The 229195-nt window shown below is 69.8% G+C and carries 216 protein-coding genes, 4 tRNA genes, 9 pseudogenes and 1 other annotated feature (2 of these 230 cut by a window edge); of the genes and pseudogenes, 97 read left to right on the top strand and 132 right to left on the bottom strand.

The window, feature by feature from the left end:
- The 3 genes from F0344_RS23145 to F0344_RS23155 form a co-directional block, all read left to right on the top strand.
- Positions 1 to 803: the 3' portion of a peptidoglycan-binding protein gene (locus F0344_RS23145; RefSeq protein ID WP_185300621.1), read on the top strand. It extends 487 nt beyond the left edge of the window; the window shows 803 of its 1290 coding nt (coding positions 488-1290); its start codon lies off the left edge, out of view; its stop codon occupies positions 801 to 803.
- 135 nt (positions 804 to 938) lie between these two features.
- On the top strand, positions 939 to 2531 hold the full coding sequence (locus tag F0344_RS23150; RefSeq protein ID WP_258050065.1) for an SPFH domain-containing protein: 1593 nt from the start codon (positions 939 to 941) through the stop codon (positions 2529 to 2531).
- Between the two features lie 159 nt (positions 2532 to 2690).
- Entirely contained in the window at positions 2691 to 3281 is a 591-nt protein-coding gene (locus F0344_RS23155) for a lytic polysaccharide monooxygenase auxiliary activity family 9 protein (RefSeq protein ID WP_185300622.1), read from the top strand.
- A gap of 296 nt (positions 3282 to 3577) precedes the next feature.
- On the opposite strand, the gene F0344_RS23160 is transcribed toward F0344_RS23155, so the two are convergent.
- The 7 genes from F0344_RS23160 to F0344_RS23190 form a co-directional block, all read right to left on the bottom strand.
- A tRNA-Lys gene (locus F0344_RS23160) sits at positions 3578 to 3651 on the bottom strand.
- Between the two features lie 268 nt (positions 3652 to 3919).
- A complete protein-coding gene (locus tag F0344_RS23165; RefSeq protein WP_185300623.1) occupies positions 3920 to 4678 on the bottom strand; it encodes an IclR family transcriptional regulator domain-containing protein in 759 nt (252 codons plus the stop codon).
- Positions 4679 to 4845: 167 nt separating this feature from the next.
- Complete coding sequence (gene ehuA / locus F0344_RS23170; protein WP_185300624.1) at positions 4846 to 5679, bottom strand: ectoine/hydroxyectoine ABC transporter ATP-binding protein EhuA; 834 nt, start codon at positions 5677 to 5679, stop codon at positions 4846 to 4848.
- On the bottom strand, positions 5669 to 6310 hold the full coding sequence (gene ehuD, locus F0344_RS23175) for an ectoine/hydroxyectoine ABC transporter permease subunit EhuD (protein WP_185300625.1): 642 nt from the start codon (positions 6308 to 6310) through the stop codon (positions 5669 to 5671). Before ehuD ends, ehuA begins: the two co-directional genes overlap by 11 nt.
- Positions 6307 to 7038, bottom strand: a complete 732-nt coding sequence (gene ehuC, locus F0344_RS23180) for an ectoine/hydroxyectoine ABC transporter permease subunit EhuC (protein ID WP_185300626.1) — start codon at positions 7036 to 7038, stop codon at positions 6307 to 6309. Before ehuC ends, ehuD begins: the two co-directional genes overlap by 4 nt.
- Positions 7039 to 7057: 19 nt before the next feature.
- Positions 7058 to 7960, bottom strand: coding sequence for an ectoine/hydroxyectoine ABC transporter substrate-binding protein EhuB (ehuB, locus tag F0344_RS23185; protein WP_185300627.1), 903 nt, complete (start codon positions 7958 to 7960; stop codon positions 7058 to 7060).
- A gap of 207 nt (positions 7961 to 8167) precedes the next feature.
- Positions 8168 to 9151 carry a D-2-hydroxyacid dehydrogenase gene (locus tag F0344_RS23190; RefSeq protein ID WP_185300628.1) on the bottom strand — a complete coding sequence of 328 codons (984 nt, stop codon included), beginning with the start codon at positions 9149 to 9151 and terminating at the stop codon, positions 8168 to 8170.
- A gap of 192 nt (positions 9152 to 9343) precedes the next feature.
- On the opposite strand from F0344_RS23190, the gene F0344_RS23195 reads away from it, so the two are divergent.
- Positions 9344 to 10108, top strand: coding sequence for a maleate cis-trans isomerase family protein (locus F0344_RS23195; protein ID WP_185300629.1), 765 nt, complete (start codon positions 9344 to 9346; stop codon positions 10106 to 10108).
- A gap of 60 nt (positions 10109 to 10168) precedes the next feature.
- A complete protein-coding gene (locus tag F0344_RS23200) occupies positions 10169 to 11263 on the top strand; it encodes an LLM class flavin-dependent oxidoreductase (protein ID WP_185300630.1) in 1095 nt (364 codons plus the stop codon).
- Positions 11264 to 11306: 43 nt separating this feature from the next.
- Here F0344_RS23200 and F0344_RS23205 read toward each other — a convergent pair whose 3' ends face one another.
- Positions 11307 to 13157, bottom strand: coding sequence for a putative bifunctional diguanylate cyclase/phosphodiesterase (locus tag F0344_RS23205; protein WP_185300631.1), 1851 nt, complete (start codon positions 13155 to 13157; stop codon positions 11307 to 11309).
- 458 nt (positions 13158 to 13615) lie between these two features.
- Here F0344_RS23205 and F0344_RS23210 point away from each other — a divergent pair, with 458 nt between their 5' ends.
- Entirely contained in the window at positions 13616 to 14782 is a 1167-nt protein-coding gene (locus F0344_RS23210) for a M6 family metalloprotease domain-containing protein (RefSeq protein ID WP_374940164.1), read from the top strand.
- 57 nt (positions 14783 to 14839) lie between these two features.
- Here the strand turns inward: F0344_RS23210 and F0344_RS23215 are convergent.
- The 7 genes from F0344_RS23215 to F0344_RS23245 all read right to left on the bottom strand — a co-directional run bounded on the left by F0344_RS23215 (position 14840) and on the right by F0344_RS23245 (position 21150).
- A tRNA-Lys gene (locus F0344_RS23215) sits at positions 14840 to 14913 on the bottom strand.
- Positions 14904 to 15593 (bottom strand): hypothetical protein, encoded by a 690-nt coding sequence (locus F0344_RS23220; protein WP_185300633.1) that lies wholly within the window; start codon positions 15591 to 15593, stop codon positions 14904 to 14906. Before F0344_RS23220 ends, F0344_RS23215 begins: the two co-directional genes overlap by 10 nt.
- Positions 15594 to 15730: 137 nt before the next feature.
- Entirely contained in the window at positions 15731 to 16072 is a 342-nt protein-coding gene (locus F0344_RS23225) for a hypothetical protein (protein WP_185300634.1), read from the bottom strand.
- A gap of 102 nt (positions 16073 to 16174) precedes the next feature.
- Entirely contained in the window at positions 16175 to 17518 is a 1344-nt protein-coding gene (locus F0344_RS23230) for an AAA domain-containing protein (RefSeq protein ID WP_185300635.1), read from the bottom strand.
- The gene (locus F0344_RS23235; RefSeq protein WP_185300636.1) at positions 17515 to 19152 is read right to left on the bottom strand and encodes a hypothetical protein; all 1638 of its coding nucleotides are present in this window, start codon (positions 19150 to 19152) and stop codon (positions 17515 to 17517) included. The genes F0344_RS23230 and F0344_RS23235 overlap by 4 nt, the downstream gene beginning before the upstream one ends.
- On the bottom strand, positions 19143 to 20309 hold the full coding sequence (locus F0344_RS23240) for a hypothetical protein (RefSeq protein ID WP_185300637.1): 1167 nt from the start codon (positions 20307 to 20309) through the stop codon (positions 19143 to 19145). Before F0344_RS23240 ends, F0344_RS23235 begins: the two co-directional genes overlap by 10 nt.
- Positions 20218 to 21150 carry a phosphatase PAP2 family protein gene (locus F0344_RS23245; RefSeq protein WP_185300638.1) on the bottom strand — a complete coding sequence of 311 codons (933 nt, stop codon included), beginning with the start codon at positions 21148 to 21150 and terminating at the stop codon, positions 20218 to 20220. Before F0344_RS23245 ends, F0344_RS23240 begins: the two co-directional genes overlap by 92 nt.
- Positions 21151 to 21517: 367 nt before the next feature.
- Here F0344_RS23245 and F0344_RS23250 point away from each other — a divergent pair, with 367 nt between their 5' ends.
- Entirely contained in the window at positions 21518 to 22114 is a 597-nt protein-coding gene (locus F0344_RS23250; RefSeq protein ID WP_185300639.1) for a histidine phosphatase family protein, read from the top strand.
- A gap of 266 nt (positions 22115 to 22380) precedes the next feature.
- Here the strand turns inward: F0344_RS23250 and F0344_RS23255 are convergent, their stop codons facing one another.
- Entirely contained in the window at positions 22381 to 23793 is a 1413-nt protein-coding gene (locus F0344_RS23255; protein ID WP_185300640.1) for a tetratricopeptide repeat protein, read from the bottom strand.
- Between the two features lie 291 nt (positions 23794 to 24084).
- Between F0344_RS23255 and F0344_RS23260 the strand changes: the two genes are divergently transcribed.
- Complete coding sequence (locus F0344_RS23260; protein ID WP_374940165.1) at positions 24085 to 24489, top strand: hypothetical protein; 405 nt, start codon at positions 24085 to 24087, stop codon at positions 24487 to 24489.
- An 82-nt stretch (positions 24490 to 24571) separates the two neighbouring features.
- Entirely contained in the window at positions 24572 to 25462 is an 891-nt protein-coding gene (locus F0344_RS23265; protein WP_258050066.1) for a spermidine synthase, read from the top strand.
- Between the two features lie 233 nt (positions 25463 to 25695).
- On the opposite strand, the pseudogene F0344_RS36870 reads toward F0344_RS23265, so the two are convergent.
- The 5 genes and pseudogenes from F0344_RS36870 to F0344_RS23290 all read right to left on the bottom strand — a co-directional run.
- Positions 25696 to 25859 (bottom strand): annotated as a pseudogene (locus F0344_RS36870) (aspartate 4-decarboxylase); the annotation flags it as partial.
- Positions 25860 to 25957: 98 nt separating this feature from the next.
- The gene (locus F0344_RS23275; protein WP_185300644.1) at positions 25958 to 27367 is read right to left on the bottom strand and encodes a GH1 family beta-glucosidase; all 1410 of its coding nucleotides are present in this window, start codon (positions 27365 to 27367) and stop codon (positions 25958 to 25960) included.
- Between the two features lie 84 nt (positions 27368 to 27451).
- Positions 27452 to 28360, bottom strand: a complete 909-nt coding sequence (locus F0344_RS23280) for a carbohydrate ABC transporter permease (RefSeq protein ID WP_185300645.1) — start codon at positions 28358 to 28360, stop codon at positions 27452 to 27454.
- An 11-nt stretch (positions 28361 to 28371) separates the two neighbouring features.
- Entirely contained in the window at positions 28372 to 29382 is a 1011-nt protein-coding gene (locus F0344_RS23285; RefSeq protein WP_185300646.1) for a carbohydrate ABC transporter permease, read from the bottom strand.
- A gap of 6 nt (positions 29383 to 29388) precedes the next feature.
- Positions 29389 to 30750, bottom strand: a complete 1362-nt coding sequence (locus F0344_RS23290; RefSeq protein WP_185300647.1) for an ABC transporter substrate-binding protein — start codon at positions 30748 to 30750, stop codon at positions 29389 to 29391.
- A gap of 248 nt (positions 30751 to 30998) precedes the next feature.
- On the opposite strand from F0344_RS23290, the gene F0344_RS23295 reads away from it, so the two are divergent.
- On the top strand, positions 30999 to 32027 hold the full coding sequence (locus F0344_RS23295) for a LacI family DNA-binding transcriptional regulator (RefSeq protein ID WP_185300648.1): 1029 nt from the start codon (positions 30999 to 31001) through the stop codon (positions 32025 to 32027).
- Positions 32028 to 32080: 53 nt separating this feature from the next.
- Here the strand turns inward: F0344_RS23295 and F0344_RS23300 are convergent.
- The 3 genes from F0344_RS23300 to F0344_RS23310 form a co-directional block, all read right to left on the bottom strand.
- Positions 32081 to 32153: transfer RNA gene (locus F0344_RS23300), tRNA-His, on the bottom strand.
- Between the two features lie 125 nt (positions 32154 to 32278).
- Complete coding sequence (gene orn / locus F0344_RS23305; RefSeq protein ID WP_185300649.1) at positions 32279 to 32881, bottom strand: oligoribonuclease; 603 nt, start codon at positions 32879 to 32881, stop codon at positions 32279 to 32281.
- 10 nt (positions 32882 to 32891) lie between these two features.
- Positions 32892 to 34109, bottom strand: a complete 1218-nt coding sequence (locus F0344_RS23310) for a helix-turn-helix domain-containing protein (RefSeq protein ID WP_185300650.1) — start codon at positions 34107 to 34109, stop codon at positions 32892 to 32894.
- A 125-nt stretch (positions 34110 to 34234) separates the two neighbouring features.
- Between F0344_RS23310 and F0344_RS23315 the strand changes: the two genes are divergently transcribed.
- Positions 34235 to 35161 carry a transposase gene (locus F0344_RS23315; protein ID WP_258049958.1) on the top strand — a complete coding sequence of 309 codons (927 nt, stop codon included), beginning with the start codon at positions 34235 to 34237 and terminating at the stop codon, positions 35159 to 35161.
- A gap of 463 nt (positions 35162 to 35624) precedes the next feature.
- Here the strand turns inward: F0344_RS23315 and F0344_RS23320 are convergent, their stop codons facing one another.
- Complete coding sequence (locus F0344_RS23320; protein WP_185300651.1) at positions 35625 to 35984, bottom strand: hypothetical protein; 360 nt, start codon at positions 35982 to 35984, stop codon at positions 35625 to 35627.
- 384 nt (positions 35985 to 36368) lie between these two features.
- Here F0344_RS23320 and F0344_RS23325 point away from each other — a divergent pair, with 384 nt between their 5' ends.
- Entirely contained in the window at positions 36369 to 36890 is a 522-nt protein-coding gene (locus F0344_RS23325; RefSeq protein ID WP_185302847.1) for a universal stress protein, read from the top strand.
- Positions 36891 to 37008: 118 nt separating this feature from the next.
- Here the strand turns inward: F0344_RS23325 and glmS are convergent, their stop codons facing one another.
- The 6 genes from glmS to F0344_RS23355 all read right to left on the bottom strand — a co-directional run bounded on the left by glmS (position 37009) and on the right by F0344_RS23355 (position 44304).
- Positions 37009 to 38838, bottom strand: a complete 1830-nt coding sequence (gene glmS, locus F0344_RS23330) for a glutamine--fructose-6-phosphate transaminase (isomerizing) (RefSeq protein ID WP_185300652.1) — start codon at positions 38836 to 38838, stop codon at positions 37009 to 37011.
- Between the two features lie 37 nt (positions 38839 to 38875).
- Positions 38876 to 39151: a hypothetical protein gene (locus F0344_RS23335; protein WP_185300653.1), complete on the bottom strand. Its 276-nt coding sequence runs from the start codon at positions 39149 to 39151 to the stop codon at positions 38876 to 38878.
- A gap of 129 nt (positions 39152 to 39280) precedes the next feature.
- On the bottom strand, positions 39281 to 41059 hold the full coding sequence (locus tag F0344_RS23340; protein ID WP_308461010.1) for an IucA/IucC family protein: 1779 nt from the start codon (positions 41057 to 41059) through the stop codon (positions 39281 to 39283).
- A complete protein-coding gene (locus F0344_RS23345) occupies positions 41056 to 41601 on the bottom strand; it encodes a GNAT family N-acetyltransferase (protein ID WP_185300655.1) in 546 nt (181 codons plus the stop codon). Before F0344_RS23345 ends, F0344_RS23340 begins: the two co-directional genes overlap by 4 nt.
- Positions 41598 to 42872, bottom strand: coding sequence for a lysine N(6)-hydroxylase/L-ornithine N(5)-oxygenase family protein (locus F0344_RS23350; protein WP_185300656.1), 1275 nt, complete (start codon positions 42870 to 42872; stop codon positions 41598 to 41600). The genes F0344_RS23345 and F0344_RS23350 overlap by 4 nt, the downstream gene beginning before the upstream one ends.
- Positions 42856 to 44304 carry a pyridoxal phosphate-dependent decarboxylase family protein gene (locus tag F0344_RS23355; RefSeq protein ID WP_185300657.1) on the bottom strand — a complete coding sequence of 483 codons (1449 nt, stop codon included), beginning with the start codon at positions 44302 to 44304 and terminating at the stop codon, positions 42856 to 42858. Before F0344_RS23355 ends, F0344_RS23350 begins: the two co-directional genes overlap by 17 nt.
- Before the next feature lie 630 nt (positions 44305 to 44934).
- Between F0344_RS23355 and F0344_RS23360 the strand changes: the two genes are divergently transcribed.
- The 4 genes from F0344_RS23360 to F0344_RS23370 are packed head-to-tail and all read left to right on the top strand — an operon-like array spanning position 44935 to position 55002.
- The gene (locus tag F0344_RS23360) at positions 44935 to 54006 is read left to right on the top strand and encodes a golvesin C-terminal-like domain-containing protein (protein WP_185300658.1); all 9072 of its coding nucleotides are present in this window, start codon (positions 44935 to 44937) and stop codon (positions 54004 to 54006) included.
- 10 nt (positions 54007 to 54016) lie between these two features.
- Positions 54017 to 54529 carry a hypothetical protein gene (locus tag F0344_RS23365; protein ID WP_185300659.1) on the top strand — a complete coding sequence of 171 codons (513 nt, stop codon included), beginning with the start codon at positions 54017 to 54019 and terminating at the stop codon, positions 54527 to 54529.
- Positions 54526 to 54654: a hypothetical protein gene (locus tag F0344_RS36035; protein WP_258050067.1), complete on the top strand. Its 129-nt coding sequence runs from the start codon at positions 54526 to 54528 to the stop codon at positions 54652 to 54654. The genes F0344_RS23365 and F0344_RS36035 overlap by 4 nt, the downstream gene beginning before the upstream one ends.
- A 27-nt stretch (positions 54655 to 54681) precedes the next feature.
- Positions 54682 to 55002: a hypothetical protein gene (locus tag F0344_RS23370; protein WP_185300660.1), complete on the top strand. Its 321-nt coding sequence runs from the start codon at positions 54682 to 54684 to the stop codon at positions 55000 to 55002.
- A 147-nt stretch (positions 55003 to 55149) separates the two neighbouring features.
- Here the strand turns inward: F0344_RS23370 and F0344_RS23375 are convergent, their stop codons facing one another.
- Genes F0344_RS23375 through F0344_RS23390 form a run of 4 tightly spaced genes read right to left on the bottom strand, consistent with a single transcriptional unit; the run spans position 55150 to position 60952 of the window.
- Positions 55150 to 56316: an acyl-CoA dehydrogenase family protein gene (locus tag F0344_RS23375; RefSeq protein WP_185300661.1), complete on the bottom strand. Its 1167-nt coding sequence runs from the start codon at positions 56314 to 56316 to the stop codon at positions 55150 to 55152.
- Between the two features lie 7 nt (positions 56317 to 56323).
- Positions 56324 to 57274 (bottom strand): hydroxymethylglutaryl-CoA lyase, encoded by a 951-nt coding sequence (locus F0344_RS23380; RefSeq protein ID WP_185300662.1) that lies wholly within the window; start codon positions 57272 to 57274, stop codon positions 56324 to 56326.
- On the bottom strand, positions 57271 to 59331 hold the full coding sequence (locus F0344_RS23385; RefSeq protein ID WP_185300663.1) for an acetyl-CoA carboxylase biotin carboxylase subunit: 2061 nt from the start codon (positions 59329 to 59331) through the stop codon (positions 57271 to 57273). Before F0344_RS23385 ends, F0344_RS23380 begins: the two co-directional genes overlap by 4 nt.
- Positions 59332 to 59344: 13 nt before the next feature.
- Positions 59345 to 60952 (bottom strand): carboxyl transferase domain-containing protein, encoded by a 1608-nt coding sequence (locus tag F0344_RS23390; protein WP_185300664.1) that lies wholly within the window; start codon positions 60950 to 60952, stop codon positions 59345 to 59347.
- Between the two features lie 98 nt (positions 60953 to 61050).
- On the opposite strand from F0344_RS23390, the gene F0344_RS23395 reads away from it, so the two are divergent.
- Both F0344_RS23395 and F0344_RS23400 read left to right on the top strand, forming a co-directional pair.
- Positions 61051 to 61659, top strand: a complete 609-nt coding sequence (locus F0344_RS23395; protein WP_185300665.1) for an SACE_7040 family transcriptional regulator — start codon at positions 61051 to 61053, stop codon at positions 61657 to 61659.
- Positions 61660 to 61952: 293 nt separating this feature from the next.
- The gene (locus F0344_RS23400) at positions 61953 to 62732 is read left to right on the top strand and encodes a phosphatase (protein WP_185300666.1); all 780 of its coding nucleotides are present in this window, start codon (positions 61953 to 61955) and stop codon (positions 62730 to 62732) included.
- 76 nt (positions 62733 to 62808) lie between these two features.
- On the opposite strand, the gene F0344_RS23405 is transcribed toward F0344_RS23400, so the two are convergent.
- Positions 62809 to 63684, bottom strand: coding sequence for an acyl-CoA thioesterase (locus F0344_RS23405; protein WP_185300667.1), 876 nt, complete (start codon positions 63682 to 63684; stop codon positions 62809 to 62811).
- A gap of 18 nt (positions 63685 to 63702) precedes the next feature.
- The gene (locus F0344_RS23410; protein ID WP_185300668.1) at positions 63703 to 64860 is read right to left on the bottom strand and encodes an acyl-CoA dehydrogenase family protein; all 1158 of its coding nucleotides are present in this window, start codon (positions 64858 to 64860) and stop codon (positions 63703 to 63705) included.
- A 684-nt stretch (positions 64861 to 65544) separates the two neighbouring features.
- On the opposite strand from F0344_RS23410, the gene F0344_RS23415 reads away from it, so the two are divergent.
- From F0344_RS23415 to F0344_RS36575, 3 genes are all read left to right on the top strand, one after another.
- Positions 65545 to 66804, top strand: a complete 1260-nt coding sequence (locus F0344_RS23415; RefSeq protein WP_185300669.1) for an AAA family ATPase — start codon at positions 65545 to 65547, stop codon at positions 66802 to 66804.
- Positions 66804 to 67463: an RloB family protein gene (locus F0344_RS23420; protein ID WP_185300670.1), complete on the top strand. Its 660-nt coding sequence runs from the start codon at positions 66804 to 66806 to the stop codon at positions 67461 to 67463. Before F0344_RS23415 ends, F0344_RS23420 begins: the two co-directional genes overlap by 1 nt.
- 92 nt (positions 67464 to 67555) lie before the next feature.
- Positions 67556 to 70918, top strand: a complete 3363-nt coding sequence (locus F0344_RS36575; RefSeq protein ID WP_185300671.1) for an N-6 DNA methylase — start codon at positions 67556 to 67558, stop codon at positions 70916 to 70918.
- Here F0344_RS36575 and F0344_RS23430 read toward each other — a convergent pair.
- Positions 70896 to 71153 (bottom strand): DUF397 domain-containing protein, encoded by a 258-nt coding sequence (locus F0344_RS23430; RefSeq protein WP_185300672.1) that lies wholly within the window; start codon positions 71151 to 71153, stop codon positions 70896 to 70898. The two genes, F0344_RS36575 and F0344_RS23430, sit on opposite strands and share 23 nt — an antisense overlap.
- Positions 71146 to 71940, bottom strand: a complete 795-nt coding sequence (locus tag F0344_RS23435; protein WP_185300673.1) for a helix-turn-helix domain-containing protein — start codon at positions 71938 to 71940, stop codon at positions 71146 to 71148. The genes F0344_RS23430 and F0344_RS23435 overlap by 8 nt, the downstream gene beginning before the upstream one ends.
- A 172-nt stretch (positions 71941 to 72112) precedes the next feature.
- Here F0344_RS23435 and F0344_RS23440 point away from each other — a divergent pair, with 172 nt between their 5' ends.
- Together F0344_RS23440 and F0344_RS23445 are read left to right on the top strand one after the other, a co-directional pair.
- Positions 72113 to 73099 (top strand): hypothetical protein, encoded by a 987-nt coding sequence (locus F0344_RS23440; RefSeq protein WP_185300674.1) that lies wholly within the window; start codon positions 72113 to 72115, stop codon positions 73097 to 73099.
- Entirely contained in the window at positions 73087 to 73881 is a 795-nt protein-coding gene (locus F0344_RS23445; RefSeq protein ID WP_185300675.1) for a M48 family metallopeptidase, read from the top strand. Before F0344_RS23440 ends, F0344_RS23445 begins: the two co-directional genes overlap by 13 nt.
- On the opposite strand, the gene F0344_RS23450 is transcribed toward F0344_RS23445, so the two are convergent.
- Positions 73878 to 75425: a PucR family transcriptional regulator ligand-binding domain-containing protein gene (locus F0344_RS23450; RefSeq protein WP_258050068.1), complete on the bottom strand. Its 1548-nt coding sequence runs from the start codon at positions 75423 to 75425 to the stop codon at positions 73878 to 73880. The genes F0344_RS23445 and F0344_RS23450 overlap by 4 nt on opposite strands.
- Before the next feature lie 151 nt (positions 75426 to 75576).
- On the opposite strand from F0344_RS23450, the gene speB reads away from it, so the two are divergent.
- The 5 genes from speB to F0344_RS23475 all read left to right on the top strand — a co-directional run bounded on the left by speB (position 75577) and on the right by F0344_RS23475 (position 84400).
- Positions 75577 to 76545, top strand: a complete 969-nt coding sequence (gene speB / locus F0344_RS23455) for an agmatinase (protein WP_185300677.1) — start codon at positions 75577 to 75579, stop codon at positions 76543 to 76545.
- On the top strand, positions 76542 to 78224 hold the full coding sequence (locus F0344_RS23460) for a thiamine pyrophosphate-binding protein (protein WP_185300678.1): 1683 nt from the start codon (positions 76542 to 76544) through the stop codon (positions 78222 to 78224). Before speB ends, F0344_RS23460 begins: the two co-directional genes overlap by 4 nt.
- A gap of 197 nt (positions 78225 to 78421) precedes the next feature.
- Positions 78422 to 82186, top strand: a complete 3765-nt coding sequence (locus tag F0344_RS23465; RefSeq protein ID WP_185300679.1) for an ABC transporter ATP-binding protein — start codon at positions 78422 to 78424, stop codon at positions 82184 to 82186.
- Positions 82187 to 82370: 184 nt separating this feature from the next.
- Positions 82371 to 82829, top strand: a complete 459-nt coding sequence (locus F0344_RS23470; protein WP_258050069.1) for a hypothetical protein — start codon at positions 82371 to 82373, stop codon at positions 82827 to 82829.
- Positions 82830 to 82921: 92 nt separating this feature from the next.
- On the top strand, positions 82922 to 84400 hold the full coding sequence (locus F0344_RS23475) for a S28 family serine protease (protein WP_185300680.1): 1479 nt from the start codon (positions 82922 to 82924) through the stop codon (positions 84398 to 84400).
- A 100-nt stretch (positions 84401 to 84500) separates the two neighbouring features.
- Here the strand turns inward: F0344_RS23475 and F0344_RS23480 are convergent, their stop codons facing one another.
- Both F0344_RS23480 and F0344_RS23485 read right to left on the bottom strand, forming a co-directional pair.
- Entirely contained in the window at positions 84501 to 86330 is a 1830-nt protein-coding gene (locus F0344_RS23480; RefSeq protein ID WP_185300681.1) for a glycoside hydrolase family 3 protein, read from the bottom strand.
- A 121-nt stretch (positions 86331 to 86451) separates the two neighbouring features.
- On the bottom strand, positions 86452 to 87378 hold the full coding sequence (locus tag F0344_RS23485) for a LysR family transcriptional regulator (protein ID WP_185302849.1): 927 nt from the start codon (positions 87376 to 87378) through the stop codon (positions 86452 to 86454).
- 113 nt (positions 87379 to 87491) lie between these two features.
- Here F0344_RS23485 and F0344_RS23490 point away from each other — a divergent pair, with 113 nt between their 5' ends.
- Complete coding sequence (locus F0344_RS23490; protein WP_185300682.1) at positions 87492 to 88400, top strand: EamA family transporter; 909 nt, start codon at positions 87492 to 87494, stop codon at positions 88398 to 88400.
- A gap of 145 nt (positions 88401 to 88545) precedes the next feature.
- Here F0344_RS23490 and F0344_RS23495 read toward each other — a convergent pair whose 3' ends face one another.
- Together F0344_RS23495 and F0344_RS23500 are read right to left on the bottom strand one after the other, a co-directional pair.
- Positions 88546 to 89334, bottom strand: coding sequence for a sugar phosphate isomerase/epimerase family protein (locus tag F0344_RS23495; protein WP_185300683.1), 789 nt, complete (start codon positions 89332 to 89334; stop codon positions 88546 to 88548).
- 74 nt (positions 89335 to 89408) lie between these two features.
- Positions 89409 to 90503 (bottom strand): LacI family DNA-binding transcriptional regulator, encoded by a 1095-nt coding sequence (locus F0344_RS23500; RefSeq protein WP_185300684.1) that lies wholly within the window; start codon positions 90501 to 90503, stop codon positions 89409 to 89411.
- A 111-nt stretch (positions 90504 to 90614) separates the two neighbouring features.
- On the opposite strand from F0344_RS23500, the gene F0344_RS23505 reads away from it, so the two are divergent.
- The 5 genes from F0344_RS23505 to F0344_RS23525 all read left to right on the top strand — a co-directional run bounded on the left by F0344_RS23505 (position 90615) and on the right by F0344_RS23525 (position 96326).
- A complete protein-coding gene (locus tag F0344_RS23505; RefSeq protein ID WP_185300685.1) occupies positions 90615 to 91766 on the top strand; it encodes a Gfo/Idh/MocA family protein in 1152 nt (383 codons plus the stop codon).
- A complete protein-coding gene (locus F0344_RS23510; RefSeq protein ID WP_185300686.1) occupies positions 91763 to 92905 on the top strand; it encodes a dihydrodipicolinate synthase family protein in 1143 nt (380 codons plus the stop codon). The genes F0344_RS23505 and F0344_RS23510 overlap by 4 nt, the downstream gene beginning before the upstream one ends.
- Positions 92902 to 93732: a sugar phosphate isomerase/epimerase family protein gene (locus F0344_RS23515; RefSeq protein ID WP_185300687.1), complete on the top strand. Its 831-nt coding sequence runs from the start codon at positions 92902 to 92904 to the stop codon at positions 93730 to 93732. The genes F0344_RS23510 and F0344_RS23515 overlap by 4 nt, the downstream gene beginning before the upstream one ends.
- Before the next feature lie 453 nt (positions 93733 to 94185).
- A complete protein-coding gene (locus F0344_RS23520; protein WP_185300688.1) occupies positions 94186 to 95571 on the top strand; it encodes an AAA family ATPase in 1386 nt (461 codons plus the stop codon).
- Entirely contained in the window at positions 95568 to 96326 is a 759-nt protein-coding gene (locus F0344_RS23525) for an HNH endonuclease (protein WP_258050070.1), read from the top strand. The genes F0344_RS23520 and F0344_RS23525 overlap by 4 nt, the downstream gene beginning before the upstream one ends.
- Before the next feature lie 55 nt (positions 96327 to 96381).
- Here F0344_RS23525 and F0344_RS23530 read toward each other — a convergent pair whose 3' ends face one another.
- Together F0344_RS23530 and F0344_RS23535 are read right to left on the bottom strand one after the other, a co-directional pair.
- The gene (locus F0344_RS23530) at positions 96382 to 96606 is read right to left on the bottom strand and encodes a DUF397 domain-containing protein (RefSeq protein ID WP_185300689.1); all 225 of its coding nucleotides are present in this window, start codon (positions 96604 to 96606) and stop codon (positions 96382 to 96384) included.
- A complete protein-coding gene (locus F0344_RS23535; protein WP_185302851.1) occupies positions 96593 to 97417 on the bottom strand; it encodes a helix-turn-helix domain-containing protein in 825 nt (274 codons plus the stop codon). The genes F0344_RS23530 and F0344_RS23535 overlap by 14 nt, the downstream gene beginning before the upstream one ends.
- 187 nt (positions 97418 to 97604) lie before the next feature.
- On the opposite strand from F0344_RS23535, the gene F0344_RS23540 reads away from it, so the two are divergent.
- The 3 genes from F0344_RS23540 (at position 97605) to F0344_RS23550 (ending at position 99046) form a co-directional block, all read left to right on the top strand.
- Entirely contained in the window at positions 97605 to 97949 is a 345-nt protein-coding gene (locus F0344_RS23540; protein WP_308460986.1) for a hypothetical protein, read from the top strand.
- Positions 97946 to 98299 carry a hypothetical protein gene (locus F0344_RS23545; protein WP_185300690.1) on the top strand — a complete coding sequence of 118 codons (354 nt, stop codon included), beginning with the start codon at positions 97946 to 97948 and terminating at the stop codon, positions 98297 to 98299. Before F0344_RS23540 ends, F0344_RS23545 begins: the two co-directional genes overlap by 4 nt.
- Positions 98300 to 98392: 93 nt before the next feature.
- Entirely contained in the window at positions 98393 to 99046 is a 654-nt protein-coding gene (locus F0344_RS23550) for a hypothetical protein (RefSeq protein WP_185300691.1), read from the top strand.
- Between the two features lie 10 nt (positions 99047 to 99056).
- Here F0344_RS23550 and F0344_RS23555 read toward each other — a convergent pair whose 3' ends face one another.
- From F0344_RS23555 to F0344_RS36045, 4 genes are all read right to left on the bottom strand, one after another.
- Complete coding sequence (locus F0344_RS23555) at positions 99057 to 99581, bottom strand: hypothetical protein (RefSeq protein WP_185300692.1); 525 nt, start codon at positions 99579 to 99581, stop codon at positions 99057 to 99059.
- Between the two features lie 117 nt (positions 99582 to 99698).
- Complete coding sequence (locus F0344_RS23560) at positions 99699 to 100169, bottom strand: hypothetical protein (RefSeq protein WP_185300693.1); 471 nt, start codon at positions 100167 to 100169, stop codon at positions 99699 to 99701.
- Positions 100166 to 100465 carry a hypothetical protein gene (locus F0344_RS23565; RefSeq protein WP_185300694.1) on the bottom strand — a complete coding sequence of 100 codons (300 nt, stop codon included), beginning with the start codon at positions 100463 to 100465 and terminating at the stop codon, positions 100166 to 100168. The genes F0344_RS23560 and F0344_RS23565 overlap by 4 nt, the downstream gene beginning before the upstream one ends.
- Before the next feature lie 22 nt (positions 100466 to 100487).
- Positions 100488 to 100613: a hypothetical protein gene (locus tag F0344_RS36045; RefSeq protein WP_258050071.1), complete on the bottom strand. Its 126-nt coding sequence runs from the start codon at positions 100611 to 100613 to the stop codon at positions 100488 to 100490.
- Between F0344_RS36045 and recD2 the strand changes: the two are divergent.
- Both recD2 and F0344_RS23575 read left to right on the top strand, forming a co-directional pair.
- Positions 100612 to 102834 (top strand): annotated as a pseudogene (gene recD2 / locus F0344_RS23570) (SF1B family DNA helicase RecD2); the annotation flags it as partial. The gene F0344_RS36045 and the pseudogene recD2 overlap by 2 nt on opposite strands.
- A 218-nt stretch (positions 102835 to 103052) precedes the next feature.
- The gene (locus F0344_RS23575) at positions 103053 to 104351 is read left to right on the top strand and encodes a citrate synthase (RefSeq protein ID WP_185300695.1); all 1299 of its coding nucleotides are present in this window, start codon (positions 103053 to 103055) and stop codon (positions 104349 to 104351) included.
- A gap of 533 nt (positions 104352 to 104884) precedes the next feature.
- On the opposite strand, the gene F0344_RS23580 is transcribed toward F0344_RS23575, so the two are convergent.
- The 3 genes from F0344_RS23580 to F0344_RS23590 all read right to left on the bottom strand — a co-directional run bounded on the left by F0344_RS23580 (position 104885) and on the right by F0344_RS23590 (position 108600).
- Positions 104885 to 107230, bottom strand: coding sequence for a heavy metal translocating P-type ATPase (locus tag F0344_RS23580; protein WP_185300696.1), 2346 nt, complete (start codon positions 107228 to 107230; stop codon positions 104885 to 104887).
- A 174-nt stretch (positions 107231 to 107404) separates the two neighbouring features.
- A complete protein-coding gene (locus F0344_RS23585; RefSeq protein WP_185300697.1) occupies positions 107405 to 107713 on the bottom strand; it encodes a heavy-metal-associated domain-containing protein in 309 nt (102 codons plus the stop codon).
- A gap of 176 nt (positions 107714 to 107889) precedes the next feature.
- Complete coding sequence (locus F0344_RS23590; RefSeq protein ID WP_185302853.1) at positions 107890 to 108600, bottom strand: TetR/AcrR family transcriptional regulator; 711 nt, start codon at positions 108598 to 108600, stop codon at positions 107890 to 107892.
- Positions 108601 to 108899: 299 nt separating this feature from the next.
- Here F0344_RS23590 and F0344_RS23595 point away from each other — a divergent pair, with 299 nt between their 5' ends.
- A complete protein-coding gene (locus F0344_RS23595; protein WP_185300698.1) occupies positions 108900 to 111245 on the top strand; it encodes an MMPL family transporter in 2346 nt (781 codons plus the stop codon).
- Positions 111246 to 111342: 97 nt separating this feature from the next.
- Positions 111343 to 111615, top strand: a pseudogene (locus F0344_RS23600) (alcohol dehydrogenase catalytic domain-containing protein); the annotation flags it as partial.
- A gap of 21 nt (positions 111616 to 111636) precedes the next feature.
- Here the strand turns inward: F0344_RS23600 and F0344_RS23605 are convergent.
- Both F0344_RS23605 and F0344_RS23610 read right to left on the bottom strand, forming a co-directional pair.
- Positions 111637 to 111834: a helix-turn-helix transcriptional regulator gene (locus F0344_RS23605; RefSeq protein WP_185300699.1), complete on the bottom strand. Its 198-nt coding sequence runs from the start codon at positions 111832 to 111834 to the stop codon at positions 111637 to 111639.
- Between the two features lie 197 nt (positions 111835 to 112031).
- Positions 112032 to 113030: a sugar phosphate isomerase/epimerase family protein gene (locus tag F0344_RS23610; RefSeq protein WP_185300700.1), complete on the bottom strand. Its 999-nt coding sequence runs from the start codon at positions 113028 to 113030 to the stop codon at positions 112032 to 112034.
- Between the two features lie 142 nt (positions 113031 to 113172).
- Between F0344_RS23610 and iolC the strand changes: the two genes are divergently transcribed.
- From iolC to F0344_RS23645, 7 genes are all read left to right on the top strand, one after another.
- Positions 113173 to 114189, top strand: a complete 1017-nt coding sequence (gene iolC / locus F0344_RS23615) for a 5-dehydro-2-deoxygluconokinase (protein WP_185300701.1) — start codon at positions 113173 to 113175, stop codon at positions 114187 to 114189.
- The gene (locus F0344_RS23620) at positions 114186 to 115073 is read left to right on the top strand and encodes a Cgl0159 family (beta/alpha)8-fold protein (protein WP_185300702.1); all 888 of its coding nucleotides are present in this window, start codon (positions 114186 to 114188) and stop codon (positions 115071 to 115073) included. Before iolC ends, F0344_RS23620 begins: the two co-directional genes overlap by 4 nt.
- A 28-nt stretch (positions 115074 to 115101) precedes the next feature.
- On the top strand, positions 115102 to 116016 hold the full coding sequence (gene iolB / locus F0344_RS23625; RefSeq protein ID WP_374940113.1) for a 5-deoxy-glucuronate isomerase: 915 nt from the start codon (positions 115102 to 115104) through the stop codon (positions 116014 to 116016).
- Positions 116013 to 117920, top strand: a complete 1908-nt coding sequence (gene iolD, locus F0344_RS23630) for a 3D-(3,5/4)-trihydroxycyclohexane-1,2-dione acylhydrolase (decyclizing) (protein WP_185300704.1) — start codon at positions 116013 to 116015, stop codon at positions 117918 to 117920. Before iolB ends, iolD begins: the two co-directional genes overlap by 4 nt.
- Before the next feature lie 14 nt (positions 117921 to 117934).
- Positions 117935 to 119437, top strand: a complete 1503-nt coding sequence (gene mmsA, locus F0344_RS23635) for a CoA-acylating methylmalonate-semialdehyde dehydrogenase (RefSeq protein ID WP_185300705.1) — start codon at positions 117935 to 117937, stop codon at positions 119435 to 119437.
- Positions 119438 to 119803: 366 nt separating this feature from the next.
- Positions 119804 to 120427, top strand: coding sequence for a DUF4291 domain-containing protein (locus F0344_RS23640; RefSeq protein WP_185300706.1), 624 nt, complete (start codon positions 119804 to 119806; stop codon positions 120425 to 120427).
- A gap of 49 nt (positions 120428 to 120476) precedes the next feature.
- Complete coding sequence (locus tag F0344_RS23645; RefSeq protein WP_185300707.1) at positions 120477 to 120911, top strand: DUF6892 domain-containing protein; 435 nt, start codon at positions 120477 to 120479, stop codon at positions 120909 to 120911.
- Between the two features lie 52 nt (positions 120912 to 120963).
- Here the strand turns inward: F0344_RS23645 and F0344_RS23650 are convergent, their stop codons facing one another.
- Positions 120964 to 121608 (bottom strand): dihydrofolate reductase family protein, encoded by a 645-nt coding sequence (locus tag F0344_RS23650; protein WP_185300708.1) that lies wholly within the window; start codon positions 121606 to 121608, stop codon positions 120964 to 120966.
- Positions 121609 to 121875: 267 nt separating this feature from the next.
- Positions 121876 to 122004 (bottom strand): annotated as a pseudogene (locus F0344_RS36050) (IS630 family transposase); the annotation flags it as partial.
- Between the two features lie 67 nt (positions 122005 to 122071).
- On the opposite strand from F0344_RS36050, the gene F0344_RS35185 reads away from it, so the two are divergent.
- On the top strand, positions 122072 to 122317 hold the full coding sequence (locus F0344_RS35185) for a Scr1 family TA system antitoxin-like transcriptional regulator (RefSeq protein ID WP_219732190.1): 246 nt from the start codon (positions 122072 to 122074) through the stop codon (positions 122315 to 122317).
- A complete protein-coding gene (locus F0344_RS23660) occupies positions 122304 to 122519 on the top strand; it encodes a DUF397 domain-containing protein (RefSeq protein WP_185300710.1) in 216 nt (71 codons plus the stop codon). Before F0344_RS35185 ends, F0344_RS23660 begins: the two co-directional genes overlap by 14 nt.
- A 331-nt stretch (positions 122520 to 122850) precedes the next feature.
- Here F0344_RS23660 and hemC read toward each other — a convergent pair whose 3' ends face one another.
- From hemC to F0344_RS36875, 4 genes and pseudogenes are all read right to left on the bottom strand, one after another.
- A complete protein-coding gene (gene hemC / locus F0344_RS23665; RefSeq protein WP_185300711.1) occupies positions 122851 to 123783 on the bottom strand; it encodes a hydroxymethylbilane synthase in 933 nt (310 codons plus the stop codon).
- An 18-nt stretch (positions 123784 to 123801) separates the two neighbouring features.
- The gene (locus F0344_RS23670; protein ID WP_185300712.1) at positions 123802 to 124377 is read right to left on the bottom strand and encodes an O-methyltransferase; all 576 of its coding nucleotides are present in this window, start codon (positions 124375 to 124377) and stop codon (positions 123802 to 123804) included.
- Positions 124370 to 124768 carry a hypothetical protein gene (locus F0344_RS23675; RefSeq protein ID WP_185300713.1) on the bottom strand — a complete coding sequence of 133 codons (399 nt, stop codon included), beginning with the start codon at positions 124766 to 124768 and terminating at the stop codon, positions 124370 to 124372. The genes F0344_RS23670 and F0344_RS23675 overlap by 8 nt, the downstream gene beginning before the upstream one ends.
- Positions 124769 to 124796: 28 nt before the next feature.
- Positions 124797 to 125315 (bottom strand): annotated as a pseudogene (locus F0344_RS36875) (hypothetical protein); the annotation flags it as partial.
- A gap of 62 nt (positions 125316 to 125377) precedes the next feature.
- Here F0344_RS36875 and F0344_RS23685 point away from each other — a divergent pair.
- The 5 genes from F0344_RS23685 (at position 125378) to F0344_RS23705 (ending at position 131606) form a co-directional block, all read left to right on the top strand.
- A complete protein-coding gene (locus F0344_RS23685; protein ID WP_185300714.1) occupies positions 125378 to 125695 on the top strand; it encodes a hypothetical protein in 318 nt (105 codons plus the stop codon).
- 9 nt (positions 125696 to 125704) lie between these two features.
- Positions 125705 to 128401: an alpha/beta fold hydrolase gene (locus F0344_RS23690; protein WP_185300715.1), complete on the top strand. Its 2697-nt coding sequence runs from the start codon at positions 125705 to 125707 to the stop codon at positions 128399 to 128401.
- Positions 128398 to 129276: an ABC transporter permease gene (locus tag F0344_RS23695; protein WP_185300716.1), complete on the top strand. Its 879-nt coding sequence runs from the start codon at positions 128398 to 128400 to the stop codon at positions 129274 to 129276. Before F0344_RS23690 ends, F0344_RS23695 begins: the two co-directional genes overlap by 4 nt.
- A 144-nt stretch (positions 129277 to 129420) precedes the next feature.
- Positions 129421 to 131007, top strand: coding sequence for a vWA domain-containing protein (locus tag F0344_RS23700; RefSeq protein ID WP_185302854.1), 1587 nt, complete (start codon positions 129421 to 129423; stop codon positions 131005 to 131007).
- A 104-nt stretch (positions 131008 to 131111) separates the two neighbouring features.
- Entirely contained in the window at positions 131112 to 131606 is a 495-nt protein-coding gene (locus tag F0344_RS23705; RefSeq protein ID WP_185300717.1) for an anthrone oxygenase family protein, read from the top strand.
- A gap of 97 nt (positions 131607 to 131703) precedes the next feature.
- Here the strand turns inward: F0344_RS23705 and F0344_RS23710 are convergent, their stop codons facing one another.
- A complete protein-coding gene (locus tag F0344_RS23710; protein ID WP_185300718.1) occupies positions 131704 to 132117 on the bottom strand; it encodes an arsenate reductase ArsC in 414 nt (137 codons plus the stop codon).
- Between the two features lie 162 nt (positions 132118 to 132279).
- On the opposite strand from F0344_RS23710, the gene F0344_RS23715 reads away from it, so the two are divergent.
- Genes F0344_RS23715 through F0344_RS23725 form a run of 3 tightly spaced genes read left to right on the top strand, consistent with a single transcriptional unit; the run spans position 132280 to position 134797 of the window.
- Positions 132280 to 132588 (top strand): ArsR/SmtB family transcription factor, encoded by a 309-nt coding sequence (locus tag F0344_RS23715; protein WP_185300719.1) that lies wholly within the window; start codon positions 132280 to 132282, stop codon positions 132586 to 132588.
- The gene (arsB, locus tag F0344_RS23720) at positions 132585 to 133670 is read left to right on the top strand and encodes an ACR3 family arsenite efflux transporter (protein ID WP_185300720.1); all 1086 of its coding nucleotides are present in this window, start codon (positions 132585 to 132587) and stop codon (positions 133668 to 133670) included. Before F0344_RS23715 ends, arsB begins: the two co-directional genes overlap by 4 nt.
- Complete coding sequence (locus F0344_RS23725; RefSeq protein WP_185300721.1) at positions 133667 to 134797, top strand: ArsO family NAD(P)H-dependent flavin-containing monooxygenase; 1131 nt, start codon at positions 133667 to 133669, stop codon at positions 134795 to 134797. The genes arsB and F0344_RS23725 overlap by 4 nt, the downstream gene beginning before the upstream one ends.
- Positions 134798 to 134803: 6 nt before the next feature.
- Here F0344_RS23725 and F0344_RS23730 read toward each other — a convergent pair whose 3' ends face one another.
- The 3 genes from F0344_RS23730 to F0344_RS23740 all read right to left on the bottom strand — a co-directional run bounded on the left by F0344_RS23730 (position 134804) and on the right by F0344_RS23740 (position 137065).
- Positions 134804 to 135499, bottom strand: coding sequence for an ester cyclase (locus F0344_RS23730; protein ID WP_185300722.1), 696 nt, complete (start codon positions 135497 to 135499; stop codon positions 134804 to 134806).
- 83 nt (positions 135500 to 135582) lie between these two features.
- Complete coding sequence (gene pstS, locus F0344_RS23735) at positions 135583 to 136698, bottom strand: phosphate ABC transporter substrate-binding protein PstS (protein ID WP_185300723.1); 1116 nt, start codon at positions 136696 to 136698, stop codon at positions 135583 to 135585.
- 294 nt (positions 136699 to 136992) lie between these two features.
- Positions 136993 to 137065, bottom strand: a tRNA-Arg gene (locus F0344_RS23740).
- A gap of 217 nt (positions 137066 to 137282) precedes the next feature.
- Between F0344_RS23740 and F0344_RS23745 the strand changes: the two genes are divergently transcribed.
- A complete protein-coding gene (locus F0344_RS23745; protein WP_185303042.1) occupies positions 137283 to 137498 on the top strand; it encodes a hypothetical protein in 216 nt (71 codons plus the stop codon).
- 95 nt (positions 137499 to 137593) lie between these two features.
- Here F0344_RS23745 and F0344_RS23750 read toward each other — a convergent pair whose 3' ends face one another.
- Entirely contained in the window at positions 137594 to 138934 is a 1341-nt protein-coding gene (locus F0344_RS23750; RefSeq protein WP_258050003.1) for an IS110 family transposase, read from the bottom strand.
- 290 nt (positions 138935 to 139224) lie between these two features.
- On the opposite strand from F0344_RS23750, the gene F0344_RS23755 reads away from it, so the two are divergent.
- From F0344_RS23755 to F0344_RS23775, 5 genes and pseudogenes are all read left to right on the top strand, one after another.
- On the top strand, positions 139225 to 140487 hold the full coding sequence (locus F0344_RS23755; RefSeq protein ID WP_185300724.1) for a hypothetical protein: 1263 nt from the start codon (positions 139225 to 139227) through the stop codon (positions 140485 to 140487).
- A 193-nt stretch (positions 140488 to 140680) separates the two neighbouring features.
- Positions 140681 to 141394 (top strand): tyrosine-type recombinase/integrase, encoded by a 714-nt coding sequence (locus F0344_RS23760; protein WP_258050073.1) that lies wholly within the window; start codon positions 140681 to 140683, stop codon positions 141392 to 141394.
- Positions 141395 to 141429: 35 nt separating this feature from the next.
- Positions 141430 to 144015 (top strand): tyrosine-type recombinase/integrase, encoded by a 2586-nt coding sequence (locus tag F0344_RS23765; protein ID WP_258050074.1) that lies wholly within the window; start codon positions 141430 to 141432, stop codon positions 144013 to 144015.
- Positions 144012 to 144599: a DUF6262 family protein gene (locus tag F0344_RS23770; protein ID WP_185300726.1), complete on the top strand. Its 588-nt coding sequence runs from the start codon at positions 144012 to 144014 to the stop codon at positions 144597 to 144599. The genes F0344_RS23765 and F0344_RS23770 overlap by 4 nt, the downstream gene beginning before the upstream one ends.
- 168 nt (positions 144600 to 144767) lie before the next feature.
- Positions 144768 to 145451: pseudogene (locus F0344_RS23775) on the top strand (DUF5655 domain-containing protein); the annotation flags it as partial.
- 164 nt (positions 145452 to 145615) lie between these two features.
- On the opposite strand, the gene F0344_RS23780 reads toward F0344_RS23775, so the two are convergent.
- The 24 genes from F0344_RS23780 to F0344_RS36060 all read right to left on the bottom strand — a co-directional run bounded on the left by F0344_RS23780 (position 145616) and on the right by F0344_RS36060 (position 164260).
- Positions 145616 to 146239, bottom strand: coding sequence for a hypothetical protein (locus tag F0344_RS23780; protein ID WP_185300727.1), 624 nt, complete (start codon positions 146237 to 146239; stop codon positions 145616 to 145618).
- 31 nt (positions 146240 to 146270) lie between these two features.
- Entirely contained in the window at positions 146271 to 147623 is a 1353-nt protein-coding gene (locus F0344_RS23785) for a DUF317 domain-containing protein (protein ID WP_185300728.1), read from the bottom strand.
- A gap of 50 nt (positions 147624 to 147673) precedes the next feature.
- Positions 147674 to 148786, bottom strand: coding sequence for a DnaB-like helicase N-terminal domain-containing protein (locus F0344_RS23790; protein ID WP_185300729.1), 1113 nt, complete (start codon positions 148784 to 148786; stop codon positions 147674 to 147676).
- Entirely contained in the window at positions 148787 to 150052 is a 1266-nt protein-coding gene (locus F0344_RS23795; protein WP_258050075.1) for a DNA cytosine methyltransferase, read from the bottom strand. It abuts the gene before it with no gap.
- Complete coding sequence (locus F0344_RS23800) at positions 150049 to 150921, bottom strand: hypothetical protein (protein ID WP_185302856.1); 873 nt, start codon at positions 150919 to 150921, stop codon at positions 150049 to 150051. Before F0344_RS23800 ends, F0344_RS23795 begins: the two co-directional genes overlap by 4 nt.
- A 96-nt stretch (positions 150922 to 151017) precedes the next feature.
- Positions 151018 to 151455: a hypothetical protein gene (locus F0344_RS23805; RefSeq protein WP_185300730.1), complete on the bottom strand. Its 438-nt coding sequence runs from the start codon at positions 151453 to 151455 to the stop codon at positions 151018 to 151020.
- Between the two features lie 21 nt (positions 151456 to 151476).
- Entirely contained in the window at positions 151477 to 152274 is a 798-nt protein-coding gene (gene trpA / locus F0344_RS23810; protein WP_258050296.1) for a tryptophan synthase subunit alpha, read from the bottom strand.
- A gap of 34 nt (positions 152275 to 152308) precedes the next feature.
- On the bottom strand, positions 152309 to 152845 hold the full coding sequence (locus F0344_RS23815; RefSeq protein ID WP_185300732.1) for a hypothetical protein: 537 nt from the start codon (positions 152843 to 152845) through the stop codon (positions 152309 to 152311).
- 42 nt (positions 152846 to 152887) lie between these two features.
- Entirely contained in the window at positions 152888 to 153832 is a 945-nt protein-coding gene (locus F0344_RS23820; RefSeq protein ID WP_185300733.1) for a hypothetical protein, read from the bottom strand.
- Positions 153829 to 154605 carry a hypothetical protein gene (locus F0344_RS23825; protein ID WP_258050076.1) on the bottom strand — a complete coding sequence of 259 codons (777 nt, stop codon included), beginning with the start codon at positions 154603 to 154605 and terminating at the stop codon, positions 153829 to 153831. Before F0344_RS23825 ends, F0344_RS23820 begins: the two co-directional genes overlap by 4 nt.
- 72 nt (positions 154606 to 154677) lie before the next feature.
- Positions 154678 to 155388, bottom strand: a complete 711-nt coding sequence (locus F0344_RS23830) for a DUF317 domain-containing protein (RefSeq protein WP_185300734.1) — start codon at positions 155386 to 155388, stop codon at positions 154678 to 154680.
- On the bottom strand, positions 155385 to 156191 hold the full coding sequence (locus F0344_RS23835; protein ID WP_258050077.1) for a hypothetical protein: 807 nt from the start codon (positions 156189 to 156191) through the stop codon (positions 155385 to 155387). The genes F0344_RS23830 and F0344_RS23835 overlap by 4 nt, the downstream gene beginning before the upstream one ends.
- A 69-nt stretch (positions 156192 to 156260) precedes the next feature.
- On the bottom strand, positions 156261 to 157022 hold the full coding sequence (locus F0344_RS23840; protein ID WP_185300735.1) for a hypothetical protein: 762 nt from the start codon (positions 157020 to 157022) through the stop codon (positions 156261 to 156263).
- The gene (locus F0344_RS23845) at positions 157019 to 157294 is read right to left on the bottom strand and encodes a hypothetical protein (RefSeq protein ID WP_185300736.1); all 276 of its coding nucleotides are present in this window, start codon (positions 157292 to 157294) and stop codon (positions 157019 to 157021) included. Before F0344_RS23845 ends, F0344_RS23840 begins: the two co-directional genes overlap by 4 nt.
- 60 nt (positions 157295 to 157354) lie before the next feature.
- The gene (locus F0344_RS23850; RefSeq protein WP_185300737.1) at positions 157355 to 159148 is read right to left on the bottom strand and encodes a type IV secretory system conjugative DNA transfer family protein; all 1794 of its coding nucleotides are present in this window, start codon (positions 159146 to 159148) and stop codon (positions 157355 to 157357) included.
- Positions 159149 to 159190: 42 nt separating this feature from the next.
- Positions 159191 to 159991, bottom strand: coding sequence for a DUF317 domain-containing protein (locus F0344_RS23855; protein WP_185300738.1), 801 nt, complete (start codon positions 159989 to 159991; stop codon positions 159191 to 159193).
- Positions 159988 to 160578 (bottom strand): hypothetical protein, encoded by a 591-nt coding sequence (locus F0344_RS23860; RefSeq protein ID WP_258050078.1) that lies wholly within the window; start codon positions 160576 to 160578, stop codon positions 159988 to 159990. Before F0344_RS23860 ends, F0344_RS23855 begins: the two co-directional genes overlap by 4 nt.
- A 61-nt stretch (positions 160579 to 160639) precedes the next feature.
- Positions 160640 to 161467: a DUF317 domain-containing protein gene (locus F0344_RS23865; protein WP_185300739.1), complete on the bottom strand. Its 828-nt coding sequence runs from the start codon at positions 161465 to 161467 to the stop codon at positions 160640 to 160642.
- Positions 161467 to 161817, bottom strand: a complete 351-nt coding sequence (locus F0344_RS23870; RefSeq protein ID WP_185300740.1) for a hypothetical protein — start codon at positions 161815 to 161817, stop codon at positions 161467 to 161469. Before F0344_RS23870 ends, F0344_RS23865 begins: the two co-directional genes overlap by 1 nt.
- Before the next feature lie 67 nt (positions 161818 to 161884).
- Complete coding sequence (locus F0344_RS23875) at positions 161885 to 162691, bottom strand: DUF317 domain-containing protein (protein ID WP_185300741.1); 807 nt, start codon at positions 162689 to 162691, stop codon at positions 161885 to 161887.
- Positions 162688 to 163077 carry a hypothetical protein gene (locus F0344_RS23880; protein ID WP_185300742.1) on the bottom strand — a complete coding sequence of 130 codons (390 nt, stop codon included), beginning with the start codon at positions 163075 to 163077 and terminating at the stop codon, positions 162688 to 162690. The genes F0344_RS23875 and F0344_RS23880 overlap by 4 nt, the downstream gene beginning before the upstream one ends.
- A 30-nt stretch (positions 163078 to 163107) precedes the next feature.
- Positions 163108 to 163236 carry a hypothetical protein gene (locus tag F0344_RS36055; protein ID WP_257138169.1) on the bottom strand — a complete coding sequence of 43 codons (129 nt, stop codon included), beginning with the start codon at positions 163234 to 163236 and terminating at the stop codon, positions 163108 to 163110.
- A gap of 203 nt (positions 163237 to 163439) precedes the next feature.
- Positions 163440 to 163844, bottom strand: a complete 405-nt coding sequence (locus F0344_RS23885; RefSeq protein ID WP_185300743.1) for a hypothetical protein — start codon at positions 163842 to 163844, stop codon at positions 163440 to 163442.
- A gap of 26 nt (positions 163845 to 163870) precedes the next feature.
- Positions 163871 to 164260: a hypothetical protein gene (locus F0344_RS36060; RefSeq protein ID WP_258050079.1), complete on the bottom strand. Its 390-nt coding sequence runs from the start codon at positions 164258 to 164260 to the stop codon at positions 163871 to 163873.
- 12 nt (positions 164261 to 164272) lie between these two features.
- Here F0344_RS36060 and F0344_RS36065 point away from each other — a divergent pair, with 12 nt between their 5' ends.
- Positions 164273 to 164479, top strand: coding sequence for a hypothetical protein (locus tag F0344_RS36065; RefSeq protein WP_258050080.1), 207 nt, complete (start codon positions 164273 to 164275; stop codon positions 164477 to 164479).
- A 48-nt stretch (positions 164480 to 164527) separates the two neighbouring features.
- Here the strand turns inward: F0344_RS36065 and F0344_RS23895 are convergent, their stop codons facing one another.
- The 11 genes from F0344_RS23895 to F0344_RS23945 all read right to left on the bottom strand — a co-directional run bounded on the left by F0344_RS23895 (position 164528) and on the right by F0344_RS23945 (position 172807).
- Positions 164528 to 165280 (bottom strand): hypothetical protein, encoded by a 753-nt coding sequence (locus F0344_RS23895; RefSeq protein ID WP_185300744.1) that lies wholly within the window; start codon positions 165278 to 165280, stop codon positions 164528 to 164530.
- A gap of 31 nt (positions 165281 to 165311) precedes the next feature.
- Entirely contained in the window at positions 165312 to 165641 is a 330-nt protein-coding gene (locus F0344_RS36070; RefSeq protein ID WP_258050081.1) for a hypothetical protein, read from the bottom strand.
- Positions 165642 to 166050: 409 nt separating this feature from the next.
- A complete protein-coding gene (locus F0344_RS23905) occupies positions 166051 to 166959 on the bottom strand; it encodes a hypothetical protein (protein ID WP_185300745.1) in 909 nt (302 codons plus the stop codon).
- Positions 166956 to 167732, bottom strand: coding sequence for a hypothetical protein (locus F0344_RS23910; RefSeq protein ID WP_185300746.1), 777 nt, complete (start codon positions 167730 to 167732; stop codon positions 166956 to 166958). The genes F0344_RS23905 and F0344_RS23910 overlap by 4 nt, the downstream gene beginning before the upstream one ends.
- The gene (locus tag F0344_RS23915) at positions 167729 to 168145 is read right to left on the bottom strand and encodes a hypothetical protein (protein ID WP_185300747.1); all 417 of its coding nucleotides are present in this window, start codon (positions 168143 to 168145) and stop codon (positions 167729 to 167731) included. Before F0344_RS23915 ends, F0344_RS23910 begins: the two co-directional genes overlap by 4 nt.
- 107 nt (positions 168146 to 168252) lie before the next feature.
- Positions 168253 to 168750: a hypothetical protein gene (locus tag F0344_RS23920; protein ID WP_185300748.1), complete on the bottom strand. Its 498-nt coding sequence runs from the start codon at positions 168748 to 168750 to the stop codon at positions 168253 to 168255.
- An 84-nt stretch (positions 168751 to 168834) separates the two neighbouring features.
- Positions 168835 to 170091, bottom strand: a complete 1257-nt coding sequence (locus tag F0344_RS23925; RefSeq protein ID WP_185300749.1) for an MFS transporter — start codon at positions 170089 to 170091, stop codon at positions 168835 to 168837.
- Between the two features lie 47 nt (positions 170092 to 170138).
- Positions 170139 to 170876, bottom strand: a complete 738-nt coding sequence (locus F0344_RS23930; RefSeq protein ID WP_185300750.1) for a hypothetical protein — start codon at positions 170874 to 170876, stop codon at positions 170139 to 170141.
- 325 nt (positions 170877 to 171201) lie between these two features.
- Positions 171202 to 171552, bottom strand: coding sequence for a hypothetical protein (locus F0344_RS23935; RefSeq protein ID WP_185300751.1), 351 nt, complete (start codon positions 171550 to 171552; stop codon positions 171202 to 171204).
- A complete protein-coding gene (locus F0344_RS23940; protein WP_185300752.1) occupies positions 171549 to 171950 on the bottom strand; it encodes a hypothetical protein in 402 nt (133 codons plus the stop codon). The genes F0344_RS23935 and F0344_RS23940 overlap by 4 nt, the downstream gene beginning before the upstream one ends.
- Before the next feature lie 68 nt (positions 171951 to 172018).
- Positions 172019 to 172807, bottom strand: coding sequence for a hypothetical protein (locus F0344_RS23945; RefSeq protein ID WP_185300753.1), 789 nt, complete (start codon positions 172805 to 172807; stop codon positions 172019 to 172021).
- A gap of 108 nt (positions 172808 to 172915) precedes the next feature.
- Here F0344_RS23945 and F0344_RS23950 point away from each other — a divergent pair, with 108 nt between their 5' ends.
- Entirely contained in the window at positions 172916 to 174325 is a 1410-nt protein-coding gene (locus F0344_RS23950; protein ID WP_185296855.1) for an IS4 family transposase, read from the top strand.
- Between the two features lie 477 nt (positions 174326 to 174802).
- On the opposite strand, the gene F0344_RS23955 is transcribed toward F0344_RS23950, so the two are convergent.
- The 8 genes from F0344_RS23955 to F0344_RS23990 form a co-directional block, all read right to left on the bottom strand.
- Positions 174803 to 175612: a DUF317 domain-containing protein gene (locus tag F0344_RS23955; protein WP_185300754.1), complete on the bottom strand. Its 810-nt coding sequence runs from the start codon at positions 175610 to 175612 to the stop codon at positions 174803 to 174805.
- Between the two features lie 47 nt (positions 175613 to 175659).
- Positions 175660 to 176397 carry a glycosyltransferase gene (locus F0344_RS23960; protein ID WP_185300755.1) on the bottom strand — a complete coding sequence of 246 codons (738 nt, stop codon included), beginning with the start codon at positions 176395 to 176397 and terminating at the stop codon, positions 175660 to 175662.
- 77 nt (positions 176398 to 176474) lie between these two features.
- Positions 176475 to 176996 carry a hypothetical protein gene (locus tag F0344_RS23965; RefSeq protein WP_185300756.1) on the bottom strand — a complete coding sequence of 174 codons (522 nt, stop codon included), beginning with the start codon at positions 176994 to 176996 and terminating at the stop codon, positions 176475 to 176477.
- 671 nt (positions 176997 to 177667) lie between these two features.
- A complete protein-coding gene (locus tag F0344_RS23970) occupies positions 177668 to 178186 on the bottom strand; it encodes a hypothetical protein (protein ID WP_185300757.1) in 519 nt (172 codons plus the stop codon).
- A 17-nt stretch (positions 178187 to 178203) separates the two neighbouring features.
- Positions 178204 to 179001 carry a hypothetical protein gene (locus tag F0344_RS23975; protein ID WP_185300758.1) on the bottom strand — a complete coding sequence of 266 codons (798 nt, stop codon included), beginning with the start codon at positions 178999 to 179001 and terminating at the stop codon, positions 178204 to 178206.
- Positions 179002 to 179292: 291 nt separating this feature from the next.
- The gene (locus F0344_RS23980; RefSeq protein WP_124264754.1) at positions 179293 to 179760 is read right to left on the bottom strand and encodes a hypothetical protein; all 468 of its coding nucleotides are present in this window, start codon (positions 179758 to 179760) and stop codon (positions 179293 to 179295) included.
- Positions 179761 to 179885: 125 nt separating this feature from the next.
- Positions 179886 to 180653, bottom strand: a complete 768-nt coding sequence (locus F0344_RS23985) for a hypothetical protein (RefSeq protein WP_097242957.1) — start codon at positions 180651 to 180653, stop codon at positions 179886 to 179888.
- A gap of 28 nt (positions 180654 to 180681) precedes the next feature.
- Entirely contained in the window at positions 180682 to 181134 is a 453-nt protein-coding gene (locus F0344_RS23990) for a hypothetical protein (protein ID WP_185300759.1), read from the bottom strand.
- Between the two features lie 150 nt (positions 181135 to 181284).
- Here F0344_RS23990 and F0344_RS23995 point away from each other — a divergent pair, with 150 nt between their 5' ends.
- Positions 181285 to 182211, top strand: coding sequence for a transposase (locus F0344_RS23995; protein ID WP_258049958.1), 927 nt, complete (start codon positions 181285 to 181287; stop codon positions 182209 to 182211).
- 80 nt (positions 182212 to 182291) lie between these two features.
- Here the strand turns inward: F0344_RS23995 and F0344_RS24000 are convergent, their stop codons facing one another.
- From F0344_RS24000 to F0344_RS24035, 8 genes are all read right to left on the bottom strand, one after another.
- Complete coding sequence (locus F0344_RS24000; protein WP_185300760.1) at positions 182292 to 183806, bottom strand: ATP-binding protein; 1515 nt, start codon at positions 183804 to 183806, stop codon at positions 182292 to 182294.
- Positions 183807 to 183851: 45 nt separating this feature from the next.
- Positions 183852 to 184385: a hypothetical protein gene (locus F0344_RS24005; protein WP_185300761.1), complete on the bottom strand. Its 534-nt coding sequence runs from the start codon at positions 184383 to 184385 to the stop codon at positions 183852 to 183854.
- Positions 184386 to 184408: 23 nt separating this feature from the next.
- A complete protein-coding gene (locus F0344_RS24010; protein WP_097242955.1) occupies positions 184409 to 184879 on the bottom strand; it encodes a DUF6238 family protein in 471 nt (156 codons plus the stop codon).
- 59 nt (positions 184880 to 184938) lie between these two features.
- Positions 184939 to 186411 carry an SCO6880 family protein gene (locus F0344_RS24015; RefSeq protein WP_097922835.1) on the bottom strand — a complete coding sequence of 491 codons (1473 nt, stop codon included), beginning with the start codon at positions 186409 to 186411 and terminating at the stop codon, positions 184939 to 184941.
- 87 nt (positions 186412 to 186498) lie between these two features.
- Positions 186499 to 187872, bottom strand: a complete 1374-nt coding sequence (locus F0344_RS24020; RefSeq protein ID WP_054102485.1) for an SCO6881 family protein — start codon at positions 187870 to 187872, stop codon at positions 186499 to 186501.
- A 35-nt stretch (positions 187873 to 187907) separates the two neighbouring features.
- Positions 187908 to 188588 carry a hypothetical protein gene (locus tag F0344_RS24025; protein WP_185300762.1) on the bottom strand — a complete coding sequence of 227 codons (681 nt, stop codon included), beginning with the start codon at positions 188586 to 188588 and terminating at the stop codon, positions 187908 to 187910.
- Positions 188588 to 188905 carry a DUF6112 family protein gene (locus F0344_RS24030; RefSeq protein ID WP_054102483.1) on the bottom strand — a complete coding sequence of 106 codons (318 nt, stop codon included), beginning with the start codon at positions 188903 to 188905 and terminating at the stop codon, positions 188588 to 188590. The genes F0344_RS24025 and F0344_RS24030 overlap by 1 nt, the downstream gene beginning before the upstream one ends.
- Positions 188906 to 189044: 139 nt before the next feature.
- Positions 189045 to 190169 carry a C40 family peptidase gene (locus F0344_RS24035; protein ID WP_185300763.1) on the bottom strand — a complete coding sequence of 375 codons (1125 nt, stop codon included), beginning with the start codon at positions 190167 to 190169 and terminating at the stop codon, positions 189045 to 189047.
- Between the two features lie 523 nt (positions 190170 to 190692).
- Between F0344_RS24035 and F0344_RS24040 the strand changes: the two genes are divergently transcribed.
- From F0344_RS24040 to F0344_RS24130, 19 genes are all read left to right on the top strand, one after another.
- Entirely contained in the window at positions 190693 to 191448 is a 756-nt protein-coding gene (locus F0344_RS24040) for a DNA-methyltransferase (RefSeq protein WP_185300764.1), read from the top strand.
- Positions 191449 to 191652: 204 nt separating this feature from the next.
- Positions 191653 to 192294 carry a DUF4913 domain-containing protein gene (locus tag F0344_RS24045; RefSeq protein ID WP_078958761.1) on the top strand — a complete coding sequence of 214 codons (642 nt, stop codon included), beginning with the start codon at positions 191653 to 191655 and terminating at the stop codon, positions 192292 to 192294.
- Positions 192291 to 192776 carry a hypothetical protein gene (locus F0344_RS24050; RefSeq protein WP_185300765.1) on the top strand — a complete coding sequence of 162 codons (486 nt, stop codon included), beginning with the start codon at positions 192291 to 192293 and terminating at the stop codon, positions 192774 to 192776. The genes F0344_RS24045 and F0344_RS24050 overlap by 4 nt, the downstream gene beginning before the upstream one ends.
- Positions 192773 to 193477, top strand: coding sequence for a DUF3631 domain-containing protein (locus tag F0344_RS24055; RefSeq protein WP_185300766.1), 705 nt, complete (start codon positions 192773 to 192775; stop codon positions 193475 to 193477). Before F0344_RS24050 ends, F0344_RS24055 begins: the two co-directional genes overlap by 4 nt.
- Positions 193478 to 193515: 38 nt before the next feature.
- The gene (locus tag F0344_RS24060; protein WP_097242947.1) at positions 193516 to 193977 is read left to right on the top strand and encodes a GNAT family N-acetyltransferase; all 462 of its coding nucleotides are present in this window, start codon (positions 193516 to 193518) and stop codon (positions 193975 to 193977) included.
- On the top strand, positions 193974 to 194651 hold the full coding sequence (locus F0344_RS24065; protein WP_185300767.1) for a hypothetical protein: 678 nt from the start codon (positions 193974 to 193976) through the stop codon (positions 194649 to 194651). The genes F0344_RS24060 and F0344_RS24065 overlap by 4 nt, the downstream gene beginning before the upstream one ends.
- 56 nt (positions 194652 to 194707) lie before the next feature.
- Entirely contained in the window at positions 194708 to 195427 is a 720-nt protein-coding gene (locus tag F0344_RS24070) for a hypothetical protein (RefSeq protein WP_258050083.1), read from the top strand.
- A 198-nt stretch (positions 195428 to 195625) separates the two neighbouring features.
- Positions 195626 to 195973, top strand: coding sequence for an SH3 domain-containing protein (locus F0344_RS24075; protein WP_053928736.1), 348 nt, complete (start codon positions 195626 to 195628; stop codon positions 195971 to 195973).
- Between the two features lie 60 nt (positions 195974 to 196033).
- Positions 196034 to 196492, top strand: coding sequence for a hypothetical protein (locus F0344_RS24080; RefSeq protein WP_097921516.1), 459 nt, complete (start codon positions 196034 to 196036; stop codon positions 196490 to 196492).
- Positions 196489 to 196917: a hypothetical protein gene (locus tag F0344_RS24085; protein WP_185300768.1), complete on the top strand. Its 429-nt coding sequence runs from the start codon at positions 196489 to 196491 to the stop codon at positions 196915 to 196917. Before F0344_RS24080 ends, F0344_RS24085 begins: the two co-directional genes overlap by 4 nt.
- A gap of 12 nt (positions 196918 to 196929) precedes the next feature.
- On the top strand, positions 196930 to 197349 hold the full coding sequence (locus F0344_RS24090; RefSeq protein ID WP_185300769.1) for a hypothetical protein: 420 nt from the start codon (positions 196930 to 196932) through the stop codon (positions 197347 to 197349).
- Positions 197350 to 197379: 30 nt separating this feature from the next.
- The gene (locus F0344_RS24095; RefSeq protein WP_185300770.1) at positions 197380 to 198273 is read left to right on the top strand and encodes a winged helix-turn-helix transcriptional regulator; all 894 of its coding nucleotides are present in this window, start codon (positions 197380 to 197382) and stop codon (positions 198271 to 198273) included.
- On the top strand, positions 198270 to 198785 hold the full coding sequence (locus F0344_RS24100; RefSeq protein ID WP_053928733.1) for a hypothetical protein: 516 nt from the start codon (positions 198270 to 198272) through the stop codon (positions 198783 to 198785). Before F0344_RS24095 ends, F0344_RS24100 begins: the two co-directional genes overlap by 4 nt.
- Positions 198782 to 200023 carry an MFS transporter gene (locus F0344_RS24105; protein WP_258050084.1) on the top strand — a complete coding sequence of 414 codons (1242 nt, stop codon included), beginning with the start codon at positions 198782 to 198784 and terminating at the stop codon, positions 200021 to 200023. The genes F0344_RS24100 and F0344_RS24105 overlap by 4 nt, the downstream gene beginning before the upstream one ends.
- 40 nt (positions 200024 to 200063) lie before the next feature.
- Positions 200064 to 200402, top strand: a complete 339-nt coding sequence (locus tag F0344_RS24110; protein ID WP_097242940.1) for a hypothetical protein — start codon at positions 200064 to 200066, stop codon at positions 200400 to 200402.
- Between the two features lie 56 nt (positions 200403 to 200458).
- Positions 200459 to 201682 carry an ATP-grasp domain-containing protein gene (locus F0344_RS24115; protein WP_258050085.1) on the top strand — a complete coding sequence of 408 codons (1224 nt, stop codon included), beginning with the start codon at positions 200459 to 200461 and terminating at the stop codon, positions 201680 to 201682.
- Positions 201683 to 201723: 41 nt separating this feature from the next.
- Entirely contained in the window at positions 201724 to 202602 is an 879-nt protein-coding gene (locus tag F0344_RS24120; protein ID WP_185300771.1) for a DUF317 domain-containing protein, read from the top strand.
- 33 nt (positions 202603 to 202635) lie between these two features.
- Complete coding sequence (locus F0344_RS24125; protein ID WP_185300772.1) at positions 202636 to 203112, top strand: hypothetical protein; 477 nt, start codon at positions 202636 to 202638, stop codon at positions 203110 to 203112.
- A gap of 26 nt (positions 203113 to 203138) precedes the next feature.
- Positions 203139 to 203633 (top strand): hypothetical protein, encoded by a 495-nt coding sequence (locus tag F0344_RS24130; protein ID WP_185300773.1) that lies wholly within the window; start codon positions 203139 to 203141, stop codon positions 203631 to 203633.
- A gap of 46 nt (positions 203634 to 203679) precedes the next feature.
- Here the strand turns inward: F0344_RS24130 and F0344_RS36075 are convergent, their stop codons facing one another.
- Positions 203680 to 203859 carry a hypothetical protein gene (locus tag F0344_RS36075; RefSeq protein WP_239987848.1) on the bottom strand — a complete coding sequence of 60 codons (180 nt, stop codon included), beginning with the start codon at positions 203857 to 203859 and terminating at the stop codon, positions 203680 to 203682.
- On the opposite strand from F0344_RS36075, the gene F0344_RS24135 reads away from it, so the two are divergent.
- Entirely contained in the window at positions 203852 to 204718 is an 867-nt protein-coding gene (locus tag F0344_RS24135) for a SpaA isopeptide-forming pilin-related protein (RefSeq protein WP_258050086.1), read from the top strand. The two genes, F0344_RS36075 and F0344_RS24135, sit on opposite strands and share 8 nt — an antisense overlap.
- 162 nt (positions 204719 to 204880) lie before the next feature.
- Here F0344_RS24135 and F0344_RS24140 read toward each other — a convergent pair whose 3' ends face one another.
- Positions 204881 to 205045 (bottom strand): hypothetical protein, encoded by a 165-nt coding sequence (locus F0344_RS24140; protein WP_179888481.1) that lies wholly within the window; start codon positions 205043 to 205045, stop codon positions 204881 to 204883.
- A gap of 157 nt (positions 205046 to 205202) precedes the next feature.
- Between F0344_RS24140 and F0344_RS24145 the strand changes: the two genes are divergently transcribed.
- Positions 205203 to 206123 (top strand): hypothetical protein, encoded by a 921-nt coding sequence (locus F0344_RS24145; RefSeq protein ID WP_185300775.1) that lies wholly within the window; start codon positions 205203 to 205205, stop codon positions 206121 to 206123.
- A gap of 427 nt (positions 206124 to 206550) precedes the next feature.
- Here F0344_RS24145 and F0344_RS24150 read toward each other — a convergent pair whose 3' ends face one another.
- Positions 206551 to 207960: an IS4 family transposase gene (locus tag F0344_RS24150; protein ID WP_185296855.1), complete on the bottom strand. Its 1410-nt coding sequence runs from the start codon at positions 207958 to 207960 to the stop codon at positions 206551 to 206553.
- Positions 207961 to 208068: 108 nt separating this feature from the next.
- Here F0344_RS24150 and F0344_RS24155 point away from each other — a divergent pair, with 108 nt between their 5' ends.
- From F0344_RS24155 to F0344_RS24170, 4 genes are all read left to right on the top strand, one after another.
- A complete protein-coding gene (locus F0344_RS24155) occupies positions 208069 to 208509 on the top strand; it encodes a GFA family protein (protein ID WP_185300776.1) in 441 nt (146 codons plus the stop codon).
- Positions 208510 to 208967: 458 nt separating this feature from the next.
- On the top strand, positions 208968 to 210947 hold the full coding sequence (locus F0344_RS24160; RefSeq protein WP_185300777.1) for a type I restriction-modification system subunit M: 1980 nt from the start codon (positions 208968 to 208970) through the stop codon (positions 210945 to 210947).
- On the top strand, positions 210944 to 212215 hold the full coding sequence (locus F0344_RS24165; RefSeq protein ID WP_185300778.1) for a restriction endonuclease subunit S: 1272 nt from the start codon (positions 210944 to 210946) through the stop codon (positions 212213 to 212215). Before F0344_RS24160 ends, F0344_RS24165 begins: the two co-directional genes overlap by 4 nt.
- A 3-nt stretch (positions 212216 to 212218) precedes the next feature.
- On the top strand, positions 212219 to 215320 hold the full coding sequence (locus F0344_RS24170) for a type I restriction endonuclease subunit R (RefSeq protein WP_258050087.1): 3102 nt from the start codon (positions 212219 to 212221) through the stop codon (positions 215318 to 215320).
- Between the two features lie 135 nt (positions 215321 to 215455).
- Here F0344_RS24170 and F0344_RS24175 read toward each other — a convergent pair.
- Positions 215456 to 215692: pseudogene (locus tag F0344_RS24175) on the bottom strand (hypothetical protein); the annotation flags it as partial.
- Between the two features lie 279 nt (positions 215693 to 215971).
- Here F0344_RS24175 and F0344_RS24180 point away from each other — a divergent pair.
- Positions 215972 to 217171, top strand: a complete 1200-nt coding sequence (locus F0344_RS24180) for an ISAs1 family transposase (protein WP_374940114.1) — start codon at positions 215972 to 215974, stop codon at positions 217169 to 217171.
- Positions 217172 to 217200: 29 nt separating this feature from the next.
- Here F0344_RS24180 and F0344_RS36880 read toward each other — a convergent pair.
- Positions 217201 to 218330, bottom strand: a pseudogene (locus tag F0344_RS36880) (IS3 family transposase); the annotation flags it as partial.
- Positions 217924 to 218052, bottom strand: a sequence feature (AL1L pseudoknot). (Overlaps the previous pseudogene by 129 nt.)
- 255 nt (positions 218331 to 218585) lie before the next feature.
- Between F0344_RS36880 and F0344_RS24190 the strand changes: the two are divergent.
- From F0344_RS24190 to F0344_RS24205, 4 genes and pseudogenes are all read left to right on the top strand, one after another.
- A pseudogene (locus F0344_RS24190) lies at positions 218586 to 218955 on the top strand (DUF317 domain-containing protein).
- Between the two features lie 103 nt (positions 218956 to 219058).
- Entirely contained in the window at positions 219059 to 219340 is a 282-nt protein-coding gene (locus F0344_RS24195) for a hypothetical protein (protein WP_185302864.1), read from the top strand.
- Between the two features lie 78 nt (positions 219341 to 219418).
- On the top strand, positions 219419 to 220105 hold the full coding sequence (locus F0344_RS24200) for a DUF317 domain-containing protein (protein ID WP_185302865.1): 687 nt from the start codon (positions 219419 to 219421) through the stop codon (positions 220103 to 220105).
- Between the two features lie 162 nt (positions 220106 to 220267).
- Positions 220268 to 221341, top strand: coding sequence for a hypothetical protein (locus tag F0344_RS24205; RefSeq protein WP_185300779.1), 1074 nt, complete (start codon positions 220268 to 220270; stop codon positions 221339 to 221341).
- A gap of 81 nt (positions 221342 to 221422) precedes the next feature.
- Here the strand turns inward: F0344_RS24205 and F0344_RS24210 are convergent, their stop codons facing one another.
- From F0344_RS24210 to F0344_RS24255, 10 genes are all read right to left on the bottom strand, one after another.
- Positions 221423 to 222118, bottom strand: coding sequence for a hypothetical protein (locus F0344_RS24210; RefSeq protein ID WP_185300780.1), 696 nt, complete (start codon positions 222116 to 222118; stop codon positions 221423 to 221425).
- 94 nt (positions 222119 to 222212) lie between these two features.
- A complete protein-coding gene (locus tag F0344_RS24215; RefSeq protein WP_185300781.1) occupies positions 222213 to 222656 on the bottom strand; it encodes a hypothetical protein in 444 nt (147 codons plus the stop codon).
- Between the two features lie 425 nt (positions 222657 to 223081).
- A complete protein-coding gene (locus F0344_RS24220; RefSeq protein ID WP_185300782.1) occupies positions 223082 to 224830 on the bottom strand; it encodes a relaxase/mobilization nuclease domain-containing protein in 1749 nt (582 codons plus the stop codon).
- Positions 224827 to 225372, bottom strand: a complete 546-nt coding sequence (locus F0344_RS36085) for a MobC family plasmid mobilization relaxosome protein (protein ID WP_258050089.1) — start codon at positions 225370 to 225372, stop codon at positions 224827 to 224829. The genes F0344_RS24220 and F0344_RS36085 overlap by 4 nt, the downstream gene beginning before the upstream one ends.
- Positions 225373 to 225500: 128 nt before the next feature.
- Positions 225501 to 225641 (bottom strand): hypothetical protein, encoded by a 141-nt coding sequence (locus tag F0344_RS36580; RefSeq protein ID WP_308460988.1) that lies wholly within the window; start codon positions 225639 to 225641, stop codon positions 225501 to 225503.
- A gap of 189 nt (positions 225642 to 225830) precedes the next feature.
- Positions 225831 to 226022 (bottom strand): hypothetical protein, encoded by a 192-nt coding sequence (locus tag F0344_RS24235; protein WP_185300783.1) that lies wholly within the window; start codon positions 226020 to 226022, stop codon positions 225831 to 225833.
- Positions 226019 to 227689 (bottom strand): hypothetical protein, encoded by a 1671-nt coding sequence (locus F0344_RS24240; RefSeq protein WP_185300784.1) that lies wholly within the window; start codon positions 227687 to 227689, stop codon positions 226019 to 226021. Before F0344_RS24240 ends, F0344_RS24235 begins: the two co-directional genes overlap by 4 nt.
- A complete protein-coding gene (locus tag F0344_RS24245) occupies positions 227686 to 228312 on the bottom strand; it encodes a WhiB family transcriptional regulator (protein WP_185300785.1) in 627 nt (208 codons plus the stop codon). The genes F0344_RS24240 and F0344_RS24245 overlap by 4 nt, the downstream gene beginning before the upstream one ends.
- 145 nt (positions 228313 to 228457) lie before the next feature.
- The gene (locus F0344_RS24250; protein ID WP_185300786.1) at positions 228458 to 229147 is read right to left on the bottom strand and encodes a zinc finger domain-containing protein; all 690 of its coding nucleotides are present in this window, start codon (positions 229145 to 229147) and stop codon (positions 228458 to 228460) included.
- 5 nt (positions 229148 to 229152) lie between these two features.
- Positions 229153 to 229195, bottom strand: the 3' end of a protein-coding gene (locus F0344_RS24255; RefSeq protein ID WP_185300787.1) for a helix-turn-helix domain-containing protein. The gene runs 881 nt beyond the window's last position; only the last 43 of its 924 coding nucleotides appear in the window; the start codon falls outside the window, past its right edge; the stop codon is at positions 229153 to 229155.

A 229195-nucleotide genomic window follows, 5' to 3' on the forward strand; every position in this document is an offset into this window, starting at 1 on the left:
GCAGCCTCGACCAGTACGGGACACGGATCGCCCGGGAGGATCTGCAGCCCGGCGACATCCTGCTCTTCCACAATCCGGGGGACCCGAACAAGGGCTCGCACGTCACGATCTTCGGTGGCTGGACCGACTACCGGCACAGTCACTACACGGCCTACGAACAGGCCCGTCCCCGCACCCGCAAGCAGGCGACGCCCATGGCGTACTGGAACAACTCCGACCGGTACGTGGCCTACCGCTACCGGGGCCTCACGGGCGGGGCGAGCGGCAGCAGCTTCTCGACGCCCTACCCCGGGGCCGGGCGGTTCGGGCCCGGTGCGAGCAACAAGTACGTCACCCAGCTCGGCAGGATGCTCGTGGCGCGGGGCGGAAAGCGGTTCTACTCGCAGGGGCCCGGCCCGGACTGGGGCGAGGCGGACCGGCGGGCGACCCAGGCGTTCCAGATGGCCCAGGGCTGGCGGGGCAAGGAGGCCGACGGCATCCCCGGCCCCCAGACCTGGCGTCATCTGACCGGCGGCACGGGACGCGGCATTCCGGCCGCCGGTACGGGCGGCAGCCCCAATACGGTCTCGCCCTTCCCGGGCCGCGGCCATTTCAAGCCGGGTCAGTCCAACAGTCATGTCGCACGGCTCGGCACACAGTTGGTGAGGAAGGGCTACGGCAGGCACTACGTGTCGGGCCCGGGCCCCCGGTGGACAGAGGCGGACCGCCGCAACGTCGAGGCGTATCAGCGGTCCCTGGGCTGGCGCGGCAGCGAGGCCGACGGCTATCCGGGCCCGCACACCTGGCGGCGGCTCTTCGGGTGACGGCACGGACATGACGGAGGCGGGTATGCGACCCATGGTGTGGACAGCTCCGGATTCCCGGAGAACGGAAAGGCAGGGCAACCGGTGAACGGACACGAGGACGCGGGCGCAATCCCCGCCGCGAGTACCGAGACCATGACCGAGACCGGGACCGAGACCGGGACCACGATCGAGACCATGACCGGGGCCGCTCCGGCTCCGGCTCCGGCTCCGGCTCCGGCTCCGGCCTCGGACATGGGCGAGCGGGACGGGCAGGTGGCGGACGCCGTGGCCGGGGCGCGTGAGGTGCCGGACGCGCCCGGCGCCGTCACCGAGGTGGATCTGGTGCTCGACCTCGTCCCGGCGGACGCCGTCGTCGGGGCGTCCGCCTCGGTCCCGGTCCGGGGGTCCGACGGTGCCTCCGTGGCGGGCGGCGGTGTCCTGCCGCACGGTTGGGCCGACGCCGGCCACGCCTCCGGGCCGGTCGTCGTGCCGGGGCCCGGGCCGGGGGCCAGGGGCACGGCCGTCGACGCCGACAGCTGGTGGGACACCGGGCGGCGGCACTCCGTCATCGCCAACGAGTCCACGGCCTCCATCCCGGTACACCTGCTCTTCCGCGACGACCGTGACGCACAGATCACACGCGGCGCGCAGAACACACGCGACGCACAGGAATCCCGTGACACGCATGACGTGCGGGACACCGGTACGGGTCGTCCCGAGCCCGGTGATCCGAGTGCGCTGCCCGCCTTCGTGACCCGTCGTCCCCGGCCCGTACGGCGTCCGCCCCTGCCGCGCTCGCCGCAGAGTCAGGCGCAGCCGTCGACCAGGCCCGCGCCGCTCGGCGACCCCCGGCTGTCCGAGCGGCCCGGACCCGCCCTGCCCGGCTGGGCCGCGCTGCTCACGGGGGCGGCCGGGACCGTGGCCGGGCTCGCCACCCTCTGGTGGTCAGGGGCGCTGCCCGCCGCCGCGCTCGACCGCATCGGGATCGGCTCGCGCCCGTACGACGGCGTCGGCATCGGGGCGTGGGTGCTCCTGACGTTCCTGGTGACGGTGGTCCTGTTCGCGCTCGGCGGTCTCGGCCGGGGCCGGGTCGGATACGCCTGGGTGCTGACCCTGTTCGGCGACTACCGGGGGAGTGTCCGTCGCACCGGCCTGGTCTGGGTCTCCCCGCTCCTGCTGCGCCGCCGCGTGGACGTGCGGCTGCGGCACTGGCGCAGTGAACCCCTGCCCTCCGTCGACGCGAACGGCACCGCGCTGCGCGTGGTCGTTCTCGTCGTCTGGCGGATCAAGGACACCGTGCGGGCCACCCTCGGCGTCGCCGACCACGAGGAGTATCTGCGTGAGCAGGTCGAGGCCGCGATGGCACGCGTCCTCTCCCAGCTGCCGGCCGACGCCTTCAACGAGGACGCCCACACCCTCCGTAACGCCGAGGCCGTCGGCGACGCGCTGACCCGGATGCTGAAGGCGGACTGCGAACCCGTGGGCATCGACGTGTACTCGGCGCAGCCGACCGGCATCGAGTACGCCCCCGAGGTCGCCGCCGCGATGCAGCGGCGCCGGATCGCCGCGATCGACGCGAGGCACCGGGACAGTGTGCTGACGTCCGTGGTCGACGCCGTCGACGACACGGTGCACCGGCTCACCTCGCGCGGCATCGTGGAGCTCGACGACTACGAGCGAAAGGCGCTGGTGAAGGACCTGACGGTGGCCTTCTACACCGGTCGCAGCGGCTCCGAAGGTTCCTGAGAGCCATTTTGGGGCTCCCGCGGGTGAACCGGAATCGGCCGCTCATTGGTCTGGACATGTTCATGCTGCGTCCATAACCTAGGACTTGGTCTAGACCGCACAACACGCGCGCAGAGCAGAGCTCATGGAACCTCCCCCACGTTCTTGAGGAGCAGCAGCATGCGGAAAAGGGCAAGCGCGGCCGTGATCGGCCTGGTGATAGCGGGCGCGTCGATGTTCGCGACCGGCAGCGCCAGCAGTCACGGCTACACCGACTCCCCGATCAGCCGTCAGAAACTCTGTGCCAACGGCACGGTGACCGGCTGCGGCGCCATCCAGTGGGAACCGCAGAGCGTCGAGGGCCCCAAGGGCTTCCCGGCGGCCGGTCCGGCGGACGGCAAGATCTGCTCGGCCGGAAACGCCGGCTTCGCGGCGCTGGACGACCCGCGCGGCGGCAACTGGCCGGCGACCAAGGTCACCGGCGGCCAGGGCTACAGCTTCCGCTGGCAGTTCACGGCCCGGCACTCCACCAGCGACTTCCGGTACTACATCACCAAGAACGGCTGGAACTCCAGCCAGCCGCTCACCCGGGCAGCGCTGGAGTCGCAGCCGTTCATGAGCGTGCCGTACGGGAACCAGCAGCCCCCGTCGACGCTGACCCATCAGGGCACCATCCCCACCCTGAAGTCCGGTAAGCACATCATCCTCGCCGTCTGGAACGTCGCGGACACCGGCAACGCTTTCTACGCCTGCTCGGACGTGCGGTTCTGACGTCCGGTCAGCCCAGTGGTACGGCGGCGGCCCGGGCGGGGGCCGCCGTTTCGCGTATGCCGCCGTTACGCGTGTGCCGCCCGCTCGCCCGTCGCGCCGCAGCGGCACCGGGCCGGCACCATTCCCGCCCGCAGCAGCAGCACCGCTCCGGTTCGGGTGCGTCTTACCAGGGGGCCATACGAGCGTATGGGACGCCCGCCCATTACGCCTGTGTAAGACATCTGTATGGATTCCGCGGCGGCAAAAACGCGGTGGGCGGTCTCCGGTACTTCGGAAACCGCCCACCGCGTTGTCTGTGCGCCGTCAGGGACTCGAACCCCGGACCCGCTGATTAAGAGTCAGCTGCTCTAACCAACTGAGCTAACGGCGCCTGGTGACTCGAAAATAATACCTGCTCTTCGGCAGTGCTGACGACATGCCTCGGCCGCCCCCGGCTCCACGCCCGGATTGCCCGTGAATGCCGGGCCGTCCGGCTTCTAGGTCCTGTCTGGAGTTCCAGCGCGGGAGAGGGAGCGGCGTCCGGTGCCGTCGAATCCAAGGCGGAGGAGGGAGCGATGGCGGAGCCCTCGCGACTGACGACAACGCCGGAGGCGGCGGTGCCGGACGCCGCGACGCCGCGGGGGAACTCCAGACAGGACCTAGAGCGCCAGTGACAGCAGTACGGGAGCCGCCCGCCGGTTCAGGGTGTCCGCCGCCGACCGCAGCCGGTGCGCGTCCTCGATCGGCAGCGAGAGAGCCAGGCAGCCCGCCGATGCCCCGGCGGTCAGCGGCACCGCCGCGCAGACCGTGCCCAGCGCGTACTCCTGGAGGTCCAGCATCGGGACCGTCGCGGGCTGGCTGTCCAGCCTGGAGAAGAGGACCTTCTCGCTGGTGATCGTCCGCGAGGTGAGCCGTGCCGTCTTGTGCCGGGAGATGTGGTCGCGCCGCCCGTTCTGGTCGAGCTGCGTCAGCAGGCACTTCCCGATCGCGCTGGCGTGCGCCGCCGACCGGAAGTCCACCCACTCGTTGACCGCGGGCGTGCCGGGCCCGGCCGCCACCTGCGTGACCCGGATCTCGCCGTCGACGTACCTGCTGAGGTAGACCGCGGCGTCGACGGAGTCACGCAGCTGCATCAGGGTCAGCTGGAGCCTGTCCTCCAGGGCCTGCCGGCGGGCCGCGCCGGAGCCGAGCAGGAGGAGCGAGGAGCCGATGACGTACGCGCCGTCGGTGATCTGCTCGACGTACCCCTCGCGGCGCAGCGTCAGGAGCAGGGAGGCGAGGTGCCCCGTGGGCAGCCCCGTCTCGCGGGCGATCTGTACGTCGGTCACACCGGTGCCGTGCTTGGAGACCGTTTCGAGTACGCGTAGGGCGTACTGCACCGAGTGGAACGGCGCGGTCGGTTCGGGCTTCAACGCCACGGTGTCCCCCTACCAGGTTGTGACCGCGAGCTTTCGACCCACGATAGCCCTCAAGACCCCCGAAAGGGGGTGCTGTTGACGACTTGATGGGGGCGCCCCGGCCCTGTCAGCTGGGGCGCACCCGCATGGCATATGCCCCTGTCATTGTCGGTACATCAACAGCGTGGTCACAGCACCGCGTTGAGGAACTCGCGCGTACGTTCGTGCTCCGGCGCGGTGAAGATTTTTTCCGGAGATCCGGACTCCACGACCCGTCCGGCGTCGAACATCAGCACCTTCTTCGAGACGTCCCGCGCGAAGTTCATCTCATGGGTCACGCAGAGCATCGTGATGTCGGTGGTTCTGGCGATGTCCGACAGCAGATCCAGTACGCCCGCCACCAGCTCCGGGTCCAGTGCCGACGTCACCTCGTCGAGGAGCAGGATCTCCGGCTCCATCGCGAGTGCCCGGGCGATGGCCACCCGCTGCTGCTGGCCGCCGGAGAGCTGGGAGGGGTGTGCGTCGGTCTTCTCCGAGAGCCCGACCAGGTCGAGCAGTTCCCGGGCCCTGGCCTCCGCCTTGTCGCGGTCCATGCCCAGCACGCTGATCGGCGCCTCGGTGATGTTCTGGAGCACCTTCATGTTGGGGAAGAGGTTGAACTGCTGGAAGACCATCCCGATCTTCTTCCGGGACTCCCGCAGCCGCTTCTCGCCCGCCGGCTTCAGGGAGCCGTCCGGGGCGCGTACGTGCGACAGCGGTGAACCGTCGACCCAGATCACCCCGTCGCTGACCTTCTCCAGTGTCATCAGCAGCCGCAGGATCGTCGTCTTGCCGGAGCCGCTCGGACCGATCAGGGTGACGTGCTCACCGCGCCGCACGGTGAAGTCCAGCTCGTCCAGGACCACGTGGTCGCCGTACCGCTTCACGACCCGGTCGAAGCGGACCAGCGGCTCGACGCCGGTCGTCGCCTGGCCCGGGGCCGCGTCCGCGGGCTCCTTCAGGGGGGCAGATTCAGTGGCCAAGGCGCTTCTCCAGCTTTCTCATCAGTAGCGAGGTGGGGTAGCTCGCGACCAGGAAGACCAGGCCGGCGAGCGTGAACGCCTCCGTGTACGCGAAGTGTTCGGACCCGTACTTCCGGGCCTCGAAGACCATCTCCTGCACCGTGATCACGGCCAGGAAGGGCGTCTCCTTGAACATCGAGATGGCGTAGTTGCCGAGTGCGGGCAGCACATTGCGTACCGCCTGCGGCAGGATCACGGCCTGCCAGGTCCGCCGGACCGGCAGGGAGAGCGCCCGCGCGGCCTCCCACTGGCCCTTCGGCACACCGTCGATCCCGGCGCGGTACACCTCGGAGGTGTACGTGGCGTAGTGGACGCCCAGCACCACGATGCCGATGGTCAGCGGCTCCACGGAGCTGAAGACGGCCGCCGCGCCGACGAGCTGGACCAGCAGCGGGGTGGCGCGGACGAACTCCATCACCGCCTTCACCGGCACGGTGACGAGCTTGCTCGGAGCACGTCCGGCGACCGCGATGGCCAGCCCGAGGACCGCGGCCACGAGCGTGCCGAGCACGGTGGCGAGCAGGGTGACCCGGAATCCTTCGAGCAGCAGGGGCAGGGCTTCCCCGGCGGCGTTCCAGTCGAAGCCGTTCACGCGGTGCCTCCCGTGACGGTGGTGGTCGCGGTGCGGCTCTTGAACAGGCTCTTGGCTCCGGTGTCCAGACCGAGCCGCCGCTTGGCGGCCCGTTCCAGCAGGTTCATGAGCAGGGTCAGCGCGTAAGCCAGCACGAAGTAGGCGGCCAGCAGTGTCAGATAGGCGGTGAGGGTCTCACCGGTGCGGTCCCGCACCTGCTGGATCACCGTCATCAGATCGGCGGCGGAGATCAGCCACAGCAGAGGGGTGCACTTCAGCAGCTGGATCAGCAGGTTGGTGAAGGAGGGGATCATCTGTACCCACGCCTGCGGAAGGATCACCTTGCGCATCCGCCGGGACGGGGTGAGGTTCAGCGCGAGAGCCGCCTCGTACTGTCCTCGCGGTACGGAGTTGATGGCGCCGCGCACCACTTCGGAGCCGTACGCGCCGTAGTTGAGGCCGAAGGCGACGACACCGCAGAGCAGTGGCGTCAGTTCGTAGCCGGTCAGGGGCGGCATCGCGTAGTACAGCCAGAAGAGCTGGATGTAGAGCGAGGTGCCGCGGAAGAATTCGACGACGGTCCGCGAGACCCCCCGCACCAGGAGCAGCCGGCTGCCGGCCATCAGGCCGAGGACGAAGGACAGGACGAGGGCCAGCAGGGCTCCCAGCACGGTGGCCTGGAGCGTCACCCACAGTCCGGCCCTGACCTGGGGGAACTCATCGAGGAGAGTGGAGAAGAAGTCACTCATACGGTGTGGTCCGCCCCCGTCAGCCCTTGCACAGTTCGGCGGTCTTCAGCGTGGCGGGCGGAATCTCCGTGGCCCCGAAGCCGTACGGCTCCAGCAGGCTCACATAGCGCGAGCGGTCCGAGACGATCTTCTTGAGCTCGCGGTTGAAGGCGTCCCGCAGGTCCCCGTTGCCCTGGTTGAACACCGCGCCGCCGGGGGAGTACTGCTTCTTCCCGTCGAGCTCCGGCAGGAACGCCTCGGTGACCTCGGTGTCCGGGTTGGTCCTGGCGAGCCAGCGCAGCGAGATGCCGGTGAGCAGGAAGGCGTCGACGCGCCCGCCCTTGACCGCGTCGGCGCCGTCCTGTGGCTTCTGCAGCGTCTTGATCCTGTCCTCGGCGATGCCCGCGCCCTTGGCGTACGAGCCCTCGACCGCACCCGACATCACGCCGACGGTGATCCCGGCGGCCTTGGCGGAGGCCAGGTCGGTGACCTTCCTCGGGTTGCCCTTCTTCACCATCAGGGCCGTGGGGGAGATGAACTCCGGCTCGGAGAATATGGCGTTGGCGCAGCGCTCGGGCGTGATCGCCATGCCCGCGCTGACGACGTCGTACTTGCCGGCCTGGAGTCCGGGAATCAGGCCGTCCCACTCGGAGAGCGTGGGCTTCAGCTCGTCGACACCGAGTGCCTTGAATACCTCGCGGTGCAGCGTGGGCGCCTCGCCCTTGAGCTCCTTGCCCTCCAGGTAGCCGTACGGGGCCTCGTTGGCGTACGCGACCCGCACGAAACCCTGCTTACGGAGCTTGTCGAGGGCGCCTTCGCCCTGCACCGACCCGGCGTCGGTCTTGCTGCACGCGGTGAGCAGGCCGGGAACGACGAGCAATCCCCCCACGGCCGCGGATCGGTTGAGGAAACCCCGGCGGGACAGGTTCGGGAAGTCAGCCATGGTTCGCAATCTCCTGGAGGGTCGAACAGTCCGGACAGGGTGAGCGCCTGCCCGATCCCGTACGTCTTTGCAGGACTGGACGCCATGTAACCCAAAAGTGGCCGGAAAGTGACCGTTCCGTGCCCTGACGCGGGCGGAGTGCGACGAGGCGTGTGCGGGGGGTGTGCGGGGCGTATGTGCTTACGGCGCGCGGGATATGGCGGGCAGTCAGGAGCCGCGGGGTGCGGGCGGGCGGTCGCCGCCGTCGGCGGAGGGGACGTATCCCAGCTCCTTGTCGACCACGTTCACAAGCGGCTCACCGGCCGCCCACCGTTCGTACATGTCCACGAACTGCTCGCCCAGCCGGTCGCGCCAGCCCGCCGTGTCGCCGCTCATGTGCGGCGAGACGACGAGGCCCCGGACGTCCCACAGGGGGCTGTCCGGCCCGAGCGGCTCCTCCTGGAAGACATCGAGTGCGGCGCCCGCGATCCACCGCTTGCGCAGGGCGTCCGCCAGATCGGTCTCGACGACCATGGGGCCGCGTCCCACGTTGACGAACACGGCCGAGGGCTGGAGCAGACCGAAGAACCGGGCGTCGAACATTCCGTACGTCGATTCCGTCAGCGGCGCCGCGCAGATCACCCAGTCCGCGCGGGCCGCCAGCCGGTCGAGGTCCTCGATGCCGTGGATGGTGCGCCGGGCCCTCCGTGCCACCAGGGCCACCCGTACGCCGAGGCCGTGCAGCAGCCGGGTGATCTCCCGGCCGATGGGGCCCGCCCCGACGACGACGGCACGGGTGCCGGAGAGCTGTCGGACCTCGCGGTGGCGCCAGTGGTGCAGCCGCTGGAGCTCCAGCGTCCCCGGCAGGTCCTTGGCGAAGGCGAGGACCAGGCCCGCGACGTACTCCGCGACGGGCAGTTCGAAGATGCCCCGCGCGTTGGTCACGACCGTGTCGGACGCGGCCAGCGCGGGGCAGAGCAGCCGGTCCACCCCCGCGCTCGCGGTGTGCACCCAGCGCGGGCGGGGGCCGTCGCCCGGCCAGGCCCCGCGCACCGCGTCCGAGGTGAAGTCCCACACCAGCAGGGCGTCCGCGGAGGGAAGGTGCCCGGCCAGCCCCCGGTCGTCGGTGTACCGGACGCGCACCCGCCCGGTCAGCCGGCCGAGGCGCGGTGACGGGTCGGTGTCCAGGACGAGGAGCACGGGCTCTGACATCACTCACCACGCTCGCACCGGAAGCCCGCCCCGTCAACGGAGCCACCCGGTCACCCTCCGTGCGACCGCCGCGATGCCCCCATCAGGGGAATACTTGTGAGTGGCGAGGGCACCGGTGACTGGGTCACGCGCCCGGCGGGAGGCCGGCCCGCTCGCCTCGCCCGGCGCTCCGGACGTACAGGAAGGCTGGACATGACGACCATCGGACTTCTCTACCCCGGCCACTCCGCGGAGGACGACTACCCGCGGATCGAGATCATGCTGGACAGCGACATCAGACTGCCGCTCTTCCACACCGCCGTCGGCGAGGACGTCCACCACGTCGAGGCCATGCGTGAGCTGGGTTCCGCCGAGCGGCTCGCGGCGGGTGCCGAGGACCTGCGCCTGGCCGGTGCCGAAGCACTCGTCTGGGCCTGTACCGGCGGGAGCTTCGCATACGGCTGGGAGGGTGCGCACGAGCAGGTCGCGACCCTGGCCAGGGCGGCCGGGCTGCCGGCGTCCAGTACCTCCTTCGCCTTCGCGCACGCGGTACGGGAGATCGGGGTGACCCGGGTGGCTGTCGCCGCGACCTACCCGGACGGTATCGCCGCGCTCTTCGCCCGCTTCCTGGAGGCCTCGGGCGTCGAGGTGGTCGCGACCCGGGGCAGCGGGATCATCACCGCCGCCGAGGTGGGCGCGTGGGACGCGCGGCTGGTGAAGGAGCTGGCCGTCGCCGGGGACCATCCGGACGCCGAGGCGGTGCTCCTGCCGCACACGGCCCTGCACACGGCGGCGTACATCACCGAGCTGGAGGAACTCCTCGGCAAGCCGGTCCTCACCGCGAACCAGGTGACGGTCTGGGAGGGCCTGCGGCTGGTGGACCGCCGGGTCTGGGAACCGGCGATGGGGGCCCTCTTCGCGGTCCACGCACCGCCCCCGGGCATCACCGAGACCCGGGGCATCGTGGTCCGGGAATAAGCGGAGCCATCCTCCTGTTGCTTCTTCCGTTACGTACGCATCACCGGGAGAGGCCGAAACGTGGACGACAACCGAGGCGACCAGATTCGCGGCACCGCGGCCGGAACGGCCTCCGTGCCGCTGTCCGTGCTCGATCTGGTGACCGTGGGACAGGGCCGCACCGCGACGCAGGCGCTGCGCACCAGCGTCGACATCGCCAAGCTCACCGAGCGCCGCGGGTTCCACCGCTTCTGGGTCGCCGAGCACCACTCCATGCCGGGCGTCGCCTCCTCGTCCCCGGCCGTGATCCTCGCCCACCTCGCCGCGCACACCGAGCGCATCCGGCTCGGTTCCGGCGGAGTGATGCTGCCCAACCACGCGCCGCTCGTGATCGCCGAGCAGTTCGGCACGCTGGAAGCCATGGCCCCCGGGCGCATCGATCTGGGACTGGGCCGCGCGCCCGGCACCGACGGCGCGACCGCCGCGGCCCTGCGCCGTACGGAGCGGCTGAACGAGGGCGCCGACGAGTTTGCGGAGCAGCTGGCCGAGCTGGTCCGGTTCCTGGACGACGACTTCCCGGACGGGCACCCCTACGCCAGGATCCACGCCGTGCCCGGACCCGTGCAGGCGACCGCGCCCGGCGGCGTGCAGTCCGCGGCCCGCCCGCCGGTCTGGCTGCTCGGCTCCTCCGGTTTCAGCGCCCGGCTGGCCGGTGTCCTCGGACTGCCGTTCGCCTTCGCGCACCACTTCTCGGCGCAGAACACCGTTCCGGCGCTCGACCTCTACCGGGAGTCGTTCAGACCGTCCGCCGTACTGGACGCCCCCTACGCCGCGATCGGCGTCTCCGCCCTCGCCGCCGACGAGGAGCGCGAGGCCCGCCGCCAGGTGCTGACCGGCGCCCTGTCGATGGTCCGCCTGCGCACCGGACGCCCGGGGCTGATCCCGAGCCCGGAGGACGCGGCAGCGTACGCCTTCAGCCCCATGGAGCGGGAGTTCGTCGACGGCTGGCTCTCCAACGTCATCCACGGGACCGCGGACGAGGTCCGTACCGGCCTCGACGACCTGGCCGAGCTGACGGGCGCTGACGAACTCATGATCACGGCGAACGCCCACGGCGGGGACGCGAGGCTGCGCAGCTACGAGCTGATCGCGGACGCGTACGGCCTGCCTTCCTGACGCCCGGCCCTCGCGCTCCCACGCGCCGGACGGGTCGGGACGTTCAGACCCGTCCGGCCCGTGACGCCTTCGCGCCGATCAGCGCGTCGATGTGTTCGGGCGCCACCGCACGCGAGTACAGCCACCCCTGCCCCGTGTCGCAGCCGATCCTGCGCAGCCGTTCGGCCTGGCCCGCCGTCTCCACGCACTCCGCGGTGACGGTGAGGCCCAGCCGGTGCGCCAGTTGCACCATCGCCTCGACGATCGTCTCGTCGGCGGGGCTGGGATGGGCGCCGTCGTCGTAGCGGAATCCGTGTACGAACGAGCCGTCCAGCTTCAGTACGGAGACGGGCAGCCGGCTCAGATACGCGAGGTTGGAGTAGCCCGTGCCGAAGTCGTCGATGGCGATCCGTACGCCCATGTCGCTGAGCGCCTGGAGTGCCCGCAGCGGACGGCCCGCGGAGCCCATCACGGCGGACTCGGTGAGCTCCAGTTGCAGCAGCCCGGCATCGAGCCCGGTCTCGGCGAGGATCTCCGCCACATCGGCGACCAGGTCGGAGTCCCAGACCTGCCGCACGGCCACGTTGACGCTGATGAACAGCGGTGGCTCGTCCGGATGGTCGAGCTGCCAGCGCCGGGCCTGATGGCACGCGGTGCGCAGCACCCACCGGCCGAGCTGGACGATCGTGCCGTCCTCCTCGGCGATCGAGACGAACCGATTCGGCGCCAGCAGACCGAACTGCGGGTGATTCCACCGCACCAGCGCCTCCACGCCGCGTACGGTCCCGTCGGCCATGCAGACCAGCGGCTGGTACTCCAGGGTGAACTCGCCGCGCTCGACGGCGGGCCGGAGGGTGGAGGAGAGCGCCTGCCGGGTCATCCGGTGGGCGTTGCGCTCGGGGTCGAAGAGGGTCCAGCGGGCCTTGCCGTCCTCCTTCGCCCAGTACAGCGTGGTGTCGGCGGCCTGCATCAGACCGGTGGGCGAGGTGCCCGCCGAAGCGCGTTCGACGACGCCGATCGAAGCGGAGACGGAGAGCCGCTGTCCGGCGAGGTCGAAAGGCTGCTGGAGGGCGACGAGCACCGCGTTCGCGAGGGCGGTGAGCTGGGCGGTGCCGGTGGACTCCTCGACCAGGATGGCGAATTCGTCCCCGCCGAGCCGTGCCACGAGATGGCTGCCGCTGCGGGCGGCGCCGTCGCGTTCGGCGCAGTCGGTGAGCCGGCCGGCGACCGCGGCCAGGAGCCGGTCGCCCATGCGGTGCCCCATGGTGTCGTTGACCGCCTTGAAGCCGTCCAGGTCCAGGTAGCAGAGTCCGATCCTGCCGTGCGGGGGCAGTGAGTCGTCCTGGTACGGCGGTGTGTCCAGGGCGGCCGAGAGCCGTTCGAAGAACAGGGTCCGGTTGGGCAGCCTGGTCACCGGGTCGTGCATCTGGAGATGGCGCAGCCGCTTCTGGAGTTCGCGCCGGTCGCTGATGTCCGCGACCGACAGGAGTACGCCGCCGGTGGCGGTGGACGAGCTGTCCATCGGGACGACGGTGATCTCCGCCCACAGGGAGCGTCCGTCGGGGTGCTTCAGCCTGCGGGTGCACCGGAAGCGGGAGCGCCGGCCGTGCAGCACCTCGTGGTACGCGTGCCAGGTGCGGTCGTCGGACGCGAGATCGACGAGACCGGCGGCCGGCTGTGTCGCCAGGGTGCCGGAATCGGTGCCGAGCAGCCCCGCGAGGGCGTCGTTCGCGCTGACGACGAGGCCCTCGTGGTCCAGGACTGCCATGGCGAGGACGGAGACCTGGAAGGCGGCCCGGTAGTCGTGCGGCTCGGTCGGTCCGGCTCCAGCCGTATGACGCTCCGTGACGGGGGCTCGCGCGGTGCCGAGGGGTCTGCCTGCCGGGGGCTCCGGCCCTTCGGAGGTTCCGCTCACCGCTTGCTCCCGCTGTGCAGATCGTCGTGCGAACAGGTGTGGGACAGGCCACCGTGTGGAGTCCCTCTGTCAGGGACCGTATCCACGGGGGGAAGCGTGGTGAAGCATAGAGGGTGGCGAGTCGGCCGTTCCAGCGTGCCGGCCGTCGCCGCCGGTCCGTACCCGCCTGGCCCCTGCTTCTGCCTTCCATCCAGTTTGCCCACTAGTGATCGTTTCCGTGCAGTTCTGTTTCGAGGCCTCGTCGGATTGATCGATTGTGACTGTCTGTGAACCGGTCGCGGTCATGGGTCGCCTGACCCGAGTGGGGCAGCTCAACAGGACGTACGGCATCGGACCGGCACAGGGTGGGTGGGGTATCCCGTGTTTCCCATCCGGAGGTAGATGTGCAGCGACTGCGCAGACCCGAGGGAGTGGAGAGACCGAGTCTGCGTGGCCTGGCCGCCGCTCTGACCTCGCTCATGGCACTCGCCGCCACCTCCCTCGTCGCAGGCCCCGTAGTGGCCGCCACGGGCGACGCGGGGCCGTGCGCCCTGCCCAGGACCGGAGCCCACCACTCGCTCGGCCTCGACACCTGGAACGGCGCCTACCCCCGCCCCGACCGCGGGCTCGACGCGGTCATGATCTTCCTGTCGTTCCCGGACTCCCGGCCCACGGTCACCCCCGCCGTGCTGACCGCCGACTACTTCCCCTCCACCACCCGCTTCTTCGAGCGCGCCTCGTACGGGAAGTTCACCCTGCGCCCGCACGCCCGGAAGCAGTGGACCGAGATGCCGCGTCCCTCCAGCTGGTACGGGATAGAACGGGACTGGGACTCGGGGCGGCGCAGCGCGTACCTGCGCGACGCGATCGACGCGGCCGACGGCGCGGTCGATTTCTCGGCGTACGACATCGTCTATCTGGTCGCCGACCCGGACGCGCCCGGTGTCGACTCCGACGCCACCAAGGTCGTCAACTTCGACCGTCCGCTGCGGGCCGACGGCACGGACATCAGGCGCGTCGTCACCGTCTTCGAACAGCACCCGCCCGACCGGAACGTCCTCGCCCACGAGACCGGCCACGTCTTCGACCTGGCGGACCTCTACCACCGGCCCACGGACGGCAAGGGCGACTGGGACACCTACGTCGGTGACTGGGACGTCATGGGCAGCCAGTTCGGGCTCGCGCCCGAACTGTTCGGCTGGCACAAGTGGAAGCTCGGCTGGCTCGACGACCTCCAGGTCAGATGCGTGCAGGGCAGCGCCGACCTCACGCTGGAACCCATCGCGGCCACGCCCGCGCCCGGTGGGACCATCGGGACACGGCTCGCGGTGATCAGGACCGGCGAGAACGGCGCCCTGGCCATCGAGGCCCGCAGCGCCACCGGAAACGACGGGGCGACCTGCACCGAAGGCGTCCTGATCTACCGGATCCGCAACGGGGCCCCGTCGGGCGGCGGCCCCGTCGAGGTCCTGGACACCCATCCCGGCACCGACGCCTGCTGGGACCGGTCGGTCTACCCGCCGCTCGCCGACGCGCCGCTGAGCGAGGGGGAGACGTACACCGTGCCCGGCGAGCGCACCAGGATCGAGGTCGCGGGCCGGACCCCTTCCGGCTCCTGGACGGTCCGGATCACCACGGGTACGTAGGGCTTCGCGCACAGACGAAGAAGGCCCCTCGCTCTCGCGAGGGGCCTTCTTCGTCTGTGCGCCGTCAGGGACTCGAACCCCGGACCCGCTGATTAAGAGTCAGCTGCTCTAACCAACTGAGCTAACGGCGCCTGGTGACGTCGTAGACATTAGCACCCGGATCGGCAGGAGGAAAAATCGAATCCCCGGAGGCCGGGGAGGGCTGTGACCTGCCCACCCGTACGCACGCCCACAGCAGTACGTCGGGGCCGGGGAGCCACGGGCCAGGGGTGTCGGGGGCCACCACCCAGCGGGGTCCTGTGCCCTCGGAACCACCGGCCAGGGGAGGCACGGTCACCGCGTCACCCGCGCCGTGGCAGAGCAGCGGCGGCACGGAACCCCGGTGCGCTCCCGGCTGCCCGGGACCCGCGGTGCCCCACTCCTCCCAGTCGAGCAGCGACGGCAGCCGCTGGGCCGTACCGGGGGCGGCGAACAGCAGCGTCCGGCCCCGGTGCGTGGCGACCGGGCCGGAGCCCGGCCCCTTGGACCAGAGCTGCTCCAGCATCCGCCGCCCGAACAGCGCGGGCACGTTCACCACGTCGAAGACGGACCCGCACGGCAGGACGCCGGGGGCACCCGGACGCGCCTGCCACTGGGAGAGCGTGCTGCGCGGATACGCCGAGGCGCCGGCGAGCCAGGAGGCCCCCGCGGCGGTCACCTGGGCGGCCGGGTGCCGCGGCTGGTCCCGCAGCAGAGCGAAGATGTCGACGTTGCGGTGGGAGGCCCCTGCGGCGGCGGGGAGGGGCGATTCGTCTTTCGTCCATGCGCTCATGCGGACAGGTCTACAAGGAGTGACGGTGCCGATTCGGGGAGTTGCCGGAAACGGGGACAGAACGGGGGGCGCAGGAGTATCTTGCCCGGGCATATGCCAGCTGCGGTACCCGGTGACCCGGGCGGTCCCCGCGCCCGTCAGGGTCCCGCGTTCCTGAGCAGCGACCGGCCGAACTCGATCATCTTCTTGGCGTAGTCCTCGGTCCACTCGGCGCGCTCCGCGACATCCGCCGCCGTGAGCCGGTCGAAGCGGCGCGGATCGGCGAGCTGGGCGGCGGCCACCGCCTGGAACTCGACGGCCCGGTCGGCCGCCGCGCGGAAGGCGTGCGTGAGCTCCGTGGCACGCGCCAGCAGCTCCTTCGGGTCCTCCATCGCGTCGAGGTCGAAGAAGTGCTCGGGGTCGGCTGCCGCCTCCGACGGCTCGAAGAGCAGCGGAGCGGGACGCATCCGCTGCCGCTCGTTCCGCTCGGGTTGTGCCATGGTGCTCCTCCTTCGGGCGGGCCAGGTGGCCACCCTCCATTGTCCAACCCGGCGCAAGAGGGCTGGGACGGGTCCAGGGCCTCTCGTTAGGACGAGGCCGTGTCAAGGCCGCCAGCGCACCCGGTGTTCCGCGAGATGTGCCAGCACCGAGTGATTCGCGTCCCATCCGTCCGGGAATTTGACCGTGACGCCCAGCTGGACAGGCTCGGTCGACGGGTGCTCGTCCAGCAGGTCCTCGACACCCTCCCGGCACACCACGATGCAGGCATGGCGATGGCGCGAGGCCAGGACGCAGAGACGGCCCGTCTCCAGGTGGAAGGCCGTGGCGTCCGGGCGTCCCGACAGCGGGTGCAGGACCACCGTCACATCGAACTCCCGGCCCTGCAGCCGGTTCGCCGTGTCCACGGCCACGCCCGAGACCCCCAGTTCGGCCAGTGCGGCCCTGACCGCCGCCGCCTGGTCGCGGTGGGCCGTGCCGACCGCGACCCGGTCCGCCGTCACCGGGGCCGGATCCGGTGAGCGCTCGCTCGTCGCCGCCCCGCCCCGGTCCAGCAGCCGACGGACGGTCAGGGCCACCGCCCGCACCGCCTCCGGGTCCGTACGCGGGGTGTGCCTGGCCGGAAGCTCCAGCAGCCCCCAGCCGGACTCCGCCGCCTCGTCGAGCACCCGGTCCGGCGCCGAACCGTCGGACGGCACCCCGAAGGCCAGGCGCCGTTCCCCGCGCTCCGTACCGCTGCGGAACGGCGTGAACGGGTAGAACGCGTCCGAGACGAGCGGCGCCGCCGAGGCCGGCAGCCGCCAGGACACGGGCAGCCGGTGCTGCGGCAGCTGCGGGTTGTGGGCGAGCAGCGTGGTGACCGCGCTCGCCGACGGGTCGTACGACAGCCCCGCCCACTGGTCGGCGCCGACGATCGAGAACGGGTCCAGCTGGCCCGGGTCACCGACGAACAGCGCCCGTTCGAAGAGGCCCGCGACGGCCAGCAGCGCGTCCGAACGCATCTGGTACGCCTCGTCGACGATCGCGTGCCCCCACGGCTCCACGTTTTTCACGTGGGCCCACTTGGCGGCCGTCGAGATGACGATGTCGAGCCCGGCGAGATCCGCCGCCTTCGCCGACTTCCGTACGTTGTCCAGGCCGTCGAGCACTGTGTCGTACGGGTCGGAGTCGTTGCTGTGCAGACGGCCCACCGGCAGCTCCGGCGCCTTCTCGGCCAGCCGGACGACCAGATCGTCGACCTGGGCGTTCGTCTGTGCGATCACCATCAACGGGCGGCCCGCAGAGGCAAGTTCGAGGGCGGCGCGCACCACAAGGGTCGATTTCCCGGCGCCCGGCGGCGAGTCCACCACGATGCCGCGTGAAGTGCCGTGCAGGGTGTCGTGGAGGATCCGGTCGGTTGCCCGCGTCGCCTCGGCGCCCGGGTCGAACGTGGCCTTCTCCGAGGTCACAGCAGGTCCTCCGCGGTCACGGGGTCGGGCTGTTCGGCCCGTTCGGCGGCGGCTCCGGGCGGGCCGCCGTGGGTCCAGGGGGTCTCCTCGGGCTCCGGCAGCTTCGGGCCGCCGCGAGGATCGTGCTCGAACAGCGTCCAGACGATCCGGTCGCCCGGCTCGGGGACGGAACCCGGTGCGGGTTCCTTGCTCCGCCCCATCCGGTCAGTGATCCGCAGCACCAGCAGGAGGCCGTCCTCCCCGCCCTCCGCGTCCTCCCCGTCTTCGTCCGCTGCGGGCATCTGCTCCACGAACTCCGCGGTCTGCGGTTTGCCGTCCAGCGAGCGGTACACCTTCGTCCGCTCCCCGAGGTGCGGGTGTTCATCCGTGCGGACCGTGACCAGCGGGCGCGGCGAGGGGCGCTTCGACTCGGTGTACGCCATCTCCACGTCCGTCACCTCCCCGACGAACGCCTCGCCCGACAGTCGGCGCCCGGCGAGCACCAGCGGGTCGTCCAGCGCCTCCTGCGCGTCGAGCTGGGCCTGGGCCGCCTCCCGGGAGGCCAGCTTCCGCGCGGCCGTCACCGCGTCGTCCCGGCGCGGCTGCGGAGGCTCCCCGGCCCGCACCCGGTCCCGGTGTCCGGTGAACGACCAGCGGTCCCGCGTCCAGCGGTCCTCGGCCCTGGCTCCCTCGGGCATGCCCTCCAGCAGGTCGAGCCCCCGCCACACGGCGTCCCAGGTGGGCAGCATGACCTTCGCCAGCAGTGATCTGATCTGCCGCTCGGCACGTGTCAGTTCGGCCAGGCGCTCGTCGGCGGAGAGTCCGTCCTCCGCGGATGCCAGTGCCGTACGCGCCCGGTCGTACGCCTCGACGGCGGGGGCCAGCAGCCGGTTGTCGAACGCCGGGTCCGTGGCCGGTCCGGCGGGCGGGCAGAGCAACTGGCCCTCCTTGTCCCGCTCCAGCTCCGCGCGCAGGGCGGCATCGGCGCCCGAGCCGCCGTCCGGCGGTGCGATCCAGGCCAGCAGAGCGCCGAGATGCTGGTCCTCCAGGCTGCTCTGGCCCGTCGCCCAGTGCCGGTTCAGCAGATCGGTGGTGGCGAGCAGCAGGGACGAGCCCGGCACCCGGGCCCGCTCCGCGTAGTGCGTCAGCCAGCGGCCCAGCAGGGGCACCCGCGCGGGCGCCGGATACGGGGTGTCCGGGTCGTCCTCCGCGGTCCGCCGGAAGCGCATCGAGCGCCCCAGGAGGCGTACGAAGTCGATGCCCGCATGGCTCGGCACGATCAACTGGGCGGCTTCCGTGCACAGTTCGACCTCGACCTTGACCTTCTTGCCGGTCTCGGGATCGGTCTCGTTGCGCTCGGCCGGTTCCACGACGTCGGCGTACGACTCGATGTGCGGCAGCACCGCCTCGGCCAGCTCGGCGAGGAACGCGAACCGCAGATCGCGGTCGCGCGGCTGGGCCACGGCCAGCAGCCGGGGCGCCTCCCGGTCCGTACCCACCAGGGCCCCGAGCGGGGCACCCGCCTCACCGGCGGTGGTGAGCGGCACCAGGACGAGCGGGCGGCCGGTGAGATGGCGGTGGCGCACGGTGGCCAGGGGCTGCGCGCGCCCGTTCTCCACCGCCTCCAGCCGGGCGAGTGTGGTGATCAGTGACATACCGCCCGGCCCTCCAGGGCTTCCGCGCGCAGGGCCGCGGCGCGGCGCAGTGCGGCCACCGTCGGGTCCGCCGGGTCGCCCTCCTTGCCCGCGGCGGCGGCCAGCACCGCGCCGACCGTCGTGAGCCCGCCGAGTTCGCCCCTGACACTGCGCCCCAGCGACTCCACCGCCCCCTGGACCCGGGACTTCTCCCGGCAGTGGAAGGCCAGCTCGCACGCCGCCAGGCACTCCGGCGCGTACGCCGCGCCGACCGACTCGACGGCCTGGCCGAGCTCCTGCGGCGAGCACCCCGGGTCGAAGGTGGTGCCCTCGGGCAGGGTGGCGGCGATGTCCTCGATGCGCGTCAGTCTGGTCAGCTGGCGGCGGGTGACGGCCCGCTGCTTGCGGACGTCGACGACCGAGGCGGTCGGCAGGTTGGAGAAGTCCTTCGGGCAGACCAGCAGCACCCGGTGCCCGACCCTGGCGCCCCCGGTCTTCTCGGCGATCCGCTCCAGCGCCAGGACGTAGACGGCGGACTGCCGGGCCGCGGCACCGACCTTCGCCGCGTCGGCCGAACCGTCGATCATGGGGAAGGACTTGATCTCGACGACCGTCCAGGTGCCGTCGGGGTGCACCACCACGGCGTCCGGCTCCAGGTAGGCGGGCGAACCCGCCACCTCCAGGGCCAGCATCGGATGGTCGAGCAGGGCCCAGCCGCCCGCCGCCGTCGCCTCCCGCAGGGCCAGCGCCGTCCTCGCCGCGCGGCCCTCGGGCCCTGCGGCCGTCAGATCGGGCACCTGTGCCTCCTGCGGGGCTGCCTCGCAGCCGCCGCCGAGGCGCTCGTACAGCAGGCGGAGCAGTTCCGTACCGCCGTCGGCCTTCACCTTCGCCTCGAACGCGTTGCCCCGCATGAACGCGAACTGCGACTGGCCGAACGCCGCGGGCGAGCCGAGCGCCGTGGCGAGCACGGCCTTGTTCACCCCCGCCGCGTCGAGCAGGGCGCGCCGCTTGCAGCCGGGGTTGGCGGCGAGGGCGGCCAGCGCGCGTGCGTCGAGCGGGTGGGGGGCGACGGACGGGCCGCGCAGCTCAGCGAGCCGCTGCCGCAGCGTCGTCGCCGGCCGGGGCGCCGGTGTCGGTGGAATCTGCGGAGGGGGTCCGCTGGCCGGGTATTCGCTCACCCGCGGAAGTCTCGCATCCGGCACTGACATCCGGGGCCTTACCGGTGTTCACGGCCGTGCGTACGGCGGCGAGCCCCGCCAGGAGCCGGCCCTTCACACGGTCGGCGAGGCGGATCACCGGCTTCGTCAGGAGGGCTCCGGCCGTCATCACGGCGACACCCGCGACGGCGTCGAGGAAGTAGTGGTTCGCGGTGCCCATCACCACGAACGTGGTCAGCAGGGGATAGGCGATGGCGAGGCCGCGTACGAAGGGGTGACGGCCGTGCCGCCACAGCAGGACACCGCACCACACCGACCAGCCGACGTGCAGGCTCGGCATCGCCGCGTACTGGTTGGTCATTGCGCCGAGGCCGCGCGGGGCGCTCGCCTCCGCGCCCCACCAGCCGTACGAGCTGTACTGGGCCATCGTGTCGACGAAGCCGTACCGGGCGTCGAGGAGCCGGGGCGGGCAGGTCGGCATCAGCGTGAAGCCGATCAGCCCGAGGAGCGTGGAGGTCATCAGCCAGGTGCGAGCGGCCCGGTAGGCGTCCTTCCGTCGGCGGAACAGCCAGATGAGGATCGCCGGGGTGACGAGGTAGTGCAGCGAGGCGTACGCGAAGTCGGCGGGTATCCCGAGCATCGGGTTCGCCGTCAGCAGGCGGTTCAGGGGGTGCTCGGCGTTCAGGAAGAGCGACTGCTCCAGGCGCAGGATGGCGAGCCCGTGGTCGACGGCGGTCGACACGTCGCCGCGTACCAGCAGGCGTCCCGCCGAGTACAGCGCGTACACCACCGCGATGAGCGGCAGCTCCGTCCACCAGCGGGGGCGGTGGCCGGCTGCTGGCGCGGCGGTGGCGTGCTGCATCCGGTGGCTCTCCCCATGTTCATGCTGCGGTCGAAAAGCATTCAACCGTACGGCGGACGTCGGCCGGGATTCCGTGGGGGTCCCGGTTCCGGCCCCGCTTCCGGCCGCGGTCCCGGCCCCGTTTCCGTGACCGGGGCCAGTGACCGTGGCCAGTGACCGGGGCCGGGACCGCGCTGGGAGGGACGTCGATACGGCCCCGGAGGTTGCCTTCCGGGCACGTGGGAGATGATGGAGCGGGAGGAATCGGCCACGCCCCGACCGGGGCCAGGGACCGGATTGCGCCCCTCGTCGCTGTATGTCGCTGTATTCGGACACCGCCGTCCGGGACCTATCAGATCGTGAGATCTCAGTTCCAGGGAGAGCCCCCATGGCACCGCGCATCCTGCTCGCCCGGCACGGCCAGACCCAGTGGTCGGTGCGGGGCAATCACACCGGCAGGACGGACATTCCGCTGCTGGACACCGGCAGGGAGGGTGCCAAGCTGCTCGGCGAGCGTCTGCACCGGGCGCCGTGGGCGGGGCTGCCCGGTGTCGAGGTCAGGACCAGTCCGCTCGTCCGGGCGGCCGAGACCTGCGCGATCGCGGGGTTCGGGGAGCGGGCGGAGCCGTGGGACGCGCTGATGGAGTGGGACTACGGCGCGTACGAAGGGCTGACGCCGGCACAGATCCGGGCCGGCCGGCCGGACTGGCTGATCTGGCGGGACGGGGTCCCGGAGGGCGAGACGACGTCCCAGGTGTCCGGCCGTGCGGACGAGATCGTGGACTGGGCGAGGTCGGCGGACCACGACGTCCTGGTCTTCGCCCACGGCCACATTCTGCGGGCGCTGGCGGCCCGGTGGCTGGGGGAGGACCTGTCGTTCGGCGCCCGTATCCGTCTCGATCCGACGTCGCTGTCGGTACTGGGCTGGGCGTACGGCCGGCCGGCGCTGGAGCGGTGGAACGACACGGGTCACCTGGACCGCTAGGGTCTTTCCCGCTCCCTGATCCGGCCTGATCCAAACGAAAGACCCCAGGTGCGGTGGGTGCCTGGCTGCGGGCCGTCCCGCGCCGCGTCCTCGGGCGCCGGACGGGCCGAAGGGGGCCGGACCTGCCGGGAGGCGCCCGGAGATGGAGGGGTGCCGCGCCGTCGACGGGGAGCCGGGGGTGTGTGTTGCGAGCCCGTCCGGCGTGCGGGGAGGGAACCCGCACCCGCTGCCGGAGCGCCGGAGTGCCGGAGTGCCGGAGTGCCGGATCAAGCCCGTCCGGCGCTTCGGGAGGACGACGAAGCCGTCGCACCCGTTGTCCCCCGGCGCGCCTCCCCGTGGCGAGCCATCAGGTCCCTGACCGCCGGCGTCGCGTTCTGTGCGAGCACCCCCACCGCACCCGCCAGCATCGTGCGGATGCGGGACGACTGGACCCGGTCCAGCAGGTCGAGCACCCCGTGCCCCGCCGTCGCCGCCTCGTCCGCGAGCCCGCCCCGGGCCAGGTCCCCGGTCAGCTGCGCCCGGTACAGGGCCAGGTTCCGCGTGAAGTACGGGTCCTGGAGCTGCGTCGCCCGCCGCGCGTGCCGCGCCGCGCGCGGCCAGTCACCCAGGGCCGACCAGCACTGGGCCTGGAGCATCTCCAGTTCGGCCTCCTGGAAGAACGTCATCCACTCGGGGTCCGCCGCCGACGCCCCCCGCTCGAACGCCCCGTACGCCCGCCCGACCGCCCGGTCGCACCCGGTGCGGTCACCGAGCCCCGCCCTGCCCCCCGCCTCCCGCAGGGCCAGCAGGGCCAGCAGCCGGGCCGAGCCGAGCGACCGGGCGGCCCGCTGGCCGGCCTCCGCCGCCCGTACCGCCTCGCGGGGCCGTCCCGTGTCCCGGGCCAGGAAGGACGCGTTGCAGAAGGCGTGGGCCTCCAGTGCCGCGTCCCCCGCCACCCGCGCCGTGGCCAGCGCCTCCGCGTAATGGGAGCGGGCGTCCTCGAAGCGGCCCGAGTCATGGGCCAGCCAGCCCACCGAGATGGCCAGTTCGCCCGCACCCGTGTGTAGCCGGTCCGCCGTGGCGCGGCGCGTGGTCGTACCCGCGTCGAGCAGGGCGTACGCGGCTCTGAGCGGCTGCGCCGCCCGCCGGTAGAGGCCGTCGGCCCCGTGCCGGTCGTCCAGCAGCCGGATCTGCCGTACCGCCTGCTCGACGGCGTTCACTTCGGTTTCGCCCACCCGGCGCTGCGCGGGAAGGCTGGTCAGGGCGGCAGCGGCGGACGCGCCGCCGAGGCCCAGGGACGCGGCCACCGTGGCGGTGCCGCTGGTCATGAACATGCGACGCAGCACGTCGCTCTCCTCGTCGGTGTGGCAGTGGACCGTAGGGGGCGGGGAAGGGGGGGAGCCGGCGCCGGGGCCCGCGTCCGAGATGCGCGCCCCCCGGCCGCGCACGGCCTCGCGGGCCGAGAAGCCCAGGTCCTCCAGCCCGGCCCCGGGAAACATGTGGAGGAAGACCCGTTCGTACGCGTAGTTGGGGCAGCGGATCTCCCCGGACTCCACGCGGCCGATGTACCGGGCGTCGCAGGCGACCTGTTCACCGATCTCCCGCGCGGCCCGGCGCACCGCTGCCGCGAACTCCCCGGCGGAGCGCTGACCGCGCAGCCGGCGGAAGACGAGGTTGGGAACTGGCCGTGTCGACACCATGGCTGGGCCCTCTCCGGTGCGGCCGGGCGCTGGTTCTGTTGCCCCGGCGGAGCAAGAACGTACCCGCTGTGACGAGCCACACACGGAGCGTTTAGGTGCAAACCGGATATCTCGCCCCCGATCCGCCATGAAATGCCATCCTTTGCGGCGGCGTGGTGCCGTAGCCCTTGACGCCGTGGACGCGTTGGTCCATGTGGAGACGGAGTCTGGCTCCGTTCGGCGATGAGAGGAGGGGTTCCCTTGCCGCACCTCGGCACGGAGACCGGCTCACGGACGACCGCGGCGCACCCCATGACCGCACCACCCGCCGCACCCGCACCCGTACACCCACAGCCCGCACCTGTCGGCGAACCGTGCGATCTCGTCACGGTCCCCGCCCGCCAGGGCCTGGAGGCCGTGGACATCCTGCGCCGCGGCGCCGATCAGGAGGCCATGGGCCCGGTCCTCCACGACGGCGCCTGCCACACCCTCGGTTTCCTGGTGCCGCCCGGGACCGCCGACGCCTGGGACGTACCGGGCAGTGCCTGTACGCGGACGAACGGCCGCGGGCTCCGTATCCCCGCCGAGCCCCCCGTCTCCGGCAGCGGCTGGCTGCTGCCGCCCGCCGCCGACGCACCGGTCACCGATCCCGCCGTGCTCCGGGAGGCCCTCGGTCAGGCGGCCCGGCTGATCGAGGCGGCCGACAACTGCCGGTGAGCCCATAATGGCCGGACGGCCGGATTCCCCGGCGCCGCCGGTGAAGTGCCGGCCCGGTACGTATGAGGCAGGGCGAGCGAGCGTGGCACGTCGAGGAGCGTCGGCAGGAGGCGCGAGCCCCCGGAAGCGGTCCGACCGCAAGCGGGAGCCCCTCGCCGCCGAGGTGGACGGCGGCCGCGCCGAGCTCGTACCCGACCGCGAGCGGCCGCGCGGCTGGACCCTGCTGCTGGACGACGCCCCGCAGTCGCACGTGGACCTGGACGACCCCTCGTACCTGTCCTTCGAGTACCAGCGCCGGATCGGTCACATGATCGATCTCGCCGCGCCCCCACAGCAGCCCCTTCAGGTGGTGCACCTGGGCGGAGGGGCGTTCACGCTCGCCCGATACGTCGCCGCGACCCGCCCCCGCTCCACCCAGCAGATCGTCGAGGTCGACGCCGCGCTCGTCCAACTGGTGCGCCGGGAGCTGCCGCTGGACCCGCAGGCCCGGATACGCGTCCGCTCCACCGACGCCCGCGCCGGACTCGGCAGGATCCAGGACGGCTGGGCCGACCTCGTCATCGCGGACGTCTTCAGCGGCGCCCGTACCCCCGCCCACCTCACCTCCACGGAGTTCCTCGCCGAGGTGCGCCGCGTGCTGAAGCCCGGCGGACAGTACGTCGCCAACCTCGCCGACGGGCCGCCGCTGACCCATCTCCGCGGCCAGATCGCCACCGCCGCGACCCTCTTCCCCGAACTGGCGCTCGCCGCCGACCCGACCGTGTGGCGCGGCCGGCGCTTCGGCAACGCCGTGCTGCTCGCCTCGGATCTGCCGCTCGCCGTCGCGGAACTCACCCGCCGCGTCGCGACCGACCCGCACCCCGGCCGCGTCGAACGCGGCAGGGCGCTCGCGGACTTCACCGGCGGCGCCGCCGCCGTCACGGACGAGGGCGCCAAGCCGTCCCCGGCGCCGCCGCCCTCCACGTTCAGCTAGGAAGCGCGGCCAGGCCCTTACGGATCGACGATCTGCACCAGCGGAGGATGGCCGGAGGTGGTGTTCGTCCACACCCGCATCGACCAGCCCTGGGCCGGCGTCGCCGACACCAGCTTCGCCGAGCTGCCGCCCAGCTCGAACACCACCCGCCCGCCGTCCGTGCGGTAGCTCTTCACCTCGCCCGACGCGGCCGAGGCCGCCGAGGAGCGCGCGGGTGCCGGGCTGAGAACGGCTTTCCCGTGGACCCGTTCGGCCTCGGCGAGCAGGCCCAGTTCGATGTAGTACGCCGCCCGCTTCGGGTCCTCGGAGACCTTCATGTGGACGCCCTCCAGCAGAAGTTCGAAGCGCCGCCGCACGATCGCGCGGATAAGTGCTTGTACTTCTGGCCCTCGAAGAGTGCCAGTTCGGAGTGGTCAATCGGTACATAGGGGCGAAATCAACAGGAGTGGGGCACGGCGGCACCCTCGTTCCGCCGTGCCCCGGTCCGTGGCGGCCTCAGCAGGTCGGCGCCTTGGGAAGGATTCCTGTCCTCGCCAGCTCGCCGTACCAGTGGGCGCTGGCCTTGGGCGTGCGTGTCTGGGAAGGGTAGTCGACGTGGACGATGCCGAAGCGCTTGCCGTAGCCGTACGCCCACTCGAAGTTGTCCATCAGCGACCAGAGGAAGTAGCCGCGCACATCGGCCCCGTCCGCGATCGCCCGGTGGACCGCCGACAGATGCCCGTGCAGATAACGGATGCGCTCCACGTCCTGCACCACACCGTCGTCCCCCTGCTTGTCGGGGTACGCCGCACCGTTCTCCGTGATCATCAGAGGCATACCGGGCGCCTCCTTGGTGTACCGCATGAGCAGGTCGTGCAGCCCGGACGGGTCGATCGACCAGCCCATCTCGGTCTGCTCGCCGGGCGGCTGGTGGAAGGCCACCTGCTCCGAACCGGGCCACGGCGAGGACTCGCTCGCCCCGTGCGCGTGGCTGCGGGGGCTCTCCGCGTCACTGCCGTCCGAGACGACCGCGGGCGTGTAGTAGTTGATGCCCAGCGAGTCCAGCGGCTGGTTGATCGCCGCCAGGTCGCCCGGCTCCACGAACGACCAGTCCGTCAGCCGCGCGGTGTCCTCGAACAGATCCTGCGGGTAAGAGCCCTTGAGTACCGGGTCCGAGAAGACCCGGTTCGCCAGCGCGTCGATCCGGCGCGCGGCGTCCAGGTCCTGCGGGGACCGGGTCCGGGGCCGCACCACACTCGGGTTGAGGCTCAGCGAGACCTGCGCGCGGGCGGGCAGCGCCGCCCGCAGCGCCTGCGTGCCCAGACCGTGCGCCAGATTCAGGTGATGGGCGGCACGCAGCGCGGCGACCGGCTCCGTTCGGCCCGGAGCGTGCACCCCGGAGCCGTAACCGAGGAAGGCGCTGCACCAGGGCTCGTTCAGCGTCGTCCACAGCTCCACCCGGTCGCCGAGCGCCTCCGCGACGATGCCCGCGTACTCGGCGAAGCGCACGGAGGTCTCCCGCGACGTCCAGCCGCCGGCGTTCTCCAGCTCCTGCGGGAGGTCCCAGTGGTAGAGCGTGAGCATCGGCCTCACGCCCCGCTCCAGCAGCTCGTCGACCAGGAGCCGGTAGAAGTCCAGACCCCGCTGGACGGCGGGACCCCGCCCGGTGGGCTGGACCCGGGACCACGAGACCGAGAAGCGGTACGCGTTCACCCCGAGGTCCGCGATGAGCTGCACGTCCTCCGTGCGGCGGTGGTAGTGGTCGGTGGCGACGTCGGCGTGGTCGCCGCCCTCCGTCTTGCCCGGTGTGTGGCTGAAGGTGTCCCAGATGGAGGGGGTGCGGCCGTCCTCCCGTACCGCGCCCTCGATCTGATGGGCGGAGGTCGCGGTGCCCCAGAGGAAACCGGGCGGAAAGTGTGCGGACATGAAGAGCCTCCGTGAGTGTCCTGAGTGTCCTGGGCGTCCTGGGAGAGGAGAGCGTCCTGGGAGAGGGAAAGAGGGCGCGGGGGATCAGCCCTTGACGGCGCCCTGCATGATGCCGCCGACGATCTGCTTGCCGAAGAGCACGAAGACGGCCAGCAGCGGCAGCGTGCCGAGCAGCGCGCCCGCCATGATCACCGACTGGTCGGGGATGTACCCGCGGCCCAGCCCGGTGAGCGCCACCTGGACGGTGGGACTGCCGTTCTGGGTCAGCGCGATGATCGGCCAGAAGAAGTCGTTCCAGGCCATGACGAACGTGAGCATCCCGAGCACCGCCATCGCCGGCCGTGCGGCCGGGAAGACCACGTGCCACACGATGCGCATACTGCTGGCCCCGTCGACCCGGGCCGCCTCGATCAGTTCGGTGGGCAGCGCCCCGATCAGGTACTGCCGCATGAAGAACACCCCGAAGGCGCTCACCAGAGTCGGCAGGATGACCGCCTGCAGCTGATCGGTCCACTGGAGCTTGGCGACCATCATGTACAGCGGTACGACGCTGAGCTGCGGCGGCACCATCATCGTGCCGATGACCAGCAGCAGCAGGATGTTCTTGAAGCGGAAGCGGAGCTTGGCGAAGGCGAAGCCCGCCAGGGTGGAGAAGACGACCGTGCCGACGGTGATGGAACCGGCCACGATCGCCGTGTTCAGCAGGGCCGTGCCCATGTTGGCGTCGGTCCAGGCGATCTCCAGGTTCTTGAAGAGATTGCCGCCGAACCAGAACGGCGGCGGATTCTGCGCCAGCCGGTGGTTGTCGCGGGACGCCGCGATCGCCGTCCACACGAGGGGGAAGAGCGAGATCACCGTGAAGACGATGAGTACCGCGTAGGTGAACTTGCCGCCGTGCAGGTGCTTGCCGGCGCGAGCCTTGCCGCGCCGCCCCTTCCGTGGGGCCGGCGGTGCCTGCGGCGCCACCCGGTCGGCCGGAGTCAGGGTTGTCATCGTGTCGCCCCTCATGAGCTCTTGCGCAGACGACGGCCTACCAGCCAGTTGACGGCGCCGATCAGCAGAAGGATCAGGAACATCGTCCAGGCGATGGCCGAGGCCCGTCCGAGGTGGAGATTGACCCAGCCCTGCTCGTACAGATAGAGACCGAGCGTCTGGAACTGGTGGTTGGCCCCGCCGGAGGCGCCGCCACCCCGATTGAAGAGGAGCGGCTCACCGAAGAGCTGGGTCGCACCGATCGTCGACACCACGACGGTGAACAGGATCGTCGGCCGCAGCGACGGGATCGTCACATGGACGAACTGCTGCCAGCGGGTGGCGCCGTCCAGCGCCGCCGACTCGTAGAGATCGTTCGGAATCGCCTGCATCGCCGCCAGGTAGATCAGCGCGTTGTAGCCGGTCCACCGCCAGACGACGATCGTCGACACGGCGAGCTGCGAGGTCCACTTGCCGTTCTCCCAGTCCACCGGGCCGAAACCGACCTGACCCAGCGCCCAGTTGATCATCCCGATGTCACGGCCGAAGAGCATCACGAACACGAGCGTCGCCGCGGCCACACTCGTCGCGTACGGCGTGAGGATCGCGACCCGGAAGAACATCGAGCCGCGCAGCTTGTAGTTGAGCAGATGCGCGATGCCGAGGGCGATCAGCAGCTGTGGAACCGTGGAAAGGACCCCGATGGTCAGGGTGTTGCGCAGCGCGTTCCAGAAGAACTCGTCCTCCATCAGCCTGGAGAAGTTGCGCAGGCCGATCCATTCCATGTCGTTCGGGGCGGTCAGCTCCACCTGGTGGAGCGACGCCCACCCCGTGTACAGCAGCGGGAACAGGCCGAAGGCCAGGAAGAAGACGAAGAACGGAGCCACGAAGGCGTACGGACTCCACTTCAGGTCCCACCGGTAGAGCCGTCTACGCCGCTCGCTGCGCACCGGACCCGATGAGCCGCCGCCCACGCGGCGCGGGGCCGCGCCCCCCTCGGAGAGGGGCGCGGCCGTGCCGGACTTACTTGTCGTACCGCTCACCGGAGGTCACTTCTCCAGGGCGTTGTCGATCGACTTCACCGCGGCGTTCCAGCCGTCCTCGGACGAGACGCCCTTCTGGTCGACCTGGAGCATGCCGACATCGGCCAGGTTCTGGGCGATGATCAGGTCCTTCGGGCCGACGATGGTCACCGGGATGCCCTTGGCGGCGTCGGAGAAGATCTTGCCGATCGGGGCGTCGTTGACGTACGGGTCCTTGGCGTCGGCGACCTCGGGAAGCGAGAACGCGGCCTGCGCGCTCGGGAAGCTGCCCCGCTTGGCGAAGAACGTGGCCTGCTGCTCGGGGGCGGTCAGCCAGGCGACGAGCTTGGCGGCCTCCTCCTTGTTCTTGCCGGCCTCGGGCACGGTCAGGAAGGACCCGCCCCAGTTGCTGGCCTTGGGCGCGGCGGCGACGTCCCACTTGCCCTCGGTCTTCTCGGCTCCCTTGTCCTTGATGTAGCCGATCATCCACGGCGGGCAGGAGATGGTGGCGAAGGTGCCGTTCACGATGGCCTGGTCCCAGGAGGGCTGGAACTGCTGGAGCTTGGCCGTCAGACCGAGATCGGCCGCCTTCGCGGCGACGTCCCAGGCGTCCTTGACCGCCGGGTTGGTCTTGTAGACGACCTTCCCGTCCTTGTCGTAGTAGCGCTCGGCCGAGCCACCCTGTACGGCTGCCATCAGCCCGGAGGCGGAGTCGATGAACGCGGTGCCCTTGGGCGCCTTCGCCTTGTACTTCTCGCCCGCGGCGAGGAACTTCTGCCAGTCGCCTGCCCACAGCGCGCCGACTTCCTCGCGGTCCGTGGGAAGCCCGGCCTTCTCGAAGAGGTCCTTGCGGTAGCAGATGCCCTGGGGGCCGATGTCCGTACCGAGCGCGACCGTCTTACCGCTCTTGTCCGTGCCCTGCGACCACTTCCACTCCAGGAAGTTCTCCTTCTTCACCCCGGCGGTCTTGCCCAGGTCCATGAGCTTGCCCGACTGCGTCTGGGCGATCTCGGCGATGTTGTTGACCTCGATCGCCTGGATGTCGGCGAGACCACTGCCCGAGGCGAGGTGTGTGAGCAGCTGCGGGTAGTAGTTCTCGTTCCGCTCGATCGAGGTCTGCTCGATGTTGATCTCGGGGTGGAGCTTCATGTACGCGTCGTACAGCCCCGCCTCCTTGAGACCGAAGGCACCGAACACGCCGACGGTGATCGTCGTCTTGCCCTTGCCGCCGCCCTTGGTGGCGCTGGAGTCCGGGTCTCCGGAGTCCTCGGCGCAGCCGGCCAGCAGTCCGGCGCCGAGGGCGGCGACGGCTGCGATGACCACGGCTCTGCGGAGCGTGCGGCGGGGCGGTGGTGCGGTCGTTCCCCGGGTGAAGACAGAAGTGCGCATTGCGGCCTCCTAGTGCCCTGTACGTGCCCTCCCCGGCCCAACTGCGCGAACGCGTCCGTACGTTGTTTCGCGCTGTGGCCCAGGTGAGGGACGTGCGGGATATTTATGTGTCAGGTACGGTGGGAGCGCTCCCATACGTGATGTGTTGAAGGGTTGCGGCTCGCCGGGAGGGTGTCAAGGGACCGGACGGCGAGACTTGTTTCAGTTATCGGCTTGTGAGAAATTTTCGACGACTGGGAGGGGCAGCCATGACTGTTCGTGGAAAGCAGGGGCGGCGGCCCACACTCGAGGAGGTCGCGGCGAAGGCAGGCGTCGGCCGGGGGACGGTGTCCCGGGTGATCAACGGCTCACCGCGCGTGAGCGACAGCACCCGGGCCACGGTCGAGGCGGCGGTGAACGAACTGGGTTACGTGCCCAACCGTGCCGCCCGCGCCCTGGCGGGCAACCGCACGGACGCCATCGCCCTGGTCGTGCCCGAGCCGGAGACCCGGTTCTTCGCCGAGCCGTACTTCTCCGACATCGTGCGCGGTGTCGGAGCGGCGCTCGCCGATACCGAGATGCAGCTGCTGCTCACCCTCGCGGGCAACGACCGCGAGCGCCGCAGGCTGGCCCAGTATCTGACCGCGCACCGCGTGGACGGCGTCCTGCTGGTCTCCGTGCACGCGGATGATCCACTGCCGGATTTGCTGGAGCAGCTGGGCATGCCCTGTGTGATCAGCGGACGCAGGCACGCCGCCGAACCCCTGGCGTCGGTCGACTCCGACAACTTCGAGGGCGGCCGCTCGGCCGTCAATCACCTCATATCCCGTGGTCGCCGCTCCATCGCCACCATCACGGGCCGGCTCGACGTGTACGGCGCCCAGCGCCGTCTCGACGGCTACCGCGAGGCCGTCGCCGCCGCGGGCATGGCCCCCGACGAGCGGCTGATCGCCCCTGCGGACTTCACCGAGGAGGGCGGCGCCCGCGCGATGCGGGAGCTCCTCGCCCGCTGCCCCGAGGTCGACGCGGTCTTCATCGCCTCCGACGTGATGGCGGCGGGCGCCCGCCAGGTGCTCCGGGAGGCCGGCCGACGGGTCCCGGACGACATCGCCATGATCGGCTTCGACGACTCGGCGGTCGCCCGTCACATGGACCCGCCGCTCACGAGCGTCCGGCAGCCCACCGAGGAGATGGGCCGCACGATGACCCGCGTCCTGCTCCAGGAGATCGCGGGGCGCTCCGACGACCGCCCGCGCATCGTGCTGCCCACGGAGCTGGTCGTGCGCGACTCGTCCTGATCGCCGGGACAACGGGAAGGGCCCCGGTCCGAAGACCGGGGCCCTTCCTTCAGGGTGAGTAACGGGACTTGAACCCGCGACATCCTGGACCACAACCAGGTGCTCTGCCAGCTGAGCTATACCCACCATGTCGCCCGGTCGCTTTTCCGACCGGCCGAGAAAAAGTGTACAGGGTCCGAGAGGGTGCTCGCGCCCCCGTTGTTCTCGCCCCGCCCACGGGCCCCGAAAGGCCCGTGACCAGGGTCGTCGTACTACTCCGCCGGAGCCGCGAAGCGCGCCGCGATCTCCTTGGCGCGTACCGAGTCGGGGCCGGGCTGCGGCACGAAGACCGCCTCCCGGTAGTAGCGGAGCTCCGTGATCGAATCGCGGATGTCCGCCAGTGCCCGGTGGTTGCCGTTCTTCGCCGGACTGTTGAAGTACGCCTTCGGGTACCAGCGGCGTGCCAGTTCCTTGACCGAGGACACATCGACGATCCGGTAGTGGAGGTAACCCTCCAGCGACGGCATGTCCCGAAGGAGGAAGCCCCGGTCGGTACCGACCGAGTTTCCGCAGAGCGGGGCCTTGGCGGGCTCCTTCACGTGTTCGCGCACGTAGGCCATGACCTGCTCCTCGGCGGCTTCCAGGGTTGTTCCCCCTGCCAGCTCGTCGAGGAGCCCCGAGGCGGTGTGCATCTGCCGCACCACCTCGGGCATGGTCACCAGGGCCGCGTCCGGCGGGCGGATCACGATGTCCACCCCTTCGCCGAGCACGTTCAGCTCCGAGTCGGTGACCAGCGCGGCCACCTCGATGAGTGCGTCGTCCGTCAGCGAGAGCCCGGTCATCTCGCAGTCGATCCACACCATACGGTCGTTCATGTGCCCCACCCTACGGGGCGTGGCGCTGCCCCGGCAGGGCCGGGCGTCCCGGGGCGTACGCGTCCGGGCCCGGTTTGAGGTGCTCCGTCGAACCGCCGGAGCCCGCGGTGACCGGGGCGGGCCCGGCCGGTGCGGGGCGCCTGCCTGAGACCGTCCCCTGGGCGGGCACGACCGGGTTGAGCACCGTGGTGATGCTCTCCAGCCCCCCGCCCTGCGGACGGCGGGCCCGGTACGCGGCCCGGTAGGCGGCCGGGGACGAACCCAGCTGGCGGCGGAAGTGCCCGCGCAGCGCGACCGGGGAGCGGAAGCCGCAGCGGCCCGCGACCTCGTCGACCGAGAAGTCGGAGGTCTCCAGCAGCCGCTGCGCCTGCAGCACCCGCTGGGTGATGAGCCACTGGAGCGGTGCGCTTCCGGTGAGCGAGCGGAATCTCCGGTCGAAGGTCCGCCTGCTCATGTAGGCGCGCGCGGCCAGCGTCTCCACGTCGAACTGCTCGTGGAGATGCTCCAGTGCCCAGGCCACCACCTCGGCGAGCGGGTCGGAGCCGATCTCCTCCGGCAGCGACCTGTCGAGGTAGCGCTCCTGACCGCCGCTGCGGCGCGGCGGCACGACGAGCCGGCGGGCGAGTGCCCCGGCGGCCTCCGTGCCGTGGTCCGTGCGGACGATGTGCAGGCAGAGGTCGATTCCGGCGGCCGTGCCGGCGGAGGTGAGCACATCACCGTCGTCGACGAAGAGCTCACGCGGATCGACGTGCACCGACGGATAGCGCTTGGCCAGCGTCGGTGCGTACATCCAGTGTGTCGTCGCCGGGCGGCCGTCCAGCAGGCCGGCCGCGGCGAGGACGAAGGCCCCGGTGCAGAGTCCGACGATGCGTGCGCCCTCCTCGTGGGCACGGCGCAGCGCGTCCAACGCCTCTGCGGGCGGTGGCGATGTGATGGACCGCCAGGCGGGCACCACGACGGTGCCTGCCCTGCTGATCGCCTCCAGGCCGTACGGCGTGCTGAGTTCGAGCCCACCCGTGGTGCGCAGTGGTCCCTCTTCGCCCCCGCAGACGAGCAGTCGGTAGCGGGGAACTCCCGCGTCCTGCCGGTCGATTCCGAAAACGGAGAGCGGGATGGAGCTCTCGAAGATAGGTCCGCCGCTGAATAGCAGTACGGCTACGACTTCCCGGCGTCGCCGCCCGGTCAGCTTCCGTGCGGCCTCCGTTGCGGTGGCGGAGTCCTGGCTCATGACGCTAACGAGTTCCCCCGCGATTGATCGGGGCGAGGCCGTGACATGACGAGGGCCGCGCGGGTTCTTCGAGTGTGATCAAGAAGTGGGCCCGCGCGGCCTTGTCTCATCCTGCCTTCTGCGGCGTGAGCCGCCAACACTTCGGCGAGTTGCTCGACGAGCTCGAACCCAGGTGGGAGTCACGGTGCGAGGGCGAACGCCATGACCGGCGCGGGCGGGACCGCCGTCGGCAGGCCGGGGCGGGACCGAAGTACGAACTCGCCTTCCGCGACCGGCTGGTGATCACTCTGGCCTACCTGCGCACCGGCCTGCCCCAAGATGCCCTCGCCGTGGTCTACGACGTCGGCTCCTCGACCATCGGCAGGGCGATCCAGGAGATCAGGCCCCTGCTCGCGGCCCGCGGCTTCGCCGTCCCCGACCGGCCCGGCCTGCGCTTGCGCACACTGGAGGATGTGTTCGCCTACGCGCAGGCCGAGAACATCGAGCTGCGGCTCGATGGTGCGGAGACCCAGGTCCGCCGCCCGCAGGCCGGCCGCCCCGGGCGCCGGGCGTTCATCTCGGGCAAGCGCAGGCAGAACACCATCAAGACCACCACGTTCAGCGACGGCCAGGGCCGCCTGCTCTACTCCGGGGCGGAACGGCCCGGCCGGATGCACGACCAGACCGCCGTGCGCACCGAGGGCATCGCCGAGCAGTTCAGGACCCGTCCCGGCGTGAAGGCGAAGGTCGACTCCGGCTACCAGGGCCTGGCCAAGGAGTTCCCCGACCAGGTCACCGCGCCGCCGAAGAAACCGAAGGAGGACGCCTGCGACGGCGACAAATACGCCTGGCGCGAGGCGAGGCGACGACAGTCCTCAGCCCGGATCTGCGTCGAGCACACCAACGCCGAACTGCGCCAATGGGCCCCACTACGACGGTTCACCGGACGACGCGAAACCTTCCCCGAGACCCAGCAGGCCATCGCAGCCCTGATCTCCGACCGCGCCGCCAAGCGGCCCACCCACCGCGAACACAGCACCGCGCTCGTCCTCTCCCGCGACACCGCCTGCTGATCACCCACCAGCCGAACCGCCAGGCCAGCACGCCACGAACTCAATCGCGGGTGAGGTCGTAAGCCCCCCTCGGTGTTCGCGTCTCCCTGGTCCTTACGGGCCTGTCGCTCCTGCACGTTTCCCCTCGGTCTCGCACGAGTCCGCAGACTTCGTCCCATGATCGAATCTACTGCGTCCCGTAGTGCCGCAGTGACACGTTCTCCCACCGGCACTATGTCGACAAGGCAACTTGGCGCGAAGCTGTCGATCACGAAGCGTTCCACTCGTGAGGCGCACAGGGAAGTGCGCCTCACGATCTTGGCCCGTCCCCGTTGGGTGAAAGCGTACCGCGCGGTCTATTCCTGCCTGGTGGCATGTGGGTTGGCCGGGTGGAACACCAAGAGTCGGACGCCGCAGTGAAGTTGGCTGAAAAGCAGCGGTTGCGTGCGCGGGATCCAGTCACACCCGGCGCACCCCCCTTCGGTCACCGGCCGCCCCGGTGCGCCCCGTCGGTCTCGCGTGCGGTCTCGCGTGCGGTCTTGCGTGCGGTCTTGCGTGCGGGCGAGGCGATGTGGACCGGAGCGGCCGCGCGGGCGGCGTCGTGTGCGGACCGGCGCGGCAGCGGCAGCCGGCAGGCCGCCGTGACGGCGGCGAGCCCGAGGGCCCAGGACACGGCGCTGCCGAACCGGGTCCCGTACACCGTGAAGGCGGCGGCGACGAGCAGACAGCAGAACGGGCCCCAGCGGACGGCCTCCGGCGACGCGGCGGTGGCAGGCTCGACGAGGGGGGTGCCGGCGGTCGGGTCGGCCGGAGCGGCCGGGGGTGCGGACGCGGCTACGGGCACGGTTTCTGCTCCCTGGAAGGGTGGGGTGGATCGGCGTGACGGTCGGGCTGACGCCGGAGTGGCGGCCCGGTCACTGCCTGCCGCGGTGCGCCCGCCGGACAGCCGCGCGGAAGGGGGAGCGGGAGGGCGGAGGAGAGGCGGAGGGGGGCGGCCGGCCGGGCAAGGCTCGGTGTAGGACACAACCGGCATTGCCATACGTCTCCGCCTGGGGCATGCTCCCTGCAACGTCGCACGCGCTGTGCGGGGATCCGGGCTGTGGAGGAGTGGCGCCGTACCCTTGGGGGTATGGGGCTGGGAAGATGATTCCCGGACACACCTTTGCCACCTTGATACACCGCCCGAAGCCGCTCCCTCCACATGAGGACTCTCTTCGCCGAGACACCGATGGCCGGTCACGAAATCCCTGAACCCGCAGACCGCAAGCAGGTGGCCGACCCACTGTCGGAGCCGCTGCCGGTCGAAGAAACACGTCATTCCTGCGATCCGGCCTTCCGGCACGGGGTCGTGGTCGGTTTCGACGGATCGACGTCCAGTGAACGGGCCCTCGCGTACGCCATCGGCATGGCTTCGCGCTCCGGTTCCGGACTGATCATCGTCCATGTCGCCAATCGGCTGCCGACCACCGTCTGGGCGGGCTGCGAGCCTCCGGTCTTCGTCGACGTGCCCGATCACCGCACCGAGGTCCTCGGTCTTGAGCTGGCCTGCGCGGACTATCTCTGCGATGTGCCGTGGGTGCTCGTCGAGCGCGGCGGGGACATCTGCCACGAGCTGGAGGAGGTCGGCCGCGAGTATTCCGCGGACGCCATCGTCGTCGGCTCCACGCACGGCATCGTCGGCCGGATCTTCGGCTCGGTCGCGGGCCGGCTGGCGCGCCGGGCCCGGCGCCCGGTGATCGTCATCCCCTGACCCGCCCGGGCAGGTGTCCGGCGCCGGATGGACGGCGAGCGGCCCCGCAGCCACGGTGACGTGGTCGCGGGGCCGCTGCGCGCGTGCTCCCGGTGCCGTTCTCCGGCTCCCGGTACGGCTACTCGACCGTGACGGACTTCGCCAGGTTGCGCGGCTTGTCGATGTCGCGGCCCATGGCCAGCGCCGTGTGGTACGCGAAGAGCTGGAGCGGGATGCCCATCAGGATGGGGTCCAGCTCGTTCTCGTTCTTCGGGACGACGATGGTGTGGTCCGCCCGCTCCTGCTCGCGGTGGGCGATGGCGAGGATCCGGCCGCTGCGGGCCTTGATCTCCTCCAGGGCGGCGCGGTTCTTCTCCAGCAGGTCGTCGTCCGGGACGATCGCGACGGTGGGGAGCGCCGGCTCGATGAGCGCCAGCGGCCCGTGCTTCAGCTCGGACGCCGGGTACGCCTCGGCGTGGATGTAGGAGATCTCCTTGAGCTTCAGGGAGGCCTCCAGCGCCACGGGGTAGCCCCGCACCCGGCCGATGAACATCATCGACTGGGCGCCCGCGTACACCTCCGCCAGCTTCTTGATCTCCGCCTCGGTCTCCAGGATGCGCCCGATCTGCTCGGGGAGCTTGCGCAGACCGTCGATGATCCGCTTGCCGTCGGCGACCGACAGGTCGCGGATGCGGCCGAGGTGCAGGGCGAGCAGCGCGAAGGCGACGACCGTGTTGGTGAAGCACTTGGTGGAGACGACGCAGACCTCGGGGCCCGCGTGGACGTACATGCCGCCGTCGGCCTCGCGGGCGATCGCCGAGCCGACCACGTTCACGACGCCGAGGACGCGTGCGCCCTTGCGCTTGAGCTCCTGGACGGCGGCCAGCACGTCGTACGTCTCACCGGACTGGGAGACGGCGACGTACAGCGTGTCGGGGTCGACGACCGGGTTGCGGTAACGGAACTCGGAGGCCGGCTCGGCGTCCGCGGGGATGCGGGCCAGCTCCTCGATGAGGCCGGCGCCGATCAGGCCCGCGTGGTACGAGGTGCCGCAGCCCAGGATCTTGATCCGGCGCACTCCGCGGGCCTCGCGGGCGTCCAGGTTGAGGCCGCCCAGGTGCACGGTGGAGAAGCGGTCGTCGATGCGGCCGCGCAGCACGCGGTCCACGGCGTCGGCCTGCTCGGAGATCTCCTTGTGCATGTACGTGTCGTGGCCGCCCATGTCGTACGACTCGGCCTCCCACTCCACGGTCGTGGGCGTGGCCGTCGTGGTCGAGCCCTCCGTGGTGTACGTGCGGAAGTCCTCGGCCTTGAGGGTGGCCATCTCGCCGTCGTCGAGGGTGACGATCTGGCGGGTGTGTGCGACGAGGGCCGCCACGTCGGAGGCGACGAACATCTCCTTCTCGCCGATGCCGAGGACGACCGGGGAGCCGTTGCGCGCGACGACGATGCGGTCGTTGAAGTCGGCGTGCATGACGGCGATGCCGTACGTGCCCTCGACGTGGCGCAGGGCCTCGCGGACCTTCTCCTCCAGGGTGTCCGCCTGCGAGCGGGCGACCAGGTGGACCAGCACCTCCGTGTCGGTCTCGGAGAGGAAGACGGTGCCGTCGGCGACGAGCTTCGCACGGAGCTCGGTGGCGTTGTCGATGATGCCGTTGTGGACGACGGCGACCTTGTGGTCGGCGTCCAGGTGGGGGTGGGCGTTCTCGTCGCTCGGCGCGCCGTGGGTGGCCCAGCGGGTGTGGGCGATGCCGGTGGTGCCGGCGAAGCGCTTGGGGACGCGGGACTCCAGCTCACGGACCCGGCCCTTGGCCTTGACCATCTTCAGGGTGCCGGGCTTGCCTGCCGCCGTCTTGCTGGTGACGACGAGGCCGGCCGAGTCGTAACCCCGGTACTCCAGCCGCTGCAGTCCCTCCAGCAGCAGCGGTGCCACATCACGCTTGCCGATATAACCGACGATTCCGCACATAGAAGTCTTGCCCCTCCATCGACGTACCAGTGAGTGCTCAGCCGTAGACGATGCGGCGCAACTGCCGGAGCGAGAGCTCCGGCGGTGCGACCGCGCGGTGCGGCAGCTCGGCCGCGATCCGTTCGAAGATCTCCGTGTTCACCAGGCCGCCGGACTGCAGTTCGCGGTGGCGGCGGCGGACGAAGTCGTCGGTCGTCTCGTCGAAGTACGCCAGCACGTCAAGGATCACCCGGCCTGCTTCGCCGCGCTGGAGCGCGGTGCTGCGCACCAGGTGGTCGATGAGGTCGTCATGCGACGATCGGCGTTCGAGCACTCGTTGATATTGCGTGGTGGGGAGGCATTATGCAAGAAATCTGCCCGATATCGGGCAGGCTGCGGAGTGAAATGAGCTTCGGTCGCCGGACGGGCTGAAATCACGCCCCTCCGGCGACGCGCCGCAGCTCTACAGACCCGCGATCGGGTTCTTGAGCGTGCCGATCAGCTGCAGGGCGCCCGACGGGTCCGTCAGGTCGACCATCTGCTTGTTGTCGCGCAGCTGCAGTCGGTTCAGGCAGGACAGCGCGAACTCGTCCGTGAACATGTCGTACCGCTCGAACTTGTCCGCGAGGTGGGGCACCGACTCCTGGTAGCCGCTCACGCACTCCGCGACCGTCCGCCAGAACGTGTCCTCGTCGAGGACGCCCTCCGCGGCCAGGCCTGCGCCCAGGAACCGGAAGAAGCAGTCGAAGACGTCGGTGAAGACCGACAGCAGCTTCATGTCCTCGGGGACCTCGGCGCGGATGCGCTCGACCTGGGGCGGCAGAACCGCGTCCGGGTCCATGACCGCGATCTCCTCGGCGATGTCCTTGAAGACCGTGCGGCGTACGGCCCCGTCCTCGATGACCAGGATGACGTTCTCGCCGTGCGGCATGAACACCAGGTCGTACGCGTAGAAGCTGTGCAGCACCGGGACGAGGTAGGCGTCCAGGTAGCCGCGCAGCCACTCCGCCGGCTCCAGGCCCGACTCGGCGATCAGCACGCCCGCGACGGACGTCCCCTCGTGGTCGGTGTGGAGCAGTGAGGCCATCGTGGCGACGCGCTCGCCGGGTGCCAGGTCCGGGACGGGGCTCTCGCGCCAGAGCGCGGCCAGCATCTTCAGATACGGGGAGCCCTTGGCGGTCGCCGACTCGTACGCCCGGTGGTGGTAGCCGACGGCCGCCCGCTCCCGGATGATCGAGAACCGGGCCCGGCGCAGCAGCTCGTCACGCTCGACGAGTCCCGCGAGCCAGTCGTTGATCGCGGGCGTCGCCTCCATGTACGCGGCCGAGAGCCCGCGCATGAATCCCATGTTGAGGACGGAGAGCGCCGTCTTCACGTAGTGCTTGCCGGGGTGGTCGGTGTTGAAGAACGTACGGATCGACTGCTGGGCGAGGTAGGCGTCGTCGCCCTCGCCCAGGCAGACCAGGTGCCGCTGCGCGAGCTCTCCGGCGAAGGTGACGGACAGCTTGTTCCACCACTGCCAGGGGTGCACCGGGATGAGGAAGTAGTCGTCGAGGTCCAGGCCGAGACCGCTCATCGTGGCGCCGAACCGGCCGAGGGTCTCCTCGCTCAGTTCCCCGGCGATCAGTGTCCCGTAGTCGAGACCGGCGCCCGCGGTGAACGTGGCGCGGTCGCGGCGGGCGGCGAGCCACACCAGCCGGATCTCCGCCGCGGTCTCGGGGGCGTACGCGCGGTACTCGTCCACGCCGAAGCCGAGGCGCCCGTTGTTGGCGACGAAGCAGGGGTGGCCCTCGGTCATCCCGGTCTCGATCGCCTGGAAGCCCGCGGAAACGAGCTGGGCGGAGGTGGCCGGTTCCTTGGTGAGTTTGTACGCGGTTCCGGCCAGCGTGGAGGAGATCTCCTCCAGGTAGACCGGCAGGATCTCCGCGGAGAGCCCCAGGGGCGAGCGCAGCTCGATGAAGAAGTCCAGCGCGTCCAGAGGGAGTTCGCCGCCGTGCCGGTGGCGGGTGATGGAGTCCGCGTCGACCTGCCAGTGGTCGAGTGCGAAGCGCCGTGCGGTGAAGCGGTACTCGGTCTCCGCGTCGTCGCTGCGGACCGAGTAGCGGTCGTCACCGAGCGGGGCGGGCGTGAGCAGACGTTCGTGGGCGAACTCGGCGAGACCCTTGCGGATCAGCAGCCGGGTGGCGGTGGCCCAGCGCTCGGGGGAGAGGTGGGCGACGCTGTCGGTGAGGGCCGGCATCAGGAGGGACCTCCGGTCGTGGCCTGGAACTGTTCACGGGTGCACGCGCTGAGCAGCGCGGTCTTCTCCGGCTTGGTGATCTCGCGGAGGATCTCGAAGCCGACGGCCTTGTTCAGCGCGTGCACCGCGCCGTTGCGGACGTCGGGCTCCACGACGACACGGAGCACCGAGGGGTCGGCGAACAGTTCCTTCATGACGGCCGTGATCACGGCGAGCGTGAAGCCGTGCAGCGGGGTGTCCGTGGGGGCGACCAGGAAGTGCATCCCGATGTCACCCGGCTCGGCCTCGTACAGCCCCTTGAGCTCGACCTCGGCCGGGTCGTAGCGCTCCATGAGGAAGGCGGGCTCACCGTCGTGCAGCCCGATGAACGCGTCGTGGTGCGGGTGGGAGGCGATCGCCATGTACTCGCGCTCGACGTCCTGGAGCCGGGCGTCGCCCATCATCCAGAACGACGCCTTGGGGTGGGTGACCCAGCTGTGCACCAGCTCCGCGTCGGACAGGGGGTCCAGCGGGCGGACGGTGAAGGTGCCGATGGTCCGGCTCATATCGCGAACTCCTGGAAGGCGATGGACTTCTCGACCGGGTAGTGCTCACGGCCGAGCAGTTCACCGATGATGTACGCGTTGCGGTACGCACCCATGCCCAGGTCGGGCGAGGTGATCGAATGGGTGTGCGTGCCCGCGTTCTGGAGGAAAACGCCGCGTCCGGTGCTGTCGATGCTGTAGTTGCGGGCCACGTCGAAGCGGCCCCGGCTGTCGTGTCTCAGTCGGTCGGTGATCGGCTCCAGGAAGGCCGGAGGGGTGTACCTGTATCCGGTGGCGAGGATCAGCCCGTGCGTGGTCAGGGAGTAGTCCTCACCCTGCTCCTCCTGGCGCAGACCCAGGGTGTACGTACCCGACACCTCGTCGTAACTCGCGCTGTTCAAAGCCGAGTTGGTGAGCAGACGGGTGGGTACGGGGCCCGGCAGGTTCTTCTGGTAGAGCAGGTCGAAGATGGAGTCGATGAGCTCGCCGTCGATCCCCTTGAAGAGACCCTTCTGGCTGGACTCCAGCCGGTAGCGGGCGTCCTCGGGCAGGGCGTGGAAGTAGTCCACGTACTCCGGCGACGTCATCTCCAGCGTCAGTTTGGTGTACTCCAGGGGGAAGAACCTCGGGGAGCGCGTCACCCAGTTGAGCCGGTAGCCGTGCACATCGATCTCGGAGAGCAGGTCGTAGTAGATCTCCGCCGCGCTCTGGCCGCTGCCGACGAGGGTGATGGACTCCTTCGCCTGGAGCGCCGCTTTCCCCTCCAGGTAACGGGAGTTGTGCAGCAGGTCGCCGCCCAGTCCCTGGCACGCCTCCGGGATGTATGGCGGGGTGCCGGTGCCCAGCACCAGGTGGCGGGCGCGGAAGACGCCGTCGGCGGTGCGCACGGTGTAGAGCGCGTCGCTCTCCTCGTACGTAACCGACCGGACGGTCTGGTTGAAGCGGATGCTGCTCAGTTTCGCGGCGGCCCAGCGGCAGTAGTCGTTGTACTCGGTCCGCAGGGGATAGAAGTTCTCGCGGATGTAGAAGGCGTACAGCCGGCCGCGTTCCTTGAGGTAGTTCAGGAAGGAGTACGGCGATGTCGGGTCGGCCATCGTCACGAGGTCCGACATGAACGGCGTCTGGAGGTGGGCCCCTTCGAGAAACATACCGGCGTGCCATTCGAAGTCCGGCTTGGACTCCAGGAAGACGCCGTTCAGCTCGTCGATCGGCTCGGTGAGGCACGCGAGCCCGAGGTTGAACGGTCCGAGGCCGATCCCGATGAAGTCGTGGGGGTCAGGAAGCGCGGTCAAGGGATTCTCCCAGGTACTGCTCGGCGTGGCCCGAGATCAGGTCGAGGACCGCGGTGATGTCCTGCGCGGTCGTTTCAGGGTTGAGCAGGGTGAACTTGAGGTACTGGCGGTCGCCGACCTTCGTGCCGGCGACTACGGCCTCGCCGGAGGCGAACAGGGCCTTGCGGGCGTGGAGATTGGCCCGGTCGATCTCGGCGGGTGCGGTGACGGACGCCGGGATGTAGCGGAACACCAGGGTGGAGAGCTGCGGCTCGACGACGACGTCGAACCGCGGGTCGGCGGCGAGGAGCCGCCAGCCCTCGGCGGCCAGGCCGCAGACCTCGTCGAAGAGCTCGCCCACGCCGTCCGCACCCATGATGCGCAGCGTCATCCAGAGCTTCAGCGCGTCGAATCTTCGGGTGGTCTGGAGGGACTTGTCCACCTGGTTGGGGATACGTTCCTGCGTCATCCGCTGCGGGTTGAGGTACTCCGCGTGGTACGTGGCGTGGCGCAGCGTCGCTCGGTCGCGGACCAGCACGGCCGAGGAACTGACCGGCTGGAAGAAGGACTTGTGGTAGTCCACGGTGACCGAGTCGGCCAGCGCGATGCCGTCGAGGAGGTGGCGGCGCGTGCGCGAGGCCAGCAGCCCGCAGCCGTAGGCGGCGTCCACGTGCATCCAGGTGGAGAAGCGCTCGCAGAGGGCGGCGATCTCGGGGAGCGGGTCGATGGAGCCGAAGTCGGTGGTTCCCCCGGTGGCGACGACCGCCATCGGCACGGAGCCTTCGGCGACGCACTGCTCCAGGGCGCGGGCCAGGGCGACGGTCTGCATGCGCTTGTTGCTGTCGACGGGGACGGACACGACGGAGTCGGGTCCGAGGCCGAGGAGTTTCGCGGACTTCTGGACACTGAAGTGGCTGCACTCGGAGGCGAAGATCCGCAGCCGGGTGTAGTGCTCGGGACGGGACTTGGCCTCATCGCGGGCCAGTAGGAGCGCTTGCAGGTTCGACTGCGTACCGCCGCTGGTGAAGATGCCGTCGGCGGCGGGGCCGAGGCCGATCCGCTCGGTGGTCCAGTCGATCAGCTTCCGCTCGATGAGCGTGCCGCCCCCGCTCTGGTCCCAGGTGTCCAGGGAGGAGTTGATGGCCGAGAGCACGGCCTCGCCGAGGACGGCGGGGATGACGACCGGGCAGTTGAGGTGCCCCAGATAGCGCGGGTGGTGGAAGTAGACGGCGTCGCGGAGGTAGACGTCCTCGAGTTCGTCGAGAGCGGCCGAGGCGTCCCCGAGGGGCCGGTCCAGGTCTATCGCGTCGATGACGGGTGCCAGGTCACCGACGCCAATGCCGCTGAACGGCCGGTCGGTGGCGGCGAGTTTGGCCGCGACCCGTTCGACTCCCGCGGTGACGGAGCGACGGTAGTGCTCTGCGGTCGAGTCGTTGAGCAGGTGCGAACGCATGACTGGGGTCCTCCCGGGTGAGGGGAACTTCATCGAAACCCTCCGGGCAGGAGAAAAGGGGACGAGGGCGCGATGTTGAAGTAAGGGTAGCCTAACCTAAGTTTTGACGCAGGCCTCCCCCGCTCCCCACGGAGTCCGGAAGTTGACCGGTTTACGCGTCTTCGGTGGCGTCTTCGGCGGCGGCGGCGTCTTCGGCGGTGGTTTCCGCGCGCAGCAGGTCCTCGCTGAGGCCGCGGCGCCAGTAGCCGACGAAGGTGACCCGCTTGCGCCGGAACGGGGCGGGCCCCGTTGGTGTGGCGAACCCGGCATCGGTGGTCCGAAGGAAGGTTAGCCTACCCTTTTCTCGCTCCGGGGACCCGCTCCGGGGACCCGCTCCGGGTCAGCTGTGAGCGGGCGCCCCTGCCGGATTCCGGAACGGTCGGGTCCGGAGGCGAAGAGTGCCTTACGAGTGCATTGCCCCTTCTGTGTCAACGCTTGACATGTCCCCCTCCAAATGCAGTACAACTCTTGCGCCGGTGACGAACGCTGGGGAGCCGGTCCGGTACCGACCGTCACCGCCCGGTCGCTTCGCGCACCCCTGCGAAGTGTCCGGCCCGGTGCGGTCCAAAGGCACTGAGGGTGACACACGGGATGTTCGGTCCACGCGCACGAAGAAATCTGACGACCAGCACGATCGTGGTGCTGCTGTCGGCGGGTCTGCCACAACCGGCGTTCGCCGCCCAGGTCGAGGGCAAGGCCATCGTCGACGGGGTACGGAGCTGGTTCGGGGCGGACGACGACGGTGGCGAGGGGGAGAGACCCCGGCCACCCGAGCTCCCCGACGAGGGGGTGACGGACAACCAGCGGCTCCCCGAGGGGCGCGAGGCTCCCAAGCCGAAGCGGACGGCGGAACTCACCGAGAAGCGCACCCCCAACGCCCGCTACTGGAAGCTCTCCGACGGCAGGGTCCAGGCCGAGATCTCCGGCACCCCGACGCACTACGAGTCGGGCAAGGACTGGAAGGCCATCGACACGGCGGTGCGCCCCGCCGCCCGTGACGGCTTCAGCCACGCCAACACGACCAACGTCGCCGGGACACGGTTCGGCTCGGACCCGGACCGGCTCGTCCGCTTCGCCACCGGGTCCGGACACCAGGTGACCATCGGTCTCAAGAAGCCCGCGAAGACGAAGCTCACTCCCCAGGTGGCAGGCAACGCCGTCACCTACCCCGCCGCGCTCGGCGCGGGAGCCGACCTCCGGTACACCGTGGGCCACGGCTCGGTGAAGGAGGACATCGTCCTCGCCGCCCCGCCCGCCGGGAGCGCCGCGTACACCTTCACCCTCGACACCAAGGGCCTGACGGCCGGGCAGCTCGAGAACGGCTCCATCGCCCTCTACAGCGAGAGTGGCGGACCCGGGCGCCCCGAACTGGTCATCCCCGCACCGTTCATGACGGACGCGAAGAAGAACGCGGCTTCCGCGTACGGGACGGCCTCCAGCGACGCCGTCCAGCAGAAGCTCACGGGCGCGAAGGGCTCGTACGAGCTGACCCTGCGCCCGGACGCGAAGTGGCTGGCGGCCCCGGAGCGGCAGTACCCGGTGCTGATCGACCCGACGATCTCGATCGCGCCGACGGCCACCCAGTCCCAGGACGTCATGATCTCCTCGGACGACCCCGCAGCCAACTACGACGGCAACTGGCGGCTGTCCGTCGGTGCCACCAGCCTCGGCGGCGCCTCCCGCGCCCTGGTGAGGTTCCCGCTGACCGGCGTCCCGGCCGGGGTGAAGCTGGACTCCGCCGACCTCAAGCTCTACTACGACCAGACGCACGGGTCGGGCGACACGGACGTCCCCCTGGAGGCGCACCGCGCCACCGCCGCCTGGAACGAGACCACCGCCACCTGGGCCAGTGCCAAGGACATCACGGGTGAGCTCTCCGGCACCTCCGTCGTCGTCGACGACGGCGACACCGGGACGACCGCGGCGAAGGGCGCCTGGCCGGCGTCCGGCAACACCGCGTTCACCCAGTACGCGGTCGACAAGGACTACCTTTACAACAAGGACGCGGTCGCCGGTGACACGTACACCTGGCAGCCGCAGATCCCCTCGGACGGCACCTACCGGGTCGACGTCCACAGCGTGCCCGCGGCCGACCGGGCCACCAACGCCCCGTACACCGTGGCGTTCGACGGCGGCACGAAGGCGTACACCGTCGATCAGCGCACCGGCACGGGCGGTGTCTGGAAGACGCTCGGCAGCCACCCCTTCAAGGCGGGCAGCACCGGCAAGATCGTCCTCGGTGACGGTCCGGTGACCACCTCCACCGGGGTCATCGCCGACGCCGTACGGCTGACCAAGGGCGCCACCGTCACCAAGCGGGCCGGGGTCGTCAACACCTGGCACTCCTTCGGCGTGACCGACACCGTGCAGTCCTGGATCAACGGCACCGACACCAACAACGGCTTCGTGGTCAAGGCCGCCGACGAGACCACCACCGCCCCCGTGGGCGGACCGCGCTACGAGGCCGCCGAGTTCGCGTACAACGGCGGCGACGGCTCCAACCACCCGCGCCTCGTGCTGACCTGGGGACGCCCCGGAGTCACCCTCGACGCTCCCCGCGTCATCCACTCCACCGGCGCCGAGCTGAACTGGTCCGCCTACGCCGACCCGTCCGCGGCCTCGACGGCCGACGACATCGTGGAGTACCAGGTACACCGCAGCGTGTTCCAGACCTTCACGCCGTCCTCGCAGACCCTGCTCGCGCCCGTGGCGCCCACCAGCAGGTCGTTCACGGACTCCACCGCCACGCCGACCGCCGCCGACTCGGCGGACACCTTCGGGAACGTCTTCTACTACATGGTCGCGGTGAAGACCCGTGACGGGCAGGTGATCCCGGCACCGACGGAGATCGTCAAGCTGCCCACCGCGGGCCGTACCACCGTCGTCCTCCAGGGCGACGCGGCCGACACCACACTCTCCAGTGCCCAGCCCACCACCGGCCACGACTCGATCACCGACTCGGCGATCGCGCACCCGTGGATGACGGTCGGCAACAACTCCGCGACGTACGGGAAGACGCGTGCGCTGCTGAAGTTCCCCTCCCTGAGCGAGGTACCCACCGGGGCGCGCGTCCTTGAGGCGCAGCTCGACATGTGGGGCACCACGACCACCACCGGAAGCGACGGGGCGGTCTACGAACTCCGGGGACTGACGAAGGACTTCGACGAGGCGACGGCGAGCTGGAACAACGCCACCGCCACCACCCCGTGGACCGCACCGGGCGGCGACGTGGGCACGGCCGTCGCCGACACCGTGGGCAGGGTCACCAACGACCCCGCCCGGCAGAGCTGGATGCTCACCTCGCTGGCCCAGCAGTGGGTCTCCCAGCCCACGAGCAACAAGGGCGTGGCGATCAAGCTCCAGGACGAGTCGCTGAGCGGGCCGCAGGAACGCACCGTGTTCCTGTCCTCCGAGGCCGAGGAGCCGCAGCTGCGGCCCCAGCTCGTCGTCACGTACATCGACAAGTCGACGGCCTCCACGTACTTCGCCCCCGACACCCCGTCGCGGATGATCCCGGGCGACGAGTACGGCATCGACGTCACCCTCACCAACACGACCACCACGGAGTGGAAGTCGGCCGACAAGGCCCTCTCGTACACCTGGTCGCTGCCCGACGGCACGGACGCCACCACCGGCGGCAACCAGCTGCAGACGCCGCTGCCCAAGAACGTTCTGCCCGGTGAGACCGTCACGGTCAGGGCGCGGCTGAAGACCCCGATCAACTCGGACTCCGGCAACAAGCGCCTCGACTACGTCCTCGAGTGGGACCTGCGCGACAACACGGCGGGCACCTGGCTCTCGGCCACCGAGTCCATCCCGCCGCTCGCGCAGAACGTGCGCGTGGAGGACCCGACCTCCGACCAGCTGGGCATGGAGAAGTTCTTCTCGTACACGGGGAAGAACACGGGCGGCGGCGGCACGCTCATGAACAACCTGTACGCGGGCAACACCGTCTGGCAGTACAACGCCCTGAGCAACCCGGGCCGCGGTCTGTCGACCTTCGCGCGCTTCGCCTACAACTCGCTCGACACCTCGGACACCGTCCTGGGCCACGGCTGGTCGGCGCAGGCCGCATCCCCGCTGCGCCTCGGTGCCGCGCTCGACTTCCACCCCAACCCGAACCCCCGCGAGGTGACCCTGCCGGACGGCGACGGCACCTCGCACATCTTCCGCAAGCAGGACGACGGGTCGTGGAAGGCGCCCGCGGGCGTGCACTACCTGCTGGAACAGGGTTCCGGCGTGGACTGCACTCCGGACAAGGACGGTGACCCGCAGGCGTGGTCGCTGACCCGCCCTGACCGCACGCGGTTCTTCTTCGACTGCGACGGCTATGTGACCTCGACGGTGGACAAGAACGGCAACACGCAGCTGTTCACCTACGAGGAGCGCAAGTCCAACAACAAGCCGGTCAAGTTCCTCCGCTACATCACCGACCCGGCCGGCCGACAGTCGCTCACCCTGGACTACTACTCCAAGGCCGACAGCAGCAACCCCAAGATCATCGACCACCTCAAGTCGATGACCGACATCTCGCAGCGCAAGCTGACCTTCGCGTACTCGGACAAGGGGCTGCTCACCAAGCTCACCGACGGCGCGGGCTCGTCCCAGCCGAAGGTGTTCCTCTTCGAGTACGACGCCACGCAGGGCAACAAGAACGTCAAGCTGGTCAAGACGACCGACCCGCGCGGCGGCGCCACCTCGCTCGACTACTACTACCCGAACGAGGGCGACGACCCGAAGTTCCACTGGCACACCCAGCAGATCACCGACCGCCTCGGCGGCACCACGGGCTTCGTGTACACCGACCCGGACGGCAGTGCCGGCTCGGTGATCGAGACCAAGGTGACGGACGCGGAGAACCACGTCACGTCTCAGGTGCTCGACGGGTACGGGCGGGTCACGCAGATCACGAACGCCAAGTCGGAGACGACGAAGCTCCACTGGGACGCGGACAACAACGTCGACCGGCTGGAGGAGGCCAACGGGGCCGTCTCCACCTGGACGTACGACCCGAAGACCGGCTACCCGCTGGAACAGAAGGACGCCGAGGCCAACAAGAACGGCACTCCGGCCCGTACCTACACCTATTCCACCGGGCTGAACGGCCACATCGCCGATCTCTTCGAGAAGCGCTCCCCCGAGGGCCGCACCTGGAAGTTCGGCTACGACCCCCGCGGCAACCTGACCTCGGTCACCGACCCCAAGGGCGTCGCGACGGCGGCCCTGGACGACTACACCTCGAAGTCCGAGTACGACACGTACGGCCAGCTGACGAAGTCGATCGACGCGAACGGTCACGCGACCGCGAACAGTGACTTCCAGCCGATGGGCTACCCGGCGACGATCACCGACGCCACCAACACCCGGTCCGCCTTCGTGTACGACGAGCGGGGCAACGTCACCGAGGTCACCAACGCCAAGGGCGCCCGGGTCACCCAGACCTACGACACCTTCGCCCGCCCCCTGGAGAAGAAGGAGCCGAAGGACCAGGCGTCCGGGGACTTCATCACGACACCGGCACCCGTCTACGACGCGAACGACAACATCACGCGGACGGTCTCGCCGAACGGCTCCCCCTCCGACTCCGTGTACGACAGGGCCGACCAGCTCACCGCGGCGACCATGCCCGGAGACGAGGCAACGGACCCGGTCCGCAGGACGACCGCCACCTACGACAAGGTCGGCAACGTCGTCACGATCACCGACCCCCGGGGGAACGAGACCCCGACGGTCGGGGACCACACCACCACGACCCGGTACGACGCGGTGTACCAGCCCGTCGAAATGCTGGACTCGGACGGCGGAAAGGTCACCACGGCGTACGACAGTGTCGGAAACGTCGTCAAGGTGTCCGACCCGAAGAAGAACGCCAGCGCCGACCCGGACGACTACACCACTTCCTTCACCAACGACCTGAACCATCGCGTGGTGAAGACCACGGACGCCATCGGCAACTTCACCACCGTCAGGTACGACCTCGACGGCCTCACCGTCGGCAAGACGGACTCCGAGGGCAACGAGGCGCTCGCCACGTACGACGAGCGGGGCGCGCTCGTCGAGTCGAAGGTGCCGTTCTCCAAGGACGGCTCGGGAGGCGTCACCTACCGCACCACCCGGTACGCGTACGACCAGGTGGGCAACCGCACGAAGACGATCACGCCGCGCGGTGTCGAGACCACCGACGACGCGACCGACTTCACCTCGGAAACCGTCTACGACGAGCTGAACCGGGTCAAGGAGGAGCGGTCGCCCTTCGACAAGGACGCGACGCGCTACAGCACCCCCGATTCGACGTTCTACTTCTACGACTCCGTCGGCAACCTGAGCTCTGTGTCGGCCCCGCCTTCGGACGGCCAGAGCGTCCGCAACATCACCGAGTACAGCTACTTCGACAACGGCTGGACCCGGACCGCGAAGGACCCGTGGGACATCACCACGTCCTATGAGTACAACGACCTGGGCCAGCAGACGAAGAACACCATGACCTCGGCCGGCGGGTCCCAGCAGCGCACCATGACCTGGGACTTCTTCGACTCCGGTAACCAGCGGGCCCGCTCGGACGACGGCGTGCCCGTCGGTAAGCAGGTGGTCCTGGTCGACAGCTCGGACTTCAACAACTCCGCCAACCAGGGCAACTGGGCGCGTACGCAGGCCGAGCAGCAGTACGGCTACGACACCTACTCGCACCCTGCCGGTTCGGGCTCTGACCAGTTCGTGTGGCAGCTGAACATCCCGCAGAAGGGCACCTACGAGGTCCTCGTACGGCACCCGAAGATGACGGGCGCCGCGAGCGATGCCAAGTTCACGATCGATCACGCCGGTGGCAGCGTCACCAAGACCGTCAATCAGACGCAGAACACCGGCACGTGGGTCTCGCTCGGCAGCTACGAGTTCGTCGAGGACGGCCCGCAGAAGGTCAGCGTCACCGACCAGGCCAACGGAACGGTTCTCGCCGACGCGGTGAAGCTGGTCCGGGCCAACACCGGCGAGGCCGACACCGAGAAGAAGGACTTCACCTACAAGTACGACGCCAATGGCGCCATGGTGGAAGTCAAGGACAACTCCTCCGGCGCCAAGATCGACACATACAAGATCGCCTACGACGGCGGGAACCGCATCGCCAAGGTCGAGGAGGTCGCGGCAGGCGCGGTCAAGAACACCACCGCACTGACCTACGACGTCAACGGCAACCCCGTCACCTCCACCCACGACCTGACCTGGTCGAAGATCGAGTACGACGCGCGCGAGCTGGTCGCGAAGGTCACCAACGCGGACTCGGCGACGGCGGGCAACCAGCAGGTCACCACGCTGAAGTACACCGCCCGCGGGCAGCTGCTCAAGCAGACCCGGCCCAACGGCAACACGCTCGACATGTCCTACTACCTGGACGGCTCGGTCAAGCAGTCCGTCGAGAAGACCTCGGGCGGGACCGTCGTCTCCCAGCACGACCTGGAGTACTCGCCCAACGGGCACCGCTCCAAGGACGTACTGAAACTGATGAACGCCGACGACAACACGGCGTACATCAACAACACGCACACCTTCGGCTACGACCCCCAGGACCGGGTCACCAAGGTCGACAAGACCGGTGACTCGCCGGCCACCGAGTCCTACACCTACGACCGCAACAGCAACGTCATCGAGCAGACGGTCGACGGCACCACCACGACCCAGCGCTACGACCGCAACCGGCTGCTGAGCGCGAGCGCCGAAGGCGTCTCCTCCACCTACAACTACGACCCGCTCGGCCGGCTCGACACCGTCAGCATCGGCGGCGAGACCGCGCAGAAGTACACCTACGACGGCTTCGACCGTCAGGTGAAGGCCCGCGCGGGTTCCGGCGCGGCGGCGGTGAGCACGTCCTACACCTACGACCCGTTCGACCGGACCGTCTCCCAGGTCACCTCCGGCGCCGAGTCCAAGACCACGGCGTTCACCTACCTCGGTCTGGACAACCAGGTCCTGCGCGAGGAGCTGGACGGCAAGGCGGACAAGTCCTACCAGTACCTGCCGTCCGGCCAGCAGGCCACCCAGATCAAGCACAAGGACGACGGCACCAAGGAGTACTCGCAGTACACGACCAGCCCGCGCGGCGATATCGAGGCGATCACCAAGGAGGACGGCAAGACCCGCTCGACGTACGGATACACCGCGTACGGCAAGGACGACGCGTCGCAGTTCACCGGCGCGGACAAGCCGGATTCCGGGAACCCCGACAAGGAGTCGTACAACGCCTTCCGGTTCAACTCGTCCCGCTGGGACAAGGGCTCCGGCACGTACGACATGGGCTTCCGCAACTACGACCCCGGTCTGAACCGCTTCACGACCCGCGACTCCTATGGCGGGGCGCTCGCCGACATGTCGCTGGCCACGGACCCGTTCACCGGTAACCGCTACGCCTTCGCGGGCGGCAACCCGGTCACCTTCGTGGAACTGGACGGGCATCTGTTCGGCCTGTCGCTGTCCGACATCGGTCATGCCGCACTCGACGTGGTCGGCCTGATCCCGGTGGTCGGCGAGGTCGCCGATGTCGCCAACGGCATCTGGTACGCCGCCGAGGGCAACTACGCCGACGCCGCGCTGTCCATGGCCTCGGCGATCCCGCTCGTGGGTTACGGCGCCACGGCTGTCAAGGCCGGCAAGTACGCCAAGAAGGGCATCGACGCGGCCGACTCGGCCGGTGACGTCAGCAAGACCGTGGACAAGGTCGACGACGTCGCCGACGCGGGCAGCACGGTCCGCAAGGCCGACGGTGACACACCCGGTGCCCCGAAGAAGGAGCCCGAAGCGCCCAAGTGCACCAACAGCTTCGTCCCCGGGACCCGGGTGCTGATGGCCGACGGCTCCACCAAGGCCATCGAGGAACTGCGCGAGGGCGACCACGTCCTCTCCACCGACGTCGAGTCCGGTGACACCCGCAGCCGGGAGGTGACCGACACCCTCAGCAGCAAGGGCGGAAAGGACCTTGTCACGCTGACCGTCGACGTGGACGGCAGGGACGGGAAGAAGACCGCCAGCATCACGTCGACCGAGGCGCACACCTACTGGCTGCCCGACGCGGGCCGTTGGGTGGAGGCCGTCGACCTCGAACCCGGCTCCTGGCTGCGTACCTCCAGCGGCACCTGGGTCCAGGTCACCGCTGTCGATCACCGCCACCGCACCGCACGCGTCCACAATCTGACTGTCGACGCCGTCCACACGTACTACGTGGTCGTCGCCGGTCAGAGCCTCCTCGTACACAACGCGAACTGCGGACCGGCCGAAGTCACGGTCAAGTACCAGCAGGGGATGTCGAAGGTGGAGTTCGCCAAGAAGGCGGCCGCCCTGCAGAAGCTGAGCGAGCAGGGAAAGCTCTTCAAGGCTCCCAACCCGGTCAAGCGCAACTCGCAGATCACCAAGAACTACAAGGGTGACCTGATCAAGCGGGTCTACGACCAGTACGGGTCGACGAACCCGGCCTTCGCCGACAAGCTCAAGGACCGCATCCTCAACCGGATGGACCCCGACCACATCCATGAGCTGCAACTCGGCGGTGCCGACGCGGCCGGTAATCTCAAGATGCTGGACCGATTCACCAACTGGCACATCGGGACCCAGCAGATCTGGCCACAGATCAGGAACCTGGACGATTTCACCCCGATCAAGATCAAGATCGAATGGTAGGTGTGACACGGTGAATGCCGAGCTTCGGCGGGTCGTGGAGGAGCTGCGCGCTGCGATCTCCACCCAGGAGGAGTGGCGCATGACGAACTCGTTGCCCGCCGGAGCCGGCCCCGAGCGCATCGGGGCCGGGCTGCCGGGGCAGGTCCGGGAGTTCCTCACGGCGGCGGACGGTGTGACCTGCGGTGATGTCACCGTCTTCGGCGCCGCCACGGTCGACGGGATGCAGTTCTACACCGACCCGGTCGCCGGGGCCCCGATCACACTCGGCCGCGAGGAATGGTTCTGCCCCGGTGTCGTCTCCGACGAGCCGTTCTTCATCAACCGGTCGACGGGCGCGGTCTGGTACTTCCCGGATACCGGGGTCGAATGGTGGATGTCGTCCGCGTTCGAGAAGGCGGCGGACGACTTCACCGCATTCTTCCTGCAGTGGGTGGCGGGCCCGGATTACGTCCGGCTCTCCGTCACCGGGCCCGACGACCAATGGGCGGACCTGCTGCGGCACGTGGGCCGACTGCGGCTGTGAAACCCGCAGTGGAAGGGCGTTGGGCGCCGCTGTTCATCGGTGCTGTTGTGGGCGGTCCCACCGCCCACAACAGGCCGGTCTCGGACGGCATCGGACTGCTCGCCCGGCTGGCCGACGAGGCGTAGTGGCAGCGGACCGACGGGGAGACGGGCGTGGACGTGGTCTTCCATGTACCGGGCCCGCTCCTCGCCCCCGACTACGAGGGAACGCGCACGGGCACGCTCTCGCGGCGTGAACGCCTGATCACGATGCAGATCGCCGTCCCCTCGGACCTCGGTACGCGGGGACAGCGCGAGGTGTCCCGCTATCTCGCGGACCACCTCGTGGAAGCCGTGGTCGTGGCCAGGACCACGGTGGCTCGCCGGAAGGCGATGCTTGCCGTCGGCCAGGCGGTGCCCATGGCCCGGTTCGTGGCGAGCGCGTCCACGACGAGGGCTGACCCAGCACGACGCTGCGGGTCCCGGGGATCATGATCCCCGGGACCCGTTGCCGTCTCCACCGACCGGAAGGGACAGGACAGTCGGTGCGTTTCCGCCGGACCGATCCGTCCAACGCGGAAGGCCACCGTGTGCTGCGTCACCGCACGCGCACGGCGGCCCTGTAGCTGTAGGTTCCAACCGTCAGGCCGGCAGCCCTAGTTCGCGGGCGATCAGCATCCGCTGGACCTCGCTCGTGCCCTCGCCGATCTCCAGGATCTTGGAGTCGCGCCACATCCGGGCCACCGGGTACTCGTTCATGAAGCCGTAGCCGCCGTGGATCTGCGTCGCCTCGCGGGCGTTGTCCACCGCCACGGTCGACGAGTACAGCTTCGCGATCGCCGCTTCCTTCTTGAAGGGCTCGCCCGCCAGCAGGCGTGAGGCCGCGTCGCGCCAGCCGATGCGGGCCATGTGCGCCCGCATCTCCATGTCCGCGATCTTGAACTGGATGGCCTGGTTGGCACCGATCGGCCTGCCGAAGGCGTGGCGCTGCGCCGCGTACTTCACCGATTCGTCCACACAGCCCTGCGCCAGACCCGTCGCCAGTGCCGAGATGGCGATACGGCCCTCGTCCAGGATGCGCAGGAACTGCGCGTAGCCGCGGCCCTCCTCGCCCAGCAGGTTCGCCGCCGGGACGCGGACGTCGCTGAAGGACAGCTCACGGGTGTCCGAGGCGTTCCAGCCGACCTTGGAGTACGGGGCGGCGACCGTGAAGCCGGGGGTGCCGGAGGGCACGATGATCGCGGAGATGCGCGGGGCGCCGTTCTCCTTGCGGCCCGTCACGGCCGTGACCGTGACGAGCTCCGTGATGTCCGTACCGGAGTTGGTGATGAAGCACTTGGAGCCGTTGATGACCCACTCGTTCGTCGCCTCGTCGAGGACGGCCGTGGTGCGGGTGCCGCCCGCGTCCGAGCCGGCTCCCGGCTCGGTGAGGCCGAACGCGCCGAGCGCCTCGCCCGAGCAGAGCTTCGGCAGCCACTGCCGCTTCTGCTCCTCCGTGCCGAAGCGGAACACCGGCATCGCGCCCAGCGAGACCCCTGCCTCCAGGGTGATCGCCACGGACGAGTCGACGCGGGCGAGCTCCTCCAGGGCGATGCCGAGGGCGAGGTAGTCGCCGCCCATGCCGCCGTACTCCTCCGGGAACGGCAGACCGAACAGGCCCATCCGTCCCATCTCCCGCACGATCTCGTACGGGAACTCGTGGCGCTCGTAGAAGTCGCCGATCTTCGGCGCGACCACGTCGTGCGCGAACGCCTCGACGGTACGGCGCAGTTCCTCGTGCTCGGCGGTCAGCCGGTGGTCCAGGGACATCGGGGGATCACTGCTCCTCGTGGGACAGGGCGCGGACGGTGCGGGAAGGGCTGGGTCGGCCCAGTTGTGCGGCGAGCCACACGCTGGTGGCGGTGAGCTCGGCGAGGTCGACCCCGGTGTGGATGCCGAGACCTTCGAGCATCCACACGAGGTCTTCGGTGGCGAGGTTTCCGGTCGCGCTCCTCGCGTACGGGCAGCCGCCGAGGCCGCCCGCGGAGGCGTCCACGGTGCTCACCCCGTGCTGGAGCGCGGCCAGGGTGTTGGACAGGGCCTGTCCGTACGTGTCGTGGAAGTGCACGCCGATGGTGCCCGTGGCGATGCCCTCCTCGTTCAGCGCGGAGAGCAGGGCCTGGACATGGCCCGGGGTGGCGACGCCGATCGTGTCGCCGAGGGAGAGCTCGTCGCAGCCGAGGTCCATCAGCGCCTTGGCGACACGGACGACCTGGGCGACGGGAACGGCCCCCTCCCACGGATCGCCGAAGCACATCGAGAGGTAGCCGCGCACATGCGCCCCGCCGGCCTTGGCACGGGCCACGACCGGCTCGAACATGGCGAGCGACTCGTCGACGGTCCGGTTGAGATTGCGGGCGGCGAACGTCTCGGTCGCCGAACCGAACACGGCGATCCGGCGTGCGCCGAGCGCGAGCGCCCGGTCCAGGCCGCGTTCGTTGGGCACGAGGACGGGCAGCGCCACGTCCCCGTCGTCCGCGATGTCCCCGAGCATCGGGAACAGCTGCTCCGCGTCGGCCAGTTGAGGCACCCACTTGGGGTGGACGAAGCTCGTCGCCTCGATCGTGGTGAGCCCCGCGACGGCCAGCCTGTGGATGAACTCCGCCTTCACCTCGGTCGGGACGACCGCCTTCTCGTTCTGCAGTCCGTCGCGGGCCCCGACCTCGTGGATACGGACCCGGGCGGGCAGGCCCTCGGCGGGGACCCGCATGGGAAGTCCCTCGGTCATGATTCCTCCAGCGGGGTCACGACGGCCAGCACCTGGTCCATGGCGACGGTGGCGCCCGCCGTGACATCGAGTTCGGTCACGGTCCCGGCGTGCGGCGCGGAGATGACGTGTTCCATCTTCATCGCCTCGACGACGAGCAGGCTCTGCCCGGCGCTCACCTCGTCCCCGACGGCCACCTTCACCACGGTGACGGTCCCCGGCATGGGCGCGGCGAGCGTGTCGACCCCCGCCCGGCCGGCGCCGCTGAGGGACGCCTCCACCGGGTCGTGGTCCTGGACGTGCCAGGTGTCGCCGTCCCGGCCCAGCCAGCTGCCCTCGGGCGAGGTGGCGTGGTCGAAGGTGTGGGTCAGTCCGTCGATCTCGACGGTGATCCGGTGACCGGACCCGACGACGAGCCGGGCCGCACGGGGAGCGGACTGCGGCGGGACCGGCCCACAGGTGTCCACCCGGCCGTGCTCGGCCTGCCCGCCGTCCCCGGTGAGCCCGAGCGTCAGCTCGGCCCCCGTCGGCCACGGGCGCAGAGCGGTCCGCACCGGCTCGTGGCCCGGCACCCGGAAGTGCCGCACGACCGGAGCCGGGGTGCCGCCGAGGCGCCAGCCACTGGGCGCGGAGAACGGGTCGGCCCAGGTGTCCGGCGACGCGGCGGGGGAGGACTGACGCAGCAGCGCCGCCGCCCCGTACACCTCTTCCGGTACGCCCTCCGGGATCAGCCCCGCGACCTCGCGCTCCACCAGGCCGGTGTCCAACTCGCCCGCGGTCACCAGCGGGTGGGCGAGCAGCCGGCGCAGGAAGCCCGCGTTGGTCGGGACGCCGAGCACCACCGTGTCGGCCAGGGCCGCGCGCAGCCGGCGCAGGGCCGTGGCCCGGTCGGGGCCGTACGCGATGACCTTCGACAGCATGGGGTCGTACGTGCTGCCGACCGGCACGCCCTCGCTGAGGCCGGAGTCCGTGCGGACCCCGCCGTCCTGCGGCTCGCTCAGCCGCAGGACCGTACCGCCGGACGGCAGGAAGCCGCGGGACGGGTCCTCGGCGCAGACACGGGCCTCGATGGCATGGCCGTTGAGGGTGATGTCGTCCTGCTTGTACGGGAGTTGCTCACCGGCGGCGATCCGGAGCTGCCACTCCACCAGGTCCAGTCCGGTGATCAGCTCCGTCACCGGGTGCTCGACCTGGAGGCGGGTGTTCATCTCCATGAAGCAGTACGCGGCGGGGTCGTCGCCCGGCACGATGAACTCCACCGTGCCCGCGCCGACATAGCCGCAGGAGCGGGCCGCCTGCACGGCGGCCTCACCCATGGCGGCCCGGGTCGCCTCGTCGAGCAGGACCGACGGGGCCTCCTCGATGATCTTCTGGTGGCGGCGCTGGAGGGAGCACTCGCGCTCACCGAGATGCAGCACGTTCCCGTGGCCGTCGGCCAGGACCTGGATCTCGATGTGGCGCGGCCGGTCGATCCACCGCTCCACCAGGAGGGTGTCGTCGCCGAAGGAGAGGCGGGCCTCGCGCCTTGCCGCCGCGATCTCATCGGCGAGCAGGGCCTCGTCGCGCACCAGTCGCATGCCCTTGCCGCCACCACCCGCCGAGGGCTTCAGCAGGACGGGCATGGCGATCTCGCGGGCGGAAGCGGCCAGTTGGGCATCGGTGAGTCCGCTGCCCGAGGAGCCGGGCACGACCGGCACACCCGCCGCCGCGACCGTCTCCTTGGCCCGGATCTTGTCGCCCATGAGGGAGATCGCGGAGGCGGGCGGGCCGATGAAGACGAGACCGGCCTCCGCGCACGCCTGCGCGAAGCCCGCGTTCTCGGCGAGGAACCCGTAGCCCGGGTGGACGGCCTCGGCGCCGGTGCGCCGGGCGGCGTCCAGCAGCCGTTCCACGCAGAGATAGCTCTCGGCGGCGGGCGCGGGCCCGATCCGTACCGCCGTATCGGCCTCCCGTACGTGCCGGGCGTCCGCGTCCGCGTCGCTGAAGACGGCGACCGACCGCACACCGAGCTCGCGCAGGGTACGGATGACCCGGACCGCGATCTCGCCACGGTTGGCGACCAGAACAGTGCTGAACATGGAAGTCCTCACGTCACATCCGGAAGACGCCGAACTGGGGGTCACCCAGCGGGGCGTTGGCACAGGCGGTCAGAGCGAGTCCCAGCACCTGCCGGGTCTCCAGCGGGTCGATCACACCGTCGTCCCACAGCCGGGCGGTGGCGTAGTACGCGTTGCCCTGCTGCTCGTACTGGGCGCGGATCGGGGCCTTGAACGTCTCCTCGTCCTCGGCGCTCCAGCCGTCGCCGAGCTGGTCGCGCTTGACGGTGGCGAGCACCGAAGCGGCCTGCTCGCCGCCCATGACGGAGATCTTGGCGTTGGGCCACATCCACAGGAAGCGGGGACTGTAGGCCCGGCCGCACATGGAGTAGTTGCCCGCGCCGTAGGACCCGCCGACCACCACGGTCAGCTTCGGCACCCGCGTGCAGGCGACGGCGGTGACCATCTTGGCGCCGTGCTTGGCGATGCCGCCGGCCTCGTAGTCGCGGCCGACCATGAAGCCGGAGATGTTCTGGAGGAACACCAGCGGGATGCCGCGCTGGTCGCACAGCTCGATGAAGTGGGCGCCCTTCTGGGCGGACTCCGAGAACAGGATGCCGTTGTTGGCGACGATGCCGACGGGGTGGCCGTGGATCTGCGCGAAGCCCGTGATGAGGGTGGTCCCGTACTCCGCCTTGAACTCCGCGAAGCGCGAGCCGTCCACGACCCGGGCGATGACCTCCCGTACGTCGTAGGGCGTCCGCGAGTCGACGGGCACCGCCCCGTAAAGACCGGCCGGGTCGACCTTCGGCTCCTCTGCCGGCCGCACGGACCACGGGAGTGGTGCCCGCTCCGGCAGGGTGGCCACGATGTTCCGCACGATCCGCAGCGCGTGGGCGTCGTCCTCGGCGAGATGGTCGGTCACGCCCGAGGTCCGCGAGTGCACCTCGCCGCCGCCCAGCTCCTCGGCCGTCACGACCTCACCGGTCGCGGCCTTCACCAGCGGCGGACCACCGAGGAAGATCGTCCCCTGGTTGCGGACGATCACGGCCTCGTCGCTCATCGCGGGGACGTACGCACCGCCGGCGGTGCAGGAGCCGAGCACCGCGGCGATCTGCGGGATGCCGGCACCCGACATCCTGGCCTGGTTGTAGAAGATCCGTCCGAAGTGCTCCCGGTCGGGGAACACCTCGTCCTGCATGGGCAGGAAGGCGCCGCCCGAGTCCACGAGATACAGGCAGGGCAGCCGGTTCTCCAGCGCCACCTCCTGCGCCCGCAGATGCTTCTTCACGGTCATCGGGTAGTACGTGCCGCCCTTGACGGTCGCGTCGTTGGCGACGATCACGCACTCCCGGCCGCTGACCCGGCCGATCCCGGCGATCACGCCCGCCGCGGGGGCCGCGCCCCCGTAAAGCCCCTCGGCCGCCAGCGGGGCCAGCTCCAGGAACGGCGAGCCGGCGTCGAGCAGGGTGTCCACCCGCTCCCGGGGCAGCAGCTTGCCGCGCGCCACATGCCGGGCGCGGGCCTTCTCACCCCCGCCGAGCCGTGCCGTGGCGAGCCGCGACCGCAGCTCGTCGGCGAGCGCGTGATGCGCCGCCTCGTTGGCCCGCCAGGCCTCCGAGGCGGGATCGGCCGCGCTCGCCAGGACCGGTGCCTGCTGCATCGTTCGAGCCCCCTTGCCCGTACCGCACTGGTTAATGACCGTTAACGCATTGCGCTCAGGTTAACGAGCGCTAACGGCCCTGTCTAGAATGAATCCTCATGAGCACTCATGCCACCGCCCGCGTCGCGGCTCCCACCCGCCGCGAGCAGATCCTCCGGGAGGCGGCACGCCTCTTCGCCGAGCGCGGTTTCCACGGAGTGGGTGTCGACGAGATAGGGGCGGCGGTCGGCATCAGCGGCCCCGGCCTCTACCGGCACTTCCCCGGGAAGGACGCGATGCTCGCCGAGCTGCTGGTGGGCATCAGTGAGCGGCTCCTCGACGGCGGGCGGATGCGCGTCTCCCAGGACGCGGCGGCCGGTGGCGGCTCACCGGAGTCGATCCTCGACGCGCTCATCGAGGGCCACATCGACTTCGCGCTCGACGACCGCCCGCTGATCACCCTCCACGACCGTGAGCTGGACCGCCTCCAGGACGCCGACCGCAAGCGGGTGCGTCAGCTCCAGCGCCAGTACGTCGAGGTCTGGGTCGAGGCGGTCCGGGCGCTGTACCCGCGGCCGGCCGAGGACGAGGTCCGGATGACCGTCCACGCGGTCTTCGGCCTGCTCAACTCCACCCCCCACCTCACCGGCGCCCTCCCGGACCGCGATGCCACGGCGGCGCTGCTGCACAGGCTGGCGCGCGGGGCCTTCGCGGCGGCCGCCTCCTAGGGCGCACACGCGGAGTGCCCGAACGGACGGGGAGCGTGTGCGCCCGGTGTTCCTGCGTACAAGCGACGCCGACCAGAACCCGAAGACCACCGAGGACCGGCCGAAAATGCTCGGCCAGGAAGGACGACCCCGGTGGCCTTTTCGCCCCTTCAACCCCCGGGTGAAATGCCCGTGAACAGGTCGAGCCGGTACGAGGGCGGCTCCGGCGGGTGTGCGTACCCCGTCGGAGCCGCCCTCCGTCCGTCGTGCGGGACGCCCGGCACACCGCGCACTCCTGACGGCACAATGGGCGCATGCCGATACCCAGCCGCGCCGCCCTCGTCGACCACCTCGTCCGTACGCGCATCGCGGGAGACGTCGCCACCCCGCGCGACAACAACCTCTCCCACTACCGCAAGCTCGCCAACGGTGACCGCCACTACTGGCTGGGCCTGGAGCTCGGCGACCGCTGGACCGACGAGCAGGACGTGCTCGCCGTGATGGCGGAGCGCTGCGGGGTCAGCGACGACCCCGCGCACCGGCACGGGCAGGACACCATCGACCCGGAGCTGACCGTCGACGCGCTCGACCGGATGGCGGCGCGGCTGCGCAAGGCGGCGGCCGATTCGGAGCGCGTGCTGTTCGCGACCGGCCACCCGGGCGGTCTGCTGGACGTGCACCGCAGGACCGCGGAGGCGCTGCGGGCCGCCGGGTGCGAGATCCTGCGGATTCCGTCGGGCCTGGTGACGGAGGAGGGCATGGTCTTCCAGTTCGCGGACGTCGCCGTCCTGGAGCACGGGGCGACGCTGTGGCACACCCACTCCCCGATCCCGATGGCGGCGATCCTGGACGGATACGAACGCCAGGGGACGCCGCGGCCCGACCTCGTCGTCGCCGACCACGGGTGGGCCGGGTGTGCGGGCCAGCGGGGCATCGACACCGTCGGGTACGCGGACTCCAACGACCCCGCGCTGTTCCTCGCCGAGGCGGAGGGCACGCTGCAGGTGACGGTGCCGCTGGACGACCACGTCACCGATCCGCGTTTCTACGACCCGATGACCGACTATCTGCTGGACGCGGCGGGACTGCTCTGACCGGGGCCCGGAGCGGTGTCGCCATCACCCGCGATCGGACGCGGACCTGCCTCCGAGTCGCACGACTGTGGCCTGTTCAGTCGCGTGGAGTGCGGATCACGCCCTCCTGGATGACGGTGATCGCGAGCCGGCCGTCCTGCGTGTAGATACGGGCCTGGCCGAGGCCGCGCCCGCCGGACGCGGACGGCGACTCCTGGTCGTACAGCAGCCATTCGTCCGCGCGGAACGGCCGGTGGAACCACATCGCGTGGTCCAGGCTCGCGCCCACCACGTCACCGACCGTCCAGCCGCCGCGCCCGTGGGCGAGGAGCACGGAGTCGAGCAGCGTCATGTCGGAGACGTACGTCGCCATGCAGACGTGGAGCAGCGGGTCGTCGGCCAGCTTGCCGTTCGTCCGGAACCACACCTGCGAGCGGGGCTCGCGCGGATCACCGACCGTGGCGAAGGGCGGCGCGTCGGCGTACCGGAGGTCCACCGCGGCCCGTGCCTCCAGGAGCCGGTCCATGACACTCGGATCGACGAACCGGTCCGCGTACCGGGGCAGCATCTCGGCGGCGGTGGGCAGGGTCTCGGGGTCCGGGGCGTGCGGCATGGCAGCCTGGTGTTCCAGCCCCTCCTCGTACGTCTGGAAGGACGCCGAGAGGTGGAAGATCGGCTGCCCGTGCTGGACGGCGACGACCCGACGGGTGGTGAAGGACCGGCCGTCGCGGATGCGGTCGACGGTGTAGACGATCGGGGCACCCGGGTCGCCCATGCGCAGGAAGTAGGAGTGGAGGGAGTGGGCTGTCCGGTCGGCGGGGACGGTCCGGCCCGCGGCGACGAGCGCCTGGGCCGCGACCTGTCCGCCGAACACCCGGGGCACGACCGCGGAACGGCTCGTGCCCCGGAAGATGTCCCGCTCGATCCGCTCCAGGTCGAGCAGATCGAGCAGGGAGTCGAGTGGTGCGCTCATGAGAAGAACGTAACTGCTCTACAGGCCCATCGACTTGGCAATGATCGACTTCATGACCTCGCTGGTGCCGCCGTAGATCCGGTTGACGCGGTTGTCGGCGTAGAGACGGGCGATCGGGTACTCGTTCATGAAGCCGTAGCCGCCGTGCAGCTGGAGGCAGCGGTCTATCACGCGGTGCGCGACCTCGGTGCAGAAGAGCTTGGCGGAGGCGGCCTCGGCGGCGGTCAGCTCACCGGCGTCCAGGGCCTCCAGGGCGCGGTCGGCGACGGCCTGGGCCGCGTCCACCTCGGCCTGGCAGGAGGCCAGCTCGAACTTGGTGTTCTGGAAGGAGGCGACCGTCTTACCGAAGACCGTGCGGTCCTGGACGTACTCCTTGGCGAAGCGGACGGCTGCGGCGGCCTGCGCGTACGCGCCGAAGGCGATGCCCCAGCGCTCGGACGCCAGGTTGGTGCCGAGGTAGCCGAAGCCCTTGTTCTCCTCGCCGAGCAGGTCCTCGACCGGGACCTTCACGTCGACGAACGCCAGCTCGGCGGTGTCGGAGACCCGCAGGCCCAGCTTGTCGAGCTTGCGGCCGATCGAGTAGCCCTCGGACTTGGTGTCGACGGCGAAGAGCGAGATGCCGAAGCGGCGGTCGTCCTCGCGCGGGGCGGAGGTACGGGCGCAGACGATCACCTTGTCGGCGTGCACGCCACCGGTGATGAAGGTCTTCGAGCCGTTGAGGACGTAGTGCGTGCCGTCCTCGGAGAGCTTCGCGTTGGTCTTCATGCCCGCGACGTCGGAACCGGTGCCCGGCTCGGTCATCGCGAGGGCCCACATCTCCTCGCCGCTGACGAACTTCGGCAGCCAGCGCTTCTTCTGGTCGTCCGTGGCCAGCATCTTGATGTACGGCAGGCCGAGCAGGACGTGCACGCCGGAGCCGCCGAAGGAGACGCCCGCGCGGGCGCACTCCTCCTGGAGGACGGCCTCGTACTTGTGCGAGTCGACGCCCGCGCCGCCGAACTCCTCCTCGACCGAGATGCCGAACACACCGAGCTCGCCGAGCTTGTAGTAGAACTCGCGCGGCGCCTGGCCGGCGGCGAACCACTCGTCGTAGACGGGAACGACCTCGGCCTCGATGAAGGCGCGAAGGGTCTCCCGGAACGCCTCGTGGTCCTCGTTGAATACCGTACGGCGCACGGGGGTGCCTCCTCTGTCGGCTTCGGTCAGCTCAACGTGAGCTTCCGGCGGGCTGGCTAAGCGCTTGCTCAGACCTGTAAAAGTTACCCGCCGGTCACCGCACCTGTCCAGATCTGGGCACCCGTGGTTGCACACATCACGCTGGTGCGGAAGGGAAGGCCCGTGGTCGCTGATCCGGACGGTGCCGGAGCGGCCCTCGCTGCTCCACTCCAGCTCCAGGTACCACCGGCAGTCGCAGCCGGTTGTCCGGGCGGTCAGCAGCAGTTCCTCGGGCGCCGAGGTCCATGTCGAAGAAGCATGGCGTGACGGCGCCGCGCAGCCGTTGTCCATCCGGTACGCGTTCCCGGCGAGGGGCTCCGCGAGGCGGTGACCCGCACGTGCAGGGCGTGGAGGACAACCGTCGTCGTGGCGAACCCTGCCCTGGAGGGAGAGGCGGACCACCGTGTCCCCTCCGTGTACGGCGTCGTGCGCGCGTGCCCACGGGGCGGCGTCCTGCACCGCCGGGCGCGCGGAAGCACCTGCCCGGGGCGGTGTCGTTCTCGGAGATGTAGGTGTGGCCCGCACTCCAGCCCATGCGTCAGCGGATGTGACCAGCCCTTTGGCACACGGCCCGGAGGTTTGTCAGGGGCCTGAAAGCGCCACCGTCGTACCCAGACACTACGCTGACGGCGGAGAGGGGCCGGCATGCTGCTGAGATTCCGCACGGCCAACGTGCGGTCACTGCGCGACGAGCAGGAGCTGACGTTCGTCGTGCCCGAGGACGAGCCGAGCGTCTCCGCACGGCGCGTCGAGTTGGCCGGGGGCGCGGTGGGCGTGCTTCCCCTGATCGGCGTCTTCGGCGCCAACGCCTCGGGCAAGTCGAACGTCCTGGCCGCCATGACGGACATGAGCGGCGCGGTACAGAACTCGTATGCGCGCTGGGCCTCGTACGACGGCACGGATCGCGTCCCCTTCGCGCTGGACTCCAAGGGGGACGCGGAGCCGAGCTTCTACGAGGTGGACGTCGTCCTCGACGGGATCCGCTGGACGTACGGCTTCGAGCTGGGTTCGGAGCGGGTCGAGGCCGAGTGGCTGCACAGCTACCCCCGTGGCCACCGGCAGGTGTGGCTGGACCGCGACGCCTCGCGCCCCAAGGTCTACGACTGGCCGGGCGCCCGGGTGAAGGACCGCTCCGGCCTGGAGCGGCGTACCCGGCCGAACGCCCTGGTGCTCTCCACGGCGGGCACGGACAATCACCCACAGCTGACCCCCTTGTTCCACTGGTTCCGCCGCAACCTCTGGCTGATCGATCCCGAGGTCGAGCGCCAGGAACGGGAGACGTTCACGACGCGCCAGCTGTCAGGGGCCCGGGCAGGCCGTATCAACGAACTGCTGCGGGTCGCGGACCTCGGCATCACCGGAGCCGAGACGGTCGAGGTGGGCAAGGGACGCCCTGAGGTGCGCCTCACCCACCGGTCCGCTGCGGGGGACGTCTCCCTCGACTGGCGGAACGAGTCGTACGGCACCCGCTCCTGGTTCGCTCTGCTCGGCCCGTTGCTGCTGGCCCTGGACGAAGGCGCGGTGCTGCTCGTCGACGAGCTCGACGCCAGCCTGCACCCGCGTTTCGCGGCCGAGGTCGTCAGACTCTTCCACGACCCCCAGGCAAATCCCAAGGGCGCGCAGCTCGTCTTCACCTCGCACGATCCGTCCGTGCTCACCACACCGAGCGGGGGCCGTCTGCTGGAGCCCGCGCAGGTGTGGCTCACCGAGAAGGACGAGGACGGGGCGACCCAGCTGTACCCGCTGACCGCCGCTTCCCCGGGGGAGGAAGAGGACCTGATGAAGTCCTACCTGGCCGGGGCGTTCGGAGCCGTTCCCGCCTTGCTGGAGGGGCAGATCGCGCGGCGGTTGCTGGCGGCGAACGAGCGGGAACGCGCGTACGAGGCGGAGCGGAGCGGCAGCTGATGGCGCGTACGAGGGGGAAGGACTCGCTGGGGCCCGCAAGCAAGGGGCAGCGGCGTAACAAGATCGTTCATGTCTTCACCGAGGGGCGGGTCACCGAGCCCCAGTACATCGAGATCGTTCGCGGCCGGGCCGGTGCGACCGGTATCGAGGTCCGGATCGCCAACGAGTCCGCGCCAGGGTCGCAGCGGAAGCCCATCACTCTGGTCGAGGCGGCGGCGCGGGTGATGCGTGAGGAGACGCGGGCCGCGAAGAAGGCGAAACTCGCCCAGAAGTTCTGGCCGGAGGTCTGGTGCCTGTTCGACCGGGACGAGCACCAGCAGATCTCGGACGCCTTCAAGCTGGCGAAAGAGGCGGGCGTACAGATCGCCTTCTCCCACCCCTGCTTCGAGGTCTGGCGGCTGCTCCACCACAAGCCGGTCCAGGGCACCTTCGGTGGTGTCTGCGGGGAGGCGGTGAAGCAGCTCCCCTTCGCGAACAGCGCCGAGAACATCAAAAGCGTGCTGTCCGACCAGATTCCGAAGGGCAGCTTCGCCCGGGCGAAGAAGCGGGCCCAGGAGATGAACGCCCAGCATCCCGCCCACAAGGCCATGGACCTGCGGGACCCGTTCACGGACGTGTACGAGTTCGTCGAGAAGGGTCTCGGTATCACCACGTACTGACAGAGGGTGACAGCTCGGGTCCGGGTTATCACCCGAGCCCCGAATCGCCGTAGGGTTCCCAGGTCGTATCGGCTCGCAGGGAAGACGGTGACGTGGCCAAGCTCACGCTCGCGCAGTTGGAGCGGCATCTCTTCGCCGCCGCGGACATTCTCCGCGGCACGATGGATGCCTCCGAGTACAAGGACTACATCTTCGGCCTGCTGTTCCTGAAGCGGGCCAACGACGAGTTCGAGGCAGCACGCGAGCGGATCAGGGAGAGCGCACCACAGGGCCTGACCGGGGAGAACCTGGAAGGCTGGCTGGAGAAGCCGACCCCCTACAACACCAGTGGAGTCCTCTTCGTTCCGGAGAAGGCCCGCTGGGCCAGGATCTCGTCAGGCGTCCACAACATCAACGAGGAATTCCTGCGGCCCGCGCTCCAGGCCCTCGAAGGGCAGAACACCAAGCTCAAGGGCCTCTTCGATCAGCTCGACTTCAACCGCATCGGCGGCTCGGGCGCCACGGCCGGCGCGGCGAAGCTCGCCGACCACCGACTGAAGCTGCTGATCGCCCACTTCGGGCGGGTGCGCCTGAGGACGGACGACTTCGAGTTCCCCGACCTGATCGGCGCCGCGTACGAGTACCTGATCAAGGAGTTCGCCGACACGGCCGGCCGGAAGGGCGGCGAGTTCTACACCCCGCGTGCCGTGGTCCGGATGATGGTCGAGCTGCTCGACCCCAAGGACGGTACGCGCATCTACGACCCCTGCGTCGGCTCGGGCGGCATGCTCATCCACGCCAAGGAGTACGTGGAGGAGCACGGCGGCGACGCCACGAACATGTTCTTCGCGGGCCAGGATGCCAACAGCGGCTCCTGGATCATGTCCACGATGAACATGGTGCTGCACGGCGTCAGCACCCGCTTCGACCTGCGGACCGGCGACACCCTGTCGGAACCGGCGCACACTCCGAAGTCCGACGACGACCGTTACGACGGCGTACTGAGCAATCCGCCGTTCTCCATGGACTACTCGTACGAGAGCTTCCCGCACAAGGCGGAGCGGGCGAAGTACGGCGCGACGAGTGAGCGCGGCAAGGCCGACCTGATGTTCCTCCAGCACATGCTCTGGATGACCAAGCAGGAGGGGCGCGGCGGCATGGTCATCACGGTCATGCCGCACGGTGTGCTCTTCCGGGGCGGCGGCGAGCGGGACATCCGCGCCGACCTGATCGAGAAGGACGCGATCGAGGCGGTCATCGGCCTCGCCCCGAACCTCTTCTACGGCACGGGCATCCCCGCCTGCATCCTGGTGCTCCGCCCGCCCGGCAAGAAGGACCGCGACCGGGAGGGCAAGATCCTCTTCGTCAACGCCGACCGCGAGTACCACGCGGAACGGGCACAGAACGTGCTGCTGCCCGAGCACACGGAGAAGATCGTCACCACGTTCCGCGCGCGGGAGGACGTACCCGGCTTCGCCCGGTGGGTCGACCGTGAGGAGCTGCGGGAGAACGACTACAACCTCAACATCCGCCGGTACGTGGACAATACGCCCCCGCCGGAGCCGCAGGACGTGCGGGCGCACCTGACGGGCGGGATGCCGCGCGCCGAGATCGAGGCGAAGCAGGACCTGCTCGGCGCGTACGGAATCCGGCTGGAGGACCTGTTCGCGGAGCGGGACCCGGTGGACCCGGCGTACGTCGACTTCCTCCCTGAGGACGAGCGCCCGGATGCGGCCCGGCTGGCGGAGCTGACGCGCCCCCGTGAAGAGGCGTTGCGGATGGTCTTCGCCAAGTGGTGGGACGAGGAGGCCCGTCACCTGGAGGCCGTCGCCGCCACGGATGAGCGCCTGGCCGACCTGACGGCCTCGGAGCGCAAGGCGGCGCTGATGGCCGTACGGGGTTCGCTGATCGAGTCGTTCGTGAAGCGGCTCGGCGGGATCGGCCTCCTCGACCGGTACGCGCTCGCGGGCGCGGTGGCCGGCTGGTGGTACGAGGCCAAGTACGACCTGCTGGCCCTGTCGGAGAACGGGTTCGCGGGGGTTCTCGACGGCTGGGTCGAGAACGTCGAGACGCTGCTCGCGCCCGAACAGGACCCGAAGACGAGGAAGCTGCGCAAGCGCACGGCGGCGGAGCGGCGCCAGGCGTACGACCACAAGGTGGTCGCGGCGATCGTCCCGGAGTTCCTGACGGAACTGGCCGAGGCGGACGTCCGCAAGGCGGAGCTGGACGCGCGCTGGAAGGAACTCAACGCGGAGCCGGAGGCGTCGGAGGACGGCGAGACCGAAGGTGACGAGGACGCTGTCACACGGGAACAGGTCGAACTGAGCGTGGAGCAGCTGGCGGAGCTGGCGCACGTGAAGAAGGAGCGCACGAAGGCGGCGGCGCGCGTCAAGGAGCTTGAAGCGGAATTCTGCTTCGCCTCATGGTCAGTGTCCGACAGGCCGGCGGAGGGCCCGTCGCGTCTGATCGCGGCCCGGCAGCGGTTGGCGGACGACCTGGAGGAAGAGCGTCGGGTCGTCCTGGAGGTTGTCCTGCAGGGGCTGAGAAGAAGAGTCGCTGACCTCGTACAAGATCGACGCCAGGAACTTGTACGGGCCTACGAGAACTGGCAAGAGAAATACGGGATCTCCTTCGAGGAGATCGAGCATCAGCTCAGTGGCACGGCGGCAGGGGTCGTCGCGCACAATCCCTGGTCCCAGCAGAGTGCTTGGTCTTCGATACCTAGCCACCTGGGAGTGGATGCCGATCGCGATTCCATCGCCGACCTTCTTTACTCGCTGATCGACGCCGAGAAGGAAGTTGAAGGAGAGATTTCCAAACTGGGCGTCGAGGAAATGCTTTTGCTACTTCCGCTGGTCGACCTCGGTGGGACGAGCCGGGTCCAGCGACGTCCACTGCGCGAACTGGTCTCCTTGGCGCGACCCGAAGATGCCGGTCTGCGGGGGAGTCGGTCCGAGGTGCCGGTCGTACGGCCGTCCTGCCTGACCGAACGTGAGCTGACGCCGGCCGGGCTCCGACTTCCCGCGGGTCGAATCCCAGATGGTCTGGGACGCCAGGCGACAATGTTGGACCCTGGGGACGTTTTGCTCGCCGCAGTTGCTCCGGACGGGCGTCGGGTCCATGCATCGGTATGGCGCGGGCAACGGAACCAGGTAACTCACGGCAGCGGCATCATCTGCCTGAAGCCCGACGTCGGATACCTCGTCCCGGACTATCTCGTGGCGTGGCTGATGCTTCCGACGTCCCAGAAGCGAATCTACGAGGTGGCGCGGTCCGCGCACGGTGCGAACGTGCTGCACCCTGCTCGACTGCTCGACGTTGAAGTCGAATTGCCGAGTATGAGTGAACAGAGGGAGTTCGTTCGACGCCTCACCGGAATTGTTTCGGAAGGACAGGTGCGCCGTGTTCAGCTCGCGAAACTGCACCGCGTGAAGGAGATCCTGATGAACAACCTCACGCGCTCGGAGAATGGCTGACCGCGTTCGGAGTCTCAGACGGTCGGCTATCTGCCTTCACGGCTGTTATGAACGATGACCAAACGCCCGAGGGAAAGACCAGTGCGGGGCCGTGGGGAGTTTTGGAGTCGCGGATGGGGACGCCTGCTGGATAGCCATCCAAGACCTCGACGCAACTGCCGCCATCTCCACTGCTGTAGGACGACTTGCGCCAGCCGATCAGCACGGCCGCGTTCCGGATGGTGCGGTCAGTCATGGTGCTCGTATTCCTTTGCCGTCGCCCTCAGTAGGGCGAGCGACTCCTTGCGGGGGAGCGCGTCGCCCAAGGCGAGAGTGTATGTGCGCTGCAACGTCTCGACCAGGGCGGGCGAGTCGTGCAGATTGCCCATGAGCACGCCCTCGCCGTAGGCGACCGGAGGCTGGTCGTCGAACATCATCAGCGACAGCATCCCCTGGAGCAGCGGGTGATAGCCCGCCCCGAAGGGGAGTACGTGCACGCGAACCCGCTCGCACTCCACCATGCCGATGATGTGGGTCAGTTGCTCCGCCATGATCTCCGGGTTCCCGACGTGGCGACGCAAGACAGCCTCGTCCACGAGGGCACAGAACAGCGGAGTGACGGGGTCGGAGAGGATCTTTCCTCGGTTCAACCGTGTGACAAGGAGCCTGTCACATTCCTCTTCACTCCGTGGAGTGGCGGTCGGCCGCAGAACCGCACGGGCGTACCCCTCCGTCTGGAGAACTCCGGGCACGAGGGACAGGGCAAACTCATGGATCACGGTCGCCTGCTGCTCAAGCTCCAGCGCCGCCTCGAAGTAGTCCGCGACCGCCACGTCTTGCTTCGGCAGGAAGCTCTGCAGGACATTGCCCGTGCCCAGCGCCCTGTCCAGCCTCCGCGCGTCCTCCTTCGACGGCGTGCGGCGGCCCGCCTCGATGTGGGCGATGTGTGAGCGCGTCATGATCGCGATGTCGGCCAGCTCCTGTTGGGTAAGGCCGGCCGCCTCGCGCTGCGCCTTCAGCCACTCGCCGTAGACGTTGGTCATCGTCAACTCCCTTGTGACAAACGCTGCGTCACACCGAACCCCCTGTTCAGGGTAGCCATACCGGTCTCACGCTGTGAGGGAATCGCTACAGAGTGCAGTTTCCGGCGGGCGGACGAGCCCGGCGGAGCCGCACACGCGAGACCCCCGCGACCGACGTGAACGGTCCGGGGGTATGGCCCTCAACTACAGAGACGCACTGGAACCGGCGGCGGAGGAGGTGCGCAGGTACCTCCGCGAGTACGCCGGTGTCATCGACGCCGACCTCGTCGACTTCGCCGCCGTGCGGTCCGCCGCCCTGGCCTTCGACGACGAGACCACCCGCCTGGGCTTCGACCAGGTCCTGCACGAGTTTCTCGCCACGCTGGAGCGGGTCCTTCCGCACGAGCGGGGTCTGGACTACGTGGGCGAGGCCCGCCGTTGGGGGCTGCTGCAGAAGCGGATCCGTACCCTCCACCGCGATGCGGCGGGCGGCAGCTTCACGATGCGCATGTACGGGCGCAAGGTGCGCTCGCTGGTCGCCGAGTACCTGGAAGGCCCGGAGATCGACCAGGTGATCGCGCCCGTGTCGCTGGCGTCGCCATTGTTCGACGAGAAGGTGCGAGCCATGCCCGCGCGCGAGGCGGCGGCCGAGATGGGCCATGCCCTGCGCTTCCACCTGGAGGAGCGGGTGAAACGGGAGGACCCGGAGAAGTACGCGAGGCTCTCGCAGCGGCTGGAGGAGATCCTGCGGGAGATGCCCGGCCGGTTCGAGGACCAGATCCAGGAGTTCGGACCGCTCTTCGAACAGGTGCGCCGGGAGACCGAGGAGGATCCGAGGCTGGCGGGACTCACTCGGCTGGAGCAGGTGGTGTACCGCCTTCTGGACAGGGACGCGGTGGAGAACCCGGACATCGGCACGAGCAGGGCGGACCTGCGGACCATAGCCGAAGCGGTGTGCGAGACGGCGGCCCTGATCATGGGCAAGAAGTCCTACCAGAGCCAGGATCAGGACATCACTCTTCTCGCCGGTGAAATCGAGACCGCGCTTCTCCACCACGGGATGCTGCCGGGCGACTCGGGCTGGGATCCGCTCAGCGCGCTCGCCCAGGGACTCGCGGCGTACGCCAACAGCAACCAGGAGCCGTTCCGGGCGAGGCTGAGGGGAGAATGGGCGGAGTGACCGCCTCCACCGTCGACTCCGCTTCACCGGTCGCCCTCGCCGAGGGCGACCGGCTCGCCGTCGACGGTCTGGTGCTGGACGTGCGCGTCAGCCCCCGGCGCAAGCGGTTCGCGCTCACGGTGGAGCTGGACGCCGAAGTCACACTGCACGCGCCCCAAGGACGTCCTGCGACCGACGCAGCGGACTTCGTCCGGGCACACCGGTCCTGGCTGCTGGCCAAACAGGCGCTGCGCGAGCGCACACGCCCGTTGAACCCGCCCAAGCGGCTCGCCGAAGGGGAGGTGTTCCGGTACCTGGGGCGCACCTATCGGCTGACCGTCGACGCCGACCGACCGGACGACGGCACCATAAGGCTCGTCGCCGGACGCCTGATCCTCAGTGGTGCACAGGCCACCGAACCAACCCGTGGCCAGTCGGCGCTCGTCGGCTGGTACTGCCGTGTCGGCCGGGAATGGGCAGGTGGCCGTATCCAGCCGTGGGCGGCGAGGATGGGGGTCGCCGAGCCCCTCGTAGAGGTGGCCGATCTCGGCGGTCGCTGGGGCAGCTACCTTCCGCCGGAGGGTGTGGTTGGCGTCGGTCGTATGCGTCTGGGATGGCCGCTGTTCCAACTGCCCATGCACCTTGTCGACTACGTGATCGCCCATGAGCTCGCCCATGTGCGCGTACCCGGGCACGGGACGGACTTCTGGCGGCTTCTCGGACGGGCTCTGCCCGAGTACGAGGAGAGACGGGCCGAGTTGGACGAACTCGGCAGGCGCATGTGGATGGGCGACATCGCCTAGCCGAAATCTGCGGATCCGACTCTGGGCCACAATGCGCTGAGTGCGAACCACAACTCCATCCTGACGTTCGCGTCGTCCAGGTCCGCGTCCAGCAGCGCCGCGCAGCGGGCGATGCGCTGGCGGACCGTGTTGCGGTGGACCTGGAGCGCGACCGCCGTGCGGTCCCAGCCGCCGTGCAGGCTCAGCCAGCAGCGCAGGGTCTCCGCCAGCGTCTCGGTGAGCGGGGCGAGGAGGGCGCGGGCGTGGGCCTCGGCCTGGTCGTGGGGGACCAGTTCCGCGAGGCCCGTGGCGGGACGGTGTACGGACAGAGGGGTACGGGTGGCCTCCGCGCGGCCCAGGGCGCGGGCCGCCTGGGCGTCGGCCGCCGGCAGGGCCGCGACCGGGACGGGTGCGGAGGCGCCGAGCGTCCAGCCGGTCTGCGGGGTGATCCGGTCGGGGGCGGTGACCAGGACGCGTACGGCATCGCGGTCCGCGTCGACGAGGGCGGAGCCCAGCGCCGTACCGAGCGCCCCGGCGGTGAGCGGGTCGGCGGGGGTGCCGTCCGTGCGGCGCCCGTGGACCACCGTCCACCGGTCGGCGGCGCCCAGGAGCGGGGTGACGTCCTCGGGGTCCGCGCCGAGCAGCATCCGCACGAGCGCGCCCGCCCGGCCCGCGGCGTCGGCGCCCTGGTGCGGGGCGGTCAGCAGGGAGAGCAGGACGACCGCGATACCGGCCACGGTGTGGTCCCCCGGTTCGCGCCGGTTCGCCGACAGGGCGAGGACCAGACCCTGGGCGCCGCCGAGCGGATACGCGGACAGCTGGGTGCCACCCACGGTGTCCGTGGCGGAGACGGGGGCCGGGGCGGTACGGGCCTCCGCAGGTGTCGCTGTGCGGGTCCCTGGCGCCTTCGCCGTGCGGGTCCCGGGCGCCGGATCGGGGCGGGACCCGGGGGAGACCACCCGGGCCAGGCGGGCGAGGGCCTGCCGCGCCGCCGGGGCCGGGAGGCTCCCCGCCGTGTGCAGTTCCTCGCCCCCGGCCGTCAGCAGGGCCGCCCGCCCCGCCAGGTGCACGGCCAGCTGGTGCAGCACCGCGGGCACCGGATCGGGCCGGGCGGCGGCCGAGGCCAGGGCCTGCTGGGCGCGGGTCACCCGGCGCAGCTCCCGGTGCCTGGCCTCCGCCATCAGCCGCCACACGGCCCGCGCGATCGTGGTGAACGTCGTCCGGGGCGGCACCTCCAGGAGCGGCAGCCCGTGCCGGTCGCACGCCACGACCAGCGCCGGGGGCACGGTGTCGTGCACCGGTGCCACCCCGAAGCCGAGCGCGGCGGCCCCCGCCTCCACGAGCCGGGCGACATAGGTGTCCGGGTCCTTCAGCAGCACGCCGGCGGTGAGCAGCAGTTCACCGCCGAGGAGGTACGGAAACGGGTCGGCCATCTCCGAGGCGTGCACCCAGAGCACGTCCGCGCGCTCGGGACCCGCGATCCGGCGCAGCCCCAGCTCCTCCCTGGCCAGCAGAGCGGTGAGCGGGACGGGCGGGGTCGGTGGTGCGGTGGGAGACTCCGGCATAGACGGTTCATCCATTCAGCGCGGCGAGGATGGATGAAACGTACGCTTCATGACGACCGATCCGCCACCTAGCGTCGACGGTGCCCTGATGCTCCGCCCGATCCCGCACACTCGACCATGTAGGAAATCCGAAGGAAAGGCACTCCGTCCCATGAGCAGCAACGAAACGCCGCGCGGTCCCGTCGACTCGTCCCGGGTCCCGCGGTACGCAGGACCAGCGACCTTCGCCCGGCTGCCCCGGCTCGACGAGGTCGGCACCGCGGACATCGCGGTCGTCGGCGTGCCCTTCGACAGCGGGGTCTCCTACCGGCCCGGCGCCCGCTTCGGCGGCAACGCGATCCGTGAGGCATCCCGTCTCCTGCGTCCGTACAACCCGGCCCAGGACGCCTCCCCCTTCGCGCTCGCGCAGGTCGCCGACGCCGGGGACATCGCCGCGAACCCGTTCAACATCAACGAGGCCGTCGACACGATCGAGGCCGCGGCCGACGATCTGCTCGGCACCGGCGCCCGGCTGATGACGCTCGGCGGCGACCACACCATCGCGCTGCCGTTGCTGCGCTCCGTCGCCAAGAAGCACGGCCCCGTCGCCCTGCTCCACTTCGACGCGCACCTGGACACGTGGGACACCTACTTCGGCGCCGCGTACACCCACGGCACCCCGTTCCGCCGGGCCGTCGAGGAGGGCATCCTCGACACCGAGGCGCTCTCCCACGTCGGTACGCGCGGCCCGCTGTACGGCAAGCAGGACCTCACCGACGACGCCAAGATGGGCTTCGGCATCGTTACCTCCGCCGATGTCATGCGCCGCGGCGTCGACGAGATCACCGACCAGCTGCGTCAGCGGATCGGTGACCGCCCGCTCTACATCTCCATCGACATCGACGTCCTGGACCCGGCCCACGCGCCCGGCACCGGCACCCCCGAGGCCGGCGGCCTGACCTCCAGGGAACTGCTGGAGATCCTGCGCGGACTCGCCTCCTGCAACCTGGTCTCGGCCGACCTGGTCGAGGTCGCGCCCGCGTACGACCACGCGGAGATCACCTCCGTCGCCGCCTCCCACGCGGCGTACGAGCTGACCACGATCATGTCCCGCCAGATCGCAGAGGCGCGCACGAAGTGAGCCACGACCACGATGACCGCCCGCGGCTCACCCCCGCACAGGCCGAGGCGGCGCTCAACCCGCCACCCGGCCGCAACGGTGGCGACCTCGTGGTCGAGACGCTGCACGGTCTCGGCGCCACCACCGTCTTCGGGCTGCCCGGCCAGCACGCCCTGGGCATCTTCGACGCGCTGCGCCGTTCCTCGCTCACCTACATCGGGCTGCGCGTGGAGAACAACGCCGGCTTCGCCGCCGACGCCTACGGCCGTATCACCGGAGAAGTCGCCCCGCTGCTGCTCTCCACGGGCCCGGGCGCCCTCACCTCGCTCGCCGCGCTCCAGGAGGCGGCGTCCGCCTCGGCCCCGGTGCTCGCGATCTCCAGCCAGATCCCGACCGCGGGGCTCGGCGGTGGCCGGCACGGATATCTGCACGAGCTCCGCGACCAGCAGGCGTCGTTCCGCGACATCGTGAAGTCGGTGCACACGGTGCGTACCGCTTCGCAGATCCCGTCCGCGATCGCCGCAGCCTGGGAGTCCGCGCTCACCGCCCCGCACGGCCCCGTCTGGGTGGAGATCCCGCAGGACGTACTCCTCGCCGAGACCGTCCTGCCGGTCGTCACGGCGATGGACGCCACCCCGCGGGAGCTGTACCCGCGCCCCGAGCTGACCGTCGCGGCCGCCCATCTGCTGTCGAACGCCGAGCGGCCGGCGATCATCGCGGGCGGCGGAGTCGTACGGTCCGACGCGACGGGCAAGCTGCGCGCCCTCGCGGAGAAGATCGGCGCTCCGGTCGTCACCACCTTCGGCGGCAAGGGCGCCTTCCCCTGGGAACACCCGCTGTCGCTGCGCTCCTGGCTGGAGGACCGGCACACCACGGACTTCCTGGAGTCCGCGGACGTCCTGCTGGTCGTCGGCTCGGGCCTGGGGGAGCTCTCCTCGAACTACCACACGTTCCGCCCGCGCGGCCGGGTCATCCAGATCGAGGCCGACGCCGGGAAGCTGGAGTCCAACCACCCCGCGCTCGGTATCCACTCCGACGCACGCGAGGCACTCGCCGACCTCCTCGACGCGGTCGAACCGCGCGAGGACCGGACGGCGGCCGAGCGCGTCCGTACCGTGCTGGAGAAGGTGCGGGCGCGGATCGACGCCCAGGACCTGACCCTGGAGCAGCGGGTCGTCGCCTCGGTCCGCGAGGCGCTGCCCGACACCGCGCCCAGCTTCTGGGACATGACGATCCTCACCTACTGGGCGTGGTCCGCGTTCGACGCCCGGCACCCGAACACGATGCACTCGGCGCAGGGTGCGGGCGGCCTCGGCTACGGCTTCCCGGCGGCGCTCGGCGCCGCCGCGGCCGACCCCACGAAGCCGGTGCTCGCGGTCTCGGGCGACGGCGGCGCGATGTACTCGATCGCCGAACTTGCCACGGCGAGGCAGTACGGCCTCCCCGTCACCTGGCTGATCGTCGACGACGGCGGCTACGGCATCCTGCGCGAGTACATGACGGGTGCGTTCGGCGAGGCCACCGGGACGGAGCTCTCCCGCCCCGACTTCGTGGCCCTGGCCGAGTCCTTCGGCGTCCCGGCGGTCCGCACGACCCCGGAGTCCCTCACGGACGACCTCGCGAAGTCCCTGGCGGCCCCCGGCCCGTCGGTGGTCGTCCTCCCGGCCCTCCTGAGGATGTTCGAGCCGACGCACCTCTGACCGGGCCCGGGGCTCGAAGACCAGGCCCGTCCGGCGATCGAGGACGAAACGGTGCCCGGACGGCCCGGTGGACCTGGACCGGTCAGAGGTCCTAGGTCCTAGGGACCGTTTGTGTCGCGCAGGGATGAAATCCGCTGCCGACCGCGTTGGTGACTTCCGGTAGATCAGGTGGACGGCGGGTCGAACGGGAGGCATCGGTGGAGGGCGCGGAACAACAGGGGTGGGGCCGGCGGCTGGCCGGATACGCGTGGCGCTACCGGCGCAACGTGGTGCTGGCGCTGGGTTCCTCGCTCGCCGGAATGGCCGTGATGGCCCTCGTCCCGCTGATGACCAAGGTGATCATCGACGACGTGGTGGTCGGGCACACCAGGTCCCTCGCCGTCTGGACCGGGCTGCTCATAGGCGCCGCCGTGCTCGTCTACATCGCCACGTACATCCGGCGGTACTACGGCGGCAGGCTGGCCCTCGACGTACAGCACGACCTGCGTACCGAGATGTACTCGACGATCACGCGGCTCGACGGGAAGCGGCAGGACGAGCTGTCCACCGGACAGGTCGTGGGGCGTGCCACCAGCGACCTCCAGCTGATCCAGGGGCTTCTCTTCATGCTCCCGATGACCATCGGGAACGTGCTGCTCTTCGTCATCTCCCTGGTGATCATGGCGTGGCTCTCGCCGCTCCTGACCCTCGTCGCCCTGGCCGTCGCCCCCGCGCTCTGGTTCATCGCCCGCCGCTCCCGTACCCGCCTCTTCCCCGCCACCTGGTACGCGCAGAGCCAGGCCGCCGCCGTCGCCGGAGTCGTCGACGGCGCCGTCTCCGGCGTCCGGGTCGTCAAGGGGTTCGGGCAGGAGGACCAGGAGACCGGCAAGCTGCGCGAGGTCGGACGCAGGCTCTTCGCCGGCCGGCTGCGCACCATCAAGCTGAACTCCCGCTACACCCCCGCCCTCCAGGCCGTGCCCGCGCTCGGCCAGGTCGCGATGCTGGCGCTCGGTGGCTGGCTCGCCACCCGGGGGGAGATCACCCTCGGGACGTTCGTGGCCTTCTCCACCTACCTCGCCCAGCTCGTCGGCCCGGTCCGGATGCTCGCCATGGTCCTCACCGTCGGCCAGCAGGCCAGGGCCGGCGTGGAACGGGTCCTGGAACTCATCGACACCGAGCCGACCATGAAGGACGGCACGAAGGACCTGCCGGCCGACGCCCCGGCCCGCGTCGAATTCGACGACGTCCGCTTCGGATACGCTCCGCTTCGCTCCGCCTCCGCTCGAGACAATGACACTGGAAGCGGAGCCTCGGAGCGGCCCGTCCTCGACGGCTTCTCGCTCACCATCGAGCCCGGCGAGACCGTCGCCGTCGTCGGCGCGTCCGGCAGCGGCAAGTCCACCGTCTCGCTCCTGCTGCCGCGCTTCTACGACGTCACGCACGGCGCCGTCCTCGTCGGCGGCCACGACGTCCGTGAGCTCACCCAGGAATCGCTGCGCGCTGCCATCGGTCTCGTACCGGAGGACAGCTTCCTCTTCTCCGACACCGTCCGGGCCAACATCGCCTACGGCTTCCCGGATGCGACCCAGGAGCAGATCGAGGAGGCCGCCCGCTCCGCACAGGCCCACGGCTTCATCACGGACCTGCCGAAGGGTTACGACACCCAGGTCGGCGAGCACGGGCTCAGCCTCTCCGGCGGTCAGCGCCAGCGTGTCGCGCTCGCCCGCGCCATCCTCACCGACCCCCGGCTGCTGCTCCTCGACGACGCCACCTCCGCCGTCGACGCCCGCGTCGAGCACGAGATCCACGAGGCCCTCAAGCAGGTGATGGCGGGCCGCACCACGCTGCTGATCGCCCACCGTCGCTCCACGCTCGGGCTCGCCGACCGGATCGCCGTCCTCGACCGGGGCCGGCTCGCCGCCATCGGTACGCACGAGGAACTGGAGCGGGACTCCGCGCTCTACCGCCGGCTCCTCACCGACCCGGACGAGCTGGGCGGCACCTCGCCAGGCCACCGGCCGGTCAGGGCGGACGTCCGGGAGGACGACCGGACGCTGCGCAAGGAGCTGGAGGCCGAGTTCGACGCCGAGCACGGCATCACCCCCGAGCTGTGGATCCGCAAGGAGGAGCCGCGCGGCCCGGTGGCCGACGGGATGCCCGCCACCCCCGAGCTGCTGGCCCAGGTCGACGCGCTGCCGCCGGCCACCGACACCCCGGACATCGACGAGGCGAGTGCCGTACGGGCCGAGGAGTCCTACGGTCTGCGCCGGCTGCTGCGCGGCTTCGGGCTGCCGCTGCTGGTGAGCCTCGGACTCGTCGCCGTCGACGCGGGCATGGGCCTGCTCCTGCCCGTCCTCATCAGGCACGGCATCGACGAGGGCGTCACCCAGCTGGCGATCGGCGCGGTCTGGGCCGCGTCCGGGCTCGGCCTGTTCGTCGTGCTCGTGCAGTGGCTCGCGCAGATCGGCGAGACCCGGATGACCGGGCGCACCGGCGAGCGGGTCCTGTACGCGCTCCGCCTCAAGATCTTCGCGCAGCTCCAGCGGCTCGGCCTCGACTACTACGAACGGGAGCTGACCGGCCGGATCATGACCCGGATGACGACGGACGTGGACGCCCTGTCCACGTTCCTCCAGACCGGTCTGGTCACGGCCTTCGTCTCCGTCGTCACCTTCTTCGGCATCATGGTCGCCCTGCTCGTCCTCGACGTCGAACTGGCTCTGGTCGTGTTCGCGACACTGCCCGTCCTGGTCATCGGGACGTTCTTCTTCCGCCGCAAGAGCGTCGCGGCGTACGAGCTGGCCCGTGAGCGCATCAGCGCCGTCAACGCCGACCTCCAGGAGTCCGTCTCCGGACTGCGCATCGTGCAGGCCTTCCGCCGCGAGCACGACGGCGCCGCACGGTACGCGGCGAGCAGCGACCACTACCGCGAGGCCCGGGTACGCGGCCAGTGGCTGATCTCCATCTACTTCCCGTTCGTCCAGCTGCTGTCCTCCGTCGCCGCGGCCGCCGTGCTGATCGTCGGTGCGGGCCGTGTCGACAACGGGACACTGACCACCGGTGCGCTGGTCGCGTACCTCCTCTACATCGAGCTGTTCTTCGCTCCCGTGCAGCAGCTCTCCCAGGTCTTCGACGGCTATCAGCAGGCCACGGTCTCGCTCGGCCGCATCCAGGAACTCCTCCAGGAGCGGACGTCCACGGCCGACCCCGACGAGCCGCTGGACGTGCCGTCGCTGCGCGGCGAGATCGCGTTCGACGGCGTGTCCTTCGCGTACAACGGCGAGGAAGAGGCACTCACCGGCATCGACCTGCGCATCCCGGCGGGTCAGACGGTCGCCTTCGTCGGCGAGACGGGCGCGGGCAAGTCCACGCTCGTCAAGCTCGTCGCCCGGTTCTACGACCCGACGGCGGGCCGGGTGACGGCGGACGGCACCGATCTGCGCAAGCTCGACATGACCGCGTACCGGCACCGGCTCGGAGTCGTACCGCAGGAGGCGTACCTCTTCGCCGGTACGGTTCGCGACGCCATCGCCTACGGTCTGCCGGACGCCACCGATGCCCAGGTGGAGGCGGCGGCGCGAGCGGTCGGCGCGCACGGGATGATCGCCACGCTCGAGGGCGGCTATCTGCACGAGGTCTCGGAGCGGGGCCGCAACCTCTCGGCGGGCCAGCGTCAGCTGATCGCGCTCGCCCGTGCCGAACTGGTCGACCCGGACATCCTGTTGCTCGACGAGGCCACTGCCGCCCTGGACCTCGCCACGGAGGGCCTGGTCAACCAGGCCACGGACCGGCTCACCGGCCGCCGCACGACGCTGGTCGTGGCGCACCGGCTGACCACGGCGGCCCGCGCCGACCGGGTCGTGGTGATGGACCACGGGCGGGTCGTCGAGGACGGTACCCATGCCGAACTGCTGGCCATGGACGGCACGTACGCCCGGCTGTGGCGCACGTTCATAGGAGAGGACGAACCGGCGGCGGTGTGACGGCACCCCGGCCCACGGGGACCGGTCCTCTCTCCATGCAACCTTCGGACAGCTCCCCGCGTCGTACGCATGTACGTGCACGTCTCGGGCAGGGCCAATGTGTTCGATGGGGATGGTGAGACCGCTGAGGTCATCAAGACCGTCGGGACCAGAGGGAGCAGAGGGAGCAGAGGACACACAGGAGGTGCAGGGGCCACAGGGGTCACGGGAGGCGCAGAGGCCACAGGGGTCACAGCGGCCACAGAGGCCCCTGGGGCGTCGCAGGCGCCCCAGGGGCAGGCGCACTCTCGCGCATCTGCTCGTCCTGCCTCTGCTCGCCTCCCTCGCCCTCGCCCTCGGCACTCCCGTCCAGGCCGTCGCCGCCTGCTCCGGAAGGCCGGCCAAGACGGTGTCCTTCGCCAAGGGTGAGCTGCGCGTCTACAAGAGCCGCGCCTACGTCTGCGCGGTGACCGTCGCCAAGAAGCCCGGCACCCGCCGCGCGATGAGCGTCTCGCTCCAGGCGCGCGGCGGCCGGCCGGTCGTCGACGAGGGCCGTTTCACGACGAGAGCGGGCCCGGTCACGGTCTACGCTCTCAACCGCTGCGTCCGTGCGACGGGTGCCGTCGCGGGCACTTCGGGCTCCACCGGATGGATCCTCTGCTGAGCTCCTGGTGAAAGATCACGCAACGGGTCTGGCGTGGCACGTGTTGCCCCCGCTAGGTTCACGGCGAATGTCGTGAATCAAGGGGAGGGTGAATGCGCAAGGCGCTCAGAGGGGTTCTGTCGCTCGCGGTGCTCATAGGCACTGTCACTGCGACAGGGGCCTCGGCCGGTGCGGCCACAGCCGCGGAACCGACCGCGACGCAGAGCAGCACGATCAGCGGCGACGCAAGCAGCGAGGACATCAAGGACCGCATCCTGGCCATCCCGGGAATGAGTCTGATCCAGGAGAAGCCGTATCCGGGATACCGCTACTTCGTCCTCAACTACACCCAGCCGGTGGACCACCGGAACCCGTACAAGGGCACGTTCGAGCAGCGCGTCACGCTGCTGCACAAGGACACGAGCCGGCCGACGGTCTTCTTCACCAGTGGCTACAACGTCTCCACCAACCCCAGCCGCAGTGAGCCGACGCAGATCATCGACGGCAACCAGGTCTCGCTGGAGTACCGTTTCTTCACCCCGTCCCGTCCGGCGCCCGCCGACTGGTCGAAGCTGGACATCTGGCAGGCCGCCAGCGACCAGCACCGGGTCTTCAAGGCGCTGAAGAAGCTCTACACCAAGAACTGGCTGACCACTGGCGGCTCCAAGGGCGGCATGACCGCCACGTACTTCGAGCGCTTCTACCCGAAGGACATGGACGGCGTCGTCGCCTATGTCGCGCCCAACGACGTGGTGAACAAGGAGGACTCGGCATACGACCGGTTCTTCGCGAACGTCGGCACCAAGGACTGCCGCGACCGGCTGGCCGGGGTGCAGCGCGAGGCGCTCGTGCGCCGCGAGCCGCTGGAGAAGAGGTTCGAGGCGTTCGCCGCCGAGAACGGCTACACCTTCAACACCGTCGGCACGCTGGACAAGGCGTACGAGGCCGTGGTCATGGACTACGTCTGGGCGTTCTGGCAGTACAGCCTCGTCTCCGACTGCGAGGCCGTTCCGGCCGACGCCGCCGGCGCCACCGACGAGGCGATCTGGGACTCGGTCGACGGCATCTCCGGCTTCGCCGCCTACGCCGACCAGGGCCTGGAGAGGTACACGCCGTACTACTACCAGGCGGGCACCCAGCTCGGCTCCCCGGACATCAAGCAGCCGTGGCTCGGTGACCTCAGCCGGTACGGCTACCAGCCGCCGCGGACCTTCGTGCCGCGCGACATCCCGATGACGTTCCAGCCGTCGAAGATGCGGGACGTGGACAGCTGGGTCCGGAACAACGCCAACCGCATGATGTACGTCTACGGCGAGAACGACCCGTGGGGTGCGGAGCCCTTCCGTCTCGGCGCGGGCGCCCGTGACAGCTACGTCTACACCGCTCCGGGTGCCAACCACGGCGCCAAGGTGTCCGGTCTCGTCGCCGACGAGAAGGCCGAGGCCGTCGCGGCCATCCTGCGCTGGGCCGGAGTCGCCCCGGCGGCCGTCCAGGCCGACCCGTCGAAGGCGAAGCCGCTCGCCCCGTACGACGCGCGTCTGGACAAGCGGGACGCGAAGACCGAGCGGGACCAGGGCACGCTGCGTCCGTGACGCACTGACCTGACGCCCTGACACCGAAGGGGGCCGCGCCCGCCGGGTTCCGTACAGCGAACCCGGGGACGCGGCCCCTGCGTGTGTCCCGATGCCCCGGTCAGTACGTGAGGCCGTAGCCGACGGGGTGGAGCACCTGCGTGGGATCGTCCGCGCGCTGGACGGGCACGGGCAGCTTGCCCTCCGGGCGGGCGACGCCCGCGATGACCCGTACTGCCGCCCGCAGTTCGACATCCGTCCAGGAGTACGTGGCGAGGCTCGCCGCGTATCCGGTCCCGTCGAGACGGGCGATGTCGTACGGGTTGCGGATGGCGACGGCGATCACCGGGACGCCCGTTGCCGCGAGCGACCTGACCAGGGTGCGCTGCGAGCTGGTCATGGAGACGTTGTACGTGCCCACGACCACGGCGTCCTTGCCCTGTGCCGCCGCGACCGCCTCGGTGATCTTCGCCTGGGTGGGGGTGATGCCGGTGGACAGCGCCGTCGCGTTGAACCCGAGCTCGTCGAAGGCCGCGGCGAGCGTGCCGGTGGGTGGGCCCGTCGTACCGGACGGCGAGGCCGGATCGGCGCCGACCACCAGGATGTTCCGGTGGGAGCGCCGCGAAAGGGGCAACAGCGAACCGGGGTTGGCGAGCAGCGTGGTGGTGTGCTCGGCGATCCGGTCGGCGGCGGCGAGGTGTGAGGGGATGCCCACGACCCTGTCCACGCCCCGGCGGCTGACGAACGGGTCGCGGAACAGCCCGAGTTTCGCCTTCAGCCGCAGGATGCGCAGGATCGACTCCTCGATCCGCGCCTCGCTGATCTCCCCGCTCTTCACGGCCGCCAGGACGGCGTTCCAGGCGACGGCGAGGTCCGGCGGGTTCAGCAGCTGGTCGACGCCCGCCTTGAGCGCCAGCACGGGCACGCGGTCGTCGCCGTACTTCGTCCGTACCCCCTCCATGTTCAGCGCGTCGGTGACCACGACACCGTCGTATCCCAGCTCGTCGCGCAGCACCCCGGTGAGGATCGGACGCGAGAGCGTCGCAGGGTCCTCGGACGCGTCGAGCGCGGGGACCACGATGTGCGCGGTCATGATCGAGTCGATGCCCGCGGCGATCGCCGCCCGGAAGGGCGGGGCGTCCAGTTCGGCCCACTGCTCCCGGGTGTGGTGGATGTACGGGATGCCGGTGTGGCTGTCGGTGTTGGTGTCGCCGTGGCCGGGGAAGTGCTTGGCCGTGGCGGCGATACCGGCGCTCTGGTACCCCTTCACCTGCGCGGCGACGAGACCGGCCACCGACTGCGGGTCGGAGCCGAAGGAGCGCACGCCGATCACGGGGTTGGCCGGGTTGACGTTGACGTCGGCGTCCGGCGCGTAGTTCTGCCGGATACCGATGGCCGCCAGTTCGGCGCCCGCGATCCGGCCCGCGAGCCGGGCGTCGGAGAGCGAGCCGCCCGCTCCCAGCGCCATCGCGCCGGGCATCAGCGTGGCGGGTTCGCCGACCCGGCAGACGATGCCGTGCTCCTGGTCGGTGGAGATCAGCAGCGGTACGGGCGTGCGCTCGGCCAGTCCGGCCCGCTGGATGCCGTTGGAGAGCTCGGCGATCTGGTGCGGGTCGCGGGTGTTGTGCGCCCAGGCGAAGTAGATGATCCCGCCGACGTGGTACGTGGAGATCAGCTCGGCCGCCGTGCGCACCCCGATCTCGGTGAGGTTGGCATCGATGTCGGCCTGGTCGGGATCGGTGGCGGAGTGCCCGTACACCCGCATCACGAAGAGCTGGCCGACTTTCTCCTCCAGAGTCATCCTGGAGACGAGCCGTCCGAGGCGGTCGTGCGTGGCGGGGCCGGCGGACTCCTCGGCGGCGGCGCCAGGGGCGACGGCGCCTGTCGCTGCTGCCGCGGCGGTGACCGCGGCGGCGGTGAGGAGGGCGCGTCGGGAGGTGCGGTGGTGCACGTGAGCTCCTTCCGGTACTGAAAGAAACTTCCAAGACTGTACGGATATATGGAAAGTAACTACCAGTCAAGGGGACGGCCCGAGAAAGCGGTTCTCCTGCCGCGAAGTCACCGTCTTGTCCTCAATCGGAGGACGGCGTCGACTGCAGCCCGGCCGCCACGCTCCGTACCCGCAGCGCCTCCACCGCGGCCCTGATCGCGGGCCGCCGCGCCGCCTCCGTGCGCCACAGCGCGTACAGCCGCCGCACCGGTACGGGAGCGAGCCGTACCGCCACCACGCCCGCCGGCAGGGGCCCACGACCCAGCCGGGGGATCATCGCGACCCCGAGCCCGGCGGCGATCAGGGCCAGCTGGGTGTGGTTCTCCTCGGCCTGGTGCCTGATGTCCGGCTCGTACCCCGATGCCCGCAAGGTCCGTACGAGCCAGTCGTGGCAGACCGTCCCCGGTGGCTGGCAGATCCACCGCTCCCTGGCCAGCTCCTCGCGCCGCACCGCCGTGCGCCCGGCCAGCGGATGGCCCTCCGGTACCAGCAGATCGCACCGGTCGTCCCCGATCACGGCCTGGGCGACGCCTTCCGGGGCGGGCAGCGGGGCGATGTCCCAGTCGTGCGCGACCGCCAGATCGATCACACCCTTGGTCACCAGATCGACCGAGAGGTGCGGATCCACCTCGGTCAGCCGGGCCTCCAGCGCCGGATGTTCCCGGTCCAGCTCCGCCAGGACGCCGGGCAGCAGACCACGCGCCGCCGACGCGAAGGCCCCGATCGACAGCCGGCCCGTGGGCTGCCCCCTGCGCTCTTCGAGCGTCGTCTCCGCCTGCTCGACGATCGCGAGCAACTGCTTGGCGGCGGAGGCGAGATGGAGCGCCTCCTCGGTCAGTGCGACGCCCCGCCCGCGCCGTTCGAGCAGCGTCGTGCGGGTCTCTCGTTCCAGCTTGGTGATCTGCTGCGAGACGGCCGAGGGGGTGTAGCCGAGCGCGGCCGCGGCGCCCGCGACGGAACCATGGACGGAGATCGCGTGCAGGGCGCGCAGCCGGGAGAGATCGAGCACCGGAACCTCGCAGACCGAAGGGAAGCGTGGACGGAAAGCGTTAGCGACGCTCAATTGCACCATGAAGAAATCCGTGCTGGTGCTACCTGGTCCGCGGGCCCGATGCTCGGTGCATGCGCCCTCTCCACATCGCCCTGGCCGCACTGGTGGCCGCCGTCTGGGGTCTGAACTTCGTCGTCATCGAGATCGGCCTCGGCCACTTCCCGCCGCTGCTCTTCTCCGGTCTGCGCTTCCTCGTCGCCGCCCTGCCCGCGGTCTTCCTCGTGGGGCGCCCCAAGGTCGCCTGGAAGTGGATCATCGGCGTGGGCCTGGTCCTCGGAGTGGCGAAGTTCGGGCTGCTCTTCATCGGCATGGACCAGGGGATGCCCGCTGGACTCTCCTCGCTCGTCCTCCAGGTCCAGGCCGTCTTCACGGTGCTCTTCGCCGCTGTCGCCCTGGGCGAACGGCCCGGCGGGGTACGCGTGCTGGGGATGACCGTCGCCCTCGCCGGTATCGCGGTGGCCGCGGTCGACGAAGGGGCCGGCGGACCCGTGCTCGCGTTCGTCCTCGTGATCGCGGCAGCCGCCTGCTGGGGCGTGTCGAACGTCCTGACCCGCAAGGCCGCCCCGCCCGACGCCCTCAACTTCATGGTCTGGGTCTCGGTCGTGCCGGTCCTGCCGCTGCTGGGCCTCTCGCTGCTCTTCGAGGGCTGGGAGCGTGACGCCGAGGCCCTGGCCGCCCTCGACCGGAGCGGCGTGGGCAGCATCCTCTACGTTGCCTGGATCGCGACGGTCTTCGGGTTCGGGGCCTGGGGCTTCCTTCTGCGCCACCACCCGGCCTCGTCCGTCGCCCCGTTCACCCTGCTCGTGCCGGTGTTCGGCATGTCGTCTGCCGCGCTGCTGCTCGACGAGTCGGTGAGCCCGCTGCGGTGGTGCGCGGCGGCGCTGCTGGTCGGCGGGGTGGCGCTGACCTCCCTGGCGGGAGTGCGCCGCACCCGCCCGGCCCCCGCCGCGCCCGCCGATGCCCAGCCGGAACGCGTCTGAGCCACTGCGTATCCGGCCCGCTGTGTATCCGGCCCGCTGTGTCTCTGGCCCGCTGTGTCTCTGGCCCGCTGTGTCTCTGGCCCGCTGTGTCTCTGGCCCGCTGTGTCTCTGGCCCGCTGTGTCTCCGGTCCGCTGTGTCTCCGGCTTACTGCTTCGGCGCTCCCAGCCGCAGCAGGTGCTCGCGCCCCGCGGCCAGCAGCCCCGGCAGCTCCGTCGCCTCCGGGTGCCAGCGCTTCTCGTACTCCCAGCAGACCCAGCTGTCCGGGTCCAGCGTGTCCAGACAGGCGCCCAGCGGCAGCACGCCCGCGCCCAGTGCCAGGGGTTCCCTGTCGTCGGCGGACGCGATGTCCTTCACCTGTACGTAGCCCAGGTGCGGGGCCAGGACGGCGTGGCTGGCGACCGGGTCCTCGCCCGCCAGCCAGGTGTGCATGACGTCCCACAGCGCGCCGATGTGCTGGTGCCCGACGGTTCCCACCACTCGGGCGGTGTCCACGCCGGCCCGGTGCGAGTCGTGGGTCTCCAGCAGGACGCGTACGCCGTGGTCGGCGGCGTGCGGAGCGGCGGCGCCGAGCCGGCGGGCGGCCGTCGCGTCGGCCCTCGCGGGGTCCTGTTCGCCGCCGCCCGGGAAGACCCGGACGTACCGCGCGCCCAGGTCCCGGGCCAGCTCGACCAGCTGGGCGAGCTCGTCGATGACCGGTTCGTCGGCGCCCTCGGCCGCGACACGGACGTACCCGGCCAGGGACAGGATCTCCACCCCGCCGCGCCTGAACTCCTCGACGACTTCGGCGCGTTCGGCCGACGACAGCCCCAGGTGGACGGGCTCCTCCGGATGGGTGCGCAGCTCCACCCCCTGGTAGCCGTGACCGGCGGCGAGCCGGACCACGTCGGCGACGGGCATCCCGGGCACTCCGAGAGTCGAGAAAGCGAGCTTCACGTGCGTGTTCCTTCCGTCGGTCGGTGTACGGCTGTCCCGGAGCGGCAGGCGGAAACCTCGCCCGGCCTGCGACCTCAGCCCACCCGGGGCGGAGCGGTCGAGCCCCGCACCATCAGTTCGGCCGCGATCGTCGCGATGCCGCCGGGCGGCGGCGTCTCCTTGCCCATCGCGAGACGGCCGGCCCGGGCCCCCGCCTCGAACAGCGGCAGCCGTACGGTCGTGAGCGCGGGGGCCGCGTCCACCGAGAACGGCAGATCGTCGAAACCGGCCACCGACACGTCCTGAGGAATGCGCAGTCCCTGGTCGCGGATCGCGGCCCCGGCACCCAGCGCGACCGTGTCGTTGGCGGCGACGATCGCCGTCACGCCCGGGTCGCGGCGCAGGAGTTCGAGCGTGGCCTCGTAACCGGAGCGGCGGTCGTACGGGCCGTGGACGGTGAGGCGCTCCACGTCGGGGTGCGTGTCGGCGCCTCCCTCCTCCCCGTACAGCCCGGCCGCCCGCATCGCCTCGCGGTGACCCTCCAGCCGGTGGCGGGTGGTCGTGCGCTCGCGCGGGCCCGCGACGTAGCCGATCCGCCGGTGGCCGAGCGAGATGAGGTGTTCGGTCAGGCGCCGCCCGCCGCCCCGGTTGTCGAAGGCCAGGGAAGCGGCGACCGCGTCGCCGCCCGGGATCGGGGGCCGCCCGCAGAAGACGATCCGGGTACCCGCGTCCGCGAGCTTGGCCAGCTTCGCGGACATCGCGGCCTGGTGGACGGGGTCCTCCAGGGCGCCGCCGGTCAGGACCACGGCGGCCGCACGCTGGCGCTGGAGCAGGGTGAGATAGGTCAGCTCGCGTGCGGGGGAGCCGCCGGTGTTGCAGACGACGGCGAGCTTCTCCCCGCCCGCCCGGCCCGAACCGTCACCCGGTCCGCCGATCTCGGACTGGGCCGCTCCCGCCATGATCCCGAAGAACGGGTCGGCGATGTCGTTGACCAGGATGCCCACCAGGTCCGAGGTGGCCGCGGCGAGCGAACTGGCCGGACCGTTGAGCACGTAATCCAGGTCGTCCACCGCGCGCAGGACCCGTTCGCGCGTCGAGGCGGCGACGGGGTAGTTGCCGTTCAGGACGCGGGAGACCGTGGCCGGGGACACCCGGGCGCGAGCCGCCACGTCCGCCAGGGTGACTGTCATCGCTTTCCTCCGAGGAGTAATCAGGGCGCCCCCTCTTGTCCGGGCCGCTGTCGGCAGGCTAGCTTCATACCGTATAGAAAGCGCTTGCTACGTCTGTATGGAGGGAACTTCGTGACACGCAGGACAGTGCGCATCGCCATGAACGGCGTCACGGGTCGCATGGGATACCGGCAGCACCTGGTGCGCTCGATCCTCGCGATCCGCGAGCAGGGCGGCCTCGGCCTCGGCAACGGAGAGGTGCTGTGGCCCGAGCCGGTGCTCGTCGGCCGCCGGGCCCACGCACTGGAGGAGATGGCCGCGCAGCATGGTCTGACCGAGTGGTCGACGGACCTGGACGCGGTGCTCGCGGACGACAGCATCGACATCTACTTCGACGCGCAGGTCACCTCGGCCCGGGTCGAGGCGATCAAGAAGGCCATCGCGGCCGGCAAGCACGTCTACACCGAGAAGCCCACCGCCACGGACGTCGAAGGCGCCCTCGACCTGGCCCGGCTGGCCCGTGACGCCGGCATCAAGCACGGTGTGGTCCAGGACAAGATCTTCCTGCCGGGCCTGGTGAAGCTGAAGCGCCTCATCGACGGCGGCTTCTTCGGCGAGATCCTGTCCGTGCGCGGCGAGTTCGGCTACTGGGTCTTCGAAGGCGACTGGCAGGACGCCCAGCGCCCGTCGTGGAACTACCGCGCGGAGGACGGCGGCGGGATCGTCGTCGACATGTTCCCGCACTGGGAGTACGTCCTGCACGAGCTGTTCGGCAAGGTCACGACCGTCCAGGCGCACGTCCAGACGCACGTCCCGCAGCGCTGGGACGAGCAGGGCAAGCCCTACACCGCCACCGCCGACGACGCCGCCTACGGCACCTTCCAGCTGGCGAGCGGCGCGGTCGCCCAGATCAACTCCTCCTGGACCGTGCGCGTCAACCGCGACGAGCTCGTCGAGTTCCAGGTGGACGGCACCCACGGCTCCGCCGTCGCCGGACTGCGCAACTGCCGCGTCCAGCACCGCTCGGCCACCCCCAAGCCGGTCTGGAACCCGGACCTCCCCGTCACCGAGTCGTTCCGCGACCAGTGGCAGGAAGTCCCGGACAACGACGTCTTCGACAACGGCTTCAAGGCCCAGTGGGAGCTGTTCCTGCGCCACATCGTCCTCGACGAGCCCTACACCTGGGACCTCATGGCCGGTGCGCGCGGCGTCCAGCTCGCCGAGCTCGGCCTGAAGTCCTCCGCCGAGGGCCGGCGCTTCGACGTGCCGGAGCTGTCACTGTGACGATTCGGCTCCCACAGGGCCCGTACGAACCCCGGGCCACCCCGCTCGACCTCGCCCCCGGCAAGGCCGCGCTCACCTCCCGTACGGTCTTCTCCGCCGCCCATGTCGTCGCCGATCCGTACGCCGACATCAGCCCGGACGCACCGGCCGCCGTCGACTGGGACGCCACCCTCGCCTTCCGCCGCCACCTCTGGTCGCACGGCCTGGGAGTCGCCGAGGCCATGGACACCGCCCAGCGCGGCATGGGCCTGGACTGGGCGGGCGCCTCGGAGCTGATCCGCCGCTCGGCGGCCGAGGCCAAGGCCGTCGGCGGGCAGATCGCCTGCGGAGTGGGCACCGACCAGCTCACCGGACCCGCGACCCTCGCCGAGGTGCGCGCGGCGTACGAGGAGCAGCTCGCGCTGGTCGAGGAGAGCGGCGCCCAGGCCATCCTGATGGCCTCCCGCGCCCTGGCGGCGGTGGCGAAGGGGCCCGAGGACTACCTGGAGACGTACGCCCATCTCCTGCGCCAGGCCACGGAGCCGGTCGTCCTGCACTGGCTCGGCCCGATGTTCGATCCCGCGCTGGAGGGCTACTGGGGCAGCACCGACCTCGACGCCGCCACCGACACCTTCCTCAAGGTCATCGCCGAACACCCCGACAAGGTCGACGGCATCAAGATCTCGCTCCTGGACGCCGAGCGTGAGATCGATGTCCGCCGCCGTCTCCCTGGCGGAGTGCGGTGCTACACCGGCGACGACTTCAACTACCCGGAGCTGATCGCGGGCGACGAGCGGGGCTTCAGTCACGCACTGCTCGGCATCTTCGACCCGCTGGGCCCGCTGGCCGCGCACGCGGTACGGGTCCTGGACACCGGTGACACGGAAGGCTTCCGCGAACTCCTCGACCCCACGGTCGAGTTGTCCCGGCATCTGTTCCGGACGCCGACCCGCTTCTACAAGACGGGTGTCGTCTTCCTGGCCTGGCTCGCCGGGCACCAGGAGCACTTCACGATGGTCGGCGGCCTGCAGTCCGCGCGCTCACTGCCGCACCTGGCGAAGGCGTACGAACTCGCGGACCGACTGGGCCTGTTCCCCGATCCGCAGCTGGCCGAATCCCGGATGCGCGCGCTGCTGACGGTCCAGGGAGGTTCCCGATGAGCGATCTCACCCGGTTGAGCATCAACCAGGAGACCATCAAACAGTGGTCCCTGCCCGAGCTGGCGGAGGGCTGCGTCAAGGCGGGCATCGACAAGGTGGGCCTGTGGCGGGCCCCCGTCCAGGAGTACGGGGTGGAGCGCACCGCCCGCCTGCTGGGTGACGCGGGCCTCTCCGTCACGAGCCTCTGCCGGGGTGGGTTCTTCACCGCGACCGACCCGGCCGAACGGGCCCGCGCCCTGGACGACAACCGGGCGGCGGTGGACGAGGCGGCCGGCCTGTCCACCGACACCCTGGTCCTGGTCTCCGGCGGCCTCCCGGCCGGCAGCCGGGACCTGTACGGCGCCCGCGAGCGCATCGCGGACGCCCTCGCCGAACTGGCCCCGTACGCGGCCGAGCGCGGCGTACGCCTGGCCGTCGAACCGCTGCACCCGATGTTCGCGTCGGACCGCTGCGTCGTCTCCACGCTGTCCCAGGCCCTGGACATCGCGGAGCGCTTCCCCGCCGAGCAGGTCGGGGTGGTCGTCGACACCTACCACGTCTGGTGGGACGACCAGGCTCCCGCCCAGATCGCCCGTGCGGGCGCGGGCGGACGCATCCATTCCTTCCAGCTCGCGGACTGGATCACTCCCCTTCCGGCGGGGGTCCTGCTGGGCCGGGGCCAACTGGGCGAGGGGAGCGTGGACTTCCGCGCGTTCAGGCAGCAGGTCGAGGCGGCGGGCTTCGCCGGACCGATCGAGGTGGAGATCTTCAACGAGTCCCTGTGGGCCCGCGACGGCGCCGAGGTGCTCGCCGAAGTGGCCGCCCGGTACCAGGAACACGCCTGCTGAGAGCTCTGGGAGAGTCCCAGGAACGATCAAGGTAAAGAGATCGCAAAGGGGTGCAACCTTTACGTACCCCGCCTGGTCGTACTCGGCGTCGGGGCTTCTGGGGAGGGGTCCGGGGGGACGGGTAGACCCGACGGGGAGGGGAAAGCGAGGGGGTCCGGTCGAGAGACCGGGCCCGTTCCGCTTTCCGTCCGCTTTTCCGGTGCGGGAGGAGCCAGGGGCCTGAACCGGGCGGTGGCCCGCCCGGGGACGTGAGGCAGTTATCCCTGACCTGATCAGCCTGATCAGCCTGATCCGTTACGAGCTTGGCGCGGACAGTGAGCTCCGTCCGTACCGTACGGTGTCGAGGAGCGTTTCGAGGGCTGGCTGCTGCGGCAGGAGGCACTGGGCGGCGAGGTCCCGGCCGATGCGGAACCCGAATAGACCCGCCCCCTACACCGGACGGAACCGACAGCCATGTACGTCTCCCGCGTGCACGTCGAGAACATCAAATCGTTCAGTGGTCCGCGCGTCGTCGACCTGACGCTCACCCGCCCGGACGGTTCTCACGCCGGCTGGACGGTCCTCGCGGGACGGAACGGAGCGGGAAAGACGACACTGCTTCGGGCACTGGCCCTGAGCCTGAGCGGACCGGTGGCGGCGCGGGGCCTGGTCCAGAGCTTCGACAACTGGGTCACGCGGGGGGCGGACTCGGGCACTGCCGAGGCAGAAGTCGTCAGGGACGCGGTCTTCGACAGGTTCACTGCCTCCGGGCGAACCCAGAACCGCTTCTGGACAGGCATGCGATGGACATCCCCCGGCGACGGTGTCGGAGGACAGAGGACGGTCCAGCCGGCCCTGGAAGAAGTCAGGTACAAGCCCAGAGCGAAGAGTGCCCAGCGCGGCCCGTGGGCCGACAATCCGGTGGGCTGGTTCTGCGCCGCGTACGGGCCCTTCCGACGCATGGCCGGGGGCTCGGGCGAGGTGCAGCGTCTGATGCTGGCCTCCGGCCCGGTGGCCCGCCAGGCGAGCCTGTTCCACGAGGATGCCTCATTGGCCGAAGGGGTCGGCTGGCTGAGAGAGCAGCATCTACGCGCGCTCGAAGGCAGGGAGGGTGCCGCAGAGCTGAAGGCAGCGGCGCTCTCCGTTCTGGGAGACGAACTCCTTCCCGACGGCTATCGCGTCGAGGACGTCGACTCGGAGGGGCTGTGGGTCACACGCGACGGGCACCGCTACCCCTTGCGCGAGATGAGCGACGGGTTCCGCACGGTGGCCGCGCTCGTGGTCGACCTGCTGAAGCAGATCCACGACGCTTTCGGCGACGAGGCCTTCGGCGGAAGGGGAGGCGGACCCAGCCCTCTCCAGGTTCCCGGCGTCGTGATCATCGACGAGATCGACGCCCACCTCCACGTCACCTGGCAGCGCCGCATCGGCCCCTGGCTGACCACGCACTTCCCCAACATCCAGTTCATCGTCACGACCCACAGCCCGTACATCTGCCAGGCCGCCGATCCCGGCGGCCTGATCCGCCTGCCGGGCGTGGACGAGGATGCCGCGCCCGATGTCGTACCGGAGGACCTGTACGAGCGAGTGGTCTACGGCAGCGGTGACGATGCGGTGCTCTCCGACCTCTTCGGTCTCGACACCCCGTACTCCGAGCGGGCCGAGCATGTCCGTGCCGAGTTCGTTGCACTGGAGTCCAAGGTGTACGAGGGGGATACGTCACCGGACACGGTCGAGCGATACAAGAAGCTCAAGGACCTGCTCACCAGCTCCCCGACGGCACGTGTCCACGAGATGTCCGCCCACCTCCACCGCATTGCCGAGGAGATCGGAGACGGAGAGGGCGGCGGGACGGAGTGATCCGGCTACATCGCACCGATCTGCCACCGGACACGGCGACAGGCCTCAAGACGTACACCGAGCAGATCGAGCAGACCGCCGAGGGCGCCCGCAAGGTCAAGGCAGCCCGCTTGTGGGCCCACACCACCGTCCGCCGACGTGTCCGCGACGGCCTCCTGGCCACCCTCGCCGACATGGCGCCCGGCCACCAGCGCTGCATGTACTGCGGCGACAACCAGGGCACGGACATCGATCACTTCGAGCCGAAGAGCCTCGCTCCGGTGCGTACCTTCGAGTGGCTCAACCACTTGCTGGCCTGTGCGTACTGCAACAGCAACCAGAAGCGGAACGCCTTTCCTCGATCCGAAGGGGACGGCAGCCCGCTCCTTGTCGACCCCACCCTCCAGGACCCACTGGATCACTTGCGGTTGGTCCTGCCGCTGTGCACGTACAAAGGGCTGACGCCCCAAGGCGAGGCGTGCATAGACGTGTTCGGACTCAACTCACGCGGTGTCCTCGTCCATGGGCGCAGAACGGCCTACGCCACCGCCAAGCAGTCGGTCGAGCTGTGGCACATCGCCACGGACCGGGGACAGCACAGCAAGGCGGCGGAGGTCGCCCGAGTGGCCTGGGACCGCCCGCTCGCGGACGTCCTGGCGGGGATGTTCCACCAGTCCGGCCATCCGGCCGCGGAGCTGCTGTTCAGCGGTGAGGAGGAGACCCTTGGGCTCCTACGTGATCCGGCCCTGCGCGGAGCATTTCTGGCTCGCGCGTGACACCGGCCTGGCGACCCTGACTGCTGTGAGGACGAGTTCGCCGGGGCGCGTGTGATCAGGTAATGAGGTGCCCGTCCTTGACCGCCTCGACGAACGACGACCAGCCGACGGGGGAGAAGATGACGGCGGGGCCGGTGGGGGCCTTGCTGTCGCGGACGGGGACGGAGGCGTGTCCCTCCGCGACCTCAAGGCACTCCCCTTGACCGCCGCCGCTGTAGCTGGACTTGAACCACCCGGTGATGGTGGACGAGTCCGCGACGCTTCGCCTACTGCTGATCATGTTCGTGTTCCTCTGCTGCCGCCCGCACAAGGGCCAGTGATTCCTGGTGCGACAACGCGTCGCTCAGGGCGAGATCGTAGGCCGTTCGGCTGGATGCCACCAGGCCGGGATCGTCCATCAAGTTGCCTGTCTGGAAGCCTTCAACGTACGCCACCGGCGCCGAGTCAGCGAAGCTCATAAGCGTCAGTAGGCTCTCCTGAAGCGAGTGGGCCCCCACGCCGAATGGCAGCACGTGCAGCCGTAGCCGTCCGCTCTCGGCCATGTCCGCGATCTTGTTCAACTGCTGTGCCATGACCTGCGGTCCGCCAACGCACCGCCGAAGTACGGCCTCATCCAGCATCGTCCAGAGAACGGGGTGCAGCGGACCGTCGAGGACGCGGGCACGCTCTGTTCGAATGACAACGTCCTTGTCAACCTCTTCCCGCCGGTGGTTGGGCCGGTACGCCTGGAAGAGTGCACGCGCATAGCCGTCCGTCTGGAGCAGCCCCGGCACGAGCGAGAGCGCGAACTGCTGGATGAGCGTCGCCTGCGTCTCCAGCTCGGCCACGGCCGCGAAGTGGTCGGCGTACTTCGTGTCCAGGTCCTCCAGCCACCGGGCGAAGAACCCGTCCGTGCTGAGAGCGCGGTCGATCCGCCGCGCGTCCTCCGGGCTCGGCAGGCGCCGGCCCGCCTCGTAGTGGCTGATCAGCGTGGGCGAGCAGACCACCATCTCGCCCAGGGCCTCCTGTGTCAGCCCAGCCGCGATACGCCGCAGTTTCAGCTCCTCGCCGTACTTCTCCCGAGGCGTGCGTGCCCTTCGCTTCGTCCCCATGCGTTCCAACTCCCCGTCTTGACGGACGTGCTGTCATCCCCGACCCCCTGGCAGCGTAGCGACGCCCGACCCCACTCTGTGATGAGTTCGCTACAGAACGCTGCGGCTTTGGCGTCGGAGAGAACGAAACCCCCGCAGCCGCGGTGAACGGCCCGGGGGCACGGCCCCCTGAGAAAGCAGGCTGACATTGACGCACGCTATCGCCCGACTCCTCGAGCCGCTGCTGCGGCTCCTGCTCCCAAGCGGTAAGCGGCGACGGCCGCCGACCCTGTCCACCGACGTGTATCCGTACTCCTGCCCCTACGTAGGCGGGCCGACCGCGTACCGCACCGGTGAGCGTCCCCCGCGAGGAGAAGACAGCCCACTCGTCCGTCCCTACCTCGTCGCGCACGAGCGACAACTGGCCGAGGAAGCGGCCCGGATGGCTGCCGAAGAGCGACGCCGACGTGCGCGCCGGCGAACGCTGTGGCTCGCCGTGCACGGGGTGGACGTCGGACCCCGGTTCATCCACGGAGTCGAGGTCGCCGCGTGAACGGGGAAAGGCGCGATTCGCACGCGATCAGGCTGCTGCCATGGGCGGGGGCGGAGGGTAAGCCGTGCTACGTCCTCGGTGACGGCACCGGTTACGTCTCCCGGATGGCTGACGGCGTCGAGAGTGTCCAGCTCGGCATGGCGGGAGACCTGCTCGGCCACGCGGCCGACCTCCTTGCGGACCGGAAGGTCACGGGGGTGGAACTCCACTTCCTCGCCAGCCGGTTGAGTGAGTCGTTGCGGGAGGTCGTGCGGGTCGCGGAGAGCCGGGGTTCGCGGTTGAGCGCGACGGGACGCGATCCGGACAGGAACTGGCCGCAACATCGAGAACCGGACAGGGACAACCGGTGAGTCGGTCACTTGCTTGACGAGCCCCCGGACTGTCACCAAACCTGTTCACGCAGCTCAGCTCAGCGAACATGTGACAGTACGGGGGCTTACCGGATGGCCATTCCCAGGCCGAACACCAGCCAGTTCGAGGCGTTCACCACGAACCTCGCCTACGCCCGCAAGATGGTGGACGCGGGGCGGTATCTGGCCCCGTTCCAGCCGGGGACGGTCGATGTCGACGACTTCTACCGTGCCGCATGGGTGCAGGCCGTGGCGGCCATCGACCACTGGTTCCACGAGGAGCTCTTCCGACGCGTGGCCGAACTGGCCGCCAAGGACAGCCCTGAGATGCCACTCCAGCTCCGCAACTACGAGATCCCTCTGCACCGGGTCGAGGCCGTGCAGCGTGGTGATGTCACGCTTGCCGACGTGGTCGTCGAGCACGTCAAGGAGAGGTGGGGCAACGCCTCACTCCAGAATCCGCGCGCCATCTCCGATGTACTGAGGCTCGTGACGGAGAAGAACATCTGGCAGGGCGCAGCCGCGCAGATCAACAGCTGGCAGGGCGGTCGCACCGCGTACACGGACAAGACGCTGAAGGCGCAGTTCATGAGCATCACCACCCGCCGCAACAAGATCGCGCACGACGCGGATCTGGTGGCCGGGGACCTCAAGCAGCGGCGCCCCATCACCGAGCCCGACGTGACGGACGCGATCAACTGGATCGACCGCATCGCCCTCGCCATGGCGCACGTACTCGACGAGTAGGCAAGGTTCGCTACGAGTTCTCCGGGGCGAAGTCCTGGCCGAAGCGGTAGCCGCGCAGGCAGTAGTCGAAGCCGGACTCGGCGAAGAGGTCCGCGTCCTTGCTGCGGCAGTACTCCGCCAGGCCCTCGGACACGTGCCAGTGCGTGCCGTCGTACCAGAACACGCCGCCCGCGTAGTGAATCGTCCGGCCCGTCGCGGAGTCCGTGAGGTTCAGCGACTCGTAGTTCTCGGGACGGTCGCGGACCAGGGCGACGAGTGATTCGGGGACGCCGTCGTAGAGGGACTCCTGGAGGGCGAAATCCTCCTCGGCGTACAGATTCAGATCCGACTCGTGGTCGAACGTCAGCAGCAGTACACGGCCGTCTTCCGCGAAGTACCAGACCGCGGACTGACCGCCGCGGTCGTTCCAGGCCAGCCGGTGTGCGCCGGGCACCGTCACCGGTTCGACCTCGGCGAGCCGGTCCATGACGGTCGCACGGCGCCGCACTGCAGGGAGGGGTGTCGCTGCCAGGGCGTCCCACGTCGCGTTACTCATTCCGGCAGGGTATCCACGGCCTATGACAAGGCAGGCACGGACTGCTTCGCCGCCCGCCACATCGCCTCACCCGGTCAACGGGGGACGCGGCCCCGAGCCATCCGGCGGACTCTCGGGTCAGATACCCACGGCCGAGACATCGGCTCCGGGCAGTATGGCTGCGTATGCCTCGATGTCGTCGGCGTCGGAGGTCAGCACGGCGCCTCCGCCGTGTGCGGCGGCGACGAAGACGGCCAGCGCATCCACCGGGTCGGGACGTTTCTTGGGAGGAAGCACGGCAGCACCGATCATGTCGCCGATCGTTTTCCAGTCCTCGATGGCCATTCCCCCCGCACAGGGAAGGCAACGGGGCGTCTGGTCCAAGGGGGAGCGGGTCCTGGCTCCGGGGTATACGACGACCTCGGCGAGAAGGCGCTTCCATGCGTAGGCGGTCTTCGGGCTTGTTCGCCAGGCCTGGGAAAGGGCGGGGCCGGGGACGATGGGCTGGTGTCCACCGGCTGCGACGAAGCCCTTGTGCAGGATGTGTGCCCGGCGGTCCTGGCTCACCAGCGCCATCAGCATCCCGGTGTCGTAGACGACGACGGTCACGCGGCGGCCTCGTCGCGGGAGGGCCGGCCGAGGATTGCTTCGATCTCCGCCCGTTCTTCCCTGGTCGGTTCGATTTCGTCGCCCGCCCACGTGCCGGTGCCTGCTTGTTCTTCGGCCTCCGCGCGGGCCTCCTCGAACGGCTTGAAGATCCTCCTGACGCGATCCTGCTGGTCCATCTGCGCTTGGGCGGCGATCGTGAGGAACGTGGAGACATCGAGTCCGGCGTCCGCCGCGTGCTCTCTGATTCGGTCGCGGACCTCGGCCGACATACTGATCGAAAAGCGCTCGGTTGCCATACCGCCACCGTAACACTGAGTGTTACGCGATGCCTCGGGTTCGGCGCAGGTCGGCTTCCGGCGCAGCCCACTCGATGTCAGCCCCGCCCGGTACCGTCACGGGCATGTCCACCAGGTCCTCCACGACGCCCTCCACGACATCGTCCATGCCGAACACGGCCGTTCTCGAAGGCGTACTTGAGCGGATCACCTACGTCAACGAGGAGAACGGGTACACCGTCGCTCGCGTCGACACAGGGCGTGGCGCCAACGACCTCCTCACGGTGGTCGGTTCGCTGCTCGGGGCGCAGCCCGGCGAGTCCCTGCGGATGGAGGGGCGCTGGGGCTCCCATCCGCAGTTCGGCAAGCAGTTCACCGTCGAGAACTACACGACGATCCTGCCCGCCACCATCCAGGGCATCCGCCGCTACCTCGGCTCCGGGCTGATCAAGGGCATCGGCCCCGTCATGGCGGACCGCATCACCACCCACTTCGGCGTCGACACCCTCGACATCATCGAGCAGGAGCCGAAGCGGCTGGTCGAGGTCCCGGGACTCGGCCCGAAGCGGACGAAGATGATCGCCGTGGCCTGGGAGGAGCAGAAGGCGATCAAGGAGGTCATGGTCTTCCTCCAGAGCGTCGGCGTCTCCACCTCCATCGCCGTCCGCATCTACAAGAAGTACGAGGACGCCTCGATCTCCGTCGTGAAGAACCAGCCCTACCGGCTGGCCGCCGACGTCTGGGGCATCGGCTTCCTCACCGCCGACAAGATCGCCCAGGCCGTCGGCATCCCCCACGACAGCCCGGAGCGGGTCAAGGCCGGCCTGCAGTACGCCCTGTCGCAGTCGACCGACCAGGGGCACTGCTTCCTCCCCGAGGAGCGGCTCATCGCGGACGCCGTGAAACTGCTCCAGGTCGATACGGGACTGGTCATCGACTGCCTCGCCGAGCTGGCGGAGGACCCGGAGGGTGTCGTACGGGAGAAGGTGCCGGGGCCCGAGGACGGACAGCCGGTCACCGCCGTGTACCTGGTGCCCTTCCACCGCGCCGAGATCGCCCTCGCCGCGCAGGTGCAGCGGCTGCTGCGGACGCCGGAGGACCGGATGCCGTCCTTCCAGGACGTGGACTGGGACAAGGCGCTGGCCTGGCTGGCGCAGCGCACGGGGGCCAAGCTCGCCCCCGAGCAGGAGGCGGCCGTCCGGCTCGCGCTCAGCCGGAAGGTCTCCGTCCTCACCGGCGGCCCCGGCTGCGGCAAGTCGTTCACCGTCAGGTCCGTGGTCGAGCTGGCCCGGGCCCGTAAGGCGAAGGTCGTGCTGGCGGCCCCCACCGGGCGCGCGGCGAAACGGCTCTCGGAGCTGACCGGCGCCGAGGCGTCCACCGTGCACCGGCTGCTCGAACTGAAGCCGGGCGGGGACGCGGCGTACGACAGGGACCGTCCGCTCGACGCCGACCTCGTCGTCGTCGACGAGGCGTCGATGCTCGATCTGCTGCTCGCCAACAAGCTCGTGAAGGCGGTGGCACCCGGTGCACACCTCCTGCTGGTGGGTGACGTCGACCAGCTTCCCTCCGTCGGCGCGGGGGAGGTGCTGCGCGATCTGCTCTCCGAGGGAAGCCCGGTGCCGGCCGTCCGGCTGACGACGATCTTCCGGCAGGCCCAGCAGTCGGGCGTCGTCACCAACGCCCACCGGATCAACTCCGGTCTGCCGCCCCTGACCCAGGGGCTGTCCGACTTCTTCCTCTTCGTGGAGGACGAGACCGAGGACGCTGGTGTGCTCGCGGTGGACGTCGCGGCCCGCCGGATCCCCGCCAAGTTCGGCCTCAATCCCCGCCGTGACGTGCAGGTTCTCGCTCCGATGCACCGGGGCCCCGCCGGTGCGGGTCATCTCAACGGCCTGCTTCAGCAGGCGATCACGCCGGGCCGCCCGGACCTGCCCGAGAAGCGGTTCGGCGGCCGGGTCTTCCGGGTGGGCGACAAGGTCACGCAGATCCGCAACAACTACGAGAAGGGGGAGAACGGCGTCTTCAACGGCACGGTCGGCGTCGTCACCTCCCTCGACGTGGACGAGCAGAAGCTGACGGTCCTCACGGACGAGGACGAGGAGATTCCGTACGATTTCGACGAGCTCGACGAGCTGGCCCACGCCTACGCCATGACCATCCATCGCTCCCAGGGCAGCGAGTACCCGGCGGTCGTCATCCCCGTCACCACCAGCGCCTGGATGATGCTCCAGCGGAATCTGCTCTACACGGCTGTGACCAGGGCGAAGAAGCTGGTCGTGCTGGTCGGGTCGCGCAAGGCCATCGGGCAGGCGGTCCGCACGGTTTCCGCAGGCAGACGCTGTACGGGGCTGGATTTCCGGCTGCGGGGCGGCCCCGTCGAAGACTTCGCGCAGACCGCGCACAAAAATGATCGATCAAATCGGTGGGAAACATCACGGAGGGCTTCCGGAACCGGATGGGAGGGGGCAGGATGAGTAAGTTGGCGGCACTCAGTGCCGCCAGTAGGTCCAATGGACGACCCCGAGTGCACTCTCCTGAGCCAAATGGGGGAGGGTGGAAGACAGTCAGGGCACCTCGAAGAAGAGGCACTACGTCGGTGAGGGATGACGTGAGCGAGCAGACCAACAATGCTGTAGTACTGCGGTACGGCGATGACGAGTACACCTACCCGGTGATCGACAGCGCCGTCGGCGACAAGGGCTTCGACATCGGGAAGCTCCGGGCCAATACCGGCCTGGTGACGCTGGACAGCGGATACGGCAACACCGCCGCGTACAAGTCCGCCATCACCTACCTCGACGGTGAGCAGGGCATCCTGCGGTACCGCGGCTACCCGATCGAGCAGCTGGCCGAGGAGTCGACCTTCCTTGAGGTGGCCTACACGCTGATCAACGGTGAGCTTCCCAAGGCCGACGAGCTGTCGGACTTCAAGAACGAGATCACCCAGCACACGCTGCTGCACGAGGACGTCAAGCGGTTCTTCGACGGCTTCCCGCGCGACGCGCACCCGATGGCCATGCTGTCCTCGGTCGTCAGCGCGCTGTCCACGTTCTACCAGGACAGCCACAACCCGTTCGACGAGGAGCAGCGCCACCTCTCGACGATCCGGCTGCTGGCCAAGCTCCCGACGATCGCCGCGTACGCGTACAAGAAGTCGATCGGTCACCCGTTCGTCTACCCGCGCAACGACCTCGGCTACGTCGAGAACTTCCTGCGGATGACGTTCTCGGTCCCGGCCCAGGAGTACGTGCCGGACCCGGTCGTCGTCTCGGCGCTGGAGAAGCTGCTCATCCTGCACGCGGACCACGAGCAGAACTGTTCGACCTCCACTGTGCGTCTCGTCGGCTCCTCGCAGGCGAACATGTTCGCCTCGATCTCCGCCGGCATCTCGGCGCTGTGGGGCCCTCTGCACGGTGGCGCCAACCAGTCGGTGCTGGAGATGCTGGAAGGCATCCAGGCCAACGGCGGCGACGTCGACTCCTTCATCCAGAAGGTCAAGAACAAGGAGGACGGCGTCCGCCTGATGGGCTTCGGCCACCGGGTGTACAAGTCCTTCGACCCGCGCGCCAAGATCATCAAGGCTGCGGCGCACGACGTGCTGTCCTCGCTCGGCAAGTCCGACGAGCTGCTGGACATCGCGCTCAAGCTGGAGGAGCACGCGCTCTCCGACGAGTACTTCGTCTCGCGCAACCTCTACCCGAACGTGGACTTCTACACCGGCCTGATCTACCGGGCCATGGGCTTCCCGAGCGAGATGTTCACCGTGCTCTTCGCGATCGGACGGCTGCCGGGCTGGATCGCCCAGTGGCACGAGATGATCAAGGAGCCGGGATCGCGCATCGGCCGCCCGCGCCAGATCTACACCGGCGAGGTCCTGCGCGACTTCGTCCCGGTCGAGGGTCGCTGACCCCGATCCTCCGCGGAGCTTTCCGGTACGACTGACTCTGCCGCACCTGGCCCTCCCCCGGGCCGTCTGTCTTCGCCCCGCGTACCGCGCTTTCGCACAGAGCGCGGTGTCCGGGGCGATTCGGCGTTTCAGGGGTGCGCGGGGGGCGAGTGGCGCCCGTACGTACGGCGGGGAGAAAGCGAGAAGCGCCCCGCCGCCGATCCCCCCACGGGTCGACGTACAGGGCGCTTCCCTTGTCCCGGAGCGGATTCCCCCCACGGGATCCGGCCGGGCGTCTGTGCGAAGCCGAAGCTCCGGTTGTCGCGCTGGTCGTACGTGTTCGGTTCGGATGCCGCCCGCGTTCCGCCGGGGTACGTACGGGAGGGCCGCTCAAGCTCCCCGGTGCACGTGCCCCGGCCAACGCTGGCCAGGAGTGTCCCCCAAGACACTCCGTCGGACGTCCCCCAAGACGTCCTTGGCATCGCACTCTAAGACCCTCGAACCCCTCAGATGGTTACCCCAAAAGCAGTGTGATCTAGATCTCGTTGTGGAAATTACGTGAAGGAGCGCAAGCGGAGGCTGTTCGTCACCACGAAGACGGACGAAAAAGCCATGGCCGCGCCCGCGATCATGGGGTTGAGCAGGCCGAACGCGGCGAGTGGCAGGGCGGCCACGTTGTAACCGAACGCCCAGAAGAGGTTGCCCCTGATGGTGGCGAGTGTGCGGCGGGAGAGCCGGATGGCGTCGGCGGCAACCTTGAGATCTCCACGAACGAGTGTCAGGTCGCTCGCCTCGATCGCGGCGTCCGTGCCCGTGCCCATCGCCAGGCCGAGGTCGGCGGTGGCGAGCGCGGCGGCGTCGTTGACGCCGTCGCCGACCATGGCGACCGAACGGCCCTCCGCCTGGAGCCTGCGGATCACGTCCACCTTCTCCTCGGGGAGCACCTCGGCGTAGACCTCGTCGATCCCGGTCGCACGGGCGACGGCGTCCGCCACTGCCCGGTTGTCCCCGGTGAGGAGCACGGGCCGCAGGCCCAGGGCGCGCAGTTCCGCGACGGCCGCCGCGCTGCTGTCCTTGATCGCGTCGGCGACTTCGAGGACCGCGCGGGCCTCGCCGTCCCAAGCCACCGCGATCGCCGTACGGCCCTGCTCCGCCGCTGCCGTCATCGCGGCGGCCAGGCCGCGCGGCAGCTCGATCCCGGCGTCGCTGAGCAGTTTCGGGCGACCGGCCAGTACCTGGTGGCCTTCGACGGTGCCACGGACGCCAAGGCCGGGGGCGTTGATGAAGTCTTCGGCAGTGGGGAGGGGTGCGCCGGTGCGCTGGAGTGCGCCTGTGGCGACGGCTTGGGCGATGGGGTGTTCGGAGGCGTGTTCGAGGGCGCCCGCGAGGCGCAGGACGTCGGTTTCGGTGGTGCCTTGGGCGGTGTGGACGGTGAGGAGGGTCATGCGGCCGGTGGTGACGGTGCCGGTCTTGTCGAGGACGATCGTGTCGACGCGGCGGGTGGTCTCCAGGACTTCGGGGCCTCTGATGAGGATGCCGAGCTGGGCGCCGCGTCCCGTGCCGACCATGAGGGCGGTGGGTGTGGCGAGTCCGAGGGCGCAGGGGCAGGCGATGATCAGTACGGCGACGGCGGCGGTGAACGCGGCCGTGGCGTCGTCCGTGAGCAGGAGCCACGTGACGAGGGTGCCCAGGGCGAGCAGAAGCACCACGGGCACGAAGACCGCGGAGATGCGGTCGGCGAGGCGCTGGGCGGCGGCCTTGCCGTTCTGGGCGTCCTCGACGAGCTTGGCCATCCTGGCGAGCTGGGTGTCGGCGCCGACCCGGGTGGCTTCGACGACGAGCCGGCCGCCCGCGTTGAGGGTGGCCCCGGTGACCGGGTCGCCCAGGGTCACGTCGACGGGGACGGACTCGCCGGTGAGCATCGAGGCGTCGACCGCCGACGAGCCCTCGACGACCGTGCCGTCGGTGGCGATCTTCTCGCCGGGCCGGACCAGGAAGCGGTCCCCGACGACGAGCCGGCCGACCGGGACGCGTACCTCCGTACCGTCCCTGAGCACGGCGACGTCCTTGGCGCCGAGATGCATCAGCGCGCGCAGTGCCGAACCGGCCTTCCGCTTGGAACGCGCCTCCAGATAGCGGCCCAGCAGGATGAACGTGATGACCCCCGACGCGACCTCCAGATAGATCGTCGATGCGGCGTCGGCGCGCGAGACGGTGAGATCGAAGCCGTGCCGCATGCCGGGCATTCCCGCGTCCCCGAAGAACAGGGCCCACAGCGACCAGCCGAACGCGGCGAGGGTGCCGATCGAGACGAGGGTGTCCATGGTGGCCGCGCCGTGCCGGAGGTTGGTCCAGGTGGCGCGGTGGAACGGCAGCCCGCCCCAGACGACGACGGGGGCGGCGAGCGTGAGGGAGAGCCAGGGCCAGTTGTCGAACTGGAGGGCCGGGACCATGGCGAGCAGGACGACGGGCAGGGAGAGCACGGCCGAGACGAGAAGGCGCTGCCGGAGTGCGTCGGGGGAAGCGGGGGAGCCGGTTTCCGCGGCTTCCCCGACTGCTCTGGCTTCCCCGGCTCCCGCGACTGCTCCGGCCTGGTCCGACGCCTCCGCTTCCGCCTCCCATGCGGCCGACGGTGGTGGCGCCGGGGCCGCGCGGGGTACGGGAAGGGCCGTGTAGCCGGTCTTCTCGACCACGGCGACGAGGTCCGCCACCTCGGTATCCGCGCCGAAGGAGATCCGGGCCTTCTCGGTCGCGTAGTTGACGGTGGCGGTGACACCGTCCATCCGGTTGAGCTTCTTCTCGATGCGGGCCGCGCACGAGGCGCAGGTCATGCCTCCGATCGCGAGCTCGGTCTCGGAGGATTCCGCAGCCGGGATATCGGCTGTCGTGGTGCTGACCATGTCCGAACTCCTGGGTCACGCGAATCGGGCCGTACCCTTCCAGTATCTGCTGGTGGGTTCCGGCCCGATGGCGTGGAGCGATGGTGTGCGACGGCGCGGTGGTGCGACGGCGCGGTGGCGCGAATGTGCCGCGCGGTGGTGCGATGGCGCCGCGCGGTGGGACTCGGCGGAGTCTCAGGCGCGGCCGACGAGCTCGTAGCCCGCCTCGTCGACGGCGGCGCGTACCGCCTCCTCGTCCAGCGGCGCCTGGGAGGCCACGGTCACCAGCCCGGTGGAGGCGACCGCCTTCACGGAGGTGACCCCGGCGATTCCGGAGATCTCCTCGGAGACGGCGCCTTCGCAGTGGCCGCAGGTCATCCCCTTGACCTCGTACACCGTGGTGACGGCGCCGGTCCCGGCGTCGGCCGCGCTGTCGTGGCAGGAGCCGGTGGGCGAGCAGCAGGAGCCGGTGGCGGCCTGGGGGGTCTCGGTCTCGGCGGTCATGGCGTTCTCCTCTTCGGCAAACACGGCTTGGCGTGACGTACGGGAACTCCGGCAGGGCCGGTGCGCCCTCACTTGCTCACACTATACCCCTAGGGGGTATGGAAGCGAGTCCCGGGGTCTCTGGGGCGGTCCAGTTCGCACGGGCTCCCGTGGCGCGGCTCCCAGGTGCCCAAATCCTATGCTTCACAACTTTTCGGGCACGCGGAGTCAGGGAGTGCCGATGCGCCGACCAGCGGTTCCAGATAGCGGAACAGGATTGTTTTGAGTTCCTTGACGTACGCGTCCCGTTCGTCACCCTCGTGGGCCATGATCAGGTCGAGTCCGGTCTTGAAGATGACGAAGGCCATGTTCGCGATGCGGCTGACCTGGCCGGCGGGGAGCTCGGTGAGGTAGCCGGCGAGGATCGACTCGACGCGGGTGAGCATCGTGGCGTGGACGGTGTCGTGTTCCTGGGTGATTACGCCGGGGATCTCCGAGCCGTGCATCAGGACGCTGAAGGCCGGGTTCTCGACGTTGAAGGTGATCAGCGGGTCGAGGATGGCGTCGAGCATCTCGTCGAGCGGAAGCTCGATGTGGCTGAGCACGAAGGCGGCGCCGTAGGTCTCCTGCCAACGGTTGAGGAGCCGGTCGCCCAGCTCGATGGCGATGGCCTCCTTGTTCGGGAAGAACTGATACAGCGTCCCCGGTGAGACGCCTGCCTCGCGGGCGATGGCGTTGGTGCTGGCCGCGGTGTAGCCGGTGCTGGAGAACACGTCGGCGGCGGCGTCGAGAAGCTGGGCGATACGGGCTTCGCCGCGGGCCTGGCGGCGGCGCGGACGGGTGGCGCCAGGGCTGCTGCCCGCCTTGGAGTCGCCTTCCCTCTTTGTGCCGCTCTTTGTGCCGCTCACTGTCGCGGGGCGCGCCGCCTTGGCGGCGTGCGCGGCCTCGTCGGCGTGCGCGGCCTCGTCGGCGTGCGCGGCCTCGTCGAGAGGTGCGGCCCTGTCGACTGGTGTGGGCTCGATGCCTTTCCCGGCTCCGGCATCCGACACGGTCTATCCCCAGCTCTCATGGTGCGGTTGACAAACGCGAGCGCTCACTCGCATTCTAAAGAAACGCGAGCGCTCACTCGTGTTTGCCAGTGTAAGTGGCAACGACCGACCCATGCTGCCCTGTGCTGCCCGGGTCTCGGTGAAGGGGACACCGCACCATGTCCGAAGTCAACAGTCCGAGGCGTGTCGGCGGCTGGACCCGCCTCGTCACCGCACGCCCCCGGTTCGCGCTGCTCGCGGCCCTTGTGATCACGGCTCTCGCCGTGTTCGCGGGCAGCGGGGTGGCCGAGCGGATGGGCAGCGGAGGCTGGGAGGCTCCCGATGCCGAGTCGGCCTATACGACCGAGGTGCTGGAGCACGAGTTCCCCGCTTCCCAGCCCAATCTGCTGCTGCTGATCAACGGCGGCGACGCCTCCGTCGACGACCCGGCGGTGGCTGGGGAGGCCGCCCGGCTCACCGAGCGCCTGGCAGGGGAGGAGGGGATCACGGGTGTCGGTTCGTACTGGCAGGCCAAGACGCCCGCGCTGCGCTCGGAGGACGGGCACGAAGCGATCATCGCGGCCCGGATCGAGGGCGACGAAACGGCCGCGGGCAAGATCCTCGACCGGATAGCTCCGGCGTTCCAGGGGGAGCACGGTCCGGTGGAGGTCTCCGTGGGCGGGCCCGTCGCCGTGCGCCACGAGATGCAGACGATCATCGAGGAGGACCTCCTGCGGGCCGAGCTCATCGCTCTGCCGGTGACGCTGGTCCTGCTGGTCATGGTCTTCGGCAGTGCGATCGCCGCCCTGCTGCCCCTGGGCGTCGGGATCGTGGCGATCATCGGCACCAACGCCGTCCTGCGCGGTCTCACGGAGTTCACCGATGTCTCGGTCTTCGCGCAGAACCTCACCACAGCCCTTGGGCTCGGACTCGCCATCGACTACGCCCTCTTCATCGTGCGCCGGTTCCGCGAGGAGCTGGCCACCGGGTCCGACCCCAGGACCGCGGTGGGCGCCACCCTGCGGACGGCGGGGCGTACGGTGCTCTTCTCCGCGCTGACCGTGGCGGTGTCCCTCGCCGCGATGCTGGTCTTCCCGCAGTACTTCCTGCGCTCCTTCGCCTATGCCGGAATCGCCGTCGTGCTGCTGGCCGCGGCCGCCGCGCTGATCCTGCTGCCGGCCGCACTGATGCTGCTCGGCCCCCGGGTCAACTCCCTGGACCTGCGCAAGCTGCTGCGCCGCCGCACCCGGAACACTCAGTCGGCCGACGAGCCCCTGGGCTCGGCCGGTTCGGATGGTCCGGTCCGATCTGACGGTTCTGGCCGTTCTGATGGTCCTGACGGTCCGGGCAAGGGATGGGGGCGGCTCGCGGCACTGGTGATGCGCAGGGCTCCCCTCTTCGCCGGTGTCACCACGGCCGGGCTCGTCCTGCTCGGTCTGCCGTTCCTCGGCGTGCAGTTCGGTACGGCGGACGACCGGCAACTGCCCGAGACAGCCGAGTCCCGGGTCGTGCAGGAGCACATCCGGGAGGGCTTCCCTGGCAGCCCCGGCGGCGGTCTCGAACTCCTCGCGACGGGGCAGGCGACCCCTGACCAGTACGCCGCACTGCGCGGCGACATCGCCGGACTCCCCGGCGTCCTGCGGGTCGACGGCCCGGTCGTCTCCGGCACGTACGCCTACTTCAGCGTGCTGCCGGAAGGGGAGATGGTGGGAGAGGAGGCCCAGCGCCTCGTCGAGGATCTCCGGGCCGTGCCCGCGCCCTTCGACACCTCGGTGTCCGGCGCGGCGGCCGTCCTCGTGGACTCGAAGGACGCCATCGCGGACCGGCTGCCCTGGGCGGTGGGCATCATCGTCGTGGTGACCCTGCTGCTGGTCTTCCTGCTCACCGGCAGCGTGCTGATTCCGCTCCAGGCGGTCGCGCTGAACGCGCTGAGCCTGACCGCGATGTTCGGTGCGGTGGTCTGGGTCTTCCAGGACGGGAATCTGTCCGGGCTGCTCTCCTTCACGAGCACCGGTGACATCGAAACGACACTGCCGGTACTGATGTTCTGCGTCGCCTTCGGACTCTCCATGGACTACGGCGTCTTCTTGATCTCCCGCATCAAGGAGGAGTACGACCGCAGTGGCGACCACGAGCACGCGGTGATCTTCGGGCTCCGGCACACCGGCGGGCTGATCACCGCGGCCGCGGTGATCCTGGCCGTGGTGATGGTCGCGATCGGCACCTCACGGGTGACCAACACCAAGATGCTGGGGCTGGGAATCGCGCTGGCGGTGCTCATGGACGCCATGGTGGTCCGCAGCCTTCTGGTGCCCTCGGTGATGAAGCTGATGGGCCGTGCCACCTGGTGGGCTCCGGCGCCGCTGCGGGCCTTCCACCGACGGTTCGGGGTGAGCGAAGGCGAATCGGCGCCGACGCCCCTTTCCCCGGGCGCTCCTTCCGCCTCGGGAGAGGTGCAGGAAGCGGAAGCGCGGGGGATATCCGAGTCCATGGAGAAGCGGGACAAGATCGGCAGCGACGCGTAGATTCGGCGCCTCCGAGCGCCGGACGGGCGACGGGCGGAGCCACCGGGACCACGGACGAGGCGCCGGACGAGGCGCCGGACGAGAGAGGGCGGATCCGATGCGGGCAGTGGTGTTCGAGGAATTCGGGCAGGAAGCCCGGCTGAGGGACGTGGCCGACCCCGCTCCCTCCGCCCAGGGAGTGGTGGTCCGGGTCGAGGCCACCGGACTGTGCCGCAGCGACTGGCACGGCTGGATGGGTCACGACCCGGACATCACCCTCCCGCACGTCCCCGGGCACGAACTGGCTGGCGTGGTCGAGGAAGTGGGCCGCGACGTCGCCGACTGGCGGCCGGGAGACCGGGTGACGGTGCCCTTCGTCTGTGCCTGTGGACGGTGGTGGGGGCGGATCCGGTCAGCCGCGTCGGCCGCGGTTGCCGGGGCGTGAGGCGACCCAGGCGCGGACCGTGTCCGCGTACCAGTAGGGCTTGCCGTTCTCCACATGATCGGGAGGTGGCAGCAGACCGTGCTTGCGATACGAGCGGATGGTGTCGGGCTGCACCTGGATGTGCGCGGCAATGTCCTTGTAGGACCAGAGACTTCTGTCCGTCATAGGTGACACCTCTCTGTACCGCAGCGGCGGCGGGGAGCCGTCGGGGGATGCGCGGCATGAACGCTGACGATCACTCGGACTGCGCTTGGTCAACGACGCAGAGTGACGAGCGGGGAGGGATGTCGGGCGCCTGTGACGGAAGACCCGCGTAACGGAGACAAGCGTGACAAGGGGGTGACAGTTGTGACAGAACGAGGTTAATGGGTACCTCGGAAATCTCGGGGGCTGCGAGGGCTGCCAGGGCTGCCAGGGCTGCCAGGGTCGCGAGGCCTGCGGGCGTCCCCGGGCGTTCCGCAGGAGCGGAGGAATTCCCGGGTGCGGCGGGCGATCGGGAGCGGCTTGTCGGGCGCGCAGGGGTACATGTCCTGTTCGACGATCGCGAACATATCGACGTCGAGCGTGCGGGCCGCCTCCAGGACCGGTTCCAGTGCCGGGACTCCGTGCGGCGGTTCGCACATCACTCCGCGGGCCACGGCCGGGCCGAACGGCACCTCGCCGGCGACGACTTCCGCGAGGATCGCGGGATCGACCTGCTTGAGGTGCAGATAGCCGATGCGCTCGCCGTAGGTCTCGATGAGCTTGACGCTGTCCCCTCCGCAGTACGCGTAGTGGCCGGTGTCCAGGCACAGCGAGACGAGGCCGGGGTCGGTGGCGTCGAGGAAGCGGCTGACGTTCTCCTCGGTGTCGATGTGGGTATCGGCGTGCGGGTGCACGACGATGCGCAGCCCGTACCGGTCCTGGACCTCGCGGCCGAGCCGCTCCGTCTGGGCGGTCAGATCACGCCACTGCGCGGCCGTGAGCGTGCGGTCCTCCAGGACCTCGCCGGTCTTGTCGTCGCGCCAGAACGACGGGATGACCACCAGGTGGTCCGCGCCCATGGCCCGGGTGAGGGCGGCGATGTCCGCGACATGTGCCCAGGTCCGGTCCCAGACCGCGGGGCCGTGGTGCAATCCGGTGAAGACGGTGCCCGCCGAGACCTGGAGCCCGCGGCGCTGGGTCTCCTCCGTCAGCCGGGCCGGGTCGACGGGGAGGTAGCCGTACGGTCCGAGCTCGATCCACTCGTAGCCGGCCTCGGAGACCTCGTCGAGGAAGCGCTGCCAGGGAACCTGCCGCTCGTCGTCGGGGAACCACACCCCCCACGAATCAGGTGCCGAGCCGATACGGATGCGGGCCGGAGAGGGTACGGAGGAGGTCATATCGCCCACCCTCCGGTCCTCGCCGAGGAGTGTCAAGAGTTCGTCCGAATGTCCGGACAAAATGTTGACAGGGTCCCGGGGGAGGGCTAGACCTGGGACCAGCCGTCCGGCCGCGGTCGAACCGTGGCGTGAAGGGATGCGTATGCCTGAGCCGTACGACGTGATCACCATGGGGCGGATCGGCGTGGACATCTACCCCTTGCAGACCGGGGTGCCGCTCGCCCGTGTCGAGACCTTCGGAAAGTTCCTCGGCGGTTCGCCGACCAACGTCGCCGTGGCGGCGGCTCGCCTCGGCCGGCGTACAGCCGTGATCACCCGGACCGGCCGGGATCCCTTCGGCAGCTATCTCCGGGAGCAGTTGAGGGAGTTCGGCGTGGACGACCGGTGGGTGACGGCCGTCGAGGAGTACCCCACCCCCGTCACCTTCTGCGAGATCTTCCCGCCGGATGACTTTCCCCTCTACTTCTACCGGCAGCCCCAGGCGCCCGACCTGGAGATCCATGGCGCGGAACTGGACCTGGACGCGATCCGTGCCGCCCGGGTGTTCTGGATGACGGGCACCGGACTCTGCGCCGAACCGAGCCGCACGGCCACCCTGGCCGCGCTCCGGGCCCGGAGCGAAGCCCTCGCCGCGCATCGGGCCGGCGGTGGCCCGGCCGCCGTCACCGTCTTCGATCTCGACTGGCGGCCCATGTTCTGGGACGGCGGTGACCACAGCACCGTGGCACCGGAGAGGTACCGCGAAGCGCTCGCCCACGCCACCGTGGCCGTCGGCAATCTCGACGAGTGCGAGATCGCCACCGGCGAGCGCGAACCGTACGCGGCCGCGCGCGCCCTGCTCGCGGCCGGAGTCGAACTGGCCGTCGTCAAACAGGGCCCCAAGGGGGTCCTGGCCGTGCATCGCGACGGCACCACGGCCGACGTGCCGCCCCTGCCCGTGGACGTCGTCAACGGACTGGGCGCGGGGGACTCCTTCGGCGGGGCGCTCTGCCACGGGCTGCTCGCCGGATGGACGACCGAGCACACCATGCGGTACGCGAACGCGGCCGGGGCTCTCGTCGCCTCCCGCCTGGCCTGCTCGTCCGCGATGCCGTATCCGGCAGAGGTCGAACAGGCCCTGGCCGACGGCGCCGTCATCACGACCGGAGCGACCCCATGACGCCCGCCGCCTCCTCCGCCTCCGAACTCGTCCGGCTGCGGGTGCACCACCCGGAGGCCGTCGCCGAAGCCGCCGCCCGGCGCCGCCGACGGCCCCTCGTCCCGCCCGGCGGCCGACTGATGATCATCGCCGCGGACCATCCGGCCCGCGGCTCCCTCGCCGTCGGTGACGACGGTCTCGCCATGGCCAACCGCTTCGAGCTCCTCGAACGGCTCTGCCTCGCCCTCTCCCGGCCCGGCGTCGACGGGGTTCTCGCCACCGCCGACATCCTCGACGACCTGCTGCTGCTCGGAGCCCTGGAGGGCAAGGTAGTCATCGGTTCCATGAACCGCGGCGGGCTCGCGGGCGCCTCCTTCGAGCTGGACGACCGGTTCACCGGCCACCGCCCCACCGATCTGGCCAGGCTCAACTTCGACGCGGGCAAACTGCTCCTCCGCATCGACTACGACGACCCGGGCTCCCTCGACACCCTGCACACCACGGCCCGCACCATCGACGACATGGCGGCGCACCAACTGCCGGTCTTCGTCGAGCCGTTCCTCTGCCGACGCGTCGGCGGCCGGCTCCGCAACGACCTGGGGGCGCCCGCCGTCACCCTCTCCATCGCCATCGCATCGGGGCTGGCGGGCACCTCCGCGTACACCTGGCTCAAGGTGCCCGTCACGGACGATCCCGAGGACATGGGCCAGGTGATGGAGACCTCCACCCTGCCGGCGGTGCTGCTCGGCGGTGAGGTCGGTGGCGATCTCGACGGCGCGTACGAGAAGTGGCGCGGCGCGCTGCGGCTGCCGTCCGTCCAGGGGCTCGTGGTGGGCCGTTCCTTGCTCTATCCGGCCGACGGTGATGTGGCCGGGGCGGTCGACACGGCCGTGGCACTGCTCTAGGAGGGCGTGGAAAGGGCATGGAAAGGACATGGAGATGACGACGAACGAGGACCGGCGGAGACACCGCACCCACCGCACCCACCGCCATCACCTTCCGGCCGGAAGTGCGGGGAGCGACGCCTACGCGCTCGATATCGACCCGGAGGGGGCCGGATGGGACCGGTCGAGCCTGCGTGTGCTCGAACTGGAGCCGGGTGGTGTTCACACCCTGGTAACCGGGGAGAGTGAATGGATCATTTTGCCGTTGACGGGTGGCTGTACGGTGCACACGGCAGGTGAGATCTTTGAACTGCTGGGCAGAGAAAGCGTGTTCAGCGGGGTGAGCGATTTCGCGTACCTACCGCGTGACGCCCACGCACAGATCGCCTCCGGCGCAGGAGGCCGTTTCGCCCTGGCAGGAGCGAAGTGCGAGCGACTACTCCCCGCTCGCTACGGCCCCGCGCCGGAGGTACCCGTCGAGCTGCGCGGCACCGGGAACTGCTCCCGGCAGGTGAACAACTTCGCCGCCGCCGACACCTTCGACTGCGACCGTCTCATCGCGGTGGAGGTCCTCACCCCGGGGGGCAACTGGTCCTCGTATCCGCCGCACAAGCACGACGAGCACCACCCCGGAGCCGAGTCCGTGCTCGAAGAGATCTACTACTTCGAGGTGGAGGAGGACGACCTCGCCTACCACCGGGTGTCACCGTCGCGGCCCGGCGGTACGGACGTCCTCGCCGAAGTGCGTACCGGCGACGCCGTCCTCATCCCCGACGGCTGGCACGGCCCGTCCATCGCCCCGCCCGGCCGCACCCTCTACTACCTGAACGTGATGGCGGGGCCGGGGGAGCAGCGCGAATGGCTGATCCGCGACCACCCCGACCACAGCTGGATCCGTGACACCTGGCCGGGCCGGCCCGTCGACCCCAGGCTCCCCCTCTACGGTCCGGAGGCCTCCCGATGACACCCGCACCCGGCGGAACCGGACCGGGTGTCCGGCGGCTGACGACCGCCCAGGCCCTCGTCGCCTTCCTCGCCCGCCAGTACACCGAGCGCGACGGCCACCGCCAGCGCCTGATCCACGCGACCTGGGGCATCTTCGGCCACGGCAACGTCGCCGGGATCGGCCAGGCGCTCACCGAGTCCGGGCCGGACGAGATGCCCTTCCTCCAGGGCCGCAACGAACAGGCCATGGTGCACGCGGCCGTGGGGTACGCGCGGCAGTCCGGCCGGCTCTCCACGCAGGCCGTCACCACCTCCATCGGCCCCGGTGCCACCAACCTCGTCACGGGCGCCGCGCTCGCGACGGTCAACCACCTGCCCGTGCTCCTCCTCCCCGGTGACACCTTCGCGGCCCGGCCCGCCGACCCCGTCCTGCAACAGCTCGAAGTGCCCTACGCGGGTGATGTCTCCGTCAACGACTGTCTGCGGCCGGTCTCCCGGTATTTCGACCGGATCAACCGCCCCGAGGCGCTCATCCCCGCCGCCCTCGCCGCGATGCGCGTCCTCACCGACCCGACGGCCACCGGCGCCGTGACCCTGGCGCTGCCGCAGGACGTGCAGGCGGAGGCGTTCGACTGGCCGGAGGAGTTCTTCCGGGAGCGGGTCTGGCACGTCCGCCGGCCCCGTCCCGAAGAGCGTGAACTGGACGCGGCGGCCGCTGCGATCAGGGAAAGCACCCGCCCGCTCGTCGTCGCGGGCGGCGGTGTCCGCCACAGCGGCGCCCAGGCGGCGCTGCGCGCCTACGTGGAGGCGACCGGCATCCCCGTCGCCTCCACGCAGGCGGGCAAGGGCTCCCTGCCCCATGACCACCCCTGCGACGTCGGCGGCATCGGACACACCGGCACCGCCACCGCCGACGAGCTCGCCCGCGCGGCCGACCTGGTGATCGGCGTCGGCACCCGCTACAGCGACTTCACCACCGCCTCCTCGACGCTCTTCGCCCCCACGGCCCGCTTCCTCAACATCAACATCGGCGCCTTCGACGCGCACAAACTCTCCGCGCTGACCGTGCTCGCCGACGCCCGCGCGGCACTCGAAGCCCTGCACGGCGCCCTGGACGCGGCTCCCTACCGCGTCGACGCCGCCTACGAAGCCGGATACGGCGCGGCCAAAACCCGGTGGGAGGAGCGGGTCACCGCCGCCTGCACCCCGGCGGACCCGTCGGCGCGCCCCACCCAGGCCCAGGTCCTCGGCGTACTCGACTCCCTGGTCACCGAGGACGACATCCTGATCAACGCCGCCGGTTCGCTCCCCGGCGACCTGCACAAACTCTGGCGGACCCGCTCCGCCGACCAGTACCACGTCGAGTACGGCTACTCCTGCATGGGATACGAGATCCCCGCCGCGATCGGAGTCCAGCTCGCCGCCCCCGGCCGTCCCGTCTGGGCACTCGTCGGCGACGGTACGTATCTCATGAACCCCACCGAGATCGTCACCGCGGTGCAGGAAGGGCTGCCCATCAAGGTCGTCATCCTCCAGAACCACGGCTACGCCTCCATCGGGGGCCTGTCCGAGTCCGTCGGGGGTGAGCGCTTCGGTACGGCCTACCGGCACCGGGCGGCCGACGGAACCTTCACCGGGCCGCCGCTCCCCGTCGATCTCGCGGCCAACGCGGCCTCCCTCGGAATGCGGGTCCTGTGCGCCGAGACCGTGACTGACCTGCGCGAAGCCCTCGCCGACGCCCGTGCCGCGGACCGTCCCACTTGTGTCTACGTCGAGACCGAAACGGCAGACACTGTGTCGGGGCCCCCTCCGGCACAGGCGTGGTGGGATGTTCCGGTAGCCGAAACCGCGACCCGCCCGTCGGCGGTCAAGGCCAGAGAAGAGTACGAACGCCACGTCGCAGCCCGACGCCGCCACCTCTGAAGGAGCACGTAGTCATGACGAAGACCGTCAACCACTGGATCGGCGGCAAGAGCGTCGAGGGCACGTCGGGTAATTTCGGACCGGTCACCGACCCCGCCACCGGCGCCGTCACCACGAAGGTCGCGCTCGCCTCGCTCGACGAGGTGGACGCCGCGGTCGCCGCCGCGAAGGCCGCGTACCAGACGTGGGGCACGTCCTCCCTCTCCGCGCGTACGGCGGTCCTCTTCCGCTACCGCGCACTGCTCGACGCCCACCGCGACGACATCGCCGCGCTGATCACCGCCGAGCACGGCAAGGTGCACTCGGACGCGCTCGGTGAGGTCGCCCGCGGCCTGGAGATCGTGGAGCTGGCCTGCGGAATCACCACCCAGCTCAAGGGTGAGCTGTCCACCCAGGTCTCCAGCCGGGTCGATGTCTCCTCGATCCGCCAGTCGATCGGTGTCGTCGCCGGCATCACCCCGTTCAACTTCCCGGCCATGGTGCCGATGTGGATGTTCCCGCTCGCCATCGCCTGCGGCAACACCTTCATCCTGAAGCCCAGCGAGAAGGACCCCTCGGCCGCCAACCTGCTGGCCGAGCTGGCCGCCGAGGCCGGTCTGCCGGACGGCGTGCTCAACGTCCTGCACGGCGACAAGGTCGCCGTCGACGGGCTGCTGAACCACCCCGACGTCGCCGCGGTCTCCTTCGTGGGCTCCACCCCGATCGCCCGCTACATCCACACCACCGCCTCCACCAACGGCAAGCGCGTCCAGGCGCTCGGCGGCGCCAAGAACCACATGCTGGTCCTGCCCGACGCTGACCTGGACGCGGCGGCCGACGCCGCGGTCTCGGCGGCGTACGGCTCCGCCGGTGAGCGCTGCATGGCGATCTCCGCCGTTGTCGCCGTCAGCTCCATCGCGGACGAGCTCGTCGCCAAGATCAAGGAGCGGGCCGAGAAGATCAAGATCGGCCCCGGCAACGACCCCGCCTCCGAGATGGGCCCGCTGATCACCGCGGCCCACCGCGACAAGGTCGCCTCCTACGTCACGGGCGCGGCGGCCCAGGGCGCGGACGTCGTCCTCGACGGCACCGGCCACACGGTCGAGGGATTCGAGGACGGCCACTGGATCGGCCTGTCCCTGCTCGACAACGTGTCCACGGACTCCGACGCGTACAAGGACGAGATCTTCGGCCCGGTCCTGTGCGTCCTGCGCGTCGACACGTACGACGAAGGCGTGGCGCTGATGAACGCCTCGCCGTTCGGCAACGGCACCGCGATCTTCACCCGCGACGGCGGCGCCGCCCGGCGCTTCCAGCTGGAGATCGAGTGCGGCATGGTCGGCGTCAACGTGCCGATCCCGGTGCCGGTCGGCTACCACTCCTTCGGTGGCTGGAAGGACTCGCTCTTCGGCGACCACCACATCTACGGCAACGACGGTGTGCACTTCTACACCCGCGGCAAGGTCGTCACGACCCGCTGGCCCGACCCGGCGGACGCCCCCTCCGGCGTCGACCTGGGCTTCCCCCGCAACCACTGATCGGTACCTCTGATCCGTACCCCTGATCCCGGAGCCCTCGCCCGCACACAGCGGGCGGGGGCTTCGTTGCGGCGACCGTCCTTCCCCGCCGGCAGGGCCTCAGCGACTGCGAACAGGCCTCGCTGGGCAACGGCCTGATGGAGCTCGCCTACCTGCACCACGACCGCCCGGGGCCGCCTCGTCCATCGCCTGCGCGTAGTCGCCGAACTGACCACGGGCCACCCGGAACTCGGCGCCCTGTGCACCCTCGCCACGGACCTGTGCCACCGGATGCTGACGCGCCGGCCGAGGCTGACGCCTGTGCCCTCGAAGCGCCCGTAGAAAACCCGTGGCAGGGATCCGGCCCTTCCCCGCAGGCTGTACGTCATGACCGCACAGCCCATGACCCCGCCGCCCCACGAGATCCGCGCCCGGCACACCGAATCGACCGTCACCGTCTACCAGGCGTACCCGCCCGCCATCGGCCTCCCGGCCGCCCGCGAAGGCCGCTTCCCCGCCGCCTGGAAGCGCGACCGCATGACGTGGATCAAGCCGAGCTTCCTGTGGATGATGTACCGCTGCGGCTGGGCGACGAAGGAGGGCCAGGAGACGGTCCTCGCCGTCGAGATCACCCGCGAGGGCTTCACCTGGGCGCTGGAGAACGCCGAACTCTCCCATTACGTACGGGACGTGCACCCGGACCAGGCCACCTGGCAGCGCAACCTGCGCCGCGCACCCACCCGCGTCCAGTGGGACCCCGAGCGTGACCTCCACCTGAACCCACTCCCGTACCGCTCCCTGCAACTCGGCCTCGCGGGTGAGGCGGCCCGGCGGTACGCGGACGAGTGGACGGTCTCCATCCGCGACGTCACCCCGCTCGCCCAGGAGATCCACACCCTGGTCCGGGCAGGGGAATCCGAGGCGGCCTCCGCGCTACTGCCCCGGGAGACCCCGTGGCCCGCCACCGGAAGAGTGCCCCGGCCTTCGGCGCCCGAGGCGCACGGAAGCTGAGGCGGCGACCGCGCGCCGCGTTGTCAGTGCCGGTTGCTATACCTGTCCCATGACCGTCTTCCGTGACTTCAACTTCAAGCTCCTCGTCGTCGAGAAGCTCATGTACTGGGACGAGACGCTGACGCCCGCGTTCAGCCTGAGGGACCACATGCGGACACACGGCGTCGACGACCTCGATGCCTACGTCGAGGACAAGGACCTGGCGTACACCGTCCTCGACGAGCCCCGCGCGTACTTCCAGGCGCTGGAGATCCCCGCGGAACTGCTCGCCACCGTGGAGGAGCTGACGTCCGACGGCGGGCATCAGGTCTTCCACGAGTGCGCCCCGGTCTGGGACGGCGAGGACGACCTCTTCGACGTCCACTCGCTCGACGACCTGGACCTGCTGCCGAACCTCAAGCTCTTCACGGGCGCGCGCGAGCTGGAGTACATGCTCCCCGGCTCCTTGGAGATCCTGGCCGCCAGGGGGATCGAGTCGCGCTAGTGCTGTGGCCGCGCAGGTTCGCCGGGTTGGTGGTTGGGTTTTGCGCCTCGCCTTACCTCCGCCAGAACAGGTGATGCGCAACGCCGCTCGTGCTGGGCACGACCTCGAGATGGAACCGGTCGAGCAGGTCATCGGGTGACTCCCAGAGGCGGAGGCCAGACCCGAGCTTCACTGGCGCGACCGCCACGTGCATGGTGTCGACGAGGTCGGCGTCGAGGAACTGCCGGATGGTGGTGACCCCGCCGCCGAGTCGGACGTCCTTGCCCTGTGCCGCCTCCCGCGCCCGTTCGAGGACTGTGAGCGGGCCGTCGTCGACAAAGTGGAATGTGGTGTCGGAGAGCGTGATCGAAGGACGTTCGTGGTGAGTCATGACAAACACCGGGGTGTGAAACGGGGGCTCGTCACCCCACCAGCCGCGCCAGTCATGGTCGGGCCAGGGCCCGCGCTGGGGGCCGAACTTGTTGCGGCCCATGATCTCGGCGCCGATATTGCGTGCGAAGTCCCGCGTGAAGTAGTCGTCGAGGCCGCGGCTGCCTCCGGGGTCGGTGCGCATGGGCCAGCTTGCTGTGGCACCGGCCCAGGCGAACAGCCTCTCGGGATTGGCGTCGCCGAACGGGCTCTTGAGGCTCTGGTGCTCACCGGCACCGATCCCGTCACTTGAGACGTTGAAGTTCATGACTTTCAGTAGCTGTTCCACGTGTTCTCCTCGTCAGGTCCTGTCGCATCCTCGTGTGGCGAAGTACCCCACATCAGGACGTCGAACGGGACGTGCCCGGATCGACAGCGGCCCGTAGTCTTTTTCCAAGGTGTGCCCGATACGACAGTTCACCTGCGTCGTTCGGCGGCATGCCGGTACCCACTGGTGCGGCGTCGAGCCAGCAAGAGCGCCCGAATGGCGCTCTCGTCCGCGCGCGGGCAGCGCGTCAGGCCGCGGCGGCGAGGGGGCACCCGCCGGGGCAGACGCGGTGTCCTCGTCGGCCTGGACCAGCTGGGCGATCACCGGCCCCCGGTTTCCGCCGGCCGAGGCCAGCAGCATCATCGCCCGCCGGGAACGCACCGAACTGGTGCTGCCCCGGCGCAGGATCTGCTGCAGCGAAGTGCGGGCATGGAGGAACCCCGGCTCGGCCGGATTCTCGCAGCGGGGATCACAACCGGTGCCGATGTGCTCTCGTGGTGTGCGGAGGGAGTGGCTTACGATTCTGAGGTTCCCACTCAACCGGGACGGTAGCGAGAGTGAGCCGCCCACCGTCTATGCGGACGGCTACACGGGGGACCTGTACCTGGACAAGCCGACCGAGGTGGCGAGTTATGACGCCGCCTTTAAAGACATCCGGGACAAAGCAATCGACGATCAGGCATCGCAGAACCTGATCTCTGAAGTGGCAGGGAGCTATGGACAGGGTTGATCCGACCGAGGCGTCTTGGGTCAAGTCCAGTTACAGCAACGCCCAATCTTCGTGCGTGGAGATCGCCACCGTTGGTGGCGGGATCGTCCCCGTACGGGACAGTAAGAGCGCCCTTGGGCCCGTCATCGTGCTCGGCGACCGCGCCTGGGGCGCGTTCGTGAGTGGGATCAGCGAAGACGGCCCCTTCGCCGGTCGATGCTGACGATGTGAGGCGGCGGGATCGGCCCCGCTGCGGCCTATGGCCGACAGCATGGTCGGCCTCTACGGGAAGGGTGAAGTTCGCCTTCGGTTCCCGCAGTCCGCGATCCGCCATGGCGTTGCCAGCAGCCCCGGACCGACTTCGGCCGGGGCTGCATCAGGGCAGGCTGTCGCCCGTACCCGTATGGCCATGAGTGCGACGGCATGGGTCAATCGGGGCAGGATCGAGCCTCTCGACGTGCACGACGTTCCACCTGTGCGGGACAGCAAGGCCGTTCAGCGGTCCGCTCCTCGACCGCTGCGGCCACCCCGGATGGCGTCGTGCTCGTGCTCTGTCAGTGCGCGATGCCGTCGATCAGTTCTCGCGCGCCCTGGCGTAGCAGGGCGACGGCGACGGAGGTGCCGAGGGTGGCGGGGTCGAGGCGGCCGGCCCATTCGTGGGCGTTCAGGACTTTCTTCCCGTCGGGGGTGAAGACCTTTGCTCGCAGTGAGAGTTCGCCATTTCCTTCGGTCTGGGCGTACCCGGCGATGGGCGAGTTGCAGTGCCCTTGCAGGACGTGGAGGAACATGCGCTCGGCCGTCGTCTCGCGGTGCGTGTCGGGGTCGCCGAGCGCGCTCACGAGGTCGATGAGCTCGGTGTCGTCTTCGCGGCATTGAAGGGCGAGGACTCCGGCTCCGATCGGCGGGCACATGACCTCGGGCGACAGGATCTCGGTGATCACATCGGTGCGGCCGATGCGTTCCAGGCCGGAGACGGCCAGGAGCAGCGCGTCGGCCTCAGCGGCGGCGAGCTTTTCCAGGCGGCGGTTGGCGTTGCCGCGCATCGGTACGCATTCCAGGTGCGGGTAGGAGGCGGCGAGCTGGGCGATGCGCCGTACGGACGAGGTGCCGATCCGGGTTCCGGACGGGAGCTGGTCGAGGTGCAGGCCGTCCGGGTGGATGAGGGCGTCGCGGATGTCGTCGCGTTCGAGGAAGGCGGCGAAGGTCGTACCGGCGGGCAGCGGCCGGTCGGCGGGGATGTCCTTCACGCAATGCACCGCGAGGTCCGCGTCCCCGGCGAGCAGCGCCTGGTCGACCTCCTTCGTGAACGCGCCCTTGCCCTCGACCAGAGCCAGGTCGCCCATCCACTTGTCGCCGGTCGTCTTCACGGCGACGACCTCGGTGCGGGTGTCGGGACAGAGCGCGGCCAGTTCGGCGCGGACGCGCTCCACCTGGGCGAGCGCCATGGGCGAGTCGCGGGACACGATGCGAATGAGATCTGCGGCCATGGCGCCCACGATAGACCGTCAGATACGGGATCCGATGACTAGCCCTGATGCCCATGTCGTGGCGGTTCCAGGCAAGTTGGTGTGACCAGGTAATTGTTCGAGAAAAGCGTCGACGCGGGGCTGGTGGTCGGAGGGCCACGTGGGTTGCGGCAGGAGATCGTCGACAATGTAGAGGCCGCCGGGTGCCAGCAGGTCGAGGAGGTCCTCGAGTCGGTGGAACTTTCCGGGTCGGCAGTCCACGTAGGCGAGGGCGAGCGGCGGGCCGCTGTAGGCGTCGAGCCATGCGTCGGCGTCCGCTGTCTCGAATGCGACGCGGGCGTCGGCGCCGAGGTGTCGAGCGGCGATGGCCTGGCGGTCGCTGTCCATCTCGACGCTGGTCAGGTGGGCGTCGGCTCCCATGCCGTGGAGCAACCACGCCGCACCTGCGCCGACGCCGGTCCCGCGCTCGACCATGTGCCCGCCGGGCTTGGACGCGGCGAGGGTGGCGAGGAGTGAGCCGGTCCGGTCTTCGCACGACATTGCGAAGCCGAGTTCGGCGGCGTCGATGAGGATGTCGTCGAGGGCGGTCGGGCGGAAGTACGGGTTCTCATCCACGGGTGTCCTCCAGGTGGGTGGCTACCCACTCGGCGGCGAACGTGAGGATGCTGTCCGCGCCCGCCCGCTTGAGCATCGCGGTGTACTCCGTCATGCCCTCGGTGCCCAGTGCGCGCAGGGCGGGCCATTCCCCTGCTGTGGAGTACGCGACGAGCGGCACGTTCTGGCTGTCGCGGAGCCGGGTGAGGACGTCGACGGCGGCCATCACCGGCTGGAGCGTGAGGGAGTCGGCGCCCTCCTCGATCCACTGGTGGGCCTGCACGAGGGTGTCCCGGTCGGCGCGGCCCGGTTCGAGCTGGAGGCCGCGGCGGTTCCCAGCTGCCGGGTTCGTCTTCATCAGCTCTTTGAACGGCCCGTACAACACCGTGTGAAGGGTCAGGTTCGGTGTCACGCCGACATCCCAGCGGCGCGCTGTCCAGTGCGGTGCGAACGGCCCGGACCGACCCGTCGAGCATCGCGGTCGGTGAGACAACGTCCGCGCCGGCTTCCGCATGGAGCACCGCCGCGTCCGCGCCGGCTTCCGCATGGAGCACCGCCATCTGCCCCATGAGGCGGAAGGTGGCGGGGAGGTCGATGTGCCCGGCAGGGGTGCGCAGGATGCACTGGCCGTGACTGGTCCAGGAGCAGCCGCATACCTCGGTCGTCACAGCCATACCTGGGTCGGTGTCCTTGACCGCGGCGATGGCGCGGAGCATTCGGTTGCCGGGGGCGAGCGCGGCGGACCCTTCGGCGTCACGGTCGTGACCGTAGGCGAACACCTTCACGCCCCGGATTCCGAGCCGGGCCCACCGCTCCACGGTCCGGGGGACATTCTCCAGCGGCACGGCGCCGGGCAGTCCATCGGACCCGGGATCCGTGCGGGCGGGCAGGACCAGGAGCGGGGCGCTCAGGTCCGCGGGGGCGAGCATGGGCCGGGCGTACAGGTCGCGTACAGCCTGGCGTGCCCGGCTCGAGCCTCTTCAGTGGCGTTTTCTCAGACACCTGGAGCGAAGAGATCACGATGGTGGCTCTTGGGCTGCTGATTCTCGTGGCGGTGGCGGTCGCCACCCGGAGTACGCACATCTCCCGGGTGATGGCGCTCTCGGACACCGAGGTGGTCGACGCGTACGAGCGGCTCTATCCGGAGGCGCTGCGCAGCGGGGCTCGCCCGGAAACCGGAGAGCGCGCCGCAGGCCTGACGGGAAAGGATCTTCAACCGGACCGGAAGCGCAGAGGCCGATGTACCGCGTTCGGAGTACGGCGGCAGTGCCCCGTACCTCTGAGGGAGGCGCGGGACTTCCGCCTGCTGGGCTCTTTCGGAGTGCTGTCGCCCGATTAGGGTCGGGGTATGGATTCCCCAACTTCCCGGTGGCGGCCCCGGCCGCCACGCAAGCGCGGCCGATGGGCTGCCGGCCTCGTCGCGCTCGTCGTGCTCGCGGGTGGCGGCACGTGGACCGCGGTCGCCGACGACAGTGGTCCCGCTGTGCAGCGCGAGGACCGGACACTGCGGCTGGACGGGGTGCCGATCGACACCTCGTACTTCACGAGCGGGGGCTCCGAGCGGCGGCCCGCCGTGCTCATCGGGCACGGCTTCGGTGGCAGCAAGGCCGATGCGCGGGCCCAGGCCCAGAAGCTGGCCGCCGACGGTTACGCCGTCATGACCTGGTCGGCCCGCGGGTTCGGGAAGTCGGGCGGGGAGATCTCGCTCAACGCGCCCGACGCCGAGGTCAAGGACGTGTCCGGGCTCATCGACTGGCTGGCCGGGCGGGACGAGGTGGAGCTCGACGGTGCGGGTGATCCCCGGGTCGGGGTCACCGGGGTCTCCTACGGAGGCGCCGTCTCGCTTCTCGCCGCCGGGCACGACAAGCGCGTCGATGCCGTCGCGCCGGTGATCACCTACTGGAACCTGGCCGATGCCCTGTTCCCGGACGGTGTCTTCAAGAAGCTCTGGGCCGGGATCTTCGTCACCACCGGTGGCGGCTGTCAGCAGCTGGAGAAGCAGCTCTGCGAGATGTACGAGCGGGTCGCCGTCAGCGGGAAGCCTGATGCCGCCGCGCGTGAGCTGCTGGCCGAGCGCTCCCCGATCGCCGTCGCCGACCGCATCAAGGTGCCCGCACTGATCGTGCAGGGCCAGTCGGACTCGCTCTTCCCGCTCGACCACGCCGACGCGATGGCGAAGGCCATCAGCGGCAACGGCGCACCCGTCTCCGTCGACTGGATCGCGGGCGGGCACGACGGAGGCGACAGTGAGGGCGCCCGGGTCGAGGGTCGTGTCGGGGCGTGGTTCGACCGGTACCTCAAAGAGGACAAGGGGGCCGATACAGGGCCTGCCTTCCGTGTCACCCGTACCGGAGGGATCGACTCCACCGACGGGGCCGCCCAGCAGCGGGGCGCGAGCAGCGACCGCTATCCGGGGCTGAGCGGGCCGAAGGGCGGCGGCGAGGAGTTCGTGCTCGCGGGGGGCAAGCAGACCTTCCGTAATCCCGCCGGGGCCAGTCCGCCCGCGATCTCCGCCGTGCCGGGGCTCGGTGGTGGGCTCGCGCAACTGTCGTCCGTCGGCGTCGGGCTCTCGCTGGACTTTCCCGGGCAGCACGCCCGGTTCGACTCCCGGCCGGTCACCGACTCCGTACGCGTCACCGGGGCACCCACCGTCCGCGTAAACGTTACGGCTGGCAGCGGCAAGGGCAGCAGCGAGGACAGCGGCAAGGGCAGCAGCGACGTCGTGCTGTTCGGGAAGGTGTACGACGTATCGCCCGACGGGAAGCAGCAGGTGCTGCCCTCCCAGCTCGTCACCGCCCACCGGATCACACCCGCCCAGCAGGGCAGGCCCATCGAGCTGACGCTTCCTGCCGTCGACCACGCGATCGACTCCGGGCACCGGCTCCGCCTCGTCCTGTCCGCCACCGACCTCGGTTACGCGTCACCGGCCGAGCCCGCCACGTACACCGCCTCGCTCGAAGGCCCGCTGACCCTCCCCACCGCACCACAGGTGAAGACGGCGTCGACCGCTCTGCCCTGGTGGACCTGGGGACTTCCGGCCGCCGCCGTCGTGATCGCCGCCGCGCTCCTGCTCTCCGCGCGCCGCCGCACCGCGACCCCCGCGCCCGACCCGGCACTCGCCGACGTACCGCTCCAGATCACCGGACTGTCGAAGAAGTACGCCAAGTCCGCGGACCGGTACGCCGTCCGGGAGCTGTCCTTCCGCGTGGAGAAGGGGCAGGTGCTGGGACTCCTCGGACCGAACGGCGCGGGGAAGACCACCAGCCTGCGCATGCTGATGGGGCTCATCACCCCCGACGAGGGCGACATCCGCGTCTTCGGTCACGCCATCCGGCCCGGTGCGCCCGTGCTGTCGCGGGTCGGTTCGTTCGTGGAAGGGGCGGGTTTCCTGCCGCACCTCTCGGGGCGCGCCAACCTGGAGCTGTACTGGCAGGCCACCGGACGGCCCGCCGAGGACTCGCACATCAAGGAAGCCCTGGAGATCGCCGGGCTCGGTGACGCCCTCGCCCGCGCGGTGCGGACGTACTCGCAGGGCATGCGACAGCGGCTCGCCATCGCCCAGGCCATGCTCGGGATGCCGGACCTCCTCATCCTCGACGAGCCGACCAACGGCCTCGACCCGCCTCAGATCCGCGAGATGCGTGACGTGATGATCCGGTACGCGGCCGGGGGCCGGACCGTCATCGTCTCCAGCCACCTCCTCTCCGAGGTGGAGCAGTCCTGCACCCACCTGGTCGTCATGGACCGCGGCCGGCTCGTGCAGGCGGGGCCCGTCGCCGAGATCACCGGCTCAGGCGACATGCTGCTCGTCACCACCGCGCGGGACGTCGGGGAACCGCTTGTCGAGAAGATCGCCGCACTCCCGGGGATCGGCTCCGCGGTGCGTACGGGCGACGGGCTCGGCCTGCTCGTACGGCTCGACGGAGCCACCTCCTCCGAGCTGATCGCCGAACTCGTGCGCCTTGACCTGCCGTTGACGGGCGTCGGTCCGCACCGCCGCCTGGAGGACGCGTTCCTCACCCTGATCTCCGGAGGCTCCGCATGAGTACCGCAGCCGATGTGACACACGCCCCCGAGGCGCCCGGCTACCGGGCCAGGCGCACGCTGCCGCTGCGCGTCGAAGCGATGCGGCAGCTGCGCAGGCGCCGCACCCTGCTCATGGGCGGGATCCTGGCGGCCCTGCCGTTCATCCTGATCACCGCCTTCGCGATCGGCGGCACCCCCGACGGCGGACCCGGCGGCGGTGAGCGGATCACCCTCATGGACACCGCGACGGCCTCCGCCGCGAACTTCGCCGCGACGTGCCTCTTCGTCTCGGCCGGCTTCCTGCTGGTGGTGCCGGTCGCCCTGTTCTGCGGGGACACCGTCGCCTCCGAGGCCAGCTGGTCATCGCTGCGCTATCTGCTCGCGGCGCCCGTGCCACGGACCCGGCTGCTATGGAGCAAACTCGTCGTCGCGCTCGGTTTCAGCCTGGCCGCGATGGTGCTGCTGCCGGTGGTCGCACTCGCGGCGGGAGCCGCGGCCTACGGCTGGGGGCCGTTGCAGCTCCCCACCGGAGGCGCACTCGCCACGGGGGACACCGTTCCGCGTCTCGCCCTCGTGGTGGTGTTCATCTTCGTCTCCCAACTGGTGACCGCTGCCCTGGCGTTCTGGCTGTCGACGAAGACCGACGCGCCCCTGGGCGCTGTCGGCGGCGCCGTGGGCCTCACCATCGTCGGCAATGTCCTGGACGCGGTCACCGCACTCGGATCGTGGCGCGAATTCCTCCCCGCGCACTGGCAGTTCGCCTGGGCGGACGCGCTCCAACCCGATCTGGAGTGGGGCGGCATGGTCAAGGGCGCCGCGGTGTCCGTCACCTATGCCCTGATCCTGTTCGCTCTGGCCTTCCGCGGCTTCAGCCGTAAGGACATCGTGTCCTGACGTTGACCTTCCGCGGATCTCCGCGCCGATTCCGCCCGCCGTTGCCGCATCGAGATTGATCCGCAACGCGTTCGTCTGCTCTTTCGGGGCCCGCCGTACGTCACATTCACAGATGCCGACGATGTGGGGGGACCGATGAAAGAGATGAAGGACCGGACAGCGAAGTACAGCGGGGCGCTCGCACTGCTGCTGGCGGGTGGGATGCTGCTCACCGGCTGTGGCGCCGGATCGGACGGGGCGACGTCCGCGGACCGTAAGACCGATGCGAGTGGTTCGAGCGGCGGAGCGCCGGCGCCGGCCGCACCCGACGGGGCGGCGGACGAGGTCGGTCCGGAACAGCGGGAGGGCGCGGACCGTGACGACGTGGCGCCGTCGCCGGACTATCTGTCGACGTTCGCCCTGGACGTGGACACGGCCAGTTACGGCTACGCGCGGCGCACCCTGGGCGACGGACGGCTGCCCGGACCAGGGTCCGTGCGGCCCGAGGAGTTCGTCAACAGCTTCCGCCAGGGCTACCAGCGGCCCAAGGACAACGGCTTCTCGGTGACCGTCGACGGTGCGCGCGCCGGGGCGGACGCGAGCGACTGGTCGCTCGTACGGATCGGGCTCGCCACCAAGGCCGCCACCGACCGGAGCGAACGCCCGCCCGCCGCCCTCACCTTCGTCGTCGACATCTCCGGGTCGATGGCCGAACCGGGCCGCCTGGACCTGGCGAAGGAGTCCCTCGGCATGCTCACCGACGAGCTGCGCGACGACGACTCCGTCTCCCTGGTCACCTTCAGCGACGAGGCCGAGACCCGGCTGCCGATGACCCGGCTCCAGGGCAACCGCACCAAGGTCCGGGACATCGTCGAGGACATGGAACCGGAGGACTCCACGAACGTGGACGCCGGGATCGGACGCGGCTACGACGAGGCGGCCAGGGGCCACCGCAAGGGCGCCACCAACCGGGTCGTGCTGCTGTCCGACGCTCTTGCCAACACCGGGGAGACGGAGGCCGACTCGATTCTCGAGCGCATCGAATCCTCCCGCCGCGACTACGGCATCACCCTCTTCGGAGTAGGTGTCGGCAGCGACTACGGGGACGAGCTGATGGAGCGCCTCACCAACAAGGGCGACGGGCACACCACCTACATCTCCGACGAGACGCAGGCCCGCAAGGTCTTCGTCGACCAGCTGCCCGCCCATGTGGAACTGCGGGCCCGCGACGCGAAGGCCCAGGTGGCCTTCGACCGGGACACGGTCGAGCAGTTCAGGCTCATCGGCTACGAGAACCGCAAGGTCGCCGACGAGGACTTCCGTGACGACAGCGTGGACGGCGGCGAGGTCGGCCCGGGTCACACGGTGACGGCGCTCTATGCCGTACGCCTCCGGGACGGCGCGTCCGGGCACGTGGCGACCGCGACGGTGCGCTGGCAGGACCCGAAGACCCGCAAGGCGCACGAGGAGACCGGATCGGTGGAGACGGGTGAGATCGACGGGGCGCTCTGGGGCGACGGCAACAGCCGCCTCCAAGTGACGGCCGTGGCCGCGTACTTCGCCGAGGCGCTGCGCGGAAGCGAACTGCCGGGAGCACCGGGGCTCGGTGAACTCGCAAACCGCGCGGACACGTTGGCGGACCGCACCGAGGACAGCTCGGTACGCAAGCTTGCCACCGCGATCGAGGAGGCGGACCGGCTCAAGGGCGGCGGTGACGAGCGAGGCGGCGGGGACGAGGGCGAGATCGGCTGACGGACCCGGACGCAGCCGCGTGCCCGGCGGGGCCCGACGGGGCCCGTACAGTCCGTCCGGTCGTCCGGGCTGTGCGGGCCGCGCTTCCGCGCCATGATGTGCCCATGTTCTCACCGCTTCTGATGTCCGCCGTGATCGCTGCCGGGCTCTACGCCGGCTTCATGCTGACGTTTCTGGTCGTGATCATGCCCGGACTCGCGCTCCTGCCGGACGACGGGTTCACGGCCGCGATGCGCCGCTTCAACGAGAAGGTCCCCGGCCCCGGCTTCCTGCTCGTCTTCCTGGGCGTCGTCGCCCTGCCGGCCGCCGCACTCGTGTCGGACCTCGGCGGGCGCGGTGACAGGAACTGGAATCTGGTTCTGGCTGCCCTGGTCTGCGCGGTGATCAGCCACCTCATCACGATCACCGGGAACATTCCCCTGAACAACGCGCTCGCCGGAGCCGAGGGCGCGAAAGCGGGCGGAGGAGTGGGCGGGGGTGGGGGCGGAGACGCCACAGTGGCGCGCGCGGCCTTCGAGTCCCGCTGGAACACCTTGCACCGCATCCGCACGGCGCTTTCCACGGCCTCCTTCGTCCTGCTGGCCGCTGTCGTTCTGTAGGTCTGCGGGTCTGCGGGTCTGCGGGTCTGCGCAAGGCCTTCCCCGTACGCCCCGGTCGGGCGTCGTGACGAGTGATCACGCGTACAGGGTCAGCCGCTCACGCGGACGGGGCGGGGGCGATCTCCTCGATCAGACCCTCGACGAGCTTCTTGATCTCGTCGCGGATCGGCCGTACGGACTCGACACCCTGACCCGCCGGGTCCTCCAGCGTCCAGTCCAGGTACCGCTTGCCCGGGAAGACGGGGCAGGTGTCGCCGCAGCCCATGGTGATGCACACGTCGGATGCCCTGACCGCGTCGACGGTGAGGATCTTGGGCGTCTCGGCGGTGATGTCGATGCCGACCTCGCGCATGGCCTCGACCGCGGCGGGATTGACCTGGCCGGCCGGCGCGGAACCGGCGGAGCGGACCTCGACACGGTCCCCGGCCAGGTGCGACAGCCAGGCGGCGGCCATCTGGGAGCGGCCGGCGTTGTGGACACAGACGAACAGCACAGACGGCTTCTCGGACATCAGGGATCTCTCTCGTCTCACGGTTGTCCTGCGACGGATCAGGGCAATGCGACATCAGGGCACGGGGCACCTGTCCGTTGACATCGGTGCCCGGGGACCTGGGTACCCAGTGGCATCAGCACCCGGTGGCGTCAGTTGCCACTGATGTGACAGTATCAGTCCATGATGACGTCAGTCGACACTGAACTGATCCGGGTGCTGGCCGACCCGCTCAGGCTCAAGATCGTGACCCTGCTGGCCCGCGAAACGCTCTGCACCACGCATCTGGTCGAGGAGACCGGTGCCAAGCAGACCAACCTCTCCAACCATCTGAGAGTGCTGCGTGAAGCCGGTGTGGTGGAGACCGAGCCGTGCGGCCGCTTCACGTACTACAAGCTCCGCCCGGACGTCATCGCCCTGCTCGCCGGCCAGTTCGCCGACCTGGCCGATTCCGCTCGTACCGCCGCCGAGAACAAGAGGGCCTGTCCGTGACCCCCACCCGAGCGACCGCCGCCCCCGAGGATTCCTCGGTCGTCGCGAAGCTTTCGACGCTCGACCGCTTCCTCGCCGTATGGATCCTGCTCGCCATGGGTCTCGGTCTGGGGCTCGGCCGGCTGATCCCAGGGCTGAACGACGCCCTCGCGAAGGTCGAGATCGGAGGCATCTCCCTGCCCATCGCGGCCGGACTGCTGATCATGATGTATCCGGTCCTCGCCAAGGTCCGGTACGACAAACTCGACGCGGTCACCGGGGACCGCAGGCTGATGATCTCCTCGCTGGTCATCAACTGGGTCCTGGGCCCGGCGCTCATGTTCGCGCTCGCGTGGATCTTCCTCCCGGACCTGCCCGAATACCGCACCGGCCTGATCATCGTCGGTCTGGCCCGCTGCATCGCCATGGTCATCATCTGGAACGACCTCGCCTGCGGCGACCGTGAGGCCGCCGCCGTCCTCGTGGCGCTGAACTCCGTCTTCCAGGTCATCGCGTTCGGCGTCCTGGGCTGGTTCTACCTCGACCTGCTGCCCGGCTGGCTCGGTCTCGGCGAGGGCGAGGAGCTCGACATCTCCATGTGGAAGATCGCGCTCAACGTCGTCATCTTCCTCGGCGTCCCGCTGGTGGCCGGCTTCCTGACCCGCCGCCTCGGCGAGAAGAAGATGGGCCGCGAGTCCTACGAGGCGACGTTCCTCCCGAAGATCGGCCCCTGGGCCCTCTACGGCCTGCTGTTCACGATCGTCATCCTGTTCGCACTCCAGGGGAAGACGATCACGTCCCAGCCGGTGGACGTCGTACGGATCGCGCTGCCGCTGCTCGTCTACTTCGCGGTGATGTGGTTCGGCACGTTCCTGCTCGGCAAGGCCATCGGCCTGAACTACGACCGCACGGCGACCCTCGCGTTCACCGCCGCGGGCAACAACTTCGAGCTGGCCATCGCGGTGGCCATCGCCACCTTCGGCGTGACGTCCGGCCAGGCCCTCTCCGGCGTCGTCGGCCCGCTGATCGAGGTCCCGGTCCTGGTGGGACTCGTGTACGTGTCCCTGGCCTGGCGCAAGAAGTTCACGACCCCGGCCCCGTGAACGACGCGCCCCTCGACGTGGTGGTGATCGGCGGCGGCCAGGCAGGCCTCGCCGCCGGTTACCACCTGCGCCGCCTCGGCCTGGATTTCGTCGTCCTGGACGCCGGGTCCGGGCCGGGCGGTGCGTGGCAGCACGCCTGGGACTCGCTGCACCTGTTCTCCCCGGCCGCGTACTCCTCCCTGCCCGGCCGGCTGATGCCGCCGCAGCCGGGGGAGACCTACCCCGGAGCCCGGCACGTCGTCGCCTACCTCACCGACTACGAGCAGCGGTACGAACTCCCGCTGATCCGCCCCGTACGCGTGGAAGCCGTCCGTCACGACGGTGAGCTGCTCCGGGTGGAGGCCGCCACCGGCACCTGGCGGGCGCGGGCGGTGATCAGTGCCACCGGCACCTGGGGGCGGCCGTTCCTGCCGGCCCTGGCGAACGGGGCGGAATTCCGCGGGCAGCAGCTGCACACGGTCGACTACCGCAGCCCGTCAGACCTCACCGGCCGACGCGTCGTGGTCGTCGGCGGAGGCAACTCGGGTGCCCAGATCGCCGCCGACCTGGCGGCCACCACCGACCTGACCTGGGTCACACAGCGCCCGCCCCGCTTCCTCCCCGACGACATCGACGGCCGCGCGCTCTTCGACGTGGCCACCGTGCGCCGCCGGGCGCTGGACGAGGGGCGGACGGACCCGGGAGGCGTCGGCTCGCTCGGGGACATCGTCGCCGTCCCGCCCGTGCGAGCGGCCCGCGACGCCGGACTCCTCCAGGCGCGGCCGATGTTCAGCCGGCTCACCCGTACCGGCGTCGCATGGGCCGACGGCACGACCGCCGAAGCCGACACGATCATCTGGTGCACCGGCTTCCGCCCCGCACTCTCCCACCTCGCCCCGCTGGGCCTGCGCCGCACACGCGGCCACATCCCCACCACGGGCACCCAGGCGCAGGGCGAACCCCGCCTCCACCTGCTCGGCTACGGCGACTGGACCGGCCCCGCCTCCGCCACCCTCATCGGCGTCGGCCGCCCGGCCCGCGACGCGGCGACGGCCATCGCCGGCCTGCTCGGGCAGGACCGGGGCCCGCGCCGGGGCGCGCGGCGTCCACGAGGCCGGGCGGAGGGCGTCAGAGCGACGGACGGGTGACGCGGATCAGCCGGCGACCGCTCCGAGCTGCTGCATCAGGCCGAGGTCGTCCAAGTTCCACCAGCTTTCCGCGAGTTTGCCGCCCTCACAGCGGAAGGTCGCGTGGCCGGTTCCAGAGATCTGCCGGCCGGTGGGCTCCATGCCCTGGTAAGCGCCCACGTGACGCCCCTCGAAGGACAGCCGTGCGCACACCACGTCACCCTCGGCGGTCAGGCTCGCGATGGTGACCACCGGTTCGAACGCCTCGATGGTCTCCCGGTTCTCGATCTTGGCCTGCGCGAGCCCCAGGTCGTACGAGGACAGCGACGGGTCGTGCTCCCGGTAGCCGGCGGTGCACATCGCGTCCACCGCGTCGATGTTCCTCGCGTTGATCACGTCGTCGACGAAGCTACGGACCAGGATCTTGTTCAGCTGCTCGTCCCGCACGACATCGAGGTCCGTGAACGACGGCTCCCCGTCGCACAGGGCCACCATCTCCTGGAATATCCGGTCGGTCTCCGGCAGGTGCGAGTTCTTCTGTGCCTCCTCGTACGAGGGGAACTCCACGATCTCCACCACGTGTGTGGCGTCGGCGCGGTCCCGTCCCACGATCGAGTGCGTGGCCGTCCGCTTGCCCTGTGTCGCGTCGATCCAGGAGTCCATCAGGCTGTTCAACTCATCAGCTCTGCTTGTTTTGCAGTCGATGACCTGCATGAACGTCATGACCCCTCCAATGGACAGGAGAGTTGTCGGTGGGAGTGCTTCGAACCCCTCCAGGATATCCCCGGAACGGGTGCGCGCGGGGGTCAGGAGAGGGAGCTGACGACCTCACGCACCTGGACCGCCACGGACGCGGGCAGCGGCGCGTAGTGGATCGAGTGCAGCTGCTTCTGGCCCTCCTCGCCGGCGGTGTAGGTGAGGAAGGACTTGAGCGCCGGGAGGCTGTCGGCCGGATTGCCCGTGTCACAGACGACCTCGTACGTCACCAGGACGATCGGGTACGCGCCTTCGGCGGACGTCCTGTAGTTGAACCGCATCGACAGGTCTTTCCCCGTACCGGCGATCCGCGCCTCCGCGATGCCCACCGAAGCGCTGGTCGTACTCGGCGCGACCGGCTCCGCGGCTCCCGTGGCGATACGCACCGTGTCGATCTTCCGCCTGACGGCGAAGGACAGCTCGAAATAGCCGATCGCGCCATCGGTCCGGAGCACCGCCGATGACACCGCATCCGATCCGCTGGCCGACTCGCCACCCCGGGCCTGCCACTTCTTGCCCGTCGGATACGGCCACCTCTTGGGCGCGGCGCCCTTGAGATACGCGTTCAGGTTCTGCGTGGTGCCCGAGTCGTCCGTGCGGTGAAACGGGATCACGGGCAGGTCCGGCAGCTTCGTACCGGGATTGAGGCGCTGGATCGACGGATCGTTCCACTGGGTGATCCGGGAATCGAAGATCCGGGCCAGCGTCGGCGCGTCCAGGACCAGGCCGGTCACACCGGGCACGTTGTACCCGAGGGCGATGGGGCCACCCACCATGGGCAGATCGATGGCCCGCCCGCCGGAGCAGACCTCCTTGGTGCCCTCCACGTCTTGCGCACTCAGCGCCTCGTCCGTACCGCCGAACGCGCTCGCCCCGCGCTGGAACTGCGCGACGCCGGCCCCGGACCCGACCGGGTCGTAGACGAGCTCCACCTCGGGGCAGGCGAGTTGGTACTGCTGCATCCACCGGCTCATCGCGTTCTGCTGGGCGGTGGACCCCGACCCCCGCACCTGGCCGCCGTCGGCACACGCGATGTCCGGTACGGCCTCCTGCGGCGCCGAGCTGTCGCTCCTGTCGCTGCCGCAGCCCGCAAGAAGCAGAACGCCCGCCACACAGACGGCCACCCCTCGCCCGCGGCCCGCCCGTTCCGTACGTCGAAGCTGCACGCCGTTCCCCCTCGTGGCACCCACGAACAAAAGGCCGCGCTACGCACATCGGCGGCCCGCTGCACAGATGCTCGCCGACGGGGGAAGGCCACAGGTGGCACCGGGGGGAACAACAGGCGTCACCCTGCCGACATTTGAGGAAGTGCGGTGCGGTGGCGGCAGGAGCCGACGCCCGCTGGATCGGGCGCGCGACCTGGCGGGCGCTTACGCGTTCGTTACGCGCCCCTCGCTACCGTGCGGTCACCTGCAGAAGAAGGCCCTCCCGAGGGAGGGCCTGATGTGGTGCGGACTGTGTGCCCCCGGCAGGACTCGAACCTGCGGCCAAGCGCTTAGAAGGCACGTGCTCTATCCACTGAGCTACGGGGGCTGACCTGCGAAAACGCAGTCTTCCAGGCGCTCGTCCCGCGATCCTATGGGACGTATGTGGGATCTGGTGATCCCTGGGAGCCGTGGGACACGGGTGCCTCACGGCGGCCCGCAGGTAGCTTCTCACACCACCTTCACACGCCCGAAGCCTCTCGCGGAAACAATCCTGACCCGGTTCGGCGTTGATGATCTCCGAACCGAGGAGGGGGAGGTGTCGGGTGAAGCTGTTCAACACGACGAAAGGCGGCCTGACTGAGGTCACGTCGCGTCTTGCTGACGTCGAGGCGGACGTGCAGAGCCTCATCGAGGCGCACATGGAGACGATGCTGGGGGTGCGGTTCCTGGCGAGCGAGTACGTGATCGACTGCGTTGACTCTCCTCCCGAGGGTTCCTCAAGCGTACCGAAGCGTGGTCTCGCCGCAGCGTGCGCCTGACCGGAAAACTCAACGGTCAGGTGGGTATGGCGGGGTAGCCCCTCGGCGGTGACGGTCGGGGGGCTGTTTCGGTGCGGTGCGGGTGGGTTCGTGTGTCAGGCGGTTGCCGGGGTGAGGGTGACGTCGTGGCCGAGGGCCTTGAGTTGGCGGACGAGGTCTCGGCTCTTGCGGTTCGGGTCGAGATTGCGGGTGTGGAAGTCGGCTCCGAGGTCTCGGTAGCGGGCGGTCGGGTCGTTCATGAGGTGCCAGACGGACACCAGGATGGAGCGGGCGACGGCGACGAGGGCTTTCATGTGGCCTCGGCGTTTGACGATCCTGCGGTAGCGGGCGCCGAGGAAGGTGTCGGTCCGTGCGGCGGAGATCGCTGCTTCGCCGAGGGCGCCGCGGAGCCAGGGGTTGCCCTTGCCGGTGGGCCCGGAGGTGTTCTTGCCACCGGACTGGAGGGTGCGCGGGGAGAGTTTCGCCCAGGACACCAGGTGTCCGGCGGTGGGGAAGACCGACATGTCCGGGCCGATCTCGGCGAGGATGACCTGCGCGGTATGGGGGCCGACGCCGGGGATCTCGTCGAGGCGCTCGGTGTCGGTGATCGGCATGAGGGTGCCCTGTCCGGGGCCTTCGCCGTCCTCGGCGGTGGACAGCTCGGCCAGGCGCACGGTGATACGGGCGGTGAGCTTGTCGATCTGCACGGTGAGGTAGTCGACGGTGTCCAGCAGCATCCGGCACATGAACCCGTGATGCTCTTCGAATCGGCCGGTCAGGGCCTCGGCCAGGGTGGCGTGGCTGGCCTTGATCGTGCCGTGGGCGAGGTCCGCCAACGCCTTCGGACTGCGTTCGCCCGCGATCAGGGCTTCCAGCATCGCGCGTCCGGAGACGCCGAAGATGTCGGAGATCACGGTGGACAGCTTGATCTGGGCGTCCTCGAGGAGTTTCTCGGTGCGCTGCTTGTGGCGGGTGCGCTCATGGGTCATGACCGCCCGGGCCCGGGTCAGGTCGCGCAGTTCACGGACTGGTTTCGGGGGCACGAACGAGGGCCGGAGCATGCCGCGTTCGGTGAGTTTGGCCAGCCAGACCGCGTCCAGGCGGTCGGTCTTGGGCCGGCCGGGGACGTTCTTGACGTCACGGGCGTTGACCAGCCAGCACTCCAGACCACGCGATTCCAGCAGAAAGAAGTACGGCTTCCAGTACGTCGAGGTGGCCTCCATCACCACCCGGGTGACGCCCTGGCAGATCAGGTGGTCGGCCAGGTCCAGGATCGCGCCGCTGGTCGCGACGGTGTTGAAGACCCGCTGCACGCGCTTGCCGGGCTTGTCCTCGTGCGGCATCCGCACACACACCATGCCCGACGCCTTGGCGATATCGATCGCCGCGACACGGGCCACGAGCTCCTCGGCCTGCTCGATCTCCTCCATGCCACCACTGTCGTCGGTGTCCCTCATGCGCCACTCCCAAGCCTTGATCCGTACGGGATGACGCCTGCCCAAGGGGCCGCGGGGGGAGCGAGAATCTGACCGGCGTGCTCGATGGCAACAGTGCGTGGCCCCTCTGCGGCCCCGGCACCAGACTGACCTACGGGCTCAACGTCCCAACGAGCTACCGGCATCGGCGGGCAGGCGCCGCAGCCATGTTTTCACGCCAGCAAGGCGCACCCGAAGGGAACAGAGAGACTGACCTGATCAAATGGAATCGGCGCCACCACCTCACCGCAAGAACAGCGGAGGTGCCTGACTTGCCGAGCGAGACGACGCACAGACACCCCCTGCTGCTGAAGCCGCCCGAGAGCATCCAGCTCACGCTCTTCGAGCCGGTCCGGGACTTCCGGCGCTATCGGAACCCGGACGGCTCGAAGGGGCGCTCCTGGACAGGATTCACCCCGGCAGATCCCGGATATGCGGACTTCCTCGTCGATCGGGCCAGGGACGTCGCGGTGGTACGGGGCTGGAACCGCTGCACCATCAAGCGCGTGAAGTGCGGATTAATGATCCTCTCGGCCCTGCACCAGCCTTTCGAAAGGATCAAAGCCACCACGGTGCACGCACTCTCCCGGGACATCGATGCTCCCGCAGTCCATCTCATCGACATGCTCGACGATCTCGACATCCTGCTCGACGACGCACCCGACCCCCTAGAACAACTGGTCAGAGCTCACCTCGCAAGGCTTCCCGAGCAGATACGCGTCGAGGTGACCGCCTACTTCGACGTCCTCCGCAACGGAGCCCCTCGCCGTCGCCCCAGGTCGCCTCACACAGTCGACATCCACCTGCGGCTGATCGTCCCGTTCACTGCCGAGTATTGTGCCCCCCGATACTCGACACTGAGACAGGTCACCCCCGAGGACATCACTGACTGGCTGGCCAAACGGAACAACGTCCAGCGCGAAATCGTCGCGCTCCGGGACATGTTCAAGACGCTCAAGTCACAGCGGCTGATCTTCGCCGACCCAGCCCGACGCATCAGGCCCGGTAACACCCTCGTCAACCCGCCCACGCCGGTCGCGGGAGACCAACTCAAACAAGTGGCCAGAGCCGCGGCTGAGAGCCCGGCCCTCCGGGTCGTCGTCGCCCTTGCCGGCATCCACGCCCTCTTCCCGCACGAGATCAGAATGCTCCAAGACTCCGACATCGAGCTGAGCACCGGGCGCCTCCGGCGGGGCGAGGTCAGCCGGCCCCTCGACGACTTCACCGCCGAAGCCATCCGCAAGTACCGGCGCTACCGTGACGCCCGCTGGCCGGACTCGGCAAACCCTCATCTCCTCCTTACCCAGCAGACAGCCAAGAAAAAGAGTCCAGTCAGCGACTTCTGGCTCAAGCGCCTGTTCAAGGGGCTGCCCGCCACGGTTGACAGCCTCCGCCAGGACCGGGTCCTCGAAGAAGCGATCGCCGCCGGACCCGATCCCCTCCGCATCTCCACGATGTTCAACCTCAGCGCCCAGGCCAGCCTGCGCTACACCCGTGCGGCCAGCCCGGCAGGCACCGAAACGACGACCGGGTAACCTGCGAACCCACGGCCAGAGAGCCTCCAAATCCCCCAGCAACACCTACAGTTCAGATTTCGATACCTTCAGAAATCGTGAACTCGCGGGGATTCATCAGTCCTCCCTCGGGATCAACGGCGAACTCGGCAAGAAGCTCGACAAGTCGCGGCTGCCGTCGCGGGTGGACCGGCGCCGGTCGTTCCTCGGGCACGTGAAGTCGTCGCGGCCCACCAACCCGCTGGCGCCGAAGGGGCCGCACCGCCGGCATCCGAAGATGCTCCCGGAGGGCGCCCGGGAGAGGCTGCTGGAGACGGTGAACGCCGCCCGGGACCGGCTGGTGGTCACCTGGCTCGCCGACGGCGGGCTTCGCATCGGAGAGCTCTGCGGACTTCACCTGGTCGACCTGCACTTGCGGGAAAATGCGGCTTGCGGCGAGTGCCACACCCCTCACCTGCACGTCTGCCACCGGCCCGGCAATCCGAACCGGGCTGAGGCCAAGACCAAGCACCCCTGGCGGGTCGAGCACGGCACCGTGACCGGCGGGCTGATCAAACGGGTCAGCCCCGCGATGGTGCACACCTACTTCGAGTACGTCACCACCGAGTACCCGCGCGGCGCCGGGCACGGCATGCTCCTGGTCCAGCTGCACGGCGCCGATACCGGACAGCCGTGGGCGCCGGTCGGAGCCAGGCGGATGCTCGGCCGGGCCGGGAATCGAGCCGGACTCGGGGTCGTGAAACCCCATGCCTTCCGGCACTCGTTCACGTCCGCGGTTCTTGACGCCGCCGAGGGCAACACGTTGATTGCCCGGGACGCCGGCGGTTGGGCCTCGGCCACGATGGTGGATGAGGTCTACGGCCACGTCGATGTCCATGACCCGGTCTTCGATGCCGCCCTGCGCACGGTCTGGGGTGAGACGAAGTGACGGCGCTGTCGCAGCTGCCGCTCCAGGATGCCCGCATGGGTCGGGACCGGCTGGAGGTGCTCACCGCGCTGGTCAACGGGCCCGAGTTCGACCCGGTGCTGCGCGGCGGGGTGCTGAAGATCCCGCCGACGCACCCGGTCTATCCGTGGAGCTGCACGGTCGTCGACTGTGAGAGGCCCCGCTGGAGGCGCTACGCGATGTGCTCGGTACACGCTGGGCAGTGGCAGGAGGCGGAGGCGCGCGGGATGAGCCGGGCTCAGTTCCTGCGGAGTGCGGAGCCGCTGCCGGCCACGGAGATGCCGGAGGCGATGATGTGCCGGATCTGCCCGCAGCGTCCGGCGTTCAGCCTGCAGCTGGTGCTGTGCTTCCGGCACCGCAACCGGTGGCTGAGCTACCGGAAGCGGCTCCCCGGCAGGGGCGAGGCGGAGTTCGAGCGGTGGCTGGCCGACCAGCCGGCGCTGCCGGGCTACGGTGAGTGTCGTGCGGACGTGTGCGACGAACTGGCCGCCTCGCCCCTGGGGTTGTGCGGCGCGCACGAGCGCGGCTACAACCGGGCCGGGCGGCCGGGAGGGGCGAAGCCGCCGAAAAACTTCTTCGCCACCTACGAGCGCCGTGATCGCCCTGTCCCGGTGACCTGCGAGGACGATATCGCCTTCCGTGCCTGGTGCCGCGCGCAGCTGCCGGTGCACCGCACCGGATCGGTCAACCTGCGCGGGCTGCGGCCCCTGCTGAGGGCCGAGCTTCAGTGGGGCATGCACGTTCACGGCATGCAGCCCGTCGCTGTGTGGCATCTGACGTGGATGCAGTCGCTCGCGGACGAGTGCCAGCGCCGCGACGTGGCGTCCCTGGCCGGCCTGGATGCCTCGGTCTTCCGCCGCGCCTACCACCAGCGCATGGTCCAGGAGGTGCAACAGGCCCTGCGGAAGATCTACTTCACCCCCTCCGACACTCGGGATGCCGGCTACATCGAGACCGAGCACTTCGGGGTGCGCTTCCCGCACCGCTCCAGCTACGTCGACCTGACCTGCGTCACCCAGCGGTGGCTGCGCGACCTCTTGTGGGACCACATCGTCGACGTGCTGCGCTCGCCCAGCTGCCCGCGCACTGCCCAGCCGGTGGACTTCGTGCGCCGCGCCGGCGCCGAACTGTCTGCGTTTTTGGAGGCCGAGGCGCTCGGCGGCGGCCACGACCCCACCGTGCTGCGCGGCGAGCATGTCCACCGCTTCGTTGCGGACCTGCGCAACCGCGAACGCCTCGGCCTCACCTTCCGCGGCCAGGCCCGCCTGGACGGCAAAAGGTCGAAAGTCACCGAGACCTCGCGGCGGATGGTGTTCAACTATGGCCGGTCCCTTCTGCGCGGCGCGCTGGACAGCGGCAGCGCCGAGCAGATCGGCCTGGACCGCACCTTCATAGCCGCCATGCCGGTCGGAGGCCGGGGCACGGCCCGCAGCCGCAACCCCTTCCCCGACGAGGTCGCCCGGGCGCTTGTGGACGAGACCAACCTGCAGCAGCTCGCCGACGGCTGCGACCCGCACGACCGGGGTCTGCGGGATGCGTGGGAGACCATCATCGTTACAGGACGGCGCGCCAGAGAGGTCCTCGAGCTCCGCCTGGACTGCGTCGGCCGCTACGGCGGGCTGCCCCTGCTCTGGCACGACCAGACCAAGGTCGGCAACCTGAACGCGGCCGTCCGCATCCCCGATCATCTCCTGGACCGGCTCGAAGAACGCCGCCGCAAGACCCTGACGCATTATGCCGACCGGCACGCCGGTCGTCCGCCCACTGCTGCCGAACGCGCCCACCTGGCCCTGTTCCCCACCGACATCCTCAATCCCGACGGCCGCCGCGCTCTGTCCTACACCTGGTTCCACACCGGCTTCCGCAGCTGGCTCGCCGAGCTTGACCTCGGCGGTCACTACGTCGCCCACCAGGCCCGGCACACCCTGGCCACACGGCTGCTGCGGCACGGCGCGACCCTGACACACATCCGCCGCTACCTCGGCCAGGTCTCCGACCGCATGGCCGAGCACTACGTCCACCTGACCAGCAGCGACCTGGACAACGTCCTCCAGCACGTGTGGGTCGCCGGACCCGGCGCCGCCCACCCCGGTGAACCCCTCACCAGCGACACCACCCCGCTCACCCGAGAACAGGCCCAGGCCCTGGCCATCGACCTCTCTCGCCGCAGCACCCCCGCCGAGGGCGGATTCTGCACCTTCCAGCCCGTCGTGAACGGCGGCGCCTGCCCCTTCAACCTCGACTGCCACAACTGCGACAAGTTCGTCCTGTCCGGCGCCGACCTCCTCTACTGGCGTCGCAAACGGGAACAGTGGCGGCTGCTGGCTGAGGGCGCCCCCGACGACGCCACCGCCGACTACCTCCACCGCTACTTCGAGCCCACCGCCCGCGCCATCGACGGCCTGGAGAAGGCCCTGGCCGGCCTCGGACTCCTCGACGACGCCCTCGCCCTGGACCTGCGCAAACCCCAGGACTACTTCCACCGCGTGTGGTCCACGGCCTTTCGCGCCGCCGACCTTGCCGACGCGGCCAACGGCGAGCCGGACGAGTACAGCGATACGTGCACAGCCGACGGCGACGACCTCGAACAGGAAGCTGCATGAACACCGTCACTGTTCCCGAACCCCGCACCGCGGCGGCCCTGGCCGCCCGCCGCCGCAAGACCGAAGCCGCCCTTCAGCGCGTCCACCAGGCCATCGCCCGGCTCCGACGCGAGAAAGCCCAGGTCAGCGTCGCCGCCCTCGCCCGCCGCGCGGACGTCTCGCGCACCTTCCTCTACGACAACGTCGAGGCCAGATCCGCGGTCGCCGCAGCGATGACGCAGGCCGACGAACACCAATCCCGCGCGCTTGCTGGACAGGACGACGAGCGCGAGGCGACCTGGCGCGAACGCGCCCTGAACGCCGAGGACGCCCTCAGGGCCGCCCACACCGAGATCTTCACCCAACGCACCCGGATTGGCGAACTCCTCGGCCAGATAGACGACTTGCAAGCTGAGTGGACCGAGGGTGCCATCCAGCGGATTGCCACCGAGAACACCACCCTCAAACAGCGCGTCCGCCAGCTCACCACCGACAACCGCACCCTCGACGAACGACTCAAGGCCGCCCGTTCGAACCTACGCTTCCAGGACCGGCGCGTCGCCGACCTTGAAGCTCGCATCGCCGAACCGGTACTGAAGTCCTGATCCCTCCCGCCCAACCACTTCACGGCCCGTCCACCGTCCCGGTGGACGGGCCGTCCCATGCGACCACCCAGGCGGGCTACAGCAACGGCCCCAACTCCCCGTCGCGGACATGTAGTCTATGAGTCGTCGCAGTTCAGAGCCGGTTCACGAGCTCCTGCGGTCGGTAAAATCGAGTACAAGCGCGGCACGGATGCCGGCGTGATCAACCAGGGCCTCTATTACCTGTCGTGGCTCACCCGGCACCGGAGTGCCTTCGACAGCCTGGTCCGCGACAGGCTCGGAGTGCCGACCGCGGCCCAGGTCCTGTGGAGCGCCCCCCGCCTGATCTGCGTTGCCGGCGACTTCACTCGCTACGACGCGCACGCTGTGCGCGAGCACCGTCGCAGCATCGACCTGGTCCGCTACCGGTACTACGGCAGCAACCATGTCAGCCTGGAGACGGTGGTCTCCGTCACCGGCAAGTCGGGCGCGGCGAACCGGCGCACTCGCCGACGGGCGCACATGGACGCGCCGCAGGCGCTCCAGCGGCAGACCGGTGCCATGGCGGAGCTGGCCGTGGCTGCGGACGAGATGCTCCGCGGCCTGGGAGACGGCATCACGCGAGTTCAGCGCAAGCAGTACGCCGCGTACCAGCGGCTGCGGAATTTCGCCTGTGTCATCCCGCCCCAGCAGACCAAGTTGCTCGTCTACCTGAAGGCGGACCCGAAGAGCGTCGATCTCAGGCCCGGATTCACCCGGGACGTGACGGGGCTCGGTCACCACGGCACGGGCGACCTGGAGGTGCAGCTGCGCACCGAGCGGGACCTGGAGCGCGCTCAGGACCTGTTCCGGCTGAGCTACGCCGCGGCGTGAACCAGTAATGGCCCCGGGGCCAGGTGCGCTTGCCTGATCAAGTTGTCGTCTGTCGCGATGCGGCCCTTCGATGTGGCGGTCAGGTAGTGGCGGTGGAGCTATAAGTATTCCGTGGATCCCCGGTTTCGGTAACCGGGGATCCACCGCTATATTGCCGCCCAGATCTACCGAAGCCCGCCGGACAAGGCGGCGTGAGCGGCCTGCACGCTCGTCCAGTAGTGGGCGAACTGTTCCTCGTTCAGCCTCCGCACCGCGTATCCGGCGCATTTGCTGCACCAGCCTGAGCCTGTCCAATAGCCGTATCCCGGGTCTTGCAGGTAGAGCGGAACGAAATCGTGGAGAGTGAGAAGATCATGCTCAGGGCTCAGCGACTTCTGGTGCACACACACTCCGTGTGACTTTCCTTCGTAAAGCCCCTGTGGGTTCGTGGCGTACACCTGGAGATTGGCCAGAGGCCCCAACGTCTGATTTCCGACGCTCCTTCCCGTAACTCCGTGACGGTCCATGACGAATGGCTGGCCGTCCCGGCTGTGCAGGAACACCCAGAGTGAGAATTGATCCCCGGGGACGAGCGCTGTCAGCGAGGCCATACGCAGCAATCCGTCGGTGTACCGGTCGGGATCGCGGATTAGGGATGTTTCGCGGAGATCGGCGTCGGGCGGGGCATCGAGCCACTCGTCCGGAATCGGAACGCGCCGGGTTGCTGGGGCCTGGCTGCCGAAGGCTTCACGGCCGAATTCGACGGTGACTCTGCGGTAGACGCTCTCGGAAGGGTGCGGGAGGGGCATGAGTCGATTCTCGCCGACTCTGACGTCTGTATCAGCGTGTTCTGGCGGGGGCGGCAGGATGTGGGGCCGGGGCGGGTGACGCACTGCGCGGGCTGCGCTGCCGTCGTGCGGAGGCGAGCGGCTTTGCGTATCGACCGGCCGCCTCGACGGCGACGTCCTGCAGTACGGAGACGGCGGCGTGCGTCGAAAAGTGCAGGGCCCACTCGGGGGCTTCGGCGTCGCCCCCGCCCCAGAACGTCCAGACGGGCAGGTCGGACTGCCGGAAGTTTGCCGCGAAGGCATCGAACTGGACGCCTGCGGAGTGATCACTTGGTGCCTGCCATCGGATGAAGCGGCCGTCGACGCTGTGGTCCCAGTCGGCGTCGAACAACGGACGGGTGGCCTCCCAGACGTTGGCCTCCGAGACCAGGCTGCCGGCGGTGATCTCGACGGTATCCGCGGAGTCGAGGCTTTCGAGCAGCGTCCGCACGATGTCCACGGGGGCCGTGGCGGTCGCGGTGGCGTGCCACAGGCGCTCGCCGACCGGGCTCTCGTACGCCGCGATCTTCCACTGGGTGTCGTCAGGGGCGGCTTCGTGAACGAACTCGGCTCGCATGACGAGGGATTCGTGGACTGCGTGGGTGGTCTCGTCCGACCACGTGCGCCACTTTTCCCACTCTCCGTGCGCTTCGAGAAAGTCGTTCAGGAGTGCTTCGTGGTTGCCAGCCGCGGCAGCGTGCGCGTCTACGAGCCTGGTCGTCGCCGGTGACGTCGGTGCGTTGGCCGTAGCCGGTAGCGAGGTGCGAGCCTGTTCAGCTTCGGTTTCGGTGCTGGTGGCCGGCGCCGGGCCGGGGCGTACGGCGTCGCCGTAGAGGCGATCGAACTCGGTTATGGCTTCTACGGGGTTGTCGTACCGCATCGATTCGGTGCGCAGGTGGTTTTCCCCGTGGAGGTGGATGCTTGGGCCTTCGCGGTAGGTGCCGACGGCGACGGTGGTCCAGCCGTCGTGGGCGTGGGCGTGGATGATCAGGCGTCCGTGGCGGATGTCGTCGTAGATCTGCTGGGCGTCGTTGGACACCTCGCGGATCTCCTCGCGCGTGCACCAGGGCATGGGGTAGTTGGCCCAGGTCCATTCGGTGTCGATCTCCTCGCGCAGCTCGGGGGTGATGTCCACGGTGATGTTCTCGGCTCGCAGGGCGCGTGCGGCTTGCTCGGCGTAGTGCGGTTCCTCGCGGTCGATGCGCGCCATGACCATCGTCTGTTCGTCCAGCGACTCGAAGCCGTGGATGGTGAGGAGGCCGTGGATGGTACGGGTGGGGCTGCCGGTGATGGTGGCGGTGACGGCGCTGGAGCGGTCCTGGTACAGGCCGAGGCGGATGTGAGGGGCGGCTTCGGGGTGCGGCAATCTGGTCTCGTTTCGCGGCTCTGGCCGGCGTGGGTCGGCCGGAGCGGGGGTCATCGGAGTGCTCGTGCTGCGGTGGCTCGGAGCGGCGGACCGGCCCGGGAGACGGCCGGGCTGCGCGGGGCACGAGGAGTCGTCGGTGGTGCGGGGGCGGTGCTGCGCTGCCAGCGGGTGCGCAGGGCAGTGAGGTCGGCCAAGGCACGGCGGCTGCCGGTGATCAGTTGATGCGTCGTGTTGGCCGGGTCCTCGGCGTAGGTGGCGATCCGCGTGGCGACGTCGCACGCACGGGTGAGCAGGGCGCGTTGAAGAATGCGTTCACCCCAGTATTCGGCTGACCCGACGGGTGTGGAGACCAGTGCCATCAGGTCACTGGCGGCGAGGTCATCGGCGAGGAGTCCACGGTGCTGGGCTTCCCAGAGCACGGTGACCGGGTCCACGGGCTCTGCGCGGTGGACCAGCGAGGTCAGGCACTGCCACAGGGCTGCGTGCAGGGGCTGCGTGAAGTCGTCGGGCTGGAGCCAGCGCATGTCCTTCAGCGCGGCCGGGTGCGCGGTGGCGGTGGCGAGGAGGAGTCGTTCCTCGTCGAGGGCTTCCTCGCTGCTGCGCGCCGTGGGCTGTGTCGGCATGGCGGTGCGTGGCAGGGAGCCGGGGTGCGGGGCGAACTGTCCGGAGAGCGTGTCCAGGAACTGCGCGAGGGCGTCGGCCTGGGCCAGGGTGGTGACGGCCCGGTTAGGCAAGGTGGCGTCGGTCGCGGTCTGGGCTAGGCGTTGGGCGTGCATGAGCAGCGTGCGTCGGGCGTGATCGGATTGGATCATCCGGGCGTACGCGGGCGCGTGCTGGGGCCACGGGCAGACCTGGACGAGGGTGTGGAGGTAAGAGGCGGTCAGCCCGGGGGCCTGGGGGCGAGCCGCGGCCAGGACGGCGTTGAGCCAGGCGGGATCGGAGCGGTGGGCCTCCGGATCGGGCAGCGGGACCATGCGCATGGCCTGGAAGAGGGAGCCGTGGGCGTGGTTGCTGAACTGCTCCGCTCCCAGGACGCGGATGTCGGGAAGCCGGTGGGGATCCAGAAGGAGCGCCCCGAGCAGGGACTGCTCGGCGTAGTGGACGGGCCGCGGAGAGGGCAGGTCGTCCAGGTCGTCCTCGTACGGGTCGGTGGATTGGGACATCTACGCGGCCAGGGTGAAGTCGTCGGGGTTGAGGGTCTTGCCGAGATGCGGGGCCAGCAGATGGGCGGCGAGCCGAGGGGGCACCGCGTTGCCGATCTGGCCGAAGACTTGGCCCTTGTTCCCGGCCCAGGGATAGTCGGTGGGGAAGGTCTGCAGGCGGCCGGCTTCCTGGGCGGTGATCCGGATGGACTCCGGCGCCGGCTGCTCCTCGCCAGAGGTGCTGGGGGCGGCTTCGGCGATCCAGACGCATTCATTGGCGCGATGGCCGAAGAACAGGGTGCCGGCCGGCTCGTCGGACCGGCGGACGGTCGCGTTGGACTGGTTGTTGCTGCGCAGGGACCATGACCAGCGGTGCGCTTCGCCCGTGAAGGTGGGGGCCGGCTCGTCGGCCGGCCGGTTCTCCCTGGCTCCGTGCCGAGCCGACCACCCCGCGCCCTCCCGGCGGGACTGCAGGACGAGGGTGCTCTGGGGCTTCCAGGTTCCGCGGTCGCGGGCGTCGCTGAGGGTCTTGCGGGATCCGGACGGGAAAGGCTCCGGGCCGCCTCCCGGCCCTCCGCCGGCGCACACGGTCGGCACCGGGCGGTCGGTGGCACCCCAGCCGAGGGCTTCGGCCATGGACACCCACTGGGCGCGGCCCGGCCCGAACAGCGTCTCCGGCTCGGCGACTTTGGAGTGCGTGGGCGACGGGGGCTCGGCGGTACGGGTGCGGGAGGCGAGCAGGATCGCGCGCCGTCTCGTCTGCGGCACTCCGTAGTCCGCCGCGTTCAGGATCCCCGTCCACACCGAGAAGCCCCAGCCGCGCAGGACCGCGGCGTACTGGCGCCAGAGGGGCAGGACGTCGGGCACTTCCTCCATCGCGATCCACTCGGGTTGGCCGTGCTGGTTGAGGGCGTGCAGGTAGCGCATGGGCTCGGCGGCGAGCAGGGAGCGTTCGTCCTGGCAGGCGGTGAGGAGCTGTTCGCGGGTGTCGCGGCCGACGGCGAGGTCGGCGAGAGCTTGGTGGACCAGCGGCTGGTCGCGGAGCCCGAGACGTTTTCCGGCCATCGACCATGCCTGGCAGGGCGGGCTGGCGATGAGGCCGGTGGTCCTTCCGAGGAAGGGCCCCACCGGATACATCGCAACGTCGGTGCGGATAGTCAACTGCCTCGCCGCCGCGCGGGTCTTGCAGGCCCACGCGTCCCATTCCAGGCCGATGTCGCGTACCCCGAGGAGGGTCAGGGCGTGGCTCCAGCCGCCGGGCCCGGCGAACAGATCGAGCACGATCACGTGGCCAGCCCGAAGTCGTCCCGGGTCAGCGCGTCCGCGTCGCCGCGGCAGGCCCAGGGCGAGCAGCCGTCTGTGACGCCTTCCTCCAGCGTGGCGGGGTCTTCGTCGTCTCCCAGTTCCTGCTGCATGGCGGCCCATTCGGCGGCGGTGACGTGATCAATGGGAGCGTCGGCCAGGGGCACGCGGGAGCGGTGCAGGAATGCTTCGCCCAGCAGCGGGTTGCCGCTCGCGTTGGCGCGGGCGTTGCCCTGGCGGATGGCGGCGTCGAAGGCCACCACGTCCGCCCATTCGGCAGGCGAGGTGTCGCGGATGTGGCGCCACTGTGAGTTGCCGTGGAAGGGGCATCCCAAGCAGCTGCTCTTGGGGGTGTCCGCCAGGTTGAGCGAGGACAGGTAGCGGACGCAATCGGTGCGCGACCAGCCCAGGTCGATGAGCGGATGCCGGTTGCGCATGTACTTCACGTCCGCGTCCTTGGCGCGGTGGAACTCGTCGGTCGAGATGCCGACCCACTGCTCGACGAACACCTCCCGCGGGATCCGGGCGGGGTAGGGGTAGCCGAGGAGGGCTCTGACCTGCTTCTTTATTGGTTTGATCTTGTATTCGCCGGTGCACTGCCGTCGGGTCATCCCGGCCTTGCCGTCCTGGTTGAGGATGTAGAGCGGCATGGAGGCGAACCGGTGGTGCGGGTCGAGGGCGTCGTCGCGGATGTTGCCGGTGGACACGCACAGGACCGGGATGCCGGCCGGGGCGGCTACCTCACGCTCCAAGCGGTCGAGGTGGTCATAGACGGCGCGGGGCTCCCATCCGGTGTCGGCGAAGATCGCGTAATCGACCTTGGGAAGGTCGCCTGCGGCGGACAGGGCGAGCAGGGTGCTGGACTGGACTCCGGCGCCGAGGGACAGGGCGCGGAACTGGGGCTGTTCGGTGATGGTGGGTCCTGGAGGGCGTGGGGAGCGGTGGGGGTCTCAGCGCGACGGCGGTACGGGTACGGCAGGCGGCTGGGGGTGGTCTCGGCGCAGCGCGTGGCACTGTGCGAGGAGGCCGTCGAGCAGGTCGGCGGCCGAGGCAACGAACTGCTGCGGCGTGGGCCGGAGAACTACAGGCGGTGATGTCGGGGCGTCGGCTCTGCGGCGCTGGTTCTCGACAGCCCGTGCCAGGGCGGCGGTCAGTTCCGCGCTCGCGTCCTGGGCCGCCTTGGCGGTGCGTGCCGCACGGTCGAGGCGGAGCAGGTGCGCGGACGAGTCGTGCGACGGCTCCCGCTCCAGGTCGAGGAAGAGGTGGAGCGCGCTGGCCGCGAGTGCCTGTGCCTCGGTGACCCGGTCGGTCAGGACCTGGGCGCAGTCGATGGGGGCGTGGCGCAGGCAGTGCTGAAGGGCACGTGCGTCGGCCGCGATTCGGTCCACAGCTCGTGGGGGCTGGAGGACTCAGGCATCGGGTGCCGTGCCGATCCCAGTACCCAGCGCGTGGGCGAATGCGGCCGTCACAGCGGCGGCCGGGGCCGGGTCCGACAGCAGAGCCTGGACGACCGGGGTGCCGATGACGACGGCGTCGACCAGGGGCGCCACGTGGGCCGCGAGGACGGGGCTGGAGATGCCCACCCCGGAGACCACGGGCAGCTGGCTTGCGGCGCGCAGCCGCTGGGCGAAGGCATCGAGGGCCGGCAGGTCGAGGGGGCCGCGGTAGCCGGTGGGGCCGGTACTGGCGGGTGCGTAGAGCCAGCCGGACGCACCGTCGACCGCGGTGCGGAGGTCGGCGTCTGCCGTGGTGCGCGGGACGAGGTGAGGCGCGGACAGACCTGCGGCGCGGGCGGCGCGGTGCCAGCGGAGCGTTTCATCGCGAGGAAGGTCGACCACCATCATCCCCGCAGCGCCCGCCTCGGCGAACAGGCGAGCCAGGTGTTCGGGGCCGTGGCGGAGGACGGGTTCCCAGTAGGTCATCACCACCGTCGGACGCAGCGACGCGGCGTGTGCGACGGCACCGACGGTGCGGTCGATGACCTCCCCCTTGACCAGGGCACGGTGATAGGCGGACCGAATGAGGCGGCCGTCGAGGGCCGGGTTGGCGCAGGGCAGACCGATCTCGAACAGGTCGGCCCCGGCCTGGGCGAGGCGGTCGAGCTGGCGGCACTGGATATCCGGATGATGAACGCCGGCGGGAACGAACACTCCGAGTGCGCAGCGGGGTTGGGTGAGGACCGTGTGGAGGCGGGTGGCGGTTGCCAGGGTGTGTCCTTCTCAGTGGAGGCGCTGTCGCAGGTCAGCGGCGATGGCCGGCCGACGGGACGGGCGTAGTTGCGCCAGTGCGCGGTGCGGCGGGATGTGGAACTGGCTGGGGCGGCGCCGCGCGTGCAGGCGGTTCGGCGGTGAAGCCGGGCCAGAGGGTGTCGAGGCCGTCGGCGAGGTCGCGCGTACGGTCCGTGGCGTCGCGTAGCCACTCCCATGTGGGGACGGGGAGTTGACGCCAGTGGGCGTCGTTGCGTGCCCATTCGAGGATCTCGGCGGCGTTGCGGAGCTGCTCGGCGAGCTGCTGCAGAACCTGGCTCTGCTGTTCGGGGCCGGCGACGGTGTGCGCGGCCTGCAGGAGCGCGTCGAGGGCGGCGGGAAGAGGCTCCTCGTCCGTGGGCAGGCCGTAGAGCTGGGCGTGCAGGGCTTGGGCGTAGACCGTCACGGGGCCGCCGCGGGAGCGGTAGCCGTGCTGGGCTGCTGCTTGGCGCCGGACGGTGAAGTGGACGGTGACGTCGCGGGGAGCGGCGCCGGGGATCTGGTCGGCGAGCACTCGGGCGAAGTCGTGCACGGACGGGGTGTCGGAAGGCGTAGGAACTCCAGAGATACGGGTTCAGCGCCCGGCTGAGCGACGAGCCGGTTGAGGACCGGGCGGTGGGGTGGCCGGTTTTTGTGCCATCGGGCGTGAAGCGTGCCGAGGGGGATGGGTGTCCACGTGGTGACGGCGCACGGTGATCTCGCCGGAGGACGCCTCGGCGGAAACGATCAGGTCGCCCGGCTGCAGTTGGTGGACCTGTACGGTCAGCAGCGATGTGGCGGTGGCAGGGGCTTCGGGGGTCCAGCCAAGGGATTGCAGGGCAGCTTCGAGGGTGAGTTCGTGGCCGTGCATCCGGCCACGGATGACCTCTTCGGGGATGCCGGACAGGCGCCCCCAGTCGGGCAGACTCATCCGCTGGCCCCATGCGCTGTAGGGCTGACCGGTACCGAGGGTGGACCGGTTCTCGGGTTCCTCGGTGATGGCGATCTGCGGATTCCAGCCCGCCTTGATGCGCTTGCGGATGGTGCTGGTGGAGGCGTTCGCTCGCGGGTCCACTCCCCATCGGTAGAGGGGCTTCGTCTCGCCGAAGGCGGTCACGGGCACCATGAAGTGCTCGCCGTCGGGCCCCTTGGCCAGAGCTTCTTCGAAGGAGAGGCCCTGTGTGTGGATGCGGCCGTAGAGCGTGTGGTACTTGATTCCCGACTGCTCGGCCCAGCCGCGTAGCGTCAGCGTCTTCTCGCCGAAGGTGAACTGGAGGGTGGGCAGTTCGTGCTTGGGCTTGGTGACGGCTTCTTCGGGATCCCAGCCCAGAGCGAGCCGTGTCCGCAGTGCTTCCTTCTTCACCTGGCAGCGGGGATCGTTGGCCCATGCGCCGAGTGACTTGGATTCGCCGAACGCGGCGATGGGCCCTCGGGCCTTCTCCCAGTCGTAGCGGCCTATCCGAGTGTCCGGGGTCCGCGCGGCGGCGGTTGCGCTCGCCGCCGCCGTCTCGGGATTCGGGGTGTTCGGGGGTCGGGTCATCGGCTACGGGCCGGTTTCGGAGCGCCACTCGGCCGCAGGGCCGGGCGCGTGGTGGTCGGGGCAGCCGGGCGGGGGTAGGCGAAAGAGGCGGAGAGGTCACGGCGCCCGGCCGGGCTCAGGTGCACACGCTCGTCCACGAGCCACAGCTGGCAGTCCTCGCGCGTGATCAGGTCGCGGCTTTCCAGCGCGCGGATGGTGCTGATGCTGAAGTTGTCGCACTCGCGGCGGTTCCACGGCCGGCCGTTGCTGATGGTGACTTCCCCACGGGCGACCGCAAGCAGTGTGCGGCTCTGGGTCCGCGACAGGGTGGGCGGCTGATGCGCGGGCAGGTAGCCGTAATGGCGGCGTTCGGCGACGTACTGTTCGGCGGTCACCACGGCGTCGGAGGCGCCGAGAGCGGTGAGCTGCGAAACGAGGGCGAAGCGCCGTCCGATCTCCTGGCGGGCGTCCTGCTCACTCGGGACGGCCAGGAAGCCGTCGCCCAGCTCCATGGGCAGTCCCGCCTGCGCATGGGCGAGGACGTCCCCGGCTTCGATCAGGTGGTCGGCCGCGTCATAGGCCAGGTGGGCGAGTTGGCGAATCCGGGCGTAGACGGCGCTGATGACGGGGCTGTGGTACATCGACTCCTTGTTGAGTCTGGTGACGATGTCGAGCGCCGAATTGGCCAGGGCTTGGGCACGCGTCGCCTGCGCATTCAGGATGTCGGCGGGCCGGTTCCCGTTCACCGCGTGTCGCAGATGAAGGTCGTGGAAGCGAGTGAAGTCGGATGCCACGGCCAGGAGTTGCTCGGCCGGCTCGACGGAGAGGGTCTTCTCGGACAGGGGTGGCTCCGTAACAGGAGATGGTTAGCGACGGTGGGGGCGGCCAAGCTGGGCGAGGGCGTGAGCGACCTGTGGGTTGATCGCAGCCCCGCGGACCGGGGTGATCAGGCCGCCGTGCTCGTACCGGGTGCTGAGGGGGATGTCGGCGAAGGCGCGCTCCACCGCGATCGGCGTGGCGAGATGGGCGAAGAAGTTGCCGACGAGGTGGTCGGGGGTGTGCCGCATGAAGGTGGCCAGCGGATCGTTCTCGAAGTAGACGTGCTCGACCTTCCAGGCATCGTCCACGTCCGGCGTGTGCTCGATTCGGCAGTACAGGTCGGGCGAGACGAAGGAGCTGCCCTCGGCAGACCAGCCGCTGAGGGCGGCGATCTGGTCCAAGGGCTCGCGTGTGACCGGAATCTGCTCGGCGTGGCGGTCATCACCGAGGAGCTGGGGCAGGGCCTGGGTGAACGCGGCCACTGCCTCCAGCGGCGCCTGTCGGCTGAACACCGCCTTCCAGTAGGGCTCGTGGTGGACGACCTTGCACCAGCGTCCGAGCGGGTGCAGCGGGACGAAGTCGACCGACACGCTGCCGTCGGGGCTGTCGACGCCGACGTCGCCGTTGCCGGCATCGTGCTCGACTTTCCAGCCGAAGAGGTGGATAAGGGGACCGATCACGTCGGCGACCCGGTCCCCGGCATCGGCCATGTACCGCGGGGAGACCAGGACCCGTTCGTCGGGCGCGTACGGGCTCATCGGCGAACACCCTGCGCCGCCACGGTGACCTTCGGGGCGGTGGACGCTGCCGTTGACAGGGCGGCGCGAGGCCGAGGCTCGGCCAAGGCGCGCTGCCCCGCCTCGGTCACGGTGATCTTCTGCCCCTGGAACAGCGAGGTGCCGGTGTCGGAGCGGACCAGCTTGCGCTTGGCCAGAGCGCGGTAGGTGGCGATGGAGACGCGGGTGCCGTCCTCGGTGGCGACCCGGGTGACGCCCAGCCCCCGCGCCGAACTCTCACACAGCTGTCCGCCGGCGGACAGCGCGGTGAGGGCGTCGTACTGGGCCGGGCTGAGCGGGGCCCCTGCCGTCTGCCGTACGGCCGCCGTCTTGTGATCTTGAGCGGAGGCGAGGTCCTCGGCGATGCCGTGGGCGAGGTAGTGGCAGCCGGTCGCGCACAGGTCGAGCTGGTGGACGGCATCGTTGAGGTGCCCGCTCATCTTCGGAATGGCTTCGGCGTGCCGGTGGGCGCGTACCGCCTCGTCGTCGGCCGGGTAACCGGCGAACTGCGCCCCTTCGTACGGGTTGGCTAGAAGGGCACGGGCCAGGTCCGTGCCGGCGAGCGACGACGAGGACACGACCGAGGACAGCAGGTCCAGGCTGGCACGGCTGCCGGCGATGTGGGTGTACGCGCTGTTGTCGAGCGCGGTCAGGCGCACCATGGCGGTGGCAGTGAGGTCCTGGGTCTGCAAGAGGAGGGGGCCGATGCGGCGCAGCGCGTCCGTGCCGGGCGTGTACGAAACGTCGTGCACGTGCAGCTTGAGGGCTTCGAAGTCACGGGCCAACTCACGGAGTTGGCTGACTTGTTCGTGGAGATCGGTCGGGGGCGTGGGGATGGGGGCTCCTGGGATGGTTCAGCGGCTTCGGGCGGTGGCCTGCGCGGCGGCCGGGAGAGGGCGGGGCGTCGTCCCAGGTGCCGCACTCGGTCTGGCCGACGGCAGTTCGAGGACAGAGGCGAGGGAGGCGATGCCCGTCTCGGTGAGGCGCACGCGGTCCTGGGGCGGGCCCCCGACGTACGCGGGATGCGCCGAGTCCGCGGACCTCTCGACCAGGCCCCTCGACTCCAGGGCACGCAGGGTGCTTATCAGCACCTTGGGCTCACGCGAGCGTGTGAACTCGCGCTCCATCGAGCTGCCGGCCACGACGTGCCCGCGGGCGATCTCGGTCAGGGCGTCGCACTGCACGGCTGTCAGCCGGTGATCGGCGACCGGGGCGGAGGCCCAGCGGCGTCTGCGCATCTCGGTGGCCAGGGTCACCGCGCAGCTGACGGCAGCTTCTGGGGCCAGGGCGGTCAGCTGGCGCGCTGTCCCGGCACGGAGGTCCGCCGAGGCGGTGGCGAGGAAGGCGAGCTGCTGCAGGCGCATCACCGTCTCGGTCAGCTCCGCGCTCTCGTAGAGCCGTTCGCCCTGGATCGCCTTGATCGCGGATTGAGTGCTGGCTGCCGTACGCAGGGCCGAGTCGGCATGGGTGTTCGGCCCGGACGTGGCGGTGGTGCGCAGGACGAGGTCGAGAGCGTCGTTGTGCTGGGTGTACTGGTCGGCCAGGTGGAGCAGCCGCTCGACGGATGTCGGCGGCGGTGGCACCTCGAACAGCAGGGCTTCGGCGGGTGGTCTCATGCGCGAGGACGACGGCGGGTTGCGGGTGTCGAGGATGCCGTCGGAGTGGTGGAGGGCTTCGGCGCGTGCTGTTCCTCTGCGTGGAGGGCGGGCCCGTAGGAATCGAGGACGGCGGCAACGTCTGCGAGGTGTCGGGTGCAGGCGAGGGCCTGCTGTTTCGTGGCGGGGTGGGTGAGGGCCCGCAGGGTGACGTCGGGGTCGCTGTTGCCGCATTCGAGGCAGCAGCGATGGTTGGGATTCCAGTCGTCGGGGACGTCGTGGATCTGTGGCATGGGCGTTTTCCAGGTGGGCTGTCGGACGGTGCGGGGCGGGGAGCGAGGGAGGCCGGCGCCCTACGCGGTGGGGCCGAAGTCGGACTGCTTCGGCGCGGCCTTGGCGATGGCTCGTGCGGTGATGCCTTTGGAGGCGCGGTCGGAGGCGGCGGAGAGTTCGTCAGCGCCGGGTTCGAGATACCAGGGGCGCAGATCGAGCATGGCCGCGCGCATGCCGGTGGCGAACGCGAGTGCGGTGCCCTTGGGCAGCGCGCGGATGGCGTCGGCGGCCAGGATGCGTTCCTGTCGCATGGACACGGAGGTGGACTTGCCGGACTCCGAGGTCGAGGTGGACGTCGTCTCGACATCGTGATCGCCGATCAGCCGGGATAGCTTGTCCGCGAAGTCCGGGTCGTCGATGCCGGAGCCGATCACCTTGATCGTTGAAGCGGACCACAGGGCGTCCATTCCCGTGTCCGACCAGACTTTCTGGCCCTGGCGGTAGCTCTGCAGGATGGTGATGGGGATGATGCCGCGCGAGCCGAGGTGGGAGTACAGATCGGGCAAGTCGCTGATTTTGCAGACGTTCGCGGCCTCGTCGAGGATCGCGAGCATCGGCGGATCGAGGCGTCCACCAGCACGTTCGGCCTGAGCGGTCGCGGCCCGCATCACGCTGTCCGCGCACGCGGCGATCAGTGCGCTGGCACCGCCTCCGCCGTCCTTCGACAGCAGGTAGAGCGTGTCCTTCGAGGTGACGAACGTGGACGGCGTGAACTCGCGCACGTTCTTCTGCGGGGTCACCCAGGCGGCGATCTCGGTGTTGAGGAGGGCCGCGGCGTACTGGCGGGCCGTCTCATAGATGCCATCGCGTGTCTCGGGCGGCCCCTCCACCGTTCCCTTGAGCTGAGCGGCGACTGCGGCGAAGCCGTGGTCACGCAGGATGTCGAGCGGGCTTCGGTCGGCGGGGAAGGCGAGCCAGGCCATCACGTCGGTGATCGGCCTCTCGGCGAGCGCGGCGGCCAGGAACAGCTGGCTCAGGATGTTCGACCCGGCCTTGGACCAGAAGTCACCCTGCTGGCTGGCGTCGACGCTGGCGGCGAGGAAGTGGCCGGCCAACCTCCCGGCGCCGTCCAAGGTTTTGGCGTCGGCCAGCGGATTCCACCACATCGATCGTTCGGCGTGGGCGATCTGCTGCGGGTCCATCGACCAGGTCCGGCCGACGGCTGCCCGTGCGTCGAGCGTCGCGGTGTAGGCGTCTCCGGCGGCTTTGTTGCTGGTGAGGATGACCGGGCCCGGCGCTGCCAGGATGGACGGGATCGCCAGGCTGGTGGTCTTTCCGGAGCGGGGCGCCATGATCGCGACGGCTACGTCCTCGTAGCCCATCCGCACCTCGCGCTTGGTGCCCTGGAGGTTGCCGAGCAGGATGCCGGAATCGGCTGCGTCGATGTGCTTGGCGTTCTTCAAACTCGGGCGCAGAGAACGGGCCTTGGCGGTGATGGCCTTGGACATCAAAGGTTCGATGTCCTTGTGCTTGGCCATGCCCACGACGCGTTTCCGGCGTCCGCTTCCGCCGTCCTTGTGCCGCTTGTACAGCACGGCTGCGGTGACGGCGAGGGACAACAGCAGGGTGCCGGGAACGATGCGGGTTCCGATGAGCAGGGACGTTTCACCGAGGTGGGGCCAGAGCTGCTCGGGATGGAGCAGGGCCTGGACGGGCTGGTACGGGGCACCGGGGTCGGCGTCGGTGACCTTGGAGGTGATCGTGCCGCCCAACCAGGTCAGGTTGGCCAGGGGGACCGCGATGGCAAGGGCTACTCCCAGGACGCGGAAGGCTATGTCGTATCCGTCGGTGGACGTGGAGTTGGGCTGGGGCAAGGGGCTGTTCCAGGGAGCGGGGAGGGGCGCGGTGGCGGGTGTTCAGCGGGTGCGGCGCGGCGTGGGGGCGTGCGGTGGAGCGGGAGGCGCCGATGGCGGCGATGCGGAGTTGCGCTGGGCGAGGGCGCTGATGCGGTTCCTGAGTGCGAAGGCGACGGACTCTGCGCTGACCTGCCGGGTGCTGGTACTGCCGTGAGTGACGGCCAGCGGGGGAACGCGGTGTGGATTCCGGACGAGGGGCGTCGCGTCGGCCAGTGCGCCGAAGAGCGCGGAGGCCACGTGGGACGGCGTGTTGCCGTCTACATACGCGCGCCAGATCGCGGGGAGGTTATGGACGGACGTTTCGACGACCCAGCCGGCGCTGCGCCCGCTCTCGTCAACGATCCGGTCGACTCGCGCCAGGCCGTTGGGGGAACTCATCCCCTTGGGCGAGGTGAGACCGTCGTGGTGGCGGGGAGCGTGCCAGCCCGCAGCGCGCAGCGGACCGTACGGGTCGACCGACGCCGTCGGCGGCGGCCCGGGAGCGGTGAGCGTGTCGGTGACCGCGGCGACGATCTCGACTGGGGTCTGGGCGTCGAAGGTGATCTCCCAGGCGCGTTGATCACCGTGGTGCGCATGACGCAGGGTCCACCACGGCTGGGCCGGGTCGGGGTCCGGTGCGATGCGCAGCTGGGCGAGCTGGTCGGGGCTGGTGAGGATGACCCGCGGCACCAGCGGATCCCCGGCGGTGCTCCAGCCAGAGGCGCGACGGAGGGGAGCAGTGACCCAGGCGGGGTCGCCACTGCCGGCCAGATAGCCGGGCGATATGAGCGTCTGCTCGATGGACTCGGTCACCGCGCTCACCGCCGCACCTTGGCAGCAACGGCGGGTGCCGGAGGGGCGGCGACCGCTGTGGGTGCGCCGGTCTTCGACTGCCGTTCGGCCAGCGCGTTGACGGCGAAGACGGCTTCGCCGTGGATCGCCCACTGGTCCAGGTAGTGCCATGCTTCCGCGTAGCTCTCGGCGAGCGGTTCCTCGTAGGCCGGTGTGCCGGGCCGGGCGCTCTCGGGCAGCGCGGCACGTACGGTCAGCCAGTCGTTGTAAACGGCGTACAGGTGTTCCGTGGCCTCATGCAGTTCCCGTACCTGCCAGGCGTAGCGCCGGGTACGGTCGGATGCCGGGAGCTGGGCGAGCTGCTGTTCGGCGACATACACCAGTTCGTCGGCGTGGTAGTACACGCGACCGAAGGCGGCCAGGGTGTCGGCGTCGCGTTGCTGCTGGCGCAGTCCGTAGGCGTCCTCGTCGTGGGGCTGGAACGTTTCGGGGTCGGAGTGCCGTGCGGAGTAGTGGTCCCAGGTGGCGAGGATCTGCCGGCTGTGACGCAGGTAGTGGGCGAGCTGGCGCAGGTAGAGCCAGTGCTCCTCGCTCCCGGGTTCAAGTGAGATGGTCAAGAGGGGCCTTCGGGCAGGTGGTGTGGTCGGGGCGGAGCGGCTGGGGCTCCCTCCGCCCCGTTCAGCGGCTGCGGGCCGCAGGCATGGTCGTCTCGGCACCGGGTGCCGACGCCGGACGTGTCGTGAGTGCGGAAGCGCGACGGGCCTTGCGGGCTGCCGTCCGTATGGCCTTCAGTCGCGCGTCGTGGGCGGCGGCGAGCTGATCACCCTGAGCACCGCGTTCCACCTGCGTGACCAGGTGGGAGTGGGGGACGTCGTAGCGGCCTCGGGAGACGGGGGCCGGATCGACGAGGGCGGCGGCGAAGCTGGCGAGCAGGTGGCGAGGGGTGCGGTCGTCGAAGTACGCGTGCCACAGCCGGTTGTGGCCGCCGAGCCCGGTGGGCAGTGCGACTTCGGCAGTCCAGGCGAAGTGGTCGCCGGTCAGCGTGGCCGACCGCTCCATGGTGGTGATGCCGTCCGGGTGGCGTGCGTGCTCGTTGCCTCGTTCGTCGCGTTCGTAGGTCCAGCCAGCCGCTTGCAGGGCCGGCCAGATGTCCGGCTCGCTTTCGGGCGTGGGGCGCAGGAGCGCGTCGGTGAATCCGGCGATGACCTCGGCGGGTGTGTTGCCGCCGAAGGACGCGTGCCAACCGCCCCACGGCGTCGACGAGATCCGCCACCAGGAGCCGTACGTCTCCGGCGTGGGTTCCAGGACGAGCGTGTGCTGGTAGTCGGGGCTGGCCAGGACGACGTGGGGGAAGTCGGGGTCGCCGAAGTTCTTCCACCCGGCGGCCCGCAGGGCCTGAGTGACATGGCGCGGGTCGCCGGGCCCGGCGAGGTGGCGGGGCGTGGTGTCGCACCACATACGGGACCAGGGGTCGTCGGCCTGGCTGGCGATGTAGGGGCGCGTCATCACGTGGCCGTCGGCGGCCCGGCTGCCTCGAACGCGTAGCCGCGCAGGCGCTGCACGTCCCAGTGCAGGACGTGCCAGTCGGTGGCCTCCTGGGCGGCCTCCCGGAGTCCGGTGATGATCAGGCGGATCTCGTCGGTCTCGGTGCTGGTCTGCTCGGCGATGAGACGGGCGGCGCTGCGCAGGACATCGCCGAGCAGGATGGGCACGCCGGTGTCCTCGTCGAGGAGTCCGGCGAGGAGCGGCAGTACGTCGGATACGGGCGGCTGGGTACGCAGGTAGTCCTTGGCCTGGGCCAGGGTGGCGGTCGCCTGCGCGACCTGGTCGGTGCTGGGCACAGAGGGGTTGGGCATCAACGTCCTTCGTAAAGAGGGAATGAGGAGGGTGTACGGCAGCCCGGTCAGCGGTGCTTCTTGTGGCTCACCGCGTCCGCCCGGCCTTGGCGTACGGGCGTGCTCCGGGGCCTTGAGGGCGCGCCTTGTTGGTGGCGAAGGCGTTGCTGGCCCAGGTGGTGGCGCGGGCCGCGGTGATCCGGGCCTGCTGCCAGGCGCTGAGCTGTGAGGGCAGCACGGACACGGAGGTGGTGCGGATCCTCTGGGAGGGCGGGACATGGCCGAGGGGCCGCATCACCGGCTGCGGATCGGCGAGCGCGGTGCTGAACGCCTGCACGAGGTGCATCGGCGTGGTCGGAGTGAACACGGCCTCCCACACCCGGCCGTGTTCGTTGCGGGCGCCGGCCCACCAATGCGCCTGTCCGGGGGCCGACTGGTGAAAGCGGACGAACGCGTCGCCGTCGGGGCTGCGCGCGGTGAAGTGCTGTCCTCGCTCGGTATCCCAGCCCTGCTCCTGGAGGGGTTCCCACACGTTGGGGGCGTGCGCGGTTTTCGGCCGGGTGAGTGCGTCGGTGACGCCGGCCACGATCTCGACGGGGACCTGGCGGCCGAGGGTGGCGTGCCATGCCTCCTGCGTCGCGGTCTGCCTCCCGCTGATGGTCCAGCCGCCGGGCTGGATGTACGGGTCGTATCCGATACGCACGGACTTGTCGGGGCTGTCGAAGACGGCCGGTCCGCCGTTCTTGGACTTGTCCTTCCACCCGGAGGCGCGCAGGAACTCGGTGACGTAGCGCACGTCGCCGCCGCCGGCGAGGTGGCGGGGCTCGACGAGGTAGTGCTGCTGGGGCTGCTGGCTGGTGGGGCCCCAGCCGGACCACTGCTGGTTCTTCTTCACCGGCGCCGCCGGATGACCATCGCGGACGCGACCGGCGCAGCGGTCGGTCTGCTGGAGGGGGCGGTGGGCTTGGCCACCTGCTTGATCGTGTCGGTGTGCTCGGCGAGGTCGCGGCCCACGCTGTCGAGTTCGTTGGCGGCGCGGCCGAGGGCCAGCCAGACCTCGGGGGGCAGGACGCCATGCTCGGAGTGGACCTTCGCGAAACGCGATCCCGTTTCGACGAGTTGGGTGGCCTCGCCGAGAATGCCGGTGTCGTAGTCGAGGACGCCTGCGAGGATCTGGGCCGCCTCGTGCGGCGGCGCCAGGGCGAGGAGGCGACGGAGCTGGCCGATCTGCCCGGCGACGGCTTCGGCCAGTTGTACGGAAGGGAGGTTCGAGTCGGTCATGGGCCTCCTGAACAGGGCGGTTCGGCGGTGTTAGTCGTGGTGTCGGAGGCGGTAGCTGTCGACGAAGAGGTGGGCGTCGCGGCGGCGGGCTTCGTCGAGTGCCGCCTCGGGGCGTCCGCCGGCCAACGGGATGGTGCGTTCACCGCTGCCGACGGTCACGGCGCGCAGGTATCTGCGGAACAGGGCTGTGACCAGGCGTGGCTTGCGGCTGGAGCTGATGGGCGGTGGTGTGCGGTCGGGTTCGTCGGTGACAGGGGCTCCTGGTGAGGGTCGCTGCCGGCCCCGGTGGTACGGGGACGGTCTGGTCGGGTGACGGACGGGTACGGCGCGGATGCCGGGGCGCGCTTCTGGTGCCGGTCGTCTCACCGGCGGCGGGTGCCTGGCGGAGGGTCGGTAATTCGGACTGCGGCCACGGCCGGTGGCGGAGCCGGGGCGCTCTGGTTGCGCATCGCAGTGGCGGCGTCGGTGTAGGCGGCGGAGTCCCAGACGTCATCGGTGATGTGGACCATGTATCCGGCCTTGTGCAGCCAGGGCACCGCATGGGTGGCGAGCTGCTTCTTCGCGGCTTCGTCGAGGTGGCCGGGCGCTTCGTGCCAGATGTAGACAGGCCCGGCGGCGGCCAGGGTCTGGCGTTCGAAGCCGAGGCGGTCGAGCAGCGCCAGGAGCGGTTCGGGCGCGCCGGTCAGGGTGTCGGCGTGGACGGTGTCGGTCAGGGCCTTGCGGTAGATCGTGACGTCGGTGCCTTCGTCGTCAGCACGGTTTCCCACGTTCGGGTGGCTCCTCTGGGTAGGGGCTATCGCCGTCGCGCAGACGGAGCGGCCGAGGGAGCTGGAGGCGGGACGGCCTTTTCGGACGCGGCGGCCGGCGGGGTGTGCCGGGCGGCCTGGTTGCGGATCTGCGTGATCCGCCGGGCGCTGTCGGAAAGGCTGCTGGTCGTCTCCATCAGCTGGTCCACGGGTCCTTCATCGAGGCCGGCTTCGCATCGGCGCTCGCCCCACGTCGCCCACGTGGTGATCAGGGACTGCACCAGCTGCGGGAGCAGCCCCTCCTCCGGGGCGGCGATCTCTGACAGGACGGCGACGACGTCCTGATCGGTCTCGGCGGCACGGGCGCGCTCGGCGAGTCGGTCGAGGTAGCGGCGGGCGGCCTGCCCGTCGCCGTCCGGAGCGGTCAGGGTGTTCAAAGAGGGATCGAGATGGACGCTGTACCCGGCCAGGAGCAGGGCGTGGGCTGCGGCCGTGGCGCCATGGCGCTGGTGCTCCACCGGCAGGTGGTGCGGGAGACGGTGGTAGTCACGGCCGGCGACCGGGGCCGAGGAAAAACCACCGGCGGTCTGCAGGATGCCCGCCGCACGAGCGTCGCCGCCGATCGCGACGACCAGCTGGGCGCGGGTCGCGGGTGATGGTGAGGTAGTCCAGGGCGAAGAAGGTGGGCTCGTCGTCGCGGCGCGTCATCGGCTTCGGTGCGGGGAGGCGACGGTCGGCGGCGGCGCGGCCGGGGCGGTGCCCAGTGCCGGTCGGGCCTGCGGATGACGCAGCTGGACGCTGACTCCCAGGGTGCTCAGGCGGGCCCCAGCGGCTCGTGCGGAGGCGGCCTGTTCGTTGGTGTCGTCACCGGACAATACGTAGACGTCGCGGTCCGGGTCGAAGGTGAAGCCGTTCTCGGTCAGGACCCGGGTGATGTCGAGGCGGTCGGGCTTGTCGACGACGAGCGAGCCGTCAGACCAGGTCATGACGACGCGTCGTGGATCGGTCTGCCGCAGTGCCAGCTCGTCGGCGTTGCCTCGCGCCTGGGCGAGCGCTACGTAGTACCGGGGCAGCAGATCGAGGGTGACGTCGGCGGCGGCGCTGAACGGATCGGCTTCGACCACGATGCCGTCGGGCTCGCGTACGCCGCTGAACGCCTTGTCCGGTACTTCGTCGGGGGCCATGGCGGCGATGAGGTGTCCCTCGCCGGGGCCCGGCTGCTCGGCGACGAAGAGGCGGGTGCCGTCATGCCGGGCCAGTACGGCACAGTGGTCCACGTTGCGCTTGGCCAGGGCCTCGGCGACGTCATTCATGTCCCACACGCGGTCGGTGAGGACGTGGTGGACGTTGAGGCCGCCACGGTCCGGGTGGTACGTGCTGGTCCAGTCGCCGGGCAGTTCGCCGGCGAGGACGGCAGCGAACGAGCCGAGGACGGTGTCGGGGGTGGGGTCGGGCATGGTCTCCTCAGAGAAGGAAAGGGAGCGGGGATCAGTGCCGGGGGCGTGCCGCAGGGGTGGGTGCGGCAGGCGGTGCGACAGGGCTGGTGGCCAGGCGCGGTGGATGCGGCGGGCAGGCACAGACGGCGGATGCTTCGGGTTCGTCCGGTCCGACTTCGGCGGCGCAGGCGCGGCGCTGGGGGTGGTCCTGGTGCCGGTCGGCGAGGTCGTTGCGCATGTGGGTGAGGTCGGACCAGATGACGCCGAGCCGGTGCTCGACGAGGTACTGCAGCCGCTTGGCGGTGTGCGGATCCGGGGCTTGGCCGAGGTCGGAATAGAACGAGGCAGCCGCGGTGAGGACCTCGCCGAGGGCGATGAGCACGCCGTCGTGGGAGGCCGTCAGCTCGGTCAGTACGTCGGAGACCTCGTCGCTGGTGGTGGCTTCGCGGATCTGCTCGGCGAGGTGAGCGACCTGTGACCCGAGCGGCAGGTAGTGCGGCTCGCGCGTTTCGGTGTCGAAGGCTTCGTCGGCCTCGACGTGGTAGCTGACGGCGCGGAGCCGGGCGACGGCGCGGACGGCGAGACGTGTCTCCTCGGCTGCGTCGAGGCCGACGGGCAGGCGGTGATACGTCTCGTGGAGGCGGACGACCGGGACGAAGCCGGTGCGCTGCAGAATGCTGTGGGCTTCCAGATCGCCGCCGCGGGCGAGGACTTCCCCGGAGTGCTCGCTCGTCGCGCCCCAGGTTCAGATGACGATCGGCAAGGGCCAAGAGGCGATTCTTTCTGGCGGGTCAGCGGGCAAGGCGGGCACCGGGAGGAGCGGGGGCTGCCGGTGCCCGGTATGGCGGAGGTGCCGGTCGCGCCGGGGCCGCTGGGGCGGTGGGCAGGGCGGCGGCGGTGGCGTCGAGATCCTGCTGGATGCCGTGCAGGCGGCGTGCGATCAACTCCAGCTGGTGTGCGCTGCCGTGTGCGTGAGCGTGTGGGAGGCGGTCGAGGCGATGAGCCGCGTGCTCGACGAGACCGCGGACGGTGGACAGCGGCCCGGTGTTCTCGTCGGCGAGTTGCCCCAGCAGCCCGGCGAGTTGCGTGGCAGCGTCGCTGACGCTGGCCTGCGGGGTGGCGTACCGGGCGGCGAAGCGGGCGGCCGAATCCGGGTCAGGACCTCCAGTCCGGGGCGAGATGAGGCCCAGGTCGGCTTCGATGCGTCGGCCCTCAGCGGTCACGAGAGCGAGAAGCCGATGCGGCTGCTCTGCCCAGGTGCCGTCCAACCGGAGGAGGTTGGCGAGCAGATCGAGGCGGCCGGGCTGTGCCTGAATGGCGATCCAGCGGCAGCCCTGATGGTCGCCCGGGCGCTGGATGCCGGCGGCGCGGGCGATCCGGTGGGCGATCTCGGACCACTCCGGTCCGGTGAGGTCGCGGTCGTCGGGGGCCAGGCGCACGTCCGCGTGCCAGATGGCGCGGTGGTCGCCTTTCGGGTCGGCGGGGAAGGGATGCTGCCAGGTGGGGTCGTCCAGATGCTCGGCCCACTCGGTGGACGTCCAGATCTGCTGTTCGTCGAAGGGGGTGTAGTAGTCCAGCCCCGACCAGTGGGCGACCACCGTGTGGTCGGTAAGGCCCTCCTGGCTGCTGACGGGGCGGCCGAGGGCTTCGGCGAGCGGCTCGCTGGTGTTGGGGGCGCGCGGGTTGATGCGGATGATCATGGGGTGGGGTCCGGGCGGTTGCGGATGAGGCGGGTCAGGTCGTGTGCGGTGGTGATGAGGAGGCGTTCGCGTACCAGGTCGGCGTGGACTGCCAGTTCGCCGGGCGCCAGCAGCTCCAGGGCGTGGTCGATGGCGGTGAGGGCCTCGGGATAGTGGCCCAGGGTGCGCCGGGCCGAGGCCATGCGGAACAGTGCGATCGGATCGTCGAGTCCGCCCTTGGGGAGCAGCCCTACGAGCATCAGCAGCAGGGGCGCTCGGCCTGGTAGGAAGGTGCCCAGCCACACACCGTGCAGCAGGACGTGCAGGGTCTTGGGATGGCCGGGTGCGGCAACGAGGACCCGGTGCATGACGGCGAGGCCGTCGGAGCGTGACTGCCCCAACCGTGAGAAGCCGTACAGGGCTTCGCTGTACGGGTCTTCGTTCAGCACGCTCACCGGCACCTTGTTCATGAGGTCCTCGATGTCGCGGCAGCGGAAGTCGTAGCGCAACGTGCTGAGGTAGAGGTGCCGATACGTCCGCTGGACGACCGGGTCGGGCCCAGCGTCGGTGACGTGTTCGGCCGCGAGCAGCGCGAGCGGGCTGTTCCCGGCGGCGCGGGCCTGCCACGCGACATCGGAGCAGACGTCGGCCGACTCCTGCCAGGTCGCATCCAGCTCACAGAGCGCTTCGGCCAGGCGTGCCGGCCATTGCGAGCCGCCGATCGTCTCGATGGCGATCGACGCCGCGCGTGCCAGAGCGGCGGTGCGCTCCGGGCGCGGCAGGGTGTGTGTCACTTCCCGCCCCGGGCGTCGGCGACGTGCACCACCTGGTTGAGGTGGGTGACCGAGTACCAGCCGCAGTCGATGTCCTCGTCGGCGCCGGCCAGACGCGGCACCAGGTAAGTGCGCAGCACTTGCTGGTAGATGAGGCAGTCAGGGCAACGGCTGGACAGGTGGACGAGGTAGCGCGGGTGCGCGGTGATGTAGGAGCGCTCGCCCCCGGCCGCGTCGAACAGACGCCAGCCGTCCTCGTCGGTCGGGGTGTGCCATGAAGAGGTGACGACCTTGTAAGCGTCGCCCCACAGTTCGCTCCCGGCGACACCCTTGAGGATCACGACCCGGTCGCCGGGACGGAAGTGGGCGTGAGTGACGTCGCGTTCGGGGGTGACGATGTCACCCGGGGCATGCGGGTGGCGGGAAACGGGCACAGCAGGGTTCCTTCCACGAGGTGCGCGGGGAGGCGGTGGGAGGAACAAGCATCCGGACGATCCCCGGTTTCGGTAACCGGGGATCGTCGGGTATACGACCCCGCGTTCTACCGGAACGGGTTCTCGGTTCCGATGTCGTCGGACGTTGCGGCGTCCAGGAGTTCGGGCAGGTCAGAGCCCTCGGCGTCGCGCTGGTCGATCCACCAGCCCGCCCGCGTGACGGTGCGGATCTTGTCCTCCAGGACGGCCCAGTCGGCCTCGTCCCAGGTGCCCTCGCTCACCAGCGCACCGTATGCGCTGGTGACGAGCTGGTGGCGGGAGCGCTCGCCCCATTCGAGGGCCCGCTCGGGTCCTTCGAGCGGCGGCATGTCGAACTGCTCCGCCCACTCCGTGGCAGCCCGCTGCTCCTCAGCGCGCTTGGCGGCGAGCCACGCCTCCTTGGACTCCGTGTCGGAGTCGCGGGCGGCCTTCCAGCAGTCGGTGCAGTCGCGGCCTTCGAGCCAGCGTGCGAATCCGGCGCGCCGGTCGGCCGGACGGTCGGACAGGTTGTGCGTCACTTCGTGTCCACAGTTGTGGACAATTTTCCAGCTCGTACGGACAGCCATGTGCTTGGTGATCTCCTTGCTGTAAGGGGTAGTTCAGGGGGAAAGAGTTAGACCTGGGCGGTTCGCGCGGTCGTCCCGTGCGGGTCAGCGATGCGCGGCGTGGGCTGGAGCGCGGCGGTGCCGTCCACGGAAACGCAGGTTGCTCGGGGTGGCGAGACGGCGGCGGGCGCCGAGCAGTACCACCAGGCAGGCGACGGCTCCGGCGGTCGGGAGCGCGGCGGCGGACGGGCCCTCGGACAGGACGCCCGCGAGGGCAGTGCCCGCGGCCTGCCCGGTGCCGACTGCGGCGATGAGCCAGGCGTACGCCTCGGTGCGGGTGCCAGCGGGGGCGAGCGCCTCCACGGTCAGGAACGCGCTGGTGATCAGCGCGGTGAGGAAGAGACCCGGCAACGCCGTGAACGCGGTCGCGGCGAGCGGGCCGGGGGCCAAGGTGAGCGGCACCCAGGCGGCGGCGAACAGAATTGCTGCGGTGACGAGTTGGCTGCTCAGACGACCCGGCCAGCGGCGTCGGCCGTACAGGATGCCGCCGACGAGACTGCCGATGGACAGTGCTGCGGGGATCAGCCCGGACAGCAGTGGCACCCCGTGCCGGTCGGCCATCGCCACCGCCCACACGTTCATCGAACCCAAGGCGAAGCCGACACCGCCGACGGCGAGGAACAGCAGGCGCAGCCCGCCGTGCTGCAGGGGCCCGAGGAACCCTCCGGCATGTGCAACGGCGGGACGCCACGCCCTGGACGGCGCGGCGCTGAGCACCGTGGCTGCGCCAAGCAGTCCCAGCACCGCGGTGACCGTCATGGCCACGTCGGGGCCGTGCGCGGCGGACAGCAGGGCGACCAGCGGCGGCCCGGCGACGTAGATCAGCCCTTGGGCTCCGGTGTCGAGCGCGAGGGCGGCACGCTGCCGCTCGGGATCCGGCAGCACGGCGCCCCACAGTGCGCGCAGGTTCGCTTCCAGCGGGGGCGTGCTCAGGCCCGCGAGGACCACGAGGCCGGCCGCGAGCGCCGGCTGGAGGACGGCGTCGGTGTACGGCAGCAGCAGGAGGCAGACCGTGGTAATCAGGACGGCGGCGGTCGTGACCCCTGTCTGCCCGCGCCGGTCGACCATCCGTCCCAGGGCTGGCTGTCCGATGGCGCTGGCCAGTCCGTACAGCGCGCACAGCAGGCCGCCGGTCGCGAGGGATCCGCCCTGCTCGGCGGTCAGGAGGAGGATCGCGACGGGAGCCATGCCGTTGGGCAGCCGCCCGGCCAGGGTGCCCACCAGCAGCCGGACGACGTGGCGTTCGGCGAGCAGCGGCCGGGAGGCTGAGCGGGCCGGCGGGCGGCTGGTACAGGGCTTCAACGCGGTTGCTTTCCGTGATTGGTCCGGTCGGGCGGCGGCAGTGGAGGTCAGCGGGTCCGTCCGGTAGCAGCGACCGCAGTCGGCGGCTTGGGCGGCGTCGCAGTGGCGATGGCTGGGTGGGAGGGCTTCTCGGCCAGGTCTGCGGAGGCTCGGACCACGTCGACAAGGTTTTCGCCGGACTCGAGCCACAGTGCTATCGCTGCGTCGATGTCGCCCGGCTCCCCTCCGCCTCGGGTGCGGCTGTCGGCCTGAACCGGGGCAAGGAGGCTTTCGAAGCGGACGAGGACGGCGGTATCTGGTGCGGGCAGGGTCTTGCCGTTGGCCCGGCGAGTCGCCTCGATCAGGTAGGACGCGTGAGAGAGGAAGCGCTCCAGCGCGGCCTCCAGGTCCACGGCGTCCACGGACCCCGGCTCGGCGTCTCGCACCCACTGCAGGTCCTCCTGCACTTCGCGCAGCCGCGCCAGGAGCACCAGTTGCTCGAATTCGGGCAGGAGGCGCGAGCGCACGTCGGCAGCGGCCCCGTGGGCGGTGGTGGCGATGATGGTGCGGGGCGCGCCGGTTCCGATTATGTGGACGTGGTCCGGGGAGGGCAGCAGGGTGCCGACCAAGTAGCTGCCGTCCCATGGGCGTTCGGTCAGGAGGAGTTCGGTGCCGCCGCCGTCGCGTAGAACCGCCGCACAGGAGGTGCGGTACTTCGACAGCGTGGACAGGGCGGGGCTGGCCTCCCACACCCAGTCCAGCAGGTGGGCGGGGATGGTTCCGTCCGGGTAGTGCTCGATTTCCACGTCCCACGGGCCGGGCAGGCCCTCGGCGACGACGTGTGCGATGTCGCCGAGATAGGGACGCTCGCTGGTGATGACCGTGGCCTGGCAGTCGCGGGCTGTCTCGTGGAGCTGAGTGAGCGCCGCACGTGCTTGGGCACGGTTGTCGAGGGACAGCCGATGGGCCTCGTCCTGGTGCCGGGTGAAGCCGGACAGTTCCAGGGCGGTGGTGGCCCACCGGTGCCGCTCGCCGCCGGGGAGCGCGACGACGGTGTTGCCTGCGGCGAGGTGGAGGGTGATGGCAGCGGAGGAAGTCAGGACGGCGGGCCTTTGTGTCGGGGGCGTCGGATCAGCGGCGCTGACGCCGCGAGGTGCCCGGGGGTGCGGACTGCACGGTCATGGCGGCCTTCGTGCGGCGCTGTGCCGACGGCGTGCTCGCCGAGGGCGGGGCGGCGAGCAGGTCCTGGTCGAGGTCTACGTTGTAGCGGGCGGCGGTGAGCATCTCGGCTGCCCAGGTGGCGTGCTCGTTCTCCCAAGTGCGGCCCAGGTCGAAGGGCAACCGGATCCACACGCCCCCCAGCGTGGGGTAGGTGTCGAATCCGGCGCGGGCCAGGACGCTCGCGGCGAAGGCATCGACCCCACCTTCGACTTCGACTTGGCCGCCCCGGCCGCGGGTGATCTGGATCGCTTCGCCGTTCATCGGCTTCGCCCCTTGCCAGCAGTCTGGGTCTGGCCGTTGACGGGAAGGACGGCGGGTCGCGACGGAGCCCCGGGGAGCGTGGTGGTCGGGGCGGTGAGCCGCTGCGGGGAGCGGGTGGCTGCGGCCTGCGCGATGCGGTTGCGGCTCTCCATCAGTCCGTTGCGTACAGCGGGCTGCGGTGGACCGGCGCTGCGGCCCGGGTCGAGGGAGTAGTCGGCCTGGACCTCGTAGCCATGCCGACGAAGGTCGTGCACGGCCTGGCGGGTGCGGCGGATGCCGTCCTTCTCGGGGTGGGTGAGCCGATACAGACCCGGGGTGTCGGGGACGGGCTCGAACTGTTCACGGACCAGGAACCAGTCGGCGAGCTTCGCGGGGATGTTCGCGGTGGCGGCGGCCACGAAGCCGTGGTCGGGATGGGCGCCGAAGCGGAAGTGGTCAGACAGGGGCGAATCCTTTCTGTGAGCGTTCAGCGGTGCGCCGGCGCGGAGCGCGGGGCGGGCAGCGCTGCGGGGCGGGCGGTCAGGAGTCGCGGGGTGGGCGCGGACAGCGCGGCCGACCCACCCGGTACGGCGGCGCGGACCTGGCGCTCGAACACCTCGCTGTCGGAGAGCCACGTCTCGATCGCGGGCAGGACGGCGAGGCCGAGCTGCCCGCGGACCTGGCTCCATTCGTGGGCCGGCAGCGTGGCCGGGATCGCGTACAACTCGTGGCGCAAGTTGTTCCATTTGTCCCAGGCGTCCTGGCTCTGGGCGAGCGCCTCGCGCAGAAGGTTCAGCGCCGCGGCGTCTTCGGGCCAGGGAGTGGCGGCTGGACGGCAGCGGGTGAGCAGGAGGGGTGCGTGTTCGAGCACAGCGCCATAGGAAAGCCACGCTTGGTCGGCGAAGTCCCTTTCCATTCCCGCGATCAGACGGGAGTCGCGGAGCGGCACGCCGTCGCTGTACCGGCCGGAGTCTTTGATCGCCTGGAGGGTCTCGTGTTCTTCCCGGATGCGCGCCAGGCCGTTCAGAACGTTGTTCAGGTCCTGGTGGTGCAGGGCGCGGCGGTGAGCGGGCAGGAACGTGTCCGCGATGGCGCGGGCAGCGAGACAGGGATCGGCGGGCAGCACGATGCTGTGCGGCGTGGTCGGGTCATCGTGCGGATCCTCTTGCTCCCGGTCGGTGAGTGCGCCCAGGAGGTAGCCGCTGCTGTGGCCGGGGCGCTCGATGAGCAGCAGCTCGGTGCCCGAGCCGTTCTTCAAGACGGACGCGAACGGCAACGCCGTTGCGTTTGGGTTTTGAGTCGCAGGTCAAGCCCTGTTGAATGACGCAACGGGACGTCCTGATAGATCAGCTTGTGTCGAGCAAGAAGATCATCGGGAGTCCCGTTGCAGGAGAAGTCTGTCATCACGCGCACGGTCGAGGCGGCCGGGGGTGTGTACGCGCCCGGCCACTTGGGCGAGCTGACCCAGATCGTGGACTTCGTACTGGTGGACGCGGTGATCGATGAGACAGGGTCACGTGAGAAGCGGCTGCGGCTGCTGCCGTCCCGGGTGGTGGTCTATTTCGTCCTCGCGCTGGCCCTGTTCGAGGACTGTTCCTATCGGGGCGTGTGGGGCAAGCTGACGGCGGGGCTGGAGGGACTGCCGTTGGTGCGTCCGGCGGTCTCCTCGCTGTCCCGGGCCCGACGGCGGATAGGAGCGGCACCGCTGCGGCGGCTGTTCGAGATCCTCGCCGGACCCGTCGCCCACCTCGGGCAGGCCGGCTCGTTCTATCGGGGGCTTCGGACCGTGGCCGTGGACGGCACCTTGCTGCACGTGCCCGATGAGGAGGCGCTCACCTGGCGCTATCCCAAGCGGGCGGGCGAGAGCGTGGAGTTCGGCTACCCGCTGCTACGACTCGTGGTCCTGGTCGAGTGTGGCACCCGTGCCGTGCTGGCCGCCGCGTTCGGCCCCGAGAGTGACGGCGAACTCACCTACGCGGGACGCCTGTTGAGTGTGCTGGACCGCACGATGCTCCTGCTGGCCGATGCCGGCTTCGACGCGAACGAGTTCGCCCGGGACGTCCAGGCCACCGGCGCCCAGTTCCTGGTGCGCTCCTCCGCCCGCCGCATACCCACCCCCTTCCGGCACCTGGACGACGGCTCCTACCTGGCCCGGATCGGCTACGGCGTCCTGCCCGTCATGCTGACCGTCCGCGTCATCGAGGCGTCCGTCACCGTGACCCTGGCCGATGGCACCGTCCGCACCGAGCAGTGGCGCCTGCTCACCACTCTCCTCGACCCGGCCGCCCACCCAGCTGCCAGGCTCGTGGATCTCTACCACGAGCGGTGGCAGTCGGAGACGACGTACTTCTCGATCAAGGCAACGATGCTGGACGGCCGTGTCCTGCGCTCCCGCAGCCTGACCGGCCTCGACCAGGAGGTCTACGCCCTGCTCACCACCTACCAGGCCCTGATCCGTGCCGCTTCCGACACCGCCTGCACCCGGCCCGGCCTGGACATGGACCGCATCAGCTTCACCGTCCTGCAGACCACCGCCGGCGACACCGTGACCACCGCGACCGCGATCCTGCCCCCGACGGGACCCGCCGACCTCGTCGGCACCATCGGCCGGGCCGTCCTCGACGCCCTGCACCCCGCCCGCCACCGGCACCGCGTCAAGGCCCGCACCCGAAAGAACCCCACCAGCAAGTACGGCCCGAACGCCGGACAACACCCCACGACCAGCCAGAACTACACCGTCCACACCACTGTCACGTTCTTCGAGCACGGACTTGCGAGCCGCTCGCGGACGTAAACGCAACGGTGTTGACGCGAACGGGATGCGGTGATCTTCGAGGGCCCGGTACATCTCGCCGGCCTCCCACAGCATCGGCCAGAGGTCCTCTTGCCACAGCGGGTGTGAGTAGATTTCCAGTTCGGCGGTCCACGTGCCGGGCAGCTGTGCGGCGATCTCGGGGCCGATGTCGCCGAGGTAGAGCCGGGTACTGGTGGTGATGGTGGCGCCGTATGCGTGGGCGTGGTGCACCAGAGCGCTCGCAGTGCGTCGCGCGGCCTGCGGATCGGTCAGCGGGGCGGTGGACGCGCCGTTGCGCAGGCGCGCGAATCCGGCTTCTTCCAGCGCCCGGTTGGCCTGCTGGTACTTCTCGCCGTGCGTGATGGCGACCAGTCCCAGGTGGCGGCTGGTGGTGAGGGTGATCTCGGCGTTGGGGTTGGGCATCAAGGTCCTGGTGGGTCGAGTCCGCCGGAGCATGTTCGTCCAGAGGGACAAGGCTCAGCGGGTCTTCGGGGTGCGCTTGGGCTCGGGGCTGCGCGCCGGTCCGCCGTGGGGAGGCCGCGCCGTGGGCCGGCGTGACGGCGGTGGGAGGCGTTCGATGGTCACCAGCGGGGCGACGGCCGCGGGGAACGGGAAGGACGTGGAACGCAGAGTGGGCCGGGGATCGAGCGTTTCGGCGGCGACCGCGTGCAGGAGCAAGGGCGGCGTCTTGTCCGTGAACGAGATGTCCCACAGGTGACCGAGGTCCTCTGGAGAGGCGGCCAGGTGCCAGGTGACGGATGCATCCCCGTGGATGGGCGGTGCCGGGGAGTCCACGGGGCGGCTGACCACGGCAGCGTGTCCGTCGTGCGAGATGAACCCGGAGAGTCCGAAGTCGTCGAAATGGGTCCAGGAGTCGGCGTCGACGTGGAGCTCCAGCAGGCCGGGCTCGGCGCTGATGCCGTAGACGACGTGATCCGCGTCGGTGGCCAGTTCGGCGGCCAGGGTGCCGAGGAGCCTGGCGACGCACTCGATCGGCACGAGGCCCGATATATCCGCCCGCCAGCGCTCAGCCGCTTCCTCGTCGGTGCGGGCCGAGATCACCATGTGAGGGCCTCGGCCCACGGCTGTTTGGTCGTGGCGGATCGTGATGCGCCGGCAGGGGCTGGTGACGGTCAACGTCGACGCATCGGTGTGCGCGCTCCACGCGGTTTCCTCGACGAAGATGTCGAGGAGCTGTTGGTGGTCGGTGGGGAGGCTGGCGGCCAGGTAACGGGGAGAGATGCGGATCTTCTCCCGGGGCCTGTCCTGGTCGGAGTCGTCGGGCATGGTTCTTCCGGTGGGATCGGGAGCGGGCGGCGGAGCGGGGGCCTCAACTACGTAAGAGAGGAGTCGACATCGCGGCGAGGGCGTGCTGCGGCGTGCAGGCTTGCACCAAATCCATGAGCGAAGGCCCTCGCCATTTCTTCCAGTTCGTCGTAGGAGTCCTGCGCCGTCATCTGCGCGGGGTGCTTGCGGTACCGGTAGACCGGAACGGGCAGCAGGATCCCTGGGGCGAGGCAGGTGACGGCGAGGGCGCAGTAGTCCTCTCCCTGTACGAGGCCGCCCATGGGTGCCGCGCGCACCAGGTCGGTTCGGGCCAGGAGGGTGGTCGGGCCGAGCGGGATGGTGTCGGCCGGGTCCTTCCAGTACCGCCATACGTCTCCGGCCTCATGCCGGCCGGGCGGCGTCGGACACCGCCACAGGGTCGTGGAACCGTCTTCGTGCAGGTCCTGGCTGTATCCGGCACACCAGCCCACCCCGGTCTCCTCCAGCGTGCGCAGCCGCAGCGCCATCGCCCAGTCGGTGAACTCGTCGTCATCGTCGGCCCACTGGACGTACTCGGTGCGTACCTCGTTGAGGGCGAAGTTGCGGGCACAAGCCGCGCCGACCGCCCGCGGGAGGGCGAGGGTGCGGATGCGCGGGTCGGCAGCGAGAGCGGCCGGCAGTCGGGCGGGGTCGGCGCCGTCGAGGACGACACACGCCTCCCAGGGGACGCTCTGGCGGCACAGGCTGGCATGCATGTCGGCGAGGAAGGTCAACCGCTCGGGGCGGAGTTGGGTGGCGATGACCACGGTGATCTTCGGGTGAGAGTGCGGGGACAGAGAGCTTCTCCGGGTGGGCGTCGATGAGGAGGGTGCGGGCTTCCGGGCTATCGGCGGGCGGACTTCCGGGGCGCCAGGGCCGATGCGGGAGCGGTGGCGGACAGGCGCGGGGCGGCTCGCGGCGGCACGACCGGAGCCGGGGCCTCCGGGTTCCATGCGCCGGGGGCGGTGCGGATACGGCTGCGCGGGTCGGTGTCCCACGCAACGACGGGTCCGCGGTCGTACGCCAGCAGGCCGATCACTTCGATGCCGGTCTCGTGCAGGACGTAGGCCCACTCCAGGCCGTCGGTGCCGTCCTGGGTGATCAGTTCACGCTCGGCGGGGGTGCCGTCGGCGTTGCACACGTTGGTGAGCTGACGGCTGGGGAACTCGTCGCCTCCGGTCAGCGTGCGGCACAGCGCGTCGGGTGCGCCGTCGAGGAGATCTGTGCCCAGCTGCTCCCAGCCGATGTGGACCTCGTCGATCAGGTGCCGGGCCATCGCCTCCAGGTCACCGGCGAAACGGAATCGGTAGGTGGCCAGCAGCAGCGGGAGTTTGCTGTCGGGGTAGCCGTCGAAGTGGACGTACATGCCGGCGTAGCCGGTGGAGGTGGGGCGGGCGATGACCGCGCGGGTGGACAGATCGGTCTCCTGGAGGTGGGGCTGGTCAGCGTGCGTGGGGGCGAGCCGCCGGGGCGGGGATCGGCTGGGCCGGGGCGGCAGCAGTACGGGCGGTGGCGGGAGGCGGCGTGGTGGCGGGAATCGGCCGGTCGGGCCGCCACAGACAGGCGGTGTCGCGGAACCGCACGCGGGGGTCGGTGCCCCACGCGACGAGGGGACCGCGTCTTGCGCCGGGCTCGCCGATCACCTCGATGCCGTGCGAGTGGAGGACATAACCCCAGTTCAGACGCGATGCCGTCCGCTCGGTGTAGACCAGCGCCGGTTCGTTCGCACGGGCCGGGTATCGCTTACCGGGTTCGTCGTGCCCGCCGACGAGGTGCCGGCGCAGGGCCTCGGGTGCTCCGTCGAGGAGTTCGGTGCCGAGGTAGGACCATCCTTCCGGCGCGTCGTCGATGAGGTACGCGGCCAGGGCGTCGGTGTCACCGGCGAACCGGTTCTGGTGCGCGGCGAGCAGCAGCGGCAGCTGATGACTGGGGTAGCCGTCCCAGTGGACGTACGTTCCGGCGTAGCCGGTGGTGCCGGTGGGGCGGGCGATGACAGAACGAGTGGACAGAGGATCTTCCTGTCGTGGGCGGGGTGGGTCAGCGGGAGGCGCGGCGCGTGGGCGCTGCCGGCGTGGCAGGTGCCGCCGCCACGGACGGGACGGGTTGCGCGGGTGCTGACCGGTTCGGGCGCCGGTAGGTGCTGGCCAGGTGGTCCTCGCTCAAGTAGGCGAGCTGATCACCGAGTGCGGACAGCTCCTCGGCGTGCTGGCGGTAGCGGGCGGCGAAGCTCGGTTCCTGGTTGCGCTCGCACCACTCGGCCGCGGCCTCCAAGAACAGATGCAGCTCGCCGAGACCGCTGTGCCCGTCGCCGAGGACGCCCTGCGCGACGGTGTTCAACTCGGCGGCCGAGCGCGCACGGTAGACCTGCTGGGTCCAGTTGCTGATGCTGTGACCGGCGTCCCCGGTGGGGAGCGATGCGCTGAACTCTCGTGCGTCGTAGGCGGCCCAACGGTGCAGGTCGTCGACGGTCGGCCGGTTCTCCGAATGGGCGGTGACCTGCTCGGTGGAGCGGCCGACGTTGTCGTACAGCTCGAAGTCAGGGTGGGGCAGGGACAAGGGGCTCTCCCGGTCGGCTAGGCGCGGTCCGTGCGAGCGGAGCCGACGGGCGGCCCCGAGGCGTCGGTGCGGGCGCACCTGTAGCCGATCAGGCGTGACGGGGCGGCCTTCGCCGGCACGGTGGCGGCGTCGGCGCAGATGAACGTGTACGTCACCGACGTGCGCGGGATGCCGTGCAGCCAGGCGTTGTCGTCCTTGTCCGGGTTGATTTGCAGCCCGGAGTGCGCGACGGCGTCGGTCTGCGTGTGGGTGTGGGCGAACAGCAGCAGTGCGCCGCCGTCGGCGGTCTTCAGCGCGTAGGCATCCTTGAAACGGTTGGTGCCACCGGCGAAGGTGGTGGTGCCCAACTTCCCGAACTTGCGGGTCGTTTCCTCGTGGACCTTGATCTGCTGATTGCTGGCCCTGGTCGGGGCGAAGACCTTGGTGCCGGTGTTCGTCCCGCCGGTCGCGAAGTTGTCGATCACCGCGGTGCGCAGCACGTCGGCGTCGGCGGCGAGCTGCTTGTTGCCGGTGGCGGCGACCGCGGTGGCGTAGCCGCTTCCGTCGAGGGCGATGTCCGGCAGCTTCGTGCTGTCGAGGTCGACGACGGTGGACATCTCCCACCGCTTGTCCTTCGGCCGCTCGGCGAAGACGGCGATGCGGCTCGGATCCTTGCCCTTCTCGCCTGAGAGCGCGGCAGCGAACCAGCGGTCCTGGCCGGCCGTGAAGCGCGGGATGTACAGCTTGGCGCTGGAGATGTCGTACGACCACGGCTTGTACGGCTTGCGGGCGGCCTTGGGCAGGCCCTCGGTCTCGGTGTAGTCGGAGACGGACATCGCGTACGTCGGGCCGTCCTCGACGGTGTCGAGCAGGGCGCGGTCACGCTGCGCGTTGGCCTTGTTGTTGATCTTCGAGTAGTTGGTGATGACGGCGCGAGCCTGCGCGTCACTGAGTGCGGGAGTCAGCTTCGGGGCGGCAGGCGTGGAGGCGGACGTCGCGTCGGCCGGGGTGTCGTCGCCGCTGGTGCAGGCGGTGGCGGCAGTAGCGAGCAGCGCGGCGGAGACGAGCAGGGGCAGGGCGCGGAGGGCGGTGCGGATGGAGGCGCTCCAGGGGTTTGGGCGGGTGGATCAGCGGGTGCGGGAGGCGGCTGGGCTGGGCCGAGGGTGGGGGGTGGTGACGCTCGGGCTCGTACTGCGGGACGGGGCCGGCGGAGCGGTGAGCCGGTCGGCTGCCTGGTGGAGTCGGGCGCCCGTTTTGTTGAGCCGACCGCGGGCGCTGTCGATCCGGGCGTGCAGCAGGGCGCGCGTGGATTCGATGGCCTCGCTGCGTTGCGTCGAGCGGGGTGAGGCGGCGAGCTGGTGGAGGGCTCCGGCGTGGCCGACGGCTTCACCGAGGTCGGCCAGGGCGTGTCCCAGCGCGCCGACCGCGCGCGTGAGCTGGGTGACCTTGAGCCGGATGGTGTCCGACTCGGGGTTGCGGTCGCGGCGTACGGTGCGGTCGGCGAAGGCTGCCGCGGTGGTGATGTGGGTGATCAGTCCGGCGATGTCGCGGACCCGGTCGTCGAGGTCGTCGAGGTTGTCGCTGCCGGAGTGCACCGCGTTGGTCAGCGGCAGTTCGTCGGCCGTGTTGTGGATGTGCTCAGCCAGCGAGTGCAGCTGGCTGCTGTCGTCGTAATTGAAGGGCAGGAAGGGCTCCTGAACGGGGCAACGGGACGGTGTGATCAGCGGACGGCGCCGCGTGCAGCCGTGGGTGGCGCGGCCGGTGGCACCGTGGTCGTGGTCGGTGCGGCGTGGCGCAGGTTTACGCCGATGCCCTTCTCCGCGAGGCGGAGGGCGACTGCCTGGATTCGCCGGGCGCGACCGTCCTCGCCGTACGCAGCGGGCAGCAGGAAGGCTGCCTGGTGCGGGTGGTACTGGAAGCCATGGGCGTACAGCGTCATGCGCGCCTCTTCCGGCACTCTGGCGTACGGCGTGCCGAGCGCTCCGTCGTCGTACCAGGTCAGCGTTACCACTTGGGCGACCTGCGGCGGAGCCTGCCGATGTGGGGGCTCGGGCTGCTCGGCGGCGTTGCGGCGTACCGCCTGGCGGGCCTGCTCGTAGCGGGGCAGGACCCTGCGGGCGATGAGGGCTGCGGCGCGCGCGGGATCGTTGGGGACGACGATGCCGTTCGGCTCGTCGACCCCGTCGAAATGGTGCGGCTTGATGGCGGCGTCGTCGGGCTCGAGCGGGGCGACGACGAACTGGTGCGGATAGCGCGGCCGGTCGGCGAGGTAGAGGTGCTGCTGATCCGGGCCGTGCAGTACAGCGTCGTGTCCGAGCACGAACTCGGTGGCGACATAGCTGACGTGGCCGGCGTCCCAGATCTGTTCGGCCACGGGGAACTGGTCGGGGTAGGTGAGGTGACGGTGGTATTCGCTGGTCCATGCGCCGGGCAGGCGGTCGGCCAGGCCGGCGGCGAAGATGTCCAGGTCGGTGCGTGCTGAGGGCATGGGCTCCTGACGGAGTGGTGAGGCGGGCCTATCTGCCGCGCGCCACACGGGCAGGTGGCGTGACCGTGGGCGCCGAAGCGGGCACGGCGCTTGGGCGGTACGCCCGGGAGGCGGCGTCCTCGGAGGCTGTCACCTGCCGGTAGGCGTCGATGGTTTCCTTGAGCCGGTCGACTGCGTCGTCCCGACGTGCGGCGAGGATGTCGATCTGTGTGCCTCTGTTCTGCAGGACACCCAGGGAGTTGATCGACGTGTTCCCGGCGGCGGCGCGCGTAAGAACGGATGCCGCGTTCCGGGCGGCGGCGGTGAACTGCTCGTGTACGTGGTCCAGGTGGCGCGCGGCCGTGTGGACGAGATCGGCGAGGACCAGCTCGGGGCCTTCGGTGTGCAGGCGGCCAAGGAACCGAGGCGAGGCGCCGAGGGATTCGTGCACCATCTGGGAGCCGGGGCCGGCGGATGGTGGAAGGCTGGTTGGGTTGTCCATGAAGGTGGGAATCCGGGGATTGAGGGACGGTTACGAGTTCCCCCGCGATTGATCGGGGCGAGGCCGTGACATGACGAGGGCCGCGCGGGTTCTTCGAGTGTGATCAAGAAGTGGGCCCGCGCGGCCTTGTCTCATCCTGCCTTCTGCGGCGTGAGCCGCCAACACTTCGGCGAGTTGCTCGACGAGCTCGAACCCAGGTGGGAGTCACGGTGCGAGGGCGAACGCCATGACCGGCGCGGGCGGGACCGCCGTCGGCAGGCCGGGGCGGGACCGAAGTACGAACTCGCCTTCCGCGACCGGCTGGTGATCACTCTGGCCTACCTGCGCACCGGCCTGCCCCAAGATGCCCTCGCCGTGGTCTACGACGTCGGCTCCTCGACCATCGGCAGGGCGATCCAGGAGATCAGGCCCCTGCTCGCGGCCCGCGGCTTCGCCGTCCCCGACCGGCCCGGCCTGCGCTTGCGCACACTGGAGGATGTGTTCGCCTACGCGCAGGCCGAGAACATCGAGCTGCGGCTCGATGGTGCGGAGACCCAGGTCCGCCGCCCGCAGGCCGGCCGCCCCGGGCGCCGGGCGTTCATCTCGGGCAAGCGCAGGCAGAACACCATCAAGACCACCACGTTCAGCGACGGCCAGGGCCGCCTGCTCTACTCCGGGGCGGAACGGCCCGGCCGGATGCACGACCAGACCGCCGTGCGCACCGAGGGCATCGCCGAGCAGTTCAGGACCCGTCCCGGCGTGAAGGCGAAGGTCGACTCCGGCTACCAGGGCCTGGCCAAGGAGTTCCCCGACCAGGTCACCGCGCCGCCGAAGAAACCGAAGGAGGACGCCTGCGACGGCGACAAATACGCCTGGCGCGAGGCGAGGCGACGACAGTCCTCAGCCCGGATCTGCGTCGAGCACACCAACGCCGAACTGCGCCAATGGGCCCCACTACGACGGTTCACCGGACGACGCGAAACCTTCCCCGAGACCCAGCAGGCCATCGCAGCCCTGATCTCCGACCGCGCCGCCAAGCGGCCCACCCACCGCGAACACAGCACCGCGCTCGTCCTCTCCCGCGACACCGCCTGCTGATCACCCACCAGCCGAACCGCCAGGCCAGCACGCCACGAACTCAATCGCGGGTGAGGTCGTTAGCACGTCTCGACGGGCGTTCAATGCATTCGGGCATCCGTGTCGAAAAGTGCCAATTCGTGCGGATGTAGTAGATGTTGAACGATGAAGGATCGTCCGGCGACCTTCCACAAGCCCCTGCCGCGGTTGAGGTGCGAGATCGCGTCGGCTTCCACCGAGGTCAGTCCCAACAATGCTGCGGCGGCGTGGAGTTGGTCGGTCTCCTGCCGGTAAATGATGCGGGTGGAGCAGTCGGCGAGCAGGCCCTCGGCCAAGGCGCGTCCGCGGGATCCGGCGTCGCCGGCGGTGAGCAGGTCGGACAGCCGGTGGATCACCATCAGGTTGGCGATGCCCAGGCCGCGGCTCAGCTTCCACTGGGACTGCATCCTCGCGAGCAGGCCGGGGTGGCGCATCAGCCGCCATGCCTCGTCGTAGACGATCCAGCGCCGGCCGCCGTTCGGGTCGGACAGCGCGGATTCCATCCACGCGGAGGCGCAGGTCATGGCGAGGACGAGTGCGGTGTCGTCGCCGGAGCCGCCGAGGCGTGACAGGTCGATCGTCAGCATGGGTGAGTTGGGGTCGAAGGCCACGGTGCTGGGGGCGTCGAACATTCCGACGAGGTCGCCGTGGACGAGGCGGCGCATGGTGTGGGCGAGGTCGCGGGAGGCGTCGCCGAGGCGGCCGGACATGACGCCGCCGGCCGTGTCGAGTTCGTCGGGGTTGTTGAGGGTGGCGGCGATGTCGCCGAGCAGCGGGGTGCGTCCGCTCGCGGCGGCGCGGGTGACGACGGCGTCCAGGGCGACGTCGAGGCCGGTGTGCTCCATCGGCAGCAGGTCCCGCCCGAGCACGGTGCGGGCCAGGGAGCCGAGCAGCAGCAGACGCCTTTTGCGGATCTCGCCCGCCCAGTCGGCCTCGGAGACGCTGTTGGGCCGCGGCGCTGCGTCCAGCGGGTTCAGCTTGCCTGGCAGCCCCGGTCCGAGTGCGATGGAGGTGCCGCCCAGCGCCTGCGCCACGGGCGTCCACTCTCCCTTGGGATCACATGGGACGTAGACGCGGTAGCCGAAGGCGATGGAGCGCAGCGCGAAGCTCTTGGCGAGCGCGGACTTGCCCTGTCCGATGACCCCGGCCAACAGCACGTTGGGGTTGGTGAAGCCGTCGATCTTGCCGTACAGCGCGAATGGGTCGAAACAGAAGGAGGCTTCGGCGTGCACGTCGCGGCCGATGTAGATGCCCTCGGCCCCCAGCCCGCCCTCGGCGAGGAAGGGGTACGCCCCGCTCGCGGTGGCTGTGGTCATGCGGTGGGCAGGCAACTTGATCTTGTTGTTGCGGGAGGACGCCGGGCCGGGGCGGCCTGCGGGCGGGAAGAGCGGCGACGGCATCTCCTGCTCCTCCGCCCCGGCTCCGGTGGTGTGGGCGGCTGCTTCGACGCGGGCCTTCGCGGCGGCTTCGGCGAGTTGCCGGCGGGCGGCTTTTCGGGCGGCGCGGTCGGTGCCATGCGGGGTGAACAGGGGGCTGGCGCTGGCGCGGCGGGCTCGACGATCGGGCCGGTGACTCATGGGAGGGCGGCTTTCACAAGGTGGCGGTCTGGAGCGGTGCGGGGGTCAGACGCGGGGGGAGGCGCTGAACAGGAGCGGCTTGCGGTAGCCCGTGCCGTCGCCCGACCAGTCCAGCTCGATGTAGCCGTCGGCGAGGTACTGGTACCGGCCGCTGGCCTTGGTCTTGAGGGTTCCGGTCTTGTAGCTCCCGTTGCCGTTGCCGCTGCTGTGTTCGAGCGCGTGCTCCAAGCCCGTGTAGTTGGCGTACTTCACGACGGGGTCCGTGCCGGCGGTGGACTTCTTGGTCTGCAGGTGGAAGCGCGCCTTGTTGAAGGTGAGGCTGCTGTGCTGGTTGGCCGCGTAGGGGCCGTCCCAGTTGACCGTGGCGGTGGTGTAGATGTAGCCGCCGCTCCGCTTGGCGCAGAGCCGCACGTCGAAGTCCCAGTTGTCGGAGTCGGGGCCGGTGTACGACGGGTCGTCGACGGTGTAGCTGCTGGTCGTGCAGTGGTAGCTGGCGGCGGACGCAGGCGTGGCGGTGGCCAGCGCGGCCGTGCCGGCGAGGAGGGCGGCGGTGGAGGTGGAGCGCTTGAGCTTGCGCATGCAGGGCCTTTCGGTGGAGCGGGTTACTGGGCGCAGGTGGTGGTGTGGCCGGGTGCCGGGGCGTTGAGGTCGGCCGGAGTGGTCTTGCGGCGGACGACGTGGCCGGCGGCGAGGTGGCGCTGGCAGATGGTCAGGACGGGCGGTCCCTCGGGGAGCCGCTCCGGGTGGCACTCGGTTTCCGTCGGGGCCGCGTCCGCCACGGGCAGGAGGTGGAAGGCGTCGTGCACGGCGGCGGTGGCCTGCCACAGCCGGGTGTGCGCGGTGGCCAGATGTCGGCCGGCGGCGGGATGCGGCGGCCGGGTGGTGTCGGCGAGCTGGTCGAGCAGCTGGTGCAGCGAGGTCAGATGGGCGTGCAGCACGTCGAGGTGCACGCGGTCCGCAGGTGAGGCGGGGCGTTCAGCGCGCGGGGCGCGGGCGCGTGTGTGGTGGCGGATGCCGGCGCTGGCGGCCCGCAGGTACGGGTACGCGTCGCCGACGGGGATGGCAGAGGTCAAAGGGGAAGAGTTCCTTCCTGCCGCGGTGGCAGGACGTCGGCGGGTGGCCGGGCGGGGGGCTACAGGGCCGTGCGGGCGAGCGGCAGGGCGCCGAGCGTGAAGGCATCGGGCTGCTGGAAGTTCAAGCGCCGCAGGTCGACCTGGGCGGTGACGGCAGCGGTCTCGATCTGCGCGCAGGCGGCGTCGAGCAGAGCGTCGGTCTCGGCGGAGACGGTGAGGAGCCCGGTCAGGGCCACATCGGCGTGTCCGGCGATCAGCTGGCGCTCGCGGGTCTTGACGTCCGCGTACTCCACGCTGTCGGCCTCGGAGTCGACCTGCCCGCGCCGCGACCTCTCGTTCGCGTCGGCGATGATGGCGGCCTTCTTGCGCTGGACGTCGCGCATCGCGGACTCGAGCCCTTGGGGCACGTATATAAGGGAGAGGGTGCGCCGGACTCCGGCGGTGAACATCAGGCCGTGCAGGAAGCCGGCGGATGTCTCGGTGCGGGGCCAGTCCTCGACCCAGTAGGTGGCGTGCCGGGCGGAGTCGGTGGCGAGCCGGTCGTACTCCTCGACCTGGACCACGGGCCCGGCGGCGGCCGGGTCGGCTTCTGCCCGTCCGGACTCCGACCACTGCTGCAGTGCGGACAGTGCCTTGGGGTCGTAGGCAGTGCGGATGACGGCGGCGATCTCGCGCGCCGAGAGCCAGCCGGTCACCATGAGTCCGGCGCTGCGCGCGGCCTGAGCGATGGAGCTGGTGGTCTGTTCAAGCACGGTGAAGGCGCCGGGCAGCCCGCCGCCGGCCTGGCTGATGAGTCGCTTGGCGGCCTTGAGGTCGAGGGAGATCGCCACGTATGCCTCGTGCGGGGCGGCGGCGGGCCCTGCGGAGGCGACCAGATCGCTGTAGACCTGCCCGGCGACCGGTGTCTCGGGGTGGCCCTGCTGGCTCCAGTGACGGGAGAGGGTGTCGCCGCTGTCGGGCACGGTGCGCTCCAGCACCTGCACGGTTGCGACGTGTCCGGTGCGGGCGATGCCAGCGAGCGCGCGTCCCCAGCTGCTCACGTTGTGGTTCTGGGTCGCGGGATCGAGCAGGGCGAAGGCCCTGCTGGAGACCCGGGCGACGGCGGTCAGGGTCTGCCGGTGCGGGTCATGCACGGCGGCGGCGCCATTGACGGAGTCGCCGGGGGTGACCACGCGCAGCGAGGCGGCGGTGCCGGGCAGATGCAGGACGCCGTCCTGGCGGGGCCGGGTGACGGGCCGGGCGAGCCACAGGGTCTGGCCGGTGCGGCGCCGCTGGGCGAAGCGCACGACGATCGGCGCCCAGTCGATCAGCGAGCGGCCGTGTCGACGGATGGCGACCAAGGCGGCGACCACGGCCCACAGCGGTGTCAGGGCGATGGCGCCGAGCAGGCCGGTGGAGACCACGGTGGCCAGCAGAAGCGCCAACGCGCATGAGACCAGGACGAGTTGGGGCAGCGACAGGCCGAGCAGGATGCCGCGCTTCGACCGGTGGGGGAATTTGACGGTGAGCGGTGTGACGGTGAGATCAGACAAGGGCCGTTCCGGGGGTGCGCGGGCGGTGGCCGGGGCGGCACGCGGCGGCAAGTGCGCGGCGCGTGCCGCCCCGGAGTCGGGCAGGGGCTACAGGCCGGCGGGCGGGGGCGGCGGCGCGCCGGTCCCGCTGGAGGTGCTGCCTGAGTCCGGTGCCGGTGGAGCGCCCTGGGGCGGGGGCGAGGATGCTCCGGCGCCGGGCTGCGACATGAAGCCACTGCCTCCGCCGGAGGGCGATCCGGAACCGCCGCCCCCTCCGGGGGCACCGCCTACCTGACCGCTGGTGTCGTCGCTGGGACTGGTCGGGGGCGGCTGGACGGCCTTCTCCAGGCCGTTCTTGAGCCCTTCGGCCCCGGAAGAACCCTGCGAACCTTGGCCTTCCTTGCCGCTGTCGCCCCCGGTGGGGTTGGCGGCGATGTCGCCCGGGAACCCGCCGCCTCCGGCGGCATCGGGGCCCTGCGGGGCGCCACCCGCTCCTGCTCCGGCTGCCGCGCCGCCCGTGCCGGCGGTGGCCGCAGCGGCGGCGGCCTTGCGGCCGGCCTTCTCGGCGTGCTGCCGGGCGAGCTGAGCGCCGGCGCCACCAGCGCGGTGAATCGATTCTCCGTCCGTGCCCTCGGCCGCCCAGTGCACGAATTTGAACGTGGCGTACGGGCAGAGCAGAACCAGAACCATGATCACGATGCCCGCCATGACGTCGGCGAGCGCTCCGAGGCCGTCCTTGGCCTCGGTCTTGCCCATGGCGGCGATGCCGAGCACGAAGATGATGGTCATCAGCAGCTTGCTGACCACGAGGGTGGCCGTGGCTTCGATCCAGCCCCGGCGCCACCGGCGGGCGACCTCCCAACCGCCGCCCGCGCCGGCGAAGATCGCTAGCGTGACCATGACCAGAATGCCCACTTTTCTGACCATCATGACGCACCAGTAGAGGAAGGCTCCGCAGGCGGCGCCGAGTCCGGCGAACACCGCGACCAGCCAGCCCAGGCCGGACAGGGCCCCGATCTGGGACACCTTCACGATGCGGCGGACGGCAGTTTCGATGTTCAGGTGCGATGCGGCGAACAGGCCGTCGGACAAGGCATCGACGACTTCGATGGCGACCGTCGTCAGCGCGATGGCGCAAAAGGCGAACAAGACGCCCGACATGGTGCCGGTGAATGCCTGGGCAAGGGCCTGTCCGTCGCGTTTGACGGCGGCCCGGATGAGCTGCGCGCAGAACGTCCCAACCAGGATGACCAGGCCGATCGGCAGCAGCATCTCGTAGTTGTCGCGGAACCATCCGGCGTTCAAATCCACCTTGGTGGTGGCGTTGACAGCCTTGGCTGCCAGGTCGGCTGCCGCGGCGGCGAGTTCGCCGGCGCTCTTGGCCATCCAGTCGCCGATGGCTTTGCCGGGATCGCTCGCGAAATCGACGGCCTCACCGACAGCGCACAGCTTGTCCGCGAGAGGGAAGTCGCAGAAACCCAAGGGAAGTCGTCCTCCTTACTTATCGGCGGGGTGGGTCACTGCGTGACGCTGGGGGCGATGCCGGCCAGGCGGCAGTCGTGGCTGGGCCGGCACTGCACGGCGAGGGTCACGGCACGCTCCTCGGCTCCGCCGCCGCCCTTCTTCCACTCGATCTGCTGCCGCCCGTTGACCGTGACCACGTAGATGTACGCCTCGGTGATCGCGGAGGGGGCCTCGGCGAGCGCCTGCTTGAACGCGCCGGGGTAGTGGCCTTCGGTGACCGTGCCGGTGGCGTGCTGGTTCTGGTCGGCCATGCGTGACCACAACAGCGGGTCGGGTACCTGGCCGGAGACGGACGCCCAGTCGGCGTACTTGGTCTCCTTGGTCATCCACGCGCCCATGCCTGCGAGCTGCTGGTCGCGGTCGGTGTCGCGGGTGTCGTACGACCAGAGCATCGCCGCTGCTGCCTTGGCGAAGGCGACCGGTTCGCTGATCTGCGGTGGCTTGGGAACCGAACCCGACCCGGCCGCGGGCTTCGGGGCGGCCTCGGAGGGTGAGGAACTGCTCTCCTGGGACGGTGCGTTGGTGCTCTCGCTGTGCTCACCGCGGCCGGTGAACCACGCGGTGGTGGCGGCGATGATGAGCAGCGCGGTGATGACCAGGGCGACGATCGCGACGCGCTTGTTGGCCGACCAGGTCACGCCGTACCCGGACAGGGAGGGGAATCGTTTCTGCATTAGTGGACCTGCGACCCCAGGCCGGAGAAGAACGCCACGATCCCGTTGGCGGCGCCGAGGCCGAGCGCAGCGCCGGCCGCGACGACGGCGCCCTTCTTGCCGTTGGCCTCGGCCTGGTGACCGCCGGTGTGGTGGCCCCATGCCCACACGCCGAGTGAGACGGCAAGGGCGCCGACAACGGCGATGATCCCGAACATATTGATCGAGTTGACGACGTTCTTCAGGACGGCCAGGCCGGGCAGGCCGCCGCCCTTGGGTGAGATGCCTGGGTCGTACGCGAGGAAGACGACGGCGCGGTCTGCAAGAGGTATGGGCATGGGTGTGGCAGGGCTCCTTGCGTGCGCGGGCCGGGCAGAGGCCGGCGAAAGAGAGGTGAAGGGAGGGGGGAGTGGCGCGCGGGGCGTGAGAGGCGGGCCCGGCGGGGCCGCCCGGGTGGTGTCCGGGCGGCGTGCGTCGTCAGAGGACGCGGCGCGCGGCGAGGATGTCCCAGTCCTTGATCGGAGTGATCCGGACGGGCTTTGATGTGCGTGGTGCCTCGATGACGAGGCCCTCGCCCATGTACATCCCGACATGCTCGGGCCGGGCGGCGGTGCCGCGGCTGAAGATCAGGTCTCCGGGCTTGAGGCTTTTCGCCGAGACGGCTTTGCCCTCGTTGACCTGCGTGTATGTGGTGCGGGTGAGCTTGACGTCGGCGTGCGCGTACGCCTGCTGCATCAGCGAGCTGCAGTCGCAGCGCGCCATCGGGTCAGGCCCGTGGGAGTCGGTGCAGGATCCGCCCCACTGGTAGAGCGTGCCGAGTTGGTGCATAGCCCACTCGATGGCCGCGCGTGCCTTGGGGTCGGCATCCTTGGGGATCTTGTATCCCTTCGGGACGCTGCCCTCGGGGATCCGCCCGAAGGACGTGCCGTCCTTGTCCGGTGTGCAGATGCCGGCGCCGGACGCGGACTCCGTGTCCTTGTTCTTGGCGGGCTCGTCCTTGCCGGCGTTCGGGAACGTCTTGGCGATGACCTTCTGCAGCGCGGTGGCGAGGTCCTCCCACTGCGCGTACGCGTCCGGGTAGCCGGACGCCTGGACAGCCTGTGCGGCCTGGGTGACCTTCATCTGCTGCCAGCCGTCGACCTTGAGCAGATGCTTGTAGAACTGCTCGGACGCGTACACCGGGTCACGGATCTGCTGCGCGGTGCCCCACCCCTGGCTGGGGCGCTGCTGGAAGAGGCCGAGGCTGTCCCGGTCTCCGGAGTTGAGGTTGCGCAGCCGCGACTCCTGCATCGCGGTGGCGATGGCGACGATCTGGCCCTTCTTGGGCACGTCGAGGCTCAGGCCGGTGGCCACGATGGTCTGTGCGTTGGGGATCTGCTCGGCCGGAAGGTCCAGGCCCTGGATGTGGATGTCCTTGCCGGAGGCGCCGTCGAGGATCTTGGTGACTTCCTTGGTCACCTCGGCGGTGTCGAGGCCGGTCAGGCATCCGCTGAACGAAGCGGTGGTCGCGGCTTCGCTGGAGGACGCCATCATCATGGCGGTGCTGGCGAGCAGCAGGGGGGAGAGGACGACGACGCCGATGCCGGCGGCTATGCCCTTCAATCCGGCCTGCCTCCCGGCAGACGGTCACTGGCCGGCGGATGGGGAGGGGGCGGGGGAGGGTAGAGCGATGTCACAAGCGAGGTCCTTGGTGAAGTCCCGGCAGCGCGTGCGTCGTTGAGGAAAGGGCGCGACGGCCGGGGCGGTGGGTAGATCGGGGCCCGGGTGCATGGGTGCGAGTTGCCGCTCGCACGGGCACGGGGCGTCGGGTCAGGCGTGCCAGGACATGGGAATCCTCCGTGAAGGCAGGGACGGGGCTGTGCCATCGACGGTGTTCGTCGGGCAGTTCCAAAACAGTAAGGGCGGATCCCCGGTTGCCGAAATCGCCTCTGTTCGAGGCTCTGTCTCGGGGTTTTCGGCGTCGATAGCGCTCAACCGGGGATCGTGCCCTACAGTTTTGGCTCCTCCCCTCGCCTTCCCGCTGCGCGGACCGCGGAGCCTTCTTATCCGCATTCGGTCCAACGGGTCTCATCCAGGCGAGCCGGAGCGTCTATCCCCCCCACCCGAACCGAATTGGGGTATCTCTTTGCCTTTTTCCCTGCACCAGGGCGACGCACTCGGCGTCCTCGCCGAGCTGCCGGACAACTGCGTCGACTCCGTGATCACCGACCCGCCGTACAACAGCGGCGGGCGGACGGCGAAGGAGAGGACCTCCCGGTCCGCGAAGCAGAAGTACACCTCCGCCGACGCCGGGCACGAGCTGCCGGACTTCACAGGCGAGAACATGGACCAGAGGAGCTACGGCTTCTGGCTGACCCAGATCATGACCGAGGCGCACCGGCTCACCAAGGTCGGCGGCACGGCGCTGCTGTTCACCGACTGGCGGCAGCTGCCCATCACCACGGATGCCATCCAGGCCGCCGGATGGCTCTGGCGCGGTGTGCTCGCCTGGCACAAGCCGCAGGCCAGGCCGCAGAAGGGACGCTTCACCCAGAATTGCGAATTCATCATCTGGGCGAGCAACGGACCGATCGATGCGGCCCGCAACCCGGTCTACCTACCCGGCCTCTACAGTGCCTCGCAGCCCAGCGGCAAGGCGCGCCAGCACATCACACAGAAGCCCGTCTCCGTCATGCGTGAGCTGGTGCAAATCGCTCCGCCGGGAGGCACGGTGCTCGACTTCACCTGCGGATCCGGCTCGACCGGCGTCGCGGCCCTGCTGGAGGGCCGCGATTTCATCGGTGTCGAGAAGAGCAAGACCTATGCCGAGATCGCTGCCGACCGGCTCACCGAGGCGCAGCAAAAGACCCTTACCCAGGACGACTTGACCCTGGTGGTCTGAGGCGTCTTCTGCTCGGGCGGCGCGGCTCGGAGCGCGCTGTGCCTGTGCCCGCTCGTGCCGCGCGCAGAGTTATAGCAGCCAAGTCCCGGTTACCGAAACCGGGGATTCTCCGGATGGTAGGAGCCGTAATTCACGCCCTATGGCTGCGGCTCAAGGAGGCCCTTTTTCGTGCCTGAATCCATAAACCCCCCGGACGACGGGGAGATGGAACCGGTCCGGCTTCCGGACTCCGACCTGGAAAGCATCGAGGCGAGCGTCCGCAAACTGCTGGACCAGTCCGCGGAGCAGGCCCGCCAGCTCGACAGCCTCGCCTCCGCGCCACCGCCTGCGGACTCGCCGTTCGGCGCCTTCGGGATGCCGGGCATGTCGGGGTTCGCGGGCCTGCCGTCTCCGGCAGCCCCGCCCGAGCCCCGCCCGATCCTTGAGCTGGAGGGCGAGGAGTACGAAGACGAACTGGACTCCTTGTCCGACTGGGTGGATGACTTCCTCGTCCGGGTCTACGGGGCGGAGGTCACGACCGCCGCCCCGTGGTGCGAGCAGTGGCAGGAACACGCCGATGTCGTCGCCTGGCTCCACGCACTATGGCTTGCTTACCAGCAGCACAAGGACCCGGAGGCGGGGCCGGCCGGTCTGTTCGTCTGGCACCGGGACTTCCTCACCCACGCCATGGCCACCGTGCGGGCGGCCGGCGGTCCGCTGTCCGCGTGCATGACCGACCCGGACCGGCCCGCGCACCGCCTGCTGCCCGGCCCGCCGCCTTCGAACCGGACCACCACCACGACCGAGGAGCCCGAGGAGCCCGAGGAGCCCGAGGAGAACAGCGAACTCGGCCAGGCCGACGGATGACGGGCCGCGAGGACCGGCCAGCCTTCGGCCTCTCCTTCGACCCCCGCGCCCTGACCGACCTGCTCCAAGCCCCCAGCGACATCCGGGACCTGGCCCTCGCCCAGCTCCAGGACGTGGTCGACGCACGCCTCTTCGGCACCAAGCTCACTCGCGATCTCGTCGGATGCCGCAAGGTCTACGTCGATCACCGCAACGCCTGGCGCATCGTCTACGCCCAGCGGCCGGCGCCCGCGAATTCCACGCACACCACCGAGATCCACGTCGTGGCCGTACGTCCGCGCGAGGCCCACGACGTGTACGACACCGCCCGTGCCCGCCTGGGCATCAGGCGGCGCCCGCTCGGAGAGCGCCCCCATGCCGCTCGCACCCGCTCACCGCAGCTGACCACGCGGCAGTCCGTACCCAAGCCCGGTCCACCGCCCTATGCGGTGTCCGGCCTTCCCCGACCCGCTTCCCCACCCCTGAAGGGCCCTGTTCGTTGACGCAGTTCCCCACCCTGATCGACCAGATCGCCGCCGCCGTACTGGCGCCGGCCGAGGTCACCGAGAACCCGCAGCACCGCGCCATCCTCAACGTGTTCGTCGAGATCCAGGAACTCGACCGGCAGCTCGCCGAGCTGGCCGCCGCCGACCTGCCCGGGGTCAGCGCCGGCGAGCAGCTGGACACGCTGACCGACCTGCTCGTCGAGCGCATGGCAGCGGGGGCCGAGCTGAGCGCACTGCTGTCCACCTCCTGCTGCTGCGCCGCCGCGTTCGAGCCCGACCCGCCGGGCGAGTACGACCCGGCGGCGGACGACGAGCCCGACTTCGACCCGGACTTCGAGGGCTTCGAGGACTTCGAGGACCTGGAGGGCATGGACGAATTCGACGACCTCCACGAGGAGGCGGTCGAGGACTTCCTGTCCTGTCCCAGTCGCCCGCAGACCATCGTCCACGCCTGCCTCGATGTCTTCGACGCCCACGGCTCCCCGGAGTACGTCAGCTCCGCGGAGCTGGTCGAGCGCCTGCGTGAACTGCCCGGTCACGCCGATGCGCGCTGGCGCTACTCCGACCTCAACGCTCTGCGGCTGTCCCTGATCCTGCGGCGCTCCCACGGAGTCCAGTCCCACAGGCCGCGGGCGGCCGACGGCAGCCGCTACCGGGCGTTCTGGCGCGCGGACCTGCTGGGCGCCCTCGCGGACTGACCCTGCTGACGCACCCCGCCCTTGCGCAGACCCGCCTGGTGACGGCGGCGGACGGGGACCTGGTCGCCGCCTTCCACGAGCAGTGCTCCGAGGCGAACCTGCTGCGCCGCTGGGGCCGGACTCGCCTTCTGCCCCGTGACCTGACACGGCTGCTCGACCAGGCCAGATGCTGGATCGGGCTCGGCGCCGACGGGCGGCCACTGGCCCTCGTCTGCGTCGGGCCCGTCAGCCGGGAGCCAGGCGTCGCCGACCTCGGACTGCAAGTCGCCGACGACCGGCACCGTCAGGGCATCGGCACGGCCCTTGCCTGGCAGGCATCGGCCGTCGCCCGCGCGCGCGGAGCGCACACCCTCGCCGCGTTCACGCAGGCGTCCAACACAGCGATGCTCCGCCTCATGGACAGGCTGGGCCCGACCCGGCACACCCGCGACGGCGCGTACGTCGAGGTCCGTGTCGCTCTGGACGCGTCTGCTCCGGATCCAGAAATCCCTCCGCCATGACCTCATCCCCTCCCGACCGGCTCACCCGGACCGCCCTCGATCACCGGATCGAGACCGCGGTGGGCCGGAGCGTCGAGGAGCTGCGGCAGCACCGCGACGACGGTCTCCTCGACGCACCGCACGCCGCCTTGGCAGATGCTCACCGCGACCTCGTGGCGGCCGAGCGGGACGTCGGCTTCTACCGCGTCCGGCTCGCCCGTCTCGCCTCCAGCGATCTGCCCGTGGACCAGGCACTGTTCACCCGGATCGACCGCACCCTCGACCAGCTGGCCCAGGCCGCCCGCCTACGAGAGGCGAAGCAGACCACTGCCGCCGCCGCTCTGGAGCCGATCGAGGCCGGCGCTCCCCGGCAGGTGCCCCGACAGATCCCGACCAAGGACGTCGCGGCCCTGCTGGCCATCGCCCAGGGCGCCAAGCTCCACGAACACCTCGTCACCCACCGGCTGGCCGTGGCGACGCCCACGCGCACCCGTATTTCCTACGCCCAGCTGCAGCGCCTGGAGGCGAACGGCCTCGTGGAGCGCGACAGCTCGCACCCGATGCAGGCCGGACAGCCCGTCACCCTCACAGACGCCGGCCGAGCCGCCCTGACCGCTCCCCGCCGCGCCGGCCCACCCAGTGCCGCGCCCTCTCCGCCACCGGCCCTTCCAGCCGTTTCCCGTCCCCGCCGCTGAACGGCGCTGTGCACGCCACGCGCACGGCGCCCAGGCGTCATCGAACGAAAGCCACGATGCCCAGCTACGAACCCGACTTCCGTCTCGACGGATACGAAGCCGTCAACAACAACGTCGCCGAACAGTTCTGGGGGAGCATCGGCATCGAGCAGGACGATATGACCGTGCTCGCCGAGCACCACAGCGCGGACGGAGAGCACAGCTTCTTCGTCATGCACAACCGGGCCGTCACCTGGGGGATCCCCGGGGAACCCCAGATCGCCGCCCTGCACCTCAAGCGCGACCCGGCGACCCGCACCTTCCGTTTCGCCAGCGAGATGCTGCCGCTGCCGTCCATGGCGCAGTCCTGGCTCGTCGCCCGCGGCTGCCCCGAGGAGGAGATCCTCCTGCCCGACGGTATGGGCACCGCCCCCGCGAACGACGCCACCCGCGTTCTGGAGAAGCGTCTGCGCAGTGACGGCGACCACTTCGCGCTGCTCACCAGCTACACGTACGACAGCGAGCCGATCGAGACCACCGTGCTGCTGCGGGCCCTCGACGAGAAGGCGGCGCTGCCCTTCCGCGTGCTGCTCGAAGAGGTCGACAGCGACGCATGGACACACACGCTGCGCGAAGGCGGCTTCCAGACGTTCGAGGCCGCCACCCAGTGGTGGGAAGCGCACTGGAGGGGCGACAAGCCGCCGCTGCCCGCAGCCTCACCTGCGGCCCGGCACACCACTGTTGCGGCTACCGGCGTGCCGGCCCGCCCCGCACCGCCGCCCGGACCGAGCCGCTGAACTCCCCTCAGCGCACACGCCTTTCTGTCTTCGAAACCGACGGAATGCCGCACGGTGCGTGTGAGGCGGCGCGGAACATAGCACGCAATCCCCGGTTACCGAAACCGGGGATTCTGCGGACTCTTGTTATCAGCCCGTACGGCATCCGCCTGGGGCTATTTCCGCATTCCCTCTCCATCGTCAGTTAGGACAAACTCCCTGCGCATTACTCGCGTTGCCGCTGCCGCAGCGGTCTGTGCGGCACTCGCGCTGCCCGCCGTCACCGCTACGGCCGCCAACGCCGCAGCTCCGGGCGCTGTCGCTGCCTCCACCTCGTGCCACAAGGCAGACCCGTACAAGGTGCACGGGACCAGCGCGGTCACCATCCGCTCGAAGGCGTCGTCGAAGTCGACCGCCGTCGGAGTCCTCTACCGGACCCACAAGTTCACCGTCCACAAGAAGACCAAGACCGGCTCGTGGGTCTACATCACGGACAAGAAGACCGGCGTAACGGGCTGGGTGTCCGGAACGTACGTCTACCGGACCGTCTACATGTGCCTGGACTAACCAGCCGCGCCTCAATTTCCCATTCCTGCACCGGATCCTCGAAATGAAGGGAGCCACGCTGTGCCCGACACCAGCGAAGACGTGATGAGCGTCCTCACCGAGCGCATCGAAGACCGATTCCAGATGCCGATCGCCGACCTGCGCCGGGCGGTTGAGGCGGCACCGCAGGCCAACCCCGAGGCCACCACCCTCGTGCACTGGCACGGCCTGCTCACCGAAACGCAGCAGGCACTCGACACCGCGGAAGACGCGCTCGTCGAGGCGCTGGGCACCCAGCCGGCCGACGTACTGGACGATCCCGTCATGGAGCTGGCCCACCAGGTCAACTCCGCTGTCGCCTCCCGCGACGGCCGCGCCATGGTCGTGAACTACCTCCTCGACCCCAACGCACCCGGCAAGCGAGGCCCCGGCGCGTGGCGCGGTGCGTCCCCCGCAGCCCGCCGTGCTCCGGCCCTGCCCACCTCCCCGCCCACGCTGCCCAGCGCGCGGAACACGACAGCGCGAGGGGCAGCGCGGTGAGCGTCATCGACAAATCGACCAGCCGCGATGCGGCACTGCAGGAAGCGTTCAGCGCCGAAGTGGACGCGCTGTACGCGCAGTCAGCCTGCGGTGAGGCGAATGCCGCACTCCAGTGCGCACTGGAACTGCGGAGCTTCCTCGCCGTCGCCGAGGAGCACCTGGAGCGGGTGCACAACATCGCCGAGGCCGACTGCCAGATGGGCGAGCTGTCCAGCGATGACTTGCACCGTCACGACCAGTGGATTGAGGCCGCTGAGGCCAATTGCGACCTCTACGGATCCGCCCTCGACGAGCTGCTCCTCACCATGCCGCCGCCGAGCCACCCGAACGTTCCGCGCGCCGGGCCGCGACCCAAGGTCACCGCCACAGCGCCGCCCGCCCCGCCCGGACCCCGAGCCGGGGCGGTGCAGGCCCGACGCCCCTGAAAGCCACACCGATTGCCCCAGCCAGACGACTCCGCCCACGCCGTTTCTCAGATCATCGCCCAGCGCATCGAGGCGCTGTACGGACAGCCGCTCGCTGAACTCGAAGCCCTCGCCGACTCCCCCGAGAGCACCCTGCTCGCCGCCCTGACCGGCAACCACAGCGCCCTGGCCTTCGCCGAACGCAACATCGCCTTCCAGCTGGAACGCCTGCGCAAACTCACCTCCCCCGACAGGGAGATCGGCCAGTTCGACGCCGGCCACATCCTCGACTGCGCCCGCCGCATCGCGGAGGCCGTCGCCACCCGCGACGCCTACGCCAAGAGCACCGGCGCCGTCCTGGGCGGCCTGCGCCGCGCCACGGCCCCGGACACCCAACCCCCGGCTCCGCCCGTGCCCGCAGCCCCGACGGCCGCCGCCTCCCGCACCCGCTGATCCACTCGTACCGCTTGAGGAGCCCCTTCCTTGGCCACCACCGCGCCGCCCCCCTCCGCATCGCACGACCTCTCCGGCGTCACCAAGACCCTGGATCTCCTCGCCCCGCGCTGGAGCGTGTGGGTGCTGATGACCCTCTCCTCGCAGACACTGCGCTACGCCGAGATCAAGCCCCGGCTCCCGTGGCTCGCGGACGGCCAGCTCCACCCCCGGCTGCGCCACCTCACCAGCGCCGGCGTGGTCGAGCGCACGGAGTACGCCCCACGCCACGTCACCTACGGCCTCACCAGCCGCGGCGCTGCTCTGATGCCGGTCCTCGCCACGATCGCGTCCTGGGGCGACACGTATCTGGAGAAGGACACGGTCGCCAACAAGACCACCGGCGAGATAGAGCCCGAGCGGATCCCGCCGGCCCAGAACATCGACGACGCGCTCGCCCTGATCGCGCCGCGGCACGCCACCCCGATCCTGTGGTCCCTGCAGGCCCGGGGCAGCGCGACCGCCAAGACCCTGGCCACCGAAGCCATGCCCGGCTACGGGCTGACCGCCGTCTACAAGCCGCTGGAGCGACTTGCCGCCGACGGCCTCATCACGGCCAGCGGCTCCGGCGACTACCAGCTGTCCGCCAGCGGCCGGGCACTTTCCCCCGTCTTCCAGGCGATCTCCGCCTGGGCCGCCGCCCCGCCCGCCGAGACCGATGCCCGCCGACCTCGGGGGCAGGGCCCGGCCCCGTCGCAGAACCGTTCCGGCCCCTGGGCGACCACCCCGTCGCGGCGTACGACACCCGCAGCTCCCGCAGTACGGTCCGCCGGCCCCGCCCTGACCACCACGGCCTCGGACAGCCCGGCGTGGAAAACGGGCGACCTCTTCTCCCACCAGATACCCGCCCGTCCGGTCTCCCCGACAGGAGGCCCGCGCCGATGACCCGCGCCCTGCCCGACAGCCTCCTGAGCGAACGCCGCGCCATTCGGACCCTCACCCTGCCTGGCCTGATACGCCTGATCACCGAGATCGACGACAACGGGCCCATCAGCCACCGGCGCGGCAGCCTGCAAGGTGCCTTCGGCGACCTCACTCCCGGGCAACTGCGCCACGCCATCGACACCGCCCGCGCCCTCCACCTGGTCCACTCCGACGAAACGACCCCCGACCGCTACCGGCTCACCGAGAGCGGCGAGGCCCTCGCCGAGGTCTACGACACCGCGGCCCGCTGGGCCCGCGCCCGCCAATTCCCTGCCGTCACCGTCGACTTCGTCACCCGGGTTCAGCACACCCTCCAGCTGCACAGCCGCGACCCGCACCCGAGCGGGCCGTCGCCGGAGCCATCGGCACCTCGCAATGCCCTGACCGACTGGCTGCAGTCCAACCCCCGCGCCCTGGATCACGCCGACGCCCGCTCCTCTCAGGAGCCGGCGGAAGGCGGGCGCGCTGCGTGAGAACCCGTGTCGGACCGCGGCATGCCCGCCGCCCGGTCCCCACCCTGCTGCGCGGCATCTACCTGCCCCGCAGCATGGACGCCGGCGCGTTCGCCATGACCACGTACGGCATCCCCCTGCTGGTGCTCGCCACCACAAACTCCGCCGCACTGACCGGTCTCGCGTTCGCGCTGGAGTGGATCCCGCGCCTCGGCGCTTTCGCTCTCGCCGGGGCGATGACCGACCGCTACGGCACCACCCGCGTCTTCCGCCTCGCCTCCGGGTCACGAGCAGTCTTCGTCCTGGCCGCCGCGCTGGCCCTGCCGGAACTACAGGGCGGTCTCAGCACCATCATCACGGTCATGGCGCTCGCCGCCCTGACCGGCGTGCTCACAGAGTTCTCCTACATCGCCGCCGAAACCGCGGGCGGCGTGGCCAGCCGCGCGGCCGGCGAGCGTGCCCACCGCGTGCAGTCCGTACTGCTCGGCATCGACCAGGTCGGCACCCTGGCCGGCCCCGCACTCGCCGGCCTGCTCCTGGAGCAGGCCGGGGCATCCGGGATGCTGACCACGATCGCCGCTTTCTCCCTCCTCGCCTGCGCGTTCGCCCCCCGGCAACCCGCCCAGCAGCACACCACCGCTCCGGAGCCCATCCTCAAGGGGCTCCACACCGGCTGGACAACGCTCAAGTCGCTCCCCGCGCTGGCCTGGCTGATCACCGGGCTTACCTTGTCGAACCTGGCAGTCGGCCTCCTCCAGGCCGCGGCCCCGGTCATCGTGGTCAAGCAGCTCGGACACTCCAGCGCCGACGTGGGTGTGATCTGGTCCGTAGCCGCCGCAGCAACACTGGTCACGGTCGCCGTCTGCCGACGCGCCATCGACCGGTGGGGCCTATGGCCGGTCGGTGCTCTCTCCGCCTCCATCGCCGCCAGCGCCTGCCTGGCCGTCTCACTGACCCACACCTACACCGCGTACCTCGTGCTGATCGCGGTGCTCATGGCCGGCGAGGGCGGCATGACCGTCGTACTGCGCACCCTGCGCTCCCACCTCATCCCCGCCGAGGTGTTCGGCAGCACCCTCTCGTTGACGATCCTCGTCCTCCTGCTGCCCTTTCCGGTGGCCGGCGTCCTCATTGCCGCTGTGCCACCCACCCTGCTCGGCCACGTGATCACCGGCTGCGCCGTTCTGCAGGCCCTCGGCCTGTTCATCGCCTTCGCGCGCCTGCGCACCCTTCCCGGCCTGCGCGCCTCCCTCGCCTGACCTGCCGGCCGCCCCACCGTTCACCTTGGAGACCCATCCGATGCCCACGACCGACGCCACGGCGACCCAGACCGTACTGCCGGTGTTTCGTCCCTCGCTTCGCGCCGGCTCCCGGCCCACGCTCACCGACCAGTTCCTGGCCTTCGACTGCGAGCACCCCTACGTCTACCGGGCCCTGGAGCGGCTGACCGCCGAGCGGATAGCCGCCGGCGCCACCCGCATCGGGCTCAAGGGCCTCTTCGAAGAACTGCGGTGGCGGCTGCCCCAGGGCGTGCGCGGCCTCAACAACAACTACACCGCGTTCTACGCCCGCAAGTTGATCGAGGACCACCCCCACTGGGCTCCCGCCTTCGAGCTGCGCCGCCGCCGCACCCCCTGAACTCCTGCGCGTCATCTCTCAACTACGCCTCAGCTCATCCACTTTGGAGTGCCTCCTTGCCCTCTCGCACCATCCTCGTCTCGACGACCTCCGGATCGGAGGCGCAGGCGTACCGCGGCTACTGTCTCGAAAGCGTCGCCGCGTCCTACGACATCGTGCTGATCACCCCCGGCGAGCCCACGTGGGAAAAGGAATTCATCAGAGACTTCGAGATCGCCGACCCCGACGACGCCGAGGCGCTCGCCCAGGCCGGTCGGGCCCTGGCCGACCGCCACCAGCTGGCTGGCGTGGCGACGTGGACCGAGTGGTACCTCACCCAGACCGCCCGCCTCGCACGCCGGCTCGGCCTGCCCACGAACAGCCCGGAGGTGATGGAGGCGGCCCGCAACAAGGCCACCGCCCGCACCTTGTTCGCCCGGCACGGAGTCCCCTCGGCCTCCTCCATGACCGCACGCACACTGCTGGAGGCAGCGCTTGCCGCCGAGACCATCGGCTACCCCATCGTCCTCAAGCCCGCTGCCCGCGCCGCCAGCATCGGCGTCATCCGCGTGGACCGCGTGGAGGAACTGCCCGCCGGCTTCGAGTTCGCCTCGGCGGGAGCGCGCGACGGTATCGAAAGCACCCACGTCCTGGTGGAGGAATTCCTCGACGGCCCGGAAGTGAGCGTCGAGTGCGTCACGTACCGCGGCCACACCACCGCGGTCGCCGTCACCCGCAAGACCCTCGGCGACCCGCCGTTCTTCGAAGAGGTCGCCCACTGCGTCGACGCGGCCGACCCACTGCTCGCCCAGGTCGCCCCCGTCGCGGCGGCAGCCGTCAAGGCGCTCGGCATCACCGACGGCGTCCAGCACGTCGAGGTGCGCCTGGTGAACGGGCGCCCGCGCCTGGTCGAGGTCAACGCCCGCCTGGGCGGCGACATGATCGGCCACCTCGTGCGCCTGGCCACCGGCGTCGACCTCCCCCGCGCCGCCGCTGACGTGGCCTGCGGACTGGCTCCCGACCTCACTTCGACACGCAGCCGGGCGGCGGCGATCCGGCTGGTCTACCCCGCCTACTCCGGCACCCTCACCGAGCGCCGTCTCGACGACACATTCCCCTGGCTCGAGCGCGTCAGCTTCCAGCGGGAAGTCGGCGACCTCCTCGTCCTGCCGCAGGACGGCGGCGACATGTTCACCGCCCGCATCGGCTACCTGATCACCACCGGCGCCAACGCCGCAGACGCGCAGGCCCGCTCCACCGAGGCGTACCGGCACCTGGCCGTCCAGGTCACCCCCGCCTAGAGCCTCCCCGCGCGCCCGCCCCGACCCTCCCGGATGTCCAATTGACCGATCTCGACCTCGACATCGACGGCGATGTCTACGTCTTCCCCCGCTACCTGGCCGGCACCACCGGCATCGGCGACCCCGCCCTTGAGCCCTTGATGCAGCTCGGCTGGGAGCTGACCCACGACGACCTCGGCAACGCCTACCTCAACGCCCCCGACCACAAGGTCCGTCTCGGCTTCCTGCCCGAAGGCGACGACGACGGACTGTGGCGTATCAACGCCTATGTGGACCGCTTCGGGCCGCCCGCCTGGGGCGTCAGTTTCAATGACAGTTGTCCTACCGAGTTCGTCGCCGCCTTCACCAGGGCCCTGGCCCAGGCATATCAAGACGGGGCCGATCGCTACCTCGCCCAGCCCGACCCCACGGACCCCGAACTCGCCGCTTTCAACGCGGTCGCCCCTCTGATCAACCGCGGCTGGCAGATCCAGCATCCACGGTGGGGTGTGATGGAACTGCAGACCCCGGACGGGATGGCCGGCCTGGAATACGCCACCGGCCGGCTCGACGCGGAGAGGGAACTCACCACGCTGGAGGCCCGCTGGTACATGTGGGGCGGCCCGAAGAACGGATACGCCCGCTGGTACGCCACCGCCTCCACCAACACCCCGACGCCACTGGTGAAGGCCATCACCCAGAGCGTGTCCGACCCCGCGCCGCTGCCGCGCTGGAAGGACTTCCTGTCGCGCGGACTGCGTGATCACGCCCAGCTCGTGCCCGTCACACCGCCGCCGCCCCCGGTGCCCACACCCCTCGACGTCCACCGCACCGCGCCGAGACGGCGTCCCGCACTCACCACGCGCAGCGTCCCGCGCTGGAGCACCACCACGACCCCTTCAGCGCTCCTGCCCGCCCGTCCCTCCAGCCCGCGCCGCTGACTGCCAGATCGCCCCCTTTGCCTGTGAGGTCATGTGCCCCTTCACGCACAGCAGTTCTTCGATGACGTCCTCGAACTGCCCTTCTACCAGTACGCCATCGTCGGCGACGCCCTGTACGCAGCCCCGCAGCCAAACTCGGAGCTGCGGCTGTGCATCGGATTCGCCCCGACCATCCGCCACGGCGAGTACGACGGACTGCGCCTGCGTGTCGTCCACTCCGAGCAGGGTGTCCTCGACACCGCGATCCTTCGCTTCGCCGACCACGGCACCTTTGAACGCCGCGACACCGCCCGCGGGCTCGTGGCCGGCCGCGACGGCTACGCCGTCATCCGGGACTGGCACGCAAACAGCAGCCAGCCGCCGTGGCACGGCGCGGACGGCACGGGGCTGCGCACCGCGATCGAGCAGTACGCCCACGTCTGGTTCCCGGAGCCCGCCGTGTCCCGACCGCCAGCCCGACCGGTCACCCAGCCCACACCCACCACCGCGTTTTCGCCCCGCAGCCGCTGACCACCTACCTCGCCACGGAGTTCCGGATGTCCCCGCCCCGATGGTTCCCCTCGCACCGACAGCCACCGCCGGCCACCGCGGTCTCTGGCCCGCCTCCGCCGTCGGTCCCGAACGGATTCTGGATCACGGATCCTGCGTTCCGTGACCGGCTGCACAGCGCGACGCTGACCCTCCTCGACATCGTCGAGGACCGTCTGAACGATGACGACGTCCCGCTTACCGAAGTCCTCGGCGGTGCCCGCGACCACGCCGAGCACATGCTCGGTGTCCCCAGCACCTACGGCGTCCTGGTCGAAGCCGAGGCCGCAGCGCAGATCGTGCAGGCCGCCGGCATCGACGCCGGCTCCCCCTTCGGTCTGGCCATCGCCCAGGGCCTGTCCGGCATCGAGCAGCTGCCCGTACAGCAGCAACAGCAGCTCGTCCGTGCCGCAGCCCGCAGATACGCGATCACCGCGCCTTCCCGTTCACCGGCCGCCCCGGCGACAGCACCTCCGCGTCCGGCGCCTGGCCGCTCCCGCTGAATCACCACCCTGCTCCATCAACCGCACGCGTTCCCTTGGAGAGTCCCTACTTGCGCATCCGCTCCGTTCGCACCCTTCCAGCTGCTGTGGCCGTCGCCGCCACCATGACCGGCAGCCTGTCCTGGGCGCCGACCGCCTCGGCCCAGAGCCCCGAGCCCACCCCGTCCGCTTCCGCGTCCTCGACTCCGAAGAGCGCGGCCGAGACGGAGTCCGGCGGTGTGGCCATCCTGAAGAAGGACCCCGGCGGCGACGTCCTCGCCGGGGCGGCCTTCACTCTCTTCGACTCCGCGGGGAAGGAGGCCGCTAGCGGCAAGACCAACGCCCAGGGACAGCTCGCCCTGCAGGACCTCGCTCCCGGGGTCTACCGTCTCAAGGAGACCTCCAGCGGCAGCCCGTTGCATGACACTGTCGACGACCAGGACGTGATCGTCACGCCCGGCGCCGACACGCCCCTGACGATCGTGGATCCGTTCAAGGACGCCTCGGTCCTGCTGAAGGCCAAGGACGACAAGACCGGCAAGCTGCTGGCCGGGTCCACGGTCAACATCGGCAGCGGCGACAAGACCCTCCTGACGCTGACCACCGGCTCCGACGGCACGGCAAGCGGCAAGCTGCCCCTCAATTCCCGTACCAGCGGCGACTTCTGGGTCAAGCAAGTCAAGGCGCCCGACGGCTACGAGATCTACAAGCCGTCGCAGGCGTTCAAGGCCAAGCCGGGCGATCCCGTGACGGTGACCGTCACCAACGCCAAGACCGCCACCACCCCGCCGCCCGAAGAGAAGCCCACCGACAAGCCGAGCGACAAGCCCACCGACAAGCCGAGTGACCGGCCCACGCCGGACAAGCCCGGCAAGGACGAGGACACCCCGGCCCCGTCGGCTTCGGCTTCGGCCACGGACACCCCGACCACCGACGAGACCGCGTCGAGCACCGCGGCCCCCACCCCTGCGGGCTCGCTCGCGCACACCGGCGCGGACGCCACCCCGTGGATGATCGGCGGCGCCGGAGTGCTGATCGCCGCCGGCGGAGGCGCCCTCTACGCGGCCCGCCGACGTCGTACGGACGACTCCACCGACGAAAACTAACCTGCCCGCCCACATCGCTGAAGGCCCCCGGATTCCATGATTCCGGGGGCTTTTGCGTGGGCGCGTGGGGTGGACAGCCCGATCGAGTCGGTTCCCGTAGCGGGACGCTGCTGAGATGCCGCGCACGGCTGGCACGGACGCGACATCTCCCTGTTGTTCAGGTCAGCACGAGGAGACAGACATGTGGACCAGGTGGAGGAGTTCGCGGACCAGCCCGCCGGCCAACGTGGCGGTAGCGGCGTAGAGCGCTGCTTGCCCAAGGCCCACGACAAGACGGTGGCGGGCGCGTCGCCGCTTCGGGGCGGGGCGGTGCGTACGGTGGGACATGACGGTCTCCGTTCAGGGGATGTGTCGGCTGCCCCCGCACCGCGTGTTCCTGGCAGGGATACGGTGCGGGGCGCAGTTTCTGCTGGACCCAAGCCTTACGGGTGACGTGTGCTGAACGCAGCTTTCAGGGTTCGAATTTCGATGTAAGTTCGGCCCCATGAAAGGCGATCAGGCCACCACGTGGACCGAGGGAACGTCGGCCGACCTGGTCGCCGACGCGCTCGCGATGGGTGTGAAAGCCAGTCCCAGAATGGTGACCTCCTGGGTCGAGGACGGCATGCTCGCCAACCCCGAACCGCGCAAGACCAGCGCGCACGGCAGCGATCCGCGGATCTTCCCGCCCGAGCAACGCGAGCTGTTCACCAGACTTCTTGAGGCCCGGGAGCGCTCCCCCCTGGGGCGCATCCCGCAGCGCGCTCTAATCCGCGTCGTGCTGTTCCTGTGGCTGATCGACGACACGATCGTGCCCACCCCGCAGGCGCGCCGAGCCTGGCGTACCCATGCACGCGCCGCCGGGCAGACGACCGCCGTTCGACGAGGCCAGAACGTTCGCACCCTGGTCGAGCAACTTGCCCACCCCTCAGCCACCCATAAGCAACGGCGCGCCGCCCAGCTCGTCATCGAGGAGGGCGAGCGGACCGGGCGGATCGACATCAACAGACTGACCTCGGTCCTCACGGAGCTGAACTCGCCCTGGTCGACTCAGCCGGGTATGCCGAGGATCGAACGAGCGCTTCCTGGCCCATTCGGGCCGATCTCTGTCCAGCACCACATCGCCATGTGGAAGGCCCGCCAGCAAACCTTCCGCAGCCTCCGGCACGAGGAGATCGACGAAACCGAACTCGACCGAGTACGCACCGTATACAGGCCGAGTTGGGCCGACTACCAGGCCAGCCGGCCCGCCATGGCAACCATCGGTGCAGGAGAGTTCGCTGCGTACTTCGCAGAGCCCGACACGATGGAAGGTCACGCGATCGAGGCGGTCGATGCCTTCGTGGGAACTCTCGCCGGAGAACTCGGACTGATCGAATCCGCCTCCCATGCCACAGAGTCGGCACGTCTCAGACTGGCGCACTGACGGTCCCCGAGGCCGCGCTCCACCGCAATCGCCGCCGCCCGGCTGTCCCACGACCCCCACCTGGGCGTCTCGGTGGCCGTTGACAGACGACGGCCGGAGCATAGGAGGGATGGTCTCGTTGACAGATTCCCGGGCTGTTGGGCAGGGGCTTCATGGTGCGTTCGGGTGGAAGTTGTCGGAATCGGCTTGGTGGACGGTGGGCGGTGCCTTCAGGTCCCCGGCCCGCCCTGCTGCCCCGCATCCCCGCCCACGAGGGGCGGCCGTTCGTCCATATGAATAGACACGCGGCACCGAACATGCGAGCCCACCAGTCCCAGGGTCGTACTAAGAGCGCCCTGGCGACCATAGAAGCGATGGCACGCTGAGGGCCCAACTTGCTGAAATCCCGGGAGATCACCTTATGAACGCCACCCCAACACCGTTGCGTTTACGTCCGCGAGCGGCTCGCAAGTCCGTGCTCGAAGAACGTGACAGTGGTGTGGACGGTGTAGTTCTGGCTGGTCGTGGGGTGTTGTCCGGCGTTCGGGCCGTACTTGCTGGTGGGGTTCTTTCGGGTGCGGGCCTTGACGCGGTGCCGGTGGCGGGCGGGGTGCAGGGCGTCGAGGACGGCCCGGCCGATGGTGCCGACGAGGTCGGCGGGTCCCGTCGGGGGCAGGATCGCGGTCGCGGTGGTCACGGTGTCGCCGGCGGTGGTCTGCAGGACGGTGAAGCTGATGCGGTCCATGTCCAGGCCGGGCCGGGTGCAGGCGGTGTCGGAAGCGGCACGGATCAGGGCCTGGTAGGTGGTGAGCAGGGCGTAGACCTCCTGGTCGAGGCCGGTCAGGCTGCGGGAGCGCAGGACACGGCCGTCCAGCATCGTTGCCTTGATCGAGAAGTACGTCGTCTCCGACTGCCACCGCTCGTGGTAGAGATCCACGAGCCTGGCAGCTGGGTGGGCGGCCGGGTCGAGGAGAGTGGTGAGCAGGCGCCACTGCTCGGTGCGGACGGTGCCATCGGCCAGGGTCACGGTGACGGACGCCTCGATGACGCGGACGGTCAGCATGACGGGCAGGACGCCGTAGCCGATCCGGGCCAGGTAGGAGCCGTCGTCCAGGTGCCGGAAGGGGGTGGGTATGCGGCGGGCGGAGGAGCGCACCAGGAACTGGGCGCCGGTGGCCTGGACGTCCCGGGCGAACTCGTTCGCGTCGAAGCCGGCATCGGCCAGCAGGAGCATCGTGCGGTCCAGCACACTCAACAGGCGTCCCGCGTAGGTGAGTTCGCCGTCACTCTCGGGGCCGAACGCGGCGGCCAGCACGGCACGGGTGCCACACTCGACCAGGACCACGAGTCGTAGCAGCGGGTAGCCGAACTCCACGCTCTCGCCCGCCCGCTTGGGATAGCGCCAGGTGAGCGCCTCCTCATCGGGCACGTGCAGCAAGGTGCCGTCCACGGCCACGGTCCGAAGCCCCCGATAGAACGAGCCGGCCTGCCCGAGGTGGGCGACGGGTCCGGCGAGGATCTCGAACAGCCGCCGCAGCGGTGCCGCTCCTATCCGCCGTCGGGCCCGGGACAGCGAGGAGACCGCCGGACGCACCAACGGCAGTCCCTCCAGCCCCGCCGTCAGCTTGCCCCACACGCCCCGATAGGAACAGTCCTCGAACAGGGCCAGCGCGAGGACGAAATAGACCACCACCCGGGACGGCAGCAGCCGCAGCCGCTTCTCACGTGACCCTGTCTCATCGATCACCGCGTCCACCAGTACGAAGTCCACGATCTGGGTCAGCTCGCCCAAGTGGCCGGGCGCGTACACACCCCCGGCCGCCTCGACCGTGCGCGTGATGACAGACTTCTCCTGCAACGGGACTCCCGATGATCTTCTTGCTCGACACAAGCTGATCTATCAGGACGTCCCGTTGCGTCATTCAACAGGGCTTGACCTGCGACTCAAAACCCAAACGCAACGGCGTTGAACGCCACCCCCGCCGCCGACGCCCAGGGAGCCGAAACAGCCGGGCAACGTACCGGCGGCTGTCTGTGCGGCCGTATCCGTTTCACCACCCGAGGTCCAGCTGTCTTCCCCCACACCTGTGCCTGCCGCCACTGTCAAAAGCTCGGCGGTACACCGGTGATGTGGTGGGTGGGATTCCAGACGGTCACCTGGACCGGTGAAGGCGGCGAGCCGACCTGGTACGAGACCTTCGAAGGCGAGGCGAAACGCGGCTTCTGCCCGACCTGCGGCAGCCGCCTCGCGGCGATCGATAGCGATATCCCGGAGATTGGCATCAACGTCACCGCTCTCGACGACACCTGCAGCCCAGACCTCGTGCCGATCCACGCGTCATTCCGAGGCAAAGCCGTGCACTGGCTGCCACCGGTGCCGGAGAACAAGCACAGCACGGCCGGCTGACCGACCAAACCGCCCATTGGTCGGCGACACCACCCGCTGTAGCGATGCCCATCCACCGGACTAAACGGGCGCCCCACGACGGTCTGCTGAAGACCACGCACTGCTCGCGCGGGGACAGGGTGGCCGGGCAGATCCTCCATGCGGGCCGCACCAGGTTCACTTTGTCTGGATTGATGTACGTCGGTCCGGCGGGTTCCGGGATCTCCACAGCAGTCAGAGAGTAGCGGTCTCCGCCCGCTGCCCCCCGGCCCGATCGACAGCGAGTGGGGCGCAGGGGGCAGTAGCGGTCAGTTGTCGTCCCATCCAGTCGTCGTGCCGCCGAAGTAGGGTCAGCCCATCTTCTGTAACGGGGCCGGTGCTGTCAGTGGCACCATTTACATTTTGGTGTGCGGACCAGCACCGTCACTGGTCAGTCTCTCAGCGGGTGCCTTGCGCCCGTGCTAGGAAGGACAACTCAAGTGGTCGACCTGCAGAAGGACGTCTGGGCCGTCGCCGACACGCTGCGCGGGGTCTATGCCCGCAACAAGGCGGGTGACGTCATCCTGCCCATGACGATCTTGCGGCGCCTCGAGTGCGTCATGGCGCCCCACCGCGCCCAGGTCGCCGCGATTGTTGCTCAGCAGCCGAACGAGACGCTGCGTGTGAAAATGATCAAGTCCTTCACTGGGGGCGTGAAGTTCTACAACACGACGACGCACACCCTGGCCACGGTGTACGACTCCGGCGACGACATGGCCGACAACCTGCTGGAATACGTGCGCGGGTTCAGCAAGGACATCGACGTCTTCGCGAACTTCCACCTGCCCCAGCACATCGAGCGGATGAGGAAGGGCGGCATCCTCGCCACGATTGTCCGCCAGTTCCGCGACCTCGACCTATCTCCCGAGACTGTGCCGAACTCCAAGATGGGCGAGTTGTTCGAGCACCTCATCTACATGGACTTCGAGTCGTCCAACGCTGAGTCCGGTGATCACTACACGCCACGCGACGCGATCAATTTGCTTGTCGATTTGCTGTTCGCCGAGGACGATAACGCGCTGGCCGGCGACGCCATCCGCAGCATTTACGACCCCACCGTCGGCACCGGCGGCATGCTCAGCGTGGCAGAGGAGCACCTGCAGCGCATGAACTTGGATGCGGAGCTTCTCCTGTACGGGCAGGAACTGCGATCCGAGTCGTACGCCATGTGCCGCTCCGACATGCTCGCCAAGGGCCAGAATCCCCAGAACATTGTCCTGGGCAACACCCTGACCAACGATCTGTTCCCAGACGACAAGTTCAACTACATCCTCTCAAACCCGCCCTACGGCGTGGACTGGAAGAACATCGCCGAGGACGTGGAGAAGGAACATAAGAAGGGCTTCAGCGGTCGCTTCGGAGCTGGCCTGCCCCCGACGTCTGATGGTGCTTTGCTGTTTGTGCAACACGCGATCACCAAGATGAACCCCGCTGACAGCCAGGACGGCGGCGCCCGCGCCGGCATCGTCTTGAATGGCTCTCCCCTGTTCTCCGGCGGTGCCGGGAGCGGCTCCAGCAGCATCCGGGGATGGCTGCTGGAGAAGGACTTGATCGAAGCCATCGTCGCGCTGCCAAACGATATGTTCTACAACACCGGCATCCCCACTTACCTGTGGGTCTTCGACAACAAAAAGCGCACCGAACGCAAGGGCAAGGTGCAGCTTATCGATGCCACCGATCTGGGCGCCAAGATGCGCAAGTCGTTGGGCTCCAAGCGCGTTGAGATCGACGAGGCCGCTCGTGAGCGAGTTTTGCAGCAGTATGCGGCCATGGAGTCCTCGGACACGTCCAAGATCTTCGATAACCTCGATTTCGCCTCCTGGCAGATCACCGTCGAACGGCCCATGCGCCGAAATTTCGAGACGACCCCAGAGCGCGTTTCCCTCGTTAGCGAGCACAAGTCCCTCGGTGACGTCGATGGCCTCAGCGGCGCCCTCATCTCCTTCAATGGGGGGAAATACCTCAACCGCGAGAAATTTCTCGCCGACTTGGGCAAGCACCTCGGTTCGCGGGGAATTAACCTAACCTCTGCGCAGCGCAAGGCTCTGTGGCAGACGCTCGGCGAGCGCGACGATAGCGCCGACATCTGCCGTTTCCCGTCCGGCAAGAACAAGGGCGAGCCAGAGCCCGACATCCCCCTTCGCGATACCGAAAACATTCCATTTGGTTGGGATGGGAACCCCAAGAGCCACGACGCTAAGGAGGCCACTATCAAGGCGTACTTCGAAGCAGAGGTGAAGCCCCACTTCAAGGACGCCTGGATCGACTACACCAAGACCAAGGTGGGCTACGAAATTCCCTTCCCCCTCCATTTCTACAAGTACGTGCCTCCGCGTGCTCTTGCTGACATTGACGCTGACCTCGACGAGTCCCTGCAGGAGATCCTCGGCCTGCTGCGCAAGGTGGAGGAGGGGAAGTGAGCACCCCTCTTCCCTGGGGAGACACCCAGCCGCCGTGGACATTCGGTCAGGTCAAGCATCAGGGCAGCGTCACCCTAGGCAAGATGCTCCAGACGAAAGGCGCTGGGCAAGATGCCTTGGCTCCATACATGAGGGCCGCCAACGTCCAGCCTGACGGCGTGCTCTCGCTGGACGGCGTGAAGGAAATGTGGTTCTCGCCCCGTGAACTGAAAGATCTGAGTTTGCAACAGGGCGACGTCGTTGTGGTCGAGGGCGGACAGGGTGGCTTTGGCCGTGCCGCGTACGTCGGTGAAGACCTTGAAGGCTGGGGATTTCAGAACTCGATCAACCGAATCAGGCCGAATGCTGGGAACGACGGACGCTTTCTTACCTACTATCTGATTGCCCTGCGTGCCACGGGGTACATCCGGAGATACTGCAACATCGTCTCCATGCCGCATCTGACAGCCGAGAAGCTAGCCGCCATTCCCCTCCCGCTCCCTTCTGGCCATGAGCAGCGTGCGATCACTGGCTACCTGGATCGTGAGACTGCGGAGATCGACAGCCTAATTGCCGCGCAGGAGAGGTTCATCGGGCTGTTGCAGGAACGGCGTCAAGCTGTCGTAGAGCACGAGCTTTCGGAGGTTGCGGCGGCGGTGCCCGGTACACGGCTGAAGCATCTGGTGCGGTCCGTTCGGCAAGGGTGGAGCCCACAGTGTTTTCCTTGGCCCGGTGATGGAGTCCAGACCTGGGCAGTCCTGAAGGCCGGGGCCGCCAACCGTGGGCTCTTCCGCCCGGAAGAAAATAAGGTACTCCCAGAAGACCTGGAGCCGCGTCCTTCAACCGTGGTAAGACGTGGCGATCTCGTAGTCTCCCGGGCTAACACCCGAGACCTTGTCGGTAGCGCGGCAGTGGTGTGCGGGGACTACCCGCGGCTCATGCTGAGCGACAAGCTCTACGCTCTCGCCCTTGACGAGTCCAAGGCATTGCCGCGGTATGTCGCGCATCTAATGGCCAGCCGCCGAATCAGGGGTTTGATCGAAGTGGCCGCTTCTGGCGCGAGCTCTTCGATGCAGAACATCAGCAGGGATCAGATCGTGAATCTTCCGATGCATGTTCCGGAGCTAGCCGAACAGCGTCGCATCCTCGAACGCTTGGATCGCGAGGCAACGAATTTCGACACCCTAATCGCGAAGACGCAGCGACACGTTGAGCTTGCCAGGGAGCGGCGCAGGGCGCTCATCACTGCGGCCGTGACCGGACAGATCGACATCACTAAGGGGGCCTGAGCCGTGGTGGACTTGACGTATGAGGAGCGGTTCGAGCGGCAAATCTGTGAGCACCTCGAGGCTCACGGGTGGCTGTACTCACCGAACGGGGAGGGGTATGACGCGGAGCGTGCCCTGTTCCCGGAGGACTTGTTCGACTGGTTTGAGGACCTGGACCCTCAGGCGTGGAAGCGCAGTACGGGTTCCGGCCCGCGGGCGGAACCGGCGAAGGAGGCTTTGCTGGACCTGGTCGTGCAGCTGCGCTCCACACCGTTGGACAACAAGGGCGGTGGCCCTGGCGGAACCCTGCAGTTGCTGCGCTCGGACGTTCCCATAGGGCTGCGGGACGAGCTGAAGATGGTCCAGTGGCGCCCGGCGGACCCGACGAACGGCACCCGCATGGCCGCCTACGGCAAGGTGCGCCTGCGGATCATGCGGCAGGTGTACTACTCGCGGCAGAAGCCACACGACAGCATCGATCTGGTCGCGTTCATCAACGGCATCCCGGTTGCCACGTTCGAGCTGAAGACCAACTTCAAGCAGTCGATCGACGCCGCGGTCAAGCAGTACGCCCAGGACCGCAAGCCCAAGGGAGAGCCACTGCTGGCGTTCGGCACCGGGGCGCTCGTGCACTTCGTGGTCACCGAGTCCGAGGTCCGTATGACCACCCAACTGGACGGTGACAACACCTACTTCCTGCCATTCAACAAGGGCAACAACGGTGGCGCGGGCAACCCAGTCAACGAGCACGGGCCGGCCACCGCATATCTGTGGGAGCAAGTGATGGCCCGCGACACGTGGCTGGACATCTTTGGGTCCACGCTGTTCGTGGACGTTAAGACCAGCACGAACGCGATTACGCGGGAGCGTAAGACCTCGACCAACGTGATATTCCCGCGCTTCCACCAGTGGCAGGCCGTCTCGCGGATGGTCGAGCAGATCAATGCTGAGAACGTGGGTGGACGGTTCCTCATCCAGCACTCAGCAGGGTCGGGCAAGACGAATACGATCGGATGGACCGCACACCGCCTGTCGAACCTGCACGACCACACCGGGCGCAAGGTCTTCGACACGGTGCTGGTGATCACCGACCGCACGGTGCTCGACGATCAGATGCAGCGCGCGGTCCTGCAGATCGAGGGCAAGCCGGACTACGTCTACAACGTCGACAAGCGGGCCCGCACCGACGAAGGCTCCAAGTCCCGTGCCCTACTTAAGGCACTTCAGGACCGTCGCCGCATCGTGGTGGTGACCATCCAGACCTTCCCGGCTGTGCTCAAGCTTCTGGCGCAGGACGACTCTCTGGCCGGGCACCGGTTCGCGGTCATCGCGGACGAGGCACACTCCTCGCAGGCCGGCGCCACGGCAAAGAAGGTGCGTCAGGTCCTGCGCGCCGGAGGCCAGGAAGTCGACGAGGGGGCAGAGGTCGACACCGAGGACACGATCAACGTGTTTGCCGATGCCCCGACCCCCAACGTGTCGTTCTTCGCGTTCACCGCTACCCCGAAGCCCAAGACGATCGAACTGTTCGGGCGCCGCAAGACGCCCGAGGCTAAGCCCTCCGCATTCGACGTGTACTCGATGAAGCAGGCCATTCAGGAAGGATTCATCCTGAACGTCCTGCCTCGTTACCAGAACTACGGGACCGTTTACCAGATCGCCGAAGCAATCAAGAAGAACGGTGTCAACGTCTCCGCCGACGACGAGGACAACCTGGTCGAGAAGACCGCGGCGGCCAAAGCATTGAAGCGGTTCGTGCGCCTGCATCCGACGAACATCGCCCAGAAGGTCGAGATCATCGTCGAGCACTTCCGGGTCAATGTGGCCGGTCTGCTCGACGGCCACGCGAAGGCCATGATCGTGACATCGGAGCGCAAGCACGCGCTGCGGTACAAGCTGGCAATCGACAGGTATATCAAGTCCAAGGGGTACGACCTGGGCACCCTTGTCGCCTTCTCCGGAACCCTTGACGACCCTGAGTCCGGTATTCACGACGAGGTCTCCGAAGCCAAGATGAACCCAGGTGCAGGACTGGACCTAGCCGAAGCTTTCACCGAGCCTAATTACCGCGTCATGATAGCCGCGGACAAGTTCCAGACCGGGTTCGATCAACCGTTACTGTGCGCGATGTATGTCGACAAGCGTCTGGACGGCATCCAAGCGGTGCAGACCCTCTCACGCCTGAACCGTACCTTCCGGACGGGCAACCTGGTGAAGGACAGGGTATTCATCCTTGATTTCATCAACGAGCCAAAGGACATCCAGGCTGCCTTCGCGCCGTACTACGAAGAAGCCGAGATCGAAACCGAGACCAACCCCAACCAACTCCACGTGCTGGCAATGGGGCTGCGCACCTTCGGAATCTTCGACACTCAGGACGTGGACCAGTTCATTCGAGGCGCTCAGGCGAGTGACCGCAACGCGATCACAGCCGCGATGAGTCGGGCCCAGGACCGGTTCGCCCACGCATGGGATCAGGCCCAGGGTGACGAGGACACTCAGGCGGAGGAGCGGCTGGAGCAGTTCCGTAAGAACGTCTCCTCGTTCGTGCGGCTGTACGACTTCCTGTCCCAGGTGTACGACTACTCAGGCTCCCCACTGGAAGACCTGTGTGCGTTCTGCCGTGAATTGGCCCAATGGATCCACGCCGAGCGAACCCACGATGACATCGACATCTCAAGCGCTCGGCTGGTAGCTATCGAGCAGAAGGACAAGGGCCTCACGAACGCCTCGGTCACCGAGAAGGGCGACAAGCTGACGGGGCCGAGCGCGCTGGGCACGGCCAAGGTGAAGGACCCCGAAATGGTCCCGCTACTTGAGGTCATCGACACCCTCAACACCCTGTTCGACGATCTGTCGGAGTCCGCTGTCGCCGGTCTGATGGCGCTTGTCATCCAAGCTGCGAAGTCGGATGAGGTGCTGAGGTCGCGGGCGCTGGAGAACAGCCTGGAGAACTTCTTGAAGTCCGAGAAGGTTCGTGACCGGATCCTCGACACCCTGCTTGCTGCCTCCGGTGAGCTAGGGAGGGTAGTGGCCGAGGTCGTCGGCGACGGCAAGGGCCTGGACAGCATCATTGCAGGCGCCTTCCATGGTGTGCGCCTGGACGCGGGGCAGGAGGGCATCTGAGAAAGGGGCGAAGCCCTCTGCGCTTGGGCCGGGACGGTCATCGCGTCGTCGCCATGACTGGCCGCACCAGTCGTATTCGGCGCGGATGCTGAAGCGCCCGATGCGCTTTCGCTGAACTGCGCGTGCGTCGTCCTTCTACCGGCGCCCGTGTGGCGCGCGGTCGGCGGGCTGCGCCGTCCAGGCCGTGGGGGCGAGGAACTGGTGCGCGCCCCGCAGTGTGGTGCGCACCTTGCGCTGTGTCGAGCGGCTGTCGAGGCGGATGTCGAGGGGGCCGGGAAGGATGCTGTCGGCCCGTAGGCCGGTGGGCAGTCGCGATGCGTCGAGTCCGTCGCGTCGAGCGATGAGCACGCCCAGCTCGTACCGGCTGAGAGCCTGTGTCAAGCCCCGGGTTTTGTAGAGAGTCGATCAGCTGGTTGTGACTGAGGTCGTTGAGGGTGCGGGTGTTGCGTTCAGGGTCTCGTATTCGGCGGGCGGGACATGGCCGAGCTCGCCGTGGAGGCCAGGGCGGTTGCAAGTTCCGGGATCGCGTAGATCGTCCGCGCCCAGCGGGAGTTGACGCGGCAACAGCACAGGCACGAGACCGGTGATCATCAGGGTGTCTACGCCAGCTGATCACTTTGAGGTCCCGTGCCTGCCGCTCCATCCTTCCCGGTGCCTGCCGTTCTGGCGAAACTGGGTCCCCTCCACGAGCACGACACCGGTCGCCTGTGCGCCCACCTCCGGCGCGTACCCGATCCGCGTTCGCGTCGCGGTCGGTGGTATCCCCTGGTCGGCTTGCTGCTGATCTGCGCCTGCGCAGTCGTCTCCGGCGCCCGGACGATCACCGAGATCACCGAGTGGGGACAGCGCGCCACCACCACGGTGCTGGAACAGTTCGGCATCCGCCGCCACCTGCCCGGACGTCGGCGAGCCCCGTCCCATGCCACCCTCACCCGGCTCTTGGCCGCCCTCGACGGCGATGCCCTGGACACTGCGATCGGTGCCTACCTGGCCGAACGCGACCACACCGATGTCGGCGGCACCGTCTCGTCGCCGCGGCCGGCGATCGCGGTGGACGGCAAGGCGCTGTCCGGATCCGCGCACCGGCAGCAGCGCCACCGGCACCTGCTGTCCGCCGTCACCCACGCCCCCACCGTCACCCTGGCCCAGCGGGAGGTGGGGGCCAAGACCAACGAGACAGCCGCCTTCCGCCCGCTGCTGGAACCACTCGATCTGGCTGGCGCCGTGGTCACCTTCGACGCCCTGCACAGCGTCAAGGACCAGGTGCGCTGGCTGGTGCAAGAGAAGAAGGCCCACTACATCGCGGTGATCAAGGGAAACCAGCCGACCGCGTCGGCCCAGGTCAAGGCCCTGCCGTGGGAGCAGGTGCCCGTGGCGCACACGGTCTCCGGGACCGGGCACGGGCGGCGGGAGTCCCGCTCGGTCAAGGCCATGGCCATCGCTGAGAACCTGGGCGGGATCGCCTTCCCGGAAGCGCGGCTGGCCTTGCGCATCCACCGGCGCCGCCAGGAGAGCGGCAAGCGGCAGACCCGGGAGACGGTCTACGCCGTCACCAGCCTCGATACCCACCAGGCCAGCCCCGCTGACCTGGGCGGATACGTACGCGGGCACTGGGGAATCGAAAACTCCAGCCACCATGTCAGAGATGTGGTGTTCGCCGAGGACGCCTCCACCGTCCACACCGGCAGCGCGCCGCGGGCGATGGCCGCTCTGCGGAACCTGGCCATCGGCAGGCTGCGACTGCTGGGAGCGGACAACATCGCCAAGACCACCCGAGCGATCCGGGACGCACCCGAACACGCCGTCTGGATCTGGGGCATCACCGACAGCCCGCTCCTACCGGGAACTTGAAGCCGCCCTGCGTGGAGGCGTCGCTGGTTGAACCAGTCGACGTACTCGGCGACGGCGACCTCGACGTCGTTGATGCCGTGCCAGGGCCCCTTGTTCCGGATCAGTTCAGCCTTGAACAAGCTGTTGAATGCCTCGGCGAGGGCGTTGTCGTAGGAATCGCCTCGTGAGCCGACCGACGCCACAGCCGTCTCGGTCTCCAGGCGCTCGGTGTAGCGCAGGGCGCGATATTGAACGCCTCTATCGCTGTGGTGTATGAGGCCGGCCAGGTCGACGCCCTCGCGGCGGCGCCGCCAGATCCCCATCTCCAGGGCGTCCAGGGCGAGATCGGTGTAGAGGCTGGTGGCGACCTGCCAGCCGACGACCTTGCGGGAGAAGACGTCGATGACGAAGGCCGCGTAGACCCAGCCGGCGAAGGTGCGGATATAGGTGATGTCCGCGACCCACAGCTCGTTCGGTCCGGTGGCGGTAAAGTCGCGTTTCACCAGGTCGGCGGGGCGCCCGGTCTCCGGAGCCGGGCGGGTGGTGCGCGGGGACTTCGCCCGGGAGACGCCTCGCAGGCCGTCCGCGCGCATCAGGCGCTCGACGGTGCAGCGGGCCACCGTCTTCCCCGCCCGACGCAAGGCTGCGTGGATCTTGCGGGCGCCGTAGACGCCGTAGTTGTCCCGGTGGATCACCCGGATCTCCTCGGTGAGTTCCCGGTCCCGGATGGTGCGTGCCGCCTCGGGGCGGGTGTGGTGGGCGTAGTAGGTGCTCGGCGCGATCGGCGCGTCCGTCTCGGCGAGGACGTCGCAGATCGGCTGGACGCCGAACTCCTGCTTGTGCTGGTCGATGTAGTCGACCTTCAGCGCAGTGGGCGGTCCAGCTCCGCGGCGAAGAAAGCCGACGCGGACTTCAGGATCGCGTTCGCCCGCCGCAACTCCTTCACCTCCCGCTCCAGCTCCGCGATCCGCACGGCCTCCGCACTGGTGGTCCCCGGCACCAGGCCGCCGTCGATCTCGGCGCGCTTGACCCAGCCCCGCAGGGCCTCGGGGTGCACGTCGAGCTGGTCGGCGATCCGCTTGATCACACCGGCCCGGCCGACAGCGTCCTTGCGGGCCTCGACCGCCAGCCGGGTCGCGCGCTCGCGCAGTTCATCGGGGTACTTACGGGGAGCAGCCATGATCGGCATCCTTCCGGGTCTTGATGATCTCCATCAAACCCGGGGCGCTTCAGGGGTCTCCCAGATCTTGCTCCGAGCCGTCCTAGCCTGCTCGGCGCGTACGGCTCGGTTCACTGTCAAAAGCCTGGGTTGAGTGGCAACGGAAAGTTCGCCGGTGGCAGACAAGGAAGATCGCCCAAAGGACTGGTGGACGCTGCCACGGCATGTCAACCTAAACGACCTTCCCGTAAAACCCCAGGTCAGAGAGGTGATGCTGTGGCATTGAATGCGGCGCAACCTGGATTCGCCACGACGGTCGCGGCCCTGCGGCTCCGCTCCTGGAAGTTGGGTGCCGGCCAGCCGATGGAGGTGATCGACCAGTTCACGGACGCCGACTTCACCCACATCGTGGATGACCGGGCCGATGTGCACGTCAGCTCGCGCGACGGCCGGTTCTATCTCGGCTACTTCCCCGACGGCCGTCCCGGGCGCCGACGAGGACTGGGTGACGGGCGAGGGCTGGGTGATCGCCGTCACCGGTACCGCGGATGTGCCGGGGTACCGGATGGCCTTCGGTACGGACACGCCGACGGAGATCGTCGCCGCTGTCGTGGCCCGGATCATGGCCACCTCCCGGCCCCTGTGACCTGCAGTCCCCTTCTCTCCGTACGTGACGCGTACGCTGCCTCTGCTCTCGCGGCCCTGTCCGCCACCGCTAGGAGAACGCCTTGGACCCGCACTCGCCCGAGATGACCGTCGGCGACATCCTCGACCTGCTGTCCGCCTGCGACCGTGACACGCCTGTCCGGCTCGCCATCAACCCCTTCTTCCCCATGGCCCACCGCCTGGGCGCTGTGCACAACACGGTCGACGAGCGCGGCCGGCCGATGGTCTACATCGCCGAGTCCGATGAGGCCGAGCAGTTCGGCCCCCTGCCGCCTGCGGTGGCTGTGGCTCTGACCTGGCAGGAGCCGGTCGAGGCACCCCGGCGCCGCCGACGCGGCGCGACCGGGCCGAACACCGGCCAGTGATTCATCCCCGAACTTACGGAGGCGCCCCTGCACCCGCACCACCCCATCGAGCCCTCCCGCCCCGACTCGCCGGACCCGCTGTACTGGGTCACCCCGCGTCACCTGGCCGGCGATGACGGAGCCCTTGCCGAGCGGATCGGCGACACCCTGACCGGCCTCGGCTGGCGCATGTGGCCGACCTCCCGCAACACCCTGCTCTACGTGAGCCCGGACGGACTGCGCGGCGCCGAGTGGATCCTCGCCGCCTACCCGTTCGAGCTGGGCGGACTCCCGGTGGCCTGGCAGCTGTCGGCCCGTCCCCACGCCGCCTCGGCGATGACCGAGTGGAACGCCTACTTCACTGCCGGCGTCCCGCACGAGGCCCTCGCCGACCTCCTGCTCGCACTCGACGCCTGCGCCACACCCGATGTGGGGTTCGAGGGCGCCGAGGCGGTGCTCACCGCGCTCGGTGCGCGGGGCTGGCTGCGCGACAGGGACCGCCCCGGCACGACCGCGACGGACCCCGGCTTCTCCGGCAGCGTCTCGCTCGAGATGCTTCCGCCGCTCATCCACGACGCCGACCCCCGGGACGACCTTCTGGGGTGGCAGGCATGGGCGGAACCCGTGCTGGGAGCGCCGTACCTGTGGTGTGCGAGCTTCAGCGCGAGCGTCCCGCACGAGCTGGTCGCCGCCTTCGCCTCCTCGCTCGCGGCACCCGGCCCGGTGCCGCGCCGGAGGCTGCCCGAAGGCGCGGAGGACCGCCTCACCGTCGTCCACCGCAGCTGACGACGACCGAAGAACGGGATACACGGGGCGATGCCCACCCCTTCAGGCCCGGTGGTTCCACTCTCCCCTCGGGGGTGGAACCACCGGGCCTTCGCCGTACCCGTGCCGGGAAGGCGGCGCCGCCGTGAATCCGGGATCCGGGGCCTGAATAGGATCGCTCCCGTGAAAGCCAAACGGATAGGCAAAGGACCACTGCGCGGTTACCTCTTGGAGGAGGTGCTGGCCTGGTTGCTGCGATCCAGCGGCTTCGAAGTGCTCACGGCCAACGACGATAAGGACAAAGAGCCCTGGAAGGTCCTTAAAGAGGACAAGAATGGCTTGCTGGTCCGTGGGCGCGGGGCATGGCACCAGGTCGACGCGCTCGGGCAGTTCCGGTACGTCCCGCCGTTCTCGCTGCCTGTCCGCCTGTTCGTCGAGGCGAAGTATCTGACCTCGACGCGCGTAGGTCTGCCGACCGTGCGCAACGGTCACGGCGTGATTCACGACGTGAACGAAGGCGAGACCACTACTCTTACCGCTGCGGGTACGGGCCGGCCGAGGACGCGGTACCGCTACAACTATGCGATCTTCGCCACGTCGGGCTTCACCAAGGAAGCCCAGGACTACGCGCTGGCCCATCAGATATCCCTGATCGACCTCTCCGCTCCGGACTTCGCCGTACTGCGGAACCTCGTCCGGAGCGCGGCTGACACAATTCACGCAGCGCTCGAAGCCGCGCCCGCGGGCGAGCAGCCGAAGGTGCACCAGCTGCGCGCGTACCTTCGCGGCCCACTACTGGACATGTACGCCGAGGACGCATACCTGCCCGATCAGTTCCGTGAGCCGCTCGATGAACTCGCCCAGGCGCTGCACAGCCGGTCCACGTTGGGTCTTGTGCTGGCCTTTCCCGCAGCACCGTTCGTTCTGGGGCTGGCGTCGAATGACCTGTACGGGTTCGTGAATTATGCGAGAGAGCACCCGACGCACGCCGTGCGCGTGCGCCGACTGCCTCAGTCGGCTTCGCATCCCGTCTGGGAACTGCGCTCGGCCGAGCACCCGGACGTATACGCGTTGAGGTTCAGTCTGCCGGAACGGGTGGAATCCTGGATCGTCGAGCAGGACGAAGGAATGCCCTCACGAACCCGGTATGTGAAAAGAAGCATGCTCTCGACCATGACCCTGTACTGGATGGACGGGGAGCACGCGCAGACATTCCAACTGCGCTACGAGCCCGGCGAACTCCGCCTGACGGGCTGATCACTCTTATGGCGAAACCCCGGTGTCCGGGCCTGTCGGAGGGACAGGCCCGGACACCGGGGTTTCGGTCGGTGGAGCGGGTCAGTGTGCGGTGCGGGCCTTGGTGAGCGCCTTGTCCAAGTGGGCGTCGACGAGGCCCGGCGAGCCGGAGACGATCACCAGGATGTTGTCGGCGCGGATCGCCGTCTGCTTGACGACGCTGCGCTGCCCGCCGGCGGAGTAGGTGAGCAGCTGGCTCCACTGCTCGTCGCCGAGGTCGGGCGCGGCTGTCTTCTGCGTGCCCATGTCGATGACGGTGCTGCCCGACGCCACGTGGTAGGACAGGCAGGAGACCATCGCGTTGAAGACCTTCCCGATCCCGTTGGACAGCTTCGTCGCGCTGTCGCTGTACAGCTCCTCGCTCACCTCGGAGTTGGTGCTGCCGGCGTAGGTGAAGGACACCTTCGCCTTGCGGGTGAAGTCGAGGGTGGCTCCGGTGGCCGCGTCGCTGCCGAGCTTTTCCAGCTCCGGGCAGCCGATGACGGTGACGTCGTCGTGCTGGTCAGCGGCCTGGGGCTTGCGGGTGTAGCCCTCGCCCAGGTCGCTCTCGTTCAGCAGCCGCTCGTTCAGCTTGGCCGACGAGAGCGGCGCGGACGCGGTGGCGCTGTTACCGCCCCGGTGTGCGGGTGCGGAGGACGCGGCCGAGGTGTCGGCGGGCTCGGTACTGCGGGAGCAGCCCGTCAGGGCGAGGACGGTGAGGGTGCTCAGGGCGAGGGCGGTCGTGGTGGAACGGCGCATGCGAAAACCCCTTGTGATGCGAGATGGAGGGTCTGACCAGGTCGGTCCTCCGGGTGCCGACGAACGCAGGGGTGGGGGAAGGGGTTTCGCGACGTCAGTGGCCGAGGTGGCGCAGGCCCTCGTCGAGGGTGGCGTGGAAGTGGTCGACCGGACCGGAGTTGCGGTTGTACCAGGCGGTGTCCAGGCGGGACTCCTTGGCCTCGTGGCCGGCCTCGCAGCGCAGCCACACCGAGTCGTCACGCATGTTGAAGACGATCCAGTTCCGGTACGCGCCGCAGTGGCACTGGTGGACTTCGCCGTCGATGACGAGCGGCAGGTCCCAGCGCATCATGAACCCCGAGACGTCCTGGCGGGACGGCGCCCGGAAGTCTGCCGGCAGGAAGTCGGGCACCATCGTGGACTCCGGCGCGGCAGGTGCCGGCGCTGCGCGGGGGCCGGGGCAGTCCGGCAGCGGCAGCTCGGTGTGCATCGCCAGCACTGCCTGGCCGGCCCGCTGGGCTTCACGGAATTCTCGGTCCGCACGGTTGCGTCGGAACATGCCGTCTCCATCTCTCTCGTCTCGCCTGCACGAGGAGAGTGCCGCAATCCCCTGACCTGCTGCAACTCTAGAAATGTTGAAGGCGGACGACTTGCCGGAGGACTTCGGCACGGCACCTGCGGGCGGGGCGTGGGCCTCTGTTTTCATTCCAGATCGGTTGCGGCACGTGCCGTTTGGGGCGGACGGGCGTTGCCCCGAGCATGCGAAGCACAGATCCTTCAACGTTCCCGACGCAGCTGAGCGGCGCGTACTGGCTGGAGTCGCCGGTCATGGAGCACGCGACCGGCTGCCGGTGCCCCGGCACCCACGAGCCGCAGCCTGAACAGCGAAGTCGGTGGGTGCCGGAGGCGCGCACCATCATGCTGTGCATCGCAGGGGCCACCGTGATCATCGCGGTGTGCGCGTCGGTGCTTTAAGCGCGGTGCTCAGCGCCGGGGTTCTCTCGCGCCGGTCCGCGTGGCCGAGGCATTCTGCGACGGCGGCGTCGCCTTCTTACGCGTCTGCCCCGTCGATACGCCCTTCGTCGTACCGCTCTCCGGCCCGGTCGAGGCGTCCGCGGGCAGATCAGCCAGCCGCCGCAGCCGCCATACCATCACGTCACTGATCGACTCTGCGGTCTCCAGCTCGCGTCGCTCCGCGGCTTCCGCCAGGAGCGCGGCGGGGTCGTGGCCGGCGTTCGCGACGTCGGCGAGGGTGGCGGCCAGGGCGTGCCACCCAGGCTCGGCGAGGATCTGCTCGGCCAGCTCCGGCACCGCCCGTCGGAGATTGGCCGCCTGCTTGCGCTGGAGGGGGTGAGACAGGCGGCGACCGCGCTGGTGCATCACGCCGAGGTGCAGGGGCGCGGCGGCCTGGTAGGCGGCACGCAGGTGGTCGGCGGCCTGGCGGGCAGCAGCGGCCTGCTGGGCGTGCTCCTTCTTCGCGTGCCAGTGGGCGGCGGCGCTGACCAGGAAGAACGCCATGTCGATGAGCATGGCGGTGGTGGCACCGTCCTCCCCGCGGCCGAGGGCGGGACCGCCGTAGACGAGATCGCGGGCAGCCTGACGCAGGGCACGGTCGTGGCCTCGCTCGGCCTGGATGTGGGAGCGGGTCGCCCGCTCGAACGCCCAGGCGGCATCTCTCAGTTCACGGCGGGTGTGCGCGGCCGAGGTCTTGGCGAGCGCGTCGAGGACCTCGCCGGCTGCGGCGAGGTGCGCGGCGATCTGCGCGTCGTCGCCCTGGTCGAGGATCAGCACAGCCTGCCAGACCGCTGTCGTCGCCTGCCGCCGAGCGGCCGACGGGCTGATGCGGGGCGAGCTGGAGGAGCGGTCCGTGGCGGCGTCGCTGTGGTGACCGGTGAGGTCGTCAGCCCACCGCTTACGGATGCGGGGCAGGGAGAGGTCGGGCGCGAGGGTGGAGCCGGAATAGTAGATCGGTTCCTGGTCCTCGTTGCGGTCGTCCGGCAACGCGACCTTGTAGCCGAGCAGATCACCGGAGGGTGCGGTGCGCTGGCGGATCAGGAGGCCGGCGGCGGCCAGCCGGTCGAAGAACTCCTCCTCGCTGGCGACTCCGGCTGCGGCCCGGCGAACGGTCTCGCGCAGCTCCTCGCGTGGGGTGCGTTCCTTGCCCTGGCGGTCCGCCTTGTGGCGTTCGGCGCTGGTGGGGTGTTTCGCGGCGGTTCCGTCGCCGACGTTCAACCGGCGTAGCCCGTAGTCGATTTCGACCTTTCGGGCTTCGGTCTGGGAGCGGGCGCCGTCCTGGCGGATGCGAGCCTGGCGGCCGTCCTCACGTACGACGGTGGCGACGATGTGGATGTGATCGTCGGCGTGGCGGACGGCCGCCCAGCGGCAGGCGGCGTCGTCGCCTTCGGGGGCGATGCCGGTGGCGGCGACCATGCGGCGGGCGATGTCGGCCCACTGCTCATCGGTGAGGATCGGATCCTCCGGCGCGGCGCGTACGGACAGATGCCATACGTACTCGTCGGGCCTGGCGCTCTCGGGCAGAGCCATGACGGGCTGGTCGAGCAGGCGCTGCAGGTCGCCGTACGTGGCCTTCGAATTGGGGACGGGGTCGGGGGCCTGACTGTCCCACGCGGCGACCAGGTGCGGATTGATGTGCTCCTCGGCCTTGCCGGGGCCGTACAGATAGGCCACCAGTCCGCGGGTGTCATGGCCCATGTCGTGGACTCTGGGGATCACGTGGCCGGGCGCTCGCTGTCCAGGTAGTGCTGGGTGAAGGTGTCCACGCGCCGGGCGGCACGGTGTACGGCAGAGAGGACCGCTTCGGCGTGCGGGGCATCACCGCCTGAATTGAGCCTCTTGGCAACCTGGTTGACGTTGTTGCCGATCTGCCCGAGGTGGCGACGGAGGCTGAACAGCTCGGCGAGCATTTCGCGTTCGCCGGCGATCTCGGCTGCCGTGCGCGTCAGGTCGCGCGCGGCGCTGAGCGCTGCGTGGGCGAGGAAGCCGGACGGCGTCATGGCGCACGCGGCTGCGGCGTCGAGGACGGACTGCTTCTCGTCGTCGCTGAAGCGGCTGGTGATCAGGTGCTTGCGCTTGCTCGACTTGGTCTTCGGCGTGCGGTTGCGCGCGGGCGGCTGGCTCGACGGCGCGCTCGCGTGGTACGTGCAGTGTGGGTTGTGGCACGGGTGGGTGGCTGTCTGCTCCTCCTGGGGATGCCGGCCGCCCTCGGCCGCATCCCCTCGGTCCGGCGCCCCCCGGCGCTGGACCGCCTCCGCCACCCCCGGGGCGGAGGACGCGAGAGTAGTACTCCCAACGGGAGTACTACTCTCGCACCAACTTGCTCGCGGTGAGGTTGAGTTGGATTCCGGCTCACCGTGCGCGTGAGTGGGGGGTGTCGTCGGGTTCGTCATCGGGTGCGGTTCCTCGTAGTGCGGATGCGGTGCTGGATCTCGGCGGCGAGTTCGACCATGGCGGCCGGGCCATCGAGGACTCGGACTGGGGACTCGGGGTGGTCCTGGGTGAGCCACTGGCCGTTGGGGGCCAGCACGGCTGCGTGTAGGAGCTGGTGCCGTACGAGCACTTCCGCCCAGGCGCCGGCCTCGGCGGTCGACGGGGTGCGCGTACGCGGATTGCGGGCAGGAATGGCGATCCTTCCATCACAGGGGGGCCGCCCGACCGAGGCCGGGCCACCCGGCGGAATACGGAGGCAGGCGCGTGACCTGCTCCTTTGCAGGTGTCAGCCGCACTCGGGACAGCGGTCTAGGTGCCGGCTCAAGGCCCGCGCCATGTTCCGCTTCACCGAGAAGGCGTTCTTCGCGCTCGTCTTCGCCGACGTCGACCCCTGATGACGCTCGGAGTGACCGCGCAGGAACCGGATGTCCTGCTCAAAGCCGGACTTGATGGTGGCGAACCGATGGCAGGTCTTCATCGGGCCGTGCTCCTTGTCGTGGTGGTGGCCGCCTCGTCCCGCAGCAGCTGCAGGACCGGCGTCAGGCGCTCGTTCCGGCCGCCCTGGATGTTCTGGGCGCGGAGGATCTCTCGCAGCTGGGGACGGGTGACCGACGCGTTGCCGTCCCGCTCCAGCAGCGCGGGCACGTGCGGACGAACCCGCTCGACCATCTGCTCGACGGTCAGCCGGGGCCCGTTCCGCGGACGCTTGGCCTGCCCGGCGCCCGGACGGTTTCGGGAGCCCTTCTGCGGCGGCTTGCGACGCAGGGGGACGGTGTGGGGACGGTCCCCGTTGGGCTCGGTCCCCGTTTCGGTGTCGGGGTGCTCCCGGCCCTCGTCGTCTTTGGGGACGGCCGCCGGGGACGGGCCACCGTCCCTCTGTGCTGCGACTTCGTGGATGTTGCCGCCCGCGCCATCGCCAGCCTCACCGGTCCCCGGGATCACGGCGGGGCCCTCCGCCTTCGCCTCTTCACCCTGGCCGGGCAGATGCGAGTCGCGCTCACCGATGCGGTCCCCGTTGTCGTTGGGGACGGTGTGGGGACGGTCCCCGTCGGGCCCGGTCCCCGTTTCGGTGTTGGGGTGTTCCCGCTCCCCGTTGTCGTTGGGGACGGCGTGGGGACCGTCCCCAACGGGCTCGGCCGCGTCCCCGACAGCGCGGTCCCCGATCGAGGCAGCGGTTCGGGGACCGGCCTCGGGGACCGTCCCCGTCGGGCTCACCTGTTCCTCGGGGAGCGTCCGAGTCCCCGGGGCCGTACCGCGTGGGGACCGGTCCACACGGTGGTCGTCTTGCTCCCACGAGGGCTGAGTCCAGGGGGACGGCAGGGCGACAGAGGCGAGGGCCGCGGCATGCCGGCGGGCGGCCAGCTGCTCCAGAAGCGCACGACGCTGGTCAGGATCTGTACCGACCCCGGATCGTGAAAGGGCCGTCTCGAGCCGCCGTTCGATCCGGCGCCCGTGACGATTCTTGCGATCCTTCTCCGGCATCTTGGCCAGCCGGGACGCGAGGGCCCCTGCCCGCTCCGTGGCGCGCTCCCGGGTGATCTGGGCGGCATCGCGGTTCCGCGTGGCAACACCCAGTCGGGAGAGGAGACGTTCCCGCACTTCGCGCCCGAGCGTCGCCAGCAGCCCCTGCGAGGAGGCGTCCGGCTTGTGCAGCCGCAGCTCGATACCCATGGCCAGATGCCAGAGCATGGCCGCCATGACCGGACCGACGATCGCTCGCACGGTGCCGCCGACCGGCCCTGATTCGGCGTACGCCGGGATGATCTGCACCCCGGTGAGCACCCAGACCAGGGTGCCGGGAACGCCGGGCGCGCCTTGATTGCGCAGGTTCTGGCGGGCCAGCAGAGCGTTCGCGAACAGCGCCAGCTCGGCCGTGGAGAAGAAGGCAGCCCGTTGCACCGTGTCGGTCATGCCGAGGTAGTCAGCGGCGAAGAACCAGCTGGTCTCCGCGCTGTATGCCGTGCAGCCCAGCGCCGCGAGGGCAGCGACCCAGACCGTGGGGGTGCCGGCGCGCGGGGCGCCTGCCCGTGTCCGGTTGCGTCGGATCGACCATCTGGCCAGCACCAGGGCGAGCACCCCGACAGCCGCGACCGCGTAGACGGGATCAATACCGAGGGGCAGGGACATGGCGATGGGGTGAGTCATGCGGCCTTTCGGAGAGCGGCGATCAGGGAGTGGGTCTGAACCTGGCGGGGCACCTGCACCGGCGAGGCGGCCTCTTCGTCCTCGGCCGTTTCGTCGTCGGTCGGCTCGGTCTCGTCGTCCTGATCCCAGTAGCGGTCGCGGTCGGCGACAGCGTGCGCGGCGTTGCGCATCAGGTCACGCGCCCAGTCCAGGTCGAGCCGCAGCGTGAAGGCGAGGCGCTCGGGGCTCCAGCCGCGGACGTACGCGTGGCGGGTGACGGCCTCACGTTCGGCGTCGCTGAGGTGGATGTCGCGGCCTTCGAAGGCCGCCTTGACACGGCTGTAGTCCAGGCGCTTGTTGACCTTGGCGTGCCAGGGGCGGCGCTCGTCCTCGGTGAGGCCGCCCCACATGCCGTGCCTGATCTCGTTGTCGAGGGCGTAGTCGAAGCACGCCTTCTTCACCGGGCACTGGCCGCAGATCGACTTGGCCTCGTCGATGGCCGTGCGGTCGCGGGCCGCGTGGAAGAACAGTGCGTCGATGACCTTGGGCGGCATGTTGTGGCACAGGCCCCGGGCCTGCCAGCTGTGGTCGGCGATGCCACGGATGGTCGGGGCCGGGGAGTCGTTGGTGGTGATGTGGCGCAAGGCAGTCTCCGGAAGTCGCCTCGGGGTGTGCGGGTCGTCGGCACCGAAGGTGGGTGGGGTGCGGCGGGGCGCTGCGAGGCGGGCTCGGGGTACGGCGTGGCGCCGTACCGGAGGCGGAACGTTTCTTTGGAGCAGCGGGCTGCGGTCAGGCGGCAGTCGCCGGGGCCTGGGCAGCCAGGGCGCGATCGACGCGACTGGGGTGGGCGGTCGCGAGCGGTGCGTTGCCTCGGGCGGCGCCGTCGAGGGTGATGCGCCGGCGGCGGCAAGGCTCACCCTCGACGGCGTGGCACCACTCGCACGGCACGCTGAGCACGTCGGGACCTCCGGCGGTGATGGCGGCTTCACGGGCGGCGCGAGCCGGGCGGTAGGGGGCCAGCTCGGCGCGGACGGCGGCCGGGATGTAGGAGCCGACGGCGGCCAGCTGGTCCTTCAGCCCTGGCCGGTGTCGCCCAGCGGTGAGTTCGCGGTGCGCCGAGGGGGCGGCCTGCCCCGTAGCCACGGCATCCCGCGCCGCCAGCAGCTCCGCCCGCCAGACGTGCGGATTGTCCGGGTCGGCCGACGGAGTCGGGTCGGTGTGCCGGGCCAGACGTTCGCGGCGGTGCGCTTGCCATTCGCGGGCTACATCGGCCGGCAGGATCGGATACGGCGAGCTGACGATGCGCTTGCGGACGGCCTCGCGGATGTCCCAGCCCTGAGCGGTGATCATCGGGACGTCGCCGAGCAGCTCGTGCCACATGGCGAGCTGGTCGCGGGCCTCGCCCGCGTCGGTGCGGATCGTGCGCGGGTCCAGGCGGCCGACGTAGGTGAGCACGGCAGCAACTTCACGTTGGTTCAAGGCAGTCACTCCGTTCCAGTCGGTTCGTCGACGGCGGCGAGCAGGGCG

This window comes from Streptomyces finlayi, from assembly GCF_014216315.1.
Taxonomy (GTDB): domain Bacteria; phylum Actinomycetota; class Actinomycetes; order Streptomycetales; family Streptomycetaceae; genus Streptomyces; species Streptomyces finlayi_A.

Excerpts from the sequence above, each read along its gene's own strand:
- F0344_RS23730 (WP_185300722.1), bottom strand. The coding sequence starts at position 135,499 with ATGACGTTCATGCAGGTCATCGACTGCAAAACAAGCAGAGCTGATGAG.
- iolB (WP_374940113.1), top strand. The coding sequence starts at position 115,102 with ATGGAGATGACGACGAACGAGGACCGGCGGAGACACCGCACCCACCGC.
- F0344_RS23710 (WP_185300718.1), bottom strand. The coding sequence starts at position 132,117 with ATGTCCGAGAAGCCGTCTGTGCTGTTCGTCTGTGTCCACAACGCCGGC.
- F0344_RS24070 (WP_258050083.1), top strand. The coding sequence starts at position 194,708 with ATGCCCAGCTACGAACCCGACTTCCGTCTCGACGGATACGAAGCCGTC.
- F0344_RS23245 (WP_185300638.1), bottom strand. The coding sequence starts at position 21,150 with ATGCAGCACGCCACCGCCGCGCCAGCAGCCGGCCACCGCCCCCGCTGG.
- F0344_RS23585 (WP_185300697.1), bottom strand. The coding sequence starts at position 107,713 with ATGACCGCCGAGACCGAGACCCCCCAGGCCGCCACCGGCTCCTGCTGC.
- F0344_RS23255 (WP_185300640.1), bottom strand. The coding sequence starts at position 23,793 with ATGGTGTCGACACGGCCAGTTCCCAACCTCGTCTTCCGCCGGCTGCGC.
- F0344_RS23420 (WP_185300670.1), top strand. The coding sequence starts at position 66,804 with ATGGCGCGTACGAGGGGGAAGGACTCGCTGGGGCCCGCAAGCAAGGGG.
- F0344_RS23565 (WP_185300694.1), bottom strand. The coding sequence starts at position 100,465 with ATGGCAACCGAGCGCTTTTCGATCAGTATGTCGGCCGAGGTCCGCGAC.
- F0344_RS23905 (WP_185300745.1), bottom strand. The coding sequence starts at position 166,959 with ATGATCATCCGCATCAACCCGCGCGCCCCCAACACCAGCGAGCCGCTC.
- iolC (WP_185300701.1), top strand. The coding sequence starts at position 113,173 with ATGCCTGAGCCGTACGACGTGATCACCATGGGGCGGATCGGCGTGGAC.
- F0344_RS23895 (WP_185300744.1), bottom strand. The coding sequence starts at position 165,280 with ATGCCCGACCCCACCCCCGACACCGTCCTCGGCTCGTTCGCTGCCGTC.
- F0344_RS23360 (WP_185300658.1), top strand. The coding sequence starts at position 44,935 with ATGTTCGGTCCACGCGCACGAAGAAATCTGACGACCAGCACGATCGTG.
- F0344_RS23310 (WP_185300650.1), bottom strand. The coding sequence starts at position 34,109 with ATGAGCCAGGACTCCGCCACCGCAACGGAGGCCGCACGGAAGCTGACC.
- F0344_RS23435 (WP_185300673.1), bottom strand. The coding sequence starts at position 71,940 with ATGACCAACGTCTACGGCGAGTGGCTGAAGGCGCAGCGCGAGGCGGCC.
- iolD (WP_185300704.1), top strand. The coding sequence starts at position 116,013 with ATGACACCCGCACCCGGCGGAACCGGACCGGGTGTCCGGCGGCTGACG.
- F0344_RS23220 (WP_185300633.1), bottom strand. The coding sequence starts at position 15,593 with ATGAGCGCATGGACGAAAGACGAATCGCCCCTCCCCGCCGCCGCAGGG.
- F0344_RS36075 (WP_239987848.1), bottom strand. The coding sequence starts at position 203,859 with ATGGCCACACCGCCGGACTCCGTCTCGGCCGCGCTCTTCGGAGTCGAG.
- F0344_RS23190 (WP_185300628.1), bottom strand. The coding sequence starts at position 9,151 with ATGTCAGAGCCCGTGCTCCTCGTCCTGGACACCGACCCGTCACCGCGC.
- F0344_RS23555 (WP_185300692.1), bottom strand. The coding sequence starts at position 99,581 with ATGAGTAACGCGACGTGGGACGCCCTGGCAGCGACACCCCTCCCTGCA.
- F0344_RS23325 (WP_185302847.1), top strand. The coding sequence starts at position 36,369 with ATGGCCGGTCACGAAATCCCTGAACCCGCAGACCGCAAGCAGGTGGCC.
- mmsA (WP_185300705.1), top strand. The coding sequence starts at position 117,935 with ATGACGAAGACCGTCAACCACTGGATCGGCGGCAAGAGCGTCGAGGGC.
- F0344_RS23765 (WP_258050074.1), top strand. The coding sequence starts at position 141,430 with ATGGGTCGGGACCGGCTGGAGGTGCTCACCGCGCTGGTCAACGGGCCC.
- F0344_RS23605 (WP_185300699.1), bottom strand. The coding sequence starts at position 111,834 with ATGACGGACAGAAGTCTCTGGTCCTACAAGGACATTGCCGCGCACATC.
- F0344_RS23515 (WP_185300687.1), top strand. The coding sequence starts at position 92,902 with ATGAGCGATCTCACCCGGTTGAGCATCAACCAGGAGACCATCAAACAG.
- F0344_RS23415 (WP_185300669.1), top strand. The coding sequence starts at position 65,545 with ATGCTGCTGAGATTCCGCACGGCCAACGTGCGGTCACTGCGCGACGAG.
- F0344_RS23490 (WP_185300682.1), top strand. The coding sequence starts at position 87,492 with ATGCGCCCTCTCCACATCGCCCTGGCCGCACTGGTGGCCGCCGTCTGG.
- F0344_RS23400 (WP_185300666.1), top strand. The coding sequence starts at position 61,953 with ATGCCGATACCCAGCCGCGCCGCCCTCGTCGACCACCTCGTCCGTACG.
- speB (WP_185300677.1), top strand. The coding sequence starts at position 75,577 with ATGAGCAGCAACGAAACGCCGCGCGGTCCCGTCGACTCGTCCCGGGTC.
- F0344_RS23780 (WP_185300727.1), bottom strand. The coding sequence starts at position 146,239 with ATGCCCCTCCCGCACCCTTCCGAGAGCGTCTACCGCAGAGTCACCGTC.
- F0344_RS23695 (WP_185300716.1), top strand. The coding sequence starts at position 128,398 with ATGAGTACCGCAGCCGATGTGACACACGCCCCCGAGGCGCCCGGCTAC.
- F0344_RS23440 (WP_185300674.1), top strand. The coding sequence starts at position 72,113 with ATGGCCCTCAACTACAGAGACGCACTGGAACCGGCGGCGGAGGAGGTG.
- F0344_RS23475 (WP_185300680.1), top strand. The coding sequence starts at position 82,922 with ATGCGCAAGGCGCTCAGAGGGGTTCTGTCGCTCGCGGTGCTCATAGGC.
- F0344_RS24050 (WP_185300765.1), top strand. The coding sequence starts at position 192,291 with ATGACGGGCCGCGAGGACCGGCCAGCCTTCGGCCTCTCCTTCGACCCC.
- F0344_RS23715 (WP_185300719.1), top strand. The coding sequence starts at position 132,280 with ATGATGACGTCAGTCGACACTGAACTGATCCGGGTGCTGGCCGACCCG.
- F0344_RS23595 (WP_185300698.1), top strand. The coding sequence starts at position 108,900 with ATGTCCGAAGTCAACAGTCCGAGGCGTGTCGGCGGCTGGACCCGCCTC.
- F0344_RS23935 (WP_185300751.1), bottom strand. The coding sequence starts at position 171,552 with ATGAACGGCGAAGCGATCCAGATCACCCGCGGCCGGGGCGGCCAAGTC.
- F0344_RS24065 (WP_185300767.1), top strand. The coding sequence starts at position 193,974 with ATGACCTCATCCCCTCCCGACCGGCTCACCCGGACCGCCCTCGATCAC.
- F0344_RS24025 (WP_185300762.1), bottom strand. The coding sequence starts at position 188,588 with ATGCAGAAACGATTCCCCTCCCTGTCCGGGTACGGCGTGACCTGGTCG.
- F0344_RS23295 (WP_185300648.1), top strand. The coding sequence starts at position 30,999 with ATGACTGTTCGTGGAAAGCAGGGGCGGCGGCCCACACTCGAGGAGGTC.
- F0344_RS23235 (WP_185300636.1), bottom strand. The coding sequence starts at position 19,152 with ATGTCACTGATCACCACACTCGCCCGGCTGGAGGCGGTGGAGAACGGG.
- F0344_RS23645 (WP_185300707.1), top strand. The coding sequence starts at position 120,477 with ATGACCGTCTTCCGTGACTTCAACTTCAAGCTCCTCGTCGTCGAGAAG.
- F0344_RS23705 (WP_185300717.1), top strand. The coding sequence starts at position 131,112 with ATGTTCTCACCGCTTCTGATGTCCGCCGTGATCGCTGCCGGGCTCTAC.
- F0344_RS23685 (WP_185300714.1), top strand. The coding sequence starts at position 125,378 with ATGGTGGCTCTTGGGCTGCTGATTCTCGTGGCGGTGGCGGTCGCCACC.
- F0344_RS24145 (WP_185300775.1), top strand. The coding sequence starts at position 205,203 with ATGAAAGGCGATCAGGCCACCACGTGGACCGAGGGAACGTCGGCCGAC.
- ehuC (WP_185300626.1), bottom strand. The coding sequence starts at position 7,038 with ATGAGTGACTTCTTCTCCACTCTCCTCGATGAGTTCCCCCAGGTCAGG.
- F0344_RS23550 (WP_185300691.1), top strand. The coding sequence starts at position 98,393 with ATGGCCATTCCCAGGCCGAACACCAGCCAGTTCGAGGCGTTCACCACG.
- F0344_RS23865 (WP_185300739.1), bottom strand. The coding sequence starts at position 161,467 with ATGACGCGCCCCTACATCGCCAGCCAGGCCGACGACCCCTGGTCCCGT.
- F0344_RS23405 (WP_185300667.1), bottom strand. The coding sequence starts at position 63,684 with ATGAGCGCACCACTCGACTCCCTGCTCGATCTGCTCGACCTGGAGCGG.
- F0344_RS24130 (WP_185300773.1), top strand. The coding sequence starts at position 203,139 with ATGTCCCCGCCCCGATGGTTCCCCTCGCACCGACAGCCACCGCCGGCC.
- F0344_RS24030 (WP_054102483.1), bottom strand. The coding sequence starts at position 188,905 with ATGCCCATACCTCTTGCAGACCGCGCCGTCGTCTTCCTCGCGTACGAC.
- F0344_RS23610 (WP_185300700.1), bottom strand. The coding sequence starts at position 113,030 with ATGACCTCCTCCGTACCCTCTCCGGCCCGCATCCGTATCGGCTCGGCA.
- F0344_RS23820 (WP_185300733.1), bottom strand. The coding sequence starts at position 153,832 with ATGACCCGACCCCCGAACACCCCGAATCCCGAGACGGCGGCGGCGAGC.
- F0344_RS23430 (WP_185300672.1), bottom strand. The coding sequence starts at position 71,153 with ATGACTGACCGCACCATCCGGAACGCGGCCGTGCTGATCGGCTGGCGC.
- F0344_RS23290 (WP_185300647.1), bottom strand. The coding sequence starts at position 30,750 with ATGCGCACTTCTGTCTTCACCCGGGGAACGACCGCACCACCGCCCCGC.
- hemC (WP_185300711.1), bottom strand. The coding sequence starts at position 123,783 with ATGGCCGCAGATCTCATTCGCATCGTGTCCCGCGACTCGCCCATGGCG.
- F0344_RS23390 (WP_185300664.1), bottom strand. The coding sequence starts at position 60,952 with ATGCAGCAGGCACCGGTCCTGGCGAGCGCGGCCGATCCCGCCTCGGAG.
- F0344_RS23920 (WP_185300748.1), bottom strand. The coding sequence starts at position 168,750 with ATGGCTGTCCGTACGAGCTGGAAAATTGTCCACAACTGTGGACACGAA.
- F0344_RS23395 (WP_185300665.1), top strand. The coding sequence starts at position 61,051 with ATGAGCACTCATGCCACCGCCCGCGTCGCGGCTCCCACCCGCCGCGAG.
- F0344_RS23640 (WP_185300706.1), top strand. The coding sequence starts at position 119,804 with ATGACCGCACAGCCCATGACCCCGCCGCCCCACGAGATCCGCGCCCGG.
- F0344_RS23355 (WP_185300657.1), bottom strand. The coding sequence starts at position 44,304 with ATGCGTTCGCACCTGCTCAACGACTCGACCGCAGAGCACTACCGTCGC.
- F0344_RS24240 (WP_185300784.1), bottom strand. The coding sequence starts at position 227,689 with ATGACTCACCCCATCGCCATGTCCCTGCCCCTCGGTATTGATCCCGTC.
- F0344_RS23985 (WP_097242957.1), bottom strand. The coding sequence starts at position 180,653 with ATGCCCTCAGCACGCACCGACCTGGACATCTTCGCCGCCGGCCTGGCC.
- F0344_RS23535 (WP_185302851.1), bottom strand. The coding sequence starts at position 97,417 with ATGGGGACGAAGCGAAGGGCACGCACGCCTCGGGAGAAGTACGGCGAG.
- F0344_RS24195 (WP_185302864.1), top strand. The coding sequence starts at position 219,059 with ATGACCGTCGGCGACATCCTCGACCTGCTGTCCGCCTGCGACCGTGAC.
- F0344_RS24000 (WP_185300760.1), bottom strand. The coding sequence starts at position 183,806 with ATGAGTCACCGGCCCGATCGTCGAGCCCGCCGCGCCAGCGCCAGCCCC.
- F0344_RS23620 (WP_185300702.1), top strand. The coding sequence starts at position 114,186 with ATGACGCCCGCCGCCTCCTCCGCCTCCGAACTCGTCCGGCTGCGGGTG.
- F0344_RS23830 (WP_185300734.1), bottom strand. The coding sequence starts at position 155,388 with ATGAGCCCGTACGCGCCCGACGAACGGGTCCTGGTCTCCCCGCGGTAC.
- F0344_RS23445 (WP_185300675.1), top strand. The coding sequence starts at position 73,087 with ATGGGCGGAGTGACCGCCTCCACCGTCGACTCCGCTTCACCGGTCGCC.
- F0344_RS36065 (WP_258050080.1), top strand. The coding sequence starts at position 164,273 with ATGGACGCTGTACCCGGCCAGGAGCAGGGCGTGGGCTGCGGCCGTGGC.
- F0344_RS35185 (WP_219732190.1), top strand. The coding sequence starts at position 122,072 with ATGTGCTCTCGTGGTGTGCGGAGGGAGTGGCTTACGATTCTGAGGTTC.
- F0344_RS23385 (WP_185300663.1), bottom strand. The coding sequence starts at position 59,331 with ATGTTCAGCACTGTTCTGGTCGCCAACCGTGGCGAGATCGCGGTCCGG.
- F0344_RS24215 (WP_185300781.1), bottom strand. The coding sequence starts at position 222,656 with ATGTTCCGACGCAACCGTGCGGACCGAGAATTCCGTGAAGCCCAGCGG.
- F0344_RS23520 (WP_185300688.1), top strand. The coding sequence starts at position 94,186 with ATGTACGTCTCCCGCGTGCACGTCGAGAACATCAAATCGTTCAGTGGT.
- orn (WP_185300649.1), bottom strand. The coding sequence starts at position 32,881 with ATGAACGACCGTATGGTGTGGATCGACTGCGAGATGACCGGGCTCTCG.
- F0344_RS24005 (WP_185300761.1), bottom strand. The coding sequence starts at position 184,385 with ATGCGCAAGCTCAAGCGCTCCACCTCCACCGCCGCCCTCCTCGCCGGC.
- F0344_RS23530 (WP_185300689.1), bottom strand. The coding sequence starts at position 96,606 with ATGATCAGCAGTAGGCGAAGCGTCGCGGACTCGTCCACCATCACCGGG.
- F0344_RS23380 (WP_185300662.1), bottom strand. The coding sequence starts at position 57,274 with ATGACCGAGGGACTTCCCATGCGGGTCCCCGCCGAGGGCCTGCCCGCC.
- F0344_RS23700 (WP_185302854.1), top strand. The coding sequence starts at position 129,421 with ATGAAGGACCGGACAGCGAAGTACAGCGGGGCGCTCGCACTGCTGCTG.
- F0344_RS23770 (WP_185300726.1), top strand. The coding sequence starts at position 144,012 with ATGAACACCGTCACTGTTCCCGAACCCCGCACCGCGGCGGCCCTGGCC.
- F0344_RS23275 (WP_185300644.1), bottom strand. The coding sequence starts at position 27,367 with ATGTCCGCACACTTTCCGCCCGGTTTCCTCTGGGGCACCGCGACCTCC.
- F0344_RS23195 (WP_185300629.1), top strand. The coding sequence starts at position 9,344 with ATGACGACCATCGGACTTCTCTACCCCGGCCACTCCGCGGAGGACGAC.
- F0344_RS23990 (WP_185300759.1), bottom strand. The coding sequence starts at position 181,134 with ATGGACAACCCAACCAGCCTTCCACCATCCGCCGGCCCCGGCTCCCAG.
- F0344_RS24140 (WP_179888481.1), bottom strand. The coding sequence starts at position 205,045 with ATGTCCCACCGTACGCACCGCCCCGCCCCGAAGCGGCGACGCGCCCGC.
- glmS (WP_185300652.1), bottom strand. The coding sequence starts at position 38,838 with ATGTGCGGAATCGTCGGTTATATCGGCAAGCGTGATGTGGCACCGCTG.
- F0344_RS23975 (WP_185300758.1), bottom strand. The coding sequence starts at position 179,001 with ATGTCCGTCTCCGACTACACCGAGACCGAGGGCCTGCCCAAGGCCGCC.
- F0344_RS23450 (WP_258050068.1), bottom strand. The coding sequence starts at position 75,425 with ATGCCGGAGTCTCCCACCGCACCACCGACCCCGCCCGTCCCGCTCACC.
- F0344_RS36045 (WP_258050071.1), bottom strand. The coding sequence starts at position 100,613 with ATGGACGATGTCGTGGAGGGCGTCGTGGAGGACCTGGTGGACATGCCC.
- F0344_RS23880 (WP_185300742.1), bottom strand. The coding sequence starts at position 163,077 with ATGACCGACTCGAACCTCCCTTCCGTACAACTGGCCGAAGCCGTCGCC.
- F0344_RS23150 (WP_258050065.1), top strand. The coding sequence starts at position 939 with ATGACCGAGACCGGGACCGAGACCGGGACCACGATCGAGACCATGACC.
- F0344_RS24210 (WP_185300780.1), bottom strand. The coding sequence starts at position 222,118 with ATGCGCCGTTCCACCACGACCGCCCTCGCCCTGAGCACCCTCACCGTC.
- F0344_RS23580 (WP_185300696.1), bottom strand. The coding sequence starts at position 107,230 with ATGGTCAGCACCACGACAGCCGATATCCCGGCTGCGGAATCCTCCGAG.
- F0344_RS23210 (WP_374940164.1), top strand. The coding sequence starts at position 13,616 with ATGGCACTCGCCGCCACCTCCCTCGTCGCAGGCCCCGTAGTGGCCGCC.
- F0344_RS23870 (WP_185300740.1), bottom strand. The coding sequence starts at position 161,817 with ATGCCCAACCCCTCTGTGCCCAGCACCGACCAGGTCGCGCAGGCGACC.
- F0344_RS23250 (WP_185300639.1), top strand. The coding sequence starts at position 21,518 with ATGGCACCGCGCATCCTGCTCGCCCGGCACGGCCAGACCCAGTGGTCG.
- F0344_RS23690 (WP_185300715.1), top strand. The coding sequence starts at position 125,705 with ATGGATTCCCCAACTTCCCGGTGGCGGCCCCGGCCGCCACGCAAGCGC.
- F0344_RS24045 (WP_078958761.1), top strand. The coding sequence starts at position 191,653 with ATGGAACCGGTCCGGCTTCCGGACTCCGACCTGGAAAGCATCGAGGCG.
- F0344_RS23260 (WP_374940165.1), top strand. The coding sequence starts at position 24,085 with ATGACCGCACCACCCGCCGCACCCGCACCCGTACACCCACAGCCCGCA.
- F0344_RS23345 (WP_185300655.1), bottom strand. The coding sequence starts at position 41,601 with ATGAGCCGGACCATCGGCACCTTCACCGTCCGCCCGCTGGACCCCCTG.
- F0344_RS23845 (WP_185300736.1), bottom strand. The coding sequence starts at position 157,294 with ATGCCACAGATCCACGACGTCCCCGACGACTGGAATCCCAACCATCGC.
- F0344_RS24235 (WP_185300783.1), bottom strand. The coding sequence starts at position 226,022 with ATGAAGACCTGCCATCGGTTCGCCACCATCAAGTCCGGCTTTGAGCAG.
- F0344_RS23375 (WP_185300661.1), bottom strand. The coding sequence starts at position 56,316 with ATGTCCCTGGACCACCGGCTGACCGCCGAGCACGAGGAACTGCGCCGT.
- F0344_RS23280 (WP_185300645.1), bottom strand. The coding sequence starts at position 28,360 with ATGACAACCCTGACTCCGGCCGACCGGGTGGCGCCGCAGGCACCGCCG.
- F0344_RS24100 (WP_053928733.1), top strand. The coding sequence starts at position 198,270 with ATGACCCGCGCCCTGCCCGACAGCCTCCTGAGCGAACGCCGCGCCATT.
- F0344_RS24110 (WP_097242940.1), top strand. The coding sequence starts at position 200,064 with ATGCCCACGACCGACGCCACGGCGACCCAGACCGTACTGCCGGTGTTT.
- F0344_RS23790 (WP_185300729.1), bottom strand. The coding sequence starts at position 148,786 with ATGTCCCAATCCACCGACCCGTACGAGGACGACCTGGACGACCTGCCC.
- ehuB (WP_185300627.1), bottom strand. The coding sequence starts at position 7,960 with ATGGCTGACTTCCCGAACCTGTCCCGCCGGGGTTTCCTCAACCGATCC.
- F0344_RS23155 (WP_185300622.1), top strand. The coding sequence starts at position 2,691 with ATGCGGAAAAGGGCAAGCGCGGCCGTGATCGGCCTGGTGATAGCGGGC.
- F0344_RS23965 (WP_185300756.1), bottom strand. The coding sequence starts at position 176,996 with ATGTACGTCCACTTCGACGGCTACCCCGACAGCAAACTCCCGCTGCTG.
- F0344_RS23955 (WP_185300754.1), bottom strand. The coding sequence starts at position 175,612 with ATGCCCGACGACTCCGACCAGGACAGGCCCCGGGAGAAGATCCGCATC.
- F0344_RS23660 (WP_185300710.1), top strand. The coding sequence starts at position 122,304 with ATGGACAGGGTTGATCCGACCGAGGCGTCTTGGGTCAAGTCCAGTTAC.
- F0344_RS23750 (WP_258050003.1), bottom strand. The coding sequence starts at position 138,934 with ATGAGGGACACCGACGACAGTGGTGGCATGGAGGAGATCGAGCAGGCC.
- F0344_RS23840 (WP_185300735.1), bottom strand. The coding sequence starts at position 157,022 with ATGAGACCACCCGCCGAAGCCCTGCTGTTCGAGGTGCCACCGCCGCCG.
- F0344_RS23225 (WP_185300634.1), bottom strand. The coding sequence starts at position 16,072 with ATGGCACAACCCGAGCGGAACGAGCGGCAGCGGATGCGTCCCGCTCCG.
- F0344_RS23500 (WP_185300684.1), bottom strand. The coding sequence starts at position 90,503 with ATGACAGTCACCCTGGCGGACGTGGCGGCTCGCGCCCGGGTGTCCCCG.